This window comes from Natronorubrum tibetense GA33, assembly GCF_000383975.1.
GTDB lineage: Archaea > Halobacteriota > Halobacteria > Halobacteriales > Natrialbaceae > Natronorubrum > Natronorubrum tibetense.
In genome coordinates, this window is record NZ_KB913017.1 from 2,763,876 (window position 1) to 2,952,164 (window position 188,289).

At 63.5% G+C, this 188,289-nt stretch carries 182 protein-coding genes, 1 tRNA gene and 3 pseudogenes (1 of these 186 cut by a window edge); 107 read left to right on the plus strand and 79 right to left on the minus strand.

Annotation, left to right across the window (positions count from 1 at the left end; translation table 11 throughout):
- The 4 genes from NATTI_RS0114405 to NATTI_RS0114420 form a co-directional block, all read left to right on the plus strand.
- Positions 1-969: the 3' portion of a hypothetical protein gene (locus tag NATTI_RS0114405; RefSeq protein WP_006090171.1), read on the plus strand. Its footprint begins 150 nt before the window's first position; only the last 969 of its 1,119 coding nucleotides appear in the window; the start codon falls outside the window, past its left edge; the stop codon is at positions 967-969.
- A gap of 3 nt (positions 970-972) precedes the next feature.
- A complete protein-coding gene (locus tag NATTI_RS0114410) occupies positions 973-1,848 on the plus strand; it encodes a cupredoxin domain-containing protein (RefSeq protein ID WP_006090173.1) in 876 nt (291 codons plus the stop codon).
- A 90-nt stretch (positions 1,849-1,938) separates the two neighbouring features.
- Entirely contained in the window at positions 1,939-2,451 is a 513-nt protein-coding gene (locus tag NATTI_RS0114415) for a hypothetical protein (RefSeq protein ID WP_006090174.1), read from the plus strand.
- 148 nt (positions 2,452-2,599) lie between these two features.
- Positions 2,600-2,884: a translation initiation factor eIF-1A gene (locus NATTI_RS0114420; protein WP_076609512.1), complete on the plus strand. Its 285-nt coding sequence runs from the start codon at positions 2,600-2,602 to the stop codon at positions 2,882-2,884.
- Positions 2,885-3,064: 180 nt separating this feature from the next.
- Here the strand turns inward: NATTI_RS0114420 and NATTI_RS0114425 are convergent, their stop codons facing one another.
- The gene (locus NATTI_RS0114425) at positions 3,065-3,784 is read right to left on the minus strand and encodes an SDR family NAD(P)-dependent oxidoreductase (RefSeq protein WP_006090177.1); all 720 of its coding nucleotides are present in this window, start codon (positions 3,782-3,784) and stop codon (positions 3,065-3,067) included.
- A gap of 155 nt (positions 3,785-3,939) precedes the next feature.
- Between NATTI_RS0114425 and NATTI_RS0114430 the strand changes: the two genes are divergently transcribed.
- The 3 genes from NATTI_RS0114430 to cruF all read left to right on the plus strand — a co-directional run bounded on the left by NATTI_RS0114430 (position 3,940) and on the right by cruF (position 7,283).
- A complete protein-coding gene (locus NATTI_RS0114430; RefSeq protein ID WP_006090178.1) occupies positions 3,940-5,436 on the plus strand; it encodes a phytoene desaturase family protein in 1,497 nt (498 codons plus the stop codon).
- A gap of 67 nt (positions 5,437-5,503) precedes the next feature.
- Positions 5,504-6,370: a prenyltransferase gene (locus NATTI_RS0114435; RefSeq protein WP_006090180.1), complete on the plus strand. Its 867-nt coding sequence runs from the start codon at positions 5,504-5,506 to the stop codon at positions 6,368-6,370.
- A 28-nt stretch (positions 6,371-6,398) separates the two neighbouring features.
- Entirely contained in the window at positions 6,399-7,283 is an 885-nt protein-coding gene (gene cruF / locus NATTI_RS0114440; protein ID WP_006090181.1) for a bisanhydrobacterioruberin hydratase, read from the plus strand.
- A 311-nt stretch (positions 7,284-7,594) separates the two neighbouring features.
- Here cruF and NATTI_RS26570 read toward each other — a convergent pair whose 3' ends face one another.
- From NATTI_RS26570 to NATTI_RS0114460, 4 genes are all read right to left on the minus strand, one after another.
- Positions 7,595-7,747, minus strand: coding sequence for a hypothetical protein (locus tag NATTI_RS26570; RefSeq protein ID WP_006090183.1), 153 nt, complete (start codon positions 7,745-7,747; stop codon positions 7,595-7,597).
- A gap of 80 nt (positions 7,748-7,827) precedes the next feature.
- Complete coding sequence (locus NATTI_RS0114450) at positions 7,828-8,778, minus strand: phytoene/squalene synthase family protein (protein ID WP_006090184.1); 951 nt, start codon at positions 8,776-8,778, stop codon at positions 7,828-7,830.
- Positions 8,779-8,842: 64 nt separating this feature from the next.
- The gene (locus NATTI_RS0114455; protein ID WP_006090186.1) at positions 8,843-10,501 is read right to left on the minus strand and encodes a bacterio-opsin activator domain-containing protein; all 1,659 of its coding nucleotides are present in this window, start codon (positions 10,499-10,501) and stop codon (positions 8,843-8,845) included.
- A gap of 76 nt (positions 10,502-10,577) precedes the next feature.
- On the minus strand, positions 10,578-11,732 hold the full coding sequence (locus tag NATTI_RS0114460) for a DNA polymerase V family protein (protein ID WP_241434327.1): 1,155 nt from the start codon (positions 11,730-11,732) through the stop codon (positions 10,578-10,580).
- Between the two features lie 199 nt (positions 11,733-11,931).
- Between NATTI_RS0114460 and NATTI_RS0114470 the strand changes: the two genes are divergently transcribed.
- The 4 genes from NATTI_RS0114470 to NATTI_RS0114485 are packed head-to-tail and all read left to right on the plus strand — an operon-like array spanning position 11,932 to position 17,891.
- Positions 11,932-12,987, plus strand: coding sequence for a DUF7283 family protein (locus NATTI_RS0114470; protein ID WP_006090190.1), 1,056 nt, complete (start codon positions 11,932-11,934; stop codon positions 12,985-12,987).
- Positions 12,965-13,441 carry a DUF7285 family protein gene (locus NATTI_RS0114475; protein WP_006090191.1) on the plus strand — a complete coding sequence of 159 codons (477 nt, stop codon included), beginning with the start codon at positions 12,965-12,967 and terminating at the stop codon, positions 13,439-13,441. The genes NATTI_RS0114470 and NATTI_RS0114475 overlap by 23 nt, the downstream gene beginning before the upstream one ends.
- Complete coding sequence (locus NATTI_RS0114480) at positions 13,438-14,415, plus strand: DUF7284 family protein (protein WP_241434328.1); 978 nt, start codon at positions 13,438-13,440, stop codon at positions 14,413-14,415. Before NATTI_RS0114475 ends, NATTI_RS0114480 begins: the two co-directional genes overlap by 4 nt.
- Positions 14,412-17,891 carry a carboxypeptidase-like regulatory domain-containing protein gene (locus NATTI_RS0114485; RefSeq protein ID WP_019991906.1) on the plus strand — a complete coding sequence of 1,160 codons (3,480 nt, stop codon included), beginning with the start codon at positions 14,412-14,414 and terminating at the stop codon, positions 17,889-17,891. The genes NATTI_RS0114480 and NATTI_RS0114485 overlap by 4 nt, the downstream gene beginning before the upstream one ends.
- A 220-nt stretch (positions 17,892-18,111) precedes the next feature.
- Here the strand turns inward: NATTI_RS0114485 and NATTI_RS0114490 are convergent, their stop codons facing one another.
- A complete protein-coding gene (locus NATTI_RS0114490) occupies positions 18,112-19,434 on the minus strand; it encodes a PQQ-binding-like beta-propeller repeat protein (protein ID WP_006090197.1) in 1,323 nt (440 codons plus the stop codon).
- 208 nt (positions 19,435-19,642) lie between these two features.
- Positions 19,643-20,926: an ornithine cyclodeaminase gene (locus NATTI_RS0114500; RefSeq protein WP_006090199.1), complete on the minus strand. Its 1,284-nt coding sequence runs from the start codon at positions 20,924-20,926 to the stop codon at positions 19,643-19,645.
- Positions 20,927-21,230: 304 nt separating this feature from the next.
- Here NATTI_RS0114500 and NATTI_RS0114505 point away from each other — a divergent pair, with 304 nt between their 5' ends.
- The 8 genes and pseudogenes from NATTI_RS0114505 (at position 21,231) to gdhB (ending at position 28,623) form a co-directional block, all read left to right on the plus strand.
- Positions 21,231-21,806 (plus strand): HTH domain-containing protein, encoded by a 576-nt coding sequence (locus NATTI_RS0114505; RefSeq protein WP_027119174.1) that lies wholly within the window; start codon positions 21,231-21,233, stop codon positions 21,804-21,806.
- 150 nt (positions 21,807-21,956) lie between these two features.
- Entirely contained in the window at positions 21,957-22,118 is a 162-nt protein-coding gene (locus NATTI_RS26575) for a hypothetical protein (protein ID WP_006090202.1), read from the plus strand.
- A gap of 66 nt (positions 22,119-22,184) precedes the next feature.
- Positions 22,185-22,616 carry a peptide-methionine (R)-S-oxide reductase MsrB gene (gene msrB, locus NATTI_RS0114515; RefSeq protein WP_006090204.1) on the plus strand — a complete coding sequence of 144 codons (432 nt, stop codon included), beginning with the start codon at positions 22,185-22,187 and terminating at the stop codon, positions 22,614-22,616.
- A gap of 220 nt (positions 22,617-22,836) precedes the next feature.
- A pseudogene (locus NATTI_RS25430) lies at positions 22,837-23,025 on the plus strand (DUF2196 domain-containing protein); the annotation flags it as partial.
- A 102-nt stretch (positions 23,026-23,127) separates the two neighbouring features.
- Positions 23,128-23,982, plus strand: a complete 855-nt coding sequence (locus tag NATTI_RS0114525; RefSeq protein ID WP_006090207.1) for a YihY/virulence factor BrkB family protein — start codon at positions 23,128-23,130, stop codon at positions 23,980-23,982.
- A gap of 59 nt (positions 23,983-24,041) precedes the next feature.
- The gene (locus NATTI_RS0114530; protein WP_019991909.1) at positions 24,042-27,059 is read left to right on the plus strand and encodes a bacterio-opsin activator domain-containing protein; all 3,018 of its coding nucleotides are present in this window, start codon (positions 24,042-24,044) and stop codon (positions 27,057-27,059) included.
- 91 nt (positions 27,060-27,150) lie between these two features.
- On the plus strand, positions 27,151-27,291 hold the full coding sequence (locus NATTI_RS26120) for a rubrerythrin-like domain-containing protein (RefSeq protein WP_006090209.1): 141 nt from the start codon (positions 27,151-27,153) through the stop codon (positions 27,289-27,291).
- 15 nt (positions 27,292-27,306) lie between these two features.
- The gene (gdhB, locus tag NATTI_RS0114540) at positions 27,307-28,623 is read left to right on the plus strand and encodes a glutamate dehydrogenase GdhB (RefSeq protein ID WP_006090210.1); all 1,317 of its coding nucleotides are present in this window, start codon (positions 27,307-27,309) and stop codon (positions 28,621-28,623) included.
- Positions 28,624-28,656: 33 nt separating this feature from the next.
- Here the strand turns inward: gdhB and NATTI_RS0114545 are convergent, their stop codons facing one another.
- Positions 28,657-29,286 carry a phosphoribosyltransferase gene (locus NATTI_RS0114545; protein ID WP_006090212.1) on the minus strand — a complete coding sequence of 210 codons (630 nt, stop codon included), beginning with the start codon at positions 29,284-29,286 and terminating at the stop codon, positions 28,657-28,659.
- Positions 29,287-29,543: 257 nt separating this feature from the next.
- Between NATTI_RS0114545 and NATTI_RS0114550 the strand changes: the two are divergent.
- The 3 genes and pseudogenes from NATTI_RS0114550 to NATTI_RS0114560 form a co-directional block, all read left to right on the plus strand.
- A pseudogene (locus tag NATTI_RS0114550) lies at positions 29,544-29,849 on the plus strand (ADP-dependent NAD(P)H-hydrate dehydratase); the annotation flags it as partial.
- Positions 29,850-29,909: 60 nt separating this feature from the next.
- On the plus strand, positions 29,910-30,584 hold the full coding sequence (locus tag NATTI_RS0114555) for a class I SAM-dependent methyltransferase (protein WP_006090216.1): 675 nt from the start codon (positions 29,910-29,912) through the stop codon (positions 30,582-30,584).
- Positions 30,585-30,710: 126 nt separating this feature from the next.
- Positions 30,711-30,989 (plus strand): hypothetical protein, encoded by a 279-nt coding sequence (locus NATTI_RS0114560; RefSeq protein ID WP_006090218.1) that lies wholly within the window; start codon positions 30,711-30,713, stop codon positions 30,987-30,989.
- A gap of 119 nt (positions 30,990-31,108) precedes the next feature.
- Here the strand turns inward: NATTI_RS0114560 and NATTI_RS0114565 are convergent, their stop codons facing one another.
- The gene (locus tag NATTI_RS0114565; RefSeq protein WP_006090220.1) at positions 31,109-31,945 is read right to left on the minus strand and encodes a lipoate--protein ligase family protein; all 837 of its coding nucleotides are present in this window, start codon (positions 31,943-31,945) and stop codon (positions 31,109-31,111) included.
- A gap of 117 nt (positions 31,946-32,062) precedes the next feature.
- Positions 32,063-32,494, minus strand: a complete 432-nt coding sequence (locus NATTI_RS0114570) for a helix-turn-helix domain-containing protein (RefSeq protein WP_006090224.1) — start codon at positions 32,492-32,494, stop codon at positions 32,063-32,065.
- A gap of 125 nt (positions 32,495-32,619) precedes the next feature.
- Between NATTI_RS0114570 and NATTI_RS0114575 the strand changes: the two genes are divergently transcribed.
- Both NATTI_RS0114575 and NATTI_RS0114580 read left to right on the plus strand, forming a co-directional pair.
- Entirely contained in the window at positions 32,620-33,231 is a 612-nt protein-coding gene (locus NATTI_RS0114575) for a hypothetical protein (RefSeq protein WP_006090225.1), read from the plus strand.
- A 321-nt stretch (positions 33,232-33,552) separates the two neighbouring features.
- Positions 33,553-34,458 carry a serine/threonine-protein kinase RIO2 gene (locus NATTI_RS0114580; protein WP_006090227.1) on the plus strand — a complete coding sequence of 302 codons (906 nt, stop codon included), beginning with the start codon at positions 33,553-33,555 and terminating at the stop codon, positions 34,456-34,458.
- Between the two features lie 47 nt (positions 34,459-34,505).
- On the opposite strand, the gene NATTI_RS0114585 is transcribed toward NATTI_RS0114580, so the two are convergent.
- On the minus strand, positions 34,506-35,237 hold the full coding sequence (locus NATTI_RS0114585) for a hypothetical protein (RefSeq protein ID WP_006090228.1): 732 nt from the start codon (positions 35,235-35,237) through the stop codon (positions 34,506-34,508).
- A gap of 451 nt (positions 35,238-35,688) precedes the next feature.
- Between NATTI_RS0114585 and NATTI_RS0114590 the strand changes: the two genes are divergently transcribed.
- From NATTI_RS0114590 to NATTI_RS0114605, 4 genes are all read left to right on the plus strand, one after another.
- Positions 35,689-36,279, plus strand: coding sequence for a 50S ribosomal protein L15e (locus NATTI_RS0114590; protein WP_006090230.1), 591 nt, complete (start codon positions 35,689-35,691; stop codon positions 36,277-36,279).
- A gap of 191 nt (positions 36,280-36,470) precedes the next feature.
- Positions 36,471-38,579, plus strand: a complete 2,109-nt coding sequence (gene pdhA, locus NATTI_RS0114595) for a pyruvate dehydrogenase (acetyl-transferring) E1 component subunit alpha (RefSeq protein WP_006090233.1) — start codon at positions 36,471-36,473, stop codon at positions 38,577-38,579.
- A gap of 62 nt (positions 38,580-38,641) precedes the next feature.
- A complete protein-coding gene (locus NATTI_RS0114600) occupies positions 38,642-39,076 on the plus strand; it encodes a universal stress protein (RefSeq protein WP_006090235.1) in 435 nt (144 codons plus the stop codon).
- Between the two features lie 118 nt (positions 39,077-39,194).
- Positions 39,195-39,623: an arsenate-mycothiol transferase ArsC gene (locus tag NATTI_RS0114605; RefSeq protein WP_019991911.1), complete on the plus strand. Its 429-nt coding sequence runs from the start codon at positions 39,195-39,197 to the stop codon at positions 39,621-39,623.
- A gap of 72 nt (positions 39,624-39,695) precedes the next feature.
- On the opposite strand, the gene glmS is transcribed toward NATTI_RS0114605, so the two are convergent.
- The 3 genes from glmS to thrS all read right to left on the minus strand — a co-directional run bounded on the left by glmS (position 39,696) and on the right by thrS (position 43,296).
- Positions 39,696-40,145 (minus strand): methylaspartate mutase subunit S, encoded by a 450-nt coding sequence (glmS, locus tag NATTI_RS0114610; RefSeq protein ID WP_027119175.1) that lies wholly within the window; start codon positions 40,143-40,145, stop codon positions 39,696-39,698.
- A gap of 322 nt (positions 40,146-40,467) precedes the next feature.
- Positions 40,468-41,178, minus strand: a complete 711-nt coding sequence (locus NATTI_RS0114615; RefSeq protein WP_006090240.1) for a phosphoribosyltransferase family protein — start codon at positions 41,176-41,178, stop codon at positions 40,468-40,470.
- A 162-nt stretch (positions 41,179-41,340) separates the two neighbouring features.
- Positions 41,341-43,296 (minus strand): threonine--tRNA ligase, encoded by a 1,956-nt coding sequence (gene thrS / locus NATTI_RS0114620; protein ID WP_006090241.1) that lies wholly within the window; start codon positions 43,294-43,296, stop codon positions 41,341-41,343.
- A 312-nt stretch (positions 43,297-43,608) separates the two neighbouring features.
- Between thrS and NATTI_RS25435 the strand changes: the two genes are divergently transcribed.
- From NATTI_RS25435 to NATTI_RS0114635, 3 genes are all read left to right on the plus strand, one after another.
- The gene (locus NATTI_RS25435; protein ID WP_006090242.1) at positions 43,609-43,938 is read left to right on the plus strand and encodes a DUF7322 domain-containing protein; all 330 of its coding nucleotides are present in this window, start codon (positions 43,609-43,611) and stop codon (positions 43,936-43,938) included.
- Positions 43,939-44,039: 101 nt separating this feature from the next.
- Entirely contained in the window at positions 44,040-44,750 is a 711-nt protein-coding gene (locus NATTI_RS0114630; RefSeq protein ID WP_006090243.1) for an HAD family hydrolase, read from the plus strand.
- A 46-nt stretch (positions 44,751-44,796) separates the two neighbouring features.
- Positions 44,797-45,438 carry a class II aldolase/adducin family protein gene (locus NATTI_RS0114635; RefSeq protein WP_019991913.1) on the plus strand — a complete coding sequence of 214 codons (642 nt, stop codon included), beginning with the start codon at positions 44,797-44,799 and terminating at the stop codon, positions 45,436-45,438.
- Between the two features lie 258 nt (positions 45,439-45,696).
- Here the strand turns inward: NATTI_RS0114635 and pyrE are convergent, their stop codons facing one another.
- A complete protein-coding gene (gene pyrE, locus NATTI_RS0114645) occupies positions 45,697-46,224 on the minus strand; it encodes an orotate phosphoribosyltransferase (protein WP_006090246.1) in 528 nt (175 codons plus the stop codon).
- A gap of 171 nt (positions 46,225-46,395) precedes the next feature.
- Between pyrE and NATTI_RS0114650 the strand changes: the two genes are divergently transcribed.
- Positions 46,396-47,382: an alpha/beta hydrolase gene (locus tag NATTI_RS0114650; RefSeq protein WP_020657242.1), complete on the plus strand. Its 987-nt coding sequence runs from the start codon at positions 46,396-46,398 to the stop codon at positions 47,380-47,382.
- Between the two features lie 45 nt (positions 47,383-47,427).
- On the opposite strand, the gene NATTI_RS27335 is transcribed toward NATTI_RS0114650, so the two are convergent.
- Entirely contained in the window at positions 47,428-47,553 is a 126-nt protein-coding gene (locus NATTI_RS27335; protein ID WP_019991915.1) for a hypothetical protein, read from the minus strand.
- Between the two features lie 201 nt (positions 47,554-47,754).
- On the opposite strand from NATTI_RS27335, the gene aglM reads away from it, so the two are divergent.
- Together aglM and aglJ are read left to right on the plus strand one after the other, a co-directional pair.
- Positions 47,755-49,050 (plus strand): UDP-glucose 6-dehydrogenase AglM, encoded by a 1,296-nt coding sequence (gene aglM, locus NATTI_RS0114660; protein WP_006090250.1) that lies wholly within the window; start codon positions 47,755-47,757, stop codon positions 49,048-49,050.
- A gap of 118 nt (positions 49,051-49,168) precedes the next feature.
- A complete protein-coding gene (gene aglJ / locus NATTI_RS0114665; RefSeq protein WP_006090251.1) occupies positions 49,169-50,188 on the plus strand; it encodes an S-layer glycoprotein N-glycosyltransferase AglJ in 1,020 nt (339 codons plus the stop codon).
- Between the two features lie 12 nt (positions 50,189-50,200).
- Here the strand turns inward: aglJ and NATTI_RS0114670 are convergent, their stop codons facing one another.
- On the minus strand, positions 50,201-50,530 hold the full coding sequence (locus NATTI_RS0114670) for a hypothetical protein (protein ID WP_006090252.1): 330 nt from the start codon (positions 50,528-50,530) through the stop codon (positions 50,201-50,203).
- A gap of 136 nt (positions 50,531-50,666) precedes the next feature.
- Here NATTI_RS0114670 and NATTI_RS0114675 point away from each other — a divergent pair, with 136 nt between their 5' ends.
- Positions 50,667-50,876, plus strand: coding sequence for a ribbon-helix-helix domain-containing protein (locus NATTI_RS0114675; RefSeq protein WP_006090254.1), 210 nt, complete (start codon positions 50,667-50,669; stop codon positions 50,874-50,876).
- 306 nt (positions 50,877-51,182) lie between these two features.
- On the opposite strand, the gene NATTI_RS0114685 is transcribed toward NATTI_RS0114675, so the two are convergent.
- Together NATTI_RS0114685 and NATTI_RS0114690 are read right to left on the minus strand one after the other, a co-directional pair.
- Positions 51,183-51,605, minus strand: a complete 423-nt coding sequence (locus NATTI_RS0114685; RefSeq protein ID WP_006090255.1) for an MPN domain-containing protein — start codon at positions 51,603-51,605, stop codon at positions 51,183-51,185.
- 50 nt (positions 51,606-51,655) lie between these two features.
- Positions 51,656-52,339, minus strand: a complete 684-nt coding sequence (locus NATTI_RS0114690) for a hypothetical protein (RefSeq protein ID WP_006090257.1) — start codon at positions 52,337-52,339, stop codon at positions 51,656-51,658.
- A gap of 108 nt (positions 52,340-52,447) precedes the next feature.
- On the opposite strand from NATTI_RS0114690, the gene NATTI_RS0114695 reads away from it, so the two are divergent.
- Positions 52,448-53,131: a VOC family protein gene (locus NATTI_RS0114695; RefSeq protein WP_006090258.1), complete on the plus strand. Its 684-nt coding sequence runs from the start codon at positions 52,448-52,450 to the stop codon at positions 53,129-53,131.
- 62 nt (positions 53,132-53,193) lie between these two features.
- Here NATTI_RS0114695 and NATTI_RS0114700 read toward each other — a convergent pair whose 3' ends face one another.
- On the minus strand, positions 53,194-53,484 hold the full coding sequence (locus tag NATTI_RS0114700; protein ID WP_006090260.1) for a DUF5779 family protein: 291 nt from the start codon (positions 53,482-53,484) through the stop codon (positions 53,194-53,196).
- A 203-nt stretch (positions 53,485-53,687) separates the two neighbouring features.
- Positions 53,688-54,143: a ferritin-like domain-containing protein gene (locus tag NATTI_RS0114705; RefSeq protein ID WP_006090261.1), complete on the minus strand. Its 456-nt coding sequence runs from the start codon at positions 54,141-54,143 to the stop codon at positions 53,688-53,690.
- A 395-nt stretch (positions 54,144-54,538) separates the two neighbouring features.
- Here NATTI_RS0114705 and NATTI_RS0114710 point away from each other — a divergent pair, with 395 nt between their 5' ends.
- The 12 genes from NATTI_RS0114710 (at position 54,539) to NATTI_RS0114770 (ending at position 67,225) form a co-directional block, all read left to right on the plus strand.
- Positions 54,539-55,132: an Lrp/AsnC family transcriptional regulator gene (locus tag NATTI_RS0114710; RefSeq protein WP_006090263.1), complete on the plus strand. Its 594-nt coding sequence runs from the start codon at positions 54,539-54,541 to the stop codon at positions 55,130-55,132.
- A 389-nt stretch (positions 55,133-55,521) separates the two neighbouring features.
- On the plus strand, positions 55,522-56,763 hold the full coding sequence (locus NATTI_RS0114720; protein WP_449289291.1) for a LeuA family protein: 1,242 nt from the start codon (positions 55,522-55,524) through the stop codon (positions 56,761-56,763).
- A 374-nt stretch (positions 56,764-57,137) separates the two neighbouring features.
- Positions 57,138-58,958, plus strand: coding sequence for a biosynthetic-type acetolactate synthase large subunit (ilvB, locus tag NATTI_RS0114725; protein WP_006090265.1), 1,821 nt, complete (start codon positions 57,138-57,140; stop codon positions 58,956-58,958).
- A gap of 52 nt (positions 58,959-59,010) precedes the next feature.
- A complete protein-coding gene (ilvN, locus tag NATTI_RS0114730; protein ID WP_027119176.1) occupies positions 59,011-59,679 on the plus strand; it encodes an acetolactate synthase small subunit in 669 nt (222 codons plus the stop codon).
- Positions 59,672-60,727: a ketol-acid reductoisomerase gene (ilvC, locus tag NATTI_RS25005; protein WP_006090267.1), complete on the plus strand. Its 1,056-nt coding sequence runs from the start codon at positions 59,672-59,674 to the stop codon at positions 60,725-60,727. The genes ilvN and ilvC overlap by 8 nt, the downstream gene beginning before the upstream one ends.
- Before the next feature lie 22 nt (positions 60,728-60,749).
- Positions 60,750-61,025: a hypothetical protein gene (locus NATTI_RS0114740; protein WP_006090268.1), complete on the plus strand. Its 276-nt coding sequence runs from the start codon at positions 60,750-60,752 to the stop codon at positions 61,023-61,025.
- Entirely contained in the window at positions 61,022-62,443 is a 1,422-nt protein-coding gene (gene leuC, locus NATTI_RS0114745) for a 3-isopropylmalate dehydratase large subunit (RefSeq protein ID WP_006090269.1), read from the plus strand. Before NATTI_RS0114740 ends, leuC begins: the two co-directional genes overlap by 4 nt.
- A complete protein-coding gene (gene leuD / locus NATTI_RS0114750) occupies positions 62,440-63,081 on the plus strand; it encodes a 3-isopropylmalate dehydratase small subunit (protein WP_006090270.1) in 642 nt (213 codons plus the stop codon). Before leuC ends, leuD begins: the two co-directional genes overlap by 4 nt.
- A gap of 169 nt (positions 63,082-63,250) precedes the next feature.
- A complete protein-coding gene (locus NATTI_RS0114755; RefSeq protein ID WP_006090271.1) occupies positions 63,251-64,165 on the plus strand; it encodes a DMT family transporter in 915 nt (304 codons plus the stop codon).
- A gap of 273 nt (positions 64,166-64,438) precedes the next feature.
- Positions 64,439-65,422 (plus strand): isocitrate/isopropylmalate dehydrogenase family protein, encoded by a 984-nt coding sequence (locus tag NATTI_RS0114760; protein WP_006090272.1) that lies wholly within the window; start codon positions 64,439-64,441, stop codon positions 65,420-65,422.
- 175 nt (positions 65,423-65,597) lie between these two features.
- Positions 65,598-66,092, plus strand: a complete 495-nt coding sequence (locus NATTI_RS0114765; protein WP_006090273.1) for a protein-tyrosine phosphatase family protein — start codon at positions 65,598-65,600, stop codon at positions 66,090-66,092.
- A gap of 56 nt (positions 66,093-66,148) precedes the next feature.
- On the plus strand, positions 66,149-67,225 hold the full coding sequence (locus NATTI_RS0114770; protein WP_006090274.1) for an alpha/beta hydrolase: 1,077 nt from the start codon (positions 66,149-66,151) through the stop codon (positions 67,223-67,225).
- A 31-nt stretch (positions 67,226-67,256) separates the two neighbouring features.
- Here the strand turns inward: NATTI_RS0114770 and dph5 are convergent, their stop codons facing one another.
- Positions 67,257-68,069, minus strand: a complete 813-nt coding sequence (dph5, locus tag NATTI_RS0114775; RefSeq protein WP_006090275.1) for a diphthine synthase — start codon at positions 68,067-68,069, stop codon at positions 67,257-67,259.
- A 211-nt stretch (positions 68,070-68,280) separates the two neighbouring features.
- Here dph5 and NATTI_RS0114780 point away from each other — a divergent pair, with 211 nt between their 5' ends.
- The 4 genes from NATTI_RS0114780 (at position 68,281) to NATTI_RS0114795 (ending at position 71,830) form a co-directional block, all read left to right on the plus strand.
- Positions 68,281-68,952 carry a metal-dependent transcriptional regulator gene (locus tag NATTI_RS0114780; RefSeq protein WP_006090276.1) on the plus strand — a complete coding sequence of 224 codons (672 nt, stop codon included), beginning with the start codon at positions 68,281-68,283 and terminating at the stop codon, positions 68,950-68,952.
- 183 nt (positions 68,953-69,135) lie between these two features.
- Positions 69,136-70,053: a metal ABC transporter substrate-binding protein gene (locus tag NATTI_RS0114785; RefSeq protein WP_006090277.1), complete on the plus strand. Its 918-nt coding sequence runs from the start codon at positions 69,136-69,138 to the stop codon at positions 70,051-70,053.
- 65 nt (positions 70,054-70,118) lie between these two features.
- Positions 70,119-70,871, plus strand: a complete 753-nt coding sequence (locus tag NATTI_RS0114790; RefSeq protein WP_006090278.1) for a metal ABC transporter ATP-binding protein — start codon at positions 70,119-70,121, stop codon at positions 70,869-70,871.
- 2 nt (positions 70,872-70,873) lie between these two features.
- Entirely contained in the window at positions 70,874-71,830 is a 957-nt protein-coding gene (locus NATTI_RS0114795; RefSeq protein WP_006090279.1) for a metal ABC transporter permease, read from the plus strand.
- Between the two features lie 389 nt (positions 71,831-72,219).
- On the opposite strand, the gene NATTI_RS0114800 is transcribed toward NATTI_RS0114795, so the two are convergent.
- Both NATTI_RS0114800 and NATTI_RS0114805 read right to left on the minus strand, forming a co-directional pair.
- Complete coding sequence (locus tag NATTI_RS0114800) at positions 72,220-72,618, minus strand: RidA family protein (RefSeq protein WP_006090280.1); 399 nt, start codon at positions 72,616-72,618, stop codon at positions 72,220-72,222.
- Between the two features lie 50 nt (positions 72,619-72,668).
- A complete protein-coding gene (locus NATTI_RS0114805; protein WP_006090281.1) occupies positions 72,669-73,124 on the minus strand; it encodes a Rieske (2Fe-2S) protein in 456 nt (151 codons plus the stop codon).
- 91 nt (positions 73,125-73,215) lie between these two features.
- Here NATTI_RS0114805 and NATTI_RS0114810 point away from each other — a divergent pair, with 91 nt between their 5' ends.
- The 4 genes from NATTI_RS0114810 (at position 73,216) to NATTI_RS0114825 (ending at position 76,287) form a co-directional block, all read left to right on the plus strand.
- The gene (locus tag NATTI_RS0114810) at positions 73,216-74,196 is read left to right on the plus strand and encodes a class I SAM-dependent methyltransferase (RefSeq protein WP_006090282.1); all 981 of its coding nucleotides are present in this window, start codon (positions 73,216-73,218) and stop codon (positions 74,194-74,196) included.
- Between the two features lie 91 nt (positions 74,197-74,287).
- Positions 74,288-74,361, plus strand: a tRNA-Thr gene (locus NATTI_RS0114815).
- Positions 74,362-74,567: 206 nt separating this feature from the next.
- Positions 74,568-74,825, plus strand: a complete 258-nt coding sequence (locus tag NATTI_RS0114820) for a MarR family transcriptional regulator (protein ID WP_006090283.1) — start codon at positions 74,568-74,570, stop codon at positions 74,823-74,825.
- A 19-nt stretch (positions 74,826-74,844) separates the two neighbouring features.
- Positions 74,845-76,287 (plus strand): FAD-dependent oxidoreductase, encoded by a 1,443-nt coding sequence (locus tag NATTI_RS0114825; RefSeq protein ID WP_006090284.1) that lies wholly within the window; start codon positions 74,845-74,847, stop codon positions 76,285-76,287.
- 31 nt (positions 76,288-76,318) lie between these two features.
- Here the strand turns inward: NATTI_RS0114825 and NATTI_RS0114830 are convergent, their stop codons facing one another.
- Complete coding sequence (locus NATTI_RS0114830; protein ID WP_006090285.1) at positions 76,319-77,155, minus strand: alpha/beta fold hydrolase; 837 nt, start codon at positions 77,153-77,155, stop codon at positions 76,319-76,321.
- A 199-nt stretch (positions 77,156-77,354) separates the two neighbouring features.
- Here NATTI_RS0114830 and NATTI_RS0114840 point away from each other — a divergent pair, with 199 nt between their 5' ends.
- On the plus strand, positions 77,355-79,208 hold the full coding sequence (locus tag NATTI_RS0114840) for a glycoside hydrolase family 15 protein (protein WP_006090286.1): 1,854 nt from the start codon (positions 77,355-77,357) through the stop codon (positions 79,206-79,208).
- Between the two features lie 26 nt (positions 79,209-79,234).
- Here the strand turns inward: NATTI_RS0114840 and NATTI_RS0114845 are convergent, their stop codons facing one another.
- The 3 genes from NATTI_RS0114845 to NATTI_RS0114855 form a co-directional block, all read right to left on the minus strand.
- Positions 79,235-79,591 (minus strand): DsrE family protein, encoded by a 357-nt coding sequence (locus NATTI_RS0114845; protein WP_006090287.1) that lies wholly within the window; start codon positions 79,589-79,591, stop codon positions 79,235-79,237.
- Positions 79,592-79,668: 77 nt separating this feature from the next.
- Complete coding sequence (locus NATTI_RS0114850) at positions 79,669-79,875, minus strand: hypothetical protein (protein ID WP_006090288.1); 207 nt, start codon at positions 79,873-79,875, stop codon at positions 79,669-79,671.
- A gap of 158 nt (positions 79,876-80,033) precedes the next feature.
- Entirely contained in the window at positions 80,034-81,116 is a 1,083-nt protein-coding gene (locus NATTI_RS0114855; protein ID WP_006090289.1) for an NAD(P)/FAD-dependent oxidoreductase, read from the minus strand.
- A gap of 187 nt (positions 81,117-81,303) precedes the next feature.
- On the opposite strand from NATTI_RS0114855, the gene NATTI_RS0114860 reads away from it, so the two are divergent.
- Positions 81,304-81,678 carry a winged helix-turn-helix transcriptional regulator gene (locus tag NATTI_RS0114860; protein ID WP_006090290.1) on the plus strand — a complete coding sequence of 125 codons (375 nt, stop codon included), beginning with the start codon at positions 81,304-81,306 and terminating at the stop codon, positions 81,676-81,678.
- A 103-nt stretch (positions 81,679-81,781) separates the two neighbouring features.
- Here NATTI_RS0114860 and NATTI_RS0114865 read toward each other — a convergent pair whose 3' ends face one another.
- From NATTI_RS0114865 to NATTI_RS0114875, 3 genes are read right to left on the minus strand one after another with little or no spacing between them, the layout of a single operon-like run.
- Positions 81,782-82,486, minus strand: coding sequence for an energy-coupling factor transporter transmembrane component T family protein (locus NATTI_RS0114865; RefSeq protein WP_006090291.1), 705 nt, complete (start codon positions 82,484-82,486; stop codon positions 81,782-81,784).
- A gap of 36 nt (positions 82,487-82,522) precedes the next feature.
- The gene (locus tag NATTI_RS0114870; RefSeq protein WP_006090292.1) at positions 82,523-83,227 is read right to left on the minus strand and encodes an energy-coupling factor ABC transporter ATP-binding protein; all 705 of its coding nucleotides are present in this window, start codon (positions 83,225-83,227) and stop codon (positions 82,523-82,525) included.
- 15 nt (positions 83,228-83,242) lie between these two features.
- A complete protein-coding gene (locus NATTI_RS0114875) occupies positions 83,243-83,830 on the minus strand; it encodes a biotin transporter BioY (RefSeq protein WP_006090293.1) in 588 nt (195 codons plus the stop codon).
- Positions 83,831-84,387: 557 nt separating this feature from the next.
- Here NATTI_RS0114875 and NATTI_RS0114880 point away from each other — a divergent pair.
- Positions 84,388-88,488: a DUF7282 domain-containing protein gene (locus NATTI_RS0114880; RefSeq protein ID WP_006090294.1), complete on the plus strand. Its 4,101-nt coding sequence runs from the start codon at positions 84,388-84,390 to the stop codon at positions 88,486-88,488.
- A 126-nt stretch (positions 88,489-88,614) separates the two neighbouring features.
- Here the strand turns inward: NATTI_RS0114880 and NATTI_RS0114885 are convergent, their stop codons facing one another.
- The 7 genes from NATTI_RS0114885 to NATTI_RS0114915 form a co-directional block, all read right to left on the minus strand.
- The gene (locus NATTI_RS0114885) at positions 88,615-88,905 is read right to left on the minus strand and encodes a DUF7545 family protein (RefSeq protein WP_006090295.1); all 291 of its coding nucleotides are present in this window, start codon (positions 88,903-88,905) and stop codon (positions 88,615-88,617) included.
- A 127-nt stretch (positions 88,906-89,032) separates the two neighbouring features.
- Positions 89,033-89,497 (minus strand): DUF5799 family protein, encoded by a 465-nt coding sequence (locus NATTI_RS0114890; RefSeq protein ID WP_006090296.1) that lies wholly within the window; start codon positions 89,495-89,497, stop codon positions 89,033-89,035.
- A 72-nt stretch (positions 89,498-89,569) separates the two neighbouring features.
- On the minus strand, positions 89,570-90,070 hold the full coding sequence (locus NATTI_RS0114895) for a gamma carbonic anhydrase family protein (protein WP_006090297.1): 501 nt from the start codon (positions 90,068-90,070) through the stop codon (positions 89,570-89,572).
- A 381-nt stretch (positions 90,071-90,451) separates the two neighbouring features.
- Positions 90,452-90,724 carry a DUF3006 family protein gene (locus tag NATTI_RS0114900; RefSeq protein ID WP_006090298.1) on the minus strand — a complete coding sequence of 91 codons (273 nt, stop codon included), beginning with the start codon at positions 90,722-90,724 and terminating at the stop codon, positions 90,452-90,454.
- Complete coding sequence (locus NATTI_RS0114905) at positions 90,721-91,779, minus strand: ComEC/Rec2 family competence protein (protein WP_006090299.1); 1,059 nt, start codon at positions 91,777-91,779, stop codon at positions 90,721-90,723. The genes NATTI_RS0114900 and NATTI_RS0114905 overlap by 4 nt, the downstream gene beginning before the upstream one ends.
- Positions 91,780-91,906: 127 nt before the next feature.
- Complete coding sequence (locus tag NATTI_RS0114910; protein WP_006090300.1) at positions 91,907-92,302, minus strand: OsmC family protein; 396 nt, start codon at positions 92,300-92,302, stop codon at positions 91,907-91,909.
- A 158-nt stretch (positions 92,303-92,460) separates the two neighbouring features.
- Complete coding sequence (locus NATTI_RS0114915; RefSeq protein ID WP_006090301.1) at positions 92,461-93,189, minus strand: metal-dependent hydrolase; 729 nt, start codon at positions 93,187-93,189, stop codon at positions 92,461-92,463.
- Between the two features lie 155 nt (positions 93,190-93,344).
- On the opposite strand from NATTI_RS0114915, the gene NATTI_RS0114920 reads away from it, so the two are divergent.
- From NATTI_RS0114920 to NATTI_RS0114935, 4 genes are all read left to right on the plus strand, one after another.
- Positions 93,345-93,608 (plus strand): hypothetical protein, encoded by a 264-nt coding sequence (locus NATTI_RS0114920; protein WP_006090302.1) that lies wholly within the window; start codon positions 93,345-93,347, stop codon positions 93,606-93,608.
- A gap of 91 nt (positions 93,609-93,699) precedes the next feature.
- Positions 93,700-95,910 (plus strand): DHH family phosphoesterase, encoded by a 2,211-nt coding sequence (locus tag NATTI_RS0114925; RefSeq protein WP_006090303.1) that lies wholly within the window; start codon positions 93,700-93,702, stop codon positions 95,908-95,910.
- A 111-nt stretch (positions 95,911-96,021) separates the two neighbouring features.
- The gene (locus NATTI_RS0114930) at positions 96,022-96,513 is read left to right on the plus strand and encodes an SHOCT domain-containing protein (protein ID WP_006090304.1); all 492 of its coding nucleotides are present in this window, start codon (positions 96,022-96,024) and stop codon (positions 96,511-96,513) included.
- 43 nt (positions 96,514-96,556) lie between these two features.
- The gene (locus tag NATTI_RS0114935) at positions 96,557-97,051 is read left to right on the plus strand and encodes a DUF411 domain-containing protein (protein ID WP_019991923.1); all 495 of its coding nucleotides are present in this window, start codon (positions 96,557-96,559) and stop codon (positions 97,049-97,051) included.
- Between the two features lie 50 nt (positions 97,052-97,101).
- Here NATTI_RS0114935 and NATTI_RS0114940 read toward each other — a convergent pair whose 3' ends face one another.
- Positions 97,102-97,536, minus strand: a complete 435-nt coding sequence (locus NATTI_RS0114940; protein WP_006090306.1) for a hypothetical protein — start codon at positions 97,534-97,536, stop codon at positions 97,102-97,104.
- Positions 97,537-97,705: 169 nt separating this feature from the next.
- Here NATTI_RS0114940 and NATTI_RS0114945 point away from each other — a divergent pair, with 169 nt between their 5' ends.
- The 6 genes from NATTI_RS0114945 to NATTI_RS0114970 all read left to right on the plus strand — a co-directional run bounded on the left by NATTI_RS0114945 (position 97,706) and on the right by NATTI_RS0114970 (position 103,639).
- The gene (locus NATTI_RS0114945; RefSeq protein WP_006090307.1) at positions 97,706-99,373 is read left to right on the plus strand and encodes a tRNA uridine(34) 5-carboxymethylaminomethyl modification radical SAM/GNAT enzyme Elp3; all 1,668 of its coding nucleotides are present in this window, start codon (positions 97,706-97,708) and stop codon (positions 99,371-99,373) included.
- Positions 99,374-99,925: 552 nt separating this feature from the next.
- The gene (locus NATTI_RS0114950) at positions 99,926-101,194 is read left to right on the plus strand and encodes a S8 family peptidase (protein ID WP_006090308.1); all 1,269 of its coding nucleotides are present in this window, start codon (positions 99,926-99,928) and stop codon (positions 101,192-101,194) included.
- Positions 101,195-101,308: 114 nt separating this feature from the next.
- A complete protein-coding gene (gene tenA / locus NATTI_RS0114955; RefSeq protein ID WP_006090309.1) occupies positions 101,309-101,968 on the plus strand; it encodes a thiaminase II in 660 nt (219 codons plus the stop codon).
- On the plus strand, positions 101,965-102,723 hold the full coding sequence (locus NATTI_RS0114960) for a TenA family protein (RefSeq protein ID WP_006090310.1): 759 nt from the start codon (positions 101,965-101,967) through the stop codon (positions 102,721-102,723). The genes tenA and NATTI_RS0114960 overlap by 4 nt, the downstream gene beginning before the upstream one ends.
- Positions 102,724-102,783: 60 nt before the next feature.
- A complete protein-coding gene (locus NATTI_RS0114965) occupies positions 102,784-103,116 on the plus strand; it encodes a hypothetical protein (RefSeq protein WP_006090311.1) in 333 nt (110 codons plus the stop codon).
- A gap of 100 nt (positions 103,117-103,216) precedes the next feature.
- Entirely contained in the window at positions 103,217-103,639 is a 423-nt protein-coding gene (locus NATTI_RS0114970) for a nucleoside 2-deoxyribosyltransferase (protein ID WP_006090312.1), read from the plus strand.
- A 68-nt stretch (positions 103,640-103,707) separates the two neighbouring features.
- Here NATTI_RS0114970 and NATTI_RS0114975 read toward each other — a convergent pair whose 3' ends face one another.
- Complete coding sequence (locus tag NATTI_RS0114975; RefSeq protein WP_006090313.1) at positions 103,708-104,346, minus strand: hypothetical protein; 639 nt, start codon at positions 104,344-104,346, stop codon at positions 103,708-103,710.
- Positions 104,347-104,538: 192 nt separating this feature from the next.
- On the opposite strand from NATTI_RS0114975, the gene rqcH reads away from it, so the two are divergent.
- The 5 genes from rqcH to NATTI_RS0115005 all read left to right on the plus strand — a co-directional run bounded on the left by rqcH (position 104,539) and on the right by NATTI_RS0115005 (position 111,748).
- Positions 104,539-106,719: a ribosome rescue protein RqcH gene (gene rqcH / locus NATTI_RS0114980; RefSeq protein WP_006090314.1), complete on the plus strand. Its 2,181-nt coding sequence runs from the start codon at positions 104,539-104,541 to the stop codon at positions 106,717-106,719.
- A 261-nt stretch (positions 106,720-106,980) separates the two neighbouring features.
- The gene (locus NATTI_RS0114985; protein ID WP_006090315.1) at positions 106,981-108,384 is read left to right on the plus strand and encodes a hypothetical protein; all 1,404 of its coding nucleotides are present in this window, start codon (positions 106,981-106,983) and stop codon (positions 108,382-108,384) included.
- Positions 108,381-109,262 carry an AAA family ATPase gene (locus NATTI_RS0114990; RefSeq protein ID WP_006090316.1) on the plus strand — a complete coding sequence of 294 codons (882 nt, stop codon included), beginning with the start codon at positions 108,381-108,383 and terminating at the stop codon, positions 109,260-109,262. The genes NATTI_RS0114985 and NATTI_RS0114990 overlap by 4 nt, the downstream gene beginning before the upstream one ends.
- A 177-nt stretch (positions 109,263-109,439) precedes the next feature.
- Complete coding sequence (locus tag NATTI_RS0115000; protein ID WP_006090317.1) at positions 109,440-110,219, plus strand: PHP domain-containing protein; 780 nt, start codon at positions 109,440-109,442, stop codon at positions 110,217-110,219.
- A gap of 500 nt (positions 110,220-110,719) precedes the next feature.
- Positions 110,720-111,748: a CehA/McbA family metallohydrolase domain-containing protein gene (locus NATTI_RS0115005; RefSeq protein ID WP_006090318.1), complete on the plus strand. Its 1,029-nt coding sequence runs from the start codon at positions 110,720-110,722 to the stop codon at positions 111,746-111,748.
- A 75-nt stretch (positions 111,749-111,823) separates the two neighbouring features.
- Here NATTI_RS0115005 and NATTI_RS0115010 read toward each other — a convergent pair whose 3' ends face one another.
- From NATTI_RS0115010 to NATTI_RS0115020, 3 genes are all read right to left on the minus strand, one after another.
- Positions 111,824-112,117: a DUF6360 family protein gene (locus NATTI_RS0115010; RefSeq protein ID WP_006090319.1), complete on the minus strand. Its 294-nt coding sequence runs from the start codon at positions 112,115-112,117 to the stop codon at positions 111,824-111,826.
- Between the two features lie 81 nt (positions 112,118-112,198).
- A complete protein-coding gene (locus tag NATTI_RS0115015; RefSeq protein ID WP_006090320.1) occupies positions 112,199-114,016 on the minus strand; it encodes a nitrite/sulfite reductase in 1,818 nt (605 codons plus the stop codon).
- A 105-nt stretch (positions 114,017-114,121) separates the two neighbouring features.
- Positions 114,122-114,436 carry a hypothetical protein gene (locus NATTI_RS0115020; RefSeq protein ID WP_019991926.1) on the minus strand — a complete coding sequence of 105 codons (315 nt, stop codon included), beginning with the start codon at positions 114,434-114,436 and terminating at the stop codon, positions 114,122-114,124.
- Positions 114,437-114,824: 388 nt separating this feature from the next.
- Here NATTI_RS0115020 and NATTI_RS0115025 point away from each other — a divergent pair, with 388 nt between their 5' ends.
- Complete coding sequence (locus NATTI_RS0115025; RefSeq protein ID WP_006090322.1) at positions 114,825-115,118, plus strand: hypothetical protein; 294 nt, start codon at positions 114,825-114,827, stop codon at positions 115,116-115,118.
- Between the two features lie 94 nt (positions 115,119-115,212).
- Here NATTI_RS0115025 and NATTI_RS0115030 read toward each other — a convergent pair whose 3' ends face one another.
- Positions 115,213-115,761, minus strand: a complete 549-nt coding sequence (locus tag NATTI_RS0115030) for a hypothetical protein (RefSeq protein WP_006090323.1) — start codon at positions 115,759-115,761, stop codon at positions 115,213-115,215.
- A 249-nt stretch (positions 115,762-116,010) separates the two neighbouring features.
- Here NATTI_RS0115030 and NATTI_RS0115035 point away from each other — a divergent pair, with 249 nt between their 5' ends.
- Together NATTI_RS0115035 and NATTI_RS0115040 are read left to right on the plus strand one after the other, a co-directional pair.
- Positions 116,011-116,976, plus strand: a complete 966-nt coding sequence (locus tag NATTI_RS0115035; RefSeq protein WP_006090324.1) for an N-acetylmuramoyl-L-alanine amidase — start codon at positions 116,011-116,013, stop codon at positions 116,974-116,976.
- A gap of 103 nt (positions 116,977-117,079) precedes the next feature.
- Positions 117,080-118,147 (plus strand): mRNA surveillance protein pelota, encoded by a 1,068-nt coding sequence (locus NATTI_RS0115040; protein WP_006090325.1) that lies wholly within the window; start codon positions 117,080-117,082, stop codon positions 118,145-118,147.
- 28 nt (positions 118,148-118,175) lie between these two features.
- Here the strand turns inward: NATTI_RS0115040 and NATTI_RS0115045 are convergent, their stop codons facing one another.
- From NATTI_RS0115045 to NATTI_RS0115055, 3 genes are all read right to left on the minus strand, one after another.
- Positions 118,176-118,937, minus strand: a complete 762-nt coding sequence (locus NATTI_RS0115045) for a TrmB family transcriptional regulator (protein ID WP_006090326.1) — start codon at positions 118,935-118,937, stop codon at positions 118,176-118,178.
- A 6-nt stretch (positions 118,938-118,943) separates the two neighbouring features.
- On the minus strand, positions 118,944-121,865 hold the full coding sequence (locus NATTI_RS0115050; protein ID WP_006090327.1) for an MMPL family transporter: 2,922 nt from the start codon (positions 121,863-121,865) through the stop codon (positions 118,944-118,946).
- Positions 121,866-122,082: 217 nt separating this feature from the next.
- Positions 122,083-122,817, minus strand: a complete 735-nt coding sequence (locus NATTI_RS0115055) for an MBL fold metallo-hydrolase (RefSeq protein WP_006090328.1) — start codon at positions 122,815-122,817, stop codon at positions 122,083-122,085.
- A 115-nt stretch (positions 122,818-122,932) separates the two neighbouring features.
- Here NATTI_RS0115055 and NATTI_RS0115060 point away from each other — a divergent pair, with 115 nt between their 5' ends.
- Positions 122,933-124,009: a zinc-dependent alcohol dehydrogenase family protein gene (locus NATTI_RS0115060; protein WP_006090329.1), complete on the plus strand. Its 1,077-nt coding sequence runs from the start codon at positions 122,933-122,935 to the stop codon at positions 124,007-124,009.
- Between the two features lie 7 nt (positions 124,010-124,016).
- Here the strand turns inward: NATTI_RS0115060 and NATTI_RS0115065 are convergent, their stop codons facing one another.
- Positions 124,017-125,048: a hypothetical protein gene (locus NATTI_RS0115065; RefSeq protein WP_006090330.1), complete on the minus strand. Its 1,032-nt coding sequence runs from the start codon at positions 125,046-125,048 to the stop codon at positions 124,017-124,019.
- A gap of 120 nt (positions 125,049-125,168) precedes the next feature.
- On the opposite strand from NATTI_RS0115065, the gene NATTI_RS0115070 reads away from it, so the two are divergent.
- Together NATTI_RS0115070 and NATTI_RS0115075 are read left to right on the plus strand one after the other, a co-directional pair.
- A complete protein-coding gene (locus NATTI_RS0115070; RefSeq protein WP_006090331.1) occupies positions 125,169-128,000 on the plus strand; it encodes an ATP-dependent helicase in 2,832 nt (943 codons plus the stop codon).
- Positions 128,001-128,645: 645 nt separating this feature from the next.
- Positions 128,646-129,515, plus strand: a complete 870-nt coding sequence (locus NATTI_RS0115075) for an amidohydrolase family protein (protein WP_006090332.1) — start codon at positions 128,646-128,648, stop codon at positions 129,513-129,515.
- A 351-nt stretch (positions 129,516-129,866) separates the two neighbouring features.
- On the opposite strand, the gene NATTI_RS0115080 is transcribed toward NATTI_RS0115075, so the two are convergent.
- The 4 genes from NATTI_RS0115080 to NATTI_RS0115095 all read right to left on the minus strand — a co-directional run bounded on the left by NATTI_RS0115080 (position 129,867) and on the right by NATTI_RS0115095 (position 132,656).
- Positions 129,867-130,634 (minus strand): IclR family transcriptional regulator, encoded by a 768-nt coding sequence (locus NATTI_RS0115080; protein WP_006090333.1) that lies wholly within the window; start codon positions 130,632-130,634, stop codon positions 129,867-129,869.
- Positions 130,635-130,752: 118 nt separating this feature from the next.
- On the minus strand, positions 130,753-131,352 hold the full coding sequence (locus NATTI_RS0115085; RefSeq protein ID WP_006090334.1) for an HD domain-containing protein: 600 nt from the start codon (positions 131,350-131,352) through the stop codon (positions 130,753-130,755).
- 5 nt (positions 131,353-131,357) lie between these two features.
- The gene (locus tag NATTI_RS0115090; RefSeq protein ID WP_006090335.1) at positions 131,358-132,074 is read right to left on the minus strand and encodes an EthD domain-containing protein; all 717 of its coding nucleotides are present in this window, start codon (positions 132,072-132,074) and stop codon (positions 131,358-131,360) included.
- Between the two features lie 108 nt (positions 132,075-132,182).
- Positions 132,183-132,656 carry a VOC family protein gene (locus NATTI_RS0115095; RefSeq protein ID WP_006090336.1) on the minus strand — a complete coding sequence of 158 codons (474 nt, stop codon included), beginning with the start codon at positions 132,654-132,656 and terminating at the stop codon, positions 132,183-132,185.
- Between the two features lie 118 nt (positions 132,657-132,774).
- Between NATTI_RS0115095 and NATTI_RS0115100 the strand changes: the two genes are divergently transcribed.
- The 4 genes from NATTI_RS0115100 (at position 132,775) to NATTI_RS0115120 (ending at position 138,047) form a co-directional block, all read left to right on the plus strand.
- Positions 132,775-133,095, plus strand: a complete 321-nt coding sequence (locus NATTI_RS0115100) for an EthD family reductase (RefSeq protein ID WP_006090337.1) — start codon at positions 132,775-132,777, stop codon at positions 133,093-133,095.
- Positions 133,092-134,789, plus strand: a complete 1,698-nt coding sequence (locus NATTI_RS0115105; protein WP_006090338.1) for a thiamine pyrophosphate-binding protein — start codon at positions 133,092-133,094, stop codon at positions 134,787-134,789. The genes NATTI_RS0115100 and NATTI_RS0115105 overlap by 4 nt, the downstream gene beginning before the upstream one ends.
- Positions 134,790-134,855: 66 nt before the next feature.
- On the plus strand, positions 134,856-135,821 hold the full coding sequence (locus NATTI_RS0115110; protein ID WP_006090339.1) for an NAD-dependent epimerase/dehydratase family protein: 966 nt from the start codon (positions 134,856-134,858) through the stop codon (positions 135,819-135,821).
- A 195-nt stretch (positions 135,822-136,016) separates the two neighbouring features.
- Positions 136,017-138,047 carry a primary-amine oxidase gene (locus NATTI_RS0115120; RefSeq protein ID WP_006090340.1) on the plus strand — a complete coding sequence of 677 codons (2,031 nt, stop codon included), beginning with the start codon at positions 136,017-136,019 and terminating at the stop codon, positions 138,045-138,047.
- A gap of 165 nt (positions 138,048-138,212) precedes the next feature.
- Here NATTI_RS0115120 and NATTI_RS26125 read toward each other — a convergent pair whose 3' ends face one another.
- Positions 138,213-138,395, minus strand: coding sequence for a hypothetical protein (locus tag NATTI_RS26125; RefSeq protein WP_152423946.1), 183 nt, complete (start codon positions 138,393-138,395; stop codon positions 138,213-138,215).
- A gap of 90 nt (positions 138,396-138,485) precedes the next feature.
- On the opposite strand from NATTI_RS26125, the gene NATTI_RS0115130 reads away from it, so the two are divergent.
- Together NATTI_RS0115130 and NATTI_RS0115135 are read left to right on the plus strand one after the other, a co-directional pair.
- Positions 138,486-139,760, plus strand: coding sequence for a M24 family metallopeptidase (locus NATTI_RS0115130; protein ID WP_006090342.1), 1,275 nt, complete (start codon positions 138,486-138,488; stop codon positions 139,758-139,760).
- A gap of 277 nt (positions 139,761-140,037) precedes the next feature.
- Positions 140,038-141,054, plus strand: a complete 1,017-nt coding sequence (locus tag NATTI_RS0115135; protein WP_006090343.1) for an LLM class flavin-dependent oxidoreductase — start codon at positions 140,038-140,040, stop codon at positions 141,052-141,054.
- 75 nt (positions 141,055-141,129) lie between these two features.
- Here NATTI_RS0115135 and NATTI_RS0115140 read toward each other — a convergent pair whose 3' ends face one another.
- Positions 141,130-142,182: an alpha-ketoacid dehydrogenase subunit beta gene (locus NATTI_RS0115140; protein WP_006090344.1), complete on the minus strand. Its 1,053-nt coding sequence runs from the start codon at positions 142,180-142,182 to the stop codon at positions 141,130-141,132.
- Positions 142,179-143,327: a pyruvate dehydrogenase (acetyl-transferring) E1 component subunit alpha gene (gene pdhA, locus NATTI_RS0115145; protein WP_006090345.1), complete on the minus strand. Its 1,149-nt coding sequence runs from the start codon at positions 143,325-143,327 to the stop codon at positions 142,179-142,181. The genes NATTI_RS0115140 and pdhA (NATTI_RS0115145) overlap by 4 nt, the downstream gene beginning before the upstream one ends.
- A 511-nt stretch (positions 143,328-143,838) precedes the next feature.
- On the opposite strand from pdhA (NATTI_RS0115145), the gene NATTI_RS0115150 reads away from it, so the two are divergent.
- Positions 143,839-146,481 carry a penicillin acylase family protein gene (locus NATTI_RS0115150; protein ID WP_241434329.1) on the plus strand — a complete coding sequence of 881 codons (2,643 nt, stop codon included), beginning with the start codon at positions 143,839-143,841 and terminating at the stop codon, positions 146,479-146,481.
- Between the two features lie 52 nt (positions 146,482-146,533).
- On the opposite strand, the gene NATTI_RS0115155 is transcribed toward NATTI_RS0115150, so the two are convergent.
- The 7 genes from NATTI_RS0115155 to paaA form a co-directional block, all read right to left on the minus strand.
- The gene (locus tag NATTI_RS0115155) at positions 146,534-146,920 is read right to left on the minus strand and encodes a PaaI family thioesterase (protein WP_006090347.1); all 387 of its coding nucleotides are present in this window, start codon (positions 146,918-146,920) and stop codon (positions 146,534-146,536) included.
- Between the two features lie 77 nt (positions 146,921-146,997).
- Entirely contained in the window at positions 146,998-148,278 is a 1,281-nt protein-coding gene (gene paaK, locus NATTI_RS0115160) for a phenylacetate--CoA ligase PaaK (protein ID WP_006090348.1), read from the minus strand.
- A 210-nt stretch (positions 148,279-148,488) separates the two neighbouring features.
- Entirely contained in the window at positions 148,489-148,659 is a 171-nt protein-coding gene (gene paaE / locus NATTI_RS26580; protein ID WP_006090349.1) for a 1,2-phenylacetyl-CoA epoxidase subunit PaaE, read from the minus strand.
- Entirely contained in the window at positions 148,656-149,087 is a 432-nt protein-coding gene (gene paaD, locus NATTI_RS0115170) for a 1,2-phenylacetyl-CoA epoxidase subunit PaaD (protein ID WP_006090350.1), read from the minus strand. Before paaD ends, paaE begins: the two co-directional genes overlap by 4 nt.
- On the minus strand, positions 149,087-149,950 hold the full coding sequence (gene paaC / locus NATTI_RS0115175) for a 1,2-phenylacetyl-CoA epoxidase subunit PaaC (protein ID WP_006090351.1): 864 nt from the start codon (positions 149,948-149,950) through the stop codon (positions 149,087-149,089). Before paaC ends, paaD begins: the two co-directional genes overlap by 1 nt.
- Entirely contained in the window at positions 149,951-150,271 is a 321-nt protein-coding gene (gene paaB, locus NATTI_RS0115180; protein WP_006090352.1) for a 1,2-phenylacetyl-CoA epoxidase subunit PaaB, read from the minus strand.
- 2 nt (positions 150,272-150,273) lie between these two features.
- A complete protein-coding gene (gene paaA, locus NATTI_RS0115185) occupies positions 150,274-151,215 on the minus strand; it encodes a 1,2-phenylacetyl-CoA epoxidase subunit PaaA (protein ID WP_006090353.1) in 942 nt (313 codons plus the stop codon).
- Between the two features lie 100 nt (positions 151,216-151,315).
- Between paaA and NATTI_RS0115190 the strand changes: the two genes are divergently transcribed.
- Together NATTI_RS0115190 and paaI are read left to right on the plus strand one after the other, a co-directional pair.
- Positions 151,316-151,954: a helix-turn-helix domain-containing protein gene (locus tag NATTI_RS0115190; protein ID WP_006090354.1), complete on the plus strand. Its 639-nt coding sequence runs from the start codon at positions 151,316-151,318 to the stop codon at positions 151,952-151,954.
- Positions 151,955-152,003: 49 nt separating this feature from the next.
- Positions 152,004-152,396, plus strand: coding sequence for a hydroxyphenylacetyl-CoA thioesterase PaaI (gene paaI, locus NATTI_RS0115195; protein ID WP_006090355.1), 393 nt, complete (start codon positions 152,004-152,006; stop codon positions 152,394-152,396).
- Between the two features lie 48 nt (positions 152,397-152,444).
- Here paaI and NATTI_RS0115200 read toward each other — a convergent pair whose 3' ends face one another.
- The 4 genes from NATTI_RS0115200 to NATTI_RS0115215 are packed head-to-tail and all read right to left on the minus strand — an operon-like array spanning position 152,445 to position 157,219.
- Positions 152,445-153,167 carry an ABC transporter ATP-binding protein gene (locus NATTI_RS0115200; RefSeq protein ID WP_006090356.1) on the minus strand — a complete coding sequence of 241 codons (723 nt, stop codon included), beginning with the start codon at positions 153,165-153,167 and terminating at the stop codon, positions 152,445-152,447.
- Positions 153,164-153,964, minus strand: coding sequence for an ABC transporter ATP-binding protein (locus NATTI_RS0115205; RefSeq protein WP_006090357.1), 801 nt, complete (start codon positions 153,962-153,964; stop codon positions 153,164-153,166). Before NATTI_RS0115205 ends, NATTI_RS0115200 begins: the two co-directional genes overlap by 4 nt.
- The gene (locus tag NATTI_RS0115210) at positions 153,964-155,922 is read right to left on the minus strand and encodes an ABC transporter permease (RefSeq protein ID WP_006090358.1); all 1,959 of its coding nucleotides are present in this window, start codon (positions 155,920-155,922) and stop codon (positions 153,964-153,966) included. Before NATTI_RS0115210 ends, NATTI_RS0115205 begins: the two co-directional genes overlap by 1 nt.
- A gap of 31 nt (positions 155,923-155,953) precedes the next feature.
- The gene (locus NATTI_RS0115215; protein WP_027119179.1) at positions 155,954-157,219 is read right to left on the minus strand and encodes an ABC transporter substrate-binding protein; all 1,266 of its coding nucleotides are present in this window, start codon (positions 157,217-157,219) and stop codon (positions 155,954-155,956) included.
- Positions 157,220-157,604: 385 nt separating this feature from the next.
- On the opposite strand from NATTI_RS0115215, the gene NATTI_RS0115220 reads away from it, so the two are divergent.
- The 4 genes from NATTI_RS0115220 to NATTI_RS0115240 all read left to right on the plus strand — a co-directional run bounded on the left by NATTI_RS0115220 (position 157,605) and on the right by NATTI_RS0115240 (position 161,690).
- Positions 157,605-158,000: a universal stress protein gene (locus NATTI_RS0115220; protein ID WP_006090360.1), complete on the plus strand. Its 396-nt coding sequence runs from the start codon at positions 157,605-157,607 to the stop codon at positions 157,998-158,000.
- 446 nt (positions 158,001-158,446) lie between these two features.
- On the plus strand, positions 158,447-159,733 hold the full coding sequence (gene paaK / locus NATTI_RS0115230) for a phenylacetate--CoA ligase PaaK (RefSeq protein ID WP_006090361.1): 1,287 nt from the start codon (positions 158,447-158,449) through the stop codon (positions 159,731-159,733).
- A gap of 127 nt (positions 159,734-159,860) precedes the next feature.
- Complete coding sequence (locus tag NATTI_RS0115235; protein ID WP_006090362.1) at positions 159,861-160,319, plus strand: MaoC family dehydratase; 459 nt, start codon at positions 159,861-159,863, stop codon at positions 160,317-160,319.
- An 846-nt stretch (positions 160,320-161,165) separates the two neighbouring features.
- On the plus strand, positions 161,166-161,690 hold the full coding sequence (locus tag NATTI_RS0115240; RefSeq protein WP_006090363.1) for a winged helix-turn-helix domain-containing protein: 525 nt from the start codon (positions 161,166-161,168) through the stop codon (positions 161,688-161,690).
- A gap of 65 nt (positions 161,691-161,755) precedes the next feature.
- Here the strand turns inward: NATTI_RS0115240 and NATTI_RS0115245 are convergent, their stop codons facing one another.
- The 3 genes from NATTI_RS0115245 to NATTI_RS0115255 all read right to left on the minus strand — a co-directional run bounded on the left by NATTI_RS0115245 (position 161,756) and on the right by NATTI_RS0115255 (position 166,340).
- Complete coding sequence (locus NATTI_RS0115245) at positions 161,756-162,238, minus strand: PaaI family thioesterase (RefSeq protein ID WP_006090364.1); 483 nt, start codon at positions 162,236-162,238, stop codon at positions 161,756-161,758.
- On the minus strand, positions 162,239-164,197 hold the full coding sequence (locus tag NATTI_RS0115250) for a 3-hydroxyacyl-CoA dehydrogenase/enoyl-CoA hydratase family protein (protein ID WP_006090365.1): 1,959 nt from the start codon (positions 164,195-164,197) through the stop codon (positions 162,239-162,241).
- 1,033 nt (positions 164,198-165,230) lie between these two features.
- Positions 165,231-166,340 (minus strand): phosphotransferase family protein, encoded by a 1,110-nt coding sequence (locus tag NATTI_RS0115255; protein ID WP_006090367.1) that lies wholly within the window; start codon positions 166,338-166,340, stop codon positions 165,231-165,233.
- 518 nt (positions 166,341-166,858) lie between these two features.
- Between NATTI_RS0115255 and NATTI_RS0115260 the strand changes: the two genes are divergently transcribed.
- Positions 166,859-168,157, plus strand: coding sequence for an MFS transporter (locus NATTI_RS0115260; protein ID WP_193787789.1), 1,299 nt, complete (start codon positions 166,859-166,861; stop codon positions 168,155-168,157).
- A gap of 140 nt (positions 168,158-168,297) precedes the next feature.
- Positions 168,298-169,158, plus strand: coding sequence for a M14 family metallopeptidase (locus NATTI_RS0115265; protein WP_006090369.1), 861 nt, complete (start codon positions 168,298-168,300; stop codon positions 169,156-169,158).
- A gap of 85 nt (positions 169,159-169,243) precedes the next feature.
- Here NATTI_RS0115265 and NATTI_RS0115270 read toward each other — a convergent pair whose 3' ends face one another.
- From NATTI_RS0115270 to NATTI_RS0115280, 3 genes are all read right to left on the minus strand, one after another.
- Positions 169,244-169,876, minus strand: a complete 633-nt coding sequence (locus NATTI_RS0115270; RefSeq protein ID WP_006090370.1) for a TetR/AcrR family transcriptional regulator — start codon at positions 169,874-169,876, stop codon at positions 169,244-169,246.
- A gap of 88 nt (positions 169,877-169,964) precedes the next feature.
- The gene (locus NATTI_RS0115275; protein WP_006090371.1) at positions 169,965-170,705 is read right to left on the minus strand and encodes an HAD family hydrolase; all 741 of its coding nucleotides are present in this window, start codon (positions 170,703-170,705) and stop codon (positions 169,965-169,967) included.
- Positions 170,702-171,919: a lactate 2-monooxygenase gene (locus NATTI_RS0115280; RefSeq protein WP_019991932.1), complete on the minus strand. Its 1,218-nt coding sequence runs from the start codon at positions 171,917-171,919 to the stop codon at positions 170,702-170,704. The genes NATTI_RS0115275 and NATTI_RS0115280 overlap by 4 nt, the downstream gene beginning before the upstream one ends.
- A 194-nt stretch (positions 171,920-172,113) precedes the next feature.
- On the opposite strand from NATTI_RS0115280, the gene NATTI_RS0115285 reads away from it, so the two are divergent.
- Positions 172,114-172,890, plus strand: coding sequence for an SDR family NAD(P)-dependent oxidoreductase (locus NATTI_RS0115285; protein ID WP_006090373.1), 777 nt, complete (start codon positions 172,114-172,116; stop codon positions 172,888-172,890).
- Between the two features lie 93 nt (positions 172,891-172,983).
- Positions 172,984-173,988: a TIGR04024 family LLM class F420-dependent oxidoreductase gene (locus tag NATTI_RS0115290; protein ID WP_006090374.1), complete on the plus strand. Its 1,005-nt coding sequence runs from the start codon at positions 172,984-172,986 to the stop codon at positions 173,986-173,988.
- Positions 173,989-174,335: 347 nt separating this feature from the next.
- Here NATTI_RS0115290 and NATTI_RS0115295 read toward each other — a convergent pair whose 3' ends face one another.
- Positions 174,336-174,569, minus strand: a complete 234-nt coding sequence (locus NATTI_RS0115295) for a hypothetical protein (RefSeq protein ID WP_006090375.1) — start codon at positions 174,567-174,569, stop codon at positions 174,336-174,338.
- Positions 174,570-175,058: 489 nt separating this feature from the next.
- Here NATTI_RS0115295 and NATTI_RS0115300 point away from each other — a divergent pair, with 489 nt between their 5' ends.
- Both NATTI_RS0115300 and NATTI_RS0115305 read left to right on the plus strand, forming a co-directional pair.
- Positions 175,059-175,652 carry an RNase H family protein gene (locus NATTI_RS0115300; protein WP_006090376.1) on the plus strand — a complete coding sequence of 198 codons (594 nt, stop codon included), beginning with the start codon at positions 175,059-175,061 and terminating at the stop codon, positions 175,650-175,652.
- A 378-nt stretch (positions 175,653-176,030) separates the two neighbouring features.
- A complete protein-coding gene (locus NATTI_RS0115305; RefSeq protein ID WP_006090377.1) occupies positions 176,031-177,017 on the plus strand; it encodes an AIR synthase family protein in 987 nt (328 codons plus the stop codon).
- 194 nt (positions 177,018-177,211) lie between these two features.
- Here NATTI_RS0115305 and NATTI_RS0115315 read toward each other — a convergent pair whose 3' ends face one another.
- A complete protein-coding gene (locus NATTI_RS0115315; protein ID WP_006090378.1) occupies positions 177,212-178,054 on the minus strand; it encodes a phosphatase PAP2 family protein in 843 nt (280 codons plus the stop codon).
- Positions 178,055-178,135: 81 nt separating this feature from the next.
- The gene (locus NATTI_RS0115320) at positions 178,136-180,874 is read right to left on the minus strand and encodes an AAA domain-containing protein (protein ID WP_006090379.1); all 2,739 of its coding nucleotides are present in this window, start codon (positions 180,872-180,874) and stop codon (positions 178,136-178,138) included.
- Between the two features lie 205 nt (positions 180,875-181,079).
- On the opposite strand from NATTI_RS0115320, the gene NATTI_RS0115325 reads away from it, so the two are divergent.
- Positions 181,080-181,655 (plus strand): SPW repeat domain-containing protein, encoded by a 576-nt coding sequence (locus NATTI_RS0115325; RefSeq protein WP_006090380.1) that lies wholly within the window; start codon positions 181,080-181,082, stop codon positions 181,653-181,655.
- Between the two features lie 28 nt (positions 181,656-181,683).
- Here NATTI_RS0115325 and NATTI_RS0115330 read toward each other — a convergent pair whose 3' ends face one another.
- The gene (locus tag NATTI_RS0115330; RefSeq protein ID WP_006090381.1) at positions 181,684-181,959 is read right to left on the minus strand and encodes a hypothetical protein; all 276 of its coding nucleotides are present in this window, start codon (positions 181,957-181,959) and stop codon (positions 181,684-181,686) included.
- Between the two features lie 148 nt (positions 181,960-182,107).
- Between NATTI_RS0115330 and NATTI_RS0115335 the strand changes: the two genes are divergently transcribed.
- Positions 182,108-182,659 carry a hypothetical protein gene (locus NATTI_RS0115335; RefSeq protein ID WP_019991934.1) on the plus strand — a complete coding sequence of 184 codons (552 nt, stop codon included), beginning with the start codon at positions 182,108-182,110 and terminating at the stop codon, positions 182,657-182,659.
- Positions 182,660-182,752: 93 nt separating this feature from the next.
- The gene (locus tag NATTI_RS0115340) at positions 182,753-183,874 is read left to right on the plus strand and encodes a mechanosensitive ion channel family protein (RefSeq protein WP_006090384.1); all 1,122 of its coding nucleotides are present in this window, start codon (positions 182,753-182,755) and stop codon (positions 183,872-183,874) included.
- A 2-nt stretch (positions 183,875-183,876) separates the two neighbouring features.
- On the opposite strand, the gene NATTI_RS0115345 is transcribed toward NATTI_RS0115340, so the two are convergent.
- The gene (locus NATTI_RS0115345; RefSeq protein ID WP_006090385.1) at positions 183,877-184,065 is read right to left on the minus strand and encodes an SRPBCC family protein; all 189 of its coding nucleotides are present in this window, start codon (positions 184,063-184,065) and stop codon (positions 183,877-183,879) included.
- A gap of 51 nt (positions 184,066-184,116) precedes the next feature.
- On the opposite strand from NATTI_RS0115345, the gene NATTI_RS0115350 reads away from it, so the two are divergent.
- Both NATTI_RS0115350 and NATTI_RS0115355 read left to right on the plus strand, forming a co-directional pair.
- On the plus strand, positions 184,117-184,521 hold the full coding sequence (locus NATTI_RS0115350) for an AtzH-like domain-containing protein (RefSeq protein WP_006090386.1): 405 nt from the start codon (positions 184,117-184,119) through the stop codon (positions 184,519-184,521).
- Positions 184,518-184,820: a hypothetical protein gene (locus tag NATTI_RS0115355; protein ID WP_006090387.1), complete on the plus strand. Its 303-nt coding sequence runs from the start codon at positions 184,518-184,520 to the stop codon at positions 184,818-184,820. Before NATTI_RS0115350 ends, NATTI_RS0115355 begins: the two co-directional genes overlap by 4 nt.
- 187 nt (positions 184,821-185,007) lie before the next feature.
- On the opposite strand, the gene NATTI_RS0115360 is transcribed toward NATTI_RS0115355, so the two are convergent.
- Together NATTI_RS0115360 and NATTI_RS0115365 are read right to left on the minus strand one after the other, a co-directional pair.
- On the minus strand, positions 185,008-185,970 hold the full coding sequence (locus NATTI_RS0115360) for a zinc-dependent metalloprotease (RefSeq protein ID WP_006090388.1): 963 nt from the start codon (positions 185,968-185,970) through the stop codon (positions 185,008-185,010).
- Positions 185,971-186,148: 178 nt separating this feature from the next.
- Positions 186,149-186,451: a hypothetical protein gene (locus tag NATTI_RS0115365; RefSeq protein ID WP_006090389.1), complete on the minus strand. Its 303-nt coding sequence runs from the start codon at positions 186,449-186,451 to the stop codon at positions 186,149-186,151.
- Positions 186,452-186,652: 201 nt separating this feature from the next.
- Here NATTI_RS0115365 and NATTI_RS0115370 point away from each other — a divergent pair, with 201 nt between their 5' ends.
- The 3 genes and pseudogenes from NATTI_RS0115370 to NATTI_RS25010 all read left to right on the plus strand — a co-directional run.
- On the plus strand, positions 186,653-186,880 hold the full coding sequence (locus tag NATTI_RS0115370; RefSeq protein ID WP_006090390.1) for an LSM domain-containing protein: 228 nt from the start codon (positions 186,653-186,655) through the stop codon (positions 186,878-186,880).
- A complete protein-coding gene (locus NATTI_RS25445; protein WP_006090391.1) occupies positions 186,877-187,053 on the plus strand; it encodes a 50S ribosomal protein L37e in 177 nt (58 codons plus the stop codon). Before NATTI_RS0115370 ends, NATTI_RS25445 begins: the two co-directional genes overlap by 4 nt.
- A gap of 768 nt (positions 187,054-187,821) precedes the next feature.
- Positions 187,822-188,289: pseudogene (locus tag NATTI_RS25010) on the plus strand (Fe-S cluster assembly protein SufB); the annotation flags it as partial.

Genomic DNA, 188,289 nt, shown 5'->3' on the forward strand with positions numbered 1-188,289 from the left:
GAAGAAGAAATAAACGGCGACGAGGAGGAGACCGACCTCGCGAGCCTGGATCCCACTCCGGAGGGCGAGTCGCTCTCCGAGGACGACATCCACGCGCTCGTCGATCTCTTCGACGACCAGCCGATGAACGAGGACCAGCACGAAGTCGAAGGCGACGACCGGGAGTACACCCCGCGACACGTCTGGATGTGGGTCAGCGACGAGAACCTCATCGGGCTCCATTTCAACGAGCCGAATCCCGAGGACGCGACCGAACTCGACTATATCACGATCGGACAGAAGGGGCTCTTTACCGAGGAAAGCCAGCCCAGCGAGGAGTTCTCGCACTTCCACAAGCACACGGCCGACGGCTGGGAGGACGGCCACGGAGGCGAAACGGGCGACGAAGGCTACTGGCTGACTCACATCGCGGTTCGGGAGATCGAGTACCCGTTCCACGACGAGCCGATCGAGCCGCAGGTCGACTACGGCTTCATGCCGACCCCGCCCGAGGAGGGAAGTGAGGGACACGAGACGGATTGGGAAGCCCCCGACGGCGGCGAGGGGGATCTCTCGGACGACCAACGCGACGCGCTCATCGAAATCTTCGACGACCACTGGACGAACGAGGACCAGCAAGAAGCGCCCCACGGCACGCCGGCACACCTCTGGAAGTGGGTCAGCGAGGAGACCTTCCTGTTGCTCCACTTCGACGAGCCAGCCGTCGAGGAAGCCGACAATCTCATCTACTTCGGGATCGGCCAGCGCGGGCAGTTCACGAGCGACGACATCCCGGCGGGACAGGCCGACGAGTTCACGCACTTCCACAAGCACGAGGCCGACAGCTGGGACGCGGGTCACGGCGGACAGGACGCCGAGCAGTGGGGTGCCTGGCTCGTCCACCACGCCACCCGCGACCACGAGATGCCGTGGGGTGAGGTCGAGGTCGGCATCGATCGCGAGTTCATGCCCACCGAACCGCCCCAGTAACTCATGGACACACACCGTCTGAGCCGTCGACGACTGCTCGCGGTCGCCGCCAGCGGGAGTGCCCTGTCCGCGACCCTCGCCGGCTGCCTCGGAGAAAGTGACGGCGGAAGCGGTGACGACGAGGCCAACGACGACGAAAACGGTACCGACGACGCCGCAGACGACGAGGACGTCGTCGAAATCGTCACTCGAGAAGGCGACGAGGACGAAGACGAACCGAACTTCGTGTTCGATCCCGACCACGTCGAAATCGAACCCGGTACGACCGTTCGCTGGATCAACACCGACGGCGTCTTCCACACCGTTACGTCGACTGACTCGCTCGAGGACAAATCACCGAGCGAGGTGTTCGACGAGACCCTCAGCAGTGAGGGTGACGAATTCGAGTGGACGCCCGAGGAGGAGGGTGTCCAGCACTACTACTGCGAACCCCACGCCGAGTTCATGGACGGGACGATCGAAATCGGCGACGGTGATCCAGACGAGACCGACCCTGACGAAGACGATAGCGAAGAGGACACGGCCGACGACAACGGCGAAGTCGACGAGGAGTTCGTCGATATGACTGGCGAAGATAGCATCGAGATCGAGACTCGAGCAGGCGACGACGACCAGGGCGAACCAAGCTTCGTCTTCGATCCCGCGTTCGTCCGTCTCGACGAGGGGACGACCGTTGAATGGGTCAACACCGACGGCGTCTTCCACACCGTCACGTCGGCCGACTCGATCGACAGCCGCAGCGGTGGTGGCGACGAATTCGACGCGACGATCGCCAGCGAGGGAGATACGTTCGAGTGGGATGCCGAGGAAACCGGCACGCAGCCGTACTACTGCTCGCCCCACGCGGGCTTTATGTACGGTGCACTCGAGACCGAGTGACGCTCCCCGTCGCCGTTCGCCGCGGTCCCCGCTGGCGCGGTCCGCCTGCGAGCAGAAACACACTTCCGCGCGCACCCCCTCCGAGCCGATGTGAGCGCTGATGCGACGCGACGCGTCGAAGTCTACCCCGACCGAGAGGTCGTCGTCGAGTTCGATCCCGACCTCACCTTCGAGTGCGTCGAAGAGTGTACCTGGTGTTGCCAGCACGGGGTCTTGCTCTACGATCAGGACTTACTCGAGTTAGCCCAGCGAGCGAACCTCGCCGAGACCACGACCGACTTTCGCGGCGAGAAGTTCGTCACCCGCGAACAGAAGAATCGGGACGACCACGTCGCGGACGACGGTTGTGCCTGTGCCTTCCTCCGCGAGGACGGCCTCTGCTCGCTGCATCTCGAGGAGGACTGGAAACCGACCAGGTGCTCCGTCTTCCCGCTCGGCGTCTGGCTCGAGGACGGCGACCTTCACGTCGACATTCGGGACTCGGCCCACGAGCACTGCGAGGGACTGGACGTCAGCGACCGGAGCGTCATCGACAACCTCGAGGCGTTTCTGCCGGAGGTGCTGTGGGAACTCGAGAACCCGGATTCGGATCGAGAGCTGTAGCGCCGTTTTCCGTTCCGAAGTAACGACCTCCACACAGGTAACCCGGCAGAACGGTTACAGTTTGGTTAGGTGTCTGAATGGTTACGGTTGGGTCAGATGTTACCACGGCTCTCCAATGTTTTAAACGTCTGCCTCACGTAGTGAGACTGTGACAGAAGAATCCGGGCGACGGAATCTCCGTATGCCCAACAGCGATGAAGTATTCGCCGTCGTAACCGAACACCTCGGAGGGAACCACGTGCAACTCCGCTGTGAGGACGGCGAGGAACGGCTCGGCCGCATCCCAGGTCGCATGAAGTACCGCACCTGGATCGAACAAGACGACATCGTCGTCGCCGAGCCATGGGACTGGCAAGACGAGAAGGCCACAATCGAGTGGCGCTACACCAGCCAAGACGCAGATCAACTGCGTCGCGAAGGCCACATCGATTGAACCTCGGTTCCGGCCACTAAACGAGATTTCTCCGCGCACTCTGCGACACTGAGCGACGGCGTTCGCGCTGTTCGGACTGACCGCAATGTTCTCTCGATCGAAACGGCTTCTGCGGCGAGTCTAATCCGTCCGAGCCTCGCCTGTAGTTCGAACCAATAAACCAATGGCTGCGATAGCAATTCACCGCGTCGCCTGCTTCCAGGTTCGAAGGTCGACCACCGTTCCGTCGATCGCGTCCGGATCGGCGTCGGTCGCCGCCCAGACGAACATTCCCGTGATGGATTCCGGATCACGTCCCTGGCCGCCCGAGAGCGCCGTCGCAACCTGCCCGAGATCCAGACAGCCAACGGTGTAGTCGGTGTCGGCGGCGAACCCGCGAGCCACCGCCTCGGCGGTCGCCTTCGAAATCGCGTACGAGCCGTAGCCCGATTTGGCTTCGCGAGCGACAGCCCCCGTCGGGACGAGCACGCGAGCGCCGTCGTTCAGGTGGGGCAACGCCTCGAGGATCGTTCCGAAGACCCCGCGGGCGTTGATCCGCCAGTGATCGTCGAACGCCGAGTACGACTCGCCGTCGGTCGGCGTACTCCCTGGGTTCCCGTGATAGACGCCTGCCGCGGGGACAACGACATCGATTCCACCAGACGGACCGGTCCGCGACGCGGTTTCGACGAGTCGCTCGAGGTCGAACTCGTCGCGCACGTCGGTCCGGAGCCCTGCCGCGGCGGCATCCGTGCTCTCGGACGACTCGAGCCGGTCTTCGAGTGCGTCGACCGTTTCCGCCACGCCGTCGCCGTCTCGAGCGCCGACGACGACCGTTGCACCCTCGTCGACGAACGTTTCGGCGACGGCGCGTCCGATCCCGCGAGTTCCACCGGTGACGACCGCTGTCGTTCCGTTCATACGGGCCGTACGGGTGGCTGACACAGATATCCATCGACGACAACGACCACTCGTTCGCTTCGTGCTTGCACGGCGTTCCTGCCGCAACTCGAAATTGCGGTCCCCTACGTAGGTATGGCGTACGTTTATGACCACGCCGACAGTCACGGTGATATATGCAATCGCTGGCCGACGAGTCCGTCGTCGTGATCGGGGCCGGCGTCGGCGGGCTCTCGACGGCCTGTTACCTCGCGAATCGGGGTGCCGACGTCCACGTCATCGAAAAGAACGAACAGCTCGGCGGCCGTGCGAGTCGGCTCGAGGAGGATGGCTTCCGGTTCGACATGGGTCCGTCCTGGTACCTCATGCCCGACGTTTTCGAGCGTTTTTTCGCCGAGTTCGATCGCACGCCGTCGGACTACTACGAACTGACTCATCTCGACCCGCACTACCGACTCTTCTTCAAGGATGGCGATCAGGTCGATATCACGCCCGACCTCGAGCGAACGAAGGCCGTCTTCGAGGAGTACGAGACGGGTGCGGGCGACGCGCTCGAGCGCTACCTCGACAAATCGCGGGAGAACTACGAGGTAGGGATGGAACACTTCGTCTACGAGGACCGGGAGCGGCTGCGAGACTACGTCGACCTCGACGTGGCTCGGCAGGCCCGCGGTCTCTCCCTGTTGGGGTCGATGCAGGGCCACGTCGAGAACTACTTCGAACATCCGAAACTCCAGCAGATCATGCAGTACACGCTGGTGTTCCTCGGTGGCTCGCCGACGAACACGCCGGCGCTCTACAACCTGATGAGCCACGTCGATTTCAACCTCGGCGTCTGGTATCCCGAGGACGGCATCGGCGGCGTCATCGACGGGATCACGGAACTGGGACGCGAACTGGGCGTCACGTACGACACCGACCGACCGGCGACGGCGATCAAGGGTCGCGAGGGGGCGTTTCTCGTCGAGACTCCCCGAGGGCCGCTGCGTCCCGATCTGGTTGTCAGCAACGCCAGTTACGCCCACACCGAGCAGGAACTGCTCCCGGCCGAACGGCGGGGCTACGACGCCGACTACTGGGAGTCGCGAACCTACGCTCCCTCCGCCTTCTTACTCTACCTCGGGGTCGAGGGCGAGGTGGATGAACTGGCTCATCACACCCTGGTCCTCCCGACGGACTGGCAGGGACACTTCGACCAGATCTTCGAGGACCCGCAGTGGCCCGACGACCCCGCCTACTATTGCTGTGTCCCCTCCGAAACCGACGACACGGTCGCTCCCGACGGCCACAGCGCCCTATTCGTGCTCGTGCCAATCGCGCCGGGGCTCGAGGACACGCCCGAGATTCGTGAAACCTACCGCGAGAAGATTCTCACGGACATCGCCACGAACACCGGCGAAGAGCTACGCGATCGGATCGTCTTCGAAGAACAATTCTGCGTCCGGGACTTCGCCGATCGATACAACAGCTACGACGGGACGGCACTGGGGTTGGCCCACACGCTCCGACAGACCTCGCTCTTCCGGCCGCCCCACCGGGCGAAGGGCGTCGACGGACTCTACTTCGTCGGCGGCGACACCACGCCCGGGATCGGCGTCCCGATGTGTCTCATCAGCGGCGAACTGACCGCAGAGAAGGTACTCGAGGACCACGGCCAGTCGGGAGAACAGTGATCCAGCGAGCGATCGATCCGGTTCGAATCCAGACAGCGGCGACTGTAGGTGCCACGCTCAGACGACCATGACATCGGAGTCGACGTCCGCGAACGGTGGCAGTCTCGGGGGGGAGCTATCGTATCTGCTGACGCTCTCGAGACCTCGGTTCTGGCTCTATCTGGCGGGACCTGTGCTCGTCGGCGTCGCGTATGCCGCGAGTTCGGTCGACGACCTGTTCGCACCCGCCGCAGTCGCGTTGTTCGCCTACTTCCTCGTGCCGGCGAACGTTTTCCTCTACGGGATCAACGACGTCTACGACCGCGAGATCGATGTCGCGAATCCGAAGAAAGACGAACAGGAGACACGGTATCGGGGCCAACGATTCGTTCCGGCCGCGGTCGTCGGCTGCGTCCTTCTGGGGCTGGCGCTCGTCCCGTTCCTGCCGCGGGCGGCCTGGCCCTGGCTCGCGATCTTTCTCGTCCTCGGGGCGGCCTACAGCGCGCCGCCGGTTCGGTTCAAAACGACGCCGATCCTCGATTCGGTCTCGAACGGGCTCTATATCGCGCCGGGTGCGGCAGCCTACGCCGCCGTCGCGGGGGGTCAGCCACCCCTGCTCGCCGTCCTCGGCGGCTGGCTGTGGGCGATGGGAATGCACACCTTTTCGGCCATTCCCGACATCGAACCCGATCGCGAGACTGGGATTCGGACGACCGCGACGATGCTCGGCGAGTCGCAAACTTACGCCTACTGCGGCGCGTGCTGGCTCGCGAGCGCGCTCGCGTTCGCCGTGCTCGACGTCCGCCTCGGTGCGCTCATGCTGGTCTACCCCGCACTCGTCGCGGCGCTCGTCACCTCGAGCGTCGCCGTCGATCGGGCCTACTGGTGGTTCCCGGCGATCAACACGGTCGTCGGTGCACTCCTGACGATGGGCGGACTCTGGAGGTTAGTCTGAGATGAGCGACGACAGGAGGCTGATCTGAATGGATACATCGAACTCGACGACACGGCCGAGCGAGACCAGAACGCGGATTCAGCGCCGCCTCGAGACCATCATTCGCGAGAATCGGTTTACGATCGCGGTCGTCTTTCCGTTCGTCGGCGCGGTGACGCTGGTCGCCAGCGCAGAGGGACTGATGCCGGAGCCGTTGGCGTACAATCCGCTGTTCATCCTCTTCGGGACGATGGTGATGCGCTCGCCGTTGGTCGTCGGTCTGCTTCCGCGGATCGGCTGGTGGGCGCTCGGCTGTCTGGGCCTGCTGACGGCGTACACGTACGCGATCGAGATCGTCGGGGTGCGAACCGACTGGCCGTACGGCGCGTTCGAGTACACCATCCAACTCGGGCCGATGCTGTTGGGAGAGGTGCCGCTGGCGCTACCGCTGTTTTTCATTCCGCTGGTGTTGAACGCCTATCTGCTCACGCTGCTCGTTCTCGAGGACTGGAGTGCAAATCCGTTCGTCAGAGTTCCGGCGGCTATCGCGGCCGTCGTTGCGATCGACCTCGTGCTCGATCCTGCCGCCGTCGCCATCGGCTTTTGGGCGTTCGTCCCCCCGGGCGTCTACTACGGCGTCCCCGTTTCGAACTACGTCGGCTGGCTGCTCTCGGGCACCGTCGCCGTTCTCCTCGTGGATCTCGCATTCGATCGGGCGTCGCTGCTCGAGCGGGTCCGAAACTGCGAGTTCATTCTCGACGATCTGGTGAGCTTCGTCCTGCTCTGGGGAACGATCAACCTGCTCTACGGCAACTGGCTGGCGGCTGGCGTCGCCGGATTGTTTTGTCTCGGTCTGTTCCGAACGGATCGCTACGACCGCGAGATGATCCGACGCTCGCTCCCCTCGAGCGGCGTCGGGAGCCGTAATTCGTGACGCGAATCCGTTCCTGAAGACCGCTACGGCAGGTGATTCGGTCACCGTCCGTCGATTCTCCAGGCTGAGATCCGGAGAGGGAACATGCTTGCTGTAGGCTTTTGCTCGCGCCGCTACTGGAAAATGTATGGCAACTATCGCACCGGTCGAGTGCCCGCTCTGTCACGACGAGTTGACGCGCGACCAGAACCTCGAGGATCACCTCGTCGCAACGCACTCGAAGCAGACGTTAGGAAGTTCGTCGTCGCCGAAACGAAGGTGGTGGGCGAAGCGGACATCTCGGAGTGACGCCGATCGGGACTCGACGGCGGTCAGACGAAGATGGACGTGAGTGTGCTCCCGAACAGGAACAAGAGGAGCACGGCGGCCAACGTGATCGTCAGCCAGACGCCGAGTCCGATCGCAGTGGTGCGGGCGTTTCGACGGTCGGTAGCGAGCGGATCGTGTGAATCGCCAGTTGACATACGGGAATGACTACGTTCCGAGAGCTCACAACAGGAAATCCACAATATAGTGGGAGTTGATAAGCGGCCGCTCGGCGGCGTCACTGTGTCGGCACGTGACCGCCGTGACCGGAGTCGTGCCGATCGGTATCGAGTGCGGGGACGGCGGAAACGCGTCGGAAGACGGCCTCGGGATCGCGATTCCAGTGCCAGTGCCAGCGGGTCTTCGTGAGACACCACAGCTTTCGAGTCGATGACAGCGCGGGGTCCCGACTGAGGACGTCGTAGTTTTGGGACCGAATAACGGTGTGGTGTTCCGCGTAGAGGACGGCCGCGAGCAACACGGGTAGCTGGCAGTCTTCGGGGAGATACCGAATCCCCGCGACGCCCTCCCGATACAGATCCTCCGTTCGCTTGAGTTCTGCAGCCATCGCGGCGGCGAACGAGTCCGAGTACTCGAGTCGTTCGATCTGTTCCGGTGAGACGCCGTGTGTATCGAGCGTCTCCTGGGGGAGGTAGATCCGATCGCGTTCGAGAATGTCCTCGCGGACGTCCCGCAGGAAATTCGTCATCTGGAATGCCTCGCCGAGTTTGACGGCGTGTGGGAGCGCGGCCGCCCGGTCCTCGGGCTCCATGATCGCAGTCATCATCACGCCGACCGCGGACGCCGACCCTCGCATGTACGACTCGAGATCGGCGTAGCTCTCGTAGCGGTCGGTGTCGATATCCGACTGCATCGCGTCGATGAAGGAGTTGATTTCGGCGTCGGAGATATCGTACTCGCGGCGAAGTTCGCCGAACGCTTCGAGCACGGGACCGTCAGGGTCGGTCTCGCCGAGGGCCTGGGCACGGAGGTCCTCGAGTTCAGCGCGTTGTTCGTCGGGCGGAGTACCGTTCGCATCGTCGACAACCTCGTCTGCGATCCTGAAAAACGCGTAGAGAACGTGTGTGGCGTGGCGAACGCGTTCCGGAAGGAACCGCGTTGCGAGATAGAACGTTTTCCCGGTTTGCCGCTGTATCGCCTTGCCTACGTCGATATGTTCCTGTTGCATTCTCTCCTCATGCCCAACTGACGACTGTGGGGTGTAAAGGGTACGACAGATGCATATAAAACGATTAGCCCTTACTAAGCGGGTCGCCGTCGAACAGTTCGTCGAGGAGCTTTCGCTGCGCCGACCGGAGATGCTGGTGAAACGTGGACCGAGAGATGTCCATCGACTGTGCCAGATCCTCGCCCGAGACGTTCCGCGGCCACTCGAAGTAGTCCGCGTAGTAGGCCTTCCGGAGGGCCGTAAACTGGCGATCGGTAAGCGACGACTCTAGCCGCGCCGTCACGTCCTGTCGCGACCGCGGCGGCCGATCCGTCTCGTGGTAGCTGAGCAGTTCGACGCTGGCCGCGCGCTCCTCGAGCAAATCGTACACCGATCGGGCAGACTGACCGTTCGGAACGTTGACGGTGAGATCGACGACGGGAACGCTCGTCCCGGTTCGATGTGCCGTCTGGTCGGCCGCGTCGCTGGCATCGAATCGGCGAATATCGGCGCCTCGTCCCGAGAGCGTCGTCACGATCGTCTCGTCGACGGCGAGTTCCAGCAGCGCCCCCTCGTCGTACGTCGACAGGATCGTACAGTCGGTTACCCCTTCGAACGCCGCCGCCGGTGGAACGGCATCGATGGGGCGGTCGACGTGGTAGAACGCGAGCGGCGTCCCGTCCCCGTCGTAAGTCAACCCCCGGTAGGTGATCGTCGCCTCGAGTTCGGCCGCGAGTGCCGCCACGAACAGCGACGAGTCCTCGATCGCGATCTCGAGTTCGACGACCGTGTCGGTGGTGAGCATCTGCTGGGTTTCGATTGCGTTCATCGCGGTCGCGATCGTGCCGGCGAGCGAGTCGAGGACGAGTCGCTCTCGTTCCGCGAAGGCGTCTGGCTCCGTCGCGAACAGCACGAGCACGCCGTAGGTAATGTCGCCGTAGGTGAGGGGGAGTGCGGCGAGCGACTGGTACCGCTCGACGCCCGTGGGCCACCAGCGGGCCGCGCCGTCGACCGTCTCGAGATTTTGAATCACCTGCGGCTCTCCCGTCTCGAGCGCCCGAACGGCCGGATGGCTCCTGTCCGACTCGAGACAGAGGTCGTCGTCCTCGAGCGGGACGTCGCCGTCGTGGGACCACTCGTGGGGCGTGAGCTGACTATTTCCGATGTCTGCCCGACCGATCCAGGCGAGGTCGTACGGATCGGTGTCGGTGAGACGCGAACAGACCCGGCGTTCGACTTCGTTGCGTGTCCTCGCACTGAGTGCGGCGGCGGTCACGTCGCGAAGAAGTCCGTCGATTCGGTCGAGGAGGTGTTCGAGCGTGCGGTGTTCCTCGCGAAGCTCCGCTGCCGTTTCCTCGGCGGCGATCTCGGCCAGTTTTCGCTCGGTGATCTCGAGGTGGACGACGGAGACGCGAACCTCGCCGGCCACGGTGAACCGACTGGCTCGCATCATGAACCACTGCTTTCGCTCGGGAGAGTGACACGGATACTCCATCGCAAACGTCTCTTGACCGCCCTCGATGACGGTTTCGATTCCCTCCACAGCACGTTTGGCGTGTTCATCGTCACCTATCTGGGCGGTTGCGATGTAGTTGAGGCCAACGTGGTCGTCTCGGTAATCGTCAGGACCGAACTCGCGCCAGGATCGGTTGGTCAGCAGGATTTCCCCGTCGCTATCGATCACACCGACGATAACCGGGAGCGTCTCGAGGGTCGCGTCGGCGAGTGCCTTCCCGGAGTGCATCGACTAGCGGTTCGTGCTTGAACCACATAACGAAAGTGGGTGACTCGTGTCGAGACCGTGCGACGCTCGCACGTCGTCAGTGCAAAGAGAGGGTGATCTCGTCGTGGTCACACCGTTCCGCTGCGCTTTCGCCCTCTGCAAAGTACGATTGGCCGCGTTCGTACTCCCCATTCCCGAACGCCTCAGCCCCGAGCGCGTAGTACTCAGTCGCATCCTCCAGTGCGTCCATCTGACAGGTCATCTCGATCAGGTCGCTCTGGAACGACACCGGAACGTCGTCCTCACCCTCGTCGAACGTTCGATAGGCCTCCTCGAACCCGTCGGACGACGCCGAAAACGCCGACGAAGCGGCGTCGAACCGGTCCTCCTCGAGCGCGTCGATACCGTCTACGAACGGCTCCATCGCGGCGGCCATCTGTCCGCTTCCCGTGAACAGCACGTCGAACATCTCGAGGAGTCCACTGATCTTCTCGAGCGAGGCTTCCATCTCGACGCGGTCGACCTCGTCGATTCCGTCGAGCGCCTCCGCGTCGATCTCATCGAAGGTCGATCGGGTGATCGTGAGCCGCTCTATCGCGTCGTCGTTGTAGTCGATCGCTTGCTCGGCCGCACTGGCCGCATCGTCCCAGCGGTCGACTTCCAGGTACTGTTCCCACCGTTCGAACTCGTCCATCGCGTCGCCCAATGCGGAAAAGACGGCAACGAAGTCACGGAAGAACTCGACGACGCCCTCGAGCGCCTCGATCGTCTCGCGTTGCTCGGCTGATGCGTCAGCGCGTGCGGCCGACAGATCGTCCGCGGCCGCGTCGAGGTGCGCATCGATCGGTCGGGTCTCGACCTCGTGGGACCCGTCGTCCATCGGATCGTCAGTTTCCTCGAATGCTGTATCGAACTCGTCGCCGGCCGCGTCGAGTTCGGCTTCGGCTGATTCGATCAGGGCGGCTGCCTCGCCGTTGGCCGCGAGTTCGTCGGTTTCGTCGCCCTCGTCCTCGAGATCGTCAGCGTGCTCGTCGCCGTCATCAGTAGCTGTATCCCCACCGTCGCCGGTGCTGCTGTTCGCCTCGTCGTCGTGCTCGTCACTGCTCTTGGGCTCGTCGTCTTCGACCTCAGAACCGTCGTCGCCTGCGGCCCCGTCGTCCGAATCGTCGGTGCCGAGATCCGTCGTACAGCCGGCGAGCGAGAGTGTTCCAGCCGATACACCGACAGCAGCCAGCACCCGTCTCCGATGCATGCACGTATCGTGCGTCTCCGCTCACAAATACGTTCATATCGACTGACGTGTCGAGAGCACTGTCCGATCGATGCCGGCTCAGATGAGCCCGGTTCCCCTGGGACGACCGGAAGTAGCCGTCAACCCGCCGTTCGCGTTCGTCGAACTGATTTCGTTCTCACATCTGAAGTTTAAATACTAGCACGCGGCCACAGTGGACATGGACTGGGAAGCCCCCGCCGACGCCTGGTACGTGTGGGTAGCAGTCGCCATCGTCAGTTTCGCGATGGCCGGCATCGTGCTCGGGCTCCCGACGGCGCCACCGCCGGACGCCGATGGAACGGCGAACGCGATCGAGGAGACGTCCGGTAGTTCCTACGAGGCCGCCTCGACCTACGGCTACGATGCCGACGAGATCAAGATCGACGGGACAACCATCGAACTGCGAAACGAGGAGGGAACGGATCGCTCGAGTCTCAGGTACGAGCAGGTCGTCGTCGTCAACGGCGACGATCGACTCGAGCGACTCGTCTACGGCGAGACGTTCGAGGAGGAGTTCGAGGACGAAATCGACGAGCCGCACGAAGACGCAGCGACGGTGTTCATGGATCGCCTCGCTGCTGCCGAGGAGGACAACGCCGGCGAGTGGCTGACCGCGTCGGAGGAACTAACCGTTCGGCAGGTCGCCGTAGAACCCAACGAGGTCCGTGATATTCACGTTGAAGCCACCGACCACCAGACCGTCGACATCATCACCGACGAGTACACCGTTCCTCGAAAGATCGACGCTTCATTCTCGGGGTTCGGTGACGAAAGTACTGATGTCCACTACACTGTCACCGGAACGTCGATCGTAGAGGAGGAATATGATGGTTCCAGTTCGTTCTGGAGCGAGGTTGCGGATACGTTTTCGGACTGGGTCGACTCGGCACGCTGCTGGTTGAGCGACTGTGAGGACGAGACCGACCCGGAAGACGAACTCAACCCGCTCTACGAGACGGAGCGAGAGTGGACTCATAGGGGAACCAGTACGCAATATGTCCATTTGGATTACGAATATCGTGGGGAAGACGAGGACGTCTGGGTCGGCGACTATCCACTCACCGTCACTGCCGAGTTCGACGGGACTACGTGCAGCGCGACGCTCGATTCCTCGTCGGACGATGCGCATCTCTGTCCGCTCGGTACGGACTCCGAGGAGCGCGCAGACGAACTGAACTGGATCGAACTAAACGACGAGACGGAGAAATACCATGTTACACTCGTCGTCGTCTAAGGGCCAGACGGAGCCGCTCGCGGCACTGGTTGCCATCATCGTCGTGGGGATGGCGATCGTCCTCTACGGCGGGTTCGTTACCGACGTACTCACGGACCGGACCGATCGAACCTCCGACGACGTCGCGATCGATCTCATCTGGGACGACATCTCTCACGATGGCGTCTACTCATCCGATCGCGGTACCGATCTCTCCGATATCGAGATGTCGTCGTTGCCACAGGGACAGAACGTCTACGTCGAGGTGACGATAATCGATGATGACGGCCACGAACGTGTCGTCGACGACGTGCATTTCGACTCGGATGGAACGAGAGCGTCCCCACAGGAGGGCCCACCCGAGGACGGCTCCGGGATCGAGACACAGGTCAGCGAGCGTCCCATCCCCGTCGAGACCGACGTCGCCGGTGACGTTCGTGGCGGAACCCTTCACGTTGAGGTGTGGTCGCCGTGAGAGCCGATCGAGTCGTTCGCACCGAACCGGTGACATCCGACCGCGCCGTCAGTACCGTTCTCGACATCGCCCTGGCGCTGTTGTTGATCACGGCAAGCGTCCTCGTGATCGGGCTTTACCTCAACGACGATGAGGACGGTCTCGAGGCCGATCGGGCCGATCACACCGCCGAAACCCTCAGCGGGTCGACCGTCTCGGTCGTCTACGGTGTCGAGAACGTGACGAACAGCAGTCACTACGACGAACCCGAAGGGATCGAGAGCTACGAGCGAACGATGTACGGCCCAGCGGTCGGCACGATCGCCGAAGCGGCGGTCGTGAACGCGGAATTCGACGGAGCGCAGTTGATTCTGTACGCAGACTCGTTCGGCGAGAGCGTCGCCGCACACGTCGAGAGCCGTCTCGTCGGGGCCACCCACCAGGTCTACGTCACCGCTACCTGGCAGCCCTACGACGAGGCGTCGATCCACGGCAACACTACCGTCGGTAGCCAACCGCCGGTTACCGACGACTTCAGTGCCGTCACCATGACCGCAGACAGCGGCATGCCGACCGTCGACGACGGCGCGTTGGCCGATACCTACGCCAACGAGGGTGCCGACGAGGCCGCCGAACTGATCGCGGCGTCGATCGTCGAGGGCTACTTCCCCACCGAGCGATCGCAACTGGCCCTCGAGCGTCAGAACCTCGATCGGGCAATCAAGTCCACGCACTACCTTCGAATGGCCGACCTCGTTGGCGCCGATCTCGACCGGGACGAGGCTCCGCTGGCTCGATCCGAGGCTCGAGCCGACGACGCCAACGAGGAACTGGTCGACGGTCTTGCCGACCTGATCGCCGACGACCTCCAGTCGGGCCAGACCGGCGACGACCTCGACGAAATCGGTTCCGACGAGGACGAACTGGAGTCGTACTTCGAAGAGACAGTCTCGCCGGGAACCGTCGAACTGGCCGTTTATACGTGGGATCCATGACACGACACCGACCACACACCATCTCGATCGACGACCGAGCACGAGTTCCGTTCGCGATCATCGGCGTCCTGATGCTCGTCAGCAGCATCATGATCGTAGGAGTCCTCGAGTCGCGCGATACGCCCGAAACGAACGTCGATCAGACGCTCGCGATGGAGCAGACCGAATCGGCAGCCCAGAACGAACTCCGTGGTGCGGTCGTCGACGCGACCCATCAGGCTGCGGCCCAGCCGGTGACAACGTCCGAACTGGACGCCCTCGATGGCGATCCGGACGACGTGTTCGAGACGTATCTCAAACTTCTGATCCACCTGCGGGCCGAGCAGGCGCTGCCGAACGCGGGCCAGACGATCGGCGACGCCGAAACGACGGTGTCCATCGACGGCCTCTCAGCCACTCCCAACACCGCAGTCGGCGATGCCGACGAGAGGGTCGACATCGCCCACCCCGATACCGGTACGATCGAGGTCACACTCGAGGAGGTGACGATCACGCTCGAGGACGGCGATCGAGTCATCAGCGAGCGGACGCTCGAGGAGCTTACCGTCACCGTCGGCACGCCGATCTTCGAGCTACAGGAGAAGACCCAGGAGTTCAACGAGAGCCTCAACGAGGGCTTCTTCGAAGGGAGTCCGTCCGATCTCGACAATTTCGCTCACAAGACGGCCGTGCGTCTCTACCCGATGGCGTACTTCAAGTCGGTTATCAATCGCCTGGATTCAGGTACCGGGGATGACCGGGATCCATGGACGTTCGACGAAATCCTCAAACACGATCATACAGAGGTGATGGCGAACGACGCCATCTTCGGCGTCCAGAAAGAGGTGTTCGGCGACGATGCCGTCGATCCGTACGCCGACCGTGTGATGCGTCCTGCGTGGGCGTGTTTTGCCGCAGATATGATGGACGAGATGGTCGGCGACGATGACGACGAAGACGAGTCGTTCGGGTCGTCGGTCTCCGTCTTAGAGGGAAGCGGTGCAACCGTCTCGGTTGACGGCGAGAACCGGGGAACGACGGACGCCTCCGGCGACGTTTCGTTCGAACTGGACGAGCCGGGGTCGTACGATGTCGTGGTCGTGAAAGACGATCACGAGCGCCTCGAGCGGAGTGTGGAGTTCGACGAGACGGACAACCGGACGACGGTCAGTCTCTCCTGGTCGACGGACCGTTCGATCGATATCTACAGTCCGACGGGGGAGCCGATCGAAGACGCTGATGTTCACCTCTGGACGGACGACGGACTCGTCTACGAGGAGGGCGTCGACGGATCGTTCGCCCTCGATGACGGACAGACGGAGTTTACCCTCGAGATCTTCGCCGAAGGCTACGAGGACTACTCAGAGATGGTCGAGGTCGATCAGTCACGTGCCGTGATACTCACGCCGGAAGATGACGCGGCGCTCGACGAGCTCGAATCGGACGCAGGGATATTCGATCATCTCGAGGATCCGGATATCCAGGAGAGTATCTGTGATGAGTACCGGGACTATATCTTCGGTGACAAAGACGGAGATCTCCCGGACGCACCGTCGTTAGCTGAGATCATCGATAGTCTGTTCGGCGATATGGATCCACTGACTGCAGAAGAGGAGATTACGCCGAACGATATGGCGGATATCGCGTACTACGAGCTGATCGGTGTCGACTTGCTGACCGACGAACTGGGCGAACTACCCGGCGCGATGAATCCAGGCGAGATCGACGGCAGTGAGTCGCCGATCGGGTACGACGAGAGCTTTCCCGGCAGTTCCATGGAGGACGAGTACATTGATAGGATATACGATGTCGACGTCGAGCGAACGACGAGCACGTCGCCTTGGTCGCTTCCGACAAACCGGAGCGGGTCACCGGAGAACTACTCGTATGAGTACTCGGAGTACAGCTCCGAGGGGATCGAGGACGTCGACGTCTCGTTGTCCCAAGACTGGCAAACCACTCAGGGCGAGTACTCCGATCGTGACATCCACAGTCTCGATATCAACGTCGAGTTCGAGTATCAGGAGCGATCGGTCTTCGAAAATAGCACGGAAAACGGAAGCGACACGATAACCGAACTCCGATCGCCTGAGACGCAAACGGTCTCGGTCAGTGTCGATATCGACGCCGATCCCGTGGACGACCTCGAGGTCCCCGAGAGTCGGATCCACGACGATTTCGAAGCCGGTGAGGGGTACGACGACCGTGGCGCTATTGCCGGACTTTCGGACCCAGATAACTTCGAACCCGTCGTCGTCGATTCACTGGAAACGTTGCTCAACGTCGGCTCGCTCGATTCGGGAGACGATCTCGAAGACCAGATCGAAGCCGAGATCAACGATTCGATATCGATCAGACACATTCCGGATTCCGACGACTCTCCCGAGGAGGAGGTCGAGAGCACGATCGAAAGCTCGATCAACGGAGCCAGTTCGACGAGCTACGACTTCAGTGATCTCGAGCGCGGATCCGATCTCGACATGGACGAACTCGAGACGTGGCTGAAAGACGACCTTTACGAGATAAACGCGCTCGTCAAGAAAGACGTTGAGCCGGTAACAGAAGAGCGAGTCGAGTTCCTGAGTGGGGACTCGCCGTTCAGGGAGTTGGAAAAAAACGTCTTAGCGTTCGAAGACGAGATCATGGCGACGGGGTCGTACGATAACGTTCCGGACCTGATTCGAATGGCGGTTCGACAGGCCTACTTCGACAGCCTCACCGATCGGATCGAGGAGATGGCAGAGTTCCACGAGGAGACGGTCGAGGACGTCGACGACGCGATGTCCACCGGTGATGGTGCACTCGACGACTCCCTCGGGTTCATTCAGGATATCTTCGCCGGGGATGTCGAGGAACGCAACGGTCATCTCGAGGGATCGGCGCTCATGGAAGAGATGGAGTTTGAAGTCTCCGGGTCACCGACGTATATGGACCTCGAGACGGTCGACAATAGTGAAGTGCCGTCGGTTCGTCCGCCGGGCTCTACGGTGATGGATAACGATATCGCCGGCGAGCACGCGGCGCTCGGAGCCGAATACAACCAGCGGCTTCCGACACCCGGGCTGCCGCTGATTCCGTGGCCACCGGCGCTGTACGTCTTGCAACTTAATAGCTACAATCTCGATCTCGAGGGCGAGTACTCTCGGTTCGAGATCAGTGCGACGGCGGGTGGTCCAGCCAACGGTGAGAGTACGACATACGTTCGCGATCGGATGGATGTTGACATTGATCTCGGAAACGGTAACGAGCGGAAAATCGGCGAGGTCGAACCGATCGAGTTCGACACCTCCCTCGAAATCGTGATCATCATGCCCGGGCTCATGCCGATGCAAACGGGTGCGCCGCCGAATACCGGCGATCCATCGTTCGCAGATCCTGATGAAATCGGGTTCAGTGAGTTATTGGGAGCGATCGAGGATGCTCTCGATGAAGACGAGGCAGCAGCGCTGGGTCCATCTGAAGACAGTACCGAATACGACGATATAGGGCCACAGTGATCTATCAGCTGGAATTAGATTAATTCAGCGAAATTTTCGATGGATGCACAAAAACTCCGTTCTCATGAAACCAGTAGTTCTGTCATGCTAACCGATTTACACACCAACAAATACGACACCCGCGACATAGGAAGTTCCGGCGTCGTCGAGATACGCCCGGCTGATTGAGGGAGCGAAGCTTCCTCTCCGTTTATTATGGGGAGGAGATCACTACTGGTCGTTACGGTTCAAGTGTTACGATAACTTGACCGGTATTACTGTTGATGGTTAGTACGATAGAATCCTCGAGAACCGCATACCCCTCAACCATAGATCCGTGGAGACTTGTCTCTATGTGATCGAGTGTATACGTCGTCCACTGTTCCGCTCCCGTTTCTGGATCGAGAGCATGCAGATGTGTATATCCAAGATCACGCCAGATATAGAGCGTATCATCTGAGACGAATGGTTGAAGCCCATTTGGGCCGTTTTCAATATTTCCAGACTTCCATTCCTCGGGTTCTTCACCGGTATCTAACTCTGTGGCGTACACTGCCGGATAGTTGTATGTCCCTCCAGAATAGACAACTCCGTTTGCAATCGACGGTGGAGCAGTGTTTGCTGGGTGTGTCTCTTCTGTTTTCTCGAACTCAGCCACTGTTTCTGAATTACCTGTTTCTGCATCGATTGCCGTAACACTGGCTGGGTCGTGAGTGTATATTGTTTTGTCCTGTACCATCAACGAAAACCCTGACCGGATATTCCCCGATGGTGAATACGTCATCAGTGACTCATCTTCGAAGACATCGAAGGCCAACGCCTCGTAATCGTTTCCGTTGTTCGTACGCCGGATTACAAAGAGTGTTCCATCGTCTCCAACCGCGATATCTTCTGTTCCACTGGCTTCGTTCTCCCAGATAATGTCCTCGTCGTCGGTATCAATCGCGTACAGCTCTCCGTCGTTGTTGACGTACACGATCCCGTCGAAGACTCGAATGTCACCAGCGTACAACGACCCGAGTTCGATGGACCACAACTCCTCGCCTTCGTCCGGGTCAATCGCGTAGAGTTTGTCGGTGAGGAAATACACGGCGTCGTCGGTCACTGCTGGTGTCGTCGGATCCCATTGGGGGTTCGACGGTGCTCGTGGCGGTAGTTCGGCCTCAAACGTCCACTCGATTTCGCCGCTCGCTAGATCGACTGCGTGCAGCGTTGGGGTTTCGTCGGCGACGACAATTAGTCCGTGATCGACGACGGGAGCCGACAACGTCACATCTTCTACTTCGGTCGTCCAACGTTCCTCGAGGGGGCCATCGGGACCGCTCCGATCGTCGGCGACCATCTGATTGTCGGCGGTAAACCGGTCCATTGGCCACGAACCGCTCGCTGTTTCAGTGGACTCGCCGTTGTCAGTTTCCTCCGTCTCGTCGTCTTCATCGTCACCATTGCCGGTCTCCGACTCGTCGTCACTGCTCATACAGCCGGCAAGTGTTGACAGACCCACCGTTGCACCGCCACAGACGGCGAGCCACTGTCGGCGTGTTCGATTCGATCGCTCTTCCATCTTATACGAACTATCTGAACCAATCAACTAAATATGTTCTCACACGGAGATATTGTCTTCAAAACGTATGCTATGGTCGAAGACGGAGCGGTCATCTCGAAGGATCGGCACTCATGGACGAGATGGAGTTCGACGTCTCCGGGTCGCCGAGAATCTGGGCCTCGAGACGCTCGACGAGCGAGACGGACGATGAGCGGACGGGCAACCGTTACTCGAGCAACTCGTCGCGCAACATCGGGATGAACGTCCCGATGTCGGTCACCATACCGATGGCCTGTGCGCTGCCGCGGTCGAGCAGTTGGGTGACGGTTGCGGGATTGATGTCGACGCAGACGGTTTTGGTGGTCGAAGGGAGGCAGTTCCCGACGGCGACGGAGTGCAACAGCGTCGAGAGCATAAGCACGAGATCGGCCTCCTGGGCCTGCTCGCGGATCGCGTCCTGGGCCTCGAGCGAGTCGGTGATCGTGTCCGGCAGCGGCCCGTCGTCGCGGATCGAGCCCGCGAGGACGTAGGGAACCTCGTTTTCGATACACTCGTACATCACGCCCTCGTCGATGATCCCGTCGTCGACGGCGGCTTCGATCCCGCCGAGGCGGGCGATTTCGCTGATCGTGTAGATGTGGTGTTTGTGGCCCTTTCGCGGGTGCTCTAAACTCTCCGTGTCGACGCCCAGCGACGTGCCGTAGAGGTCCCTCTCCAAGTCGTGGACGGCAAAGCCGTTCCCGGCGCTCAGGCCGTCGATGTAGCCCGCACGGACGATGTCGGCCAGCGCGTTCCGCCCTCCGGAGTGGACGATCGCCGGGCCGCAGACGACGAGCACGTTGCCGTCGTTCTCGCGTACCTCTCGCATCTCGTTGGCGATCTCCTCGATCAGCGACGCGGAGGGGCGTTCGCTCGAGACCCCGCCCTGCATGAACCCAAAGGAGCCGCCGCCGTTCCGGGGCCGTTCGGGCGGTTCGACGCGAATACCCGTCTCGCCGGTGACGACGAGGTCGCCCTCCTCGACGGCGTTGAGGACTTTCGTGTACACGCGCGTGCCGTCATCGCTTTCTCCGTCGTCGGCATCGTCGCCGTCGCCGACTTCCTGTGGGTACTCCGGACCCGCTCGTTCGACGATCAACGCACAGTCCATCTCGACGTCCTCGACCTCGACGTACTCGCCGTCGACGCGGACGTAGGTCGGGTGGTTCGTCGTCGAGTAGAACTCGACCGGGACGACCCCGTCCTCGGGGGCCGCCTCGAGCGTCGCGTCCCGCGGATCGGCCACGGTCGCGCCCTGTTGGTTGAGTTCGTGGAGGATGGCCCGAAGTTCCTCCTCGGTCTCGGCCATCACCCGCATCCGGCAGTACGTCTCGGCGTGCTTGTGGCGGCCGACCTCGAACTCCTCGACCTCGAACTCGCCGCCCATATCCATCACGACCCCGAAACACATGCCCATCGTCCCCGAGTCGATGATGTGCCCCTCGAGTTCGACGGTTCGCGCAACTGTCATCGGTGATGGGTTGGCGACCAGGGACCGTGAATGTGTGCGTTGTGGGCCGACGAGCCAGCGATTCGGCGTCGGTCACTGATCGTTGTCGGATGGGATCGTCGGTGGACGATTCCTTTTGGTTACCGACTGCCTATTGTGAGTGGCAATCACGGATTCCCACACGCAGCGCTGATTGTCGATATCGGCTTCGCATCGTTATCCCTCGAGTGACTGATATTCCCCACAGAACGCTTGAAGCGGTATTTCAGGGAGGTTGATAGCTGCGCCAACACTTTTGTACGTTTCCGACGACAGCAAGCACAACGTGTCGAACCATACTCCTACCCCCACGACCGTCGAGCTCTGGATCCGATCGTTTACGCCCACCAGCGCGGGACCCACCCAAAAACGCGCCCTCGAGCGACTCGAGGAACTCGAGTCGAGCGACCCGATCGAGTCGGTCGAGGTCGGCGTCTGGGGCAAAGAAATCGAACAGACGGACCACGCCTTTCGGATCCCACAGCTCCAGCGAATCGAAACGCGCCTCGAAGCGTTCGAGCGGTGGGCGGCTTCCACCGGCCGACAGCTCGATCCGTTCTTCCGGAACGCACATATCGAGTCGACGATAACCGGGAACTCTCACGATGTCTGGCGGCTCCCGACGGTCGCGCTTGCGGAGTTCGACGAGGACGGCGAACTGCTTCACGTTGCGCCGTGTCAGGCCGGCGAGCGAACGATCGACGTCTTCGACCGGTTCGAAGCGCTCCTCGAGCGTACGGACCGGAATTTGACCGTCGACGGTGATCGCCGACGGGACGAGGTGACGACCGACCGACCGTCCGGCCACACTGTCAGCTACGGACGGGGCCGTATCGAACCGTTCTCACCGAGCTCCGACTGACGACTGTCGATCGACCGTGGGGGGTCGTTCGTTCTCCAGCGTCCACTCGCTCTCGAGCCGACTCTGAAATACTGCACCTACAGTACGGCTATCGGAACGTTCACTACCGTCGTGGACAATTACTATGCCATTACATAGCATACACCGCGTATGGTGAGCGAATCAGTCACGTTCGGTCCGTCACGGTGTCGAAACTGCGGCTTCGAAGCCCCCGGCGGTGACGATGCCTGGCGTCGGATCGATGTCCCGAAGCTGGGTCGAATGACTCAGTGTCCCGACTGCGAGAGCACGGACGTTATCACGAGCCGATAAAGACGCCGTTGGACGGGCGGGAACGAATGCGGACAGACTCTTGAGTCTCTCGCCCGTAGGATGCGTATGGAACACGACGCTGACGAGCAATCCCGAGACCGCCAGTCCGACGCCGACCTCCCATCGAGCGACGCCGAGTGGCGAGCGGAACTGAGCGAGGAACAGTACCGAATCCTGCGCGAGGCCGGGACCGAAGCCCCGTTCAGCGGCGAGTACGTCGACCACAAGGACGACGGCAGCTACACCTGTGCCGGCTGCGGGACCGAGCTGTTCGACTCGGAGACGAAGTTCGAATCCGGCTGCGGCTGGCCGAGTTTCTACGACGCCGACGACGACATCGTCGAGACCCGACCGGACAACAGCCACGGGATGCAACGCACCGAGGTCCTCTGTGCGAACTGCGGCGGTCACCTCGGTCACGTCTTCGAGGACGGTCCCGAACCCACCGGAAAACGCTACTGTATCAACTCCGCGGCACTCGAGTTCGACGACGAGTAGTTGATCGACGATCGGTTCTCTGGAACTGGTGCTTAGTGGTTGGGCTTACTTGTCGGTCACGTGATCGGCGTGAATGCGATAAAATAAGCGTTCTGCCGTCGCTGGCGGTGGTGAGTGCCACGTCCTCCCCAACCGATTCGCTCGCGCCAGAAGCGCTCATTCATCCAAAGGAAGACGCTCCGCGTCTTCCACGCAGTCGCTCGTCGCACTCACGACGACCTCTGCCGAGGAGTTGCGACAGGGGGTCACCGTCGAGGACGTCCAGGGCGACCAGGACGTCCAATCCGAGGATCAGGAGCCGATCATCGGCGAGGTTGCGACGATCTGCGGCGACGAACCCGACGGACCGGAGGTCGAACTCAAAAACGGTGTCGTCGGTCACGTGCAGTCGATCCGTCCCGACGAATAACACCTCCCCTCGCTCGTTTTCACCGCTTCAGTGCCGCGCCGAGACGCGCTCTGACCCGCCTGCCGGCCCAATCGATATCCGGCGCGCCGTCGATATCGAACCATGGCCGACTCGAGTCTCTCCTCACTTGTCCGAGATGTCGCCGCGGTCGCTCGCGAACGACAGATCAGCGTCAAGTCCGCGGGGCTGGCCTACCACGGGTTCAATACGCTGGTCCCGCTGGTCATCCTGGCCCTCGTCGCCGTGACGCTCGCCGACGCATTCGAGCCCTTGGTGACCGCACTGGAGTCGGCGGCGGGTCTCGAGGGCGTCGTGACGGACGAGGGTCTCGAGGAAATGGCCGGCAGCGGGGCCGACCGGATGCGAGCGGCGTTGCTCGCGTTGATTATTTTGCTGTGGAGCGCAGTCCGGCTGTTTCAGGCAGTCAACAGCGCGTTTACGGACGTCTACGGCTCCCGGAAGCGCGAATCGTACGTTAACACGGCCGCGACGGTGACGCTCGTGACGGCGCTCAACGTCGTGTTCGTGACGGCGACGCTCGCGATCGGTGTGGCGCTGGTCAGCGTCGTCGGAATCAGCTTCTCGATACTGGTTGGGGGTGTCCTGGCGACGGCCGCTAGCGCCGTAGTCCTTGCGGGCCTCTTGCTGGCAGTCTTTCTCCCGATGTACTACTTCTTCCCCCAGCCCGACGTCTCGGTCGGCGAGGTCCTACCGGGAACGGCGTTCGCCGCCCTCTCGTGGACCGTCCTGGCGGTCAGCTTCAGAATCTACGTCGCGACCTCCGAGAGCATCGCACTCTTCGGTATCGCCGGCGCGATCCTGATCATCCTGACGTGGGTCTACCTCGGCGGGCTCTGTCTCCTGCTGGGAGCCGTCCTCAACGCCGTCCTCGCGGACCACGTCGACCCCGAAGACGGGTGGGTTCCGATGCGAGAAGTGTGGCAGAAGTACGCCTGATGGACCATTCGTTTGGCGAATCGATGGGTTCTACCACCTCGCGTCCGTATACGAGACGAATGGCTCCCGAAGGGACCGCCGACGACGCGCGAGTACTCGCCGTCGGATTCGACGCCGAGCACGCGGGAACGGCCACGGGCTGGTGGACGGACCGAACGGAAACCACGACCGAGAGTATCGGCGACATCGAGACGGTTTCGAGCATAGCCGCGGCTCTCGAGGCGCTCGAGGAACGCCCCGTTGACTGCGTCCTGACCGCTCAGACGCTGTCGGACGGGAACGGAATCGATCTCGTCGAGCGGATTCGCGAGCGCGATCCCGATCTGCCGATCGTCTACGCCGCACGTGACGGTGACGAATTGCTCGCCGCCGAGGCCGTCGCGGCGGGGGCGACGGAGTACGTCCCGAGCGAGTGGTCCGGAACGGCTCTCACAGCGGCGCTCGAGCGGGCAATCGAACGGGGGACGGATCGACGTAACTGTCGGGCGCGAGCGCGCCAGTTCGGCGCGGTGTTCGACGACCCGGGGACGTACGCGTGGGTGTTGGACCCCGACGGCAGCGTTCGACGGGCCAACGAGCCCGCACTCGAGGCGATCGATGTCCCCGAGGCCGACGTGCGCGGACGGCCGTTTCCGGAACTGGTGTGGTGGCAGCGTGTCGAAGCCGGGCCGACGAGACTCCGGAGTGCGGTCGAACGAGCGGCGAACGGAACGGTCGTCCATCGGGAGGTGGAGATCCACGTCGGCGATGTGAACGGGCTCAGTGACGAGTCGGCCGGGAACGACGACGGCTCAGAGCCGCAACCGCGAACCCTCGAGGTGACGGTTCGTCCGGTTCGAGACGATTCGGATACCGTCGTCTCGCTGCTCGCGCAGGCGAGCGATGTCACCGAACGCGCCGAACTCGAACAAGAGCTACGCGAGTCCGAGGAACTGCACCGCGTGACGCTGAACAATATGACCGACACGATCCTCATCACGAACGACGCGGGCGAGTTTACCTACGTCTGCCCGAACGTCCACTTCATCTTCGGGTACGACGACGACGCGATCCACGAGATGGGGACGATCGACGAACTGCTCGGCCCGGAGCTGTACGACCGCGAGGATCTCGAGGCCGAGGGCGTGCTGACGAACATCGAGTGTACGGCGACCGATCGGGCCGGTCGGGAACACACGCTGTTAGTCAACGTCCGTGAGGTCTCGATTCAGGACGGGACGATCCTCTACAGCTGTCGGGACGTGACGAAACGCAAGCGCCGCGAGGAGGCGTTGACGGCGCTCCACCGTACGGCACGGGAACTCCTCTACGCCGAGAGCGAGCGCGAGATCGCCGACATCGTCGTCGGCGACGCGACCGACGTCCTCGACCTCGAGGCCAGCGGCGCGTACTTGTTCGATAGGGACGAGAACGTCCTCGAGCCGGTCGCCTCGTCTCCAGGTCTGAATCGACTCAACGGCCCGCTCGCGCCGCGACGAGCGAATGCCGACAGCATCTCGGGACGAGTCTTCGTCGAGGGCGACGCCGAGTTCTTCGCGGACGTCGCCGATTCGGCGGCGCTGGCGAACCCGGCGACCGACATCAGGAGCGCGGGCGTCGTCCCGCTGGGCGATCACGGTGTCTTCCTCGTCGGCTCATCCGAGATCGACGCCTTCGACGACGTCACACGCGAACTGACCGACCTGCTCGCGGCGACGGCCGAAGCGGCCCTCGATCGCGTCGCGCGGGAGCGAACCCTCCGCGAACGCGACCGGGAACTCCAGCGACAGAACCGCAAACTCACCAGGCTCGACCGGGTGAACGAGATTATCCGTGAGATAGACGTGGCGCTGGTTCGGGCCGAGACCCGCGAGGAGATCGAGGCGGCCGTCTGCGAGCGACTCACCTCGGCCGATCGCTTCTCGTTCGCCTGGATCGGCACCACTGACGTCGCGGACGAGCGACTCGAGGCGAACACCCACGGTGGCACGGGCCGCGGACGGGACTACCTCGACAGCGTCTCGCTCTCGCTGGCGGACGCAACCGAGCCCGCGGCCCGGACGGCGGCCACCCGCGAGGTGACGGTGGTCTCGAACGTCGTCGACCGGCTTCGTGACGAGCCGTGGCGCTCCGAAGCGCTGTCGCGGGAGTACCAGTCCGTCGCCGGCGTCCCGCTGGCGTACGACGAGTTTATTTACGGCGTGTTGACCGTCTACGCCGACCAACCCGACGCGTTCGACGAGGTGACGCGCACGGTACTCGCGGAACTCGGCGAGACGATCGCCTCCGCTATCGCCGCCGTCGAACGGAAACAGGCGCTGTTGACCGACTCTCGGACCCGTCTCGAGTTCGATGTCCGCGACGAGAGCTTCGTCTTTTCTCGACTCGCCCGTCGGGCCGACTGCACGCTCTCGTTCGACGGTGGCGTTCGGCTACACGAGGACGGCGCGTCGGTGTTTACGACCGTCGAGGGCGGCTCCCCGCAGGCCGTCGTGGACGCAGCCGCCGATCTCGTCGCCGTCGAAGGCGTACAGGTTATCGATGGCGGTGATGTCGACGCTGGCGATCACCGTGACAGCGACCACGAGGGCGACGGCGGCGACGACACCCATCGCAACGGTGCTGCAGAGATCGCGAGCGGAACGGTGCTCATCGAACTCTCGCCGCCGTTTCTGGCGCTGCAACTTGCGGATCACGGCGTCGTGTTGCGCAGCGTCGAGGCGACACCAACGGAGACCCGCGTCGTCGTCGACGTGCCGCGGACAGTCGACCCGGGCGGCAGCGTGGATGTCGTCTCGAGCGCATTCGCAGACGTCGACTTGCACGCCAAACGGAGCGTCGACCGGACGACGACACGCGATCTCCGGACGGAACTCCTCGAGCGCCTCACGGAGCGACAGCTCGAGGTCGTCCAACTGGCGTACTACGGCGGCTACTTCACCTCGCCCCGGGAGCGCTCGGGTGAGGACGTTGCCGATACGCTGGGTATCTCGCCGGCCGCGTTCTACCGTCATATCCGGACCGTTCAGCGCAAACTCTTCACGATCCTGTTCGACGAGATCGGTCTTCCGGCAAATACTGTGGCAGTGGTTGAATAGTGAACCCTACAATTTCGCCGACGCTAGTTATCTGACGAATATGCCTTTCCTAATATCCCTATTATTCCTAAGTACAATATCCGCCTCTCCCATGAAAGACGTCCAGTTCAACCCCGACGATGTATCGAGCTACGAGTGTTTCGATTGCGGAACCGTCGTCCGCGCGACGACGGCCGCCTGCTGTCCCGACTGCGGCGCCGATATGCGCAATCGTCGAACACCGATCGAGTAATCCAGTTTTGATCTCATGGCATCACACCAACAGTCCGCAGTGTCTACCGAGGAGCAGCAGGCGACCGAGACGGCCGAACCCGAAACCGCACTCGAGACCGCACGCAGACAACTCGAGCGCGCCGCGGCCCACCTCGAGATCGATGATTCCGTCTTAGAGCGCCTCGAACACCCGGCGAAGGTTTCGGAAGTGAGCGTCCCGCTCGAGCGCGACGATGGCGAGGTAGAGGTCTTCACCGGCTATCGCGCTCAGCACGACAGTGTCCGCGGCCCCTACAAGGGCGGACTGCGCTACCACCCCGAGGTCACGCGCGACGAGTGCGTCGGCCTCTCGATGTGGATGACCTGGAAGTGCGCCGTCATGGACCTCCCCTTCGGCGGCGCGAAGGGTGGCGTCGTCGTCAACCCCAAATCGCTGAGTGACGGCGAGAAGGAGCGACTCACGCGCCGGTTCACGCAGGAAATCCGGTCGGTCATCGGTCCGACGACGGACATCCCCGCACCTGACATGGGAACCGATCCCGAGACGATGGCCTGGATCATGGACGCTTACAGTATGCAGGAAGGGGAGACTATCCCCGGCGTCGTCACCGGCAAACCGCCCGTCGTCGGCGGCTCTTACGGCCGCGAGGAAGCACCAGGTCGCAGCGTCGCCATCGTTACGCGCGAGACCTGCGACTACTACGACTACCCGCTCTCCGATACGACGGTGGCCGTCCAGGGCTTCGGGAGCGTCGGCGCGAACGCCGCCCGCCTGCTCGAGGAGTGGGGCGCGACCATCGTCGCCGTCAGCGACGTCAACAGCGCGATCTACGACGCCGACGGGATCGACGTCGGGGCGATCCCCTCCCACGACGAGGAGCCGGAGGCGGTTACCGCGTACGCGACCGAGACCCCCGACATCACCCGGATATCGAACGAAGCGCTGCTCGAACTCGACGTTGATGTTCTCGTCCCCGCCGCTGTCGGCAACGTTCTCACCGCGGACAACGCCGCCGATGTCGCGGCCGACATCGTCGTCGAAGGCGCGAACGGTCCGACGACGTTCGCCGCCGCCGCCATCCTTGAGGAGCGCGGCGTCCACGTGATCCCCGATATCCTCGCCAACGCGGGCGGGGTGACGGTGAGCTATTTCGAGTGGCTCCAGGACATCAACCGCCGGAAGTGGAGCCTCGAGCGCGTCCACGAGGAACTCGAATCCGAGATGGTCGGCGCTTGGTCGGCCGTTCGAGACGAGGTCGAGTCGAAGAACGTGACCTGGCGCGACGCCGCCTACGTCGTCGCGCTGTCGCGGGTCGCCGAGGCCCACGAGATGCGTGGACTCTGGCCCTGATTGGGGCTCCAACTCGAGACCCCCCATGGGGAACTAACCGTTCCGCTCGAGGTACTCGAGGGCCTCCGCGTCAGTCACCTGCCCGAACCTCCGGTAGCACTGCCCGACCGCGCGGAACGACTGGGGCTGCTCGAGTGCGATCACGTCGTCGGCTTCGGCCTCGAGGTCCTCGAGACCGCGCGGCGAGCCGACCGGAACGGCGAGCGTGACGTGTTCGGCACCGGACTCACGAATCTGCCGGAGGCAGGCCCTCGCGGTCGCACCCGTTGCGACGCCGTCGTCGACGACCACCACGCGTTTCCCCTCGAGATCGGGTAGTCCGGAGGTCTCGCGATAGCGATCCGCCTTCTGGCTAGCGTTGTTCGCCTCCGACGCCCGTACCTCCTCGAGGTAGTCGTCCGAGACGCCGAGTCGATCGATGAGGTCCTCGTTGTACCAGACGCTGCCGTCGCTGGCGACCGCTCCGAGCGCCAGCTCGGGATTCTTTGGCGCACCCATCTTCCGGGCGACAACCACGTCGAGGTCGGCGTCCAGCGCGTCCGCAACCGGCCGGGCGACGGGGAGCGCACCGCGTGGAATTCCGAGCACGATATCGGCCTCGAGGCCGCGGGTCTCGAGTTCGGCGGCGAGTCGATTGCCGGCACCGGTTCTGTCGTCGAACATATGCCGAAGTATGGCGGCCACCCACTATGGCTTGTCGTGGCACACGACGGGGTTCGAACTTGAACCGATCCGCGGTCGGATGTGATCGGCCATGTTCGGTGGCGCAGACTCTCGCGTGCTCAAGCGATTCTGCACAGATCAGTCCGCCGGGGTGTGTATTCGGTCGTTTCGTACAGCGTCCCAAAGCGACCAGAACACGCCTGCCGAACGGCTACCCGTCGCCGTTCGGGAATGGATGTATGGGACGTCTTCAGCGGACGCTATCGAATATCTCCGAGGAGACCGGCGCCGTCGTGACGCTGACCGGGAACGTCGACGAGATCGTCGCCGACGGCGAACGCGAGCGCAACGAGACGGGGACCTCGGCGCTGACGGTCGCCGGAACGGGCGACACGATGGCCGGAATCACCGCCTCGCTGCTCGGGCAGGGAATGGATCGCGGCGACGCGGCGGAGCTTGGCGCGTGGATCCTCGGCAAGAGCGGGGAATTGGCGACGGCCGAGTACGGCCCAGGCGTCCTCGCGACCGATGTGATCGACCGGATCCCGGACACGATCCGCTGAGTTGTACCCCCTACTGGGACGGGAAACCATTACTTTTCGCGCGTCGTCACGTATACTGAAATGTCCGAACAGCGCTCTCGATCCGCGGCGACGACGCACGGCGAGATCTCCCACCCCGTCTTCGCCGCGGTCTACGATCTGTGTCCGGAACCGGCGGTAGTCGAGGCCGAGCGAGCGTACCTCGCGCGCGACCTCTCGGGTCGGGTGCTCGAACTCGGCTGTGGCACCGGCGATATGTTCCCGTTCGCCGTCGACGCCGCCGCGGACGACCTCGAGTACCACGCGATCGAACCGGATCCACACATGCGCAAACGGGCAGCAAACGCTGCTCGTGAGACCGGTCTCGCTGTCGACCTCCGAGACGCGCGGGCCGAATCGCTGCCCTACCCCGACGAGAGCTTCGACATCGTCCTCGCCGGCGTCGTCTTCTGTACGATACAGGATCCGGACGCGGCGCTCGAGGAGGTCGTCCGGGTGTTGAAACCGGGCGGCGAGTTCCGCTTTCTCGAGCACGTCCACGCCGACGGCTGGCGCGGGACCGGCCAGGAACTGCTCGATCCGCTTTGGAAGCGCGGGGCCGGCGGCTGTCATCTCACCCGCGAGACCGTCGCGCGGTTCGTCAGCCACGACGGGCTCGCCGTCGAGGAGATAGACCGGCTCGATATCGGCGTCTTCCCGGCGACGCCGATTGTCCGGGGAACGTTGCGCCGCCGGCAGAGCGGCGTTCTCGGATAGGGGCTCTGATTCGGTGTTCTCGAAGGGGGCCGGGCTCGAGAGCGGGCACTCGCTTCGCCGTCGAAATTACCGAACCCGGAGTCTGCAGGTGGAACCGTTTCCCGCGAGTCCGCACAAGAGCAGTGTATGTCCGAACCAGATCGAGAGCCAACGGAGACGACCACAACCTCCAAGCAAGAGGCCGAAGAGGAGGGGCAGTGGATGGCCCGGAACTGGATCGGGATCGCCGTCGTCTCGATCTTCTCGCTGCTGTTGATCATGCTCGCGGCGATGCAGTTTACCGGTCTCATCGATATCTTCGCACCGATCGCAGAGACCGAAGGTCAGCAGTGGGGCGTGTTCTTCGTCCTCGCGCTGATCGTCATCATCGTCGGCGGCTGGAGCTGGAAAGCGATTATGAGCTGAACAGGTGCGATTCGCTCGTCGTCGACGAACCAACCCGCTATCGTCCCACGGTGTGGCTCGAGCCGATCCCCGTTTTCCGATCGATTACTGACCCCGAGCCACGGCACCGCCCGCGGGAGTCACCGTTCGGTCGCCTCGAGGACCTCCCGATTCCGGATCCAGCCGTCGGCGCCAAACTTCCGGTCGGCGAGCTCATGGGCAGCCTCGAGCTCGCCCTCGCGCCATCCCGATTCGTCGGCGTCGCACCATTCCCCGAGCGCCGTCGCGAGCGTGTCGACGGCCTCCTCGCGGTCGATCCCCGCTTCCTCACGGATGCTCGTCACCCGATCGGTGAACGTCTCGCGCTCGAGATCCGTGTCGAAGACGCCGACGTGGTGGGCGGGCTCGAGGTCGTAACTGATCGAGCCGTGCTGGATGACGACATTGCGCTGGCGGTACTGGGCGTTGCCGCTGATCTTCTTTGCGTCCGCCCCCTCCCCCGCCGGTGCGACGACATCGTGGGCCGGGTTGATATCCCGGAGGTAGCAGGAGGGCTGGTAGATCGACGACTGTTCGGCGCCCGCGAAGTCGGCGTCGACACCCATGCGCTGGAGTCCCTCGAGCACGGGCTGGCAGAACAGGTCGTAACAGTCCATCAGGTTCCCGGGCACCTCGTCGGCCGGCGCGACGATCGTGTAGGAGATGTCGGCGTTGCGATCGTGGTAGATGCCGCCGCCGCCGGTCTGGCGGCGCGTAACGCCGATTCCTTCGCGCTCGCAGTAGTCCCAGTCGACCGTCTCGGGGTCCTGGCGGTACCCCAGCGATAACGTACTCGGCTCCCACGAGTAGACGCGGACGGTTCGCAGGTCGTCCTCGAGTGCCGTCCGCGCGGCGATTTCCTCGACGGCCATCTGTACGTCGCCAGCACGAGGGTCGTCTCGAATCAGCCGCCACTCCTGATCGGCGAGGTCGCTCATACCCGTTCGGTCATCCGCAACCGAGTTAGTGATTGCGACCCGACGAGCGAACCGACTACGCACCCGATTCGTCTCGATGTCGATCAGACCGGAAACGCAGTGCAGTATCGACAGCCGTTACGGACTCGGACGAGGCATCGCTTCGATCTCCTCGATCTCACCCGTCTTCTGCACTCGTTCGTACTGTCGCGTCCACGCGTCCTCGGGGAAGAGATCGTTCCGGTCGAACAGCTCCCGCGCCGCCTCGCTTACGCGGTAGAACTTGTACGGATAGCCTCGAACTCGCGTTCCGGGTTCGACCTCGAGTTCCTCCAGGACCCCGACTTCCTGCAGCGTCTTGAGGTGGCGGCGAATTGCATCCGCCTCGAGGCTGGGATTCATGTAGTCCAGTTCCTTGACGCTCGGCGCGCCCTTCGGGTGACCAACGATATCCGCGAGGAGGTTCGCACGAGTCCTATCCGTCGATTTCTGGAGGGCAAGCCACGTGTCGAACCCGTCCGTGGGCCCTCGCTCACCGCCGTCGGTTGGTTGGGTCGTTTCCGGGTGCATATCGGACACTACGGTGGCATCTCTCATAAACACTCGGTCGATAGAATCAACTGTTTCACTAACCGTTCCCGAAATGTTCCATCGAACAGTACCTATATTAGTTGTCCGACTGATTATGAAATAGCGTGACGAATAGCGAAGACCCCCCGCGAGACGAACCGATCGATTCGTACCTCGACGGCGTCGATTCCGACGAACTCGTCGACGACGATCAGTTACAGCCGACACCCGAACAGCACGAACAGTTGAAAAACGGGTTACACGGAGATCGGTTCACGGCGATCAAACGTTCGGAACGACGGTATCTGGTAATCGGGCGTGGCGGTGACGACGGTCCTGGAAAGCGGCGGACCGAGGTCTGTACACTCCTCGACGAACGGCGGGCAGCGGCTGCGTTTCGGCTCGAGGACTTCGGCTTCACGGGCGAGGAACTCGAACTGTGGGCTCCCGCCTTCGACATCCTCTCCGAGATGGCGACCCACATCGTCGGGGTCCTCGAGGACTACAACGGCGGGCACGTCTGGGAACTCGGGTATCTGTACCGGTACCAAACTCGTATTCGGGACGCGCTCTGGCTGCTAAAGCGAATCTACGATACCGAGGCGGAAACGCGAGAGCGCTACGATAACGGTATGGCTGCCTCCCATCTGGCAGCACTCGAGGAAGCTGCCGGTGGCCGAGTCCTCGAGTGGGAAGTTCCTGCTGACCTCCCGGATGCAGTCGGATCGATTCCGTGAGTAGGCGAGACCACTTGTCTGACCCGTTGTGATAGCGCTAGAGCTGAACTCGGCAATGATCCTGTAGCTCGCACCAGTGAAGAGATACCGCTCGTAGCGTGAGTTCCGCCGACCGGAATGCGGTTTGATATCGCAAAATACGATTTATCTTGGCGGCAGTGACGATACGACGCATGGCCTGAACAGCAGGTAGAACTGGATGAAAGGCCGAGAACGGCCGATCGAACGACGGTCGAAGACGAACGTTCTCGGGCAGACCGATCACGACAGTGCAATCCGCACGTCACGACGTTTTTACGTACACGCCGGCTACCACGCGCTATGGTGCGGAACGTCGCCGGATTACTTCCGGAACTCGAGACCGAAGACTTCTATCTCCTATCGGGGGTCGAGCAGGGAATGCGCTTCTCCGAGTGGGTTCAACGGGAGAAACTCCCGAAGTTCTCGAGCCTAACCGAGGAGGAAGTCGATTACCGGCTCGAACGCTGTCTCAAACGGGGGTTGGTCGAGAAGAAAACGATCCAGTACGAGGGCTACACGCTCCAGTTCGAGGGGTACGATATCCTCGCGCTGCGAGCGCTCGTCGAGCAGGACACGATCAGCGAGTTCGGCTCGCCGCTGGGCGTCGGCAAGGAGAGCGACGTCTACGAGGTCAAATCCTACAAACCCCACGCGCTGAAGTACCACCGCGAGGGGTACACGAACTTCCGGGAAGTCCACAAGGAACGGGACTACACCTCGGACAACGAGCACGTCTCCTGGATGTACACCGCTCGGAAAGCCGCCGAACGGGAGTACGACATCTTAGAAGAGCTGTATCCAGACGTCTCGGTCCCCCGTCCGATCGGTCAGAACCGCCACGCCATCGTCATGGAGAAGATGGACGGCGTCGAACTCTCGCGAACGAAACTCGAGGACGCACAGGTGCTCGGCGTTCTCGACCTGCTCGTTCGCGAGGTCGCGCGCGCGTACGAAGAGGGGTACGTCCACGCGGACATGAGCGAGTACAACGTCTTCGTCAGCGAGGCAGGCGTGAAAGTCTTCGACTGGCCCCAGGCGGTCCCGACCGACCACGAGAACGCCGACGAGTTCCTCCGGCGCGATCTCACGAACATCGTGGGCTACTTCCGGCGGAAGTACCCCAAGCACGTGCCCGACGAACTCGAGAGCGACGACGTCGCGGAATCGGTCGCCGACGGGTCGTTCGAGACGGTGACTGACGTCTGATCGGCGTCGGAAGTCGTAAAAACGGGTGCTGGTGGATCGAACTGTTCTCAGGCCGGCGTGCCGGCGGCACCCGGTCGCGGCTCGGCTTCCGGTGGCTCCTCGAGCGTGTGCAGTTGATCGTACGCGCGAGCGGTTGTCGCGAGGGCGTACACCGTGACGACGGCACCCCCGATCTGGACGAGGGTCGTGCCGATAACCCCGCCGGCCAGAACCGCTGGCACGCCGACGGCGACGTTGACGATGAAGCCGAGGAAGACGACGGCGACGCCGAGACCGAACAGTCGGAGTCGACTGCCGCGAGTCAGCGCCCAACTGCTGCGAAACGCCTCGACGAAGTTCTGGTCTTCGACCGCGACGAACACGCTCCAGTAGTAGAGGCTGACGAGGATGAACAGCCCCGGAACGATCAGAAAGATGCTCCCGACGGCGACGGCGAGGGCGAAGACAATCGCCCCGACGAAGAGGTTGAGCGTGGCCAGCCCGATATTTCTGCGCTGGAACTCACGCGGGATGATCTCTCGCTCGTCGGAGGCGAACGTTCGCAGCGCAACGATCGCGAGGACCAGCGTCGCAATTGTGATGGCGAACGAAACCAGGCCCGTAGCAACGTCGACGAGGCCGATCGCCGGTGCGGTTTCTGCGGCAGGGCCGAGATTCGTGGGTGCGACAAGGGCGTTCACCACGGCAAGTACGGCAAATACGGCGACGAAGATGAGCCCGTTCCGCTCTCGGGTGCGGTCGAACCCATCAGTCATCGCGTCGATGATGCTGAAGACCATGCACATAGTACGCGTCCTGAGGAGATATAGTTATGTTAGCATCGTTAGATAAATCGGACGATCCTGAGGGAGAGACCCTCTCGACACCGTGTGTGGGGCTCTGGTCGTATCGGACTCGAGCGGCCGTACTCCAAGCATCAACCTAATATCGATATACAAAATAGCCCACTCACTTCGACTGACGCCAGAGTCGGTGAGCGGTGGCGGCGATCCGCGCGAGTGGGGTTCTCTGTCGGCCTACTCGAGCACGCCGGTTCCCCTTTTCGACGTCAAGCACGCTCCCGGAGTTCGAAGCCCTTATACTCGAGAGTTGGGTAGACTGTCGTAGACTCGCTGAGTCGCGGGCATCAGCGGGCACCTGTTCGGCGTCGACGCCACCACAGGTCGGGATGTGATCCGCGGGGACCGGCCCCGGTCGGGATTGAACCAGGAAACGCCCGCGGTGATAGCTATGGCAAAAAGCTTCTACTCCCACATCAAGGACGCATGGAAAGACCCCGACGACGGTAAGCTCGGGGAGCTGCAGTGGCAGCGAAAACAGGAATGGCGAAAGGAAGGCGCAATCGAGCGAATCGAGCGCCCGACCCGCCTCGACAAGGCGCGCGAACTCGGCTACAAGGCCAAGCAGGGCATCATCGTGACCCGGGTCTCGGTCCGCAAGGGGACCGCCCGGAAGGAACGATTCACGGCCGGTCGCCGATCCAAGCGCCAGGGTGTCAACCGCATCGGGCGGCGTAAGAACATCCAGCGTATCGGCGAGGAGCGCGTCTCCCGAAAGTACCCCAACCTGCGCGTGCTCAACAGCTACTGGGTCGGGGAAGACGGCTCGCAGAAGTGGTTCGAAGTGATCCTCGTGGATCCCGAACACCCCGCCATCCAGAACGACGACGATCTCAACTGGATCTGCGACGACGCACACAAGAACCGCGCGTTCCGTGGCCTCACCAACGCTGGCAAGGCCAACCGCGGTCTCAACAACCGCGGCAAGGGCGCCGAGAAGGTCCGCCCGTCGAACAACGGCGGCAAAGGCCGCGGCAAGTAACCCGTTCCGCCGATCACAGTCGGCTTTACACCAACTGCTTCGATTTTTGGCGACTCGTCCGCACTCGAGAGCGACGGCGTCCTGAGACGGCGGTGTGGCTCTCGGAGTGAGTAGCGATCGCTCCGCGTTGCAGTCTCACTCTGCGCGATATCCGAGACGGACACTAAGTAGCTGTCCGTGGTACGGCGGGTATGCCACGATCACCGGTCGCCGAGTTCACGATCGATCGCGTGCAGGTGCTCGATCAGGAGGGCCGCGTCGACGAATCTCTGGAGCCCGATATCGACGACGAGCGGCTGCTCGAGTGGTACCGGACGATGAAACACGCCCGCCGACTCGACCGGCGGGTGATCGCCCTCCAGCGGCGGGGCGAACTGGGGACGTACGCGCCGTCGACGGGGCAGGAAGCCGCTCAGGTGGGGAGCACCGCGGCGCTCTCGGACGACGACTGGACGGTGCCCGCGTTCCGCGAACACCCGTCGGCGCTCGCCCGCGGGCTGTCCGCACAGGGGATCTTCGAGTACGCAATGGGGCTCGAGGAGGGCGGCGAACCGCCCGATGACGTGCCGATCATGCCGCCGTCGATCGCCGTCGGCACCCAGCCGCTCCACGCCGCCGGAATCGGCTGGGCCGAAGCGATGAACGGCAGCGACACCGTCGCGCTCACCTACTTCGGCGACGGGGCGACCAGCGAGGGCGAGGTGTACGAGGCGATGAATCTGGCGGGGGTCTACGAGGCCCAGACGATTTTCTTCTGCCAGAACAACCAGTACGCGATTTCGACGCCGCTGTCGAAACAGACACGGGCCGCCACCCTCGCCCAGAAGGCCGTCGCCGCGGGTATCGAGCCGATTCAGGTGGATGGGAACGACATCCTTGGCGTCTACACGGTCACGCGGGAGGCGATCGAGCGCGCTCGACGCGGCGTTCCGACGCTCATCGAGGCGACGACCTACCGCCGGGAGATGCACACCACCGCGGACGACCCCTCAGTCTACCGGACGGTCGAAGAGGAAGAGGAGTGGGAACCGTTAGATCCCATCCTCCGGTTCGAGCGCTACCTCCGCGACCGCGGGATCCTCGACGACGAGACCGTCACGGAGGTCGAGCGCGAGATCGAGGAGATCCTCGAGAACGATCTGGAGGCGGCCCGGGAGACCGCCGCAAACGCCGATCCCGCGGACATGTTCGAGACGGCCTATGGCGATCCGCCGGAGTTCCTCGAGCGCCAGCGCGAGGCGTTCGTCAGCGATTCGGGACGCGAGGTAGCCCCCGCAGACGGGAGTCAGCGTGGCGATGGCGGCTCGACGGCGACTGTATCGGGAACCACGGAGGGTGTCGAACGGCTGAATATGGTCGAGGCGATCCGGGAGACGCTGGGCGCGGAGCTAGAACGAGACGAGGACGTCCTCGTCTACGGGCAGGACGTCGGGGTCGACGGCGGCGTCTTCCGGGCGACGCAAGGCTTGCTCGACACGTTTCCGGGACGGGTCCACGACGCCCCGGTCGCAGAAGCCGGCATCGTCGGGCTCGGCGTCGGCCTCTCGGTAGCCGGCTACCGGCCGGTCGCGGAGATCCAGTTCGCCGGGTTCAGCTTTCAGGCGTTCTCTCAGATCCACCAGCACGTCTCGCGAATTCGAAGCCGTTCCCGTGGAAAACTCACCTGTCCGATGGTGATCCGGGCTCCCTACGGACTCGGGGTGAAAGCCCTCGAGCACCACTCCGAGAGCTACGAGGCCGGTTACGCCCACGTGCCGGGACTCAAGGTCGCGATTCCCGCCACCGCAGGTGATGCGGCCGGGTTGCTCCGGTCCGCGATTCGGAACCCCGATCCCGTACTCTTCCTCGAGCCGATGCCGCTGTATCGGGCGGCCCGGCGGCCGGTTCCAGAGGATCATACCGTTCCCCTCGGCGAGGCACGCGTCGTCGAGGAGGGGTCCGACGTCACCGTCGTCACCTGGGGGGCGATGGTCCGCGAGGTCGAGGGGGCCGTCGACACGAGCGAGCTGTCGGCCGACGTGATCGACCTGCGATCGATTAGCCCGATGGACGCCGAGACGGTTCTCGAGTCGGTCCGGAAGACGGGCCGCTGCGTCGTCGTCCACGAAGCGCCGCGGACGGGCGGCTTCGGCGCCGAGATCGCGGCCCGCATCTCTGACGAAGCGGTCTGGCACCTCGAGGCCCCGATCGAACGCGTCGCGGGCTACGACGTTCCGGTGCCGCTGTTCGGTCGCGAGGACGCGTACCGACCCGACGAGAAGCGAATTCGGACCGCGATCGAACGGGTCGCCTCACAGTAAGCGTCGGGTTCCAGCCCTCCTCCAGGCCGAAGCTTATTTTGGAGGCCGGCGTAGGTCGAGATATGGTAGATCATGTACTCGTTCCCGTTGATGACTCGGATCGGTCGACGCAAGCCCTCGAATTCGCCTGCAGGGATTATCCTGAGGCACGAATCACGGCGTTGCACGTCCTCGATCCGGGCGATTTCTACGCTGCAACGGGGATCGAAGGGGGTGCGATGGCCAACTACGAGGAGATTCAGGACGCTCACGAGAGTCGGGCGGAGGAGATTCTGAAACACGCACGCGAGGTGGGGGCCGAACACGGCGTCGAGATCGAGACGGACCACATCGTCGGTGGCATCTCGCGATCGATCGTCGGGTACGCTGACGACAACGACGTCGACCACATCGCCATCGGCAGCCACGGACGGACGGGCGCGAGTCGTATCCTGCTTGGCAGCGTTGCCGAGAAGGTCGCCCGCCGATCGTCCGTTCCGGTGACAATCGTTCGGTAACTCCGGTCACGCGACGACGAGTCGGCCCGGCCGCGTCTCGCGGCCAGTACCTACGTGTATAGTTCTCACAGGAGCCCACATACGAACGATTAGGGCGTCCCAGCGTCTCCTCCCGAGTATGACTGATGACGACACTCACGTTGCGTTCGTCTGCGTCCAGAACGCTGGCCGAAGCCAGATGGCGACCGCATACGCCGAACGCGAGCGAGAGGCGCGCGGTCTCACCGACGCGGTCGTGATCCACACCGGCGGCACGCACCCCGCGGACGCCGTCCACGATATCGTCCGCGAGGCGATGGGCGAGAACGGGATCGACCTGGCCGGGCGCGAGCCACGGTACATCGACGACGAGACGCTCGAGTCCTGTGATTACGTCGCGACGATGGGTTGTTCGACGCTCTCGCTCGAGGCCGAGACGAGCGTCCGCGACTGGGATCTGCCCGATCCCCACGGCGAAGACCTCGAGACGGTCCACGAGATCCGCGAGGAGATTCGAACGCGAGTCGAGTCGCTGTTCGACGAACTCGAAGCGACTCGCGACGAATAACTGATCGACATCGGGAGCACCGAAGCTCCCGGTCTTACAGTGAGAAAACGCGCCGGCAGCTCAGGGACTTGATTACGCGGAGATGGTCTGGCTCTCCCGCTCGGTTTCCGACGGGCGAACGTCCAGATCGGCCCGAAGCGCTTCGATGGCGTCCTCCGGATCGGTCTTGGAGTCGAAGACGCGGTCGAAGCCCATCTCGCGGAACAGCGTGCGGGTCTCGTCAAAGTCGTCCTGCCCGACGGCGAGGTTGCCGCCGATGTAGGTCGTAACGTCCTCGAGATCGGCGTCCTGCATCTCCTGGTGGAGTCCCTCACAGTCTTGCTCCGCGTGACCGTAGAGCGAGGAGACGAGTACAGCCTCGGCGTCGTGGGCGGTTGCGGCGTCGACGAACTCGTCTTGGGAGGTCTGCACTCCGAGGTTGACGACGTTGAATCCGGCCGCCTCAAACGCTTGTTCCAGGATGGTAATCCCGACAACGTGGGCATCGGACCCGATCACGCCGAGGATGACTGTCTTCGTCATGTTCGTACTCCCACCGAATACGGCGACCACCATAAACCTAATGATTAATAATGTGGCAACGGTTCGCACGGTTTCAGTCGTGCGATTGAGCCACCCGAACGGAATCGTTATTCGATTCGGTCGTCTGCGCACCCGCTCGAGGCGAAATCCCGCCGTTCGACTTGCGTCAGCCGGTTCCCGTCCGTTCAGGCTGAGACGAACGTCGCGATTCGAAAGTCGCTCACGTCGATACGTGATCGCGAGATGGTCGATCGCTCGAACGCGACCGCAGAACTAATAGTAGCAGTCTCGAGGCGGTTGCTAAGACGACAAGCGGGGGCGATCAGACGGTCGTCAGCGCACCGATCGGTGCGTCGGTTCGGCCTCGAGCGCGCTCGATGCCGTCCTCGCCCGCGGCGATGAGCGCGAAGACGCCGGCGACGTCGGCGTCGGCGGTTTCGACGATGTCGAGGAGGAGTTCCTGTGTCTCGCCCGAGCGGATGAGGTCGTCGACGACGAGTACCGACTCGCCCTCCTCGATGGCGGATTCGGGGAGATAGTAGGTGAGTTCGATCCCCGACTGGAGCCGTTCGCGCGCCTCGATGAATTCCTCGACGGCGGTCTCCTTGCGCTTTTTCGCGTAGGCACAGCGGGTCCCGTAATAGCTCGCGAGCGACGCGGCGAGGGTGATGCCGTCGGTCGCAGCCGTCAGCACCACGTCGGGGCGATCAAACTCGAACCCGTTGGCGACGACGGGAGCGACGAGGTCGAGAAACGGCTGGTCGAAGACGGCCGAACTGTTGTCGACGTAGCCCTCGTCGTCGACCCGGATACGGGCCTCGAGTTCCTGCCCGAGCGCCTCTCGGCCGAGGTCTTCGACGACCTCGCGTGCGCGTTCGGTCCCGGGAAGGACGTGGCCGTTGACGTATCGGTTGAGGTCGCCCGCCGGAAGGGCCGTGGTTTCGGCGAGTTCGTCGTAGGTCCGCGTCTCTTTCAACATCCGCAACACGTCGACGGCCCGCAGCTGAAGGGCGGCCTTCTCGGCTCTGTTCATACAGATATGCATGATTCCGCAACTATGGATATTTCGATCGAAATCAGCGCTCGAGATCACCACAGACGTGGGTTCACCTGTGATACGATCGGTAGCCAGTCGTCGAGACGGACGACGGCTATTCGAGCGCGTGAGAAACGTCAGAATCGACTGATAACAGATTCAGCCCTGCAGGAAGTCCGGCTCCGTTCGCTGTTCGTCGCGTTCGGCCTCGAGATGCGCTCTGAACGCCTCGATCTCGACGTCGTACTCTTGGTCCTCGAAGCGGTCCCGAACCGAGATATTGCCGTCGTCTTCCTCGTTGTCGCCGACGATGATCTGATAGGGGACACGGTCGTCGTGGGCCGCGCGGATCTTTCGCTCGAGCGTGGAGTCGCGGCCGTCGACCTCGACGCGGAAGTCGTCGAACTCGTTGGCGACGCGGTGGGCGTAGCCGAGGTTGTCGTCCGAAATCGGGAGCACGCGGACCTGCTCGGGCGCGAGCCACAGCGGGAAGCGACCCTCGTAGTGCTCGATGAGCATCATGAAGAACCGCTCGTAGCTGCCGTACAGTGCACGGTGGATCATCACCGGCTCGTGTTCCTCGTTGTCCTCGCCCACGTAAGAGAGGTCGAACCGGTCGGGCATGTTGAAGTCAAGTTGGACCGTCGGGCCGTCCCAGCTCCGGCCGATGGCGTCCTCGAACGCGAAGTCGATCTTCGGCCCGTAGAACGCACCGTCGCCCTCCTCGAGTTCGTAGTCTAAGTTGCGCTTCTCGAGGACGTTCTCGAGTTGCTCTTCTGCGTGCTCCCAGATCTCGTCGCTGCCGACGGACTTCTCTGGACGCGTCGCCAGCGCCATCTCGTAGTCGAGGTCGAACGTCTCCAAGACGTCCGTGATCATGTCCATGATCTCCTCGACCTCGCGTTCGATCTGGTCGGGCCGGATGAACAGGTGGCCGTCGTCGATCGTAAACGCCCAGACCCGAGACAGGCCGGAGAGTTCGCCGCGCTGCTCTTTTCGGTACACCTTCCCGTTCTCTGCGTATCTGATGGGGAGGTCGCGGTAGCTCCAGGACTGATCCTGGAAGATGGCTGCGTGGCCCGGGCAGTTCATGGGCTTCAGGCCGAACTCGTCGTCGCCGACGTCGAAGATGAACATGTCGTCGGCGTAGTTCTGGTAATGGCCCGAGCGGTGCCAGAGGTCCGTCTTGAAGACGTGGGGCGTTTCGACGTAGTCGTAGCCCGCGTCCTGATTCAGGTCCTCGACGAAGTCCTCGAGTTCCTTGAGCACCGTCTTCCCCGGCGGGTGATACAGCGGCAGTCCGGGGCCGGTGACGTCCTGAATCGAGAACAGATTCATCTCGTTGCCGATCTTCCGGTGGTCGCGCTTCTTGGCTTCCTGCTTGCGCTCGAGGAAGGCCTCGAGGTCGCTCTCGTCCTCGAAGGCCGTGCCGTAGATCCGCGTCTGCATCGTGTTTGCCTCGTCGCCGCGCCAGTAGGCGCCGGCGATCTCCAACAGCTCGACGGCGCCGATCTCGCCCGTCGACTCGACGTGTGGACCGGCACAGAGGTCTTCCCACTCGCCCTGGCTGTAGAAGGTGACCTGCTGGCCTTCGTCGGCGAGTTCCTCTAAGAGTTCGAGCTTGTACGGCTCGTCGGCGAGTCGCTCCTCGGCCTCCTCGATCGAGACGTCCTCGCGCTCGATCTCGTAGTCTTCGGCGATGATCGACTCGATTTCGTCCTCGATCTCCGCGAGGTCTGCCTCGTCGACGTCGAGATTGTCGAAGTCGTAGTAGAAGCCGTCGTCCGTCGGCGGGCCGATGGCGAGTTTGACCTCCTCGGCGTCGAACAGCCGTTCGACGGCCTGGGCGAGACAGTGCGACGCGGAGTGGCGCATGACTCGGAGATACTCTTCGGACTGGTCCGTGATGATCTCGAGTTCGGCGCCGTCGTAGGCTGGCTGTTCTTTCGCGACGAGTTCGCCGTCGAGTTTGCCGGCGATCGTGTCGCGGCCGAGACCGGGGCCGATCTCGTAGGCGCAGTCCTCGACCGTCGCGTCGGCGGCGACCTCGAGTTCCGAGCCGTCTGGCAGTACAACTACTATTCGTTCCTGTGATTGGGAATCTGATTCTGACATGGGTAGCGCTGTGGCTGGTTGGTGAACTTCACACAGAAGTTCGGTCGGGCGTCCGCCTTGGCCGCTCGGCTGTGCGTTCGGGCCGACACAGCGAGCGGTAGGTGTGGGTTAGAAGCGGGCGAAAGCCCCTGTAAAGCGGACACCTACCATCGTGGATTCGAATTGTCTCGAGCGGGATAAAAACCTTCTGATGGTGTGGCGCCCACGTCAGAGTTCGGCGGGTTCGCTCGCGACCGGACTTGGAGAACACCCCCAATCGTGTGGCAACTCGGAGACGAGCGAACAATTTTGTCGCTACATCCCGTAGCTCGGGTGGTGTTGTTCGATCCTTTAGGAGACGACGATCCGCTCGAGGATCCGTTTTCCGACGACCCCTTCGAAGACCCGTTCGACGACGATCCTATCGGAGGTGACGGGGACGACGACCTCGAGGATGCCCTCGAAAAGACGTCGCCATCGACGTTGCTCGCGTTCATCACCGCCGTAGTACTCGTTCACGTCGGTCTTTTCGGTGCCAGCATCGGGGCGATGCTGATCGGGTTTCGAGGACGGTGGACCCTCGGAAGTGCGCTGGTAATCGGCGGCGTTTTCGCACTCGTTCTCGCAGTCGTGACCTATCGACGGTACCGAAACCGACGGTGAGTCCATCCGAACGAGCCGACAGCCTCGGTCCGACGTCTGCTCGAGGCCGTCTCGCCGTTTCGGACCGATACTCGTTTTTCGCTTCCCCATGATATCGAGGTATGACCGTCGACGCCGTCCTCTTCGACTTCGACGACACGTTCTATCCCTACTCGCCGTGCAACGAGGCGGGGAAGGAGGCCGCCCTCGAGACCGCTCGCAAACTGGGCTACGAGTTCGACCGCGACTCGTTCGAGGCGTTCTATCAGACGGGACGCCGCGCAGTCAAGCGCGAGATTTCCGGCACGGCAGCGTCCCACGAGCGCTTTCTCTACTTCAAACAGGCCCTCGAACAGCACGCGGGGCGTCCGAAACCGGCCGACGCGCTCGCACTGGGCGAAGCTTACTGGGGGGCGTACGTCGAGGAGATGGCGCTCTTCCCCGGCGTCGAGGAGACCCTCGAGACCCTCCGCGAGAACGGCATCGACGTCGCCATCGTCACGAATCTCACGACGCGCATCCAGCTCGAGAAACTCGCGGCGCTGGGGCTCGAAGCGCACATCGACTTGTTGCTGACCTCCGAGGAGACGGGACAGGAGAAACCGGGCTCGGTCATGTTCTCGCTCCCGCTAGCGCGCCTCGAGTGTTGTCCGTCGCAGGCGGTGATGGTCGGTGACAACGTCGAGGCGGACATCGTGGGTGCCAACGCCGTCGGACTCGAGACCGTGTTGTTCAACGCCGATATCGACGAGCACGATGAGCCGCTCGAGGGCCACCGAGCGCCCGACCACAGGATAGATGCGTTCGGCGAGATAACGGAGGTGGTCGAATGAGCGTAGCGAATTCGAGTACGCCGGAGCTCGCTCCGGAGGTAGTACTGTGATCCTCGAGAGCCAGCGACGACAGGTGGTCGAGCACGCGCCGGACCTCGCCGCGTTGACGCCCGGCCGGACGGGAAATCTAAGCGTTCGCGACGGGAATACCGGTGACGCCTTCGCGGTCACGCCGACCGGCGTCCCCTACGACAGTTTCGACATCGAGGACACCCCGGTGGTCGGCGTCGACGGCGACCAACGTGGCGGCGCGATGGCGCCGAGCAGCGAGGTGCCCATGCACGCCGCGATCTACCGGCGCGAGGATGTCGGCGCCATCGTCCACACCCACTCGCCGTGGTCGACGGCGATGGCAGTCGCCCACGAGCCCCTGCCGCCGATCCACTACATGATCGTCGCCGTCGGGAAGTCGGTTCCGGTCGCCGAGTACGCCCCCTACGGCACCGACGCGCTCGCCGAGAACATCGTGACGGCGATGGACGAGGCCGACGCGACGGCGTCGTTCATCGAGAACCACGGGTTGGTCGTGACGGCGTCGGATCTCGAGACCGCCCTCGAGAACACCCATCACGTCGAGAGCCTGGCTCGGCTGTATCTGCAGACGAGAGCGGCCGGGATGGAACCGCGGACGCTCTCGAACGAGCAGTTGGAGACGGTGCTCGAGCAGTTCGAGTCCTACGGGCAGTAATTTCGAGTCCCGGTCTCGTATCGATTCACACGCCGGAGAACGAGACGACCGCGAACACCTCGAAAGCCCACCCGCAGCCTCGTCCTCCCCACCCGACTCGTTCGTTCTCTCCGTTCACTCACTCGCCCCTCGCGATTCGGCGAGGCGTTCTCGCAGTCGCTCGAACGCCTCGCCAGCGCGCCAGTCGAGCAGAATCCAGATGCGGTGAACTCTCAACGCGCTACCGTGATCGGTCACTACGAAACAGGTGACCGACACCTACTCTCGGTCCGCCAGCAACTCGCTCGCGGTCACGAGCGCCTCCATCTCGACGCCGGCGTTCTCGACGTTCTCGCGGCCGCCCTCCTCGCGGTCGACGACGACCAGCGCGCGGTCGACGGTCGCGCCCGCTTCTCGAAGTGCTTCGATAGCGTCGACCAGACTCGTCCCCGTGGTCACGATGTCCTCGAGCACCACGACCTCCTCGCCGTCCTCGAGTCGGCCCTCGATCAGGTTCCCGGTGCCGTACTCCTTGCGCTGCTTGCGTGCGATGACGTAGGGAACCCCGGCCGCGACGCTGGTGGCGGCCGCGAGCGGGACGCCGCCGAGGGCGACGCCGCCGAGTTTGTCGTCGGCGTCGACGCGCTCCGCGAAGGCGTCGGCGATGGCCTCGAGGCAGTCGGGATCGGTCTCGAAGAGGTACTTGTCGACGTAGTACTCGCTGGTGCCGCCGTGGGAGAGTTCGAACTCGCCGAACTGGACGGCCTCCGCCTCGCGCAGGGCGTCGATGAGTGCCTGATTCGTCATTGCTCGAAGGGGCGCACCGAACCGAAATAAGCGGTGTGGAACGGCGCGGTGGCGAGCGTGGCAGACCGACGCGATACCAATCCGGTGGCGACCCGGTACGCCCAGCCCGTCGGCGTCGGCCCGTCCTCCGCGGACGAAGCTTTTTGTCCTCGTCGATGAGTGTACTGAGTTATGACACCATCCCGCGCACCAGAACCGCACCCTGACGTGAAAACGTTCCTCGAGCTGTACAACTCCCTCGACACGCCTTCGTTCGACGAGGTCTCGGCCGAGGAGGCGCGCCGGATGTTCGACAAGATGCAGATCGGGGGCGACCCGGTGGTCGCCCTCGAGTCCGTCGAAGATCGGACGATCGACGGCCCGAACGGGGAGATCCCGATCCGGATCTACGAACCCGGAACGGGCGACGGATCGAGCGACGACACCGGTGCGGAGGGAGACCGCCCGCTGATCCTCTACTTCCACGGCGGGGGCTGGGTGATCGGGAGCGTCGAGACGCACGATGATACGTGCCGAAAGCTCGCCGCAGACTCGGGCTACCCCGTCGTCAGCGTCGACTACCGCCTCGCGCCCGAACACCCCTTCCCCGCCGGTCTCGAGGATTGCTACGCCGCCCTCGAGTGGGCCGAAGATGCGGCACCCGCCCTCGAGACCGATTCGGGCCGGATCGTGCTCGCGGGCGACAGTGCGGGTGGGAATCTGGCGACAGCGACGGCACTGCTCTCGCGTGACCGTGGCGGCCCCGAGGTTGCCTATCAGCTACTCGTCTACCCCGGAACGGGCGACCCGGCCGAGACGGATTCCTACGAGGAGAACGGGGAGGGCTACGTCCTCAGCGCCGACGATATGAGCTGGTTCCGCGAGCAGTATCTCGGCCGCGAGATCGACCAAGGAAACGTCTACGCCTGGCCGCGACTCGCGAACGATCTCTCCGGACTGCCGCCCGCAACGGTGCTGACCGCCGGATTCGATCCCCTGCGAGACGACGGCGCGGCCTACGCGAAGCGACTCGAGGACGCCGGCGTTTCCGTCACCTATCGCAACTACGACGACATGGTCCACGGCTTCTTCGGCATGATCTCGGAGCCAGTGAACCTCGACCGCGCCCACGCGGCCCACGAGGACGCCGTGAGCGATTTGCGGCGTGCGCTCGAGTGACGGGTTGATCCGCCTCCCGGTCGCTCCCGTCATTTTAAGCGGGATCTACGGCTCGTCAGAATCGTCGTCGTCCGGCTCTCGCGTCGAGTACCGAAAGAGTGCCCAGCCTTTGGCAGCGGCGGTGAGTAGCATGATCACGACGGCCAGAGTCAGTACGAGCGTCTCGATCATCGCCGTTTGACAGCGTAGGCTGTCTCGCTCCGTATAGTTTCCGACACTATCGTGGCCACTGGAAGTCAGTGCACACTCGATCGCACGACAGCTGTGCGATCGGCGTGTAAATAGTTCCAGTTGTTACGAGAGAAAGATGCGATCCCTCCACCGATCGACCAATCCAAAACCATCTAACGACGGGCGTCCATCACTTACAGCATGCACGTTTCTATCGTCGGCAGCGGCTATGTGGGAACGACCGTCGCCGCCTGTCTCGCGGATCTCGGCCACGACGTGGTCAACATCGAAATCGACGAGGGGATCGTCGAGACGATCAACGCCGGCGAGGCCCCGATCCATGAGTCGGGCCTCGAGGAACGCATCGCCGAGCACGCGGGCACAAATCTTCGAGCGACAAGCGACTACGCGGCGGTCCGGGATACCGATGTCACCTTTCTCTGTCTGCCGACGCCACAGGCCGACGACGGGAGCCTCGATCTGGCGATCATGCAGGCCGGTTCGGAGTCCCTCGGTCGGGCGCTCGCCGAGAAGGACGACGACCACCTCGTCGTCGTCAAGTCCACCGTTCTCCCCGGAACCACCGAGGACGTCGTCGGCCCGATCCTCGAGGAGGAGTCCGGGAAACGGATCGGAAGCGGTCTCGAGCTGGCGATGAACCCCGAGTTCCTGCGGATGGGGACCGCCGTTTCCGACTTCCTCGAGCCGGACAAGGTCGTCGTCGGCGCGACGAGCGAGGGGGCTGCGGCGACGTTGCGGGAACTGTATTCACCCATCATAGCACGCGAGGGGACCGACCTCGTCGAGACGGACATCCGCGAAGCCGAACTCATCAAGTACGCCAACAACGCCTTCCTCGCGTCGAAGGTCTCGCTGGTGAACGAACTGGGTAACATCGCCAAAGAGTACGCCGCGGACGCCTACGAGGTGCTCGAGGCAGTCGGCCTCGACGACCGCATTTCGGCACGATTCATGCGTTCGGGGCTGGGGTGGGGCGGCTCCTGTTTCCCGAAGGACGTCGACGCCCTGCGGGCCGGCGCGCGCGATCAGGGCTACGACCCCGCGTTGCTCGACGCCGTCGTCGCGGTCAACGACGCTCAGCCGCAGCGGCTCGTGGACCTGCTCGAGAATCACGTTTCGCTTGAGGGTGCCCACATCGCGGTGCTCGGCCTCTCCTTCAAGCCCGGCACGGACGACATCCGGAAGTCCCGCGCGCTTGATGTCCTCGAGCACCTCGACGCACGCGGCGCGCGACCCGTCGCCTACGATCCGGTCGCGGTCGAGAACGTCCGCGAGAAGCACCCGGATCTCGAGGTCGAGTACGCCGATTCCGCGGCCGCAGCGCTCGAGGGTGCCGACGGCGCAGTCGTTGCGACGGACTGGCCGGAGTTCGACGAACTCACGTTCGACGGCATGGCCAAGCGGGTAGTGGTCGACGGCCGTCGGATCGATGTCGATGAAGCGGACCTCGAGGTCTACGAGGGTCTGACCTGGTAGGCTGATCGATCAACGGGTGGCCGATCGCCGACTGACCGTCGCCCGATGGTCGCTCCCTGATAAATCGAGCACCGGTCAATCAGTAATTTTTTGCGGTCACGGGGGAGAGTGCCTGCCGATGGACAATGACGCGGTTCGTGCGGACTCGAATGTCACCGTCGGCGACGGCGAGGTTATCGCCATGAGTCACGAAACGCGCGAGATCACTGCCGACGAGGTCTGCATCCTCATTCCGACGCTCGACGAAGCGGCCACGATCGGCGACGTTATCGACGGCTTCTACGAGGAGGGGTTCACGAACGTCTTCGTCGTCGACGGTGACTCGAGCGACGAGACGCGCGAGATTGCCCGCGACCGCGGGGCCCACGTCCTCGTCCAGTCCGGAGACGGGAAAGGACAGGCCGTCCGCGAGGCGCTCGAGTACATCAACGTCCCCTACGTGTTGATGCTCGACGGCGACGGGACGTACGACCCGGCCGACGCGGATCGGATGCTCGAGCCCCTCTCGCGGGGGTACGACCACGTCATCGGCAACCGCTTCGCGGAGATGGATGACGACGCGATGAAGGCGCTGAACGGCTTCGGGAACCGGCTGATCAACAAGTCGTTCCGGTTCATTCACGGGGCCGACTACGACGACATCCTCTCGGGGTACCGTGCGTTCACCGTCGACTCGTTCGAGCGACTCGGACTCGATTCGGACGGCTTTACCATCGAGACGGAGCTCGCGGTCGAGTGCGTCAAACACGGGATCGAGACAACGGTTGTCCCGGTCAGTTACGCCGCTCGGCCGGAGGAGTCGGAAACGAACCTCCACCCGCTGAAAGACGGCGGGACGATCGTCCTCGCGCTGTACTCGCTCGCGAAGACGAACAACCCGCTCTTTTATTTCGGCAGCCTCGGTGTCGCCGGCATCGCCTCCGGCGGCGTCGTCGCGTCGTACGTCCTCTGGCAGTGGGTGCAGCACGGCATCGGCCACGAAATTCTCGCGATGGTTTCGGCGGCCGCGATCTTGCTCGGCGTGCAGTTGCTCATGTTCGGCGTTCTCTCCGACATGCTCGTCACGCTTCACCGCGAGCAGCGGCGCCGTCTCGAGCAGATCACTCGAAACTCTCGAGAGCGAGACGACGACGAGTAGCGACGGTCGAGGTTAGAAGGGAAGCATCGAGCGGACTTGCTGGAAGACGCCGCCGGAGTTGTTCCGACGGTACTCCTCGAAGGGCTCGTGGAGCTGGTTGAGGAGCTCCTGGCGCGAGCGAAACTCCACCGTGTGCAGTTCGTCGAGCATCTCGCCCAGCGCGACGGTGTTCCCGTGGACATCGTAGGGGATCTGTTCGTGGCCGAGTTCCGCAGCGACGTCGTCTTTTGTCGCCGGAAACGAGAGGTCGGACCGTCTGAGCCGCGCGTCGATCGCGGCGATTCCGAACTCGACACTCTCCGGTTCGTCGTCGTCTCCGCCCGATGGTGGCCGAACTCCCATACCGACTCGTAGGGAGTCCGATAGCAAAACCGCTACGAAGACTGGCGGCAGAAACTATGTGGGGAAGTGACAGGGGGCCGCTGCGCTCTGTGCCGATTGTCGACACGCATTTGACGGCGGCGACGGAGTATCGTGTATGACCGAGTACACCACGGTGTCGATCCCAAAGGATCTCGCCGAGCGCGTCGAGGACACGATCGAAGGCACCAGCTTCCAGAGCACGAGCGACCTCACGCGATTCCTGCTTCGCAGTATCGTTATCCAACACCAGAAGCGAGGCGAACTTACCGAGGCCGAGTTCGAGGAGATCACCGAACAGCTTCGCGGACTGGGCTATCTTGAGTAGCCGACGTTCGTCGCCGCTGGTCGTTTCACTCCACCGACGGGCCGGCCGCTTATCCGACTCGAGGCGGCTAGTTCCGCCCGGAGGTCGAAACCCGTGCCACACATTCCCGACTTCCCATCGAAATCGAACGACGATGAGGATGGACGAGAGTCGAACCGCGGCGGCATCATCGACCGGATAATCGGCGACGGACCGTCGACGCCCAGCGGCTGAGCAGTAGCGACTCGCTCAGCCCACACTGTCGCAGTTGCCCCGAACTTCCCGTTTTTCGGAGAGCTACTCCACAGCGGCTCGCTTCATGGCGACTTAGCTGGGCAGCGACTGGTCCGGCGGTCGGGCGTCGATGACCTCGAGCGGCTGTCGCTCGCCACGGCGGTCGAAGGCGGCGAACGTCCGCTCGTCGAGTTTCCACGGCGGGACGGCGACGAAGATGACCTCCGCAAGGTCGTCCCGTTTGGTCACCTCAAGCTCTCGGACCGGATGGGAGACGAACCGTCCCTGCGCCTGTCTGGCGGGCGTCGAGAGGTCGACGCCGAAGACGGCGTTGACAGCGTTGCCGGGATCGGGGAGGAAGAAGTCCGTAAAGACCGGCGTCTCGGGTGCGAGTCCGGATGCGCCCTCGAGTTCGCCCGCGGGCGTAATCGAGACGCCGGTCGCCACGCGATCCGGGTCGGCGTCGCTGGCCAGGTCGAGCAGAACGTCGACGAGGGCGCGCGTGATGTAGACCACACCGAGGGTACGTTCGGAGCGTAATTAGCTGTATCCCCCGCAGGTGTCGACTACAGCGGAGCGAACTGCCGGAACATCCCGGCGACGAGCCGCGGGGTCCCCCGGCGGGAGTTCTCGAGGGCCTCCTCGAGTGCGCCGGGTGCGTCGGTCGTGATCCCGGACCCGTGACCCACGAGAATGCGGTCGGGCGAGAAGCCGCCGAGGGCGTCTTGCGGTGGCACGAGTCGACGCATCGGGTGGACGCCCAGCCGTTCGTCGCCGGCGACAAAGTAGTCGACCGTCCCGAGCGACTCGGGGACGACGAGGGTGCCGTTCTCGCGATCGTAGAGCACGACTTCCCGCCAGAAGCGGTTGTCGACGACGGCGTGGGCCTCGAGACCGGTGTCGGAGAGTTCGTCCGTAAAGCGGGCGACCGGCGCGTCGATCTCCTCGGTGACGCCCTCGAAGATTCGCGGCAGGTAGACCGGGACGTTGTGCCGGTTTGCGATCTCCGCGGCGTCGCGTTTGTGCCGATCGAGCAGGACGACGACGCCGGCGACGTCGCCGAACTCGGCGAACAGGTCGTCGATCCCTGCGGCGTCGACGGGGTCGATGACCCAGGCCTCGCCGTCGATCTCGAGGACGTGGCTCGCTCGCTGCATCGTCTCGTCGGGGTGGGCGATCCAGCTGACGCCGCCGTCGAAGCGGTTGCACTCCGCGAAATCCGTCGCTTCCTCGTCGGCGCGAATAGTCATATCCGACTGCTACGGCCGTTTCGGGCATAAACGTGGGTGTCCCGGAAGGGGTTCTCCCGGAGCGATGCCGGCGACGCCTCTATGTCCCTCCCGAAAGTACGTTCAGCTATGCTTACTGGGCTGTCCTGGCTCGCACTCGAGGCCAAGTATCTCGACCGAGCACGGTCGTTCTACGAGGGGACGCTGGACCTGACCCCGCTCGAGCGCGGTGACGGCGAACTCGCGTTCGAGGCGGGCGAGACCGATCTCGTTCTGCGACGGCCCGACGGGGTTCCTCGCGGCGGACTCCACACCCACTACGCGTTCTCGATCCCCGAGGCCGAGTACGACGACTGGTGGGATCGCTTGAGCGAGGACTACGACCTCGAGGAGGCCCAGTTCGGTCCGGCCAGTTCGCTCTACCTCTACGATCCCGACGGCAACTGCGTCGAACTCGGCCAGCAGGACGTCGCGGGGCCGGGGATCGACGGCATCTTCGAGGTCGTCCTCGAGGTCGAAGATCTCGAGCGCGCGGAGTCGTTCTACGCGGATCTCGGCTTCGAGACCGTCGATACCGGGTCGGACCGCAACCGCGTCCGGATGAACGGCCCGATGGCGCTGGAGCTATGGGAGCCACACCTCGGAATCGCGGACGCCCGCGGCGGTGTCCACGTCGATCTGGGGTTCGAGACCAGCGAGCCGACGGCGGCGCTCGAGGCGGTCTCGGGTCGCGTCCAGCGTGTCGACCACGTCGACGACGAGCGGGTCGTCGTTCGTGATCCGGACGGACATTTCCTGACGTTTACGACGTGACCGTCGGTCGGTGTGGGCGAACGGCGGATCGTCTGGACGACGTTCGGTGGTCCACCTGTTGACTAGAGTCGATCCGTACTTACGTCAACGCCCGGCGGCGTCACGAGCAGGAAGCCCCGGAAGTGGACGAGGTTGCCGCCCGACTCCTTGATGTCGCGGGCGAAGCCCGACGCCAGTTCGTTCACGTCGCCGTCGACATTGAGCACGAGTACGTTCCCCTTCGAAATCGCCTCGAGCCACTCCTCGGCCGGCGTCGTTCCATCGAGCATTCCGAGGATGATACTTCCCTCGATGTCGAGTTCTTCGTCGATGTGCTCCTCGACGGTCCGTAAGTCGAGGTCGAAATCGCTCATACCGGGTGGGTCGAACCGGGGTGAGAAAAACGTTCGCCTCCAACCCTCTACGCTTCGCTCGTTCGCTCGGCAAAAGGTTGATCAAAAGCACAGCGTCACACCCTCAGCCGTGCCATCGGCACGGCTTCGAGGGTTCCTTGGCCCGCTCGCTCACTTCATTCGTTCGCGGATGAATCCCCTGGCTCGCGCTAACGGAGCGACGGTTAGTTCTGCGGGAACTCCTTGTGGAACCCGCGGAACTCCGTGTGGTGGGCTTCCTCGTCGGCGAGAATCGTCACCGCGACATCTTCGGTGACGGGGTCGTTCGCCTCCGAGGCGGCCTTGTGGAGCGCGCGGTAGGTCTCCATCGCGTCGTCTTCGGCCTCGAGCACCCCCTCGATAACCGACTGGACGTCCGTCGTGTCCTCGGGCGGCTGGAGGCTGTGCTGGTTGGCCTCGAACGCTTCCGAACCTGGCGGCGATTCGTCGAGTTGCTTCAGGCGCTCGCCGAGCATCTGTGCGTGCTCGAGTTCCTCCTGGACGTCTTCCTCGAGACTCGTTTTGACCTCCTCGGCGTGGACGCCGTCGAGAACGATGGCGTTGGTCAGGTAGTTCATCACGGTCTCGAGTTCGTCGATGTAGGCCTCCGTCAGGAGGTCGGTGATTTCGTCGGTCGTCATGCCGAGATTGCTACTACGCGTGGGTCCTAAGTACTCACACCCGCGCGTGCCTGTCGCTTTGCTATAGCCGATCGGTTGGTCAGGTGCGGTGGCGCGCGCTGGGTTCGAGGGGCGAGACGAAGTGAGCGCCCCAAGGGTGCGAATAGCCCGGGACCGGCGGTCCCGCGTACCACGCGAACGGCGGCAAAGCCGCCGTGAGCAGACGGGGAACGAAGTGACCCGTGAGCGACGTGGAACTCATCGTTGCCAGTGCAACAGGTTGCTCACCCTCGTTCCCGGCCGTCAGCGTCTGCAGTCGATCGACGCCTCACCAAACCCAGCACTTCGAGCTCGCAGCTTCGAGTCCGCACGCTCGAGACCGTACACTCTTGCCTGCATTGTCCGTATCACCGTTCATGCGCGAACTCGACGACACGGACCTCGAGATCCTCGAACTCCTCCTCGAGAATGCCCGTCGACCGTACAAGGAGATCGCCGAGCAGGTCGATCTCACGCCGCCGGCCGTCTCGGACCGTATCTCGCGACTCGAAGAGCAGGGCATCGTTCAGGGCTTTACGATCGACGTCGACCGGGAGAAACTGCAGGGCGAGGTGCCCGTCCTGGTCGAACTCGAGGCGAAGCCCGAGACCGTCGACGATGTGTACGCGGCCGCGGCCGAGTTGCCGGGCGTCGACTCCGTTTCCGAGGCGATGGACGGCCGCGTCATCGTCCGCGCGACGGTGCCCGACGCGACCGCGAGATCCTGGCTCGAGTCGGAACTCGACCTCGCGTGGCTCTCGGGGTACGACGTCACGCTGCTCGCGCGCTCGGATCGCGTCGCCGGCCTCTCGGCGGCGGGCTTCTCGCTCGAGTGCGTCGTCTGTGACAAGCGGATTACCGGCGACGGCGTCACGCGGACCGTCGGGGGCGAAGTGAAGACGTTCTGTTGTACGTCGTGTGAGGCCCGGTACGTCGAGGAGTACGAGTCGCATCAGAATGCCCTCGAGTGAACGAGTTCGAACACCGCTTTGTGGCACTGCGTTCCCGTTCGCTCGACGTTCGGACGGCTGCCCCGGTGGACGAACGAACGATCGATTCCGCTAGTTCGTGAAAATCTGTACTCGAGTGCGACATTTACCGCAACTTTGTGCCCACACGTCCACTGGAGTGCGCGCGCCAGCACTGAGGTGGCTGTTTGGGCGAAGTTCCGGGCCGACTCGAAGAATGAACGGCCCGTCTTCCGAACGAAAAACAGTATGATACTAGGATCATGATCCTGTATTAGGTCGTTGATGTCGTGCGGTTTTTCGACCCAGACGGCGGTCCGTGTGAATGTCTTACAGCAGTGATCGCCTCTCACAGCGTCAAGTTTATATACGACGTCGCACCTCGGGTTCAGATACAATGTCTTCACCAGACAACCCGTCCTCTGACACCAGTCAGGGGGGTCGAGTTCTTCCAGGGCACGTTAGATTCCACTGACGAAATAGAGTCAGCACGTGTTTTCGATACGACCCTCCGGGACGGCGAACAGTCGCCCGGGACTTCGTTCTCCTACGACGATAAACGGCAGATTGCGTCCATCCTGGACGAAATGGGTACCCACGTCATCGAGGCTGGGTTCCCGGTCAACTCGGACGCCGAGTTCGAGGCCGTTCGTGATATCGCGTCATCGACCCAGACGACGACCTGCGGGTTAGCCCGCGTCGTCGACGGTGATATCGAAGCCGCACTGGATTCCGGTGTCGAAATGGTGCACACGTTCGTCAGCACCAGCGACGTCCAGATCGAGGATTCGATGCACGCGACCAGGGACGAAGTTGTACAGCGCGCAGTCGACTCGGTCGAACGCGTCGTCGAAACGGGAACCACCTGCATGTTCTCACCGATGGACGCGACGCGAACCGACGAGGCGTTCCTGATGGACGTGATCGAAGCGGTCACGGACGCGGGAGTCGACTGGATCAACATTCCGGACACGTGTGGCGTCGCCACGCCGACGCGGTTTAAGGCCATGATCGAGAAGGTCTGTGCCCACACCGACGCGCGGATCGACGTCCACACGCACGACGACTTCGGGCTGGCCACTGCCAACGCACTGGCCGGCATCGAAGCGGGAGCGGATCAGGCCCAGGTCTCGGTCAACTCCATCGGCGAGCGGGCCGGTAACGCCGCCTACGAGGAGTATGTGATGGCCATCGAGTCGCTCTACCAGACTGATACGGGGATCGACACGACGCGAATCACCGAACTCTCCGAGATCGTCGAGGAGAAAAGCCAGATGGAGACGCCGGGCAACAAGCCGATCGTCGGTAACAACGCCTTCTCCCACGAGAGCGGGATCCACGCCGCTGGCGTTATCGAAAACTCCGACACCTTCGAACCCGGCGTGATGACGCCGGAGATGGTCGGTGCCACGCGAAAGCTCGTCATGGGCAAACACACCGGTACCCACTCTGTCCGCGAGCGACTGGTCGAGCGCGGCTTCGACCCGTCGGAAGACCAGGTCAGAGCGGTCACCCGCCGCGTCAAAGACTACGGCGCCGAGAAGCGCCGCGTCACGGTCGACGACTTAGAGCGCTTCGCCGAAGAGGCGGGCGTCGAACGCGGGCAACAGGAGGAAGAGGAGGTGCGCGTCTGAGGGATGTCCGTTTCGTTTGCCACCGGCCGCGAGCCCTTGCTGTCGCGCTCGAGCGGTCGAACGTCCGCGATTCGCGGCTCGCGCAAAAATTGCAAGATCCGTGGGACTCGCAACCATTATGACCCTCGAGCAACCTACGGTAACAGTAATGACGGTCCGCGCTTCGCAGTCGGCTCGCACGCACGCAGCCGGCGGCAGCGCGCTCGCTCCGATTCGTATTGTAGGGGCGCTCTTGCCCCACTTCTAGTACCTCGTAGCTCCCGACCGGAATTCGTCGCATCGTTTTCAGAGCGACACGTAACCCAGCAGATGACAGCATACCACACACCCAGCGCACGCACAACGGATCGCCGCACGGCGGCGGGAGGCAATCGATGAGCGAACGTGCAGCAAAAATAACCCCAGCGGACTCGGAGAAAGAGGCGGACGAACAGATCACCGACAGCGCGGCACCGGACGCGGCTACCGAGGTCGACGAGGACGCCGACACGACGTCGACCCCTGAGCCGGTCACGACCGGTGCGGAATCCGTCGTTCGCGCGCTAGAGAATGCCGGCGTCGAGTACGCTTTCGGCGTGCAAGGCGGGGCGATCATGCCCGTCTACGACGCGCTGTACGATTCGGAGATCTCCCACGTGACGATGGCCCACGAACAGGGCGCATCCCACGCGGCGGACGCCTACGGCATCGTCTCGGGCGAGCCGGGCGTCTGTCTGGCCACGTCGGGCCCGGGCGCGACGAACCTCGTGACCGGCATCGCGGACGCCGACATGGACTCGGATCCGATGCTCGCGCTCACGGGCCAGGTGCCGACGGAGTTCGTCGGCAACGACGCCTTCCAGGAGACCGACACGACGGGCGTCACGACGCCGGTCACGAAGGACAACACCTTCGCGTCGGATCCGGACAGCGTCGGCAGCGACGTCAGCGAGGCGTTCGCGCTCGCTCGCGAAGGACGACCTGGACCGACGCTGGTCGACCTGCCGAAAGACATCACGAACGCCGAGACGGACCGCGAACCTGACGCGCCGAAGACGCCCGACACCTACCACGTCCAGGAGCGGGCCGACCCGGAGATCGTCGCTGACGCGGCCGAGCGTATCGAGAACGCCGATCGTCCGGTCATGCTGCTCGGCGGCGGCGTGATCAAGGGCGAGGCCAGCGAGGCCTGCCGCGAGTTCGCCATCGAACACGAGATTCCGGTCATCACCACGATGCCCGGGATCGGATCCTTCCCCGAGGACCACGAGCTCGCGATGGAGATGGCCGGCATGCACGGCACCGGCTACGCCAACATGGCGATCACGCACTGTGACACCATGCTGGCGATCGGGACCCGATTCGACGACCGCCTGACTGGCGGCATCGAGACCTTCGCGCCCGACGCGGAGGTCATCCACGTCGACATCGATCCCGCGGAGATCAGCAAGAACATCCACGCGGACTATCCGCTGATCGGCGACGCCGAGACCGTCGTCGGCCAACTCAGCGAGGCCGTTGAGTCCGCGCCGGCAGCCAAGAAGTGGCGCGTGCAGTGCCAGCAGTGGAAGTCCGATTACTCGATGGCCTACGACGCGCCCGAGGACAGGCCGGTCCAGCCGGAGTTCGTCGTCGAGGCGTTAGACGAGGCCACCGACGACGACACCATCGTCACCACCGGCGTCGGCCAACACCAGATGTGGGCCTGCCAGTACTGGACCTACACCGAGCCCCGCACGTGGGTCTCGAGTCACGGTCTCGGAACAATGGGGTACGGGCTGCCGGCCGCTATCGGGGCGCGACTCGCCGCCGACGACGACCAGGACGTCGTCTGTATCGACGGCGACGGCTCGTTCCTGATGACGCTGCAGGGGCTCTCCGTGGCCGTCCGCGAGAATCTGGACATCACGGTCGCCGTGCTCAACAACGAGTATATCGGCATGGTTCGACAGTGGCAGGACGCCTTCTTTGAGGGACGACACTCCGCGTCGAACTACAACTGGATGCCGGAGTTCGACAAGCTCGCCGAAGCGTTCGGCGCGGCCGGCTTCCGCATCGACGAGTACGACGATGTCGCGGACACCATCGAGGAGGCGCTCGCCTACGACGGCCCCTCGGTCATCGACGTCCACATCGACCCGCAGGCGAACGTCTACCCGATGGTGCCGTCCGGCGGCGACAACGGCCAGTTCGCACTGGAGGATGATCACCTATGAATTCCGAAAGAGCAAGCTCTCTCGTCTTCACACGAACCACGAGGTGGTTCGCGTGAAACGAGGGCTAGACGGCCCCGCCCCGGAAGAGCGACCGACTCCCGACGGTCGGCGCAACAAGCAGGGGATCCGGATCGACCCGGTGGTCGAGGCGAAACACGAGCCGCGCCGAACGGTTATCTCGGCGCTGGTCACCCACGAGCCCGGCGTGCTCTCGGACGTCTCGGGACTGTTCTCGAGGCGGCAGTTCAATATCGAGAGCCTGACCGTCGGACCGACGGAAGACGACGAGCGCGCGCGTATCACGGTCGTCGTCGAAGAGCCCGACCCCGGCATCGACCAGATCAAGAAACAGCTCCGGAAGCTCGTGCCGGTGATCTCGGTGCGAGAGCTCGAGCCCGACGCGATGCGTCGGGAGTTGGCGCTGATCAAAGTCACCGCCGACGACCCCGCACAGGTCAACGCCGTCGCGGACATGTACGATGCGACGACCGTCGACTCGAGTCCCGAGACGGCGACCTTCGAGATCACGGGGTCACGCCAGAAGATCGAAGCCGCCATCGAGACGTTCGGCCAGTTCGGCGTTCGAGAGATCTCCCGAACCGGCACGACGGCGCTCGCCCGTGGCACTGAAGAGACTGCCGCGACCGTGAGCGCGACCGAATCGGCCGCCGACGGGGCGAATCAAGACGGAACCTACACACAGACAGCTGACGATGACTGACGAATTCACCACCGAGATTTATTACGACGACGACGCAGACGTATCGACGCTCGACGACGAGACCGTGGCCGTGCTGGGCTACGGCAGCCAGGGTCACGCCCACGCGCTGAACCTCCACGAGAGCGGGGTCGACGTGATCGTTGGCCTCCGCGAGGGATCGGCCTCGCGCGACGCCGCCGAAGCGGACGGGCTGACGGTCGCGACGCCCGCCGAGGCAGTCAAACAGGCCGGCTACATCTCCGTGCTCGTCCCCGACACCGTCCAGGCGTCGGTCTACGAGAACGCGATCGAGCCGAACCTCGAGGCGGGCGACACGCTGCAGTTCGCCCACGGCTTGAACATCCACTACGGCCAGATCGAGCCCCCGGAGGACGTCGATGTCTCGATGGTCGCCCCGAAGAGTCCGGGCCACCTCGTGCGCCGGAACTACGAGAACGACGAGGGAACGCCGGGGCTGCTGGCGGTCTATCAGGACACGACCGGCGACGCAGAAAAGCGCGCCCTCGCGTACGCGAAGGCGATCGGCTGTACCCGCGCCGGCGTCATTGAGACGAACTTCCAGGAGGAAGTCGAGTCCGACCTCTTCGGCGAGCAGGCCGTCCTCTGTGGCGGCGTTACCTCGCTGGTCAAACACGGCTACGAGACGCTCGTCGACGCGGGCTACTCGCCCGAAATCGCCTACTTCGAGTGTCTGAACGAGCTCAAACTGATCGTCGACCTGATGTACGAGGGTGGCCACGCCGAGATGTGGGATTCCGTGAGCGACACGGCGGAGTACGGCGGTCTCTCCCGCGGCGACCGCATCGTCGACGAGCACGTTCGCGAGAACATGGAGGAGACGCTCGAGGAGATTCAAAACGGCGAGTTCACGCGCGAGTGGATCCTCGAGAACCAGGCGGGCCGACCGAGCTACACTCAGCTTCGCCAGGCCGAAAAGAACCACGAAATCGAGGAGGTCGGTGCCCGACTGCGCGACCTGTTCGCGTGGGCAGAGGAGGACAGCCCGGAAGAAGAAGACGACTCCGTCCGCGTGCAGGCGGACGACTGAGATCGAACACGATTAGCAACCCATGAACCAGAACGAGAACACGGACACGATGGCCAACGTCAGCCACAAGAACCCACTCACCGGAGAAACTGCTGGGCGGCTGTTCAGCCGCGGCCCGACCGTCGTCACCGACGGGGGGACCGACGGTGAAGAGCCGGCGGCGACCGATCCGACCGAACGCACAGACGAGGAGCCGGAGACGATGGCAGACATCGAACATACGCCGCCACAGGACGCCGACGACGCGAACCGCGTCTTCGAGCGCGGCCGAGAACCCGACCCAGAGGACACAGAATGAGCGAGGGCACGCTGTACGACAAGGTCTGGGATCGACACACGGTAACCCGCCTGCCGACCGGACAGGACCAGCTGTTCGTCGGCCTTCACCTCATCCACGAGGTCACGAGCCCACAGGCGTTCGGGATGCTCCGCGAGCGCGACCTCGAGGTCGCCTATCCGAAGCTGACCCATGCGACGGTCGACCACATCGTCCCGACGGCCGATCAGTCTCGCCCGTACAAGGAGGACGCGGCCGAGGAGATGATGTCCGAACTCGAGGCAAACGTCCGCGACGCAGGCATCGACTTTTCGGACCCGACGACGGGCGATCAGGGGATCGTCCACGTCATCGGTCCGGAGCAGGGACTCACCCAGCCCGGCAAGACGATCGTCTGTGGCGACAGCCACACCTCCACCCACGGTGCGTTCGGGGCGCTCGCGTTCGGAATCGGCACCAGCCAGATCCGGGACGTGCTCGCGACGGGCACCGTCGCGATGGAGAAACAGAAGGTCCGCAAAATCGAAGTCGACGGCGAACTCGGCGAGGGCGTCGAAGCGAAAGACATCGTCCTCGAGATTATCCGCCGACTCGGAACCGAAGGCGGCGTCGGCTACGTCTACGAGTACGCCGGCGAGGCCATCGAGAGCCTCGGCATGGAGGGTCGGATGTCGATCTGTAACATGTCCATCGAGGGCGGCGCTCGCGCGGGCTACGTCAACCCCGACGAGACCACCTACGAGTGGATGAAAGAGACGGACTACTTCCAGGAGAACCCGGAGAAGTTCGACGAACTCAAACCCTACTGGGAGTCGATCCGCAGCGACGAGACGGCAGAGTACGACGACGTCGTGACGATCGACGCGAACGAACTCGAGCCGGTCGTCACCTGGGGCACCACGCCCGGCCAGGGGATCGGCATCACGGATCCGATTCCGGAACCCGAATCGCTGCCCGCGGACAAACAGGACACCGCGCGACGCGCTCAGGAACACATGCGCGTCGAGCCCGGGGAGACGATGGAGGGCTACGAGATCGACGTCGCCTTCCTCGGCTCCTGTACGAACGCCCGACTGCCCGACCTGCGCCGTGCGGCGGCGCTCGTCGAGGGCCAGCAGGTCCACGACGACGTCCGCGCGCTCGTCGTTCCCGGCAGCCAGCGTGTCCAGGAGACCGCCGAGCAGGAAGGCCTCAAAGACACCTTCGAGGAGGCCGGATTCGAGTGGCGAAACGCCGGCTGTTCGATGTGTCTGGGGATGAACGAGGACCAACTCGAGGGCGACGAGGCCTGTGCCTCCTCCTCGAACCGGAACTTCGTCGGCCGTCAGGGCAGCAAGGACGGACGGACCGTCCTGATGAGCCCGGGAATGGTCGCCGCGGCGGCGATCAACGGGGAAGTCTCTGACGTGCGCGAATTGAAGGAGGTGACTTCAGTATGACCGCCGGCGACGAAGTAGAAATTCCCGAAGTAAACTACGTCTCCGGCTCCGGCGTCCCGATTCGGGGCAACGACATCGACACCGACCAGATCATCCCCGCACGGTTCATGAAGGTCGTCACCTTCGACGGACTGGGCGAGTTCGCGTTCTTCGATCTGCGGTTCGACGACGACGACAACCAGAAAGAACACCCGTTCAACGAGGAGCGCTTCCAGGACTCCTCGGTGATGGTCGTCAACAGCAACTTCGGCTGTGGCTCCTCGAGAGAGCACGCCCCCCAGGCCCTGATGCGCTGGGGGATCGACGCGGTCATCGGCGAGAGCTTCGCCGAAATCTTCGCGGGTAACTGTCTCGCGCTCGGCATCCCGACCGTGACAGCGGACAGCGAGACGATCCAGGCCCTGCAGGACTGGGTCGACGCGAACCCCGACGGCGAGATCGATATCGACGTCGAGGCCGAACAGGTTACGTACGGCGACGAGACGATCGACGTCACCGTCGACGACGCCCAGCGCAAGGCCTTAGTCGAGGGCGTCTGGGACACGACGGCGCTGATGAAGTCCAACGCCGGCGAGGTTCGAAAGAAGGCCGAGGAACTGCCGTACGTCGAGGACGCGGCGATTCCCGACGCCGAGTAACCTCGAGTCGACAACCCCGAAATCGAGCGAGTCGACGGTTCGTTTTTCTCACCGTCTTCCGCCGTCGAGTGGCTACCTCGCTCGAGCCGTGACTCCTGCTATCACGCCGGAAGCGGCAGAACGCACGGCAGACCGTCATCGATTTCGGCACCTGTCCGAAAGCCAGTGTATGTCCCCGAACCGTGACGTCGCGTTGTTTCTCTCGCTGGCGGTGCTCTGGGGCCTCTCCTTTCCGGCGATTACGGTCGGACTCGAGTCGCTCCCGCCGCTACTCTTTGCGGCCGCCCGGTACGACATCGCGGCGATCTTGTTGCTAGTGGCGGCTGTCGTTCGCGTCGATCAGTGGCGACCGACCGCGCGGAACGATCTGGCGGCCATTGTCGGCGGCGGGATCTTTCTCGTCGCCGGCAACGGGTTGCTCTTTATCGGCCAGCAGACGGTTCCCAGCGGGGTCGCCGCGATCTTACAGGGGCTGGTGCCGATCGTCACCGCGCTGTGGGCGATCCCGCTGCTGGGCGAGCGACTGTCGGCGATCGGTGCCGTCGGCGCTGCGATCGGGTTTCTGGGCGTCGGACTGATCGTCCAGCCCGATCCCGCCAATCTGCTGGCCGGCGATACCGCCGCACGCTTGCTCGTCGTTGGGCAGGTCTGTAGCGTCGCGCTCGGCGGCGTCCTGATCCAGCGAGCCGGTCCGACCCTGCCGCAGCTGCCGCTTGTCGGCTGGTCGATGCTCGTCGGGGCCGTCGTCTTACACCTCGTGAGCCTCGGCACTGGCGAGTTCTCACGCGTCGGCGCGATCGAGCCCGCCTCGTTCGGTGCCGTGGTCTACCTCGGCGTGTTCGCGACCGCGATCGCCTTTATGATCTACTTCACCATCCTCGAGAAACACGGCGCGTTCGAGGCGGCGCTGATCGGCTATCTGGTGCCGATCGTCGCGACGATTGCCGGCGTCGTCCTGCTCAATGAGTCGATCGGCGCGCTGACGGTCGCCGGCTTCGGACTGGTCGCGATCGGGTTCGCCCTGCTCAAGCGTCGGGCGATCGCGGACGCGGTCGGGGTCTCGACGGGCGTCGGCAGCCCCTGATCGCGGCTCGCCTCGAGCGCCACATCTCTATTATTGGAGATTTGACAGTCTCCTCGACGGTCGCCCGTTCGACGGCTTTGCCCTCGATCTCGAGTTCTCCCACTAACTCGCTATCGACGCGTTCACGACTTGTGTAGTCTGTACCCGGTACGGCATTCGCACTGAACAATTTTCACAGTGAACAATCCAGTCGTGTGACAGCATCGGACCGTGCCTCGCGTTCACAATGTTGGTATCGATACCCTCTTTTCGGCCGCCGCGAGATGGTTGCACATGACTCACGAAATCGCCGTTATCCCGGGCGACGGAATCGGACAGGAAGTCACCCCCGCCGCGGTCGACGTCCTCGAGGCGCTCGAGATCGACTTCGAGTTCGTCGAAGCGGACGCGGGCGACGCCGTCCTCGAGGAGACGGGCGAGGCGCTGCCACAGGAAACGTACGACCTCGCGGCGTCGGCCGACGCGACGCTGTTCGGTGCGGCCGGCGAGACCGCCGCGGACGTTATCCTCCCGCTCCGAGACGCCGTCGACTCCTTCGTTAACATTCGCCCCGCGAAGGCGTATCCGGGGATCGACGCCGTCCGTCCCGAGACGGATCTCGTCTTCCTCCGGGAGAACACGGAGGGCGTCTACTCGGGGCTCGAGGATCGACTCACGCAGGACGTGTCGACGCTCACTCGCGTCGTCACGGAGACCGCCTCGAGGGATCTCGCGGAGTTCGCCTGTGACTACGTCTCGGAGGCCGACGAGCACGACGGCTTCTCCATCGTCCACAAGGCCAACGTGATGCGCGAGACGGACGGATTGTTCCGCGACACTGTGAAATCGGTCGCCGACGAGGAAGGCGTCGAGACGGATGAGGTGCTGATGGACGCCTTCGCGACGCGGGTCTGTCTCGACCCCGAGCAGTTCGACGTGATCGTCTGCCCGAACCTCGCGGGCGACGTGCTTTCGGACCTCGCCGCGGGTCTCGTTGGCGGACTCGGCTTGCTCCCCTCGGCGAACGTCGGCCCCGACCGCGCGCTGTTCGAACCGGTCCACGGCACCGCACCCGATATCGCCGGCGAGGGCGTCGCGAACCCGGCCGCGACGATCATCTCCGCCGCGATGTTGCTCGAGTACCTCGGCTACGACGAGGAGAGCGAGGCGGTCCACGAGGCCGTCGAAGCGACGCTCGAGGAGGGGCCACGAACCGCGGATCTGGGCGGCGACGCTTCGACCGAAGACGTGACGAACGCCGTCATCGATCGGCTGTAACGCTCGCGCCGCGTTTTTCGGTCGGGTACGGTTCCCCAACGAAGGCAACGCTGGGACACAGATTCAAGTGGGATCGCTGCTTCTGTCTGCATATCTTCGCCGTGATACTGACTGTCGTTCGACCCGTCCGAGTGCCCTCGAGTCCGCTCGAGAAGCAACAGACTGGGTCGAGCCGATGACCTCCGCGAACTTCGGCCGGATCGTCGACGGTGGGCCGCTCTTCGGAGCCTGTCGGCCCGGGCACCTCGGCGGCGACCTCGGGGAGTGGACCGAGATACTCGAGACCAACGGCGTTTCCGCGGTCCTCTGTCTCCTCTCGGAACGCGAGGCCTCTCGGTGGGGGATGCCCGCGAGCTACGACGCGACGTTCGATACCGCCCACGTGCCCATTCGGGACCGTCATCTTCCCGACGTCGACCGACTCAGAAACGCCGTCGAATTCGTCGAGGGAACGACGGCCGACGGCGGTCGCGTCGTGCTCCACTGCAACGCTGGCCTCGGTCGTACGGGTGTGGTCGCCGCCGGCTGGGTGGCTCGCAGCTGGGACTGCTCCCCGGAGGCCGCAATCGAAGCCGTCGAGGCGCGACCGTGGCCTCGCGCGCCGCGGGAGGCGATCAGGGACGGGAACGCGACCAAGGAGGAGTTGTACGAATTGCTCGAGCGAATATAATCCGGCGCGGCCTGCCGGACGGACAATTAACACGGATCGCGTGGTAGCCGTTGTCGATGACTCGAGACGACACCCTCGCCGGCGTCCAGTCCCGAACCGTCGACACCGACCGCCTCGAGACGCACTTCCTCGAGTCGGGTGCCGAGTCCGATACGACCGACGGGACGGTCGTCTTCGTCCACGGAAACGTCTCTTCCTCCCGGTTTTTCGAGGACACGATGGCCGACCTGCCGGATCGATACCGCGCGATCGCTCCCGACCTGCGCGGCTACGGCGATTCGGAGACGAAGCCGGTCGACGCGACGAACGGACTCGGGGATTTCGAAGCGGACCTTCACGCGCTGTTCGACGAACTCGACGTCGAGGACCCCCTCACGCTCGTCGGCTGGTCAAACGGCGGCGGGGCCGCGATGCGGTACACGATCGACAACCCCGAGGCGGTCGACTCGCTCGTGCTGATCAACCCGCTCTCGCCGCACGGCTTCGGCGGCACGAAAGACGAGGACGGAACGCCGTGTTTCGACGACTACGCCGGCTCCGGCGGCGGCCTCGGCAACGACGAGTTCGTTGCAGGTCTCGCCGAGCGTGAACGGAGCGAGGGTGGTGAATCCTCGCCGCGGAAGGTGCTGCGGACGTTCTACGTCGACCCGACCCACGAGTTCGACGAGGACCGCGAGGAGTCGTACCTGACGGGGATGCTCGACACCGCGACCGGGGACGAGAACTACCCCGGGAATGCAATCCCGAGCGAGAAATGGCCCGGTGTTGCGCCGGGCGATACCGGCGTGAACAACGCCATCTCGCCGAAGTACTGCTCGCTCGCGGAGATCACCGACATCGATCCCGGCGAGAAACCGCCCGTCCTGTGGATCCGCGGCGATTCCGACCAGATCGTCTCCAACGAATCCTTTTTCGATGTCGGCACGCTCGGGCAGATGGGCGAGGTGCCGGGCTGGCCCGGCGAAGACGTCTTCCCGCCCCAGCCGATGGTCGACCAGACCCGCGCGGTTCTCGAGGAGTACGCGAACGCTGGCGGTGAGTACGAGGAGATCGTTTTCAGAAACACTGGACATACGCCCCACCTCGAGGTGCCCGGGGAGTTCATGGCCGAACTCGAGGGTGCCCTCGAGTGAGGAGGCGGTCGTCGCGGGCCGCAAGCGGCGGTCAGACCACGTCGAGGTCGTCCCGGTCCGCGCCTGCGAGTTCGACCAGTGCGTCGGCCTCGAGCAGGTGGCAGTCGCCGGGGACGACGAGCAGGTGCAGCGGGTCGCCGAACTCCCGTTCGGCGAGGTCGGCCATCGTCCCGGCCTCGACGAGCGGGTCGGGACTGCCCGCGCGGGCGACGACGACGCCCGCGAGGTCGGGGTATTCCTCGGCGAGGAGTTCGGCGCCGACGTCGGCGGTCATGTACTCCTCGAGCGTCTCGTCCGTCTCGAGGCGATTCGTCGCGGCCTCGTTGTCCACCTTGATGTCGAGGTAGACGACCGTGTGGAGCCCGTCTGCGCGATTGTCGTCGATCGTGTTCGAGACGCTCGCGGGGTGCCCGTCCGCGCCGTGAGCGTAGGGAAACGGAAGCGTCGTCGCCTTGCCGAACCGGTAGTTCTGGAGTCCGGTGAGCGCGCTCGTGGCCGTCTGTGCCGTGACGCCGTGAATGACTCGCGTTTCGATGCCCCGTTCGTGGGCTCGCAGACGGAGGTCGACGTGGGTCGTCGAAATCATCGTATCTCCCGCGGTCAGAAAGGCGACGTCCTCGGTCTCGGCGGCCTCGAGGATATCCTCGGGATGCTGTTCGACGCCAGCACGGTCCCGAACTTCGATCTCGACGTCGTGGTGGGACTCGAGGTCCTCGACGCTCGTCCCGATCAGCTTGCTGGTGTAGAACTCGGCGTAGGCTCGGTCGGCGTTCCGGAGCTCCGACCGGCCCTCGACGGTGATCGACCGTTCGTCGTAGAGCCCGAGACCGATGAAAGTGAGCATGAGCGCTCTAGTTTCAGGCGCCGTTATAAGGTTTCGAGTCGACTCCGACGAGTCCCACTCGAGGTGTATTTGTTCCATTTATCGCTGCTGGCACGTGGTCAGACTGACGAACGAGAAGACCTCTCTTCTGCCACTAGCTATTATTAGACTGGTCTAATCCTATGAGTGGTTTTGGAAAATCTATTTAGTTACCTACTCGAAGTCTCGGACGATGGATCTCAGTCCGGTTGCAGAGGACTATCTCAAAGCTATCTACCACCTCGAGGACGAGTACCAACGGCCGATTCGAACGACCGAAATCAGTGAGGAACTCGACGTAACTTCGCCCACCGTGACGAGCATGCTCGACTCGCTCGCCGAACGTGAACTCGTCGACTACACGCCCTACCAGGGCGTCGAATTGACGGACTGCGGTGAAGAAATCGTCCTGAAACTCATCAGGAACCACCGGTTGTTGGAGACGTTTCTGATGGAGCATCTCGATTACTCGTGGTCGACGGTTCACGACGAAGCCGATCGCCTCGAGCATCACGTCAGCGACGAATTCACACAACGTCTCGCGACGTTTCTCGGTGAACCGGCGATGGATCCCCACGGCGATCCCATTCCGGATTCGGATCTGGTGATTCCCGAGGAGACGCCGTACACGGCGCTTACCGAGTACGAGTCCGGAGAGACGGTAACCGTCGAACAGGTACCACATCGAGATCCGGACATTCGCGACTACTTGTCTCAACATCGAATCGGTCCGGGAACGCGACTCGTCGTCGACGAAGTGTTGTCTATCGATCTGGTGACCGTCGTACCGTCGTCTACGGAGACGCCCGTCGCGTTACCGACTCACGTCGCACGCCGTATCGGCGCTCGAGCCGTCACGAAGTAGAACAAAAGATGCCGACGTCGACGTGTGGAATTGCTCGGCTGGATGGTCCTGCAACCGAATTAGACTAGACTAATATTATTATTTTATCCGAAAAACTCATATGTTAGTTGCCGAAAGGTAGCGGTAATGACAGCGGATTCGAACCAACGCGCTGGCACACTATCACGCAGAGATTTCACGGTCTTGAGCGGTGGGACACTCGTTGCGGGACTAGCTGGCTGTCTCGGGGGCGACGACTCGAACCTCGACGTCGGCGAGAACACCGTCATTGCATCGATGCCAGCGCTTTGGGATTTTACCCGGCAGGTTGTGGGAGAGGACGAAACACTCGAGTCGTTCGACATCGTCCCGGTCGGTGAACACGGCCACGACTGGAATCCCGAACCGGCGACGGTCGAAGACATCGATCACGCTGGCGGCTTCGTCTATATGCGGGATTTCGCTTCCTGGCAAGACGACGCTGCTGAACAGCTCGAGGCGGACGATGATACGACCGTGATCGATGCCTCGGCGGGAATCGAATTCTTCGACAGTCCCGCGGAAGATAACGACGAACACTGGTGGATGGATCCCGTCTACTGTCAGGATGGGGTCGACAACATCGCTGACGGGATCGCCGGGATGGATCCCGATAACGAAGCGTACTACCGGGACAACGCGACAGCGTTCAACGAGGAACTCCAAGAGCTGCACGAGGACATACAGGACGTCGTCGAGCGCGCGGAACTCGATACAATCGTCGTCGCGACACACGACTCCTTCCAGTGGTGGAACCGACAGTACGACATCCAGGTGGAGTCGCCCGTCGGGACGTCGCCGGACGACTCGGCGAGTCCGGATGAGGTCGAGAAGATCGAAGAGCTCATGGACGAACGGGACATCGATCACGTTCTCTACGATGTCGGTGAACCGGCACAACTCGCCGAGTCCCTGGCCGAAGAGACGGATGCCGAGATATTGCCACTGACACCCGTCGAAACACAGATCGACGGGGCGCCGGAACTCGACACCGGAATAACGATGGAGCCGGACTGGGGCTACGTGGATCACTTCTACGAAATTAACCTCCCGTCGCTCGAAACAGCCCTGCGAGCCGAGTAATTTTTAGATGGGATACAACTTCATCGTTATAGTGACCAAAAATCGACTAAGCCGATACCGCCACAATGACACCTGCTATTTCAGCCGAGAACGTTAGTTTCGCCTACAACGATCACCCAGTGCTGAGAGAGATCTCCATGTCGATCGAGGAAGGGGAGTTTCTGGGGTTGGTCGGCCCGAACGGATCGGGAAAGACGACGCTGTTGGAGATCATGCTCGGATTACGGTCGCCGGATTCCGGCCACGTCGAGTTGTTCGAAACGCCCGTCGCGGAGTTTACTGAAGGTACACGGCTCGGATACGTCTCACAACACTCGACGGATGCCGACTCAATGATGCCAGTTACCGTCCGTGAGGTCGTAGAGATGGGACGATATCCACACGCGGGCCTTAGACGTCTCACGACGGAAGACTACACCATCATCGACGAGGCGATGGCGAAAGTCGGAGTGGATGCGTTCGCCGATCGACGGATAAGCAACCTGTCGGGTGGGCAGCGACAGCGAGCGTACATCGCCCGTGCGCTGGCGTCGGAGGCCGACCTGCTCGCACTCGACGAACCGACAGTCGGTGTCGACGCTGATGTCGTCGAACAGTTCTACGATCTCCTCAGCGAGCTCAACGAAGACGGTATCACGATCGTACTAATCGAACACGATATCAACACCGTCAGCGAGTACGCGGACACGATGGCCTGTCTGGACGGTGAACTGTACGAACACTGTGAGACGGGGAGATTCCTCGAGAGCGGGGCGCTCGAGCAGGCGTTTAGCTCGGCGAGAGCGGTCAGCTCGAGGCCCGTCGCGGGTGGTGACTGACGATGGCGGTCGAACGGATCCGTCAGCGTCGGGATATCGCGTTCCTGTCAGCGGGAATCCCGCTCGTGTTGCTCGCGTTTGGCGCGTTTATCGTCTGGGTGTTCCCGCTGCTTTTCGAGTTGTTCTGGGGCGGAATGGAAACGATATTCGACGGACACTGGCTGGTCAGGAGTTCCTTCATCCAACACGGGTTCACCGCAGGCGTGCTGATCGGCTTTACGGCACCGGTTGTCGGCGCATACCTCGTCAACCGTCAGATGGCGCTCATCGGTGAAGCCCTCGCACATACGGCGTTCGCGGGCGTCGCGATCGGATTGTTCGTCGGTGCGTCCGTCCCGGCGTTAGACTACCCGCTGGCGTGGGCGATGGTCATTGCGGCTATCGCTGCACTGGGCATGCAGTACATCGCAGTGAATACGGAGGGATATGCGGATATCCCGATCGCGATCATGCTCACCGGCGGGTTCGCCGTCGGGATCGCGGTGATTTCCTACGGTGTCGTATTCAGTGCAACCGTCGAGAGCTACCTGTTTGGCGATATTTTGTTCGTTCCCTTCGAGAACGTCCAGCTCATGGTCGGGCTCACGCTACTCGTCGGTCTCACCGTCGGATTGACCCACAAACAGCTAAAATTCATCACCTTCGACCGTGAGGCGGCACGACTCGCGCGGATCAACGTCTGGTTCTACGACACGCTGTTGATCGTCCTGACGGCGCTGGTCGTCGTCGCGGCGATGCAGATCCTCGGGGCCATTCTCGTGGCTGGCATGCTCGTTATTCCGGTTGCGGCAGCGATGCAGCTCACCGACAGCTTCAATCGTGGACTCGTCCTCTCGGTCGTTTTCGGCCAGGTTGCCGTGCTCGGTGGGATTCTCTTGTCCTACGATCTGGGTATTGCGACCGGACCGATGATTATCATTACTGCAATCATCATCTATCTCGGCTCACTCCTGCGTTGAGGCCGTCAGTAGTACAAGATTGGCCGGGTCTGATGACTCGACGAATTGCTGTGTATGACACTCTTCGAATTGGCTGACTGCTGTTTGTCTCATTATTGGGCCAATACCGAAGTTAGACTTGACTAAATATTTTATTCCCACACCCTAGATTTATTAGGTAGTTCGGTATAGGAACGACTGCACTCCGGGATGACCGGAGTGTCGAATCGAATCGTGATCTCCCATTGGATCACTCGAAACGCCAGGTGAGTTCCTGCAACACGGAAACGGGAGCTTCGTGGTCAGTCTCTGCTCTCGTCCCTCGTCAGACAGCCGGACGGTCTCTCTGCTGTCATCTTCAGTACTCCGACGACGAAACCGATCGGTCTTACAAACCGACCACACCCTTGTCACTCGTCCCCAGTACCGATGACCGCGATCGCCTCGATCTCAACCAGATGGTCGGGATCGATCAACCGCTGCACTTCGACCATGCTGGCTGCGGGCCGGATCTCCCCGAAAACCTCGCCGTGAGCCCGCCCGATCTCCTCCCAGTCGTCGATATCGGTGACGTATATTCTGGTCCGGACGACGTCCTCGAGCGACCCACCGGCGTCTTCGAGTGCGTTCGCGACGATCTCGAGGGCGCGTTTCGTCTGTTCGTACGGCTCTCCGGGTGCCACGACCTCGCCATCGTCGTCGGTTGCCGTCGTCCCCGCGACGTGGATCTGCGAGCCGGCGCGGACTGCTCGGGAGTAGCCGACGGTCGATTCCCACTCGGTGCCACTCGAGACGCGTCTTCGGTCCATGCGGTGAACAGACGGCCCGCCCTCAAAAGCGTCTCTCGGGCCGTGGCGCGTCAGAGCGAGATGTGCGACGTCGAGTCGGGACCGCCGTCGTCGTCGATTCCGCCTTCGTGGACGAACGTCGCGTCGTCGTCGGTGAGAAAGACAGTGCCATCGGTGTGGACGGTAATATCAACCGACGGGAGCGTCGTGTCGGCGGCCTCGCCGTTGTCGCAGTGGCCCGAACAGGAGTCGAACAGCGAGCCGTGGCGGGGACAGATGAGCTGGCCGTCGCGCATGGGGACGCCACGGCCCGTATCGAACCGCTGGGCCTCGTGCGTACAGCGGTTGATCCAGGCCTCGACGCCATCGTCAGAACGGTTCCCGTTCTGACTGCTTGTCGAGCTCTGCTCGACACCGTCGTCACAGGGGACGAGGATCACCTCTTCTCGCTCGCCGTGTCGATCCTGTACCGTGAACAGCCACGACCTCTCCTCGTGGACCGTCTCCACGGTGGTGAGTTTGTGCATAGGCACAGATTGGCTCGAGACCTGAAAACGTTACATGGCCGCCGGTCAGGAAAACGTCACCGTTACGGCCACCCGTCGGCTTCGTCACGGTATGGAAGTGCCGTGCGTCCGCGTCCCCCGCGAGGAGGGCGAAGCCACGCGCCGCGAACTCGCGGACGCGGACCTGATCGACGACGAGTACGAGATTTCGGTGGCCGAGGGCAGTCTCTACGTGCCGATCACGGATCCCGACGCGGTTTCGGACGGCCTCGAGGTCGTCGCCCGGCCCGTCGAGGAACGCGAGACGCAGACGACGCCGGCCGACATCCTGGGAGCCGAGCCGTCCTACGAGCGACTCGGGCGCGCCGCCCTGCTCGACGAGGACGACGACGAGCGCGCCCGCGAGATCGCCGACGCCGTCCTCGAGTCCGACCTCCCCCTCGAGACGGTACTCAACAAGGCGTCGAAAGTCAAAGGTGAGACGCGGATCCGCGACTGGGATATCCTCGCCGGCGACGACACGGAGGTCGTCCACCGCGAGTACGGTTGTGAGTTCGCCCTCGACCTCGCCTCCGTCTACTTCTCGCCGCGGCTCGCAACTGAGCGCCACCGGGTCACAAAGCAGGTCAGCGACGGCGAGCGGGCGCTCGACATGTTCGCCGGCGTCGGCCCGTTCGTGATTCCGTTCGCGAAACGCGGCGCGGAGTGCGTCGGCGTGGACGTCAACGAAGACGCGATCAGCTATCTACGCGAGAACGCGCGCCGGAACGGCGTCGCGGATCGTGTGACGGCGATCTGCGACGATATTCGGGCGGTGGCCGACGAGTACGCAAACTGGGCCGACCGGCTCGTGATGAATCTGCCCCACAGCGCGGACGAGTTCCTCGAGAGCGCCGTTACCCTCGCGGGCGACGATTGCGTGATCCATTATTACGACATCCAGCACGAGGATGATCCATTCGGGCCTGGTGAGCGGGCTATTCGGGATGCGGCCGAACCGGAGTACGAGGTTACCGTCGAGACGCGACGGACGGTCCGCTCCTACGCGCCACACGAGTTGAACGTGTGTCTGGACGTGCGACTCGAGCGGTAACTCGAGGCGCGTGAACCGCTCTCACGTCGGCGACGATTCGCAATCCTTATGGCTGGTATCAGCCCTACGAATAAACGCACACAACGAGCGTGCCGGTGTAGCTCAGACTGGCAGAGCGAATCCTTCGTAAGGATTAGGTCGAGGGTTCAAATCCCTCCACCGGCTTTTTGCTGCGAACAACACGTGAGCAGCAACAGCTGTCGAGGGATTTGCATTAGACCACGAGTGAGTACAGCGAGCGAAGTGGGCGTCGTTCACAATCCGCTCTACCGGCTCTTTTTGAGCGAACGTCGCGACGACGCGTTCGGTCGTGTGTGAGGCGTGCACGAGCAGGCAATGGTTTACGGCGACTCGAGTCGAAAGGGCAAGCAATGGAGCCAGCTTCAGAGACGTTATCCGACCTTCCGCCGAGCGCGAAACTGGTATTCAAAGTGCTCGAGTACAACGGCTCGCTAACCCAAGGTGAGATCGCCGACGAGACGATGCTGCCGCGCCGGACCGCTCGGTTCGGTCTCTCTCGGCTGAAAGAGGGCGGGTTGGTCGAGGATCAGGTCTCGTTCAGGGACGCGCGCCAATCGGTGTACTCGTTGACGGAAACCGGCGAGCAAATACGCGCGCCTTCCAACTGATGGCCGACGCTACCTATCTATGACGGACATCTTCGTCGTCGTCGGCGGTGACGCAGCGGGCATGTCCGCGGCGAGCAAAGCGAAGCGCGACGATCCGGATCTCGAGGTCGTCGTCTTCGAGAAGGGGGAATGGGTCTCCTACGGCGCCTGCGGCTTGCCCTACTACGTCAAGGGGGAGATTCAGTCGCTCGAGGCGCTCGTCTCGGTCACCCCCGAGGAGTTCCGCGAGGAGCGCGATATCGACCTGCGAACGGGCCACGAGGTCGTCGCGATCGATCCCGACGAGCGGACTGTCACCGCCGAGAGCGAGTCTGGGAGCGTCGTCCAATCCTATGATCACCTGTTGCTCGCCACCGGTGCCGAGGCGGTCGTTCCGCCGATCGACGGCATCGACCGCGAGGGCGTCTACACCCTCGGCTCGATGAGCGACGGGAAGGAACTCCGGGAGTACGTCGCTCGAGCGCGCGAAGGCGAGTCGCTCCAGCAGCCGGACCGCGGCCCGGCCTGCCGGTATCTCGAGGATTGTACCGGCCCCGTCGGCATCGTCGGCGGCGGCTACATCGGGCTCGAGATGGCCGAGGCGCTGGCGGCGAACGGCTTCGAGGTCCACCTGTTCCAGCGCGGCGACCGCGTGTTGACGGGATTCAGCGAGGCGACGAGCGAGGCGGTCGCCGACCACCTCCGGGAGCAGGATGTCGTCGTCTATCTCGAGAGCGAGGTGGTGGCACTCGAGGGCGGGGAGGCCGATGAGGACGAGGAGAAAGACAGCGCCGTCGAGACCGTCGTCGCCGCCGACGAGCGAGTCGACGTGGAAATGGTGCTCGTCGGAACCGGCGTTCGACCGCGGACCGACCTCGCCGAAGCTGCCGGAATCGATCTCGGGCCGACGGGCGCGGTCGCGACGGACGCCTATCGCGAAACCAACGTCCCCGATGTCTACGCAGCGGGAGACTGCGCCGAAGCGACACACACCGTCACGGGCGATCCGGTCTACGTCCCGCTGGCGCTCACTGCGAACCGCCACGGTCGCGCAATCGGTCAGACTGTCGCCGGACAGCTAACCGAAGGCGGCGCCGTCGCCGGGACGGCGGCCGTCAAGGCGTTCGAGGTCGAGGCGGCGCGAACCGGCATTCTGGACCACGACGACGCGCGCGAGGCTGGGTTCGAGCCGGTCACCGAGACGATCGACGCGAAATCGCGCGCGGGCTACTACCCCAAGGGGGGCACCGTTACCGTCACGCTCACTGCGGATCGCGACTCCGGACGCGTACTCGGCGCGAGCCTCGTCAGCGAGTACGGCGAGGGCGCGGTCCACCGGAGTCACGCGATCGTGGGGGCTCTCGAGGCCGAGGCGACCGTCTTCGAACTGGAAAACTACGATCTCGCGTACGCCCCGCCGTTCAACACGACGTGGGATCCGGTGCTCGTCGCCGCGAAGGTGCTCGCCGGGAAACTGCGGTAGTCGGGTCTGGCAACGTCTGACCGACGGTCGACTACTCGCTCAGAAACGCCTCGAGGTGCTCGAGGTACGCTTCGGGGCGGTCCTCCGGCACCCAGTGGGTAGCCTCCTCGAGTCCGACGACGTCGGCGTCCGAGATGTCGTCCTCGAGGCGCTCGGCGTACTCGATGGGCTGGAACTCGTCCTCGGCCCCCCAGAGCATGAGCGTCTCGGCCGTGATCTCGCTCGGATCGATCTCGGTGGTGTGGCTCGTGTTCGTCCCGATGGCGTTGCGGGAGAGCGAGACCATCGCCTCTTCCGAATCCCACTGGGCGACCATGCCGTCGACGAATTCGTCGCTCGGATCGTCGCCGTAGAGCGTGTTTCGGTACATCTTGCGGAGCATCTCTCGGAGTCCATCGACGCCCATGTTTTCGACGGTATCCGGCAGTCCGAGATCGAGGATCGTGTCGACGGGCCAGGAATCGTAGCAGACGGCGTTCGAGAGAACCAGTTTCGGGATCGAATCGGGCTGATGCGCCGCGTACCGAAGGCCAACGCCGCCGCCGAGGTCGTGGCCGACGAACGAGACGGACTCGAGGTTCAGTTCCTCGAGGAGGCCGTCGATCATCTCCTCCTGAGCCCTGATCGAGCGGTCGAAGCCGTCGTGCATGGCCGACTGTCCGTAGCCGACCATATCCGGGACGATGACGCGATACTCGTCGGTCAACTCGGGCGCGATGCGGTGCCAGAGGTACGACGAGGTCGGAATGCCGTGGCAGAACACCACCGGTTCTCCGTCTCCCTCATCGTAGTAGGCGACCTCGAGGTCGTGCTCGTCGACCGTAACCGTCGTCGATTCCTGTCGGTCGGCCCAGGTCTCGTAGTCCATATCGCTAGTCGCAGTACCCGGCCGGAAAGGGGTTGGCGCGGCGATTGCGTGCTCGAGGCGCGGAGGGCAATCAGCGGAAGTGTGACCGCACTTGACCCCGTCAGCAGTACACTCAGGAGTTCGATTCGACGTCAGTCGCGTCTGATTGCCCTCCGATCTGTGGTCCGGCTTTTTTGTTCTGGTCATCGTACGATCGTCCGTGCACGAGTACCCACCGATCGAATCCTACGGCGTCGTCGGCAACCTCGAGACCTGCGCGCTCGTCGCGCCTGACGGTTCGGTCGACTGGTTTCCGTTCCCGCACCTCGAGTCGCCGAGCATCTTCGCCGCGATCCTCGATACGGACCGGGGCGGTCGGTTTCGGATCGCGCCGACCGATTCCTTCGAGACGAGTCGGCGCTACGTCGACGACACGAACGTCCTCGAGACGACCTTCCACGCCGACGAGGGAACCGCGACAGTGACGGACTTCCTGCCCCCGGCCGGCCAGGTCGACCACCCGAAGAAGGTCATCTATCGCAAGGTCGACTGTACGGACGGCGTCGTCGACCTCGCGGTCGACCTCGAACCGCGGTTCGATTACGGACGCGCGGAGATGTCGATCGAGTCAGTCGAGAACGGGATTCTCGCCGAGGGCGGGGAGGAACGGACGCTGCTCGAGAGTCCAGTCGATCTCGCGATCGAAGACGGCCGGATCACCGGCGAGTTCTCGCTCGAGGCCGGCGAGACGGCCTGGTTCCTGCTCCGGTGTACGGGTGCCGAGGACGCGAATACGGATCCGGAGGCTGCGCTGGAAGAGACGATCGAATACTGGACCGACTGGGCCCACACTTGCGATCCCGGGGACGACTGCGCGTTCGAGGGACCGTGGCACGATCACGTCGTCCGTTCCGAACTCGTCCTCAAACTCCTCACGCACGCCGAATCGGGGGCGATCGCCGCCGCACCGACCACCTCGCTGCCGGAGGATATCGGCGGCGTTCGAAACTGGGATTACCGGTTCAACTGGCTCCGGGACGCCGGCTTCACCGTGCAGGCCCTGATGAACCTCGGCACCGCCGAGGAGGCGAACGATTACGTCGATTGGTTCATGGACCTCTGTCAGGCGGACGACCCCGAAGCGATTCAACCGCTGTACGGCCTCCACGGCGAGTCCGACCTCAAGGAGCGGGAAATTGAGGGGTTCGAGGGCTATCGCAGTTCCTCCCCGGTCCGAATCGGGAACGGCGCCGCGGACCAGCGACAGCTCGACATCTACGGCGAACTGCTGCTTGCCGTCGACGAGATGTGCCAGCACGGCCGGACGCTGGACGACGACGAGTGGGCGACGATCCGCGGTATCGTCGAGTACGTTCGCGAGGTCTGGGACGAACCGGACGCGGGTATCTGGGAAGTCCGCGGCGGGGACGAACACTTCGTCTATTCGAAGGTGCTGTGCTGGGTCGCGCTGGACCGTGGCATCGCGATCGCGACCGACGGCGACCACGACGCGCCGCTGGAGGACTGGCAAGAAACCCGCGAACGGATTCGGGACAACGTCCTCGAGAACGGCTACGACGAAGACGTCGGTGCGTTCGTCCAGTCCTACGGGTCGGACGCGCTCGACGCGACGGGACTGTTACTTCCCGTCGTCGGCTTTCTCCCGTTCGACGACGACCGCGTGCAGGGAACGATCGACGCGACCGAGCGGGAGCTACTCGAGGACGACGTGTTCGTCAAGCGGTACGACGGCGACGACGGCCTCCCGGGAGACGAAGGGGCGTTCGTCCTCTGTTCGTGCTGGCTGATCGACGCGCTCGCGCTCTCCGGACGCGTCGAGGAAGCCGAGTCCCGATTCGAGACGCTACTCTCGTACCTGAATCCGCTGGGACTCGTCGCGGAAGAGATCGATACGGAAACCGGCGCTCACCTCGGGAACTTCCCGCAGGCGTTCAGTCACATCGGGATCGTCAACAGCGCGCTCTACCTCGGTTTCGCGCGGGGCCACGAGACGCGTGGACCACCGCCGATGGGGATTCGGCTCGGCGAGCCGGTGGTCTCGAGCGGCGAGTAATCGATCGAGGAGAACCCGACGGCGTCTCAGAACGTGATGATCTCGTAATCGTCGCTGACCAGCGACCGAATGCTGGGATGTCCATCGTTCTCGTCGATCTGGACGATCCCCGCATCCTCGACGGCAGCGTCGGCGTCGAACGCGCTGGCACAGTAGTCACAGACGGCCGCTTCATCCTTTACGGACCGGTAGAGGTCGTGATAGTCGTGGTCCTCGTCCTCGAGTTCTTCGATCCACTGCGTGCCGGCGCCGTCGAAGATGAGTTCCAGTTCGTCGTCTTCGTTCTCGGCGAACTCCCGCGCCGCCTCGAGACCGTTGACCAGCCGACCGGTGTCACTGTGCGATTCGGTACCCGCCAGAACGACGATCGCTGCGTTTACCATTACACTCGAGACCATGGCACGACGCCACAAAAGGGGACAGCGGGAGTGCGTGTGCGGTGCAAGAGCGATTTCCGGTCCTAGTGGCCGTGTCCGCCGCGGGAGAATCCGCCCGAGAACGCGCGCTGGACGACCTCTGAGAGCACCGGACGAATGTGAACCGCTCCGGATGTCCCGAACTGGAGGGCGACCGATTGGCCGCGCTGTGTGGCCACGTTCGCTACCCCCAACCCCGATCCGGATCCGATACCGAGAACGTCGTACTCCTCGATGTGATGAGATGGCACGCGAGTCGTACTGAAGGACAGGGTAGAACATCCAACGCTGGGGGGTCTCTCTCGAGCTATTGGACGGATCTCGGCGGTCCATCCTTCCGACCCTCCGCGCGACTGTGGTGGTCGGGAGTGTGACCGTCCGATCGAGACGTCTCGGTCGCGGGGTTCGATCAGTCGCTTTCGGCGGGAGCGTGTTCGGTACCGTTCGCCTGTCGCCGCAGTTCGGCGTCGATAGCGGGTACGTCCTGCGGTTCGACCGCCCCTTCGGCCTCGAGTTCGGCGAGCGACTTCGGGAACTCGCGGAGACTCTTGTGGAGGGCGATGCCCGCCTTAGCCCCCTGTCCCATCGCGACCGGAATCTGGTTGTGGCCGGGTGTCAGATCGCCGACGGCGAACAGGCCATCGACGGACGTGCGGCCGTGATCGTCGACGGTGACCGTTCCGTCGTTCTCGAGTTCCGCGCCGAGCGACGCTGCCAGCTCGTTGTTGTACTCGGAGCCGTACATTGCGAAGCCGCCCGTGTACTCGCGGACGGTCTTGTCGCCGGACTCCGTCCGGTTGCCAGCGGGGCGTGGTCCCGCGTTGTCCTCGAACTCGAGGGCCTCGAGCCAGCCGTCCTCGTCGTTCCGGACGCCGGTGACGTCTTCGTGGACGATATCGACCGGGTGCTTCTCGAGCAGCGTTGCGGTTTCGTCGCTCCACGTGGGGTCGTCGCCCCGGAGCAGGAGGTCGACGTCGTCGGTGAAGTTGAGCATGAGCATGGCGACGAACGCGGCGCTGTCGCCGTGGCCCATCACGTACACCGGTTCGTCGACGAACATGTACGCGTCGCAGTGGAGACAGTAGTGGAGTCCGCGACCAGTCCGGGGTAACGGCGGGTCGGGACGGCCGTCGGAAAAGCCGGTCGCGAGCACGATGCGGTCGGCGACGGCGGGGCCATCGGTGGTGTCGAGCGCGAACGCGCCGCCGCGGCGCTCGATTCCGGTCACGAACGACCGCCGATAGTCGGTCCCGTACGATCGAAGCTGTTCGACGGCCGTCTCGAGGAACTCGTTTCCGGAGACGGATTCCGGGACGCCGATGACGTTGTGGGTCTCTTGCATCATCGCGGCGCGGCCGCCGCCGCGGTCGAAGACCGCCGTTTTGTGGCCGAGTCGAGTCGCGTAGAGGGCCGCCGTCAGACCGGCCGGTCCGCCGCCAACGACGGCGACTTCGAACTGATCCTCGTCCGGAGCGGGAGTAGATGTCGTCATGATGGGGTTACCTTCTGTTACCCACTCACTCCTGGTCAGTAATAAGCGCCGGCCAACCCGTCGCTCACCGGGTTACCGACCGGTAAGGGTGGTCAACCGGTCTGCGACTGGAAGACGCAACTTAGAAACCTACCGTAACCACCTTACGAAAGGTAACTATATTCGGACTCGCCACCACGGGTCGGCTATGAGCGACTCATCGCAGCAACTGGAAGTCTGGTGTGCGGGCGAGGACTGGTGTCCGATCACGTCCACCGCGACGTTGATCGGGAAGAAATGGCACACCGTGATTCTCCACCGACTGCTCGCCAACGGCCCCCTCGGTTTCAACGCATTACAGGAGGAGGTCGGCGGTATCTCGAGCAAGGTCCTCTCGGACGTGCTCGAAGACCTCGAGGAGAAGCAGCTACTCAACAGGGAGATCGTCAACGAGAAGCCGGTCCGCGTCGAGTACTCGCTGACCGAACTCGGGGAATCGCTCGAGCCGGTGGTCCAGGAGATGGCGAAGTGGGGGAAAGAACACCTGACTGCTGCGGGCGACGAAGCCGACTCCCTCGCGTGACCGGCGTCGTCGGCCGAACGAACGGAACGGTCCATCCGAACCGATAGCGACCGCACTCCGCTCGTCGACCGCTCTCGACTGCGGGGGCCGAACGGCGGGCGGATTAGAACAGGGCCGAGAGCGCGAGGATGACAGCCAGCCCGAGGACGGGGTAATCCAGTCGCGAAAACGAGAGGTGGGGAAGCGTTGGGTTCCAGGCGAAACAGCGCGCCTGCATGGCGAGCGCGAGTCGGTCCGCCCGGTCGAAGGCTCGCGTGAGGCCGAGCAATCCGATCGTGCTCGCGCGGTCGACGACGCCGCGTTCGTCGCCGAGTCGGGCGGCCATCGCGTCCCGAATCGTCCGGATATCGGCCTGGAGCACGGGGAGAAACCGGAAGACGAGCGAGACGCCGACGCCGAGTAGCTGTCCGGGCTTGCCGGGGATCGTCCGCTGGATCGCGGCTCGAGACGCGCGAATCGGCGTCGAGCGGATGTACGCCGCGCTGACGAGCAGGACGAGCAGGACTCGGTAACTTGCGCGGGCGGAGGTTTCGGCATCCGAGAGGTCGAACCACGGCGAGCCGAGGGTCAGTCCGGCGAGCAGCGGCGCGAGCCCGAGAAAGACCAGTGCGAACCGGTAGGCGTAGAGCGCCCTGAGCACCGAGACGCGAGCGGCAAGCAGAATCAGCGCGGCCACGGCGGAGAGAATCAGCAGGGCGCGCGAACCGGTGTGGGCCAGCGCGGTCGCGGCGAACCCGATCTGGACGCCCAGCTTCGAGCGGGGATCGAGCCGGTGTGCGAGCGTGTCGTCGGGGTCGTAGGTGAGCATCGTTGGGTGCGTGAGCGCTGTCGGGGACGCGTTCGATCAGGTGTCGGGTACGCGAACCTCGAGTCTCGCGAGATCCTCGAGCGCGTCCTCGGGCGAATCGTCGACGACGACGCGGCCGTCCCGCATGGCGACGATGCGGTCGGCTATGCCGACGACATCCCGCAGATCGTGGGTTGCGAGCAGAATACCGGTACCGTCGGCGGCGAGGGACTCGAGGCGCGAGAGGACGGACCGTCGCGCCGGATCGTCGAGCCCGGTGAAGGGTTCGTCGAGGACGAGGTGGGTTGGTTCCATCGCGAGCGCGCCCGCGATGGCCACGCGGGACTGTTCGCCGCCCGAGAGCTGGTCGATGCGCTCGTCATCGCGGCCGGCCATGTTGACCGCCTCGAGGGATTCGCCGACCCGTCGATCGATCTCCTCGCGCGCAAGGCCGAGGTTTTCGGGACCGAAGGCCACGTCAGCGCCGATCGTCGCGGCGACGAACTGGTCGCGCGGGTGCTGGAACACCATGCCAACGCTCGAGCGCGCGGCGATGAGGTCGTCCGAAACGGGCGTCTCGTTCACGAGAACGGTGCCCGAATCCGGCTCGAGGAGTCCATTGCAGTGTCGCAACAGCGTGGTCTTCCCGCTGCCGTTGGCACCCGCGAGGACGACGAACTCCCCGTCGGCGATGGCGAGCGAGACGTCCTCGAGGACGGAGATGTCATCGAAGGCGTACGAGACGGAGCGGAATTCGATCATTGGGTCCTCGTGTCGCTACGACTGGATCGGTTTGATCCGGCCGCTCTGGACTATGGCGATCGCGGCGGCCATCTTGAGCAGTTCGCCGGGGATAAACGGCAGCGCGAAGCCGGTGATCGCCTCCCAGGCCTCGAGTTCGAGCAGCCAGGCGGCGTAGGCCGTTCCCATGCCGTAGATGACGATCGTCCCCATTACGAGGGCTGTGACGACGATCGGCAGGGGGACAGCGGCTGGATCGCGGAGATCAGTTCCGCGGTGAACGACGGACCCGATCAGCGCCGCGGCGATGGGATACGACCAGAGGTAGCCGCCCGTCGGGCCGAACAGCGTTCCGAGACCGGCTTCCCATCCCGCGAAGACCGGAATGCCGATCGCACCGGCGGTGAGATAGAGCAGCATCGATACTGATCCCCAGACGGGCCCCAACACGAGACCAGCGAGAAAGACGAACAGTACCTGCAACGTGAGCGGTGCCGGCGACAGCGGGAGCGGTATCGCGACGGGCGCTACTGCCCCGAGTAGCGCCGCGAGCACCGCTGCCCGGGCGAACTGCCGGACGACGTCCCCATCCACGAGTTCCACCGAGCTCCCTTCGGTTTCCATGGCACCGACTCTCTCGTAAACCCTGTTCAACACTTCGGTTTCCGAGATGTTCGACAGTTCGCCGTCATATCGGCCGTCTGGTAGCGATGCCGCCAGCGTGAGAACGGCACAAAACGGGGCGTTCCTGTCACGGACCCGAACTCCCGGACCCGCGAGCCGACGACAACCACAGCGGACCCATCGCAGTCCGTGCGCTCGGTCTTCTCCGCGAATTTGTCGGTCTCGAGGAACGTAATGGACGATTGTCTCTCGTTACTAACTGAAACAACCGGCGTAGCTTAAGCACTCGTTCGGCCTGATGGTTGAGAACTGATGCGATCTGTGAGTATGAGATTCGAGAGAGGACGCCGAGGGAAGAGCCGGGACCGACAGCCGACCTGCGGGTGCAGCGACGGTCGTCGATCGACTGTCGCCGTCAGGGGTATCGACCGCGGAGATGGTGGAGGGAGTCACCAGGACGGCGGAGAGCATCGATGGGACGACAGTGGGAGTCGATGTAACGGAACGCACGACCCGTGGCGGCGGTCCGCGACGGCTACTGATCGGGGAGTCGAGGCATGAACAAGGGACAGGCTGCAGTCGCTGCGACGCTCCTCGTCGCGTTCCTGATGGTGACGAGCGTGATGGCGTTGCCGCTGCTCGGCGGCAGTATCGCTCCGTTCGACGCCGGACAGGAGGGGGCAAGCGATTCGGACGACGAGACGACCGAGATCGACACCGGTGACGAGACCGTAACGAACGGTGCCTCTGACGTCGACGACAGCGAATCGAACGAGTCGCTCGAACTCGTCGCGATGGAGCCGACGACGGCGACCGCGGACGCTGCCAGCACGGACACGGATAATCCGGACGGCGAGTCGGACGCCGCTGCCGGCGACGCTGCTGTCGGAGCCGTCGGCGAAGCGGACGGGCAGGCCACGCTCGCCCAAGCGCAAGCAGACGGCGTCGAAGCCGGCGTCGACGAGGGGATCGAACTGGCCCAATCCCAGGGCGTCAACGTCACTCAGGAGCAGCGAGCGGCGGCGATCGACGGGGCCAGCGAGTCGGTCACGCAGCACCAGGAAGCCGAGGTCGAGCAGATTCAGGAGGCGACGAAGGGCGCGGTCCACGGCTCGCTGATGCACTCACAGCAGGTCGAGGCCGAGCAGATCCAGTACGCCGTCGGCGGCGCGACCGACGGGGCGCTCGGCCAGTACCAGACGGTCGAGGCGAGCCAGATGCAGGGCGCGACGTGGGGCGCGACACACGGCGCGCTCGCACAGGAACAGCGCGTCGAGGTCGAACAGATCCAGGTCGCGGCGCAAGGTGCCGCTGCAGGCGCCGCGTTCGAGGCCGGCGCTCGAGATATCGACGAGATGCCGAAGATTCAGGAGGCGGCACAGGGTGCGGCCTACGGCGCCCTCGAGCAGTACCAGAAGATTACCGTCGAACAGCGCCAGCAGGTCACGCTCGAGCACGTCCAGCACGCCGCGGCGGGCGCGTCGGCCGGCGCGCTCGAGGGATCGACGCAGGAAGCACTCGAGCAGACCCAAGACGTCGAGGTCGAGCAGTACCAGCGCGTCGACATCAAGCAGATCCAGAAGGCCGCGACGGGCGGCGCGAAGGGCGCGCTCGTCCAGCAACAGGAGGTGACGGTCGAGCAGACCCAGTCCGCGGCGCGCGGGGCGAGCGCGGGAGCGCTGAAACAGGTCCAGACGGTCACCGTCGAACAGGTCCAGCGTATCTCGATCACGCAGATTCAGGAGGCCTCCTTCGGTGCGGCGACGGGGGCAATTTCCCAGAGCCAGGAGGCGTCCGTCGAGCAGATCCAGGCTGCGGCTGACGGTGCCGCGGGCGGCGTGCTCGTCCAGCAACAGGAGGTTTCGATCACGCAGATCCAGTACGCCGCGGTCGGCGCGGCGGAAGGCGCGGTCGAGGGCGCGATTCAAGAACAGGTCGTCGAGGTCGAGCAGATTCAGGCCGCCGCGTTCGGTGCCGGCGAGGGTGCCGTAATCCAGACGCAGACCGTCGACGTCACGCAGGTCCAGATCCTCGCGAGCGGGAGCGCGAGCGGCGTGTTGATGCAACACCAGGAGGCGACGGTCCAGCAGATCCAGTCCGCGGCCAGCGCCGCCTGCCAGCAGACGGCGCAGGTGGTCCAGTACCAGCAGATCAGCATCACGCAGCTGCAGATTCTGATCCAGGAGACCGCAAGTGACGCGACGGCGTACGCGGTCGCCGAGGGGATCGACGACCCGACCGAGATCAGTCAGTACGTCGAAATCGAGATCGAGCAGCGAATCGAGGCGGTCGACGAACTCGAAGGTGAGGCGTCGATCGTGTTCACCGACCAGGACAGCGACGGCGAGAGCGTCACCGTTGATAGCGTCGAGCTCTCCGAGGGCGGGTTCGTGGCGATCTACCCGGGCGACATCGCCGCCGATCCGAACGGAGTGATCGGGGCTTCGAGCTACCTCGAGAGCGGCGAGCACGCAGACGTCGAGATCGATCTCGAGGAGCCGATCGAGGGTGAGCAGCCGCTCGTCGCGGTGGCCCACCACGATACGACCGACGACGAGTCGTTCCAGTACGCCGCATCCGACGGAGAGGAGGACGAGCCGTACGTTACCGAGGCCGGCGCACCGGTGTTTGACACGGCAATCGTGACGGTCGACGATCCGGACGAGCCGGCCGATCCGGAAGCGACCCTCGCGGTCAGCGATCAGGAGGGTGACGGGGAGTCGCTCGTCGTGGACGAGGCCGGCGCGGATACCGACTTCACCGTCGCTGCAGCCTACGACGGCGAGCAGGTCGAGAGCGAGCAGTTCGAGGCGAACGAGACGCAGACGGATCTCGAACTATCACTCGAGCCGCCAATCGAGGAATCCACGACCGTCGACGTGAGCGTCGTCGGCGATGACGACGCGGAACTCGCGGCCGAATCGATCGACTACACGCTCGCGGACGAGCCACCGGCCCCGGAGCCCGAGGCGACGCTCAACGTGAGCGATCAGACGGGTGACGGCGAGACGCTGACCGTCGAGGAGGCGAGCGCCGATGTCGACTACCAACTCACCGTGACCGACGAAGACGGCGAACAGCTCGCGGCGAGCGAGACCTTCGAGGGCAACGAGACCGTCGAACTCGAGTCGCTCGACCTCGAGCCGCCGCTCGAGGAGAACGCGACGCTCGAGGTAGCGGTCGAATCGGTCGGTGAGGAGACGGACGCCGAGGACGAGGCCGAAACTCCCGGTGACGATGCCGACACCGACGCAGACGGCGTCCTCGTGAGCGAAACGATCGAGTACACGGTCGACGACGGGGAGACGTTCGAGGCGACGTTCATCGACTGTTCCCAGGCCGAAGTGACGGGCTCGTTCGAGGACGGCGACACGATCATCGTCGCCACTGGATTCTACGAATCGGGCGGCTTCGGAAACACGATGGGCGAGTACGCGATCACGGTCGGTGAGGACGTCGAGGCCCCGTTCGAGGGGTCGATCACCTACGAGACGGGCGAAGAGTTCACCGTCGAGGAGACGGCCGAGGGTGCGACCGTGACAGTCCCCGAAGGTGACTTCGGGACCGCAATCACCGGCTTTTCCTCGCCCGATGCGATTCCGGGCTCGATCGATCATCCGAACCCCGATGCGAGCGAGTGTATCGAAGAGGTCCGACCCGACCTGCCCGATCTTTCGGTCGTGGAGACGGAACCGACCGACGACGGTATCGACGTCACGTTCGGCTACGAGAACCCGAACGACGCCGAACTGCTCGTCGGCAGCGAGTTCCTCGAGGGAACGACCGAGGACGAACCGGTCGACGAACTCGAGCCCGGAACGAACGAGTTTACCGTCCAGTGGATGCCCGAGACCGACGACGAGCGACTCGTCTGGGCGGTCGACATGAGTAGCTACGACTACGAGGCGGACGCGGTCGAACCCGCCGCGACGGCGACCGCAGGCGAGATCGATCCGACGGAGGACGCCGAGTTCTCGGTCGCGATTACGGGAACGAACGAACCCGTCGAACAGGGTGAGACGCTCGAGGTCGGTGCCGAACTCGAGAACGTCGGCGAGGCGGAAGACAGCCAGGTGATCGAACTGGCACTCGACGGCGAGACCGCCGATACGACGGAGGTGTCACTCGAGCCCGGTTCCGTCGAAGAGACGACGCTGACCGCTGAGACTGAAGATCTCGAGCCCGGCGAGTACACCGCTACAGTCTCGAGCGAGAACGAAACCGCCGAGACGACAGTGACGATTGAGGCGGTCGACGAGACCGAACTCGAGGACGAAGCGCCCGATCCGACTGACGAGACAGCGGACGCGGAACCAGCGGACGAGCCTGCTGACGATCCGGTAGAAGAAGATCCACTTGACGCACCTGCCGACGAAGAGCCAACCGACGGACCGGTCGACGACGAGACGCCGAGCGAGGAACCGCCCACCGAAGCGGACGAGACACCCAGTGATGACCCACAGACCGAGGAACCGCCCACCGAAGCGGACGAAACGGACGGCTCAGGCGACGAGCCCGGTGCAGACATCCCTGAGACGGAAGACAACGGGGACGACGAACCGGCCGATCAACAGCCGCCCGAAGATCCAGAGACTCCCGAGGAGTCCGAGGGACCGGATCCGGGTTCGGGCGCGGAACCGGCGGAGGCTGCGGAGTAGCCGACGCTAACAACGGCGATTCCGTCTCGAGTACATCCTGGATCTGAAGAGGGACGACGCGCTATCGGTTCGATCTATTTTCACAGAAACGATGTTCGCGTTCGGGTCCGCAGTTCGAACCGCGACTCAGTGCTGGTGGCCGGTCGCTTCGCCGTAGGTCACGCCGAATCGCTCCTCGAACAGGTCCATGATACGGTCTTCCTGGGCCTCGAGTTCTTCGTCTGCGCCCTCTCCGTGGTGGACGATGTGGTGGGCACGGCTGGCGAAGGAGAGGAGAGTGATGTCGGCGATCGTCTCGGCGTCGGACTGGTCGCCCTCGGCGACGAGATCGACGAGTCCGGACGGGATGGTCACGTCGTCGGTGCTGTCGTCGTCGGCGGTAATCTCGAACGTCGTCGTCTCGATGTCGTCTGTCATACCGCTACTGAAGCGAGGCGTCCGTAAAGGTGCTGTGGCTTGGCATCGGCGCGTCGGATCGGGACGCCCGTGGGCTGTGTGCCAATAGTATTCGTCGACGCCTCCCCACCGAACGGTCGCTCAGTTTCTACTCCTCCGTCGCTGCAGCCTGTCGAACGGAGTCCCAGCGGCCGTTCGACTCGAGGTGTGACTGTAACTCGTCGGCGTACTCCTGCGTGAGTTGCTCGGCTGCACGCTCCTGTTCGGCGTGAGAGTCGCCGCTGTCGCCGCCACCCAATCCGAGCGCACCCTTGATCGAGCCGAGAACGCCGCCGCTCGAGGAGCCGCCCTGTTGGCCCTGTGGCTGCCCGCCCATTCCCATGCCGGTGCCGACGTTCTCGAGTTCGGGGATGATCTGCTCGACCTTTTCGGTGTTGGCGACGATTCGCGCCCGGTCGGGATCGTCGGGATGTTCGATCTCGAACTCCGTCGCGGTCATGATCAGACTCCACTGCTGGCTGGAAAACTGCGACTCCACGATCCGGGAGGTGAACTCCTGATCGACGGTCATTCGCGCGCCGACGATCCGGTCCGTCCACGGGCTGTCACTCATACACACTGGTTGGGACGGTGGTGGTATCAGGGTTTTCATCACTCGTGGATCGAATCGGCCACGAGTTGAGGGTCAATCGAGTCGTACGGACGTCTCCGCGTACTTCTTCGAGAGTTCCACGTACCGGTCGGCCGTCCGCTCGAGTCGGGGATCGTCGATCTCGGTCTTCGGTTCGGCGGGCGCGCCGGCGACGAGGGTCGATGGCGGGATCTCGGTGTCTTCGGTGACGACGCTGCCGGCCGCGACGACTGCCCCGTCGCCGACGTGAGAGCCGTCGAGGACGACCGCGTTCATGCCGACCAACGCGCGCTCGCCAACGGTCGCGTCGTGGACGATGGCACTGTGACCCACCGTCGAGTAGGGCTCGAGTTCGGCGTCCTCGTGGAGAACGGCGTTGTCCTGGACGTTCGCGCCTTCGCCGACGACGATCTTGCCGTGGTCGCCCCGCAGCGTCGTGTTCGGCCAGACGCTCGCGTCTGCTTCGACGACGACGTTTCCGATGACGACTGCAGCCTCGTCAACGTACGCCGAGTCGGCGATCTGGGGTTTCATCCCGTCGAACGATCGTAGCATGCCTGTGGCTGACGTGAGCAACGTCTTGAACCTGCCCATCGGTCTCGAGCGGACTCGTTCTCACATCCGAACGGGTCACGGATCGCCAGCGTTCTGGCGTTCCATCCGATCGCCCCGGGTCGCCGGCCTTCTGCCGTTCCGCGCGACGGCACTACGGGTATCGTGACACTCTTTCACACCGGAGTTCCAACATAATTTGGCAGTACGGCTAATGCATCGTTCGTCAAAGTACCCGTTGACGGCGGACATCCGTCCCTCCGACTGGCGGCGATCCGTCGTCTGTGTCATCCCACGCACCCCGAACCACCAGTTGGGGTTTTCACCCCACCACCTTCCTTCCACCTCTCTTCGTACGCGCCGTCAGCGCAGCGACCGCGTCGGTTACTCGTCGGGGAGTCGCTCAGAGAGGCGGTCGAATCGCTCCTGTGCGCTCTCTCGTCGCTCCCGTTCCACAGACGGCCGATAGGTTAGCTCCCGGAGTTCGTCGTCCTCGAACTCGACGTCGAAGACGGCCCCTTCGTGCTGACCGTCTTCTGGCAGCGATTCGACCGCCATCGTCCGCTCGTCGACGACGGTGTCGTCCGTCTCGAGCAGGAGCACGGCCGTCTTTCCGTCGACGATTCGATCGACGACCGCAGTGTCGGTCTCGGTCATGGACTGACAGTAAGCGCGGGCGGCGTATCAACTCCCGCCCCCGTCGACGGCCGTGGCGGATACAGTGACGCCGATTCGGATTCGGAGTCCGAATTGGCTTCGTGCTTTCGCTCGAGCAACGTCGCCGGATCCGTCGGCTCGTCGTATTCGGCCGTCACCGAGGCGTCGGTCCCGTCGGTCGTGAGCACGATATCGCCGTGGACGCCGGTCCAGTACGTCACGATATCGCGGTCGGCGAACGACTCGAGCACCTCGTCGTGTGGGTGTCCATACTGGGACTCGAGTGCGCTCGAGATGACGGCGACGTCCGGATCGACGCGGTCGAGGAACGGATCGGTAGAGGAGGTAGAGGAGCCGTGGTGTCCGGCCTGATAGGCGTCGGCCGCGAGGTCGTCGCTGTGTGCGTCGACCATCCGCTGTTCGGCGTCTCGCTCCGCGTCACCGGTCGTCAGGTACGTGAAATCGCCGAACGCGACGCTGAGCGTGACGCTGTTGTAGTGGAGTCCGTCCCCGCCGTCTTCCGGCGGATTCCGCACGGTCGCCTCGACGGCGTCGTCCTCGAGGGGGAGCGTCGAGCCCTCGCTGACCTCGAAGAGCCTGATCTCGTACGCCTCGACGGCGTCGAGGTAGCGCTCGTACGTCTGGCTCGTGTGGGTGATACCAGAGTCGTAGGCCGCACCGACGCCCTCGCCGTGCTCCTCGAAGTGCTCGATGACGGCCGCGTGGCCGCCGATGTGGTCCGCGTGGGCGTGGGTCGCAACGAGATGATCGATCCGATCGATATTTTCGCTCTCGAGGTAGTCGATGACGCCCTGGCCGTCCTGTCGCCAGTCGCCCGTATCGATGAGAATCGTCTCGCCATCGGGCGTGACGATCAGCGTTGCATCGGCCTGTCCGACGTCGATATGGTGGACCTCGAGTTCGCCGTCGACATCGGTTTCGTCGCCGCTGTCGGCGTTTTCGGAGCCGTCACTCACGCCGAATCCGCCGATACAGCCGGAGAGGACGAGTAGTCCAGCAACCATCACGACCGCCAACCCGCGTCGCCGTCGCATACGTCTCCCGACGATGTCACCGAATATGTGGGTTTGGACCGCCTAGAGCAGACAACTGTCGCGAAAATAAACACGTTCGCCGCCGGCCGTCGTCACGCCTCGATCGATCGCGATACCCGATCGACGCTCAGAACGCGCCGCCTTCGAAACTCGTCCCGGCGTGTAGCTCGGACTTCAGCGCGTCGTGAACCTTACAGAGTTCGAACGCACGCTCGACGACCTTTTCGCCGGTTTCGTCGTCGACGTCGGCTTCCACGCGGATGTCGAAGGATACCGACTCGAGTTTGTCGTCGTCGTTGAGTTCGCCCGCCGACTCGATTTCGATCCGTCCGAGGTCGCCGGCACCCCGCTGTTCGCCGCCGACCCGCAGCGCGGGGACGTAACAGGAGGCGTAGGCGGCCAGCAGCGCCTCGAGCGTGTCGGGTGCTTCCTCGCCGGTCGCATCGATGGTCGTCTCGAACTCGCGGATCTCGTTTGTCGCGCTGTATCCCTCCTCGGAGACGGTGGTAACCTGTTTCGCCATAGCACTCGAGTCGTCCACAGCCTGCGGTGTAAACGTTGTTCTCCCGAACGACACCGTCCGTTCGTCTGAGAGGAACCCGGCTGTTTGCGGGGCTGTGGTTTCTGACGACGCCGCTGGTTACGGCTCTTCGCGAACCGACTGCCTTCTCGAGTGAGCAGTCAGGGATCGATCTCGAACGGTTCGTCGGCCTCGAGCGCCACGACTTCGACGTCGCTCCCCGTCGCAGCGACCTCGCTCTCGAACTCCTCGGGGTCCTGTTCGATCGGCGGGAAGGTGTCGTAGTGCTGTGGGAATGCGTAATCGACGTCGAGCCAGTCGACGGCGATGGCGGCCTGCTGCGGTCCCATCGTGAAGTGGTCGCCGATCGGGACGATGGCCGCGTCGGGCTCGAGATAGGAGCCGATAACGTCACGCATCTCGGACATCAGCGAGGTGTCGCCAGCGTTGTAGATGGTGGTGGACTCTTCGTCTGCGACCTGCGTCGGCTTCGTATCCGAGATGACGAAGCCGGCCGGCATCCCGCCGCTTTTCGCGTTCTCGGTCATGATGCCGTTCGTGTGGTCGGCACGGACCATGGTGACGTACGCGTCGCCACACTCGACGGTACCGCCGAGGTTCATTCCCATGCCGCCGACGGCGTCCTCGAAGCCGAACTCCTCCTCGCAGTAGGAGACGAGCTCCGGCGTCGCGACCAGCGTCGCCTCGGCAAACTCGCCGGCGTGGGCGATGTGGTCGGCGTGGCCGTGGGTGAGCAACACATAGTCCGGCGTGTCGATATTCGACGGCTCGAGGTCCGTCTTCGGATTGTCGAAGAACGGGTCGATCAATAGCTCCGTCTCCCCTACAGTGACGTGCCACGTCGAGTGGCCGTGCCAGGTGACCTGCATAGCGTGCGATGGTTGGGGCGAATCGACCTTAAAGCTGGCCGAGCGGTCGTCCCGAACGTCGCCGGCGGTCGTCGAATCGCGACGGATACGAGACGCGCCGACGCGGAACGGCTGCAATGCCGTGTCGTTTTCTACCCCCGGTCCGTACGACGGGTATGCTCACGCTGAATCTCGACGAGTTCATGGTTGAGTTAAAAGAAGGGTCGATCAAGAACGTCGGCCCGACGAACAAGTCGGCGACGGTCAAGCTGTTCGAAGTCGAGGAGGCCGAGGCTCGAGCGTTCGGCGACAAACGCGTCAAACTCGTCTTCGAGGACGCGGACGGGAACGAGGTGCAGGTGTCGCTCTTTCCCGAGGACGTCCGCAAGATCGCGAGCGATATCGACGCTCTCGAGGACGATTCACCGGTTTTCGAGTAGAACGCCGGCTGCGCTCCCGGTCGGCGGCGGGGATGCACTTGCGAACACAATTCGACAACAGTTTTAGGACGAAACTGCTTGGTCCCAGTAGATGGGTAACTGTATCATCTGTGGCAAGCCTGTCGACGGCTTGGTCTGTGAGAGCCACGAAGAGGACGTCGTGTTCACCTTTCGCGGCAACTCCGCCTCACAGCTGTCCCCCGACCGGTACTACCGGGGAACCGTCGACGGCTACGCCGACTTCGGTGTCTTCATCGACATCGGAGACCACGTCACTGGCCTGTTGCATAGAAGCGAACTAGACCAACGACTCGAGAGTCTCGACTGGGAACCCGGCGACGATGTCTACGTCCAGGTCCTCAGCGTCCGAGACAACGGTAACGTCGATCTCGGCTGGTCGATTCGCCAGCGCGAACGCGAGTTCCGCGGCAAACTGATCGACACCGGCGACGACGAGGTGCTCCCAGAGGACCTCGAGGACGATGGGAGCGAGTCGACCGACGATGGCGACTCGACCGACGACAGCAGGTCCGCAGCCGCGTCCGAGGAGGACGCCGCTGGGGCCAGCGAGTCACCCGACGAAGCCGACGTCGAGGCCGGCGACCTGCAGACGGCCGTCGACGACTCCGGAGCGAGCGACGAATCCGGCGCACCGAATGCGTCCGAGACCGTCGCCACCGGCAGCAGTAGCGGCTCCGTCGCCACCGAGAGCGCGGCCGCGTCGACGCCGGCGACGGACGACGCCGCCGACGCCGAACCCGAGGCCGAACCGACGCTCAACCGAACGACCATCGACACCATCGACGAGCAGGTCGGGACCGTCGTCCGACTCGAGGGCGAGATCACCGGTGTCCGCCAGACCAGCGGCCCGACCGTCTTCGAACTGCGCGACGAGACCGCGACGGTCGAGTGTGCGGCGTTCGAGGAGGCCGGCGTCCGCGCCTACCCCGCCGTCGAACTCGACGATGTCGTCGCCCTTGAGGGCGAGGTCGAACGACACCACGGCGACCTTCAGGTCGAAACCGAGACGCTCGAGATCCTCGACGACGAGGACGGCGCGACCATCCGCGAGCGCCTCGAGGACGCCATCGAGTCCGAGGCACGCCCGGTCGACGTCTCCCTGCTGGCCGACCACGACGCCGTCTCGGCCGTCGAGGACAACCTCGTCGACGCCGCGACTGCGATCCGTCGAGCCGTCATGGAAGCCCGACCGATCGTCGTGCGCCACGGTGCGACCGCCGACGGCTACGTCGCCGGTGCCGCCATCGAGCGCGCCGTGCTTCCGCTGATCCGCGAGAAACACACCCGCGAGGACGCGGAGTACCACTACTTCGAGCGCCGCCCGCTCGACGGCCGCGTTTACGACATGGACGCCGCCACCAACGACGTCACCTCGATGCTCGAGGCCCGCGACCGTCACGGCGAGCAACTGCCGCTCGTGCTCCTCGTCGACGCCGGCTCGACCGAGGAGTCCGTCGACGGCTACGATCTGCTCTCGCTGTACGATTCCGAGACGATCGTCATCGACGACAGTCGCGCCGACGACGAGATCACCGACGCGGTCTCGATCGCCGTCGCGCCGTCGCTCGCCGGCGTCGACGTCGCCGACCTCACGTCGACCGCCCTCGCAGCGAACGTCGCCGCCCACGTCAACGACGACGTCCGCGACGACCTCGTCCATCTCCCCGCCGTCAGCTACTGGGAGGACACCCCCGAGGCGTACGTCGACCTCGCGACCGAGGCCGGCTACGACGAGACCGGCGTCTCCGAGCGCCGCGAAGCCGTCGCACTCGAGGCCTACTACCAGTCGTACAAGGACAAGCGCGAACTCGTGATCGACCTGCTGTTCGCGGACGGCGAGTCGACGCCACGAGACGGCGACCTCGCGGCTCACGTCTCCGAACAGTTCCGCGCGAAACTCGAGACCGAACTCGAGACGGCCCGGGAGAACCTGACCACCGAGACCGTCGACGGCGTCACCGTCGCCGTCCTCGACACGGACGCGTTCACCCACCGCTACAACTTCCCGACGACGACGCTGTTGCTCGATGCGCTCCACCGACGGCAGCGCGAGGAGCACGACGAACCGTTCGTCACCCTCGGCGTCGGCGACGACGAACTGCACGTTCGCGCGACCGAGTCGCTGAACGTCCGCGATCTCGGCGACGCAATCGCCGACGCAGCGCCGAACGCCGGCGTCAGCGTCGTCGGCGGTCAGGACGGCCACGTCGAGTTCTTGCCGGGCGAACGCAACGCCGTTCGCGACGCCGCACTCGAGGCACTCGGCGAGACCCTCGCGTAACCGACACACGCCGGACACGCGCCAGTCCCGCTCCTCCACACCGCTCTACTCACCCAGTGGCGACGCCGTTCGGTGGAAACAGCTTTCGGCGCTACCGTCGTAGCCTCCGCCATGAGCGACGATCCTGCGACTCGATTCCGTGAGAACGCCACGGAGATCACGACGATGATCGTCACCGGGCTGTGGCTCGCGCTCCTGTTTCTCCCGGGTGGAACACAACTCTGGCTCCCGGTTATGCTGATCGGCTATATCATCGTTATTCCGCTCGTCGCCCTGTTGTACGGCGACAAGTCGGAACGCGAGGCGTGGTGGGGCAGCGAGTCTTGGGATGACTGGTGGGGAGACGGGAACGACCGGGACGAGTCGCCGAGCGCCAGTTCGAACCCGGAACGCGCCGACGAAACCACCCCCGGCGACGCCCTCGAGACGCTTCGCGAACGCTACGCGGCGGGCGAACTCACCGACGACCAGTTCGAGCAGAAGCTCGACCGACTCCTCGAGACGGAGACGCTCGAGGACGCCGATCGGCGACGACGCGGTCGGAAAGCGAACGTGCGTGATCGCGACCGGGACCGCGATCGGACTCCCGAATACGAGTCCTGATCCAACCGGGCGTCCTATTACGGTCGACTCGCTACAGTCGACTATGACCATCACTCGCCGAACACTGTGTGCGTCGGGTGCGACGCTCGCGCTCGCCGGAATCGCCGGTTGCTTCGATCTCGGCGCCTCGAGCGACGTCGACGACTGGAACTGGTCCGGCTCGCTCCCCGTCGAGCGCGTCGTCCAGCACCACGACCCCTCGTGTGGCTGTTGCTCTGAGTACGTCGACTACCTCGAGACGAACGGCATCGACGTCCGGGTCGCGGAAACAGCCGATCTCGAGGCGGTGAAACGCGATCTCGGCGTGCCGGCCGACGCGGAGAGCTGTCACACCCTCGAGTTCGGCGACTACCTCGTGGAGGGACACGTCCCACTCGAGGCGGTCGAGGAACTGTTCGAGAACGAACCCGACGTAGACGGGCTCACGGCGCCTGGGATGCCCCAGCACTCGCCGGGCATGGGGCCGCCGGGCGACGAGCCGTTGCAGATCTACGCGTTCGACGACTCGGGAGCGGTATCTGAGTTCACGACGGTTTGAGGTGGGGTTGGTTGGTCCCGGTCGATCCTTGCCCTGTCGATCGTTCCCAGCTACGCGTCGTGTGGCTCCGTGTCCGATCCGTCCGCGTACGTGCGTTCGACGAGATTCGCGATGGTCGTCTCGAGTTCGGTGGTGACCGTGCTGGCGCCGAGACGGTTCAAAACGAACGACCACCGCGAATCGAAGGAGTAGCGCGTCACCGCCGTGACGCGCGTCTCCGCCCCGCCCTCGACGGTGAGTCTCGAGTAGCGCTCTTCGAACGTCCCCCCGCCGTCGACGAACGTGTACTCGTAGCCGTCCTCGAGTTCGGTGAACGCGACGGTCATCTCGTCTTCTTCTACCGAGACCGTAAACTCCGTCCCGTCGGCGCTCGCCTCGTGGATCTCGTATATTTCGGCGGACTCGAGAATCGCCCGCGGCGACAGCTGTTCCAGCAATTCCTGTGCTGAGGGGAGTACAACGGACGAAACCTCGACCTCGTACATCGGGCCGACGTAGGGAACGTGACGAAAAAACCGTATGCATTGTCGTTCGGGCTGAAACGGACTCCACCGATCACATCCGGGCATGCAGTCCCGTTCGAACCGTCGAAACCGTCGTGCGGGGGTCGCGACTCCGACACGCTTATTCGCCGCGACCGTCCAAATCCGTGTAGTGAGTACCGAAACGCCCGACTCCGATCCGACCGAGACCGACGCCTTCGAGCAGGTCTGTGCGACGCTCGTCGAGCGGATTCTCGCGGGCGAGATCGAACGCGAGGAGGTCGAAAAAGCCAAACTCGAGACCTGCTCGGAGTTCTCGGCACCGAAAGTGCCCAAGAACTCCGAGATTCTCGACTACGCGCCCCAGGAGCGCCGCGAGGAGCTCGAGGCGGTCCTCCAGCGCAAGCCGGTCCGGACGGCCTCCGGCGTCTCGCCGGTCGCGATCATGACCTCGCCCGAGCGCTGTCCCCACGGGAAGTGTCTCTACTGTCCCGGCGGCCCGGACTCGGAGTTCTCGAGTTCCCAGAGCTACACGGGCGACGAGCCCGCCGCCGCACGCGGGGTGCAGAACGACTACGACCCGTACGGGCAGGTGACGCTGCGACTCGAGCAACTGCGCGAGATCGGCCACCCAGTCGACAAGGTCGAACTCATCCTGATGGGCGGGACGATGACCGCCCGGAGCCACGACTACCAGGAGTGGTTCGTCAAGCGCGCGCTCGAGGCGATGAACGACTTCGACGTCGACAAGGAGCCCGAACCCGCCGAAGGTGTCAGCTTCGCACAGGACCCCGAGGAGTACGAGTGGAAGTATCTCGAGGACGTCATCGCCGAGAACGAGACGAACGATATCCGCAACATCGGGACGACGTTCGAGACCAAACCCGACTGGTGTGATCCGGAGCAGATCGATCGCATGCTCGACCTCGGCGGGACGAAAGTCGAGGTGGGCGTCCAGACGACCTACGAGCGCATCAATCGGGAGATGCACCGCGGCCACGGCGCGCAGGCGTCGATCGAGGCCAACCAGCGCCTGCGGGACTCGGCGTTCAAGGTCGGTTTCCACATGATGCCCGGCCAGCCCGGCATGTCGAAGGAGATGTGTCTCGAGGACTTCCGGCGGATCTTCGAGCAGGAACAGTGGAAGCCGGACTTCCTGAAGATCTATCCGACGCTCATCGTCCGCGGCACCGCGACCTACGACTGGTGGCACAAAGGGGAGTACGACCCGCTCGACAACGAGGAGGCCGCCGAGCTGGTCGCCGAGATCAAGGACATGATTCCGCGGTACACGCGGCTCCAGCGCGTCCAGCGGGACATCCCGGCGGACTACATCGACGCCGGCGTCTGGAAGTCCAATCTTCGACAGCTCGCCCGCAAACGGATGGACGAGCACGGCTGGTCGTGTGACTGCATTCGCTGTCGCGAGGCCGGGATGAACGATAAAGAACCCGACGAGATCGAGCTCGACGTGATGACCTACGACGCCTGCGGCGGCACGGAGCACTTCATCTCGTTCGAGGACTTCGAAAACGACCTGTTGATTGGCTTCTGCCGGCTGCGGTTCCCGAATAACCCCGTTCGATCGGAACTCGAGAACGCCGCGCTCGTCCGCGAACTCCACGTCTACGGCACCGAAGTCGCCATGGGCGAGGAGGGAGAGACGGACCAGCACCAACACCGCGGCTACGGCCGACGCCTCATGGCCCGCGCCGAGGAGCTCGCCGCCGACGCCGGCTACGATAAAGTCAGCGTCATCTCCGGCATCGGTGCGCGGGAGTACTACCGGGAGAAACTCGGCTACTATCAGGACGGCCCGTACGTCAGCAAGCGGCTCTGAGCGGCCCTTACGCGTCGCAAACCGTTTCGAGATCGTGCTCATTCCGCAGCTTCGCCGCTCGAGGGGACGGGGTCTGGCTGTTCGGCGTCGCTTCGAGCCTCGCCGATTACGCTCGCCGCGAGGTACCCGTGCGTAATCTCCTAAATATTATCACTAATGGAGAAAATTTATAATCGATGGACGATGTTCATCGAACGCCGACGATCGTCGGCACCGTTGTCTGACTCCCCAGACCGACAACGGCACACCGAGTTGCCTCTTGCACGCCGGTATTTGCTCCCGAATCGTTCGCCCCCACCGAACGAAGCCAACGGCGTGTCTCTCTCTTTCCCACAACGAAATACAGGGCCAATCACATCATCCGGTAGCTGGGGATCACGCGTCCGCATCGTCGGTGACATCGAATCGTTTGCTGAACGGTGATACCAATGGCATCAATCCATACTATCCATAATATTTAACCTTCTACTCGTTGCCATAGTCGTTATCGCGTGATGGACTACCATTGCGCACACAGTACATATGATGAAACGAAGATCGTTCATTCGACGAATGACAGCAGGAACGGTAGCGCTCGGTGCCGTCGGAACAGTCACGGCATCAGACGACGGAACCTATCTGGTCGCCGCCAGTGAAGCCGGCGTCCGCCAACGACTGGAGCAGGCCGGCTACGATATCAAGAACGAAATCGTTGATGAGCGGGTATTCTCCGTAGTCGGCGGCGACGGTAGCGACCTCGAGACGATTGCAGGCGTCGATCACAGCGTTCCGAACGCCAAGATAGCGTTCGAGGAGCCCGCGCTCGGCCAATCGAAGAGCGAAGCGGATCTACCGGAGCTCTACGGGCTCCAGTGGGACAAGCACGTCACCGACGCTGTCCCCGCACACGACTACGCGACCGGATCCGGAAGCCGCATCGCAATCATCGATACGGGAATCGACGACGGCCATCCGGATCTCGGCAACGTCAACACCGACGCGAGCGCGAAGTTCATGGGTGGGGAGATTCTCGAACACGACGGAGACCCCCACGGCCACGGGACCCACGTCGCCGGCACTGCGGCAGCGACGGGTGAGGAGGGCGTTATCGGGACTGCTCCCGACGCCGAGCTCGTCTCGTTGCAGGTCTTCTACTTCGTCGAACCCGACGATCCCGACGAGGATCCAGTGCTCACGACCACGACCGAGGACATCCTGAACGCGGTCACCTACGCCGCAGATATCGGTGCCGACGTGGGCAACCTGAGCCTCGGGACGCCGCCGCTCCCACCCCAGTACAACGAAGGCGGCTACCGTGGTGTGCTGACACCGGTGTACCAGAACGCTGCCGCGAGCGGGACGGTTCTCACCGCCAGCGCCGGGAACGACGCGTTTGACCTGCAGGGTGGACACTTCTCGACGCCGAACGGTATCCCGGGAACGATGAGCATCAGCGCGACGGGACCGAACGACGAGTTGTCGTTCTACTCGAACTACGGAAGGGGCCAGGTCGATGTCGGTGCTCCCGGCGGCGGCTACGAGACCCAGGAGAAGACTCTCGCCGAAGACGGCGTCGAGTGGCCGAATCCGACGAACCTCGTGCTCTCGTCGGTCCCAGCGGACGTGTACGGTACAAAATACGCCTACTTCGCCGGGACCTCGATGGCTGCGCCACAGGTAGCCGGACTCGTCGCACTCGTGCGTGAACTGGCACCCGACACGACCTCGAAACGGGTCGAATCTGCGATCAAAGACGGTGCCGAGGGGGCCAGCGGACAGAGCGATTCCGAACTCGGGGCCGGTCGGATCAACGCGCTCGAGACGGTCGACGGGCTCGAGTAGTCTCGCTAGAGAGCCCGCCGATTTTGACCGGGAGATACCGTGAACGAGTGTTGACGCTCGAATAACCAGATTATACCACTTGATTATAAGTTGTGAGGCCCGTACTAGCAGCCGATGACGTTCAGCGATCAGCTTCTCGAGGACGGCGACCACATCTGGGCGGCACAGAAAGACCACCCCTTCGTCCGCGAACTCGCGGCCGGAACGGTAGACGAGGCGGCGTTTCGCCACTGGGTGAAACAGGACTATCGCTACCTGCTCGATTACGCGCGGCTGTTTTCGATCGCGGGCTCGAAAGCCCGCGACGAGGAGACGATGACCCACCTGCTGGGCGTCGCCCACGAGGTACTCGACCACGAGATGGATCTCCACCGGGAGTTCGCGAGGGATTTCGGGATCTGCCGGGAAGAACTCGAGTCCGTCGAGAAAGCGCCGACCTGCGTCGCTTATACGAACTTCCTCGTGCGAACCGCGTACGAAGGGTCGATCGCCGAAATCGCGGCGGCGCTTTTCCCCTGCATGCAGGGCTATCTCGATGTCGGCGAGCACATGGCGGAACTGGCCGTCGAAGAGCACCAGTACACGCCCTTCATCGAGATGTACACGGGCGAGGAGTTCCGTGAGGCGACGGCATGGTGTCGGGAGTTCGTCGATCACTGCGGCGAGGCCTACCCCGGCGAACACGACGCCATGCGCGAGGCGTTTCTGACGAGCGCCAAACTCGAGTACCGGTTCTGGGAGATGGCGTACACGCTCGAAGGGTGGGAGCTATGACTGGGACGATCGAGACGTACGCGGAGTACGCAGCCAGCGCCGACGAAATCGACGAGCACCGGTTCACCGATTGGCTTCGCGAACGCGCGGAACCTACGTGGACCGACGCGGTCGAACACCCGTTTACGGACGAGCTTGGTGCCGGGACGCTGTCGACGGACGCTTTCGCCGACTATCTCGTTCAGGACTACGCCTTCGTCAACGACCTCGTTAGCGTCTTCGGCTATGCAGTCGGGCAGGCCCCCGACATGGCCGCGAAACGACCGCTCGTCGAGTTCCTCGACACGATCACCGACGACGAGGACGACTACTTCGTGCGCTCGTTCGACGCGCTCGAGGTGCCCGACTCGCGCCGAACCGATCCGGAGCTGGCCGAACCCACCGCGGCGTTTATCGATCTGCTCGGCCGGGCGTCCCGCGAGGGCGGCTACGCGGAGACGCTCGCCGTACTGGTTCCCGCCGAGTGGATCTACGAGCAGTGGGCGACGGCGGCCGTCGAGAGGTATGCGGATCCCGACGCCGATGGCCCGCTGACTGCGGGTGCCGACCTCCCCTTTTACTACGCCGAGTGGATCGACCTCCACGCGACCGCGGGCTTTCGCGAGTTCGTCGACTGGCTCCGCGGCCAACTCGACGCCGCCGGCCCCGAGCTATCGCCGCGACGGCAGGCGCGAGTCGAGTCGCTGTTCCGGCGAACGGTCGACCTCGAGGTCGCGTTCTTCGATGCGGCGTACGATGGAGTGGACGACGACTGAGTGTCGACGGAACGACGCCACTACCCATGTTATTCGCGGAGGACGTATCGCGAACTGACCATGCCCCAACGAGAGACCGTCTCCGAGGTCATCGCGGCGGCGACGCTGTGCGTCGCGGTTCCCGTCGACCGCGGCGGCGAGCTGGCCGCGGGCGCACAGGAGGTTCTCGAGTCGCTCCCGATCGTCCGCTACGCGGACGTCAGAGAGATCGTCGAGGTCGATGCGGACGACGACGGACTGGCCGCCACGATCGACTGTCGCCTCACGCTTCACGTCGACGCCCCCTCCGCGGACGGGGCGACTGTTCGGGAAGTCCTCCGCGAGACGGCCCTCGTTCGCGATGTCGATCGGTTCGCGGTCGTCGACGGCCCGTACCGCATCGAACGGTGGTGAGGAGTCGACGACGCCGTCACCGTCTACTTTCGGCTGCGGACTCGAGCACCGGATTCCGGTGTGACAATACTGATATCCCTGCGGCCGACAGGCACAGGGTATGGACGTCTTCTTCAGCGGCTCTATTCGCGGCGGACGGTCCGATGTCGGCCTGTACGCGGAGCTGGTCGAGATCATCGAACGACACGGTACGGTCCTCACCGAACACGTCGGGGTGGAGGATATCGAGGCGAAAGAGGAGGCGGAGGGGCTTTCCGACGCCGACATCCACGATCAGGACGTCGCCTGGCTCCGACAGGCCGACTGTCTCGTAGCCGAGGTGTCGACGCCCAGTCTGGGCGTCGGCTACGAAATCGCCAGAGCGGTTGAGGGGGAAACGCCCGTACTCTGTCTGTACCGTCCCGCGGCGGATCACGACCTCTCCGCGATGATCCGCGGCAGCGACGCCATCAGCGTCCTCGAGTACGAGACGCCCGCGGACGTCGAGTCGGAACTCGAGGCGTTCGTTCAGCGGCACCGCTGATCGGTACACCCGGTGTGAATACCTGGGACCGCATACCGATCGAGAGTCGAAAATTCGAATCGGACCGATCAGTCGATCGTAACCTCGACCTCGAGGATCCCGAGGTACGGCGGTGCGTTGCCGCCGCTCTGGCGCAACTCGGTCGCGCTCGAGCCGATGTAGTCGTAGAACTCCGAGGGACTTTGCGGGATCACCGGCGTCCCGTCGTCGCGCTTGAGGTACGCCGGGGCGTCGGTTCGCTCGATACGGTCGACGCGCTCCTCCCAGTCGCTGCCGGCGTAGAGGAAGACGCCGAAGGAGAAGCGACCCGCGGCGAGCGCGTCGTGTTTCGTTTCGAACATCGTCGCCTCCTCGGTCTTGTACTCCTCGTCGCTCACCCACGCGAGCGCCGCCACGCCGTCGGCCTGCAAGAGGTAGAGATCCCAGCCGAGTTGGGCGTCGAACACGGCCCAGGTGTTTCGCGGACCGATCGTGTCGACTTCGACGCTAAACGCGGGGCGACTCCGCGACGGCTCGTGGATGAAGGTCGCGTCGTACCCCGGCGCGCGGATGCCCCGGTCGTGATAGACGACGCCGTCAACGGGGATGTCCACGTCGAGATTTTCCACGATCTCTCTGACGGAGAACGCGCCCTCGTCCTCTAAGTGGTCGACGAACGTGGGGAACCGGGAGACCGTCTTCCACGGTCGGTCGTCGGGTTGGCTCATGGCTGGCGGCCTCCGGTGACCCGTTCGCACCGCTGGACGCGGCAGCCCTCCCGCTTCCGTCCGGTGTCGGCAGTGTCGCTCATACGGTCACGAAGGAGGGCAGCGCGGATTAGTGTTTTCGACTGTAGCTCCAGCCCGCTGCAGCCAGGCCGGAGCGACACGCCTTTTTGACAGCGCCGGGCAGGTATGAACATGGATCCAAAGCGGGAGCTTACGAGCGTCGACCTCGCTGCCCTCGTCGGGGAGTTCGGTGCCTACGAGGGGGCCAAGGTCGACAAGGCCTACCTCTACGGCGACGATCTCGTCCGACTCAAGATGCGGGACTTCGATCGGGGTCGTCTCGAACTCATCATCGAGGTGGGCGAGGTCAAACGCGCCCACACGGTTGCCCCCGAGCGAGTGCCGGACGCCCCGGGCCGACCGCCGCAGTTCGCGATGATGCTTCGGAATCGTCTGTCTGGGGCCGACTTCGCCGGCGTCGAGCAGTTCGAGTTCGACCGCATCCTCGAGTTCACGTTCGAGCGCGAGGACGGCACCACCCGGATCATCGTCGAACTGTTTGGACAGGGGAACGTCGCCGTCACCGACGGCGAGTACGAGGTGATCGACTGCCTCGAGACCGTTCGCCTGAAGTCGAGGACGGTCGTTCCGGGGTCGCGCTACGAGTTCCCCGACAGCCGGACGAACCCGTTGACGGTCTCCCGCGAGGTGTTCGATCACGAGATGGAGGAGTCGGACACCGACGTCGTCCGTACGCTTGCGACCCAACTCAACTTCGGCGGCCTCTACGCCGAGGAGATCTGCACCCGCGCGGGCGTCGAGAAGGCGATGGACATCAGCGACGCCGGCGAGGACGTCTACGACCGACTCTACGAGGCGATCGAACGGCTGGCGCTCGATCTGCGAAACAGTAATTTCGATCCGCGACTCTACTTCGCGGACGAGGGCGAGGACGGCGATGACAGCGAGGATGGCGGAGAGAACGAAACGGGAGACAACGGCGACTCGAGTCCGGAGCGCGTCGTCGACGCGACGCCGTTCCCGCTCGAGGAACACGTCGAACTGCCCTCGGAGCCGTACGACACCTATCTGAGCGCGCTCGACGACTATTTCTTCCGGCTCGAACTCGAGGAGGAAGGCGAACCGGACCCGACCGACCAGCGCCCCGACTTCGAGGAGGAGATCGCCAAACAGGAACGCATCATCGAGCAACAGCAGGGGGCGATCGAGGGCTTCGAGCAGGAGGCCGACATGCTGCGCGAGCAGGCGGAGTCGCTGTACGCCGAGTACGGCCTGGTCGACGACATCCTCTCGACGATTCAGGAGGCGCGCGCCCAGGACCGGCCCTGGGACGAGATCGAGGAGCGCTTCGAGGCCGGCGCGGAACAGGGGATTGAGGCCGCCGAGGCGGTCATCGACGTCGACGGTAGCGAGGGCGTCGTGACCGTCGACGTCGACGGCGAGTACATCGATCTCGAGACCACACAGGGCGTCGAGCAGAACGCCGACCGACTCTACACCGAGGCCAAAGCCGTCGAGGATAAAAAGGAGGGGGCGCTTTCGGCCATCGAAAACACCCGGAAGGATCTCCAGGAAGCCAAGCGTCGTCGCGACCAGTGGGAGGCCGACGATGGCGAGGACGAGGGAGACGACGCGGACGAGGAGGAGCGCGAGGATCGAGATTGGCTCTCGATGCCCTCCGTTCCGGTCCGCGAGAACGAGCCCTGGTACGACCGGTTCCGCTGGTTCTACACCAGCGACGGCTACCTCGTGATCGGTGGACGCAACGCCGACCAGAACGAGGAGTTGGTGAAAAAGTACCTCGAGCCCGGCGACAAAGTGCTCCACACGCAGGCCCACGGCGGCCCCGTCACCGTCCTAAAGGCGACCGATCCGAGTGAGGCGTCCTCCTCGGACATCGAACTGCCCGAAACGAGCATCGAGGAGGCCGCCCAGTTCGCCGTCTCCTACGCGTCGGTCTGGAAGGACGGCCGCTACGCGGGCGACGTCTACGCGGTCGACTCCGACCAGGTCACGAAGACGCCCGAGAGCGGGGAGTACCTCGAAAAAGGTGGCTTTGCGATCCGCGGCGACCGAACCTACTACGACGACACGCCCGTCGGAGTCGCGGTCGGCATCCAGTGTGAACCATATACGCGCGTTATCGGCGGGCCGCCGTCGGCCATCGTGGATCAGGCGGCGACGACGATCGAACTCGAGCCCGGTCGCTATGCGCAGGCCGACGCGGCCAAACGGATTTATCGACGGTTCCGCGAGCAGTTCGAGGACGAGTCGTTCGTCCGCAAGATCGCCAGCCCGGATCGCATTCAACACTTCATGCCACCGGGCGGGAGTCGGATCGCTGAGGAGTGACTGGTCGGTGAGCCAGCAGTCCGGCGCGAAAGCAGCTATCGAACCGGGCTTAATGTTGTTATCTTGAGGGACTGTCGATCGTCCCGGTCCGAGACGCGGTCGGTTCGCCCGACCAAATCGCGTCTCGAGGATACGATCTTCGCTGCGGGAATGTCACCGCTACACCTCTAGGCGGTGTTATAGCATGGCTAGTGTTTTTTCTCGACAAGGGTGGGGAGAATGGTACCGAAGCTCATGAGTGAGACATCAACTAATGCGAAAATGCCCCTTCACCTGTCCGACGCCGCCCTCGACCGACTCGATGGGGACGACGCCATCTGCCTGGTCGACGGGGAGCATTATCCGCCAGTAACGACGGCAACGCTCGAGGCACTCGAAGCGAACGACGCGGTTGTCTCCGGACTCGTCTTTCTGGGTGGGACCGAAAAAATCGAAGACCCGACGGAGGCGTTAGCAGCAACCGGAACTGCCGCCGAAATCTATACCCCGGACGGTGACGTTCTCGACGCGATCGAACGGGCGATTCTCGAACAGGACCCGTCGCTCGTCGTCGACCTGTCGGACGAACCGGTCGTGACCTACGAGGATCGATTCGAGATCGCATCGATGATCTTAACCCACGGCGTCGACTACATCGGTGCGGATTTCGTCTTCGAGAGCCCGGAGGCGAACGACGTGCTCGAACAGCCGAGTCTCTCAATCATCGGGACGGGAAAACGGATCGGAAAGACCGCTGTGAGCGTCTCGATCGCCCGGACGATGGACGAGGAGGGATACGATCCGACGATTGTTTGCATGGGCCGTGGTGGGCCGCCCGACCCGGTCGTCGTCGACACGAGCGAGCGAACGATCGACGCGGATGCGCTCATCGAACTGGCGGAACGCGGGGAACACGCCGCGTCGGACTACCTGGAGGATGCGCTGCTCGCCGACGTGCCCACCGTCGGCTGCAGGCGGTGTGGTGGCGGAATGGCGGGCAATCCCGTCGCCTCGAACGTGGTCGCTGGAGCCGAGCGGACGGCCGACCTCGCCGACGGCTTCGTCATCATGGAAGGGTCGGGTGCGACGATGCCCCCGGTCGAGACGGACGCGAGGATCGCCCTCATCGGGGCGGCCCAGCCGCTCGAGCACATTCTACAGTACTTCGGGCAGTATCGCGTGCAAACGTCGGATCTGGCGGTGGTGACGATGTGCGAGGAACCGCTTGCAAGCGACGAGAAGGTACGACGAATCGAGGAGGGGATCACCAGTATCGCCCCGGATATCGAGTATCTACTGACGACGTTCAGACCGGAGCCTGACGAGGACATCGCCGGACGATCGGTCTTCGTCGCCACGACCGCACCGGAGTCGATCGCACCCACTATCGAAACGACTCTCGAGGAGGAGCACGGCTGCGACGTCGTCGGCCTCAGTACCAACCTCTCGAACCGGCCCAAACTCCGGACAGATCTGGACGACGGAATTGGCGATGCCGACGTGTTGCTCACCGAGATCAAAGCCGCCTCGATCGACGTCGCCGGGCGATACGCGAAGGAGAACGGACTGGAAATCGTGTTCATGCACAACGAAGCGACGCCGATCCGCGGGAGCGTCGACAGCTTGGATTCGGGGGTGGTCTCGCTCTGTGAACGAACGCTTGCCGACCACAGCCCGAACGAATGACGGACGTACTCAAAGACGGGAACAAACATCCGTTCTCGAAGGGACTGCTTGCCACCTCGCTGGCGATCACCGGATTACCACTGGAGGAACGATACGAGATCGTCAGGGAGATCGATTGCGAACTCGATCGGGTCGAGGTCGTCCACTCGAGGGAGATCCAACAGCTGGTGCAACGGAAACTGCAAGAGAGAGGATTGCAAAGAGAGGAGAAATTTTACAGGGTAACCAGACAGCTGTCGGAGCTGGAGAAACCGCTGTTTATCCTGCTGGGCGGCACCGCAGGGATCGGCAAGTCGACGCTCGCCATCGAACTCGCTCACCGACTCGACATCAATAGGATCATCGAAACCGACACTGTCCGCGAGATCATGCGAAATATGGTATCGACGGAACTGGTCCCGTCCCTGTACCGGTCCAGTTTCAACGCCGACGAAACGGTGAAAGCCGACCTGGTGGATGACCCCCTCATCTACGGGTTCAATCAGCAGGTCAACGTCGTGAGTACAGGGGTCAAGCCGGTCATCGATAGGGGCATCGAAGAGGGCGTGAACTCGATCGTCGACGGCGTCCACGTCGTGCCGGGATATCTGGGGATGAGGGATCGGGACGACTGTCATACCTTTCGGTACGTTCTCGAGGTGCCGGATGAAGGGGAACACGGCAGACGGTTTCAGACCAGAGCGAACACGAGCAACAGGAACGCCGGACGGTACCTCGAGAACATCGAGGACATCCGGACGCTTCAGGAGTACATCGTCGAGGAAGGGAGACGGAACGGAGCGACGATTATCACCAACGAGAATATGGAACAGACGATCGAGGAGATCATAGACGACGTGACGACCGAACTGGAGCCGCTAGTGGCATCTTCAGCTTGACATGGAGCGTCGAATCCAGTCGTGGCGGTTGGTTCGGCCCTGCAGTCACCGACTGAGAAGCGACGAATCGACTCGGGGGATCTTCCAAATGCCGCCGACGGCGACGAAGAGACGAACGACACCTACGGACGATGCACGTCCGCTCGCACGATCGCACACTGACAATTCACAGCAGGAATGGTAGTTGCAGATCTCCACGTACACACGACGAACTCGGATGGAACCCTAACGCTTTCGACGCTTCCCGAAGCCGCTGAACGGGCTGGCGTCGAGGCAGTTGCAGTCACCGATCACGATCGGGTCCATCCCGATCTGGATCGTCCGCTGACCAGTTGTGACGGAATCGAAATCGTCCACGGCATCGAACTGGGCGTGACAACCGGAACGCTGCGCGTCGACCTGCTCGGCTACGGCGTCCGGCGATCGGAGCGTCTGCAGGAACTCCTCGAGACGGTACAAGCGAACCGGGTCGAGCGCGCACGACAGATTGTGGCCGGCGTCGAGGACAGACTCGGCGTCGAGTTAGATATCGACGTCGAACCCGGAATCCATCGGACGCACATCGCCCACGCGATCGACCGCAGCGACGCGCCGTACGATTACCGACGCGCCAGAGACGAACTCATCGGAGACGGCTGTCCGTGCCACGTCTCGCGGACGGTTCCCGGATTCGATCGCGGACGACGCGTGCTCTCGGAGGCCTGTGCACTGGTCGGACTCGCACACCCGCTGCGGTACCCCGATCCGGAGCGCGCACTGGCGCTATCCGCGGACCTCGACGCCGTCGAACTCGCCTATCCTTACGACCGGGCCGTCGACGTCGAACCCGTCGTGGCGGCGATCGACGACCACGACCTGGTGCCGACGGGTGGGAGTGACGCCCACGACGACCGACTCGGACTTGCTGGGGTGGACCGAGCAACCTACGATCGTGTTCGATCGAGAATACTGGATTGAGGCGGTCTGGGTAACAGACCGAGCAACCCCGATACGGGTCGCGGTCGCCCCGGTCGTGGCGTACTGCAGTCAGGCGTTGCTTCCCCGCGTTAGTCATACAGTTAGTTATTATCGCTCACGGCTGCTACTGGAGCGCAGTGGAGGTCTATATACTCCTCCCTTTGACTCATATACAGCGTTATCTACTCCCGTTGTTTTCTGAAACGTGTGGCGAAGGCCGTGGTTGATCGGTGGAACGAACAGTCGCCGATTGTAGCGGAGCCCCAACACTCGAGAGGCGTCCGAACTGAGACGGATAGACCAGCCGAATCGGGCTGTCAGTGCTGGCTACCGATGTTACACCACTGCAAAAAGCGTGGACGATCGAACGTCGAGAGTCATCCGTCCTCAGTGACGATCCATACAGCAACCGCCGCATCGGTCCGGGCCGGCGTCGAACCCCCACAACCCACACAAAAATGAGGAATACTCGCTCACGAGCCAGCCGATCGCCAGTCGTAATGAATCCCTACGCTGCCGTCGACTGGGAGACCACCGACCAGTGTCTCTCCCAGTTTCACCTCCACGAGCCGCGAAACTGGATCGATCCGGAGTCGGCCACTCACGACCCAGCCGGCGAGATAGCCGACGGCGGGGATCAAGAGCGATCCTCGCCCGGGGATCTCATCGACAAGTACCAGTTCGCCGGCTACAGTGCCCTCGCCGTGACCGAACACGAGTACTACGTCGACGGGACCAAGCACAAAGGCGAGCCCTTCTTCGAGGACCTCGACGTGACCAGCTGGCCGTGGTCGCAGTGGGAGCGAAACGGAGGGACAGGCGACATGATTCCGATACAGGGTGCCGAGCTGCGCGGAACCGTCGAGGGTATCGACGAGCGCCACGATATCGTGAGTCTCGGAACCGATCTCGGACACGGTCGCGGACAATCCCTCCTGCAAGTCGCCACCGAAATCGATGAGCGTGGTGGCGTCTCGTTTCTCCCACACCCGGGGCGATACCCCCAGCCCGAAGGTCTCGAAGCCTACGTGGAGTTGTTCGAGCGGGTCGAAACCGTACTTGGTGTCGAGGCGTTCAACGCGCGAGACCGGTATCCAGGTTGCCGGAACATCTGGGACGAGCTACTCGTCGAGTTCGGATCTCGACGACCGATTTGGGCGTTCGCAAACGACGATTATCACGCCAGGCCACGGTCGCCGGAAAACGAGCGATTCGATCGCTCTCGAACCGTACTGTTACTCGAGGAACGATCGCCGGCGGGCGTCATCGACGCGTTGCGGGCTGGCCGAACTTACGTTCAGTACAACGGAGACAGTATCGCCCCGGCAATCGACTCGATCACCGTCGACGACGGTCGCGCTCGCGTCGCGTCGCCGGAGGCGACGTCGGTTCGGTGGATCGGTGACGGCGACCCAATTGACACCGGAACCACCCTCTCGCTGAGGGACGTGTCGAGCACGTACGTTCGCGCTGAAGCGTCCGTGCCGGGTGGCGCGGTAAGCTGCACACAACCACTGTTTCTCTCCTGAGACGGTCTATTCTGGATAGTCTGGCTGATCCCTTCGCCAGGCCGTTGGAACGGCGTTTGTGCGATCGCTGTCGACTCAGTCCGACTCCCCGTCGCCGGCTGCCTCGACGCGATCGGCGTGCTTCTCGAGGTCGGCCGCGAGCGTTCGGGCCTGCTCGGGGGTCAACTCGAGTTCCTCCATGTGTGCAGGGAGGTGTTCTTCGGTCATGTTGTCGAGTTCGAACTGCAGTCGAACGCAGTCGGGAACTTTTCTATCTGAAGTTGCGTTCGCGACGGCGAACGCCTCGGTTTCGAACTCTTGGCCCTTGGCAACGGCGTCGACGAGGTCGAGCGTCGTGTACGCGTTGACCTTCATCAGTCGGTCGGTCATACTGGAACGGAGTGGACGAACGCACTTAGACGACTCGAGACCGGCACCGCCGAAGCAATCAGTAACCCGGTTCGGCGTTGCTCAGTCATCCGACGGAATCGGCGTTCCGTCGCCGCGAGCGGGCGCGGGACTCTCGTCTAAGCTGTCCTCCTCGGCGTAGGGGTACCACGTTCGCTTCGTGTTGTGCATGAACGGATCCTCGTAGTCCGTCTCCTCGGGTTCGATCAGTTCGGCGAGTTCCTCGTCGTCGCGGTCGGCGACGAACTCACGGAAGCTCTCGGTCCCGTCTCGAGCCTCGGCGAAGTTCTCGAGCAGGTTCGCGATCGCACCGGGGACCTCGTCCGCCGGGACCCGTTCGGTGACCCACGAGGCGAACTGGGGCTCCTCGCCGAGGCCGCCGCCGAGGCCGATGTCGAGTGCCTCGACCGGTTCGCCGTTCTTGCGCGTCTTCATGCCGCGCAGCGAGACGTCGGCGATCTGGGGCTGGGCGCAGGAGGCCGTACAGCCCGACAGGTGGATGTGGAAGTTCTCGACGCCGTCGGGGAGGCTGACGTTCTCGGTCAGCCAGCGGCCAAAGCGGACCTGCCGATTTTTCGTCTCGACGATCGAGAGCGAGCAGAACTCGGTACCCGTACAGGCGATGGAGCCGCGCTGGAAGGGGTGGGGGTCTGGACTGTAGTCCTCGAGCACCGGCACCTCGCGCAGGTCGTCGACGCTCTCCGTGGGGACGTCGGTAAGGATGATGTTCTGGCGCTGGGTGAGTCGAACCTCGCCCGAACCGTGTTCCTCGGCTGCGTCCGCGAGCGCGTAGCCGTCGTCGACGCCGATCCGGCCGACGAGGACGTTCAGTCCGACGTAGTAGTTGCCGTCGACCTGCTCGTGGACGCCGACGTGGTCGTGTTTGCCGTCGGCCTCGCCCGCGTTGTAGGAGTAGGAGTCCCGGAGGTCTTCGCCCGCGGTCTCGAGTTCGAAGTCGATGTACTCCTCCTGGAGCGTCTCGCGAAGCTTCTCCGGCCCCCACTCGTCGACGAGGAACTTGATTCGCGCGTTGTATCGGTTCTCGCGGTCGCCGTGATCGCGGAACAGCGCCGAGATGCCGCCCGCGACCTCGACGGCCTGTTCCGGCGTAGCGAAGACGTCGATGTTCCGAGCGAAGCGCGGCTCGTTGCGCGAGAGGCCGCCGCCGACGCGGACGTTGTAGCCGGTTACCGACTCGCCACCGTCGGACTCGTCCGACGAGCCTCCGGCTTCGCCGGAGACATCGATCTCCTTTTCGGCGGGCTCGAACGCCAGATCGTTGATGTCGCCCTGTCCGCAGCCCTCGTCACAGCCCGTTACCGAGACCTTCCACTTGCGCGGCAGGTTCGAGTGCGCCTCGTTCTCCTTGAACGTGTCGTGCAGTTCGGTCGCGAGCGCGTCGGCGTCGACGTGCTCGTGTTTGTCCTTGCCGGCGACCGGACAGCCGACGATGTTCCGCCAGGAGTCACCGCAGGCTTGGACCGTCGAGAGGCCGACATCCTCGAGTTGGTCGAAGATTTCCGGGACGTCCTCGAGACGGATCCAGTGCAGTTGAATCGCTTGTCGGGTCGTCACGTCGAGCCAGCCGTTGCCGAACTCGGGGTTTGCGGCGGGCCCGCGGGAGAACTCGTCCGCGATTTCGACGAGACGTCGGAACTGTCCAGGCTCGAGGACGCCCCCCGGCGGACCGATCCGCATCATGAAGTACGACTCCTGGCCGGCTCGCTGGTGGTACAGCCCGTACCACTTGAACCGCTCGAACCAGGCGTCCTGTTCGTCGTCCGGGATCGACTCCCACCCTTCCTCGGCGAAGTGCTCGATTTCGGCGCGGATGTCGGTCCCGTAGAGTTCGTCCTTCCACTGCTCGACGTCGGTAGGCATTGGATCCGTTATATGGTGGGGTCGTATAAGCCCCTCCGCCTGTCGTCAGTTTACCCCGGCTCTCACCGGTTCCGGACGCCTTTGCCAGTATCGGTCAGCACCGTCTTAGCGCTCGGGCTCTACGAGTGACTGGACGCCTTCGGGGCCGTACGGTTCGAACTCGCCGCCGACGATGCGTCCGATGGGCAACCGATCGATCGAATCGCGAGTGCCGCAGTCGAGACACTGTCCGACGGCGTCCGCGGTCACGATCGAGCCGTCGACGCCGACATCGACGAAGCCTTCCAGGAGAATGTACGCGGGTTCGCAGTCACAAAAAACGCCTCGAGAGAGGGTCCAGACGTCGCTCACGCTCACCTGGCGACTGTCGTTGACGCTGATCCACGCGCCGTCGTCGAGCGTTCGCAATGCGATCGTCATACGACCGGTTGGGCCGCGACGGGTCTCCATCCGTCGACCAGGGCAATGCTTACCGACTCGAGGACGCAAGTGTAGCCGAAAATGGCACGAGGGCGGTCGGTTCATTGACGACTGCACGAACCGAGATAGCGGATAGTATTTCCGATATGTCTGACCGGTTGGTTCGAGATGGTGCAGTTCGTCGCCGGCACGAGCACGAATTCGTCGGGGAGGAGGGTCTCGTCGATTTCTGGACGAGAATCCGTTTGGCTACACCTCACGTTGTGCCGTAACGGCACCTGCAAGGGAGTCGCGAGAGACGCTACTCGAGAGAAGCGAGGGACGCCCCTCGAGTCAGGCTGCACGTGCCGGGCCCAGGTCTACACCGCCGACGGTAGACGCGTCGAGCATGGTCGAACTGGACACCGACACCGAGACCGATCTCGAACTGGGCAAGGCTACGATCGTCTACGAGACCGCGACCGGCGATCTCGAGCGAGCCACCGTCGACAACGACCACATCGCCTACTTCCAGGGCCACTGGCTGTTCGCCTACGGCACCGATGAGGACGGCAACGACGTGGTGCGGCGCGTACCGAAAGAGCGCGTTCGGCTCGTTGAACGCTCCGTCGAGGAGATCGAGGAGACGTTCGAGACGGCCGTGGACAAGACGAAAGGAAAACTCGAGGATCTCGTCGACTGAACGGATCGCACGGCTTCGAAGCACTGCTGTCGGCGAACTCGCATTTTACGGCTGTTCGTCGATTCTTCCACGCCGACGACTGCCGTTCTCGCGGTTAGTTGTCGATCTCGCCGCCGTCGGCCTCCGCGTTCGCGTCGATTCGGTCGGCCCAGCGTTGCTGGCTCTCGTCGTAGGACGCACCCACTGCGATCAGGAAGCCGATGATTGCCGTGACGACGGCAATGGCGCCGACGGCGACGATCGCGATCGGGAGGACCGCCCCCTCGAGGACCTGTGCGGAGGTTAGCAGCGAGACCGCCGTCACGGCCGCGATGAGGGCGAGCAGGCGGCCGAAGCGGCCGGTGTCGAATCCGGACCCGGATGTGTCAGTGTCGGTATCGGTACTCGTGTCGCGGTCCAACAACTCGTTCAGGATCCCGTCGTACTCGTCATCGCTCGAGACGTTGCCCAGCGAGTGAATCGAGTGGGAGACCCACAGTCCCGCGGTGAAGTTGAGCAGGGCGACGAACGAGATGAGGCCGATCTCTCCCTGAATAAACAGTCCCGCGAGGACTGCGTTGACGAACGCGAGGACCATGACCGCGTGAACCGCAAGCGAGCGCGTGCCGAAGTCTTCGAAGAGCTGGACGTGTGCGAGTTTCATACATTCTATTGGCTCCCCAGGGTCATAGCGTGCGTCCCTAACTATGCCACTCAGTACCAATCGTGACTGTAGCGGAGTCCGATACGAACTGCAGTCGGGCCTCCTGCGAGATAGACTGGTGCCGTCTAGATCGCTTGAGGGACCGACTCGAGCTTGTTGCTAGCTTCTCTGATTTAATACAATTGGCCTAGCATACTAGTTACGGTACTAGAGGCTGCTGTTATTACACGGGTCGTAGCATGCGGTGCCATGTGTCTTGACTGCGCTGGACGTGACACAGCTGCGTCGAACGGGCACCGAAACGATCGCTCCGAAACGGCACGGACGGACGACGACGGACGGTGGAAACGACGGCGGTTCCTGCAGGCAACCGGTGTTGCCGCGGGAACCGGAACCCTTCTCGGCACCCAGTCCGGCCGAGTAACGGCATCACACACCGAGTGTGACGCCGCGGACAGATGGGTCGAAGCGGCGAATCACAGTGCGCGGGACCACGGCATCGACTGGATCGTCATCCACGTGACCGCGGGCGCCTATCAGGGCGCGCTGAACACGCTGACCAGTTCGGATTCGGGTGTGAGCTCTCACTACCTCGTGAAGAACTACGACTGGACCGAGGGACCGTCGGCGGGCCACGTCGATCAACTCGTCCACCACGATCGCGCGGCCTGGCACGCTCGATACATCGCCAACCACCGATCGATCGGGATCGAACACGAGTGGTTCGACGACAACGGCATCACCGACGCGTGCTACGAGTCATCCGCGGATCTCGTCCGCTGTATCGCCGACATGCACGACATTCCCCTCGAGTTCTACACGAGTAAGACGTGCATTCAGAACGAACCCGGCGGCATCATCGGCCACACGCACGTCCCGGACGGTGACTGCAACACCTTCGATCACGGCGGCCGAACCTGTCCGTACCCCGATTGGGATATGGATCACTTCGCAGACCTCGTCCGCGACAGCGACGGTGGTGGCGGTGGTGGCGACACGTTCGAGATGGGCGACGACGTCGTCACGACGACCGACCTCAACGGTCGCGAGCAGCCGTGTCTCAACGACGACGTCGTGCTGACGCTCTCGGAGGGGACCCAGGCCGAGGTGATGAACGGTCCCGAACAGTGTGACGACATCACCTGGTGGGGGCTGTACGTGCCGTCGGCCAACGAGTGGGTCTGGTGCTCCGAAAATTACCTCGCGCACGCCTGAGGACTCCTCCACTCGCGGGTCAGCTTTCGAGTTGCGATTCGAAGACGCTAGCGCTACCGTCGGATTCGTCACGCACTTACCGACCCCTCGAGAAGGGCCGGGTATGCAGATCAAAGACCGGGAGCAGGTCGAGGGCGGCCGCGAACGGGTCACCGTCGTCCCCGAGAGCGTCGACGACCTCTGGCACCTGCAGTACGTCCTCGAGCCCGGCGACCGCGTCGCGGGCGACACGACCCGGCGGATTCAGCGCAACGACGACCAGATGCGCGATACGGGCGGCGAGCGCGAACCGATGTGGGTCGCCATCGCCGTCGACGATATCGAGTTTCACAAGTTCGCAAACCGGTTGCGCGTGGGCGGCGAAATCGTCGCCTGCTCGCGCGAGGACCAGTTAGGGTTTCACCACACGCTGAACGTCGAGGAGCGCGAGGAGCTTTCGATCGAGAAGTACTTCAAGCCGGACCAGGAGGCCCGACTCGAGGAGGCTGAGGAGGCCACCGAGAACCCCGACGTCGCCATTGCGACCGTCGAGGAGGGACAGGCCCACGTCCACACGGTCGCCCAATACGGCACCGAGGAGCGGGCGACGATCACCGGGACGACCGGGAAGGGGGAGTACTCTCGCGGGCGCTCGGAGCTGTTCTCGGAGCTCGCGGACGTCCTCAAACGCCAGGACGTCGACGCGATCATCCTCGCCGGCCCCGGCTTTACGAAACAGGACGCCCGGAAGTACATCGAGAACAACGAGCCCGAGGTCGCCGAGAGAATTACGATGGTCGACACGGCCAGCGTCGGCGACCGTGGCGTCCACGAGGTGCTCAAACGCGGCGCCGTCGCGGACGTCCAACAGGAGACTCGAATCGAGAGCGAAGCCGAATACATCGACGAACTCACGCGACGCATGGCCGAGGGCGCGAAAGCCGCCTACGGCCCCGAACAGGTAAAGCAGGCCGCCGAGTTCGGCGCGATCGAACGCCTGCTCGTCCTCGACGATCGACTGCAGAAAGAGCGCGGTCCCGACGGCGAGTGGGCTATCAGCGTCGACGAGATCGTTCGCACGACCGAACAGAAAGGCGGCGACGTGACGGTGTTCTCGAGCGAGTTCCCGCCGGGCCAGCAGCTGTCGAATCTCGGTGGGATCGCGGCGCTGTTGCGATATCGACTCGAGTAACGGCGACAAATTGACGGCCGGTTCTCCGTCAGTCCGATTCGGGCCGCAACTGGTCGCTCGCTTCGATCAGCTGGATCAACACGGACGCGAACAGCGAGTCGGAACTCCAGATCGCGGTCTCGCTCCCGTCGTCGTCGACCACGCTCAGCAGAATGCTCTCCCCGTCGACGACGACGACCCGTCCGGATCGCTGGTCGCCCTCGCGGAAGTCTGGCGGCGTCTCGGTCGTGATGCCATCGATCGCGTCGAACTGGTCTCGGATCTCGTCAGTCCGACTGATGACGAGGACAGAGACGCCGTCGGCCGCACGCTCTCGGATGGTTCGTTCGATGGACTCCGTGACGAACGTCGGCAGTCGCGTCCCGAAGATGATCCGATTTTCGGCCTGTGAGAGGAGATCGACGACGCGGCTGTCGACTCGGTCGCGGCTGCGGACGGTCCAGAGGTCCTCCTGGGTCTCTTCCGTCGACGACTCCTCTTTGACCCCCTCGACGTAGTCGAACGCCCGTTCACGTTCGCGTTCGAACCGCTGTTCGAGCGTGTTTCGGGCCTCCTCGATGCTGACCGGTCGGTACCGGATCGGACTCGACTGCTGGACCTCGAGCAAGCTTCGTTCCTCGAGACTCTCGGCGACGCTGTACACCTGCGAGCGAGGCACGTCGGTGACGTTGGCGACGTCCCGTGCGGTTCCGGACCCCAGTCGATGTAAGGCGATGAACACCTTCGCCTCGTAGCTGGTGAGTCCGAGTCGTTCGAACGCGTCGACGGCCTCACTCTCGTCGTCAGTCACGGCTGGTCACTCCTCATCGTCTCTCGCGTCGTTCGGTATTTCGGTTTCGGTCTGTCTCTCGGTGCCCCCGTCGCTCGCGGTCGGCGTTCCGGCAACCGACCCCGAGGTCTCGAAGGAAACGTCCGGACCGAAGTACCGCGTCCAGAGCACCAGCAGCGTCGGGAGGACGATCACGCTTGCGAGGAACGAGTACGCGATCGTCAGCCCGGTGATAATCCCGAACTGCCGGAGCACGGGGAGGATGGCGAAGGCGAGCGTCCCGAAGCCGCCGATAGTCGTCGCCGCACTGCCGAGCAGCGCACCGCCGGTCCCCGTCACGGTCGTGTGCATCGCGTCCCAAACGTTGCCCTGTCGCTCGAGTTCGAGCGTGTAGCGAGCACTGACGTGGATACTGTAGGCGACGCCGAGCCCGATCGTGAGGCTCGTGATCATCCCCGTCAACACGTTGAACGGCATGTCCAGCAGGTGCATCGTCCCCAGGATCCAGCTAACCGCGAACGCGACCGGCAGTAGGGTTACCGTGCCGAGCGTCGCGCTGTTGCCGGTCAGCCAGTAGGCCGCCGTCAGGAAGCCGAAGACGGCGACGAGCGTGATCATCAGGCTCTGCAAGACGGTGTCGAGCAGGTCCTGTTCGACGATGTAGCTGACAATCGGATCGCCCGTCGCGATGGCGTTGAGTTCGCCGTCGCCGGCGTTGAGGTTCCGCTGGTCGCCCGTGCCGTCGACGTCGATAGTACCCGCGATGGCTCGCATCTCGTCGGTCGTGTCGGCGAAGCTGGCGTCACCCTGCGTCGAGATGAGCAGTCGGGCCGACTCGTAGTCGCCGTCGTCGGTACGGTGGAGGACAGTACTCGCAGCGTCCTCATTGGCTTCGAACAGTTCGTCGTACAGTTCCGCGAGGTTCTCGTTGGGGACGCCGTCGCCGTCGGTCGCGGCCTGATACGACTCGTTGAACGACTCGTTCTGTGCGGCCGTCTCCTCCATCACCGAAATCGGCCCCTGCACGTCCGCTTCGCCGTTTGGAAGCGTGTAGACGGTACTGCTCTCCGCAGCTTCGTCCTGGGCGTCCGATAACTGCCGCAACGCGTCGTCGTCGGTTATATCACCTTCGACGAGTATCTGGGCCTGCGTGTCCTCCCGCTGGAAGTTCTCGTTGACGAACTCGAGGTCGTCTGCGGCCTGATACTCTCCGGGGGCCATCCCAGCCGGCAGGTGTTCGGTCCAGGCCGGCGGGCTCTCCGCGAGGAAGTCCTCTTCGTCGAAGCTCGTGTCGACCTGCGTCGCACCGTAGACGCCGCCGGCGGTGAGCAACAGCGCGGCGATCAGGACGATGACCGGAATCTTTCGCGCCGCGGTCGATCCCAGCGTGAGGACGTTGGTGAACCCCCCCTCGCCGGTCCCGAACGCGCGCTTTCGGCGACTCATTCCGCGCGACTCGAGGAAGGAATCGATCTCGACTTTGAGGGCCGGGATCAACGCGCCGAAGATGATCAGCGCGGCGAGGATTCCGAACGAACTGATGACGCCGAACTCCCGAATGGGGCCGATGGGACTGACCAGGTTCGCGAGGAACCCGATCGCGGTCGTCGCCGTCACCCAGACGAGGGCGACGCCGACGCCTGCCAGCGCAATCGTCATCGAACCGCGGACGGTGCTCGAGACACCGTCGGCCTCACGTTGCTCGCGATGGCGCATGAAGACGTGTATCGCGTAGTCGATAGAGAGCCCGATTAGCAACACGGGCACCGCGATCATCATCTGGTTGAACGCGATGCCGGTCCAGCCCATGAAGCCGAACGTCCACACTAACACGGCACCGATTCCAGCGACCCCCAACGCGATGTCGAGTGGGTCCCGGTAGGCGACGACCAGCGCGACGACGACGAACAACAGCGCGAGCGGGCCGACGATGGCGAGGCTGTCGCCCATCGAACGGTCGATCTCGTCGGTAATAATGCCGATTCCGAAGACCATGTACTCCTGGTCTTGCTGGTTGGCAAGCTCACGGAGGTCGAGTTGGCTCTCGAGGGCCCGATCGCTTTCGCCGCCCATCTCCATCTGGCTAGCAGTCGTCTCCTGCGTGACCATCGTCATGCGGGCGTCGGCCTGGGTTGATCCGGGGTCGTACGAGGACGCCATGAAGCCGAGCGCCGCGGCGTCGTTGTCTCCATCGTCCGACAGCGTGTCGGTCAGGAGTTCCTCGAACTCCTCATCGTCGAGTTCTTCGAGGGCCTCGATCTGTTCGTCGAGCGACGGCTGCTCGCCGTCACCTTCTTGCAGCGCCTGTTGCTCTTCTTCGAACGCCTCGGAATCTTCCTCGAGTTGTTGGGAGTCTTCCTCGAGTTGTTCCTCGCGTTCTTCGAGCTCTTCGCTTCGTACCTCGAGTTCTTCGGGCGACGGCGCATCGGGATCGCCGGCCTCAAGTGCGGCTTGATCCGCTTCGAGTTCCGCGTAGTCTTCTTCGAGCGCCGCGCTTCGTTGTTCGAGTGCTTCACTTCGCTCCTCGAGTTCGGCGCCCTGTGCTTCGAGTTCAGCGGCCTGTTCCTGACTGATGGCCGTGATCGCGAGGATGTTTTCGACGCCGGTGATCGAGTCGTTCTCGACGAGCGTCTCGTTGACTGATTCGTTCGCGTGAATCACCTGTTGGAACTCGAGCGAATTGATCACTGACTCCTGCGTGAGGACGTTATCGCCACGTGCTATCACCTGAACCGACGTGGTGTTTTCGTCACCTTCAGACTCGAACCGCTCGTTGATATCCTCGAGCGCCTGCGCTTCGTCCGACTCGCTCTCGAACTGATCGAGCGAGGAGTCGTCGTCGACCATCGGCATTCCCGCACCGACGAGTGCCGTCGTCAGTAACAGGGCGAGAATGACGATCTTGGAGTGAGTCGTCACGATATCCGCGAGTCGATTCGGGAGACTCATCCGCTCACCTCTTCGAAATACGCCAACTGTGCATAGGGGACCATTCTGTTGTTATGATCCTACAAACTCGTGCTATATACCTGTTCGGATATGGGTGTCAGCGTGTATGTTATTCTTAGAAAAGAACACTTATGAGTGACCGTTCGTCGTGTCCGAAATAGCGAAGGATAGTGCTGAACGCGTCCGGATTCGTATTCGTATGCCAATTGTCACCTCGTTACTCGACCGAGATCGTCGTGAGATCCTCGGCGAACCGAACGTCCCCGTCGTAGTGAGCGGCGATCGATTCGAGCATCTCGTCGTGACGACCGTCGGTGTGGGGATAGAGGTGGGTCAGGTAGACGCGGCCGATCTCCCGGCCGGCCAACTCCTTGCCGAGGGTCTCCGGCGTGGGGTGGTTCGAGACGTCGACATCGTCGGGAAACGAACAGTCGTGGGCCAGAATCGCCGACCCTTCGGCGAAGTTTGCCAGCCCGGCGAAGGCCTCGCTGTCGCCGCTGAAGGTGAACAGATCGCCGAATCGGTAGGCCAGACACGGCAGCGAGTGGCGGGTCTCGTAGGCCGAGACGTCGAACCCCGCCACGGAGAACTCGCCGGGGACGACCTCGCGTACCTGCAGGTCGAGTTTCCCCTGCATGTACTCGTGGACCTCGAGTAAGTCGTCAAGCAGAGATTTCGTTCCCTGCGGGCCGACGATCTCGAGGTGTTCCTCGCCGGCGAGCCAGCGGGCTTTCATCAGCGGGAGCAGGTCGGCGACGTGATCCAGGTGGTGGTGCGTGAGCAGCACGGTCGAGACGTTCTCGTAGCCCACGCCGGACTGCTGGAGCCGGTGGAGAACTCCCGACCCGCAGTCGACGAGCAGGGTCCGGCCGCTCTCCTGGACGAGAATTCCCGTCTGGAATCGTTCCCCCGTCGGCATCGCGCTGCCGCTTCCGAGAAAGGTGACACGCATACCGGACACTCACACGCCCTGGCCGATAATACTACCCTCTTCGAAGCGAAGCGAACACCGATTCGGTCGCCCGATTGTCGGAGACGTTACCACGTCGGCGCTCGACGGTTACGGTATGCGCGCTGCAGTACTCGAGGCCTATGGCGAACCGCTGTCGATCGAGTCCGTCGATCCGCCCGACCTGGCCCCCCACGGGGTCGTCGTCGATGTCGACGCTTGCGGCATCTGTCGGAGCGACTGGCACGCCTGGCAGGGCCACGGCGAGTGGGCCGACGATCAGGTGCCGCTGGGGCAGATTCTCGGCCACGAGCCGGCGGGACGGGTCGCTCGAGTCGGTGAGCAAGTCGATACGCTCGAGGAAGGCGACCGCGTCGCGGTGCCGTTCAATCTGGGCGAGGGCTCGTGCTATCAGTGCCGGAACGGTCACGGAAACGTTTGCGAGGACGGTTACGCGCTGGGGTTCGAATCGAGCGTTCCCGGCGCGTTCGCCGAGCAGGTCCACGTCCCCCACGCCGATTTCAACGCCGTGGCGCTCCCCGAGGACGTCTCGGCGGAGGCCGTCGCCGCGCTCGGCTGTCGGTACGTGACCGCGTTCCACGCGCTCGCCCACCGGGCCAATGTCGACGCCGGCGACTGGATCGCCGTCCACGGCTGTGGCGGCCTGGGGCTGGCGGCCGTCCAGATCGCGAGCGCACTCGGTGCGCGCGTGATCGCGGTCGACGTCCGCGACGAACCGCTCGCGATGGCGACCGATCTCGGGGCCGAGGAGACGGTAAACGGAGCGAAACGCGAAGAAACCGGCGAGTCCGACGTCCCGGTCCTAATCGAGTCGATCACCGATGGGGGAGCTCACGTTTCCGTCGACGCACTCGGGCGCGCCGAAACCTGCCGCAACAGCGTGGACTGTCTCCGCATCCGCGGCACCCACGTCCAGATCGGGCTGACGACGGCCGCCGAAAAAGGCGAGGTGTCGCTGCCGATCGACGAGCTGACACGCTGGGACGTTACCGTCGTCGGCTCTCGAGGCATGCCGCCGTCGCGGTACGACGAACTGCTGCGGATGATCGACTCCGGCGCGCTCGAGCCCGAACGGCTGGTCACGAATCGCGTCTCGCTCGCGGACGTTTCCGACCGACTCGCGGCGATGAGCGAGTACGACACGCGCGGCGTCGAGGTCGTGACGGAGCTGTGACGGCGAGCTAGCGGTCCTGATCCGCTCTCATCCGAGTGCTGACGGCTCGGTCCGTCTGATCGAACAGGAACCGATCGTACGTCCCTTCGTACGATCCCAGCAGCGGTTCGTCGCTGGTCGTATCGATGCCGACGGTCCGCGAGTCGCTTCTGTCCGCGTACTCGGCGGCGGCATCGTTCGGATCGTACGCGGCGAACGTTACCTTGGTCTCGCTCACGTCGTAATCATAGAGGAGCACGTAGTGGGCCTCGAGTACGTTCTCGCCGGAGATCGTCACGCCCGCCGAGCCGAACTCGTCGATCGCCTCGCGAATCTCGTCGGCCTGCGATCGGTAGTCGATCCACTCGGGCCGAAGCAGCACACGCCGTCGGATCCACGACTCGAGGTCGGTGAACTGGCTCCGATGAAATCGCTCGACATCGTCGCGCACGGGCGACGAGTCTCGATCCTCGAGCGGATCGTTAACGTGTTCGATCTCGCTGGTCGACTTGCGGTCGACGGGACGGGCGGTCGGCTCCTCGAAATACCACTGCGCGGCCATCGCCATCCCGTAGCAGTATCCCTTCGTTCCGAACAGTCGGTTGGCGTTCGCGTAGAGCCGTTCGGCAACCGTTCGAATCTGCGTATCGGGAGCCACGCCCGTGGCGAACGACAGCTGATCGCCGAACGTTTCCTCCCAGGAGTCCGTCAGGGAGTCTTGAAGCTCGCTCTCCGAGACGAATGCACCCGGATCGGGGGCCGCGGGCGGCGTGGAATAGTTTTCGAATCCAAAGGCGTCGGTCGCCGGATCGAACGCGGCGTCGTCTCCGCTCGAGTTCGAATCCGAACGTGAAGCAAACGGTCGATTCTTCCGCGCGCCGACGGAGAGAACCCCCGCGGCGGCCGAGAGCGAAATTCCACAGAGTAGCGTGCGACGTGTCAATCGAGTCATTTGGTAGTCGACGACGCGGCTCGGTGGCCGACCGGCCTCGCCGCGAGTCGTGTGCCGAACGCTCGCGTCGTCCTCCGCTTCGCTTCGTTGATACTCGACAATATACACGACCGGCTTGCGGATGCAGGGACGGCTCCCCCGTCGCTGGAACCCGATCGGCCGATCCCGGCGTTCACTTTCACTCCGGTGGGCAAACCCTCTTCCCTCCCGCCCTCCGAGTCGACCACAATGAGCGGGAACGACGGCCTCGAGTTGCCCGTCGCCGACGACGATCTTCCCTTCGATCCGGCGTCTATCACCATCGAGGACCGAGACGTTTTCGACCTCTTGGAGCCCGCGGTCCAGGAGTGGTGGCTCGAGGAGTTCGGCGAGTTCGTTCCCGAGAACGAGGGCTTTTTTACACCGCCACAGCGGGGCGCGATCCCGAAAATCCACGACGGGACGAACACGTTAGTCTGTGCGCCGACCGGGTCGGGGAAAACGCTCAGTTCCTTCTGTGCGATCATCAACGAACTCTACAGACGGACCCGCGAGTCTCCCGATGTCGACGAACGAGAGCCGTCTGCCCGGGAGCAAGACGCTTCCGATGATCTCGAGAACTCCGTCTACTGCCTCTACGTCTCCCCCCTCAAGTCGCTCGCCAACGACATCCACCGCAATCTCGAGGTGCCGCTCGAGGGCATCGAGGAGATCGTCGCCGATCGCAACGACGACACGGAGATGGGCGAAATCCGCCACGCCATCCGCCACGGCGACACCTCCTCGTACGACCGCCAGAAGATGCTCGAGGAGACGCCTCACATCCTCAACACGACCCCCGAGACGCTCGCGATCTTGCTCAACTCCCCGAAGTTCCGCGAGAAGCTACGGACGGTGGAGTACGTCATCGTCGACGAGATCCACTCGCTGGCGGCGGGCAAACGCGGCACGCACCTCTCGGTGAGCCTCGAACGACTCGAGGCGCTGTCCGAGGGTGACATCACCCGGATCGGCTGTTCGGCGACAATCGAACCGCTCTCGGAAGTTGCGGAGTTTTTAGTCGGCCAGGAAGAGACAGGCGGCGATCACCGCCCATACGACATCGTCGACGCCCGCTTCGCTCGCGAGTTCGACATGCGACTCGAGTGTCCCACCGACGATCTGATCAACACGTCCCGCGAGGTCGTCCAGCAGCGGTTCTATCGGATGCTCCACGAGCACATCCAGGACCACACGAATACGATCGTCTTCACGAACACGCGCTCCGGCGCGGAGCGAGTCCTGCACAACCTCCGCGAGGAGTTCGACGCCTACGACGAGGGGAACTCCGGCTGTCACCACGGCAGCCTCTCAAAGGAGGTCCGACAGGATATCGAGGGCCGATTGAAAGGCGGCGATCTCGACGTGGTGACGACCTCGACGAGCCTCGAGTTGGGGATCGACATGCCCCACGTCGATCTCGTGGTTCAGGTCGGTTCGCCCAAATCGGTCGCCTCCCTTCTCCAGCGCGTCGGGCGAGCGGGCCACCGCGTCGGTCAGACGGTGACGGGCCGCGTCATCGCGCTGGATCGGGACGAACTGCTCGAGTGTGCGGTGATGCTCAAAAAGGCCGAAGAGGGGTTCGTCGACTCCGTCTCGATCCCCGAGAACGCCCAGGATGTCGCCGCCCAGCACGTCTACGGGATGGCCATCGCGGATATCCGTCCCGAGTCCGATCTGAAGGCCATCCTGCGCCGTGCCTACCCCTACTGGAACTACACCGACGAGGAGTACGAGTCACTGATGCGGTACCTCACCGCGGAGTACGCCGGCCTCGAGGATCGCAACGTCTACGCGAAGGTCTGGCGCGACGCGAACGACCCGCCCGACGGTGAACACCACTACGAGGAGTACCCCGTCGGCGAGACGCTGATCGGCAAACGGGGCCGACTGGCCCGGGTCATCTACATGACCAACATCGGAACGATTCCGGACTCCTTTACCTGCGACGTCTCCACGCGCGGGAGCAACGAGTGGGTCGGCCAACTGGACGAGAGCTACCTCGACACGCTCGAGAAGGGCGACGTCTTCGTCCTCGGCGGCGACCACTTCGAGTACCGTTACCGTCGCGGCTCGAAGGTGTACGTCGATCGCACGAGCGCGCGGCCGACCGTCCCCTCCTGGTACTCCGAACGGCTGCCGTTGTCGTACGATCTCGGACGCGAAATCCTCGAATTCCAGGGCGAACTCCTCGGTCACTTCGAGGACGGCGGTCCGCCGCGGGTCCGGGCGTGGCTCCGGGAGTTCCCGCTTGACGACAACAGCGTGCGGGCGATCGCGCGGCTGTTCGAACACCAGTTCCGCTATGCTGGCTCGGAGAGCGTCAGCACCGACGAGCGACTCGCCATCGAGGTCGTCCGTGACCGCGACGAGTACGAACGCCACTACTACGTTCACTCCCTGTACGGCCGGCAGTTCAACGACGGGCTCTCGCGGCTGCTGGCCTATCGCTGCGCCCAGGAGGCGACCGCCAACGTTCGCGTCGCCGTCGCCGACAACGGCTTCGTCCTCTCGATGCCGCTGAATCGGAAAGTCGACATCGAGGGGATCGTCGAGGACCTCGGGCCCGAACAAGTGCGCGAGGATCTCCGGGCCGCGCTTTCGGGCACCGACCTCCTCCAGCGGTACTTCCGGATCAACGCGACGCGGTCGCTGATGATTCTCAAACGCTACAAGGGCTACGAGAAGTCCGCGAGCCAGCAGCAGGTCTCGAGCGAGATGCTGCTCGGCTTCGCCGAGGACTTAGAGAACTTCGCGGTCATCGAAGAGACCTATCGGGAGATCCTCGAGGACAAACTCGACGTCGGGGAGATTGAGGACTTCGTCGGCGCGCTCGACACGGGCGACATCGCGCTCGAGCGCCAACTGCTGGACTCGCCGACGCCGCGGGCGTTCGGCCTGGCCACCCTCTCGGCCAGCGATGTCGTTCTCGCGGAAGACGAGAGCGCCGCCCTACAGGCGTTCCACGAGCACGTCCTCGACGAAATCGGCGAGGAGTCACTGCGCGGACTCTCTTCGGAGTCGGATTCCTCCCACGACTAAAGTCGTGGGTTTCCTCCTTGCATTTCTGTGAAGAGAGCGGCTCGAGTCAGTTGCCGTCCGCGCTGACCGGTATCGGCGGCCGCCAGAATGGTCCCTATTGATTCTACGCGCAGTCGTTCGACGGCGACCGTCCGTACGTGGTCGACGAACGGATACCGCGGTCCGGTCGTCCCGTCGAGCAGTTCACAGTGACAGTTTGGCGTACCGTGAAGAGCAGCGCGGTACCGCACTCATTGGGAATGATATGACGGCATAAAATGAATCAAAATAAGACTACATGTGTGTAATCTGTCCAATAGCTCAGGATAGTCTCTTAACAGCCGATATAGTGCTAAAAAGGACCGCTATGCGCTTTATTTGTGTCTTTCAGGTGTTCGATTTGACCCCTGGAAGAATAACTCGGAAAATTCCCTAAAACACTCTAACACCGCTTTTAGGGGAGTTTCAGATCGCAGATTCGAAAATAGCAGCAGTGTTCTATAAATACCTACTATTTGGTAGTTATGAGGAATAATAAGGAATATGATTGTTATGGAACTGTCGCCTAACTGTTCCCGAACCCGTGATCGACAGTTGCGAATCAGTGCGAGTGAAACTGCGGTCGACGGACGAAAATACATATAGCATCATCACATCGCTCGTAGTATGGGTGCACCTACGGTACTCGACGAGCCGCGCGCAATCGACATGCACGCCCACCAGCCGACGAGCGAGTTCCTCCACGACGCGGGCGGGCAGATGATGAAAGACGCGGCCGACCGGTTCGGTGCCGATCTCGAGCCGGACACGTACGAGCACATGCTCGAGGAGTATCGAGAGGCCGGCGTCGGCCGCGCCGTCTTGCTCGGCTGGGACGCGGAAACGAACACCGGAAATCCGCCCGTTCCGAACGACTACGTCGCCGAGGTTCGTGACGAGTACGCCGATTTCTTCATCGGCTTCGGCTCCGTCGATCCGCTCAAAGACGACTGCGTCGAAGAGGCGATTCGCTGCGTGGAAGACCTGGATCTCTCCGGGTTCAAGTTCCAGCAGATCGCCCAGGGGTTCGACCCGTCCGATCCCGAACACGAAGAGCTCTGGGCGACGATCGAGGATCTCGGCGTTCCTGTCGTCTTCCATGGCGGCAACTCGACGCTCGGGGCCTGTTCGCCAGGTGGTCGCGGATTGAAGATCAAGTACGGGAATCCGATGCTGATCGACGACGTGGCGGCCGACTACCCCGACCTGCAGATCCTCATCGCCCATCCCGCTTACCCCTGGGAGAAAGAACAGCTCGCGATCTGCCAGCAGAAGGGCAACGTCTACATGGATCTCTCCGGGTGGATGCCGAGATATATTGACGATCAGGTGCTGGAGTACGCCCAATCCCTCCTCTCGGACAAGGTCATGTTCGGAACTGACTACCCCATGCTCGAGCCCGAGCCGTGGCTCGAGCAGTTCGCCGAACTCGAGTTCGACGAGTCGGTCCAGCGCAAGATCCTCTGGGAGACTGCCGAGGAGTTCCTCGGGTTGTAAGTCATCGAGCAGTCGCTCGGACTCGACCGTCCGTCACGCACCGTTCGAGTTATGCGAACGGAGCGAACCGATAGACGCTACAGTTTCCAACACTATCGATCATGATTGATCTACCTTCTCTCAACAGATGTAAGTTAATTACAGGCGTACGTTTGTAAAGTATCGGCAGGGTAGTTCCGAGTCACTCCTACATCGCTCGCAGCTCCCGATAGCGTTTATTCGATCGGTTTGCGGGTTCCCGAACGCTCACAGCCCGCTATTCGAATCGAATCAGCGCTGCAATAGAAAGGCGGTATCGTCGGTGTTCGAATAGTTCGAACGAGGGGAGACATCGTCAGTGCTCGGGCGGGTTCAAGAGTGCGCGAGATTGACTTCGACTTCGTTCGTCGCGCCGAGCAGCAGATCGGGGAGTTCCTCGATCATCAGGTCGCCACGCAGCCGATTTGCGGGGCCGGCGACGCTGATCGCGCCGATTGCAGTGCCCGACTCGTTTCTGATCGGCGCACCGACGGCGTGGACGCCGATGACCGACTCCTCGCGGTTGAACGCGTATCCTCGCTCGCGGATCGTCTCGAGGTGGTCGCGGAGTTCGTCACCGTCGGTGATCGTTCGATCCGTCTGTGCGGAGAGTCCGTAGTCGTCGAGAATCTCCTCGATCCGTTCGTCGGGGAGGTGTGCGAGAATCGCTTTTCCCGCAGCGAACTGGTGGAGGTGCGTCCGCTGGCCGATCCGAGCGTGGGTTTTCACGGAGTGTCGTCCCTGGGCCCCGTAGATGTGGACGCCGACGCCGTGCTCTTCGATCACGCACCAGACCTTTTCGTCGGTTTCGGCCGCGAGCTCGTCGACTTTCGGCCTGGCGACGTCGTACAGTCGGTGACGGTTGCGGACGTGAATCCCGTAATCGAGAAACCACGTGCTGATGCGGTAGGTGTCGCCCTCCTGGACGAGCAGTCCCCGCGACTCGAGAGTCTTTACGTGGCGGTGAACCGTACTCTTCGCGAGTTCGAGTTCGGCGGCGATCTGGGTGATCCCCGCACCGTCGGCGTCTTTGACCACGTCGACGATGTCGAAGGCGGTTTCGACGGTTTCGACCGGCCTGTGTCGCGAGTCGCTTGCCATGTGCGTACATTTGCGGAGAACTGACAAAAACCTGTTCCCGCTATTCGAACGATCGGCGGTTTCGTTCGTATCGTTCGAACCCGGTATTAGAGTTTGGAGTCGTCTCTTGGCCAACCGGCTACGAGGTCTGGGAGTACTCCTCGACCCACTCCTGTAGCGTGATCCCCATCGTCGCCTGCGTGATGGCGTTCGACGAGGCGGAGTTCGCGCTCTTGACGAGTTCGGCCTCGAGCGTCCGTTTCGGTACCTCACCGAGGAAGTGCGGAATCGCGCGCTGGACGGAAAGCGGACAGCCGACCTCGTGGGCGAGCGCGTAGCCGGAGATGGAGTGGGGGATCTCCTCGCTGACGTATCTCGGGTCGGGCGCTGCGAGCAGTTCGTCGTCCACGAAGGCCGGGTACTCGTAGCACTTGCCCACGTCGTGGAGGAGACACGCGGCGACGATCGTGTCGATGTCCGGGTCGGCGCCGTGAAACTCCCGCTGCTCGCGAGCGGACTCGAGTGCGATGCGCGTAACGCCGCGGACGTGCTCGACGTTCGTGACCTCGTGGATGTTCCAGGCGTAGGGGATGTCTTCGACGTCCCGCCAGCCGCCGCGCGTTAAGCCGAGCGTCCACGCCTCGACGACGCGGTCGCGAAGGTCGTCGTCCGCGATTTCCTCGAGTTCCGGAAACGCCTCGCGGACCTGGTCGTCGAAATCGAAATCTGGCTCCGACATGACGATCAGTGCTCGTCCGTGACGAGGCGTTCCCGGCCGATGAGTCGGGGCCGTTCGTCGATCGCGAGGAAGTTGTCGACGTCCTCGCGGGCCTCCTTCGCCTTCCCTCTCTCGGGGTCGTAGTCCCGGGAGCCTTCGCCGCCGAGCGCGTCGTACAGCTTCTCGAGATCCTCGAAGTAGAGTTCGGCGACGCCGTCGAACTCCGCGTGTTCGGGATCGGTCGGCAGGACCGTATTGTACTTGACGACGCCCTCGATCTCGCGGGCGATCGGCGTGTGCTCGGTCTGCCAGTAGTCGACGAACTCTTGGTGACTCATCCCCTCCTTTCGGACGAGAAACGCCGAATGCTTGTAGAGGCCGTCCGTGTCGCCGTCGACCTCGTCCTTCTGGACGATCTCCTCGCCGATAAACCGGGGTCGCTCCTCGACCGCGAGGAAGTTGTCGACGTCCTCGCGAGCTTCCTTGGCTTTCCCCTTCTCGGGGTCGTAGTCCCGCGAACCTTCGCTGCCGAGCGCGTCGTGGAGGGCCTCGAGGTCCTCGAAGTAGAGCTCCGCGATCCCGTCGAACTCGGCGTGATCCGGTTCGGTCGGTAGTACCTGTTGATAGCGAACGACGCCCTCGATCTCACGGGCGATCGGCGTGTGTTCGGTCTGCCAGTGCTCGACAAACTCCTCGTGAGACAGGCCGTCCTGACGGACCAGTAGGGCCACGTGTTTGTACATCACGAGCGTGTTTTTCACACAGGACAATAAATGATGAGGACGGTGGTCACACGACAGGCAACTACTGCGCTCTCGATGCTGGATACGACGAGACCGTTACAGTGTCCGTCAGAGTGGCTCGTCCCGTACGAACAGCCGTTTTCCGGCCTCGCGGTGCTCCGCGTAGCCGTCGTCGTACTCCATCAACTGGAGCAACGCGCCCGTTGGGTTCGACGGCGGGACGAACGCCTCTCCCCAGTGCTCGAACTCGGCGTAGTCGGCGACGGGAACATCGTGCGCTTCCAGTACGTCGACCGCTCGCTCGAGGTCGCGGACCTCGAGCGTGACGTGGTGGAGCCCGGGGCCCTGCCGCTCGAGGAAGTCCGTCAGGAACGACTCCGTGCCGGGGTCGGGGGCGATGAGTTCGAGTCTCGAGGCGTCCCCGAGGACGTACGTCGCCCAGGTGAACTGGCCGTACTCGCTGGCCTCCTCGTGGATCTTCTCGCAGCCGAGGACGAACAGCAACACCTCGGCCTCCTCGATCGATTCGACGGCGATGCCGACGTGATCGACGCGCATCGCAGGCATCTCGGGCACGGACATACCGCAGACACCTCGATCCGCGCATATAGCTGTTTGGTACGAATACACAACCACCGCGCCTGCTGTGGACACACCACACCGATAGAACAAAGTCGGCGGATGGCAACAGTGACGATGTATGATAACACTGGTCGAGTTTCTCGTCCGAGACGACGAGTACAGCCACGAGGAGTTCGCCGAGCGGTGGCAGGGCGATCACGCCGATATCGCCCGCGACCTGCCCGGCCTGAAACGGTACAGCACGTCGGTGCCGGTGAACCCCGACGACGCCGAGTACGACGGCGTGCTCGAGCTCACGTTCGAGGACGGACGGGCGCTGAACGACGCGTTCGAGTCCGACGTGGGCCAGGAGGTCATGGACGACGCAGCCGAGTTCACCGATCCCGGTGCCGGGCCGCGGATGGTCGTCGAGGAGACGGTCCACGTAGACGAGACATGACGACCACCGCGTCCGCACTCGTCGACACGCTCGAGGATCTGGGCGTCGAATACGTCTTCGGCTACCCGGGCGGTCGAGTGATCGAACTGCTCGAGGACCTCCCCGATTCGGCAGTGACGCTCGTCCGGCCGCGCGACGAACGCGAGGCGAGCGTCATGGCCGAGATGCACGGTCGGTTGACGGGGAAACCGGGGGTTCTCACCGGTCAGGGACCGTGGATCGGCAGCCTCGGAATGATCGGTCAGATGGAAGCGCGGCTGTCATCGTCGCCGATGGTCGTCCTCACGGAGGCCTCCGAGCGTGGCGAGTACTCGACGCTGGCACCATACCAGCAGGCCAGAGGCGATTACGGCGGGTTCAGCCTTCCCTCGATCCTCGACGGCGTCTCCAAGGAGTGGTGGTTCCCGCGCACGCCGGTCGAAACACTTCGATCGACGCAACTGGCGTTCAAACACGCCGTCGCCGGCCGTCCCGGCCCGACGGCGATCATCCTCGACGGGGGCGCGATCACGGACGACGTTCCCGACGATCCGACGCCACCCGCGTGGGACGCACGCGAACAGACGCGAACGTGGGACGCCGCGCCGACCGCGGCGGACGTCGCGACGGCCGCCGAGGCGCTCGAGGCCGCCGAACGCCCGGTAATCATTTCGGGGAACGGCGTCCATGCTGCACAGGCGTACGACGAACTCGAGGCGGTCGCCGACGCCTACGACTGCGCCGTCGTAACGTCGTACCTCGGCAAATCCACGTATCCCGAGACGGACGACCGAGCCGCCGGCGTCATGGGCTCGTTCGGCCACGAGGGGGCGAACCAGGTCGTCAGCGAGGCCGATACGCTGCTCGTCGTCGGCTGCCGGTTGAATCCGATGGATACCAACTGGCAAGCGCCCGAGTTCATTCGGCCCGAGGAGCAGACGATTATCCACGCGGATATCGACACGCGCAACGCCGGCTGGGTCTACCCCGCCGACGTGGGTCTCATCGGCGACGCGACGGAGAGCCTGGCCGCGCTCGCCGACGCTGGCGAGGAGTCAAACGACTGGGCGAGAGAGCGGGCGGCGAAAGCCCGGGAGTGGTTCGACGCACCCGAGTGCGCGGACGATTCGGCCCCGATCAAACCCCAGCGCGCGGCGAAGGCAATCCAGTCGGTCGTCGACGAGGAGACGATCGTCACCGCCGACTCCGGAAACAATCGGTTCTGGCTACTGTACTATCTCCAGACGCCGGCCGTCCGAACCTACTTCGGAAGCGGTGGCGTCGGCGGGATGGGGTGGGCGAATCCGGCGGCAGTATCGGCGGCGTTGACCACCGACAAGGACGTGATCGCGGTCGCCGGCGACGGCGGGTTCTCGATGACGATGAACAGCGTCGAGACCGCTGTCGAGTACGGTGTCGCGCCGACGTTCGTCGTGTTAAACGACACCAGCCTCGGGATGGTCCGGCAGATGCAACACGAGGACGGCGATATCGCCGGCGTCGAGTTTCACGACACGGACTTCGTCAAAATCGCCGAGGCCTTCGGTGCCGTCGGCACGCGCGTGACCAGAACCGACGAGTTCGTCGAGGCGCTCGAGGACGGCAAGGGAACCGACGTGCCTCACGTGATCGACGTCCGGATCGATCGCGAGGAGGATATGGCAGCCACGCTAGCCTCCTCGTTCTACGAATCGATCGGTGGACTGCATGAGTAACGAGCGGCAACGGACGGCCCCAACGATCACCAACATATACGTCAATCAGCAACACATCACTAACACATGAACGACAATGCGACGGTACTGGTAACTGGCGGAACTGGCTTCATCGGCTCCTACGTGGTACAGGATCTGCTCGAACACGGCCACGACGTCGTGGCGTACGACCTCTCGACGGACACGGAGATTCTCGAGAAACTCGGCGTCGCCGACGAGACTGTGGTACGACGCGGCGACGTCTCCGAGCCGACCGACGTGATTCGGGCGGTCAAGGAGACGGGGACGACGCACATCGTCCACCTCGCGGCACTGTTGACGACGACCGCGCGCGAGAACCCGCGTGCGGCGGCCGACGTGAACATTTTGGGGACGAACAACGTCTTCGAGGCCGCACGCACGCTCGATGATCAGGTCGAGCGGGTCGCGTGGGCGTCCTCGGCGGCGGCCTACGCGCCACCGCACAACTACGACGCGGAGTGGGTCGACGAAGACGAGCTCGTCTACCCCGATACGCTCTACGGCGCGACGAAGGAGTACAACGAGCATCAGGCGCGGGTCTACCACGAGGACTACGGCCTCGACCACGTCGCACTGCGACCGACGGTGGCCTACGGCCCCTATCGCGAGACTGGCGGCTCGGCGTTTCTGGCGAACATCATCGAGAAGCCCGCCCTCGGAGAGTCCTACAGCGTCGAGTACGGCGATCAGGCGATCGACTGGCAACACGTCGAGGACATCGCACAGGCGTTCCGGAAAGCGGCGTTCACGCCCGAATCGGACCTGACCCAGCGCGTCTACAACGTCCGCGGCGTGCTCGCGACCGTCCGCGAGGCCGCGGAGGCCGTCGAAAGCGTACTGCCCGACGCCGAGATCGACGTCTCCGACGAGGGGGAACTCCCCTGGACCCAGAACCTCGACATGACGAAGGCCCAGGACGATCTGGGCTACGAGGTCCAGTACGACCTCGAGTCCGGCTTCCGGAAGTACATCAACGTGTTGCGCGAGGAGGCGGGACTCGAGCCGGTGTAGCGCCTCGTCCGCCATCAGTCCCGGTCGGTACCGCGGCCAATCAGACGGATCACGCTGATTAGACGGATCGGACCGATCGGGCGGATCAGGGCGACCGAACCGTCCGGGTCAATCGGGTCGATTGAACTGAACGGCGGGCTCGAGCAACTGGTATCGCCGGGAAGTTTCTTATACCAGACCGTGCAGCAGTGTACCATGGCAACCGAAACCATTCCCGAGGCCGACCACCCGCTCGATCCGCTCGATCCCAAAGCGATCGAGAGGGCCTACGAGATACTGACCGACGAACGCGACGTGGGTGCGGAGAGTCTCTGCATCAAAATCGAACTAGCCGAACCCTCGAAGGAGGCCCTCGAAGCGTACGACGAGGGTGGTGACGTTCCCGACCGGCGAGCCCGAATCGTCATCAGAAACGGGAGCGACCGAAAGACGATCGAGGCGGTCGTCTCGCTCGAGGCGGAGTCGGTCGTTTCGTGGGAGCACGTCGAGGGCGCACAGCCGTCGATCGCCATCGAGGAGTTCATCGCCTGCGAGGAGACGGTGAAGGCCAACGCGGAGTGGCAGGAAGCGGTCGAGCGACGCGGGGTCGAAAACACCGATCGGGCGATGGTCGACCCGTGGTCGGTCGGCCACGAGTTCGTCCCAGAGGACGTAGACCGGTCGAAGCGGCTGGCTCACGGCCTGTCCTTCCTCCGCCCGAGCGAGGAGGCCGGCGACGAGGGGTACGCGAAGCCGCTGACGGGTATCCACACGTTCGTCGACCTCGACCGAATGGAGGTCGTGAAGGTCCTCGACTACGGCCCGCCGGACGAGGACGAGCCGCTTCCACCGACGGGGATGGCCTATCGCGAGGACGACGTCGACCTTCGCGACGACCTGACGCCGTACAACGTGGATCAGCCCGACGGGCCGAGCTGGAGCGTCGACGGCCGGAAACTCGAGTGGCAGGGCTGGCACATGCGCGTGGGCTGGACCCAGCGCGAGGGGCTCGTCCTCTACGATGTCGGCTACGAGGACGACGGCGAGGTCCGCTCGATCATCGATCGGGCTTCCTGCGCCGAGATGTCGGTCCCCTACGGCACGACCGATATCAACGATCGGTTCAAGAACGCGATGGACGTCGGCGAGTACAATATCGGTCGGCTCGCGAAATCGCTGACCAACGGCTGTGATTGTCTCGGCTACATGCACTACTGGGACGCCGTGATGAACACCGCCGAGGGAGAGCCGAACGTCCTCGAGAACGCCATCTGCCTCCACGAGGAGGACAACGGCACGCTCTGGGAGCGCAGCGACTGGCGGACGGGGAGCGACGAGGTCCGTCGTCGACGCCGACTCGTCGTCTCGTTCGTCGCCGCCGTGGGCAACTACGACTACATCTTCAACTGGTACTTCTACCAGGACGCCTCGATCGAAGTCGAGGTTCGCCTGACGGGGATCGACAGCGTCTCCGCGGTCGGTCCCGACGAAGATCCGTCGGGGTACGGGGAACTCGTCGCCCCGCAGCTTACGGGGCCGATCCACCAGCACTTCTTCAACTTCCGGCTCGACCTGAACGTCGACGGCGGCCCAAACACATTGTACCGCGTCGAAAATCAGCAGGTACCGTCGGGTCCGGACGGACTCGATCCGATGGGCGAGGCGGACGGTCGAACGCACAATCCCGGCGGCAACGCCTTCTACGCGAAGCGCGAGAAACTGACGAGCGAGGAGCAGGCGAAGGACCTGATCGACTCGCTCAAGGGTCGATACTGGCAGATCGAGAACCCGACCGCGGAAAACGGCCTCGGGAAACCGACTGGGTATCGGCTCGTGCCCGGCGACAACGTCGAGGCGGCGATGCAGTCCGACTCGAGCGTGATGAAACGCTCCGGCTTTATCGAGTACCACCTGTGGGCGACGCCGTTCCGCGAGGACGAACGGTACCCGTCGGGGCGGTATCCGAACCAACACCCCGGCGGTGCGGGGCTGCCGAAATGGACCGAAGCCGATCGGAACCTCGAGGAGGAAGATCTGGTCTGCTGGTACACGCTCGGCGTCAATCACGTGACTCGGCCCGAGGACTGGCCGATCCTCCCGGTGCAGGTCTACAGCTTCAAACTCCAGCCGTCGAATTTCTTCGACGAGAGTCCGGCGATCGACGTCCCGCCCCAGCACGCGATCGAGGGCCAGGACGTGCCCGGTCACGGCCACGGCGGCTGCGAGGCGGACGCGGACGACGACTGATCGTCGGCGAATCGCTCGTTCTCGGCGCGATTTCGTTTCTCGTGGTGGCGCGCGTTGGACCGTGGTGAGTAAGTAGCGAACCACGCTCGACAGCGCGCGAAGAATGAGTGAGCGAGCGCAGCGAGCGATCCGCTCGCGTTCGTACCGCAGCAGGCAGAGACGCTACTAGCGATCGAGAATTCCTTCGATCTCGTCCCCATCGAGGAAGTCGATCAGGTTCGCGTCGCCGTCGCGGTAGGCCTCGAGTTCCGACTCGGTCAATCGATTCTCGATCTCCTCATCGTCCAGGCGCGACTCGAGCTGTTCGTCGATGTCTTCGGGATCGTAGCCGGGGATTGGCATGTGCATTAGTAGCACACCATCCGGCTTATAGTTCGGTGTCCGTCGCCGGTCGCCGCCAGCGGTACGATTTAGTGGGTCGCAATGATACGTCACCGTATGACGTTCTACGAGCGAGAGTTCATGGAAGGCACGCGCGGCACGCAGGCCGTCGATTGGGAGCAGCGGATCGACACGCAGCGGCTTCGTGAGGAACGAACGGAGAAAGCTCTCGAGCGCCTGCAGGAGACGGAACTCGGCGCGATGCTTCTCGTTTCGGATCCCAACATTCGCTACGTAACGGGGCTGGCGATGACCGGCGGCAGCGGCGCGGACCATTACACCCTCCTGACCGAAACGGGCGACATCGTCCATTGGGACACCGCCGATCACGCGAGCAACCAGCGGTTCAACTGCCCCTGGTTGCACGACATCCGCTACGCCTGTCCCGGTCTCGGAAACGTTCCGCGGGCGTCCGGCCGCGACTCGGCCCGCGACTTCCTGCTTTCGACGATGGCCGAGGGCGTCGCCGAGGCGATGGACGACTACGGCGTTGGCGACGAGACACTCGGCGTCGACATCGGTAACCGGGGGCTGCTCGCCGCGCTCGAGGATCAGGGCCTCGAGACCGACGTGGAGACCTGCAACGCGGTCATGGAGGACGCTCGCAAGATCAAGACCGACGACGAAATCGAGTGTCTGCGGATGGTCGCGTCGATCTGCGAGGCGGGCTTCCAGACGATCAAAGACGCCGCGAAGCCGGGAATGCGCGAGACGGAGGTCTGGGGCGAAGCCGTCCGCGAACTGTGGCGCCACGGCGCGTTCGTCGGCGGCGGCTACCTCACCGCCGGGCCGAACACGTGGCCCAAACACCAGGCCAACACCACCGATCGGGCGATCCGGCCGGGGGATCTGGTCTACGCCGACTTCTACAACATCGGCTACCTCGGCTACCGATCGTGTTATTACCGTACGTTCTCGATGGGCGAGCCGACCGACGAGCAGCGGGAAGCGTACGAGACGGCTCGAGACAATCTTTACGATGTCCTCGAGCGCATCGAGCCCGGCGTGACGACTGACGAAATCGCCCAGGGGTTCCCGGATATGGAGGGTGAACACGCCGACTATTACGACGCCGACGAACACTGGCAGATGACGACGAATCACTGGGCCCACGGCCTCGGGCTCCAGCTGTACGAGGTGCCCCTGATCTGGCGCGGTCTCTCGCCCGATCACCCCATCGAGATCGAGGAGGGGATGACGATGGCCGTCGAGACCCAGGAGCCCGCGGGCCGGCAGGGCGTCCGCGTCGAGGAGATGGTCGTCGTCCGCGAGAACGGCGTCGAAATCCTCAGCCAGTGGCCCGTCGAGGAAATTACGGTTATCGACCACTGACCGCCTTGGAACGGGTGTTTCCGTCGATTTTCGTGAGTGGGGTGTGAGCTATTTCGGCGACGAATCGCTCGAGACCACCACGAAAGCCCCTGGCACGTCCGGGAAGACAGACGATGGAAGCACGCGACCGAAGGGAGCGCGCAGCGAGTCCATCGACCGGACGTGCCAGGGGCTTTCGTAGTGTTCCGGATCACTCCGGAGAACACGACACCGAACTCGAGCCCGACGACTAGCCGGGTCACCAACAATTAAGCCGAACGCGCGTGATATCGAGTATATGAAACTCGGGACAGGCCTGTTCACTGCCCAACAGCGACCCGACGACGATCGCGAGGCAAGCGAACTGTACGACGAGATACTGACGCTGACCCGTGAGATCGAGGCCGCGGGCCTCGACAGCGCGTGGGTGTCCGAACACCACTTCGCCGACGACGGCTATCTCTCCGCGACGATGCCGACGTTGGGGGCGATGGCTGCCGAAACGAGCAACCTCGAGATCGGCAGCTGCGTCGCCCTCGGCCCGCTGTACGAACCGATTCGGCTCGCGGAGGACGCGGCGAGCGTCGACCTGCTTGCCGACGGCCGACTGACGCTCGGGCTGGCGATCGGCTCGAATCCGCGCGAGTTCGACGTCTTCGGCGTTCCGCGGGACGAACGAGCCGACCGCCTCGAGGATCTCGTCTCCTTCCTCCAGGCCGGCTGGAACGAGGGGGACCTCAACTACGAGTCGTCGTTTCACGATGTCCCCTCGGATGTCTCGATCACGCCGAAACCAACCGACGAGTCGGTGCCAATCATGCTCGGCGGCGGCGCGAAACCCGCCGTCCGACGCGCCGCACGAACGGCTGACGGCTGGTGTGCTCCCTCGTCGCTCTCGATCGAGGGCGTCCGAAAGCGCGTCGAAGATATCCGGCACGTCCGCGAGGAGGAAGGGCTCACCGACGGCGACGACGACTTTACGATCTACGTCCTCCAGCACGGCTGGGTGGGTGATTCCCGCGAGGACGCCTGGGAGACGATGCGGGACGGCTACCTCTATATCCAGCGACGCTACGCGGAGATTTTCTCGGGCGAGTCCGTCGACGAACTCGAGGCCGAACGCAAGGCGGAACTCAAAGAACAGGCCATTTTCGGCACACCAGACCAGGTTGTCGACGAACTCGAGCGCTATCGCGACGCGCTCGGCGACGATATCCACTTCATCTTCCGGACGTATCATCCGGGCGTCGGCACCGACGAGATGATCGACTGCGTCCATCGGCTCGGAAGCGAGGTCGCTCCGCAGCTTCGGTGAGGAGGGGGACTCGAGGCGTTTCGGGTGACGTGCGGGGACTCGCCGTTTCCGGTGGCGGGACTGCAACTCGAGCCGTCAGAACTCGACGGTCTCGAGTATCTGATCCTGAATGCGGACGGCTTGTGGAAGGTAGTAGTCCTCCAGCGCGTGCAGCGGCATCGGCGCGTCGAAGCCGGCGACGCGCTCGATCGGTGCCTCTTGATAGAGCACCGCGTTCTCCTGGATAGTCGTCGCCACTTCGGCACCGAGCCCGGCGGTCTTCGGGGCCTCGTGGACGATCACGGCCCGGCCGGTCTTTTGGAACGAGTCGACGATCGTCTCGACGTCCAGCGGCGACAGCGTCCGTAGGTCGACGACCTCGACGTCGACGCCGTACTCCTCGGCGACGTTGTCGGCGGCGATGAGGGTCGGTCTGGTCATCGCGCCCCACGCGTACACCGTGACGTCGCTGCCCTCTCGTCTGATCGCGGCGTCGCTCAGCGGGACCTCGTAGGATCCCGTCGGAACGGCCTCCCGAAACGCGCGGTAGATCAGCTTGGGCTCGAGGAAGACGACCGGATCGGGATCCCGGATCGCGGCGATGAGCAGTCCCTTCGCATCGGCCGGCGTGCTCGGGGCGACGACTTTCAGTCCGGGCTCGTGGGCGAAAAACGCTTCCTTGGACTCGGAGTGGTGTTCCGGCGCTCGAATCCCGCCGCCGTAGGGCATCCGAACCACCATCGGAACGGAGTACGCACCGTGGCTCCGGCTCCGGAACCGGGCGGCGTGACTGACGAGTTGGTCGAACGCGGGATAGGAAAAGCCCATGAACTGTATCTCCGCGACCGGCCGCATGCCGGACAGCGCCAGTCCGATCCCCGTTCCGACGATCCCGGACTCCGCCAGCGGCGTGTCGACGACCCGATCGCCACCGAACTCCTCGTAGAGGCCCTCGGTGGCGCGGAAGACGCCGCCGTTTTTGCCGACGTCCTCGCCCAGGACGACGACTCGGTCGTCCGCCGACAGCTCCGTGTAGAGTCCGTCGCGAACCGCTTCGACGAGGGTGAGGCGATCCGCGCCGGACTCGGTGGACTCGCCGGATCCGTCGGACTCGTCCGATTCGGTGGACTCGGACGTAGCCGAACTCATTCTAACACCTCGGAGAACGCGTCGTCGCCGTACTTTTCGCGGAGCGCGTTCAGTTCCGCTCGCTGCTCGCGGAGTCGCTCCGACGGCTCGTCGTAGACGTGGTCGAAGAGTCGATCCGGGTCGGTTGCCGCCGACTCGGCCGCGGCGACCGCGTCGTCGATCGTCGCCTCGACGCGGTCGGTGAGTTCGTCGTCGAGGTCGTCGTCGAGGATCCCCTCCGAGTAGAGGTAGTTTCGCAGGCGCTCGAGCGGATCCCGCTCTCGCCAGGAGTCGGCCTCGTCGTCCTCGCGATAGACCGACGGATCGTCGGCGGTCGTGTGCGCGCCGTACCGGTACTGCACCGCCTCGATGAGCGTCGGCCGCCGCTCGCCGTCGGTCGGCTCTTTCGCCTTTTCGAGGGCCGCCCGCGTGACCTCGTAGGTGGCCAGTGGGTCGAGTCCGTCGACGCGCACGCCCTCGATTCCGTAGGCCTGTGCCTTCTGGGCTAGCGTCGCGCTCGCCGTCTGGCGATCCCGCGGGACGGAGATTGCCCACTGATTGTTGTTGCAGACGAACACCGCGGGCACGTCGAACACGCCGGCGAAGTTCAGTCCCTCGTGGAAGTCGCCCTCCGACGTTGCGCCGTCGCCGAAGTGACACAGTACGGCCTCCTCGACCCGACCCTGTAGCTGGTGGCCCCAGGCCATCCCCACGGCCTGTGGCAACTGCGTCGCGATCGGGATGTACTCCGGGAGGACGTTGACATCCTCCGGAATCGCGTAGCCGTCGCGGTGGCCGCGAAGCGGCTTCAACAGCGACTCGAGGGACATGCCGTGGACGTACTTGGCCGCGTGTTCCCGGTAGGTGGGGAACAGCCAGTCTCGGTCCTCGAGGGCGTAACTCGTCGCGACCTGTGCGCCTTCCTGTCCCGTCATCGGCGCGTAAGTCGCGATCCGTCCCTGTCGCTGGAGGCTGATCGCCCGCTCGTCGAATCGGCGCGCGAGCGCGATGTCTTCGTACATCGAGAGCAGTTCCTCGGCCGAGAGGTCGGGAACCGTTGCGTTCGGCAAGACGTTCCCGTCCGCGTCGAGAATCCGGATCGGTTCGTCGTCGGTTCGCGCGAGGTCGTTACGTTCGCTCAAGTCTACGTCTTCGTGCGTGCTCATTGGTAGTGGTGGTAGCTGACCGGTGGCTGCTCGTCGTGCGGTACCACGGTCGGTCTGGGTAACCCCGGGATCGGTGAGAACGACGCCCGCGAGTCAGGACCAGAGAGTGTGACCGATGCGAGCGCGTGTATCACTTCGCATCGGTGCGCCCTCCGCCAGTTTCCCTGTAAAGAGGAAGACCGTGCTAACGCAGATGCGAAGACCACGGGGTAGCTCGGTCACAGCGCCAACCTCTTTTCTACTGGCGGTTGCCATATCGTATACAATCATGAAGGTACTACTTAATAGTCCCGTGAGACAGACTCACAACGACTGCCGTCGATCGGCGACGAACCTGCGAGGACTCCGCCGTCGCCACTGGGCAAGGGGTTCGAGAGGCGTCGTCTCTGGGTGTCGCTCCCCCTATTCGAACGGGCCCCCTCCGCCTCGCGTTTCGATTGTTCCTCCCGAAACCATCGGAAATCGCTTCCGATACCAGTATTCACATTATTCCACTCGTTGGCCGCGTCATATGGTACCATCACTCAGTAGGCGGAGTCTCCTCGCCGCCGGGGCTGTGGCTACCGCGGACCGATTCATCGATAGTAAGACGCTTCCGTTCGAGCGGACGGACGAACCGCCGGTCGCCGTGACGATCAAGCGGACCGAGTACGGCGTCCCACACATCTACGCGCGCGGTGGTGACGGTCCCGAACCGGTCTTCTACGGCTACGGCTACGCGACCGCTCGCGACCGACTCTATCAACTCGAACTCTACCGCCGGTTCTATCACGGAACCGTCGCCGAAGTGCTGGGCGAAGAGTGGGTCGAGTTCGACCGCGAGGCGCGTATCGCCCACGATAGCTCGGTGCCCCTCGAGGAACAGATCGAGACGCAACTGGACCCGGAACATCGCGCGGTCCTGCGGGCGTACGCCGACGGGATCAACCGACACATCGAGGACGTGCGTTCCGGCGAGAGCGAGAGGGACGGGTTCCACAGCGGGTTCGTCGAGAACGGTTTCGAGCCCGATCACTGGGATCCAGCGGACGTGGCTGGCGTTTTCGTTGCCACGATGGCGTTCTTCTCGGGGGTGAACCTCGAGACGCTGAACGCCGCGGTGCTCGCGGGACTCGAAGCGGAGTACGACGACGAGACCGCGTGGGACCTGTTCGAGGACCTCCAGTGGGGTGACGACCCGGATGCGCCGACCTCTGGGAACGTGCCGAATCCCGGTTTCACGCCGCCGACGGCCGACGCCGGAATCTACGAGGACCGGATCGACGGCGGTGAGAACGGCGGGACCAGCAACCGCATAACGGGCGGCGAGTATCGCCTCTCGAGCGATCCGGACGGGGCGTTCGACCGCCAGCAGCGCCGGCTCGAGACGCTCGTCGGCGGGGCTCACGAGCTCGGTATTCCGACGACCGTCGGCTCGAACGCGCTCGTCGTCCACGGCGACGTCACCGAGAGCGGCGATCACCTCCTCATGGGTGGCCCGCAGATGGAGTTCTCCACGCCGTCGGTTATGTACGAGGTCGGGCTCCACGGTCCGGGTTTCGACGTGAGCGGTATCACAGTGACCGGCTACCCCGCCATCATGTTCGGACACAACGGCGACGGCTCGTTCACCTCGACGGCGGGTATCGACAAGAGTATCCAGACGTTCGTCGAGTCGATCCGGACGACCGACGACGGTCCCGACGAGTACGCGTTTCGCGACGAGTGGTTCGAAATCGAGGAAGACGAGCAGGTCATCGAAGTGGCCGACGGAGCGGACGTAACCCACACCGTTCGGCGGACGCGCCACGGCGTCGTCACCGACTACGACCCCAAGGATGGCGAAGCTATCGCGCAAACGCGGGCCTACGACGGCCGGGATATGCTCTCGTTCCGAGCGTTCTACGACGCGCAGTTCGCCGACGACGTCAAGGAGTACCGCGACGCCGCCCAGCAGTGTGACTACGCGTTGAACTTCATGTGGGCCGGCGACGGCGGGATCGGCTTCTTCCACCTCGGCCGCTACCCGGACGCCGAGTCGGTCCCGTGGGATACCCGACTGCCCGCCGACGGCACCGAATACGAACTAACCGACGACGACTTCCTGCGGGCGGCCGACGGCGAGGTCCCCTACAGCATCAACCCGCCGGTCGGCTACTCAGCCCAGTGGAACAACAAACCCGCACCCGACTGGGACAACGGCGACCGAAGCTACTCGTGGGGCGTCGACCACCGCGTCCAGCGATTCATCAACCTCGTCGAACACGAACTCGAGTCGACCGGGTCGGTCAGCTACGAGAATCTGAAGGAGATGGTCTACGATACCTCCTTCGTCGACCTGCGGGCGATCCGGTACAAGGAGTTCCTCCTCGAGGCGCTCGAGGACGCCGACCTCTCGAAGACCGAGCGCAAGGCGAGGGCGTACCTCGAGCGGTGGGACGACTATCGGCAGGCCGACGGCGATAACTACATGGGGCGGTATCCGGTCGGCTACACCGTCTTCGACGCGTTCTTCCCACGGCTCATGGAGCGGACGTTCGCGTCGACGTTCGGCGAGGGGTTCGAACTTGCGACGACGTTTTTGAACTTCCGATACGGCCGCGGGACGCTCATGCGGGCGCTCTACCCGGAGGAGACGGCGCTTGACGTCGCGGTCGACTACTTCGACGGTGACCGGGACGGCGTGTTCCGCGAGGCGTTTCGGGACGCGGTCGCCGACCTCGAGGAGGAGTATAGCGAGACTCCGGCGGAGTCTCGAGAAGGCGGTGAAGCCGCCGACGGAACGGATGTCTCCGAGTGGCGCGCCGGCGTCGAGACCGACGGCCTCGGGAACGTCGTTCTGTTCGGGATGCCCGTCGGCGTCGGCGACGCCGGCGAAATGCCGTTCATGAACCGCGGAACCGAGAACCACTTCGTCCGAATGGGCGAAGAGATTCGGGCGGAGAACGTCCTCCCGCCGGGAAACTCCGGCTACCTCTCGCCGGACGGCGAGTCCGGTCCCCACTACGAGGATCAACTCGAGTTGTTCATGAACTTCGAGTACAAGGACCTGCTGTTCGACGAGAGCGAGGTGGCCGCTGCGACGGTCGACCGGACGGTTCTGACACCGGCTGGGAAAACGGCCGCCTCTCGGAACGGTGATCGATCGAAGAAAAAGTCGTCAGGGGACGACTAATCGGCCTCGGTTCCCGACGACTAACTCGAGTCGAACAAAACGTGCGTCGGGACTATCCGGTCTTGTAGACGCCGCGGGCGTCGGCGATCAGTGTATCATCGTCTTCAGCGTAAACGTCCACGTCGACCACACCCACGTCGCTGCCACAGCGAAGGACGTCCGCCTCCGCGTAGAGGTCACCGGTTCCGGCGTTGAGATAGTCGATCCGCATGTCGATCGTCGGCACGGGCTGGTCGACCTCCGAAACCAGCGCCGCGCCGCCGACGGTATCCGCCAGCGTGAAGGTGACGCCGCCGTGGGCCATCAACCGGTCCTCGTTCCAGGAGAGTTCCTCGGTCATCTCGAGTCGACCCTCGGCGTGGCCGTCGGCGCATTCGGTTACGTCGATTCCGAGCAGGGATGCAAAGGGCATGTCTTCGAAGAACGCTTCGGTGTCCATGCATGACTCGTTTCCCACGAGTCGTAATAAAAGTACCAGGGAAAGCGAACGACCGTCGCTGCGACTCGGCCGCGCGATCAGCGGTGGTCGTAGACGCGTGTTACCTTCCCGACTTCCGTGCGTTCGATCGTTCCGTACTCGACCAACTCGAGTTCGTCGGGCGTAAACGACAGGGCGTTCTGTAGCCGTTCGAGAACCTTGTCGCGAAGTCCGTCGAGGTCGCCGTCGAACGCCTCGGCGAGTTCCACGGTCAACTCGAGGGTGTCCAGGTTGTTCTCGCGATCGAGATCGATTCGGTAGTAGGGGGCGACCGCGTCGAACTCGAGGATCACGTCCTCGATCTGACTCGGATAGAGGTTGACGCCGCGGACGATCAACAGGTCGTCGGCGCGGCCGGTGACGCTGTCCATGCGAGCCATCGATCGGCCGCAATCGCACGGCTCCCGCGTGAGCGTCGTGAGATCGCCGGTGCGGTATCGGAGCACCGGCAGCGCCTCCTTCGTGAGCGTGGTCAACACGAGTTCGCCCTCCTCGCCCTCGGGAACCGGCTCGCCGGTCCGCGGATCGATCACCTCGGGGTAGAAGTGGTCCTCCCAGATGTGCATACCGGCCTGGGCCTCGCACTCGACGGCGACACCGGGGCCGATCAGTTCGGAGAGACCGTAGTTCTCGTATCCCCTGACGCCGAGTCGGTCCTCGATCTCCTCGCGCATCGGCTCGGTGCAGGGCTCGGCTCCGTAGAGCACCGTCGAAAGCGGCAGTTCGCGCGGGTCGACGCCCATCTCCGCGGCCGTCTCGGCAAAGTAGAGCGCGTACGACGGCGTACACGCGAGCGCGTCGCTCTCGAGGTCGCGTGCGAGTTCGACCTGCCGTTGCGTGTTGCCGCTTCCGGCCGGAATCACCGTCGCACCGAGTTCTTCGGCGCCGCCGTGAAAACCGAGGCCGCCGGTGAACAGGCCGTAGCCGTAGGCGTTCTGTACCGTGTCGCTTGAGTCGAGCCCCGCCGCAGCCATCGAGCGGGCCATCACCTCGTGCCACAGCTCGAGGTCGCCGTCGGTGTAGGAGACGATTTTCGGTTTGCCGGTCGTCCCCGATGAGGCGTGGATCCGCCGGAGTTCGTCGTCGTCGACGGCGAACAGACCGTCGGGATACGTCTCGCGGAAGTCGGCTTTCGTCGTAAACGGCAGGGACTGGATGTCTTCGATCGAGTCGATATCTGTGGGAGCGATCCCGGCCTCGTCGAGGGTCTGCCGATAGAACGGCACGTTCTCGAAGGCGTACTCGACGGTGTCACGAAGCCGGTCCGACTGCAACTCCCGTAGTTCGTCGTGAGACCTGTACTGGGTAGTGTCTGCCATGTTCCCGTACTCGAGTCACGGTATCAACTACCAAAGATCTTGGTTTTTCGACGGCTCGACCGCCATTCTCGGTAATCGACGGCGCGCTACGGAGTCGAGTGGTTCGGAACAAACGGTGCGGACGACGCTCTCGATCGCTCGAGCGAGCGATGGACCTGAGGTTGCTCGCCGAGCGAACTGGAGAGTGACCGTACCGATACCGCGAGCGGTTTACTCGAACTTTTCGAACGGCTGCTCGCAGCTATTGCAGTAGTGCATCGACCGACAGAGCGACGGGCCCTTCGGGTGCTCGCGGACGGTGTCGGTCGACTCGCAGTAGGGACACTCGGCACCCGTTGTCTCCCCGCTGGTCGTGACGCTCGGATCGAGATTCCGTCTCATATGCTGAGCCCGAACTCCCGCAGGTCGTCTTTGCCCTGTTCGGTCACCATCTCGACGGTCCACTCCGGACTCCAGACGAGTCGTAACTCGGCGTCGTCGACGCCGTCGACGGCGGCGACCGCGTCTTCGACCTCCCCCGTGAGCATGTCTCGAGCGGGACACCCCGAGTAGGTGAGCGTCATGTCGACGGTTACGACGCCGTCGTCGACGTCGACGCCGTAGATCAAACCGAGATCGACGATACTGATCGGCATCTCGGGGTCTTCGATCCCGTAGAGGGCATCCCACACGTCGGCCGCGAGGCCGGTCGCGTCCGCGCCGGTCGCGGGAAGATCGTCGCTTCCCTCGCCCTCGCGGTAGTCGGTGTACGCACAGGGCGTGGCGTCGGCGTTCGGGTTCGGTTCCGGTTCCGGAGTATCGCTGTTCATTATTCTGGTTTTGCCATGATCTTCGTCGCTTCGCTCCGTCCGAGTTCGCGGTAGGTGTTGGTGAACTCCGCGTGGAGGTCGTCCCACGCGTCGGTGTGCGTGCCGTCGCGACCGCGAACCTCGGGGAGGGTGTCGGCCGTGACCTCGAGGTCGTAGTCGTCGTATTGGATGACCTCCGAGACCGGCGTTTCCAGCCCCAGTTCGTCGAGGTAAGGGACCACGATCGAGAGCCACTCCTCGCGAAGCTCCGCGAGCGAGGCGTCACGAAAGCCGGCCTCGACGATCGTTTCCTCGAGATCCGCACTGCCGGATTCGAACAACGTCAGCGCATGCGGGAACAGCCGGTCGACGGCCGCTTGCAGGCGCTCGCTGCTCTCGTCGCCGTCAGCGAGCCGCTCCATCCAGTTCTCGGCGTGTTCGCGGTGATACTCCTCCTCGTTTTGGATCTTGCCGACCCGGTCGGCAATCTTCGCGTACGAGGACTCCTCGAGGGCCTCGAGACGCAGCTCTTCGGCGACATCGTAGAGGTAGTGTCGCAGGATGACGTCGGCCCAGTCACCGTCGGTGAACGGGCGTTCCGTGAGCGTGCTGTGACGCCATTCGTCGGGGTCGCGCTCGTAAATCAGTTCGTGTTCCTCGTGGCCGAGGTCCTCCAGAACGTCGTACCAGAGCCGGGCGTGACCCAGTTCGTCCTGTGCGTTGTTTGCGAGCGCGAGATCCGACTCGAGGGTTGGGGCGCGAACCTGCCACTCAGTGTAGCGTTCGGCCTGTACGTACTCGTCGTCGGCCAGTTCGAACAGAAGGGCCTCGAGGGCGTCGGCCTGCTCGTCGTCGAGGGATGCGGGGGAGTCGAATGCGGGCATTTATACCACCTCGCTCCGCCGCCTTTCGGCGTCTTCCTGTTCGTCCGAAGATTCGACGACCTCGCTTGCGTCGTCGGCAGTGACGTTGTACCCCGTCGCCCATCGGTAGCTTTTGTCGGTCGTGCCGCCGAACGAGTACTTCTCACCGTCGACCTCGCCGACTTCTTCTTTCGGGACGACCCACATGTTGTTGGTCGGCTTGCGCCGACCGTGTTGGATCGCGGCGAACTGCTTTGCCATCTCGCGGTCCGGGGCGTGGACGTTTCCACAGTGGGTGTGATACTCGCCTTCTTTCTCCTGTCGGAATACTTCCCAGATCATTGTTAGTCGGCTGCCTGTGGCGGCTGATTGCCCGAGGGGACGGGACCGCCCTCGATCGTTTCACGAACCCACTCGACGGCCTCCTGTGCGGCCTTGCGGCCGTTGATCTGGCCGAGGCCGGGTTCGTACTCGTTCTTTGCGATCGTGAAGAACTCGTCCCAGTCCAGGTCGCCCTCGACGACCTCGTAGTCGCCGTCGTCGTTCTCGCGGATGCGCGGCTCGTCGGGAATCTCGAGCCCGTACTTCTCGGCTTTCGGGATGTACTGGTTGAGGAAGGCGGTCCGGAGTTCGTCGTTGGACTTCTGTTTCAGCCCGACTTCGGACGCGAAGCCGTGGTGTGTGCTCTTCTCGTCGGTCGGGCCGAAGAACTGGATAATACGGGGCCACCACGTTTCGAAGGCCTCCTGGGTCATCTCCTGTTCGTTCTTCGAGCCGCTCATCAGTTCGGCGAGAATGCTCTCGCCATGTTTGACGTGGAACCCTTCCTCGAAGCACACCTTGTCCATCGCGTGGGCGTAGGGCTCCCAGCTGGTCCGTCGGAGCGTCGCCTGTCGGCGCATCGCCGCACCGTCGACGAAGAAGGCGATCATCGCCGTTTCCGGCCACTTCTCCATCGGATAGTGAAAGCAGTTGAGGAACTTCCCGTCGCCGTTGGCGAGGTCGTCTAACATTTCCTCGCGGCTCTTGACGCCGAGTGACTCCGCGGCCCGGTAGAGCAACTGCCCGTGACCGATCTCGTCTTGGACCTTGGCGGAGAACGCCAGCTTACGGTCGATACTTGGCGCTTCCCGGATGAACGGACGCTCCAGGTACGCGCCCATGATCTCGCTGTTCGCGTGGAACTCGATCATCCGAGTCGCCGCCTTCCGGTACTCCTCGGGCATGTCGTCGGCGGGGCTAAACTCCCGCGGCCCCGCCCGGTCTTTGACTGTGTTCAGGTCCATCGTTTCATCCGAATGAACGCTGTATACACCCTTAGAAATTGACCGCCATATAACGAGGTTTTATATGTTGGTGGCTGGTAACGGAACGCATACGTCCTACATGATCGACGAGTGTCTCGCGGTCGAATTCCGCGTTCGGAACGATGATTGCCCGCTTTCGGAGGCGACGCGAGCGGTCGACGTCGAGATCGGTGCCCAGCCGCCACAACACCGCAGCGACGGCTACGATCTGCTCCAGTTCGGGTCACCGAAGAGCGAGGAACTCACCCGCGTCTTGGACGATGACGACCGAATCTCGTACCTGCACGTCTCGAGGACCGACGGTCGCTACCGGTATCGCTGTCTCTCCAAAGAGCCGTGTGTCGTCCACCGGCTGATCGACGGCGGCCTCATCGTCGAGACGCTGCGATATCGCGACGGCGCGGCGATGATCTTCGGTGCAGTCGTCGGCCGCGATGTCCTCAAAGGCGTCATGGAGGCGGCCGGCGAAACCGTCGGTGTCAAACTCGAGCGCGTGTATCCCCTTCAGTCCGAAGCGAAGGAATCTCCCAGCCATCGGTGGGATCTCACGCCGGCCCAGGAGGAGTGTATCCGCGCGGCCCTCGAACTGGGCTACTTCTCGATTCCGCGGGAGACCTCTTCGGAGGCGGTCGCCGACGAACTCGGGATCAGCAAATCGGCGTTTCTCGAGCGACTCCGTCGCGGCGAGGCGGCGCTGTTCCAGCAACTCTTCAGCTAGCGTGTCGGCTTCAACAGATACTTTTACCCGTAGAGAGGTGTGGTACCGTATGGCAGATACAGACGCCGTTCGCCAGCGCATCGAGAGCGACGCCTACTGTGAGACGCTCGGAATCGACCTCGTTTCCCTCGAGCCCGGAACGGCGCGTACCCGACTCGAAGTCACCGAGGACCTGACGAACTTCCACGGGACGCCACACGGCGGCGCGATCTACTCGCTCGCCGATGCGGCCTTCGCCGCGGCCTCGAACTCCGAGGGAGAGACGGCGGTGGCCCTGGAGACGAATATCTCGTATCTCGAGGCGGTCGAAGTGGGGACCGTGCTGAGCGCTACCGCCGACAAAACGCACGACGGCGGGCGCACGGCCGAGTACGAGGTCGTCGTCACCGACGAGGACGACGAGCGAATCGCGACCTTCCGCGGACGGGTGTACAAGCCGTAGCGTTCCCGACGCACGAGCGCGAAAAACAGACGGCCGCCGTACCGCTTCTTACGCCGTGACGCCGAGATACTTGTCGAGAATTTCCTCGTCGTCTCGGAGCGCTTCCGACGTCCCCTCGTAGACGACCTCGCCCTGGTTGATGACGTAGTTTCGGTCGGCGAGTTCGAGGCAGACGTGGACGTTCTGCTCGACCAGCAAGACGGTGATCCCCCGTTCGTTGAGCTCGGTAATGATGTCCATTACGTCCTGGACGATGTAGGGAGCGAGCCCTTCCGTCGGCTCGTCGAGCAAGACGAGATCCGCGCCGCCGACGAGGGCGCGACCGATCGCGAGCATCTGCTGTTCGCCGCCCGATAGCGACGAACCGGCGTTACTCGCCCGCGCTTGCAAATTCTCGAACATCTCGAGCGCTTCGCCGACCGAGAGCGAGTCGATGTCCGGTGCGCCGCCGTAGTCGGCGAGTTCGAGGTTTTCCCGGACGGTTAGCTCCGGGAAGATCTGGCGCTCCTCCGGGACGAGCGCGAGTCCCTTCTTGGCCGTCTCCGTGGCATCGAGTCCCGAAATGTCCTCGTCACGGTAAGTGATGCGCCCGCTCGTCGGGGTGAGAATACCCATGATCGACCGGAGCGTCGTCGTCTTGCCGGCGCCGTTGCGGCCGACGAGCGAAACGATCTCTCCCTCGCCGACCGTCAGGGAGAGGTCGCGAAGCACTTGCGTCTCGCCGTATCCCGACGTCACCTCGTGGACGGAGAGCAACGGGCCGGCGCTCATTCCATCATCCCCCCGAGATAGGCGTCCTGGACGTCCGAATTCGTGGCGATTTCATCGGGCGTCCCCTCTGCAAGAATTTCTCCACGATTCAACACCGTGATGTGGTCTGAGAGTTCCATAACGAGTTCGATGTCGTGTTCGATGAGCAACAGCGTCTGATCGACCAGCACCTCTTCGATCAGATCGATCGTCTCCTGGGTTTCCTCGACGCTCATGCCCGCCGTCGGTTCGTCGAACAACACGAGATCGGGTTCGGTCGCGAGGACGACACCGATCTCGAGGCGTCGCTTGTCGCCGTAGGGGAGTGCGTCCGCCGTTTCGTCGGCGACGTCTCGAAGTCCGATCCGATCGAGGATGCGATCGGTCCGGTCGTTCATGCTGTCGTACCGTTCGGTCGGTTTGAACAGCGACTGGAGGAAGTTGTACTGGTCGCGGTCGAGCGATTGGGACGCCAACCTGACGTTCTCGCGAACGGTGAGCCCGCCGAAGATATTCGAGATCTGGAACGAGCGTCCGATGCCGCGGCGAACGCGCTCCGACGGCGAGAGGGACGTAATCTCCTCGCCGTCGAAGTACACTGCGCCCTCGGTGGCGGGAAGTGCGCCGGTGATGAGGTTGAACAGCGTCGTCTTCCCGGCGCCGTTCGGGCCGATAATGCTCCGGAACTCGCCGCGTTCGACTGTCAGGTTAATGTGGTCTGTCGCCGTGAACTGTCCGAATTTCTTGACCAACTCTTCCGTCTCGAGAATCGTCTCTCCAGCGGTTCGTTGATTCGTTTCGGTCGTTTCCATAGCCATTAGTCGTCACCCTTAACGCTCGATTCGTCTGACGCCGGCTTCGGACCGGGTCCAGAGCCACCCGACACGTACGGGGCAAGTTGGGCCGGCAGCGAGACCAGCCCGCGCGGGAGGAAGATCACGAACAGGACGAAGATCGTCCCGAGGACCAGCCGCCAGCGGCCAGTAAAGCCGGTGAGGAGTTCCTCGAGGCCGAAGAACACGCCCGCACCGATGATCGGTCCGTACAACGTTCCCATACCGCCGAGGATGACCATCACGATTACCTCACCCGAGTGGAGCCAGTAGGCGAACGACGGCGTCGCGTACCCCGCATTGAGGGTGAAGAGGCCGCCGGCCAGGCCGGCCAGCGCCCCGCTGATCACGAACGCGCGTCGCTTGTAGATGGTCGTCTCGTAGCCGATGAACGTGGATCGCTGTTCGTTCTCCCGAATCGACTTGAGCACGGAGCCGAACGGAGAGTTGAGCATCCGGCGAGTGAGCAGGAACGAGGCGATCAGCGCGCCCAGCGCAATGTAGTAGAACAGCGACTGGCCGGTCAGTGCAACCGGGCCGACGTAGAACCCGATGTCACTGAGACTGAGACCCATTCCGGCGATCCCGTAGTACGTCGAGATGCCGAACAGCCCCTCGGAGCCGCCGGTGATATCGAGCCGATACAGCATGTTGTAGAACAACTCCGCGAACGCGAGCGTGATCATCGCGAAGTAGACGCCGCCGACCCGGATCGACAGGAAGCCGACGAACCACGCGATGGCGGCGGAGATGACGATCGCGAGGGCGATCGCGACGAACGCGGACTGGCTGACGTGCAACAGCGTGATCGCGACGGCGTACGCACCGAGGCCGTAGAACAGCGCGTGACCGAGTGACACCAGTCCCGTATAGCCCATCACGAAGTCCAGACTGAGTGCGAACAGTCCCCAGATGATGATTTCGACCATGAACGTGACGGCGTACGCCGAGTACAGCGTCCCCACGCCAAGTGGCACCAGTGCCAGCAAGGCGATCATGGCGATCCCCAGTCGCTTTCGCGTCTGGGGCTCGAGGAACCCGCCCGACCCGGTCAGTAGCTCGCCGCCTTCCTCTTCCGTTTCGACGCCGAACAGTCCGCGTGGCCGGAGGAGAAGGACGGCGATCATCAGCAGGAAGATCACCGTCCCCTCGAAGATCGGGGCGTAGTGCCGCAGGAGCGTCTGGATGATACCCACGAGCAGTCCACCGACGACGGCTCCTTTGAAGCTGCCGAGGCCGCCGAGGACGACGATGACGAATGCCGGGATGATGACCGACATCCCCATTTCGGGGCTGACGCTCTGATAGCCGCCGAGGATGATCCCGGCGACGGCGGCGAGCGCCGCACCCATACCGAACACGAGCGAGTAGTACCGGTCGATGTCGATGCCGAGGTTGCGGACCATCTGTCGGTCCTGCGAGCCGGCGCGGATTATCAGTCCGTACTTCGTGTACTCGAGCATCGCCCAGACGGCAAACGCCATCGCGCCGCCGAAGACGATGATGAACATGTTGTACACGCTGGCGTTGATCCCGATCACGTTGATCGTTCCCGTGAGGAGCTCTGGCACCGGGAGGCTGACGCTCCCTGGCCCCCAGACCAGGTATATCAGGTCATTTATTACGAGCACCAAACCGAACGTGAGCAGGATGTGATACAACGGGTTTCGGCCGTACAAGGGTCGCACCGTGTATCGTTCGATTGCGACACCGATGATACCGACGAGCAGCGGCGCGATGAACAGGGCGGCGAAAAACGCCGTCCCGCCGAACGGAACGACCAGTGCCAGTGCGAAGTACGCCCCCAGCGCGAACAGTTCTCCGTGGGCGAAATTGATGACGTGCATGACGCCGAAGATCACGGAAAGGCCAGCGGCTAACAGCACGTAGACCACGCCGATCGTCAACCCGTCGACGAGCGGTTGTAAGAATGCAGTAATCATTGGTTATCGAGACTGATTATCGATATCCGTATTACAGCTCACAGCCGGTATCCTCACAGTCGGGTGCAGCTTCTTCCCCGGATAGTTCCTCGAGGAGTTCGACGTCGGCGAGCTCTCCCGAATCCGGTTCGACACACTCGCCCATCCAGACCGGGTTCATCGCCTGTTGGTCACACTCCCGGAACTCGTTCGGACCGAAGATCGTGTCGTGTTCCATGCCCGAGAGCGTCTCGGCGACCGTCGACGGATTCCGCGATCCAGCCTCGCGAATGCCGTTCGCAACCATCCGGATCGACTCGTAGCCGACGCGCGAGAAGTTGTCCGGCGGGTCCTCGTACTCGGCTTCGTAGGCCTCGACGAACTCCTGGTTGTCGCCGGTTTCGATCTCTGGAAGGTACCGAACGCCGCTGTAGGTGTTGTACGCCCCGTCTCCAGCCCCTGCTCGAACGGCCCGGAACGAACCGGTCGTCGTCACGATCGGAATCTCGTCCTGTAGTCCGCGTGCACCTGCCTGCGAGAGGAAGATCCCGAGGTCAGCCCCCGTCATCCCGACGACCAGCGCGTCGGCCTCGTCGCTAACGTCCGCGATCTGGCTGATGAACGCCTCGAAATCCGTCGATCCCGGATCGGACCGCGTGATACCGACCTGCTCGTAATCGTCGCTGATCGACTCCATCCGCGTTTCGACCTCGTTTAACACCGACTCCCCGTACGCGTAGTCGGCGATGTGGTAGACGATCTGATCGCCTAACTCGTCGGCGGTCCACTGAGCCATCACTTCCGCGATCTGTGCCGTGCTCGTCTCGAATCGGAACACATACTCGTTACAGTTTGCCCCCGTAATCGAGGTGTCCGCCGCCCCCGGCGTGTAGACGACCTCGTTCTCGAGTGCGAAGTCGTTGATCGCGAGCGCGGCCGAACTCGAAATACATCCCGTGATGAACTGTGCGCCGTCGGATTGGACCGCCTGTTCGGCCCGCTGGCTCGCCGTTGCCGGATCGAGTTGCGTATCGTAGTCGTCGTACTCGATCGTAAAGTCGTACTCGTCGCTTTCGTTGATCTGTTCAATTGCGAGTTCGGTTCCCTGGTGTCGTTCTTCGGCGAGGTCGCTGAACTCCCCCGTGAACGGCTCGAGGACCCCGAATTGCACCGTATCGAAATCTTCGTCGTCCCCATTTTCCATCTCGTCCGGATCGCCGACACAGCCGGCTAACCCGGTTATTCCGGCAACGCTACCGGCGGTAATTGCCTTGAGAACATCACGTCTACGCCCCTGTGACCTGCCACCTCGAGTCATACCTTCTGTAGATTACACCCGACCATAAAAATCGACCCCATTTTATGGCGGTTTTATAAGCAAATGTCGGCAATATGCGGTTCTCCTATCGAGATACAGATGTTCGGTCTATCGGTTCGCCACGATACCGTCAGCCACTCAAACATGACAGCTGACCGTGCTCGCGTGCGTTTGGCGGGCAGGTCCGGTTCGCGAGCGGCGGCCTGTTTTTCACAACGATCGGTTAGATGGCTCGCACGAGTGTACCCTCGGCAGTCCGCGAACGTTGACGTTCGCTTTCGCGTACACTCACGCCCGCCGATGTGCGGCACCGATACCGCTGGACCGGTCCAGTGTATGGGAACGAGACCGGAACATTATGTGAGATGCACACAATTACCGTTCTATGTATCGGATACTGGTCGGGGTCGAAACCGACGAAGACCGGGCGATGGCACAGGCGTCGATGATCGAATCGCTTCCAGGGGCGAGCGACGAGGTTACGGCAATACTCGTGCACGTGTTCCAGGACAACCCCGAAGGGCGCTCGACACCACAACTCGACGGCGTTCGCCACGCGGCCGCGGCGTTCGACGAACACGGTATCGACTACGAGTACTACGAAGCGAGCGGCGAACCGGCACCGGAGTTGATCGCGGCAGCCGACGAACTGGACGTCGACATGCTCTGTCTCTCCGGGCGCAAACGGTCGCCGACGGGAAAAGTCGTCTTCGGAAGCGTCACCCAATCGGTTATCCTCGGAACCGATAGGCCCGTTGTCACCGTCAGCCCGGACGAGTAAGACATCGACTGGGCACCTCGAGCACCGACGACCGCGGCCGTTTCGTTCTCGAGCCACCTGCGCTTCGGCCGTTTATAAATGCCGCAAATACACGGATCAGTCGTGATGTGGTTTCGACACCGCCGTCGGGTGTGATCGCTCATGGCGACCGACACCTGCTCCGCGTGGGATCCGGCGAACTGTACGGAAATCGAGGGTTGTCCACCCCGTTGCCCCCGGTTTATCGATAAGCGCGGCGACCCCTGATACGCGTCGGTGTAAAGCGAAATTCTCCGACCGATACCGCTTCGGTTGGGTTCAGACGGCGAGATACCGATGTTCGTGCATCCTCACGGAACCGACAGCGAGCGCTCGATCGGCCGCGTTCTATCACACCACCTGTCAATCAGGGTCGTGTGTGCATACCCCATGATTTTTATCGAGGCGCTCCGGATTGTCGAGTGAGGATGAGTTATAAGCAGATAGAGACAGCCCCTCGAACGGAGATTCGGGAGCTGCAGAACCAACGACTCCGTGAAACGGTGCGCCACGCTTACGAGAACGTCGACTACTACCGCGAGGAACTCGACGCGGCGGGTATCGAACCAGAGGACGTGCAGACGGTTGACGATATTAATAAGCTACCGTTTACCACGAAAGAGGATTTCCGTGCCGAGTACCCCGATGGCCTGTTCGCCGTCGACGACGACGAACTCCGGCGAATCCACGCCTCTTCGGGAACAACCGGGAAACCAAAGATCGTTTCCTACACCGAGGGCGACCTGGACGTATGGAGCGAAGTCGTCGCCCGCTGTCTCGCCGCGTCTGGAGTCGAACCGGGGGATACCGTCCAGAACGGCTACGGCTACGGCCTGTTCACAGGCGGTCTCGGGCTCCACTACGGGATCGAAGAGCTCGGTGCGACGGTGATTCCGATCGGCGGCGGGCAGACCCAACGGCAGGTGGAGTTGTTGCAGGACTTAGAGAGCGATGTCCTCACCTGTACGCCGTCGTACTCGCTGTACCTCGCGGAGACGGCCGCGGAGATGGGAATCGACATCAAAGAACTCCCGGTGTCGACGGTGATCTTCGGTGCGGAACCCTGTACCGATCCGATGCGCGAGGAGATCGAGGAGCGACTCGATGTGACCGGAATCGACATCTACGGACTCTCGGAGATCATCGGCCCCGGGGTCTCCAACGAGTGCCACGAAGCCCAGGACGGCCTGCACATTTGGGAGGACCACTTCTATCCCGAAGTGGTCGACCCCCAGACGGGCGAGCCGCTCCCGGAGGGCGAGGAAGGCGAACTCGTGTTGACCACGCTCACGAAAGAGGCGCTGCCAGCGCTCCGATACCGCACCGGCGACCTCACGACGCTGACCTACGACGAGTGTGAGTGCGGGCGAACGATGGTGCGGATGGACAACGTCACCGGCCGCGCCGACGACCTGCTGATCGTCCGCGGCGTCAACTTCTACCCCAGCGAGATCGAGGACGTGGTCCTCGAGTTCGATGCGGTCGCCCCCTACTACCGGATCGACCTCGATCGCGAGAACAACCTGGACACCCTCGAGCTCACGATCGAACTCGAACCCGAGTTCGATGGCGACGTCGAAGACCTCCGCGATCGAATCCTCACTCGCCTGTCGAACGTCCTCTCGTTTACGCCGGACGAGTTGGATATCGTCGATCCGGATAGCATTGAACGGACAGAAGTCGGGAAGGTAAAACGCGTCTACGACCACCGGTAGTCGCGACGACGGTCGGAGAGTGGTGTCCGCTGCCGGTTCGAACGGAGACGCGTCATCAATCCTGCGCCGGATCTCCGATTTCCTTCGCCGAAGTAAACTATTTGTACCGTGATTGGGATGACCACATATGGCATACAGCTACGAGCCACACCACTTCGAAGACTTCGAAGCGGGACAGGAGTTCAAGAGCGTCGGCCGAACCGTCACCGAGTCCGACTTCGTTATGCACTCGGCGCTAGCCGGCGACTGGACCGAACTGCACACCAACAAGGAGTACGCGGAAGAGGGTCCCTTCGACGGCCGAATCGCCCACGGACCGATGACGTTCGTCCACGCGACCGGCTTCGTCTACCGGTCCGGTATCGTCGAGCGCACGGCGTACGCGTTCCTCGGCATGAACTACATGGATCTCCCGAATCCGGTGTATATTGGGGATACGATCTCGCTCGAGATGGAGGTCAGCGAGACGAAAGACGTCGACCACGACGATGCGGGAATCGTCGTCCTCGACACCGAAATGACGAATCAGGATGATACCGTCGTCTTCCAGGGCGATATGAAGTTCCTCATCAAACGAAAGGAGTAACACACGTCGCGTGGCCGACGAGACCGTGCGGTCACGATCCGGGAGAGCCATCGGTATGGTCTGCCCGACTGTGACAGCCTCCTCGCCCTTTCCGGGCAGACTTTCGCCTCGTACTTCCGTGACGACTGTTCGCAGCCGACGATTTCGCGATCGGTTCGGTTGGACGGGTGGGCACTCGAGGCAGTTTCGTCGGGTAAGCAACGCGGATACCGTCTCGCTTCCCGGGTAGCATCTCCTGGCAGACATTCAGCACGAACCGACTCCCGGAAACTCATTTGATGACAGTGCTATCTACGGCTATCAAAAGAAAATAATACTTCGTTATCTGGGAGCTTTGGCGATAATCCTCGAGGGGCGGTTTTGAAAAGCCACATGCAACTTCGAATTGTTTAGAATCAGTGAGAATAACCGAACAAGTTGTAGATAGCACTCCGCCATCTTGACATCTGTGTCTACAAAACTATAGTGGGGGATCTCAGAGTGATTCCGTCACGTCCCGTTTAGATCACATATATCGAAACCATACCGCTATGTTGTATGGTTCCGGATGGGGCGAGTACGAGATGTAAGAAAAATCGAGAAATGGAGAAATACCAGTTTTCTCAAAGTATGAGGAACCATACAGAATCTGAACATATATTTCTCACAACTATTCTGCGAGAGTGTGGTGGCGAAGGGTCCGACCTACACCTCGAAATCCATCCAAAACAACTTTACAATGGAAATCCAATCTGGGATGTGACACGGGTAGAACCACGACCGGGACCGGCCGCCCGCAGCGATCGGTTCTCCGACGGTCCGGACTGAACGAACGCAAACTCATAGATTACAGATGGAGACGATAGCATGACCGACGACGAATCGCCGAACTGGGACTTCAAAGACCGCGATATCGCCATTTTGTGTGAGCTCTCGGACGATCCACAGCTCTCCTCGCGGGAGCTGACGAGCGTGCTCAAGTCCGAGTACGATATCGACGTCTCACACGTTACCGTTAGCGAATCGATCCGCCGAATGCGCGACGAAGGCGTCTTTCGTGAGGCGATTATCCCCAACGAAGAGTATTATACCTTCGCGCTGTTCGAGTTCAAGTTCAACACCGAACACTTCGCCGACAGCTGGCGAGACGCGATGACGCACATCAAAGAAGACAAGCACACCCTGTTTTTCTTCCTCTCCGACGGGGAGTATCAGTGGAAGACCGTCATGATGTTCCGCAGCTCCGAAGAGATTTCGAAGTGGATCCACAACTGCTACAAGGAACACGGCGACGTGATCGCGAATATCCGAAACTCGTCGGTCCACAACGTGCTGAAATTCCGGACGGACCCGCGAATCTACGAGGATCTGCGGGAGGAACAGTACGAGTAGGATTCGACCGTCGCGCTCGAGCACCGTCTCCGAAACGGTACGCCCGAGACCCGAACCCGAGTCGATTACGTCTCGTTCTCGCCCACGTCCGTGTCCCGAAACAGCCGATACGTGGTCCGACCGACGGCTGCCTCGCCGTCGGAACCGGTGACGGAGACCTCCGTGACACCGGTCGTCCCGCCGGCTCGTACTACGGACGCTTCGGCGCGGAGATTACCCGTCGCCGGGCGGAGATACGAGACGTTGAGGTCGGTCGTCGTCAGGCGCGCCTGACTCGGCACCTCGAAGGTCGTCCGCAGTGCAAACGCGCTGGCGGTATCGATCAGGGTCGCGACGATGCCGCCGTGGACCGGATCGTAGCCGTCGTTTCCGACCGGATTCTCGAACTCTTCGTCGTGGTCGATGGTCAGGACGGCCGTCCCGTCCTCGAGTTGGTCGACACTGATGTCGAGCCACGACAGATAGCCGTGGCGCTCGACGAACGACGCCCACTCGGGCCAGTCGGTCGATGGATCCGGTTTCGGCTCCGGTTCAGGTTCCGGCGACATCTACTCGCCTTCGAACTCGGGCTCGCGATCCTCGGCGAATGCCATGGTCCCCTCGAGTACGTCGTCCGTGCTGGTCAAGAGCCCGAAGCCCTGGCTCTCCATGGTCAGGGCGGCCTCGAGGCTCGCGTCTTCGCCCTCGTTCATGACCTTCTTGGCAACTTCGAGGCCGATCGGCGGGCCGTTACGGAGGTCGTCGACGAACTCGTCGACGGTGTCCTCGAACGCCTCGCGATCGACGGATCGGTTGATCAGGCCCCAGTCTTCGGCGCGGTCGGCGTCGATGTGTTCGCCGCGGAAGACCATCTCTTTCGCGCGAGTTTCGCCGAGAACGCGGAGGAGTCGTTGCGTACCGCCGCCGCCGGGGATCAGGCCGAGATTGATCTCTGGAGCACCGAACTCCGAGCGCTCGGTTGCGAGTCGCAGATCGCAGGCCAGTGCGAGTTCGAGTCCGGCACCGAGACAGTAGCCGTCGACTTTCGCGACGACGGGCCGCGGGAAGTCGTTGACCGTCTCGAAGGCCGGCGTGACGTCCATCAGGTCGGTCGGTTCGACGCCGCTAAAGCCGGAGATATCCGCCCCGGCGCTGAACGCGCGGTCGCCCGCCCCCTCGATTACCGCACACCGAACCTCGTCGGTGTCGACCGACGAGAACAGGTCGTCGATTTCCTTGAGCAGGTCGCCCGAGAGGGCGTTCATGCGAGACGGCCGGTCGAGTTCGACTCGCAACACGCCGTCCTCGAGTTCCGCGTTGAGGTCGTGATAGGAGTCGAGTCCGCCGTCGTCGCCGTCGTACTCGTAGAAGCCTTCGCCGGCCTCCTCGCCGGTCTTGCCCTCCTCGACGAGTTCCTCGAGGTACGGGTGTGGCTCGAAGCGGTCGGAGCCGGTCTCCTCGTACAGGGTCTCGAGCTTCTCGAGAACCTTGTCGAGACCGATCTTATCGGCCCGGCGACAGATCCCTTCGGGGAAGCCCAGACCGAGTTGGACGCCGGTGTCAACTTCTTCGGGTTTGGCGACGCCCTCGCCGACGAGGAAGGCCGCGCGGTTGATCATGCGAGCCTCGACGCGCAGCCAGTCGAAGTCGCCCTCGTCGTCGGGCTGGTAGTCTGCGCCGTCGCCGTCCTCGTAGTCGTAAAAGCCCTTGCCGGTCTTCTGGCCGAGTTCCTCGGCTTCGACCTTCTCCTCCGTGATCGGCGGGATCGGGCTGCCACCCTCCTTGCGGACGTGATAGCCGACGTCGATGCCAGTCAGGTCGCCGAGTTCGAACGGCCCCATCGGGTAGCCGCGCTCGTGGGCCATGGTGGCGTCGGCCTCCCGAATCGTCGCCTCGCCCTCCGAGACCATGAACGCGGGTTCGCCGCCGAAGGGGCCGACGATGGTGTTGACGACGAAGCCGCGGACGTCCTTGCGGACGTAGATCGGCGTCTTGTCGATCGACTCGACCCACTCGTAGCCGGCTTCGGCCGCCTCGTCGCTGGTGTCTTCGCCGTAGATGACCTCGACGAGGTCCATCTTGACCGGCGGGTTGAAGAAGTGCAGGCCGAGCACGCGCTCGGACGTGTCGACGACCTCAGCGATGTCCGAAATCGGCAGGCTCGAGGTGTTCGTCGCGAGCAGCGTCTCCTCGTCGCAGTACTCCTCGAGATCGCTGAAGATGTCGTGTTTCAGGTCGAGGTTCTCGGGCGCGGCCTCGATGACGAGGTCGGCGTCGGCGACGGCCTCCTCGAGGTCGGTCGTCGTCTCGATCCGGCCGAGAACCTCGTCGGCGGATTCGTCGATCAGGTCCTTCTCCTCGAGTTTCTCGAGGCTCCAGGCGATCGATTCGTAGCCGTCCTCGACGAACTCGTCTTTGATGTCGCGCATCGTGACATCGTAGCCGGCCATCGCGGTCACTTCGGTGATCCCGTGTCCCATGTTGCCCGCGCCCAGCACGGCGACGCGGTCGATGCTGTCCAGTGACATGGTCGTGTGATCTACCGGAATCGTCTTAATACCACCGACAGCGAATTAGCAATGTTAAGCACGTTGTTTCCGGTTGTTCCGTGCGTATGGTGTTTCGATGTTGGGGTGAACTTCGGTAACGGTGACTCGAGTCTATTCCCCAATATTGTAACGGATGCTAATCAGAATGAGCGGACTCTGGTAGGATGGACGGAATGGTATTGACATCCTGTACATGTCGAGTGCTGAAAGTCGCTCTGCGGTGGCACGCGCTGTCGGCTGCCGAACGAAAGTGAGGGCAGCCGGCGATATCACGTGAGGTGAGGAGTGGACGGGGAAAGACGACCCGTATGCGAGCGAGTCGTCTGGGGAGGACGTGGAAGTCCCTGAGTTCTCCTCACTACAGAAAACGTGGAGTCATGTCTTATCTTTTTCTCGGTGTTGCTGGATGTTCCACTTCCAAATATACCACGTAGGAACCCCAATTATCAGGAGGCCCATGATAGTGTAAACGGCCATTGCAAGGGTTTCCATCATTGTATCACTACTACCGCAACACTCCAATGAGTTTTTCTGATAGGATTTTTAGCTTGTATCCCCAGTAACAAGACGCGCTAACGTACCCGGCAGGGAATCATTGGTCAGTATGCATGTGTAGCGAGCAGTAGTTTCGTGGAATCAGGCGTCTAAAGAAGGGGATTTCAACAGAGCCAACCTGGCCGCTAGGGACTGCCACGCCCTCCCCAACCGATATCTTCTCACGGGCGCTGCGGGACGGCTCTGCCGTCGTCTCACGGGTGCCACGCACCCGTTCGACTGCTCGCGGAACTGAAGGTTCCGCGCTCGTCCCGACAGCCGCGACGCATAGCGCCGCGCACTGCCCGTTCGAATGGTCCGCCGAACCGTTGGTTCCGCGCTACGCTCGTTTCACTCGCTCGTCCCTCGCAATTCGAACCGCGACGGGGTCGCGGTTCAGCGCGCCAACAGCCTTCGCTGCGACCGCTCGAGCAGAGTCGGCCGTAAAAAGAAAGCCAGGTCTTCGCTCGAAAGCCCGTTAGAGCGGCTCGTCGCCGTCGATGATCCGCTTCGCGCGATCGGCCAGCGCCGGAACCCGTTCTTCCATCTTTGGGTACATCGGGTTGTCGCTGTTGCCCTCGAGATACCGTCGGAAGAACATCTCGCCGAGACCGGCCAGCTTGTAGACGGCGAGCGTGCGGTAGAACCGCTCGTGTTCGAACTCGAGCCCGGTGAGGTCCTCCCAGCGGGAAACGAGTTCGGGTCGGCTGGAGTACCCCTTCCGCTCCATGAATCGGGTGGTGAGTTCGGGGATCGACGGCTCGGGATCCTTCGCGTCGCGCCAGTAGGAGAGCATCCAGCCCAGATCGGCGCGCGGGTCGCCGAGGGTGGACATCTCCCAGTCGAAGACGGCGATCAGTTCGGGCAGCTGCTCGCGGGCATCGCCCGCTCGCCCGTTCGGGGACGCGTTGCGTCCCCCGCCCGGCGCGAACATGACGTTGTCGAGTTTGTAGTCGCCGTGGACGAGCGTGTGTGGGTGGTCCTCGGGGACGTTGTCCCTGAGCCAGTCGCCGACCTCGTAGAGGACGGGTACCTCCCGTTCGTCTTCGGTGACCTCGAACGCCCACGACAGCTGTTTGCTCCAGCGGTCGACCTGGCGCTGGGTGTAGCCGGCTGGCCGGCCGAACTCGCCGAGACCGATCTCCTCGTAATCGAGTCGGTGGATCTTCGCGAGCGTGTCGACGAGTTCCTCGCCGATCCGTTCGCGCTGCTCGGGTTCGGCGAACCGCTCCGGTTCGTCCTCCCGGAGCACGTCGCCCTCGAGTCGATCCATGACGTAGAAGTCGCTGCCGATGATGTCGTGGTCCTCGCAGGCGAGTACCGGGGTGGGTACCGGGACATCGGTGTCGGCGACCGCATTCATTACGCTGTACTCCCGGATGACGTCGTGGGCCGTGTCGGCAGTCTCACCCGGCGGCGGCCGGCGGATGACCAGTTCGCGGTCACCCCACGTGACGAACAGCGTTTCGTTCGAATGCCCTTCCTGATGCCGCTCGACGTCGTAGTCGTCCGCCTCTCCGAGGTGCTTCTCGAGGTACGCGGCGAGTGCGTCCTCGTCGACGAGACGTTCGTAGTAGTTCTCGCTCATAGTGGCTGGTGAACTCCGTCCGATCGGACGACTGCAGTGTCGTCTCTCGAACGCTGGTTCGTACTGATGGTGTACGGTACCATTACTTCTCTGCTTAACGAAAGTAGTTTCGGGTGTAATTGAGTCTAACATCGTTGGGGTGTTGGGCGATGCCACTTTTCTCGTACGAGTTGGATCTATCGCACTGATGCTTCGCCGTCCCCGAGTGGACCGCGACACGTCGGGCAGGCGCGCACACTTCGGCTTCAGGGACGGCCCGTGGTCAAAACCCTGGTCGCTTCGACGGGTCGATCGAACGGGTGGTCACTGCGTACGCTGCACACGGCCATCGTTATCCCAAACCCTTTTGAGCGGAACTGACTAACTGGTTAGTCAAGTGACGAAGAAACGCAGCGACGGTCCCAGCAACTCGAGACCGACCGATCGTCGAGGTCTCGCCAACCGATCGAACGAAACCGACGGGCGCGGGTCGTAGCGTCGTGGGCTCGAAGAATCCCGTTCGACGACTGCGAGACGCCGTGAGCGGCGCGGAGACGAGCCGTTCCATCGTGATCGGCGCGGTCATCCTGAGTACGTTCTTCGTCGGCTTTGGCGGCGGCGTGATCTTCCCGATCCTGCCGAACCTCGGCATCGTCCTCGGCATCTCGCCGTTTCTCGTCGGCATCATCCTCAGCGCGAACCGCTTCTCGCGACTGTTCGCGAACGCGCCGGCCGGCGTGCTCGTCGACCGTGTCGGCACGCGCAAACCGTTCGTCGCCGGGATGATCGTCCAGTCAGTCGCGACGTTCGGCTACGTCGTCGCCATGATCTCGGCACGGCCCGAGTTGTGGTTCCTCCCGGATATTCCCGCGGCGTGGTTCCTCGGCTCGAGGATCATCTGGGGGGTCGGAAGTGCAGCCGTCTTCGCGACCGCGTACACGATCGCGTCCGACGTCAGCGACGGGAGTTCGCGGGGCGCGAACATGGGGCTCATCCGCGGCGGCGTCCTTTTCGGATTCCCCTGTGGCGTCGTCATCGGCGGGCTCATTAGCGAGCTCTCGGGAACGGTCTCGGCGTTCGTCGTCGCGACCCTGTTCGCCGTCCTCGCGAGCGTGATCGCCTACGCGACGATCCCGGAGACCCATATCGAGGGCGACGAACACCGGTCGGTCTCGGTGTGGGACGTCGACACGAGCGTCCCCGCCCTCACGGTCGGGCTGGTGAACTTCGCGGTGCTGTTCGCCTACATCGGTGCGCTGTTCGCGACGCTCGTCCTCTTTCTCGACCACAACGATCTCGGCGTCTTCGGCTTCGACGCGCAGGCCTCGTCGGGGATCTTCATGGCCGTCACGGTCGTCGCCGCCGGCATCTTCATGTTCCTCGGCGGCTACGTCAGTGACCGAACGGGGTCGCGGATCCCGACGCTGCTGGTGTTCCTCGGAACGTCCTTTGTCGGCTTCGTCATGCTCGCGATGGCCGGTTCGGTCGCCAGCCTCGCGGTCGCCTGCCTGTTGATCGGCGCCGGTCAGGGCGGGACGAGCGGCCCGCTGATGGCGTTGCTCGCCGACCTCACCCCAGACGAGCGGATGGGGCGTGCGGTCGGGACGAACAACGTCCTCGGCGACATCGGCGGCGGACTCGGCCCGATCATCTCCCTCCCGCTCGTCGAACTGTTCGGCTTCTGGCCGATTTACGTCGCCTGTGCGATACTCCCCATCATCGCCGGCGCGATCTTGCTCGGCGGTGTCTATCGGGAAACGGGCCGGTTCCTCCCGAGCCTACAGGCGCTCGAGGAGTCGGCGCGCGCGTCTAGCGGAACGTCCGAGCACGCCGATTGATCGTCTCGAGTGGTCAGTGGACGTGGCGGGCATCGCCATCTTTACGCGCTCGAACACCGCGCGAACTCGCCGTGGGTCTTCCCGACAGCCGCAAGCATCGCCGTCTTTGCCGAATGCCAACTACTGTGGCTGACACCAGTATGAACACCACAGACGAGGAGTTCGGTCCGCTCGACGTGACTATCCGGGGTCCGGGGGAGCCCGAGGTCGTGGTCGTCGCCGGCGTCCACGGCGACGAGATGAGCGGAATCCGCGCAGTGCGCCGCCTGCGCGAGGCCGACCTCAACCTGCAGCGTGGCGTCGCGTTCGTCCTCGCTAATCCGGCCGCCATCGAGGCCGGCGAACGCTACCTCGACTCGGATCTCAACCGCGTGTTCCCCGGCGATTCGGACGGCGACCGTGAGCAACGGATCGCCGCCAGACTCTGCGAGTTCGTCGACGGCCGGACGACGCTCTCGCTGCACGGCACCGAGGCCGAACCTACGCCGTTCGCACTGATACACAGCGGTCAGGAACGCGAGTTCGAACTCGCCTCGGAACTCCCCGTTCCGTACGTCGTCGATCACTGGGGAGTCAACGAGCACACGATCACGACGTGTGGCTTCACGGTTGAGATCGAACTCGCCGCAGAGAATTCCGAGGACGTAGCCGATTCGGCCGAGTTCCAGGCCCGCGCGTTCCTCCAGCGGGTGGACGCACTTCCCGGAGATCCACCGGAGGCCGATCCCGACTTCTTCCACATGGGCGAGCCCGTTCCGAAGCCCGACGGGGAGTCATACGAGTTACACGTCGAGAATTTCGAACGGGTTCCGGAGGGAATCGTCTATGCGACCGTCGACGGAGCAGCGCTGACCGCGGACGAGCCGTTTTGGCCGATAATCATGTCCGACGAGGGAGCCGAAGATATCTTCGGCTACCGGGGCCAGAAGATCGGCGAATCCCTCGAAGACGTCACGGAGACGTGGATCGGTGAGAACCGAGAACCGCGTGCGTCCGAGTAGCGCTGACGAATTGATGCAACCCGACTCGACGGAACGTACTGAACCGGGGATCGGCGTCCGGCACGCCGAACCACCCTACCGCTCCTCAATGAGTGTCGCCCGTCGAACCGGACCGATAGAGCCACTCGCGAAGGATCGCGTCGAGGCTCGCTCGAGTGATCTCCGCGATGTCGTCGCGCTCGAGAGTCACCTGATAGATCCGCCCGCCGTTGATGCTGGCCAGCAGCAGCGTCGCGACCTGCTCCGGATCAACGTCGCGGAAGACGCCCTGTTCGATCCCCTCTTCGACGATCGCGATCACGGTCGCCTCGACCGTCTCGTAGTTGCGGCTCAACTGTCGGCAGAACTCGTCGTTGTGCGGGGCCTCCGTGCGAACCTCGAGCATCGCGGTCGTCAGTTCCCAGTGGTCGAACGTCCCTCGCTCGGGCGGGCCGAACAGCAGCGTGTCGATCAGCGCCTCGAGGCGCTCGTCAGGGTCGCCGCGGCCCTCGACGGCGATGTTCTGCTCGAACGCCGAGAGCAGATACTCGAGAAACGCGACGAGCAGGGCTTCCTTGGTGTCGTAGTGGTAGTGGAGGACGCCTTTCGTCTTGTCGAACTCGTCGGCGATCGCCTGCATCGTCAGGTTCGCATAGCCGTGTTTGCACAGCGCACGATACGTGGCCCGCATGATCGCCTCCTCGGTGTCGACGGGCTCGCCGTCGGCGTTGGCCCCCATACTATCTCTTCCGTCGCAAAATATCCAAAAAAGGGTTTGGGTATCGGTCGACGTCGTCTCGAATCGAATGCTGTGCCGAGTCCGCTCCTCAGCCGTCCGACTGTTCGCGTTCGACGATCTCGAGCACCTCCTCGAGCGACTCGATTCGATAGGCGGCGGCTGGACCGTCCTCGGCACCGAACGCGACCCCGTTGATCTCCATCTCGTCGGCCCCCTTCACGTCGTGGTCGTAGCGGTCGCCGATCATCAGCGATCGCTCGGGGTCGGCGTCGGCCTTCTCGAGTGCGGTCTCGAACATCGCGGGATCGGGTTTCGTTCGACCCACCTCCTCGGAGGTGGTGATCGAGTCGAACGCCTCGCGAACGCCGAAAGCCTCGAGCATCTCCTTGCCCGCGTCGTCGTCCACGTCGCTCACCACTCCGACGTGGATGTCGCGCCGAGCGAGTTCGCGAATCGTCTCGACCGCGCCCGGAATCGGTTCGATCGACGACTCCACATGTCGCTCGAAATCGGGCTCCCACCGCTCGCGGGGGAGGTCCTCGCCGACGAGCGCCTCGACACCCACCGCGTAGGCCTCGCGGGCCGACTGGAACTCGGTGCCCTCGCGCTCGCGGAAGTGGTCTCCGACGGCCGTCCGCCACGCGTCGATGGCCTCCTCGACCGATAGCTCGAGGTCGTGTTCTTCGACCAACTCCTCGACGAACGCGGCGTGGGCGGCCTGGACGGACTCGAGTTCGAGGATGACGCCGCCGATGTCCCAGAAGACGGCGTCCCACGCCGTAGAACATCCATCAGTTTCACTGCCCCCGTCTCGGCCGTCGCTACTCACCGTTCTGCCCTCCGTACCTTCGACCGATCGACCTCGTCGATGCTTGCACAGCCCGAGAGCCCGACCGTCAGATCGACGTCGGCCAGCAGGTTCTCGAGAACCGCCCGAACACCGTCCTCGCCGCCGATGCCCAGTCCCAGAGCGTACGGCCGGCCCAGCAACACCGCGTCGGCACCGAGTGCGACGGCGCGGAAGACGTCGCTTCCGCGGCGAATCCCGCTGTCGAAGAGGACGGGGACGTCTTCGTCTTCGTCGGTCGCGTCGTCGACGGCGTCGACCACGTCCGGCAGCGCCTCGAGCGCGGGAATCGCGCCATCGACCTGCCGTCCGCCGTGATTCGAGACGATCAGCCCGTCGACGCCGCGTTCGACGGCCTCACGGGCGTCCTCGGGATGAAGGATGCCCTTGACGAGGACCGGCAGGTCGGTCTGCTCGTCCAGCCACTCGAGGTCGTTCCAGGTGAGCGAGGCGTCGCCGAAACACTCGCTCCAGGATTCGATCGACGCCTCGGGGTCGGCCCACGGATCGTCGCCCTCGAGTCGCTCGCAGAAGGCCGGATCCTCGAAGTAGTTTTTGAGGCCCTGGCCCTGCAGGAAGGGGAGGTAACCGAGTTCGATGTCGCGCTCGCGCCAGCCCATCTTCGGCGTGTCGAGAGTGACGACGACGGCCTCGTAGCCGGCGCCTTCGGCGCGCTCGAGGAAACTCGCAGCGACATCTCGGTCGGAGCTCCAGTAGAGCTGGAACCAGCCCGGACTGTCGCCGAGTTCGTCGGCGACCTCCTCGAAGGTGTAGGAGGAGACCGAACTGAGGACCATCGGGATCCCGAACTCGCTGGCCGCGCGGGCGACGGCGAGTTCGGCCTCGCCGTGGAGAATGCCCTGAACACCGATCGGCGCGAGCATGATCGGGGCCGGATACTCGCGGTCGAAGAGTTCGATCGAGAGGTCGCGACTCGAGACGTCCCGCATCATCCGGGGAACGATCTGCCAGTCGTCGAAGGCTCGGTCGTTGGCTCGCACTGTCGATTCCGAGCCGGCCCCGCCGGCGACGTAGGCGAACGCCTCGTCGCTCAGTTCCTCGTGGGCGCATTCGACCAACTCCTCGTAGGCGACCGGGAACTCGGGGGGTTGGCCCTCGAGCATACCCTTGCGATACACGTCCTGTTGTCGCTTCGGTCCGTACTGTGGGGTGTCTTTTGGGGTGTCGTCTGTCATAGATACTCCGGCGACGGGCAGTCAGTGCCGATAGTCGGTGCGAGCCCATCGCTGTCCGTGTGTCTGTGCCACCGATTGCCACTCACTTAATCCTACGCTCTTCGGTATCGACGGTCATCTTTATTAACAGTGTCTTCATATGCTCGAATGGATCTAACAATGGTAACCTATCACCAGTTCGCGGGTGACCGCGTATGAGCACCGAGCAGTTTAGCGTCGACGGCGATGTCGCCATTATCACTGGCTCCTCGAGCGGCATCGGCCGCGGAATCGCCGAACGCTTCGCCGCCGACGGCGTCGATGTCGTCGTCTGTTCGCGCGAACAGGAGAACGTCGACCCCGTCGCGGAGGAGATCAACGCGAGCGACAGCCCCGGCGAGGCGCTGGCGATCGAGTGCGACGTGACCGACCGCGAGGCCGTCGAGGCGCTCATCGAGGCCACCGTCGAGGAGTTCGGCGGGCTAGACGTGCTGGTCAACAACGCCGGCGCGTCGTTCATGGCCGACTTCGACGATGTCTCGGAGAACGGCTGGAAAACCATCGTCGACATCAACCTCCACGGAACGTACAACTGTACGCACGCGGCCGCTGACCACCTCAAGGACGGCGGTGGCTCCGTCGTCAACTTCGCGAGCGTCGCCGGCCAGCGCGGCTCGCCGCTGATGAGCCCGTACGGGGCCTCCAAGGCGGGTGTCATCAACCTCACCACGACGGTCTCCTACGAGTGGGCCGACGAGGGGGTCCGCGTCAACTGCATCGCGCCCGGCTTCGTCGCCACGCCCGGCGTCGAGAGCCAGATGGGCGTCTCAGCGGACAATATCGATCGCGAAGAAGTCGCCCGGCGGATCGGCACCGTCGAGGAGATCGCCGACGTGACGCAGTTCCTCGCCAGCCCCGCCTCGTCCTACGTCGTCGGTGAGACGATCACCGTTCAGGGCGTCCCGCAGATCAGCGAAGATCACGAGGTCTGAGCTATTTGCGGAGTCTCGAGCCCGAAACAACGCTCGTTCCGTCGCCACCGGTTCCCATACACCCAAAAGGCCGCGTTTCGTCTATGAAAGACGATGACAGACAGAGACGTTCACCTTCCGGTCGCGGCCCAACCGACTGTCGACTCGATCGTCGACTACACCACATTGGCGGAGGAGGGCGGCTACGACTGCGCCTGGCTCCCCGAGACGTGGGGCCGCGACGGCGTGGTCGTCCTGACCGCGATGGCCGAACGGACCGAGTCGATCGATATCGGCTCGAGCATCCTCAACACCTATTCGCGCTCGCCGGCCCTGCTGGGCCAGACGGCGGCGACGATGCAGGAGGTTTCCGACGGCCGGTTCCGCCTCGGCCTCGGCCCCAGCGGCCCCGTCGTGATCGAGAACTGGCACGGGATGGAGTACGGCAACCCGCTCCGGCGAACCCGCGAAACCGTCGAGATCGTTCGCGAAGTGCTCTCCGGAGAGCCGGTCAACTACGACGGCGACGACTTCCAGCTCTCGGGCTTCCGACTGCGCTGTGAGGCCCCGAAGCCGTCCCCGCCGATCGAGGTGACCGGGATGGGGCCGAAAGCCGTCGAACTCGCCGGTCGATTCGCCGACGGCTGGCACGGCATCATGCTCACTCCCGAGGGGATGGACGACCGCCTCGAGGACATCGAACGCGGCGCGGAACTCGGCGACCGAGACCCCGACGACGTCCACGTCACCACCGGCGTGACCTGCTGTGCGCTCGAGGACGCTGAGCGTGCACGCAAACTCACGCGCCAGCACATCGGCTTCTACATCGGCGGGATGGGCACGTTCTACCGCGACGCCTTAGAGCGCCAGGGCTACGAGGAGGCTCCCGAGATCCACGACGCGTGGCAGGACGGCGACCGAGAGCGCGCGCTCGAACTGGTCGACGAGAGCATCCTCGACGATCTCTGTGCCTTCGGGACGCCCGAAGAGACGCGCGAGCAACTCGAGGCCTACGAGGCCGTCGAGGGGCTCGATTCCATCGCGATCAGTTTCCCGCGTGGGGCTGACGAAGACACAGTCAAGCAGACGATGGAGGCCGTCGCACCCGACGCGTCCTAACGGCGGAGTTGGATCGCACGACTGCCTTCGTTGGTGGGCAGTTCGGACGGAAGACAGTTCGAGCAGACTAGAAACGGGTCAATTCGAGCAGTTATTCGACCCGCTTTTCGACAGAATCAAAATACGCAACTCCGTCCGGAACGTTTGCCCCGTAGAATGTCACGCATATCCGATTGCAGTACGGCGTTGCGATCGGTGTGTGACTCGTTTCAGTGGCACCATCGTCGCCAGGCCCGGAAACTCACTGCAATGCCCCACCAAAACGTTGTGTCGCCGTCTCGACTGTGATCTGTAAGCAAAGGGCATCCGGGCTGTCAGTCGGCCCTCGATCGGATTCGGGAGGAGAATCAGCGGAGTTTGTGATATGCGAACACAGCAACAAAAGCCACGTAGCACACGATAGCCGCGGTCATGATCCACGCCAAGATCGTGTCAAGCAGGGCGACCAACCCGGCGATCGGCTCTAGCACTGACGGGAGATTGGCGGCAGCATTCGACTCCATGATGTCCGAGAGGTCCGTGAACACGTACGCGAGTGCGAGCAACGGCGGACCGAGGGCAATAGCCCCCAGAGTCGCCATATCTCCGATCCGTTCCCGCCAGCCACGTTTCGGCGAGTGGTTTCGACGTTGCGTCAGCGTCGAGTCGGCACTCTGTTGCTGGTAATGGGTCGTGTCCGGTCCACAGTCCGCACAGGATTCGTCACTCGATATTCGGAACTCCCTCGAATTCTCGAGCCGTATGTAGAGGATTCATTAGTTAATTTCCGTAAATTAATCACTTTAAGGTATCGGCTACCCGTCGCGGGCAGTCTCTGGTGACATCCTCCGCGAGTTAAAGGGCACGGCTTCCCGTACCACAGGTGGGATATGTGTCGGCCTTCGACACGACTTGTTCCCCTCGAACATCTCGAGGAGCCAGCTTATCCAAAACGGCCACCCACCGGGCCACCTGAAGGGATTATCCCGCTCGAGGGCCGAGGTCCGATATGGAGTGGTGCGACAAGTCAACGAGATCACCCGGGAACGAGAGTTTGCGTTCCTGGAACCAAAGCTCGAGGGGACAAATGCGTGACTGACGACGCGCTTCCGGCCGAACACCGCTCGCCGCTGGCCACGCTCGTCGACGAGGTGCTCGCGGGCGTCGGCTACGAGGTCGCGGCTGCCACCGACGCCGTCGACGACGCCGTCCCCGGCTACGGCGGCCTCTTCGATCCCGAAACCACCCCGGACGAACTGCGTCGCGCACTCGAGAGCCTCCTGGAGTCGGGACTCAGTCGGCCACCCGTCCCCGAACCGACGAGCGACGCGTTCGTCCTCTACGTGGACGGTAGTTCACGCGGCAACCCCGGCCCTGCAGGGGCGGGCGCTGTCATCGCGGACGCTGCGGGGGACCAGCTCGCCCGTCTCGGCCGACCGGTCGGCTCCCGGACGGGGAACAATACCGCCGAGTACGTCGCCCTCCAACTCGGGCTCGCCGAGCTGTTGGCTCGGTACGAGCCACGCAGGGTAGAGGTCCGCATCGATTCGATGACGGTCATCCGAGACGTCTGGGGTGGCGACGACCCGACGGAGCCGGCGTCGAGAGGTACAGCGAGGCCGTTACGACGGCACTCTCGAGCATTCCGGACCATCAGTACACGCATCTGGCCGACAGCGACCTGAACCCCGCCGACGCGTTGGCGACGGTGGGTGCCGATATCGCGGCCTTCGGACCCTGATAATTGGTGAACGCGGTATTCGCTCGAGGAGTGAATGAAACAAGGAAGCGCTGCTCTCGTGGCTACGAGGAATTGCCACGCCCTCCCCAGCCGATTCACTCCCTCACTGCGTTCAGTCCCTCATCCCTCGCGTGATTCCGTCGGCAGGCCTCACTATCGTTCGGCCAGCCGACAGCACGCGCCACCGCACGCCGGGTGATCAGGACTGAGCGATACCGCCTCGCCTGCGTTGAACCGAGAACGAGACGCATCGCCATCGAGATAATCAAACTGACACCGACGGCCCGACAGCTACAAACCGCAGATCCTCCCAGTTCGTGGTATGCCCGGTAAGGTGAGTCCGGACGACCTGCTCGCACACGTCTTCGGCCGCACGGGAACGGCGGCCGACGACGAGACGGTCCTGCAGGGACCGGCGGACGGCGAGGACGCCGCCGCGATCGCACTCTCCGAGGGAGACGAGACGCTCGTCGTCAGCTCCGACCCGATCTCGCTCGCGGCGGAGGGGGTCGGCACGTTAGCCGTCCCCGTCGCCTGCAACGACGTCGCGGCCTCCGGTGCCGATCCGCGCTGGCTGACCGCCGTGATCATGCTTCCCGACGAGGAGAGCGATCTCGAGGCGATCACGCGCGACCTCGACGCCGCCGCGCGCGATATCGGCGCGTCGATCGTCGGCGGCCACTCGGAGTACGTCGACCAACTCGAGCGCCCGATCCTCTCGCTGACGGCGATGGGGACGGCCGAGGCCTTCGTCCCGACGGGCGGGGCCGAACCCGGCGATAGCGTTCTCCTGACGAAGGCCGCGGGCATCGAAGGAACGGCCATCCTCGCAGCCGATTTCGGCGACGAACTCGGAGTCGACGAGGGGGCCCGCGAGCGCGCCGAGTCGTTCGTCGACGAGATCAGCGTCGCCCCCGACGCTCGCGCGATCCGGGATCGCGCGACGGCGATGCACGATCCGACGGAGGGCGGCGTCGCGGCCGGCGCACTCGAGATCGCCCGCGCCTCGGGCGTGCGACTCGAGATCGATCGCGAGGCCGTCCCGATTCGCGACGAGACGAGACGGCTGTGCGAGGCGGCCGACGTCGATCCGCTCCGGATCTTCGGCTCCGGGGCGCTGCTGGCGACCGTGCCGAGTGACGCGGTCGACGACTGTCTGGAGTCGCTCGCGGACGCGGGGCTCGAGGGGGCCGAGATCGGAACGGTTCGCGAGGGGGAATTCGAACTCGTCCTCGACGGGGAGTCGATCACCGAACCGGTCGAGGACGACCTCTATCCCCTCTGGGCGGCGGCCGATAGCGAAGACTGATCGTTGTGATGGCGGGGGCGAACGAGCGAAGCCAATGGGGTCGCGGTTACTCCGGGGGTACCGGTCCCCCGTCGATCCGATGCCCGGTCACCGATCGACGAGCAGCGTGTGTATTGCGTCCGGCACCACGAGCACCTCGCCGCCCGCCTCGAGCGCGTCCGAAACGTCGTCTGCGGCGTCGACCCGACTCAGCCTCACGAATCCGTCTCTGGTGACCCGAAAACCGTTCCTCCGACTCGGTCGACAAGCGCGGGGGCGAACACGATCCACGCCACGAGGGCCGCGTAGAGGGCGACGAGGAGGGGTGTGAGGTCGACGACCGTTTCGACGATCCGGAGGGCGACGAGGACGCTTCCGCCCACGATGACGAGAACGAGACCCTCGAGTCGGGACCGAAGCTGCGGCAATCGATCGATCCAACCTGCAGTAAGCAGGCCGCCGATGGCTGCGCCGAGCGCGAGGACCGCGTACGCGGCCGCGTTGGTGACGTAGACGGCGGGAACCGCGAGGGCAGCCGCGACCGTGAAGCCGACCGTCGGCATGCCGCGGCTGACTCGGTTCATCGCGGCGACGAAGACGACGCCGAGTATCGCGCCGACGATTACGTCACCGAGGTAGTGGACGCCGAGGACGACCCTCGAGAGCGAGACGGCCGCGACGAGCGTTCCGGCACCCAGGAGTGCGACCGGATCTCGAAGTCGATCGTACACCGAGACGAGACCGCCGTAGACGACGACCGACGCAAAGGCGTGGCCGCTGGGGAAGCCGTAGCCCTCGACGTCGATCGACGTCAGATAGACCGACTCCGGTGGTCGCGGGAGTCCGAGCAGCGTCTCGAGGGCCAGAACAAATCCCAGTCCGGCGACGCCGTAGCTGATCACGAGCGCGCTCCGGCGGCGGCTGCCACACCAGAACAGGATCGCGAGGAGCACCATGAGTGTCGTCGGACTGCCGAGTTGGGTAACGGCGACGACGATGTCGGCGTAATCGGCCGAAACCGTGTCGCGAAAGACCGCGCTCTCGTCCTCGAGTCGCATGACGGTCAATTCTGTCCGGGAACGGTAAATAATCTACCGCCATCATATCGGGCGCGAAGCGTACTTCGCCAACGCCGTTCGCTATCCGTTCGCCCACTCGAGCATCCGTTCGTAGACCGGATCCGTCGCTAAGGCTCCGGAGTCGCCGACGAGTACAAGCGCGCGTTTCGGTCGGGTCAAGGCGACGTTGATTCGCCGGTAGTCCTCGAAGATCGGTCCCTCGAGCGACCCCGTCGCGGTAAAGGAGACGATGATGATCTCCTGACTCGAGCCCTGAAAACGGTCGACAGTGTCGACCGAGACATCGTCGGGAACGTGGCTCGTGATTTCGGAGACCTGAGCGCGGAAGGGGGCGATGACGCCGATGTCGGTTCGGTTGATCCCTGCCGCCTCGTATGTTTCGACGAGGTCGGCGATCCGCGCGGCCTCCTCGCCGTCGGTGTACTGACTGCCGTCACCCTCGACGTCGACGAACGCGACCGGGTCCCGGAGTTCGTCGGGCAACTCAGCGCGGGAGACGCCTTCGAGATCGTCGAGCGTCCGCGCCGCGATCTCGGGCTCGGCGGGTCGAAGCTCGCCGTCGTAGAACTCCCGGGAGGCGAAGGCCTGAATGCGTTGGTTCATCCGGTACTGGCGGTCGAGCATGACGCCCGCATCGGGGTGGAGGTCGACGAGGCGTTCGAACAGCGACTCGGTGAGGTCGTTCTCTGCGCGGACGACCGGCGGCAGCTGTTCGTGGTCTCCGACGAGGACGAACCGCTCGGCGAGGTTGATCGCTGCACAGGTCCCCGGCTCCGTCAGCTGGGCGGCCTCGTCGACTAACGCGGCGTCGAACGCTTGCTCTTTCATGACCCGCGAGCCGCAGGTCGCCGTCGTCGCGGCGACGACCTGCGCGTTCTGCAGTTCGGCGAGTCGGTCCTCGGGGTCGCCCGAGCGCTCGAGGCGGTAGGACTGCATGTCCTCGCGCACGCCGCTCTCGGAGCCGACGCGGACGACGCGGTCCTCGTCGATCACGTCGTCTAACTGCTCGAGCAGGGCCTCGAGAGCGTTGTCCACTGCACGATTCGTAAACGCGGAGAGAAGCACGCGCTCGCCGCGTTCGACCATCGCGCGGATGGCGCGAGCGATGGTGTAGGTCTTTCCGGTGCCGGGCGGGCCGTGGATCAGCGCGCAGTCCTGCGCGCTGACGGCTTTCGTGACGGCCTCGTTCTGGGCCGCGTTGTTGTCGATGAAGGTCTCGGAGACGGTGTCAAACTCCGGATCGGCTCGGCCGAACAGAATGTCTTTTCGACGCTCGTCGCCCTTCAAGAGCGCGTCGTGCATCGCGGCGAGCAGCCGATCGGTCGTCAGTTCGGAGGGATAGACGTCCAGCCGCGTCACTTCGACGGGCTCGTCGGCCGTCAGTACGACCTCCTCGTCGAGCCGCTCGATGATCGCGAGCTCCGAACTCCCGCGGACCGGATGACCGTCGCTCGCCAGCACGAAGTCACCCTCTCGAATCTTCGAGTTCGCGCCGCTCGTTCGACGCGCGCGCAGTTCCCAGCGGCCGCCCTCGAGCGGCCGTTTCTCCACGAACTCGAGGTCGATCAGCGCGCGGTCGTCGTCGGCCCGCTCTTGGGCGTCTTGCTCCCAGAGTTTGGCGTACTCGCGGTGGACTTCCCGGCGTTCCTCCTCGATGGCGCGGTAGAACCGGTCGAAGTACTCGCGTTCCTCCTCGGGGAGGGCCTGTCCGATCTGGCCGGCCTTCGACTCCTGGTCGAGTCGTCCCGAGACGACCATGCAGGTGTCCTGCTCGAAGCAGTACTCGCACTTCGCCGAGCCCTCGTAGCCCGTTGGAATCTCGCCTTTGATCTCCATGGCCGCGAGTTCGTTTCGCAGCCGAACGACGAACTTCAGCAGGCCGTCGCCCATCGAGAAGTCCTTCGCGGGGGTGAGGTCGCCGGTCTCCTCGTTCCTGTCGAGCGCCGAGTTTTTCGTGTAGAGCAGGGTGCCGGTGTCAACGTCGCCGCCGTGTTCCTCGAGCAAGAGCGCGTAGCAGGCGGCCTGCACCTTGTCCTTGAAGCGTGGCACCTTCTTCAGATTCTTTCCCGTCTTGAGTTCGACCGGCGCGCCCCGCCGGATGGCGTCAGCCCGCCCGCGGATACCGAACGTCTCGCTGATGAGCAACTGTTCGGAGCGCCAGCTATCCTCCTCGGTCAGGCGGCCCTGCTCGAGCCAGCCCTCGATCGCTTTCGCGTTCTCCCGGACGTCTTCGGTGACGGATTCGGCCGTCTCGCCGAGCAAGCCGAGTTCGAGACCGCGTTCGTCCACGCGGGCGTCGATCGACTCCTCCAACTCTCGTCCGCGGAGGAGGTCGCCGAAGACCTCGTGGACCAGCGTCCCCTTCACGACAGGGTAGTTCAGCGGCACCCCGGAGAGCTTGTTCAGGAAGTAGAGCCGGGGACATTCGACCCAGTTGCGGATCGACGTCACGTTCACCAGAAAGGTCGGCTCGACGACGACGTAGGAGTCGCCCGTCGTCGAGTACTGGGTCTCGCCCCGGTACTCCTTTTCCTCGGCGTTCGTGACGAGTAGTTCCAGCCCGGGCTCTAAGTACTCCGCCGACTCCGTCCACTTGTTCCAGAGCGTCACCGTCGTCGTCTCGTGGCCGTCCACGATGTCGGGTTGGCCCGCGGTGTCTCGAGACACAGGTTCCTGTCGCGTCGATTCGTCGCCGTCGCGCTCGAGTCGCAGCGGCACTTCGGCGAGGTCGCTCTCGCCGTAGCTCGTCGATACCGACTTCACTTCGACGTCGCCCGCGACGGTTCCGCGTACGTGCACGAGTGTTCGTCAGGAGCGAGCCGTCAAAAACGCTATCGGTCGCGTGCGAGATTGCCATTCGAAACGGAGCGACACCGATCATCAGCGAACTGAATAGGTCAGCAGTTCAATCTATCGTAACGACCGATTACCGACGAGTATCTCCATCGCGCGACGGAACGGTCGTCGGCGTTTTTTGACAGCGACGGGGAAGTCGGGTGCACCCATGAACGACTCGAACAGCAACGACCGCGATCCGGAAACCGCAAGCGGAACCCACGGCGGAACCGGGCGCGAGGATCGCGGGGAGGCGCCGGCCGACGACGTCGACTCCGGAACCGGCGTCGGCGATCGGGATGATCCCGGCCGCGACCCGCGCGACGACGCCACACAGATCGCGAACGAGGAACGGCGGCGCAAGGTCTCGGTTATCAGCGCGATCGTCGCCGTCATCGGCGCGTGGGTCGTCCTCTCTGTCGTCGCCCTCTACGACGTCTCACAGGCGGCGTTCTGGAACAACGTCCTCGTCGGCAGCGTCGTCGTCCTCGCGGCCGGCTACAACTACTACCGCGTCGTCAACGACATCCCGCTCAGCGTCGGCGTCTCGGGGCTGGTCGCCCTGCTGGGCATCTGGTTGATCGTTTCGCCTGCGCTCCTCGAGATGCAGGCGGGACTGGGGCTGACGACGAGTCCGTTCTGGAGCACGCTCGGCTCCGGGCTGCTCATCGCGGCGCTGGCCGGTTACAACGCGTACGACGCTCGGGACGCGCGACGCGTCGCGACCGAGTCCTCGCGCGTCTGAAACCGATGGAAAACGGACCGCATACGGATCACCGCGTCGAGTCGACCGCAGATTCGCGGTCGCCGTTCGTTTCGGACTCGAGCCGCCACAACCGATACTCGGCGGCGTGGTGGCGCATCGCGACGACGGCGAACGCGACCATGACGGCGGCGAATCCGACCGAGACGGCGGGGGAGACGCCGTTGACGTAGCCGTTCGCGAGCTGTCCGACTGCCAGCCCAAGTGGACCCAGCGCGAGAAGCGCACTCGTGGCTGGCGTGGCCCGAAACAGTTCGACGAACGAGAGTGGTCGGCTGACGGACATGGTCAAACGTCGGTTACCCACTCTGTCGGGGGAACCATCCTATTCCTTTTGGTTCGATTTGGCCCAGTTTCGACGGCGACGCGTCGGTTAGCCCCCGTCGTTCGTCACGACCGATACGTTCATTCCGTCCGCGTCACAACGGTCTCGTATGCGGATTCGCGAGTGGCAGGACGTACTCGAGGACGTCACGGAGCGACCCGTCGATCCCGAAGGCTGGCGCGCGGTCGCCGGCGACCGAGCCGGCGGCGTCGGCGAGGACATGTACCTCGCGCATCCACGCGCCGGCGTCTTCTTTCTGAAGACGTACGCGAAGAACCCGTTCGAGGTCCGCGGGGTCGGCACGCAGGTCGCGCGCAACCTGGACGACGAGATCGGCTCGTTCCTCCCCAGAGAGGACGCGGGCGGCCGCTTCGCCGTTCGATCGCCGCCGGAGGACGAAGAGCAGGTCGAGACGGTCTCGAAGCGCCTCGAGACCGTCCTCCAGACCCACGCGGACGCCCCGACCCGCCCGCAGGACCTCTTCGACGACGTGATGGAGGCCATCGAGAGCCCCGCGTTCGGACCAATGGAGTACGACCAGTACGACCGGCCCGATCGGCTCGAGGAGCTCGGCGACCGGTTCGAGGAGGCCGACGAGTTACTCGGCGCGGAACTCGAGGACCTGATCGAGACCGACGAAGTCGATCGCGGCTTCATGTGAGGGGAACGTCGCGTCAGGTCGAGAGCAGCCACCTAGAGGGACCCGGCTGCTGCCACGCTCGTCCTTTTTCAGCCGCCGACGGTAGAAGCGGTAGTGTCGTCGCTACTACTGTCGCTTTCCGACCCCGTCGGTGTCGCGATTCTCGAAGGTATCGCCGATCTCGTGGACGTTTCCTGGCTGCTCGCGATTCTCGCGGTGATCGCCGCGTGGTTCGGCTCGCGGCTGCTCTCCGAGCGGCTCCGACCCCGACTCGAAGAGCGCGTGCTCCGGCCGTCGACCGCTAACGCGGTCCTGCTGGGCGCTCGCATCGCCGTCGTCGCCTACGCGTTCGTCCCCATCGCCGGCCTGCTCGGCTTCCGTCCCCAGAGCGTCTTCCTTTCGTTTACCGTCATCTCGCTCGTCCTCGGCGCGGTGCTCGCGCCGGTCGGCCGCAGCTACATCAGCGGCCTCTTCATCCTCGTCCACCGCCCCTACGAGGTCGGCGACATGATCGAACTCGTCGACCGCGAGGAGCGCGGCTACGTCGACGACATCACGCTGGGCTACACGCGAGTCTACACCCTCGAGAACTCGTTTCTGGTCATCCCCAACGAGACCATGCGCGATCGCGACATCCGAAACCTCTCCGCCGAGGACGAACGCAGCAGACTCTCGCTCGAGGTCTGTGTCACCTACGAGGGCGACCTCGATCGGGCCTGTGAACTGCTCGAGCGCGCCGCTCGAGATGTCGACGGCGTCATCGGCGGCGGCCCGCCGATCCGCGTCGGTCGGTCGAAGTTTCCGGCGGGTCCGAAGGCGTTCGTCCGCGAGTTCGCCGACCACGGCATCCTGATCGATCTCAAGTGCTGGATCGAGGCACCCTATCTCCCGTTGAAGGTTCGATCCGCGATCCACCGACGAGCGTGGGATGCCTTCGAGGGGGAGGACGTCGAAATCGCCTATCCCCACACCCACCACGTCTTCGACGAGACGAGCGGTCGGATGGGGGTGGACGTGAACTCGCCGGCCCGCGAGTCGTCACCCGAACGCGGATACGGGGTCGACCGCAGCGCTGATGCCGGTCGCGAAGCCGATGGCGGTAGCAGGGCCGACAGCAGCCGGCCGCGCGAACGCAGCCCCGAGTCAGGGTGGTCGCTCGATCGGTCGGGAGAGCGAACCGCCGACCGCGGCCGGCCGGAGCGACTCGAGGAACCGGACGAACGGCCCACCGACTGATCTCAGAAGCGATCTCCCTTCCCGCGACCGGAGGGGTTGGTCTCGAGCGACGGAATCTCGCCGGTCTCCGCGAGGCGCTTGAACCGATCGAGGACGGTGCCCGCCAGACTCTCCGGAACGACCCCGAGGCGTTGCATCGCGCCGTCACTGAGCGCCCCACCCGGCGAGTCGTACCGAATGTCGAGTCGCAACCTGCGTCTGCGTCCGGTGGGCCTTTGGGCGACGACGCCGACAGTACGTCCATGAGTGAAGGTCTCGAACCCGTCGTCCGCGACTACTACGACGCGCTCCGGAACGGCGATCCCCTCGAGCCGTACTTCCTCGCCGACGAGTCGACGGTGAAGTTCGGCATCAGCGAGGCGCTGTTCGGCTACGACGAGGTGAGCGAGGCGCTGCAGGAACAGACCGAGACGACGGCGGAGTGGACCGTCGAGAGCCGATCTCTCACCGTGACGGGCCGAGACGGGGCCGCCACGTTCGCCGACGAGGTGACGATGGCCTGGACGGACGCCCAAAGCGGCGAGCGCCGGCGATTCGAGACGCGCTGGAGCGGAACGCTGGTTCGGCCCGAAGAGAAACCAACGCAGGCGGGCGAGCACGAGTGGCAGTTCGCCACGATGCACGTCAGCACGGCCGGCGACCTATGAGCCGCGGATCGGGGCGCGACTCCCGTCGGGCCGACGCGCGCGGGTCGGAACGGGGCTCCCGCGGAGACGGAAGACGCAGCTCCGACCGTGACCCGGATCGGCGCGACCGCTCCGGCTCGAACGGGCTCACGACTCCCTCCGGCCGAGTCAGAGGGGCGTTCGTCCTGCTCGTCGGACTCTCCGGCGGCACGATGGCGTTACAGGGTGGCGCCTCGCTGGCCGTCGTCGGACTGGCCTCGGTCGGCGGCATCGTCGCCGGCGGCGCGTTGCTCTGGTATCTATTGTGGATCCTCGACTGATCGAAACCCACCGTACGGTGCCAAACCGAGAGATTTGGAGATACCAAACCGAGAGAAACGGATACGATTTCACGCCGCCGTCGGTCGGGACGGAAGTAGCCGCACGCACGTCACCGCGGAGTCCGACTCGAGTCGCCGTCGGCCGAACTGAACGCTCCGATACCGATTTCGAGACCGAACCGATCGGCTATCGATCGATGCGCTGGAGCCAGAGCGTCGGATCGTCGAGTTCGTCCTGCGTCGGCAGCATCTCGGGGCCCTCCCAGACGAGTGTCGCGGTCTCGAGTCCGTGGCCCGTGACGACCGTCTCGAAGAAGTGCTTTCCGCGCTGGTACTGTCGTTCCTTGAGTCCGAGCCCGAGCAGCCGGCGGAACAGCTTCTGGAGCGGGCCGCGACCCTGTCGGCGCGCGTCCAGTTTCCGGCGCAGGTCCTCGTACTCGCCGTCGAAGGCGTGGTCCATCAGGAGTTCCGCGTAACCCTCGACGACGGTCATCGCGGCGTCGAGGTCGCGGAAGGCGTTCCGGTCGAACGAGCCGTCCGAGAGCGCGGCGATACCGTCTTCCATGCGCGCCTCGAGGTGGTCCGATAGCCACGGTGCGGCGCCGAACTCCGCGGCGTGGGTGACCTCGTGGAAGGCGATCCAGCGGCGGAAGCGGTCGGCGTCGACGTCGAGTTTGTCGGCGGCGTTGAGGATGTTCGGGCGAACGAAGTACAGCGCGTGGCTCTCCTCGGGGTTCTCGGCGAGCAAGAGCGGGTCGTACTGACCGAGCACGTTCCTGCCGAGGAAGGCGAGGAGGACGGTCATCGTCCCCGTGTTGACGGTCCGGGCGACGCCGGGGAATGCGCCGGTCTGAAACTGGTTCTCGAGGGTCCCCATGACGCGTTCGAACGTCGCGATGTTGGCGTCGATCCAGTGGTGGCGGTTCTGGATCTCGACGGTGTCGGGAACGTCGAACTCGACGTCCGCCACCGTTCGCACGGCCTCCCGCGCGTCGCGAACGTCGCGTGCGTAGGCCTCGCGCTCGCCCGGCTCGAGCTCGAGCGAGCCGGGATCGGTCACCGCCTTCGCGGCGTCGGCGGCCGACTGCCAGTCGATTACGTCGTCACCGGACGCCCCGGCAACGGCCCGGGCGCTACGATAGAGGTTCACGTCTGTCGGTACGTGAAGCACGCGCAAAAACGTTCGGCTGAGTCGGATCCGATCGCGTTCGGTCGGGTTATACTGTCGGACAGCAGTCAATACGAAGTCGGTCGCGAATTCGCGGCCGTCGCCGTCGGAGACGGCCGCAGTAGAGCGACCGATCTTCACGTAATTCTGTCCGACAGTATTAGTTGACGATGACGTCCGGCTGCTCTTCCTCCTCGAGTTCGGGTTCGTCGTCGCTGCGGAACTTCTTGGCGGCGACGCCGGCGGCGACGAGCAAGACGAGCGCGACAAGCGCGCCGATGGCCTTGCCGCCCGAGCCGTCTTCCTCGGCTTCCTCCTCCGCCTCGGTTTCGGTCTCGTACTCCGTCGTTTCCGTCGACTCCTCGCTCGAAGCGAACGGCAGTGCGGTGTCGAGCGCACCCAGCCCGAACTGGGTGTCGCCGTCAAGATGCAACTCGATGAGGGTGAATTTGGTGTTTCCCATAGCCCGTGATTCAACGAGTGGACACTTATACTGTTTGCTGGGCGTCACAGATTGGAGTCGTACGGCGTGCGCGTAGTTGTCACAGAACAGTGCGATTGCGCCTCCCGCGATCGGAAAACGAGCGGCTGGTCACCCCCTGAAATGGGATTCGATGGAGGCAGGACCGGTACGATTAAGTGTCCATCACCTGCGCTCTTTCGTATGAGTGGACGACCGCTGGATGTCCTCGAGGCGTCGCTCGGCGAACGTGTCACAGTACGACTCAAGAGTGGCGACGAGTACGACGGCGACCTCGCTGGCTATGATCAGCACATGAATCTCGTGCTCGAGGACGTGACGATCCCCCTCGAGGGCGAAGTGGACGCAGAGACGCCGGCCGAAGACACAACCATTATACGCGGCGATAACGTCGTTTCGATCACTCCATGACTGGCGCAGGAACCCCGAGCCAAGGAAAGAAGAACACGACGACACACACGAAGTGCCGTCGTTGCGGAGAGAAATCGTACCACACGAAAAAGAAGGTCTGCTCGTCCTGTGGCTTCGGCAAATCGGCCAAACGCCGCAGCTACGAGTGGCAGAAGAAGACCGGCGACAACTGAACCGACGGATTGATTTTGGCGGACGACTGCGAAACGCACCGTGGGAACACGGGCGTCGATACGGATTGCGGGCTGATTTCTACGACTTTTTTATTTTCCGCTTTCTCGAGCGACGCGATCCGTCGTAGCCCTCGCGTTTCACAGCGTCGCAGCGTAGGTCGCGCTCGAGCAGCGCTTAGTGCACCGCGAGCGGATTGGCGCCGGCCGGCCGAGACGTGTCAAAGAGAGGCGCCAGTCGCCCGTATCGAGGACGCTGTTGGACGACCGCGGCCTCTCGAGGAACATCCGGTCGGACTCGCCGCTGCTGCGCTTTAGGGCGAGTCCAGACGTACCGACGAAAACCTCATCCAAAACGAGATGTCGGCAACGATGGGCGTCAGAAATGTACTGAGTGTCGTAACAACTGAAACGATTTCCACACTGATCGCACAGACGACGTGCGATCAGGTGTGCATTGGGTTTTCTGTGGCTACTACCGAAACTAGTCTCAGGAGCTACTCGAGGCCGTCACCGAGGACTGACCCGTCTTCGTCCGGTGTACCCGGGTGGCCCTTTGGTGAGCTTTCGCGATTGGAAGCAGTATCGAATCTGATAAATATCCTTCCCCGAAGTTCGGAATAAATGGGCAGGATACGGCCGGTTCGAAACGCGGGAAGTAATCGTCAGCAATTAACCTAAACACTAATAGGGCAGTTTTTAACCAGTATTGGTTACATTTGTAGGTTTCGGAACACTAGGCTTTTGGTTCCGTAGCCGAAGGTACGCTCGATGAGTTCCGAACAAGACCACCTAAAAGAGACAGACACCGAGGCCCGCTTCGAGTTCAAGAAAGAGGAGAACTCCGCAGTCCGATCCGACAAAGGCCTGACCGAAGAGGTCATCCGCATGATCTCCGAGGACAAAGACGAGCCCGACTGGATGCTCGAGCGACGCCTACGTGCGCTCAAGCAGTACCAGAACATGCCGATGCCGACCGATTGGCCCGGCATGCCGGATCTCTCCGAACTCGACGTCGAAGAGATCGTTCCGTACATCCGCCCGGACGTCGACAAGCGCGAAGGCGTCGACGACTGGACGGAGCTGCCCGAAGAGATCAAGGACACGTTCGACAAACTGGGCATCCCGGAAGCGGAGAAGAACGCCCTTTCGGGCGTCGGCGCGCAGTACGAGTCCGAGATCGTCTACCAGAACATGCAGGACCAGTGGGAGGAGAAGGGTGTTATCTTCTGCAACATG

Excerpts from the sequence above, each read along its gene's own strand:
- NATTI_RS0114410 (WP_006090173.1), top strand. The coding sequence starts at position 973 with ATGGACACACACCGTCTGAGCCGTCGACGACTGCTCGCGGTCGCCGCC.
- NATTI_RS0114425 (WP_006090177.1), bottom strand. The coding sequence starts at position 3,784 with ATGAACGGAACGACAGCGGTCGTCACCGGTGGAACTCGCGGGATCGGA.
- NATTI_RS0114430 (WP_006090178.1), top strand. The coding sequence starts at position 3,940 with ATGCAATCGCTGGCCGACGAGTCCGTCGTCGTGATCGGGGCCGGCGTC.
- NATTI_RS0114435 (WP_006090180.1), top strand. The coding sequence starts at position 5,504 with ATGACATCGGAGTCGACGTCCGCGAACGGTGGCAGTCTCGGGGGGGAG.
- cruF (WP_006090181.1), top strand. The coding sequence starts at position 6,399 with ATGGATACATCGAACTCGACGACACGGCCGAGCGAGACCAGAACGCGG.
- NATTI_RS26570 (WP_006090183.1), bottom strand. The coding sequence starts at position 7,747 with ATGTCAACTGGCGATTCACACGATCCGCTCGCTACCGACCGTCGAAAC.
- NATTI_RS0114450 (WP_006090184.1), bottom strand. The coding sequence starts at position 8,778 with ATGCAACAGGAACATATCGACGTAGGCAAGGCGATACAGCGGCAAACC.
- NATTI_RS0114455 (WP_006090186.1), bottom strand. The coding sequence starts at position 10,501 with ATGCACTCCGGGAAGGCACTCGCCGACGCGACCCTCGAGACGCTCCCG.
- NATTI_RS0114460 (WP_241434327.1), bottom strand. The coding sequence starts at position 11,732 with ATGCATCGGAGACGGGTGCTGGCTGCTGTCGGTGTATCGGCTGGAACA.
- NATTI_RS0114470 (WP_006090190.1), top strand. The coding sequence starts at position 11,932 with ATGGACTGGGAAGCCCCCGCCGACGCCTGGTACGTGTGGGTAGCAGTC.
- NATTI_RS0114475 (WP_006090191.1), top strand. The coding sequence starts at position 12,965 with ATGTTACACTCGTCGTCGTCTAAGGGCCAGACGGAGCCGCTCGCGGCA.
- NATTI_RS0114485 (WP_019991906.1), top strand. The coding sequence starts at position 14,412 with ATGACACGACACCGACCACACACCATCTCGATCGACGACCGAGCACGA.
- NATTI_RS0114490 (WP_006090197.1), bottom strand. The coding sequence starts at position 19,434 with ATGGAAGAGCGATCGAATCGAACACGCCGACAGTGGCTCGCCGTCTGT.
- NATTI_RS0114500 (WP_006090199.1), bottom strand. The coding sequence starts at position 20,926 with ATGACAGTTGCGCGAACCGTCGAACTCGAGGGGCACATCATCGACTCG.
- NATTI_RS26575 (WP_006090202.1), top strand. The coding sequence starts at position 21,957 with ATGGTGAGCGAATCAGTCACGTTCGGTCCGTCACGGTGTCGAAACTGC.
- msrB (WP_006090204.1), top strand. The coding sequence starts at position 22,185 with ATGGAACACGACGCTGACGAGCAATCCCGAGACCGCCAGTCCGACGCC.
- NATTI_RS0114525 (WP_006090207.1), top strand. The coding sequence starts at position 23,128 with ATGGCCGACTCGAGTCTCTCCTCACTTGTCCGAGATGTCGCCGCGGTC.
- NATTI_RS0114530 (WP_019991909.1), top strand. The coding sequence starts at position 24,042 with ATGGCTCCCGAAGGGACCGCCGACGACGCGCGAGTACTCGCCGTCGGA.
- NATTI_RS26120 (WP_006090209.1), top strand. The coding sequence starts at position 27,151 with ATGAAAGACGTCCAGTTCAACCCCGACGATGTATCGAGCTACGAGTGT.
- gdhB (WP_006090210.1), top strand. The coding sequence starts at position 27,307 with ATGGCATCACACCAACAGTCCGCAGTGTCTACCGAGGAGCAGCAGGCG.
- NATTI_RS0114545 (WP_006090212.1), bottom strand. The coding sequence starts at position 29,286 with ATGTTCGACGACAGAACCGGTGCCGGCAATCGACTCGCCGCCGAACTC.
- NATTI_RS0114555 (WP_006090216.1), top strand. The coding sequence starts at position 29,910 with ATGTCCGAACAGCGCTCTCGATCCGCGGCGACGACGCACGGCGAGATC.
- NATTI_RS0114560 (WP_006090218.1), top strand. The coding sequence starts at position 30,711 with ATGTCCGAACCAGATCGAGAGCCAACGGAGACGACCACAACCTCCAAG.
- NATTI_RS0114565 (WP_006090220.1), bottom strand. The coding sequence starts at position 31,945 with ATGAGCGACCTCGCCGATCAGGAGTGGCGGCTGATTCGAGACGACCCT.
- NATTI_RS0114570 (WP_006090224.1), bottom strand. The coding sequence starts at position 32,494 with ATGCACCCGGAAACGACCCAACCAACCGACGGCGGTGAGCGAGGGCCC.
- NATTI_RS0114580 (WP_006090227.1), top strand. The coding sequence starts at position 33,553 with ATGGTGCGGAACGTCGCCGGATTACTTCCGGAACTCGAGACCGAAGAC.
- NATTI_RS0114585 (WP_006090228.1), bottom strand. The coding sequence starts at position 35,237 with ATGGTCTTCAGCATCATCGACGCGATGACTGATGGGTTCGACCGCACC.
- NATTI_RS0114590 (WP_006090230.1), top strand. The coding sequence starts at position 35,689 with ATGGCAAAAAGCTTCTACTCCCACATCAAGGACGCATGGAAAGACCCC.
- pdhA (WP_006090233.1), top strand. The coding sequence starts at position 36,471 with ATGCCACGATCACCGGTCGCCGAGTTCACGATCGATCGCGTGCAGGTG.
- NATTI_RS0114600 (WP_006090235.1), top strand. The coding sequence starts at position 38,642 with ATGGTAGATCATGTACTCGTTCCCGTTGATGACTCGGATCGGTCGACG.
- NATTI_RS0114605 (WP_019991911.1), top strand. The coding sequence starts at position 39,195 with ATGACTGATGACGACACTCACGTTGCGTTCGTCTGCGTCCAGAACGCT.
- glmS (WP_027119175.1), bottom strand. The coding sequence starts at position 40,145 with ATGACGAAGACAGTCATCCTCGGCGTGATCGGGTCCGATGCCCACGTT.
- NATTI_RS0114615 (WP_006090240.1), bottom strand. The coding sequence starts at position 41,178 with ATGAACAGAGCCGAGAAGGCCGCCCTTCAGCTGCGGGCCGTCGACGTG.
- thrS (WP_006090241.1), bottom strand. The coding sequence starts at position 43,296 with ATGTCAGAATCAGATTCCCAATCACAGGAACGAATAGTAGTTGTACTG.
- NATTI_RS0114630 (WP_006090243.1), top strand. The coding sequence starts at position 44,040 with ATGACCGTCGACGCCGTCCTCTTCGACTTCGACGACACGTTCTATCCC.
- pyrE (WP_006090246.1), bottom strand. The coding sequence starts at position 46,224 with ATGACGAATCAGGCACTCATCGACGCCCTGCGCGAGGCGGAGGCCGTC.
- NATTI_RS0114650 (WP_020657242.1), top strand. The coding sequence starts at position 46,396 with ATGACACCATCCCGCGCACCAGAACCGCACCCTGACGTGAAAACGTTC.
- NATTI_RS27335 (WP_019991915.1), bottom strand. The coding sequence starts at position 47,553 with ATGATCGAGACGCTCGTACTGACTCTGGCCGTCGTGATCATGCTACTC.
- aglM (WP_006090250.1), top strand. The coding sequence starts at position 47,755 with ATGCACGTTTCTATCGTCGGCAGCGGCTATGTGGGAACGACCGTCGCC.
- aglJ (WP_006090251.1), top strand. The coding sequence starts at position 49,169 with ATGGACAATGACGCGGTTCGTGCGGACTCGAATGTCACCGTCGGCGAC.
- NATTI_RS0114670 (WP_006090252.1), bottom strand. The coding sequence starts at position 50,530 with ATGGGAGTTCGGCCACCATCGGGCGGAGACGACGACGAACCGGAGAGT.
- NATTI_RS0114675 (WP_006090254.1), top strand. The coding sequence starts at position 50,667 with ATGACCGAGTACACCACGGTGTCGATCCCAAAGGATCTCGCCGAGCGC.
- NATTI_RS0114690 (WP_006090257.1), bottom strand. The coding sequence starts at position 52,339 with ATGACTATTCGCGCCGACGAGGAAGCGACGGATTTCGCGGAGTGCAAC.
- NATTI_RS0114695 (WP_006090258.1), top strand. The coding sequence starts at position 52,448 with ATGCTTACTGGGCTGTCCTGGCTCGCACTCGAGGCCAAGTATCTCGAC.
- NATTI_RS0114700 (WP_006090260.1), bottom strand. The coding sequence starts at position 53,484 with ATGAGCGATTTCGACCTCGACTTACGGACCGTCGAGGAGCACATCGAC.
- NATTI_RS0114705 (WP_006090261.1), bottom strand. The coding sequence starts at position 54,143 with ATGACGACCGACGAAATCACCGACCTCCTGACGGAGGCCTACATCGAC.
- NATTI_RS0114710 (WP_006090263.1), top strand. The coding sequence starts at position 54,539 with ATGCGCGAACTCGACGACACGGACCTCGAGATCCTCGAACTCCTCCTC.
- ilvB (WP_006090265.1), top strand. The coding sequence starts at position 57,138 with ATGAGCGAACGTGCAGCAAAAATAACCCCAGCGGACTCGGAGAAAGAG.
- ilvC (WP_006090267.1), top strand. The coding sequence starts at position 59,672 with ATGACTGACGAATTCACCACCGAGATTTATTACGACGACGACGCAGAC.
- NATTI_RS0114740 (WP_006090268.1), top strand. The coding sequence starts at position 60,750 with ATGAACCAGAACGAGAACACGGACACGATGGCCAACGTCAGCCACAAG.
- leuC (WP_006090269.1), top strand. The coding sequence starts at position 61,022 with ATGAGCGAGGGCACGCTGTACGACAAGGTCTGGGATCGACACACGGTA.
- leuD (WP_006090270.1), top strand. The coding sequence starts at position 62,440 with ATGACCGCCGGCGACGAAGTAGAAATTCCCGAAGTAAACTACGTCTCC.
- NATTI_RS0114755 (WP_006090271.1), top strand. The coding sequence starts at position 63,251 with ATGTCCCCGAACCGTGACGTCGCGTTGTTTCTCTCGCTGGCGGTGCTC.
- NATTI_RS0114760 (WP_006090272.1), top strand. The coding sequence starts at position 64,439 with ATGACTCACGAAATCGCCGTTATCCCGGGCGACGGAATCGGACAGGAA.
- NATTI_RS0114765 (WP_006090273.1), top strand. The coding sequence starts at position 65,598 with ATGACCTCCGCGAACTTCGGCCGGATCGTCGACGGTGGGCCGCTCTTC.
- NATTI_RS0114770 (WP_006090274.1), top strand. The coding sequence starts at position 66,149 with ATGACTCGAGACGACACCCTCGCCGGCGTCCAGTCCCGAACCGTCGAC.
- dph5 (WP_006090275.1), bottom strand. The coding sequence starts at position 68,069 with ATGCTCACTTTCATCGGTCTCGGGCTCTACGACGAACGGTCGATCACC.
- NATTI_RS0114780 (WP_006090276.1), top strand. The coding sequence starts at position 68,281 with ATGGATCTCAGTCCGGTTGCAGAGGACTATCTCAAAGCTATCTACCAC.
- NATTI_RS0114790 (WP_006090278.1), top strand. The coding sequence starts at position 70,119 with ATGACACCTGCTATTTCAGCCGAGAACGTTAGTTTCGCCTACAACGAT.
- NATTI_RS0114795 (WP_006090279.1), top strand. The coding sequence starts at position 70,874 with ATGGCGGTCGAACGGATCCGTCAGCGTCGGGATATCGCGTTCCTGTCA.
- NATTI_RS0114800 (WP_006090280.1), bottom strand. The coding sequence starts at position 72,618 with ATGGACCGAAGACGCGTCTCGAGTGGCACCGAGTGGGAATCGACCGTC.
- NATTI_RS0114805 (WP_006090281.1), bottom strand. The coding sequence starts at position 73,124 with ATGCACAAACTCACCACCGTGGAGACGGTCCACGAGGAGAGGTCGTGG.
- NATTI_RS0114810 (WP_006090282.1), top strand. The coding sequence starts at position 73,216 with ATGGAAGTGCCGTGCGTCCGCGTCCCCCGCGAGGAGGGCGAAGCCACG.
- NATTI_RS0114820 (WP_006090283.1), top strand. The coding sequence starts at position 74,568 with ATGGAGCCAGCTTCAGAGACGTTATCCGACCTTCCGCCGAGCGCGAAA.
- NATTI_RS0114825 (WP_006090284.1), top strand. The coding sequence starts at position 74,845 with ATGACGGACATCTTCGTCGTCGTCGGCGGTGACGCAGCGGGCATGTCC.
- NATTI_RS0114830 (WP_006090285.1), bottom strand. The coding sequence starts at position 77,155 with ATGGACTACGAGACCTGGGCCGACCGACAGGAATCGACGACGGTTACG.
- NATTI_RS0114845 (WP_006090287.1), bottom strand. The coding sequence starts at position 79,591 with ATGGTAAACGCAGCGATCGTCGTTCTGGCGGGTACCGAATCGCACAGT.
- NATTI_RS0114855 (WP_006090289.1), bottom strand. The coding sequence starts at position 81,116 with ATGACGACATCTACTCCCGCTCCGGACGAGGATCAGTTCGAAGTCGCC.
- NATTI_RS0114860 (WP_006090290.1), top strand. The coding sequence starts at position 81,304 with ATGAGCGACTCATCGCAGCAACTGGAAGTCTGGTGTGCGGGCGAGGAC.
- NATTI_RS0114865 (WP_006090291.1), bottom strand. The coding sequence starts at position 82,486 with ATGCTCACCTACGACCCCGACGACACGCTCGCACACCGGCTCGATCCC.
- NATTI_RS0114870 (WP_006090292.1), bottom strand. The coding sequence starts at position 83,227 with ATGATCGAATTCCGCTCCGTCTCGTACGCCTTCGATGACATCTCCGTC.
- NATTI_RS0114875 (WP_006090293.1), bottom strand. The coding sequence starts at position 83,830 with ATGGAAACCGAAGGGAGCTCGGTGGAACTCGTGGATGGGGACGTCGTC.
- NATTI_RS0114880 (WP_006090294.1), top strand. The coding sequence starts at position 84,388 with ATGAACAAGGGACAGGCTGCAGTCGCTGCGACGCTCCTCGTCGCGTTC.
- NATTI_RS0114885 (WP_006090295.1), bottom strand. The coding sequence starts at position 88,905 with ATGACAGACGACATCGAGACGACGACGTTCGAGATTACCGCCGACGAC.
- NATTI_RS0114890 (WP_006090296.1), bottom strand. The coding sequence starts at position 89,497 with ATGAGTGACAGCCCGTGGACGGACCGGATCGTCGGCGCGCGAATGACC.
- NATTI_RS0114895 (WP_006090297.1), bottom strand. The coding sequence starts at position 90,070 with ATGCTACGATCGTTCGACGGGATGAAACCCCAGATCGCCGACTCGGCG.
- NATTI_RS0114900 (WP_006090298.1), bottom strand. The coding sequence starts at position 90,724 with ATGACCGAGACCGACACTGCGGTCGTCGATCGAATCGTCGACGGAAAG.
- NATTI_RS0114905 (WP_006090299.1), bottom strand. The coding sequence starts at position 91,779 with ATGCGACGGCGACGCGGGTTGGCGGTCGTGATGGTTGCTGGACTACTC.
- NATTI_RS0114910 (WP_006090300.1), bottom strand. The coding sequence starts at position 92,302 with ATGGCGAAACAGGTTACCACCGTCTCCGAGGAGGGATACAGCGCGACA.
- NATTI_RS0114915 (WP_006090301.1), bottom strand. The coding sequence starts at position 93,189 with ATGCAGGTCACCTGGCACGGCCACTCGACGTGGCACGTCACTGTAGGG.
- NATTI_RS0114920 (WP_006090302.1), top strand. The coding sequence starts at position 93,345 with ATGCTCACGCTGAATCTCGACGAGTTCATGGTTGAGTTAAAAGAAGGG.
- NATTI_RS0114925 (WP_006090303.1), top strand. The coding sequence starts at position 93,700 with ATGGGTAACTGTATCATCTGTGGCAAGCCTGTCGACGGCTTGGTCTGT.
- NATTI_RS0114930 (WP_006090304.1), top strand. The coding sequence starts at position 96,022 with ATGAGCGACGATCCTGCGACTCGATTCCGTGAGAACGCCACGGAGATC.
- NATTI_RS0114935 (WP_019991923.1), top strand. The coding sequence starts at position 96,557 with ATGACCATCACTCGCCGAACACTGTGTGCGTCGGGTGCGACGCTCGCG.
- NATTI_RS0114940 (WP_006090306.1), bottom strand. The coding sequence starts at position 97,536 with ATGTACGAGGTCGAGGTTTCGTCCGTTGTACTCCCCTCAGCACAGGAA.
- NATTI_RS0114950 (WP_006090308.1), top strand. The coding sequence starts at position 99,926 with ATGACAGCAGGAACGGTAGCGCTCGGTGCCGTCGGAACAGTCACGGCA.
- tenA (WP_006090309.1), top strand. The coding sequence starts at position 101,309 with ATGACGTTCAGCGATCAGCTTCTCGAGGACGGCGACCACATCTGGGCG.
- NATTI_RS0114960 (WP_006090310.1), top strand. The coding sequence starts at position 101,965 with ATGACTGGGACGATCGAGACGTACGCGGAGTACGCAGCCAGCGCCGAC.
- NATTI_RS0114965 (WP_006090311.1), top strand. The coding sequence starts at position 102,784 with ATGCCCCAACGAGAGACCGTCTCCGAGGTCATCGCGGCGGCGACGCTG.
- NATTI_RS0114970 (WP_006090312.1), top strand. The coding sequence starts at position 103,217 with ATGGACGTCTTCTTCAGCGGCTCTATTCGCGGCGGACGGTCCGATGTC.
- NATTI_RS0114975 (WP_006090313.1), bottom strand. The coding sequence starts at position 104,346 with ATGAGCCAACCCGACGACCGACCGTGGAAGACGGTCTCCCGGTTCCCC.
- rqcH (WP_006090314.1), top strand. The coding sequence starts at position 104,539 with ATGGATCCAAAGCGGGAGCTTACGAGCGTCGACCTCGCTGCCCTCGTC.
- NATTI_RS0114985 (WP_006090315.1), top strand. The coding sequence starts at position 106,981 with ATGCCCCTTCACCTGTCCGACGCCGCCCTCGACCGACTCGATGGGGAC.
- NATTI_RS0114990 (WP_006090316.1), top strand. The coding sequence starts at position 108,381 with ATGACGGACGTACTCAAAGACGGGAACAAACATCCGTTCTCGAAGGGA.
- NATTI_RS0115000 (WP_006090317.1), top strand. The coding sequence starts at position 109,440 with ATGGTAGTTGCAGATCTCCACGTACACACGACGAACTCGGATGGAACC.
- NATTI_RS0115005 (WP_006090318.1), top strand. The coding sequence starts at position 110,720 with ATGAATCCCTACGCTGCCGTCGACTGGGAGACCACCGACCAGTGTCTC.
- NATTI_RS0115010 (WP_006090319.1), bottom strand. The coding sequence starts at position 112,117 with ATGACCGACCGACTGATGAAGGTCAACGCGTACACGACGCTCGACCTC.
- NATTI_RS0115015 (WP_006090320.1), bottom strand. The coding sequence starts at position 114,016 with ATGCCTACCGACGTCGAGCAGTGGAAGGACGAACTCTACGGGACCGAC.
- NATTI_RS0115020 (WP_019991926.1), bottom strand. The coding sequence starts at position 114,436 with ATGACGATCGCATTGCGAACGCTCGACGACGGCGCGTGGATCAGCGTC.
- NATTI_RS0115025 (WP_006090322.1), top strand. The coding sequence starts at position 114,825 with ATGGTCGAACTGGACACCGACACCGAGACCGATCTCGAACTGGGCAAG.
- NATTI_RS0115030 (WP_006090323.1), bottom strand. The coding sequence starts at position 115,761 with ATGAAACTCGCACACGTCCAGCTCTTCGAAGACTTCGGCACGCGCTCG.
- NATTI_RS0115035 (WP_006090324.1), top strand. The coding sequence starts at position 116,011 with ATGTGTCTTGACTGCGCTGGACGTGACACAGCTGCGTCGAACGGGCAC.
- NATTI_RS0115040 (WP_006090325.1), top strand. The coding sequence starts at position 117,080 with ATGCAGATCAAAGACCGGGAGCAGGTCGAGGGCGGCCGCGAACGGGTC.
- NATTI_RS0115050 (WP_006090327.1), bottom strand. The coding sequence starts at position 121,865 with ATGAGTCTCCCGAATCGACTCGCGGATATCGTGACGACTCACTCCAAG.
- NATTI_RS0115055 (WP_006090328.1), bottom strand. The coding sequence starts at position 122,817 with ATGCGTGTCACCTTTCTCGGAAGCGGCAGCGCGATGCCGACGGGGGAA.
- NATTI_RS0115060 (WP_006090329.1), top strand. The coding sequence starts at position 122,933 with ATGCGCGCTGCAGTACTCGAGGCCTATGGCGAACCGCTGTCGATCGAG.
- NATTI_RS0115070 (WP_006090331.1), top strand. The coding sequence starts at position 125,169 with ATGAGCGGGAACGACGGCCTCGAGTTGCCCGTCGCCGACGACGATCTT.
- NATTI_RS0115075 (WP_006090332.1), top strand. The coding sequence starts at position 128,646 with ATGGGTGCACCTACGGTACTCGACGAGCCGCGCGCAATCGACATGCAC.
- NATTI_RS0115080 (WP_006090333.1), bottom strand. The coding sequence starts at position 130,634 with ATGGCAAGCGACTCGCGACACAGGCCGGTCGAAACCGTCGAAACCGCC.
- NATTI_RS0115085 (WP_006090334.1), bottom strand. The coding sequence starts at position 131,352 with ATGTCGGAGCCAGATTTCGATTTCGACGACCAGGTCCGCGAGGCGTTT.
- NATTI_RS0115090 (WP_006090335.1), bottom strand. The coding sequence starts at position 132,074 with ATGTACAAACACGTGGCCCTACTGGTCCGTCAGGACGGCCTGTCTCAC.
- NATTI_RS0115095 (WP_006090336.1), bottom strand. The coding sequence starts at position 132,656 with ATGTCCGTGCCCGAGATGCCTGCGATGCGCGTCGATCACGTCGGCATC.
- NATTI_RS0115100 (WP_006090337.1), top strand. The coding sequence starts at position 132,775 with ATGATAACACTGGTCGAGTTTCTCGTCCGAGACGACGAGTACAGCCAC.
- NATTI_RS0115105 (WP_006090338.1), top strand. The coding sequence starts at position 133,092 with ATGACGACCACCGCGTCCGCACTCGTCGACACGCTCGAGGATCTGGGC.
- NATTI_RS0115110 (WP_006090339.1), top strand. The coding sequence starts at position 134,856 with ATGAACGACAATGCGACGGTACTGGTAACTGGCGGAACTGGCTTCATC.
- NATTI_RS0115120 (WP_006090340.1), top strand. The coding sequence starts at position 136,017 with ATGGCAACCGAAACCATTCCCGAGGCCGACCACCCGCTCGATCCGCTC.
- NATTI_RS26125 (WP_152423946.1), bottom strand. The coding sequence starts at position 138,395 with ATGCACATGCCAATCCCCGGCTACGATCCCGAAGACATCGACGAACAG.
- NATTI_RS0115130 (WP_006090342.1), top strand. The coding sequence starts at position 138,486 with ATGACGTTCTACGAGCGAGAGTTCATGGAAGGCACGCGCGGCACGCAG.
- NATTI_RS0115135 (WP_006090343.1), top strand. The coding sequence starts at position 140,038 with ATGAAACTCGGGACAGGCCTGTTCACTGCCCAACAGCGACCCGACGAC.
- NATTI_RS0115140 (WP_006090344.1), bottom strand. The coding sequence starts at position 142,182 with ATGAGTTCGGCTACGTCCGAGTCCACCGAATCGGACGAGTCCGACGGA.
- pdhA (WP_006090345.1), bottom strand. The coding sequence starts at position 143,327 with ATGAGCACGCACGAAGACGTAGACTTGAGCGAACGTAACGACCTCGCG.
- NATTI_RS0115150 (WP_241434329.1), top strand. The coding sequence starts at position 143,839 with ATGGTACCATCACTCAGTAGGCGGAGTCTCCTCGCCGCCGGGGCTGTG.
- NATTI_RS0115155 (WP_006090347.1), bottom strand. The coding sequence starts at position 146,920 with ATGGACACCGAAGCGTTCTTCGAAGACATGCCCTTTGCATCCCTGCTC.
- paaK (WP_006090348.1), bottom strand. The coding sequence starts at position 148,278 with ATGGCAGACACTACCCAGTACAGGTCTCACGACGAACTACGGGAGTTG.
- paaE (WP_006090349.1), bottom strand. The coding sequence starts at position 148,659 with ATGAGACGGAATCTCGATCCGAGCGTCACGACCAGCGGGGAGACAACG.
- paaD (WP_006090350.1), bottom strand. The coding sequence starts at position 149,087 with ATGAACAGCGATACTCCGGAACCGGAACCGAACCCGAACGCCGACGCC.
- paaC (WP_006090351.1), bottom strand. The coding sequence starts at position 149,950 with ATGCCCGCATTCGACTCCCCCGCATCCCTCGACGACGAGCAGGCCGAC.
- paaB (WP_006090352.1), bottom strand. The coding sequence starts at position 150,271 with ATGATCTGGGAAGTATTCCGACAGGAGAAAGAAGGCGAGTATCACACC.
- paaA (WP_006090353.1), bottom strand. The coding sequence starts at position 151,215 with ATGGACCTGAACACAGTCAAAGACCGGGCGGGGCCGCGGGAGTTTAGC.
- NATTI_RS0115190 (WP_006090354.1), top strand. The coding sequence starts at position 151,316 with ATGATCGACGAGTGTCTCGCGGTCGAATTCCGCGTTCGGAACGATGAT.
- paaI (WP_006090355.1), top strand. The coding sequence starts at position 152,004 with ATGGCAGATACAGACGCCGTTCGCCAGCGCATCGAGAGCGACGCCTAC.
- NATTI_RS0115200 (WP_006090356.1), bottom strand. The coding sequence starts at position 153,167 with ATGAGCGCCGGCCCGTTGCTCTCCGTCCACGAGGTGACGTCGGGATAC.
- NATTI_RS0115205 (WP_006090357.1), bottom strand. The coding sequence starts at position 153,964 with ATGGCTATGGAAACGACCGAAACGAATCAACGAACCGCTGGAGAGACG.
- NATTI_RS0115210 (WP_006090358.1), bottom strand. The coding sequence starts at position 155,922 with ATGATTACTGCATTCTTACAACCGCTCGTCGACGGGTTGACGATCGGC.
- NATTI_RS0115215 (WP_027119179.1), bottom strand. The coding sequence starts at position 157,219 with ATGACTCGAGGTGGCAGGTCACAGGGGCGTAGACGTGATGTTCTCAAG.
- NATTI_RS0115220 (WP_006090360.1), top strand. The coding sequence starts at position 157,605 with ATGTATCGGATACTGGTCGGGGTCGAAACCGACGAAGACCGGGCGATG.
- paaK (WP_006090361.1), top strand. The coding sequence starts at position 158,447 with ATGAGTTATAAGCAGATAGAGACAGCCCCTCGAACGGAGATTCGGGAG.
- NATTI_RS0115235 (WP_006090362.1), top strand. The coding sequence starts at position 159,861 with ATGGCATACAGCTACGAGCCACACCACTTCGAAGACTTCGAAGCGGGA.
- NATTI_RS0115240 (WP_006090363.1), top strand. The coding sequence starts at position 161,166 with ATGACCGACGACGAATCGCCGAACTGGGACTTCAAAGACCGCGATATC.
- NATTI_RS0115245 (WP_006090364.1), bottom strand. The coding sequence starts at position 162,238 with ATGTCGCCGGAACCTGAACCGGAGCCGAAACCGGATCCATCGACCGAC.
- NATTI_RS0115250 (WP_006090365.1), bottom strand. The coding sequence starts at position 164,197 with ATGTCACTGGACAGCATCGACCGCGTCGCCGTGCTGGGCGCGGGCAAC.
- NATTI_RS0115255 (WP_006090367.1), bottom strand. The coding sequence starts at position 166,340 with ATGAGCGAGAACTACTACGAACGTCTCGTCGACGAGGACGCACTCGCC.
- NATTI_RS0115265 (WP_006090369.1), top strand. The coding sequence starts at position 168,298 with ATGAACACCACAGACGAGGAGTTCGGTCCGCTCGACGTGACTATCCGG.
- NATTI_RS0115270 (WP_006090370.1), bottom strand. The coding sequence starts at position 169,876 with ATGGGGGCCAACGCCGACGGCGAGCCCGTCGACACCGAGGAGGCGATC.
- NATTI_RS0115280 (WP_019991932.1), bottom strand. The coding sequence starts at position 171,919 with ATGACAGACGACACCCCAAAAGACACCCCACAGTACGGACCGAAGCGA.
- NATTI_RS0115285 (WP_006090373.1), top strand. The coding sequence starts at position 172,114 with ATGAGCACCGAGCAGTTTAGCGTCGACGGCGATGTCGCCATTATCACT.
- NATTI_RS0115290 (WP_006090374.1), top strand. The coding sequence starts at position 172,984 with ATGACAGACAGAGACGTTCACCTTCCGGTCGCGGCCCAACCGACTGTC.
- NATTI_RS0115295 (WP_006090375.1), bottom strand. The coding sequence starts at position 174,569 with ATGGCGACTCTGGGGGCTATTGCCCTCGGTCCGCCGTTGCTCGCACTC.
- NATTI_RS0115305 (WP_006090377.1), top strand. The coding sequence starts at position 176,031 with ATGCCCGGTAAGGTGAGTCCGGACGACCTGCTCGCACACGTCTTCGGC.
- NATTI_RS0115315 (WP_006090378.1), bottom strand. The coding sequence starts at position 178,054 with ATGCGACTCGAGGACGAGAGCGCGGTCTTTCGCGACACGGTTTCGGCC.
- NATTI_RS0115325 (WP_006090380.1), top strand. The coding sequence starts at position 181,080 with ATGAACGACTCGAACAGCAACGACCGCGATCCGGAAACCGCAAGCGGA.
- NATTI_RS0115330 (WP_006090381.1), bottom strand. The coding sequence starts at position 181,959 with ATGTCCGTCAGCCGACCACTCTCGTTCGTCGAACTGTTTCGGGCCACG.
- NATTI_RS0115335 (WP_019991934.1), top strand. The coding sequence starts at position 182,108 with ATGCGGATTCGCGAGTGGCAGGACGTACTCGAGGACGTCACGGAGCGA.
- NATTI_RS0115350 (WP_006090386.1), top strand. The coding sequence starts at position 184,117 with ATGAGTGAAGGTCTCGAACCCGTCGTCCGCGACTACTACGACGCGCTC.
- NATTI_RS0115355 (WP_006090387.1), top strand. The coding sequence starts at position 184,518 with ATGAGCCGCGGATCGGGGCGCGACTCCCGTCGGGCCGACGCGCGCGGG.
- NATTI_RS0115365 (WP_006090389.1), bottom strand. The coding sequence starts at position 186,451 with ATGGGAAACACCAAATTCACCCTCATCGAGTTGCATCTTGACGGCGAC.
- NATTI_RS0115370 (WP_006090390.1), top strand. The coding sequence starts at position 186,653 with ATGAGTGGACGACCGCTGGATGTCCTCGAGGCGTCGCTCGGCGAACGT.
- NATTI_RS25445 (WP_006090391.1), top strand. The coding sequence starts at position 186,877 with ATGACTGGCGCAGGAACCCCGAGCCAAGGAAAGAAGAACACGACGACA.